Annotated in this window: 155 protein-coding genes and 7 pseudogenes (1 of these 162 cut by a window edge); 74 read left to right on the top strand and 88 right to left on the bottom strand. The window is 71.5% G+C overall.

The window, feature by feature from the left end; all coding sequences use genetic code 11:
* The 16 genes from ABZ818_RS04195 to ABZ818_RS04120 form a co-directional block, all read right to left on the bottom strand.
* Nucleotides 1-203: flavodoxin-dependent (E)-4-hydroxy-3-methylbut-2-enyl-diphosphate synthase (locus ABZ818_RS04195; protein ID WP_361410462.1), on the bottom strand; the 203-nt coding region annotated here is incomplete at its 3' end.
* 4 nt (nt 204-207) lie between these two features.
* Nucleotides 208-1230 (bottom strand): adenosyl-hopene transferase HpnH, encoded by a 1023-nt coding sequence (gene hpnH, locus ABZ818_RS04190; RefSeq protein ID WP_141356268.1) that lies wholly within the window; start codon nt 1228-1230, stop codon nt 208-210.
* Between the two features lie 5 nt (nt 1231-1235).
* Nucleotides 1236-1877, bottom strand: coding sequence for a 1-hydroxy-2-methyl-2-butenyl 4-diphosphate reductase (locus tag ABZ818_RS04185; protein WP_361410459.1), 642 nt, complete (start codon nt 1875-1877; stop codon nt 1236-1238).
* Nucleotides 1877-3916, bottom strand: a complete 2040-nt coding sequence (gene shc / locus ABZ818_RS04180; RefSeq protein ID WP_361410456.1) for a squalene--hopene cyclase — start codon at nt 3914-3916, stop codon at nt 1877-1879. Before shc ends, ABZ818_RS04185 begins: the two co-directional genes overlap by 1 nt.
* Nucleotides 3917-4034: 118 nt before the next feature.
* Nucleotides 4035-5099, bottom strand: coding sequence for a polyprenyl synthetase family protein (locus ABZ818_RS04175; RefSeq protein ID WP_361410527.1), 1065 nt, complete (start codon nt 5097-5099; stop codon nt 4035-4037).
* A 71-nt stretch (nt 5100-5170) separates the two neighbouring features.
* A complete protein-coding gene (gene hpnE / locus ABZ818_RS04170; protein ID WP_361410453.1) occupies nt 5171-6601 on the bottom strand; it encodes a hydroxysqualene dehydroxylase HpnE in 1431 nt (476 codons plus the stop codon).
* The gene (locus ABZ818_RS04165; RefSeq protein WP_361410524.1) at nt 6598-6732 is read right to left on the bottom strand and encodes a DUF6380 family protein; all 135 of its coding nucleotides are present in this window, start codon (nt 6730-6732) and stop codon (nt 6598-6600) included. The genes hpnE and ABZ818_RS04165 overlap by 4 nt, the downstream gene beginning before the upstream one ends.
* Before the next feature lie 5 nt (nt 6733-6737).
* The gene (gene hpnD, locus ABZ818_RS04160) at nt 6738-7688 is read right to left on the bottom strand and encodes a presqualene diphosphate synthase HpnD (protein ID WP_361410450.1); all 951 of its coding nucleotides are present in this window, start codon (nt 7686-7688) and stop codon (nt 6738-6740) included.
* Nucleotides 7685-8581, bottom strand: a complete 897-nt coding sequence (gene hpnC / locus ABZ818_RS04155; RefSeq protein WP_361410447.1) for a squalene synthase HpnC — start codon at nt 8579-8581, stop codon at nt 7685-7687. The genes hpnD and hpnC overlap by 4 nt, the downstream gene beginning before the upstream one ends.
* 361 nt (nt 8582-8942) lie before the next feature.
* Nucleotides 8943-9722, bottom strand: coding sequence for an ABC transporter ATP-binding protein (locus tag ABZ818_RS04150; protein WP_361410521.1), 780 nt, complete (start codon nt 9720-9722; stop codon nt 8943-8945).
* A gap of 13 nt (nt 9723-9735) precedes the next feature.
* Complete coding sequence (locus ABZ818_RS04145) at nt 9736-10665, bottom strand: ABC transporter permease (RefSeq protein ID WP_361410445.1); 930 nt, start codon at nt 10663-10665, stop codon at nt 9736-9738.
* A 101-nt stretch (nt 10666-10766) separates the two neighbouring features.
* The gene (locus tag ABZ818_RS04140) at nt 10767-11612 is read right to left on the bottom strand and encodes a glycosyltransferase (protein ID WP_361410518.1); all 846 of its coding nucleotides are present in this window, start codon (nt 11610-11612) and stop codon (nt 10767-10769) included.
* Between the two features lie 53 nt (nt 11613-11665).
* The gene (locus ABZ818_RS04135) at nt 11666-12445 is read right to left on the bottom strand and encodes a CDP-alcohol phosphatidyltransferase family protein (RefSeq protein WP_361410443.1); all 780 of its coding nucleotides are present in this window, start codon (nt 12443-12445) and stop codon (nt 11666-11668) included.
* Nucleotides 12423-13487, bottom strand: a complete 1065-nt coding sequence (locus ABZ818_RS04130; RefSeq protein ID WP_361410440.1) for an iron-containing alcohol dehydrogenase family protein — start codon at nt 13485-13487, stop codon at nt 12423-12425. The genes ABZ818_RS04135 and ABZ818_RS04130 overlap by 23 nt, the downstream gene beginning before the upstream one ends.
* Nucleotides 13475-14227, bottom strand: a complete 753-nt coding sequence (locus ABZ818_RS04125; protein ID WP_361410437.1) for a phosphocholine cytidylyltransferase family protein — start codon at nt 14225-14227, stop codon at nt 13475-13477. Before ABZ818_RS04125 ends, ABZ818_RS04130 begins: the two co-directional genes overlap by 13 nt.
* Nucleotides 14224-16032, bottom strand: coding sequence for a DUF5941 domain-containing protein (locus ABZ818_RS04120; RefSeq protein ID WP_361410434.1), 1809 nt, complete (start codon nt 16030-16032; stop codon nt 14224-14226). The genes ABZ818_RS04125 and ABZ818_RS04120 overlap by 4 nt, the downstream gene beginning before the upstream one ends.
* Nucleotides 16033-16501: 469 nt before the next feature.
* On the opposite strand from ABZ818_RS04120, the gene ABZ818_RS04115 reads away from it, so the two are divergent.
* Both ABZ818_RS04115 and idi read left to right on the top strand, forming a co-directional pair.
* A complete protein-coding gene (locus ABZ818_RS04115) occupies nt 16502-17440 on the top strand; it encodes a cation diffusion facilitator family transporter (protein ID WP_361410431.1) in 939 nt (312 codons plus the stop codon).
* A gap of 272 nt (nt 17441-17712) precedes the next feature.
* Nucleotides 17713-18303 (top strand): isopentenyl-diphosphate Delta-isomerase, encoded by a 591-nt coding sequence (idi, locus tag ABZ818_RS04110; RefSeq protein ID WP_361410428.1) that lies wholly within the window; start codon nt 17713-17715, stop codon nt 18301-18303.
* An 8-nt stretch (nt 18304-18311) separates the two neighbouring features.
* Here idi and ABZ818_RS04105 read toward each other — a convergent pair whose 3' ends face one another.
* Complete coding sequence (locus tag ABZ818_RS04105; RefSeq protein WP_361410516.1) at nt 18312-18833, bottom strand: ATP-binding protein; 522 nt, start codon at nt 18831-18833, stop codon at nt 18312-18314.
* Nucleotides 18834-19064: 231 nt separating this feature from the next.
* Nucleotides 19065-19643 carry a DUF308 domain-containing protein gene (locus ABZ818_RS04100; RefSeq protein ID WP_361410425.1) on the bottom strand — a complete coding sequence of 193 codons (579 nt, stop codon included), beginning with the start codon at nt 19641-19643 and terminating at the stop codon, nt 19065-19067.
* A 123-nt stretch (nt 19644-19766) separates the two neighbouring features.
* On the opposite strand from ABZ818_RS04100, the gene ABZ818_RS04095 reads away from it, so the two are divergent.
* The gene (locus ABZ818_RS04095) at nt 19767-20513 is read left to right on the top strand and encodes an enoyl-CoA hydratase/isomerase family protein (protein ID WP_361410422.1); all 747 of its coding nucleotides are present in this window, start codon (nt 19767-19769) and stop codon (nt 20511-20513) included.
* A gap of 8 nt (nt 20514-20521) precedes the next feature.
* Here ABZ818_RS04095 and ABZ818_RS04090 read toward each other — a convergent pair whose 3' ends face one another.
* Nucleotides 20522-21157: a DJ-1/PfpI family protein gene (locus ABZ818_RS04090; protein ID WP_361410419.1), complete on the bottom strand. Its 636-nt coding sequence runs from the start codon at nt 21155-21157 to the stop codon at nt 20522-20524.
* Between the two features lie 20 nt (nt 21158-21177).
* Nucleotides 21178-22140, bottom strand: a complete 963-nt coding sequence (locus ABZ818_RS04085) for a GlxA family transcriptional regulator (RefSeq protein WP_361410416.1) — start codon at nt 22138-22140, stop codon at nt 21178-21180.
* A gap of 194 nt (nt 22141-22334) precedes the next feature.
* Between ABZ818_RS04085 and ABZ818_RS04080 the strand changes: the two genes are divergently transcribed.
* A complete protein-coding gene (locus tag ABZ818_RS04080) occupies nt 22335-24710 on the top strand; it encodes a Tex family protein (RefSeq protein WP_361410413.1) in 2376 nt (791 codons plus the stop codon).
* A gap of 833 nt (nt 24711-25543) precedes the next feature.
* Here the strand turns inward: ABZ818_RS04080 and ABZ818_RS04075 are convergent.
* The gene (locus ABZ818_RS04075) at nt 25544-27184 is read right to left on the bottom strand and encodes an ABC-F family ATP-binding cassette domain-containing protein (RefSeq protein ID WP_361410410.1); all 1641 of its coding nucleotides are present in this window, start codon (nt 27182-27184) and stop codon (nt 25544-25546) included.
* A 36-nt stretch (nt 27185-27220) separates the two neighbouring features.
* Nucleotides 27221-28252 carry an oxidoreductase gene (locus tag ABZ818_RS04070; protein WP_361410408.1) on the bottom strand — a complete coding sequence of 344 codons (1032 nt, stop codon included), beginning with the start codon at nt 28250-28252 and terminating at the stop codon, nt 27221-27223.
* A 90-nt stretch (nt 28253-28342) separates the two neighbouring features.
* Between ABZ818_RS04070 and ABZ818_RS04065 the strand changes: the two genes are divergently transcribed.
* Entirely contained in the window at nt 28343-29278 is a 936-nt protein-coding gene (locus tag ABZ818_RS04065) for an FAD-dependent oxidoreductase (protein ID WP_361410513.1), read from the top strand.
* Nucleotides 29279-29428: 150 nt separating this feature from the next.
* Nucleotides 29429-30922 (top strand): M1 family metallopeptidase, encoded by a 1494-nt coding sequence (locus tag ABZ818_RS04060; protein WP_361410405.1) that lies wholly within the window; start codon nt 29429-29431, stop codon nt 30920-30922.
* Nucleotides 30923-30964: 42 nt separating this feature from the next.
* Here the strand turns inward: ABZ818_RS04060 and ABZ818_RS04055 are convergent, their stop codons facing one another.
* Both ABZ818_RS04055 and ABZ818_RS04050 read right to left on the bottom strand, forming a co-directional pair.
* Complete coding sequence (locus ABZ818_RS04055; RefSeq protein WP_361410402.1) at nt 30965-31447, bottom strand: macro domain-containing protein; 483 nt, start codon at nt 31445-31447, stop codon at nt 30965-30967.
* A gap of 42 nt (nt 31448-31489) precedes the next feature.
* Nucleotides 31490-32956 carry an amino acid permease gene (locus ABZ818_RS04050; protein WP_361410399.1) on the bottom strand — a complete coding sequence of 489 codons (1467 nt, stop codon included), beginning with the start codon at nt 32954-32956 and terminating at the stop codon, nt 31490-31492.
* A 242-nt stretch (nt 32957-33198) separates the two neighbouring features.
* Between ABZ818_RS04050 and ABZ818_RS04045 the strand changes: the two genes are divergently transcribed.
* Nucleotides 33199-33951 carry a MerR family transcriptional regulator gene (locus ABZ818_RS04045; RefSeq protein ID WP_361410396.1) on the top strand — a complete coding sequence of 251 codons (753 nt, stop codon included), beginning with the start codon at nt 33199-33201 and terminating at the stop codon, nt 33949-33951.
* 8 nt (nt 33952-33959) lie between these two features.
* Here ABZ818_RS04045 and ABZ818_RS04040 read toward each other — a convergent pair whose 3' ends face one another.
* The 3 genes from ABZ818_RS04040 to ABZ818_RS04030 all read right to left on the bottom strand — a co-directional run bounded on the left by ABZ818_RS04040 (nt 33960) and on the right by ABZ818_RS04030 (nt 38700).
* Nucleotides 33960-36137 carry a 3-hydroxyacyl-CoA dehydrogenase NAD-binding domain-containing protein gene (locus ABZ818_RS04040; protein WP_361410393.1) on the bottom strand — a complete coding sequence of 726 codons (2178 nt, stop codon included), beginning with the start codon at nt 36135-36137 and terminating at the stop codon, nt 33960-33962.
* 50 nt (nt 36138-36187) lie between these two features.
* Entirely contained in the window at nt 36188-37402 is a 1215-nt protein-coding gene (locus tag ABZ818_RS04035) for an acetyl-CoA C-acetyltransferase (protein WP_361410390.1), read from the bottom strand.
* Nucleotides 37403-37491: 89 nt separating this feature from the next.
* Entirely contained in the window at nt 37492-38700 is a 1209-nt protein-coding gene (locus tag ABZ818_RS04030) for a CaiB/BaiF CoA-transferase family protein (protein WP_361410387.1), read from the bottom strand.
* 231 nt (nt 38701-38931) lie between these two features.
* Here ABZ818_RS04030 and ABZ818_RS04025 point away from each other — a divergent pair, with 231 nt between their 5' ends.
* The gene (locus tag ABZ818_RS04025) at nt 38932-40110 is read left to right on the top strand and encodes a saccharopine dehydrogenase NADP-binding domain-containing protein (RefSeq protein WP_361410384.1); all 1179 of its coding nucleotides are present in this window, start codon (nt 38932-38934) and stop codon (nt 40108-40110) included.
* Nucleotides 40111-40137: 27 nt separating this feature from the next.
* Here ABZ818_RS04025 and ABZ818_RS04020 read toward each other — a convergent pair whose 3' ends face one another.
* The 3 genes from ABZ818_RS04020 to ABZ818_RS04010 all read right to left on the bottom strand — a co-directional run bounded on the left by ABZ818_RS04020 (nt 40138) and on the right by ABZ818_RS04010 (nt 41601).
* Nucleotides 40138-40284: a hypothetical protein gene (locus ABZ818_RS04020; protein WP_361410381.1), complete on the bottom strand. Its 147-nt coding sequence runs from the start codon at nt 40282-40284 to the stop codon at nt 40138-40140.
* Between the two features lie 196 nt (nt 40285-40480).
* On the bottom strand, nt 40481-41182 hold the full coding sequence (locus tag ABZ818_RS04015) for an endonuclease V (RefSeq protein WP_361410378.1): 702 nt from the start codon (nt 41180-41182) through the stop codon (nt 40481-40483).
* A 92-nt stretch (nt 41183-41274) separates the two neighbouring features.
* The gene (locus ABZ818_RS04010) at nt 41275-41601 is read right to left on the bottom strand and encodes a plasmid stabilization protein (RefSeq protein ID WP_361410375.1); all 327 of its coding nucleotides are present in this window, start codon (nt 41599-41601) and stop codon (nt 41275-41277) included.
* 240 nt (nt 41602-41841) lie between these two features.
* On the opposite strand from ABZ818_RS04010, the gene ABZ818_RS04005 reads away from it, so the two are divergent.
* Nucleotides 41842-42258, top strand: a complete 417-nt coding sequence (locus ABZ818_RS04005; RefSeq protein ID WP_361410372.1) for an SsgA family sporulation/cell division regulator — start codon at nt 41842-41844, stop codon at nt 42256-42258.
* Between the two features lie 73 nt (nt 42259-42331).
* Here ABZ818_RS04005 and ABZ818_RS04000 read toward each other — a convergent pair whose 3' ends face one another.
* Nucleotides 42332-43006: a GPP34 family phosphoprotein gene (locus ABZ818_RS04000; RefSeq protein ID WP_361410369.1), complete on the bottom strand. Its 675-nt coding sequence runs from the start codon at nt 43004-43006 to the stop codon at nt 42332-42334.
* Between the two features lie 312 nt (nt 43007-43318).
* Between ABZ818_RS04000 and ABZ818_RS03995 the strand changes: the two genes are divergently transcribed.
* The 3 genes from ABZ818_RS03995 (at nt 43319) to ABZ818_RS03985 (ending at nt 47040) form a co-directional block, all read left to right on the top strand.
* On the top strand, nt 43319-44944 hold the full coding sequence (locus tag ABZ818_RS03995; RefSeq protein ID WP_361410366.1) for an ABC-F family ATP-binding cassette domain-containing protein: 1626 nt from the start codon (nt 43319-43321) through the stop codon (nt 44942-44944).
* A 106-nt stretch (nt 44945-45050) separates the two neighbouring features.
* Nucleotides 45051-45827: a dimethylargininase gene (gene ddaH, locus ABZ818_RS03990; protein WP_361410363.1), complete on the top strand. Its 777-nt coding sequence runs from the start codon at nt 45051-45053 to the stop codon at nt 45825-45827.
* Nucleotides 45828-46065: 238 nt separating this feature from the next.
* Entirely contained in the window at nt 46066-47040 is a 975-nt protein-coding gene (locus ABZ818_RS03985; RefSeq protein WP_361410360.1) for an acyl-ACP desaturase, read from the top strand.
* On the opposite strand, the gene ABZ818_RS03980 is transcribed toward ABZ818_RS03985, so the two are convergent.
* On the bottom strand, nt 47041-47307 hold the full coding sequence (locus ABZ818_RS03980; RefSeq protein ID WP_361410358.1) for a WhiB family transcriptional regulator: 267 nt from the start codon (nt 47305-47307) through the stop codon (nt 47041-47043). It lies immediately after the preceding gene.
* A gap of 412 nt (nt 47308-47719) precedes the next feature.
* Entirely contained in the window at nt 47720-47860 is a 141-nt protein-coding gene (locus ABZ818_RS03975; RefSeq protein ID WP_361410355.1) for a hypothetical protein, read from the bottom strand.
* Between the two features lie 625 nt (nt 47861-48485).
* Between ABZ818_RS03975 and ABZ818_RS03970 the strand changes: the two genes are divergently transcribed.
* Nucleotides 48486-49277, top strand: coding sequence for a VOC family protein (locus ABZ818_RS03970; RefSeq protein ID WP_361410352.1), 792 nt, complete (start codon nt 48486-48488; stop codon nt 49275-49277).
* A 24-nt stretch (nt 49278-49301) separates the two neighbouring features.
* On the opposite strand, the gene ABZ818_RS03965 is transcribed toward ABZ818_RS03970, so the two are convergent.
* Nucleotides 49302-50378 carry a LacI family DNA-binding transcriptional regulator gene (locus ABZ818_RS03965; RefSeq protein ID WP_361410350.1) on the bottom strand — a complete coding sequence of 359 codons (1077 nt, stop codon included), beginning with the start codon at nt 50376-50378 and terminating at the stop codon, nt 49302-49304.
* 120 nt (nt 50379-50498) lie between these two features.
* The gene (gene ligD, locus ABZ818_RS03960) at nt 50499-51524 is read right to left on the bottom strand and encodes a non-homologous end-joining DNA ligase (protein WP_361410347.1); all 1026 of its coding nucleotides are present in this window, start codon (nt 51522-51524) and stop codon (nt 50499-50501) included.
* Nucleotides 51525-51599: 75 nt separating this feature from the next.
* On the opposite strand from ligD, the gene ABZ818_RS03955 reads away from it, so the two are divergent.
* Nucleotides 51600-52670: an ATP-dependent DNA ligase gene (locus ABZ818_RS03955; protein ID WP_361410344.1), complete on the top strand. Its 1071-nt coding sequence runs from the start codon at nt 51600-51602 to the stop codon at nt 52668-52670.
* Between the two features lie 76 nt (nt 52671-52746).
* Here ABZ818_RS03955 and ABZ818_RS03950 read toward each other — a convergent pair whose 3' ends face one another.
* Nucleotides 52747-53937 carry a zinc-dependent alcohol dehydrogenase gene (locus tag ABZ818_RS03950; RefSeq protein ID WP_361410341.1) on the bottom strand — a complete coding sequence of 397 codons (1191 nt, stop codon included), beginning with the start codon at nt 53935-53937 and terminating at the stop codon, nt 52747-52749.
* A gap of 261 nt (nt 53938-54198) precedes the next feature.
* Between ABZ818_RS03950 and ABZ818_RS03945 the strand changes: the two genes are divergently transcribed.
* Entirely contained in the window at nt 54199-55146 is a 948-nt protein-coding gene (locus ABZ818_RS03945; RefSeq protein ID WP_361410510.1) for a DUF3048 domain-containing protein, read from the top strand.
* Between the two features lie 33 nt (nt 55147-55179).
* Here the strand turns inward: ABZ818_RS03945 and ABZ818_RS03940 are convergent, their stop codons facing one another.
* Nucleotides 55180-55644 (bottom strand): MarR family transcriptional regulator, encoded by a 465-nt coding sequence (locus ABZ818_RS03940; RefSeq protein WP_361410339.1) that lies wholly within the window; start codon nt 55642-55644, stop codon nt 55180-55182.
* A 238-nt stretch (nt 55645-55882) separates the two neighbouring features.
* On the opposite strand from ABZ818_RS03940, the gene ABZ818_RS03935 reads away from it, so the two are divergent.
* The 7 genes from ABZ818_RS03935 to pcaD are packed head-to-tail and all read left to right on the top strand — an operon-like array spanning nt 55883 to nt 62374.
* Nucleotides 55883-56665 (top strand): CoA transferase subunit A, encoded by a 783-nt coding sequence (locus ABZ818_RS03935; protein ID WP_361410508.1) that lies wholly within the window; start codon nt 55883-55885, stop codon nt 56663-56665.
* Nucleotides 56665-57309, top strand: coding sequence for a CoA transferase subunit B (locus ABZ818_RS03930; RefSeq protein WP_361410336.1), 645 nt, complete (start codon nt 56665-56667; stop codon nt 57307-57309). Before ABZ818_RS03935 ends, ABZ818_RS03930 begins: the two co-directional genes overlap by 1 nt.
* Nucleotides 57306-58508 (top strand): thiolase family protein, encoded by a 1203-nt coding sequence (locus tag ABZ818_RS03925; RefSeq protein WP_361410333.1) that lies wholly within the window; start codon nt 57306-57308, stop codon nt 58506-58508. Before ABZ818_RS03930 ends, ABZ818_RS03925 begins: the two co-directional genes overlap by 4 nt.
* Before the next feature lie 19 nt (nt 58509-58527).
* Nucleotides 58528-59301: a protocatechuate 3,4-dioxygenase subunit beta gene (gene pcaH, locus ABZ818_RS03920; RefSeq protein WP_361410330.1), complete on the top strand. Its 774-nt coding sequence runs from the start codon at nt 58528-58530 to the stop codon at nt 59299-59301.
* A 6-nt stretch (nt 59302-59307) separates the two neighbouring features.
* Entirely contained in the window at nt 59308-59913 is a 606-nt protein-coding gene (gene pcaG, locus ABZ818_RS03915) for a protocatechuate 3,4-dioxygenase subunit alpha (RefSeq protein ID WP_361410327.1), read from the top strand.
* The gene (gene pcaB, locus ABZ818_RS03910; RefSeq protein ID WP_361410324.1) at nt 59910-61262 is read left to right on the top strand and encodes a 3-carboxy-cis,cis-muconate cycloisomerase; all 1353 of its coding nucleotides are present in this window, start codon (nt 59910-59912) and stop codon (nt 61260-61262) included. The genes pcaG and pcaB overlap by 4 nt, the downstream gene beginning before the upstream one ends.
* A complete protein-coding gene (pcaD, locus tag ABZ818_RS03905) occupies nt 61259-62374 on the top strand; it encodes a 3-oxoadipate enol-lactonase (protein ID WP_361410321.1) in 1116 nt (371 codons plus the stop codon). The genes pcaB and pcaD overlap by 4 nt, the downstream gene beginning before the upstream one ends.
* Before the next feature lie 203 nt (nt 62375-62577).
* Here pcaD and ABZ818_RS03900 read toward each other — a convergent pair whose 3' ends face one another.
* A complete protein-coding gene (locus ABZ818_RS03900) occupies nt 62578-65268 on the bottom strand; it encodes an AAA family ATPase (RefSeq protein WP_361410318.1) in 2691 nt (896 codons plus the stop codon).
* A gap of 184 nt (nt 65269-65452) precedes the next feature.
* On the opposite strand from ABZ818_RS03900, the gene ABZ818_RS03895 reads away from it, so the two are divergent.
* Nucleotides 65453-66493 carry a DUF2510 domain-containing protein gene (locus ABZ818_RS03895; protein WP_361410315.1) on the top strand — a complete coding sequence of 347 codons (1041 nt, stop codon included), beginning with the start codon at nt 65453-65455 and terminating at the stop codon, nt 66491-66493.
* A 120-nt stretch (nt 66494-66613) separates the two neighbouring features.
* On the opposite strand, the gene ABZ818_RS03890 is transcribed toward ABZ818_RS03895, so the two are convergent.
* Nucleotides 66614-67255: a TetR/AcrR family transcriptional regulator gene (locus ABZ818_RS03890; protein ID WP_361410313.1), complete on the bottom strand. Its 642-nt coding sequence runs from the start codon at nt 67253-67255 to the stop codon at nt 66614-66616.
* Nucleotides 67256-67572: 317 nt separating this feature from the next.
* Between ABZ818_RS03890 and ABZ818_RS03885 the strand changes: the two genes are divergently transcribed.
* Entirely contained in the window at nt 67573-68553 is a 981-nt protein-coding gene (locus ABZ818_RS03885; RefSeq protein ID WP_361410310.1) for a hypothetical protein, read from the top strand.
* A 7-nt stretch (nt 68554-68560) separates the two neighbouring features.
* Here the strand turns inward: ABZ818_RS03885 and ABZ818_RS03880 are convergent, their stop codons facing one another.
* On the bottom strand, nt 68561-69382 hold the full coding sequence (locus ABZ818_RS03880; RefSeq protein ID WP_361410307.1) for a phospholipid scramblase-related protein: 822 nt from the start codon (nt 69380-69382) through the stop codon (nt 68561-68563).
* Nucleotides 69383-69584: 202 nt separating this feature from the next.
* Here ABZ818_RS03880 and ABZ818_RS03875 point away from each other — a divergent pair, with 202 nt between their 5' ends.
* Complete coding sequence (locus tag ABZ818_RS03875) at nt 69585-70616, top strand: LAETG motif-containing sortase-dependent surface protein (protein ID WP_361410304.1); 1032 nt, start codon at nt 69585-69587, stop codon at nt 70614-70616.
* Nucleotides 70617-70739: 123 nt separating this feature from the next.
* On the opposite strand, the gene ABZ818_RS03870 is transcribed toward ABZ818_RS03875, so the two are convergent.
* Nucleotides 70740-72290: an LCP family protein gene (locus tag ABZ818_RS03870; protein WP_361410301.1), complete on the bottom strand. Its 1551-nt coding sequence runs from the start codon at nt 72288-72290 to the stop codon at nt 70740-70742.
* 147 nt (nt 72291-72437) lie between these two features.
* Nucleotides 72438-72671: a hypothetical protein gene (locus ABZ818_RS03865; RefSeq protein WP_361410298.1), complete on the bottom strand. Its 234-nt coding sequence runs from the start codon at nt 72669-72671 to the stop codon at nt 72438-72440.
* A gap of 147 nt (nt 72672-72818) precedes the next feature.
* Between ABZ818_RS03865 and ABZ818_RS03860 the strand changes: the two genes are divergently transcribed.
* Nucleotides 72819-73205, top strand: coding sequence for a hypothetical protein (locus tag ABZ818_RS03860; RefSeq protein WP_361410295.1), 387 nt, complete (start codon nt 72819-72821; stop codon nt 73203-73205).
* 146 nt (nt 73206-73351) lie between these two features.
* Complete coding sequence (gene ftsW, locus ABZ818_RS03855; protein WP_361410292.1) at nt 73352-74722, top strand: putative lipid II flippase FtsW; 1371 nt, start codon at nt 73352-73354, stop codon at nt 74720-74722.
* A 10-nt stretch (nt 74723-74732) separates the two neighbouring features.
* On the opposite strand, the gene rodA is transcribed toward ftsW, so the two are convergent.
* Entirely contained in the window at nt 74733-75917 is a 1185-nt protein-coding gene (gene rodA / locus ABZ818_RS03850) for a rod shape-determining protein RodA (RefSeq protein WP_361410505.1), read from the bottom strand.
* 315 nt (nt 75918-76232) lie between these two features.
* On the opposite strand from rodA, the gene ABZ818_RS03845 reads away from it, so the two are divergent.
* Nucleotides 76233-78014 carry a phosphatidylglycerol lysyltransferase domain-containing protein gene (locus ABZ818_RS03845; RefSeq protein ID WP_361410502.1) on the top strand — a complete coding sequence of 594 codons (1782 nt, stop codon included), beginning with the start codon at nt 76233-76235 and terminating at the stop codon, nt 78012-78014.
* A 4-nt stretch (nt 78015-78018) separates the two neighbouring features.
* Nucleotides 78019-78429: a metalloregulator ArsR/SmtB family transcription factor gene (locus ABZ818_RS03840; RefSeq protein WP_361410290.1), complete on the top strand. Its 411-nt coding sequence runs from the start codon at nt 78019-78021 to the stop codon at nt 78427-78429.
* A 19-nt stretch (nt 78430-78448) separates the two neighbouring features.
* On the opposite strand, the gene ABZ818_RS03835 is transcribed toward ABZ818_RS03840, so the two are convergent.
* The 4 genes and pseudogenes from ABZ818_RS03835 to ABZ818_RS03820 all read right to left on the bottom strand — a co-directional run.
* Nucleotides 78449-79831, bottom strand: a complete 1383-nt coding sequence (locus ABZ818_RS03835) for a nitrate/sulfonate/bicarbonate ABC transporter ATP-binding protein (protein WP_361410287.1) — start codon at nt 79829-79831, stop codon at nt 78449-78451.
* Between the two features lie 86 nt (nt 79832-79917).
* A complete protein-coding gene (locus ABZ818_RS03830; protein WP_361410284.1) occupies nt 79918-81678 on the bottom strand; it encodes an ABC transporter permease subunit in 1761 nt (586 codons plus the stop codon).
* 400 nt (nt 81679-82078) lie between these two features.
* On the bottom strand, nt 82079-82813 hold the full coding sequence (locus ABZ818_RS03825) for an ABC transporter permease (protein ID WP_361410281.1): 735 nt from the start codon (nt 82811-82813) through the stop codon (nt 82079-82081).
* A 2-nt stretch (nt 82814-82815) separates the two neighbouring features.
* Nucleotides 82816-83391 (bottom strand): annotated as a pseudogene (locus tag ABZ818_RS03820) (AAA family ATPase); the annotation flags it as partial.
* A 15-nt stretch (nt 83392-83406) separates the two neighbouring features.
* Here ABZ818_RS03820 and ABZ818_RS03815 point away from each other — a divergent pair.
* Nucleotides 83407-83601: pseudogene (locus tag ABZ818_RS03815) on the top strand (LuxR C-terminal-related transcriptional regulator); the annotation flags it as partial.
* Between the two features lie 87 nt (nt 83602-83688).
* Here ABZ818_RS03815 and ABZ818_RS03810 read toward each other — a convergent pair.
* The 10 genes from ABZ818_RS03810 to ABZ818_RS03765 all read right to left on the bottom strand — a co-directional run bounded on the left by ABZ818_RS03810 (nt 83689) and on the right by ABZ818_RS03765 (nt 95972).
* Entirely contained in the window at nt 83689-85872 is a 2184-nt protein-coding gene (locus tag ABZ818_RS03810) for a discoidin domain-containing protein (protein ID WP_361410278.1), read from the bottom strand.
* 69 nt (nt 85873-85941) lie between these two features.
* Nucleotides 85942-87549: an alpha-amylase family glycosyl hydrolase gene (locus tag ABZ818_RS03805; RefSeq protein WP_361410275.1), complete on the bottom strand. Its 1608-nt coding sequence runs from the start codon at nt 87547-87549 to the stop codon at nt 85942-85944.
* A 29-nt stretch (nt 87550-87578) separates the two neighbouring features.
* Nucleotides 87579-88454, bottom strand: coding sequence for a carbohydrate ABC transporter permease (locus ABZ818_RS03800; protein ID WP_361410272.1), 876 nt, complete (start codon nt 88452-88454; stop codon nt 87579-87581).
* Entirely contained in the window at nt 88451-89404 is a 954-nt protein-coding gene (locus ABZ818_RS03795; protein WP_361410270.1) for a sugar ABC transporter permease, read from the bottom strand. Before ABZ818_RS03795 ends, ABZ818_RS03800 begins: the two co-directional genes overlap by 4 nt.
* Nucleotides 89405-89409: 5 nt before the next feature.
* Nucleotides 89410-90762, bottom strand: a complete 1353-nt coding sequence (locus ABZ818_RS03790) for a sugar ABC transporter substrate-binding protein (protein ID WP_361410267.1) — start codon at nt 90760-90762, stop codon at nt 89410-89412.
* A gap of 119 nt (nt 90763-90881) precedes the next feature.
* A complete protein-coding gene (locus ABZ818_RS03785) occupies nt 90882-91859 on the bottom strand; it encodes a LacI family DNA-binding transcriptional regulator (protein WP_361410499.1) in 978 nt (325 codons plus the stop codon).
* Between the two features lie 84 nt (nt 91860-91943).
* Complete coding sequence (locus ABZ818_RS03780; RefSeq protein ID WP_361410264.1) at nt 91944-92759, bottom strand: ABC transporter permease; 816 nt, start codon at nt 92757-92759, stop codon at nt 91944-91946.
* A gap of 37 nt (nt 92760-92796) precedes the next feature.
* Nucleotides 92797-93699, bottom strand: a complete 903-nt coding sequence (locus tag ABZ818_RS03775) for an ABC transporter permease (RefSeq protein WP_361410261.1) — start codon at nt 93697-93699, stop codon at nt 92797-92799.
* Between the two features lie 3 nt (nt 93700-93702).
* Nucleotides 93703-94914: an ABC transporter substrate-binding protein gene (locus ABZ818_RS03770; protein WP_361410258.1), complete on the bottom strand. Its 1212-nt coding sequence runs from the start codon at nt 94912-94914 to the stop codon at nt 93703-93705.
* A gap of 20 nt (nt 94915-94934) precedes the next feature.
* Nucleotides 94935-95972 (bottom strand): ABC transporter ATP-binding protein, encoded by a 1038-nt coding sequence (locus ABZ818_RS03765; protein WP_361410255.1) that lies wholly within the window; start codon nt 95970-95972, stop codon nt 94935-94937.
* A 158-nt stretch (nt 95973-96130) separates the two neighbouring features.
* Between ABZ818_RS03765 and ABZ818_RS03760 the strand changes: the two genes are divergently transcribed.
* Both ABZ818_RS03760 and ABZ818_RS03755 read left to right on the top strand, forming a co-directional pair.
* On the top strand, nt 96131-96865 hold the full coding sequence (locus ABZ818_RS03760; protein ID WP_361410496.1) for a GntR family transcriptional regulator: 735 nt from the start codon (nt 96131-96133) through the stop codon (nt 96863-96865).
* A gap of 42 nt (nt 96866-96907) precedes the next feature.
* Nucleotides 96908-97684, top strand: a complete 777-nt coding sequence (locus tag ABZ818_RS03755; RefSeq protein WP_361410252.1) for a hypothetical protein — start codon at nt 96908-96910, stop codon at nt 97682-97684.
* 148 nt (nt 97685-97832) lie between these two features.
* On the opposite strand, the gene ABZ818_RS03750 is transcribed toward ABZ818_RS03755, so the two are convergent.
* Entirely contained in the window at nt 97833-98504 is a 672-nt protein-coding gene (locus ABZ818_RS03750; RefSeq protein WP_361410249.1) for a hypothetical protein, read from the bottom strand.
* 226 nt (nt 98505-98730) lie between these two features.
* Between ABZ818_RS03750 and ABZ818_RS03745 the strand changes: the two genes are divergently transcribed.
* The 3 genes and pseudogenes from ABZ818_RS03745 to ABZ818_RS03735 all read left to right on the top strand — a co-directional run bounded on the left by ABZ818_RS03745 (nt 98731) and on the right by ABZ818_RS03735 (nt 100397).
* Nucleotides 98731-99384: a helix-turn-helix transcriptional regulator gene (locus ABZ818_RS03745; RefSeq protein ID WP_361410246.1), complete on the top strand. Its 654-nt coding sequence runs from the start codon at nt 98731-98733 to the stop codon at nt 99382-99384.
* Nucleotides 99385-99419: 35 nt separating this feature from the next.
* A pseudogene (locus ABZ818_RS03740) lies at nt 99420-99928 on the top strand (toxin-antitoxin system, toxin component); the annotation flags it as partial.
* Between the two features lie 241 nt (nt 99929-100169).
* Nucleotides 100170-100397 (top strand): hypothetical protein, encoded by a 228-nt coding sequence (locus tag ABZ818_RS03735; RefSeq protein WP_361410243.1) that lies wholly within the window; start codon nt 100170-100172, stop codon nt 100395-100397.
* 4 nt (nt 100398-100401) lie between these two features.
* Here the strand turns inward: ABZ818_RS03735 and ABZ818_RS03730 are convergent, their stop codons facing one another.
* Nucleotides 100402-101082 carry a 4'-phosphopantetheinyl transferase superfamily protein gene (locus tag ABZ818_RS03730; RefSeq protein WP_361410240.1) on the bottom strand — a complete coding sequence of 227 codons (681 nt, stop codon included), beginning with the start codon at nt 101080-101082 and terminating at the stop codon, nt 100402-100404.
* Nucleotides 101079-101939 (bottom strand): metallophosphoesterase, encoded by an 861-nt coding sequence (locus ABZ818_RS03725; protein ID WP_361410238.1) that lies wholly within the window; start codon nt 101937-101939, stop codon nt 101079-101081. The genes ABZ818_RS03730 and ABZ818_RS03725 overlap by 4 nt, the downstream gene beginning before the upstream one ends.
* A gap of 270 nt (nt 101940-102209) precedes the next feature.
* Between ABZ818_RS03725 and ABZ818_RS03720 the strand changes: the two genes are divergently transcribed.
* Entirely contained in the window at nt 102210-103301 is a 1092-nt protein-coding gene (locus ABZ818_RS03720) for an ATP-grasp domain-containing protein (RefSeq protein ID WP_361410235.1), read from the top strand.
* 158 nt (nt 103302-103459) lie between these two features.
* Nucleotides 103460-105148, top strand: coding sequence for a carbohydrate binding domain-containing protein (locus tag ABZ818_RS03715; RefSeq protein ID WP_361410232.1), 1689 nt, complete (start codon nt 103460-103462; stop codon nt 105146-105148).
* Between the two features lie 275 nt (nt 105149-105423).
* On the opposite strand, the gene ABZ818_RS03710 is transcribed toward ABZ818_RS03715, so the two are convergent.
* The gene (locus ABZ818_RS03710) at nt 105424-106761 is read right to left on the bottom strand and encodes a 6-phospho-beta-glucosidase (protein ID WP_361410230.1); all 1338 of its coding nucleotides are present in this window, start codon (nt 106759-106761) and stop codon (nt 105424-105426) included.
* Between the two features lie 262 nt (nt 106762-107023).
* Between ABZ818_RS03710 and ABZ818_RS03705 the strand changes: the two genes are divergently transcribed.
* From ABZ818_RS03705 to gnd, 5 genes are all read left to right on the top strand, one after another.
* Complete coding sequence (locus tag ABZ818_RS03705) at nt 107024-108436, top strand: glycoside hydrolase family 16 protein (RefSeq protein ID WP_361410227.1); 1413 nt, start codon at nt 107024-107026, stop codon at nt 108434-108436.
* Nucleotides 108437-108665: 229 nt separating this feature from the next.
* The gene (locus ABZ818_RS03700) at nt 108666-108815 is read left to right on the top strand and encodes a hypothetical protein (protein WP_361410224.1); all 150 of its coding nucleotides are present in this window, start codon (nt 108666-108668) and stop codon (nt 108813-108815) included.
* A 113-nt stretch (nt 108816-108928) separates the two neighbouring features.
* Nucleotides 108929-110755: a glucose-6-phosphate dehydrogenase gene (zwf, locus tag ABZ818_RS03695; RefSeq protein ID WP_361410221.1), complete on the top strand. Its 1827-nt coding sequence runs from the start codon at nt 108929-108931 to the stop codon at nt 110753-110755.
* Complete coding sequence (gene opcA / locus ABZ818_RS03690; protein ID WP_361410218.1) at nt 110752-111678, top strand: glucose-6-phosphate dehydrogenase assembly protein OpcA; 927 nt, start codon at nt 110752-110754, stop codon at nt 111676-111678. The genes zwf and opcA overlap by 4 nt, the downstream gene beginning before the upstream one ends.
* A gap of 37 nt (nt 111679-111715) precedes the next feature.
* On the top strand, nt 111716-112615 hold the full coding sequence (gene gnd, locus ABZ818_RS03685; protein WP_361410493.1) for a phosphogluconate dehydrogenase (NAD(+)-dependent, decarboxylating): 900 nt from the start codon (nt 111716-111718) through the stop codon (nt 112613-112615).
* A 95-nt stretch (nt 112616-112710) separates the two neighbouring features.
* On the opposite strand, the gene ABZ818_RS03680 is transcribed toward gnd, so the two are convergent.
* Entirely contained in the window at nt 112711-113301 is a 591-nt protein-coding gene (locus ABZ818_RS03680; RefSeq protein WP_361410215.1) for a TetR/AcrR family transcriptional regulator, read from the bottom strand.
* Between the two features lie 111 nt (nt 113302-113412).
* Here ABZ818_RS03680 and ABZ818_RS03675 point away from each other — a divergent pair, with 111 nt between their 5' ends.
* Nucleotides 113413-114342, top strand: coding sequence for an NAD(P)-dependent oxidoreductase (locus ABZ818_RS03675; RefSeq protein WP_361410212.1), 930 nt, complete (start codon nt 113413-113415; stop codon nt 114340-114342).
* Here the strand turns inward: ABZ818_RS03675 and ABZ818_RS03670 are convergent.
* Together ABZ818_RS03670 and ribA are read right to left on the bottom strand one after the other, a co-directional pair.
* The gene (locus ABZ818_RS03670) at nt 114309-114770 is read right to left on the bottom strand and encodes a PPOX class F420-dependent oxidoreductase (RefSeq protein ID WP_361410209.1); all 462 of its coding nucleotides are present in this window, start codon (nt 114768-114770) and stop codon (nt 114309-114311) included. The two genes, ABZ818_RS03675 and ABZ818_RS03670, sit on opposite strands and share 34 nt — an antisense overlap.
* 194 nt (nt 114771-114964) lie before the next feature.
* Nucleotides 114965-115624: a GTP cyclohydrolase II gene (ribA, locus tag ABZ818_RS03665; protein WP_361410206.1), complete on the bottom strand. Its 660-nt coding sequence runs from the start codon at nt 115622-115624 to the stop codon at nt 114965-114967.
* Between the two features lie 38 nt (nt 115625-115662).
* On the opposite strand from ribA, the pseudogene ABZ818_RS03660 reads away from it, so the two are divergent.
* A pseudogene (locus tag ABZ818_RS03660) lies at nt 115663-116412 on the top strand (creatininase family protein); the annotation flags it as partial.
* Here ABZ818_RS03660 and ABZ818_RS03655 read toward each other — a convergent pair.
* The 5 genes from ABZ818_RS03655 to ABZ818_RS03635 form a co-directional block, all read right to left on the bottom strand.
* A complete protein-coding gene (locus ABZ818_RS03655) occupies nt 116295-117665 on the bottom strand; it encodes a lysylphosphatidylglycerol synthase transmembrane domain-containing protein (RefSeq protein ID WP_361410203.1) in 1371 nt (456 codons plus the stop codon). The pseudogene ABZ818_RS03660 and the gene ABZ818_RS03655 sit on opposite strands and share 118 nt — an antisense overlap.
* Nucleotides 117662-118627, bottom strand: a complete 966-nt coding sequence (locus tag ABZ818_RS03650; protein ID WP_361410490.1) for a methyltransferase domain-containing protein — start codon at nt 118625-118627, stop codon at nt 117662-117664. Before ABZ818_RS03650 ends, ABZ818_RS03655 begins: the two co-directional genes overlap by 4 nt.
* A gap of 161 nt (nt 118628-118788) precedes the next feature.
* A complete protein-coding gene (locus ABZ818_RS03645; protein WP_361410200.1) occupies nt 118789-119973 on the bottom strand; it encodes a glycosyltransferase family 4 protein in 1185 nt (394 codons plus the stop codon).
* The gene (locus ABZ818_RS03640; protein WP_361410197.1) at nt 119970-120368 is read right to left on the bottom strand and encodes a 6-carboxytetrahydropterin synthase; all 399 of its coding nucleotides are present in this window, start codon (nt 120366-120368) and stop codon (nt 119970-119972) included. Before ABZ818_RS03640 ends, ABZ818_RS03645 begins: the two co-directional genes overlap by 4 nt.
* 152 nt (nt 120369-120520) lie before the next feature.
* Nucleotides 120521-121501, bottom strand: coding sequence for a zinc-binding alcohol dehydrogenase (locus tag ABZ818_RS03635; protein WP_361410194.1), 981 nt, complete (start codon nt 121499-121501; stop codon nt 120521-120523).
* 110 nt (nt 121502-121611) lie between these two features.
* On the opposite strand from ABZ818_RS03635, the gene ABZ818_RS03630 reads away from it, so the two are divergent.
* Nucleotides 121612-122406: a CDP-alcohol phosphatidyltransferase family protein gene (locus tag ABZ818_RS03630; protein ID WP_361410191.1), complete on the top strand. Its 795-nt coding sequence runs from the start codon at nt 121612-121614 to the stop codon at nt 122404-122406.
* Nucleotides 122407-122560: 154 nt separating this feature from the next.
* On the opposite strand, the gene ABZ818_RS03625 is transcribed toward ABZ818_RS03630, so the two are convergent.
* From ABZ818_RS03625 to ABZ818_RS03610, 4 genes are read right to left on the bottom strand one after another with little or no spacing between them, the layout of a single operon-like run.
* On the bottom strand, nt 122561-123925 hold the full coding sequence (locus ABZ818_RS03625) for a GH1 family beta-glucosidase (RefSeq protein WP_361410188.1): 1365 nt from the start codon (nt 123923-123925) through the stop codon (nt 122561-122563).
* 32 nt (nt 123926-123957) lie between these two features.
* A complete protein-coding gene (locus ABZ818_RS03620; RefSeq protein WP_361410185.1) occupies nt 123958-124845 on the bottom strand; it encodes a carbohydrate ABC transporter permease in 888 nt (295 codons plus the stop codon).
* Nucleotides 124838-125833, bottom strand: coding sequence for a sugar ABC transporter permease (locus ABZ818_RS03615; protein ID WP_361410182.1), 996 nt, complete (start codon nt 125831-125833; stop codon nt 124838-124840). The genes ABZ818_RS03620 and ABZ818_RS03615 overlap by 8 nt, the downstream gene beginning before the upstream one ends.
* 14 nt (nt 125834-125847) lie before the next feature.
* Nucleotides 125848-127164 (bottom strand): sugar ABC transporter substrate-binding protein, encoded by a 1317-nt coding sequence (locus ABZ818_RS03610; protein ID WP_361410179.1) that lies wholly within the window; start codon nt 127162-127164, stop codon nt 125848-125850.
* A gap of 1025 nt (nt 127165-128189) precedes the next feature.
* Here ABZ818_RS03610 and ctaD point away from each other — a divergent pair.
* From ctaD to ABZ818_RS03590, 4 genes and pseudogenes are all read left to right on the top strand, one after another.
* Nucleotides 128190-129905: a cytochrome c oxidase subunit I gene (gene ctaD, locus ABZ818_RS03605; protein ID WP_361410176.1), complete on the top strand. Its 1716-nt coding sequence runs from the start codon at nt 128190-128192 to the stop codon at nt 129903-129905.
* 3 nt (nt 129906-129908) lie between these two features.
* Nucleotides 129909-130469, top strand: a complete 561-nt coding sequence (locus ABZ818_RS03600) for a hypothetical protein (protein ID WP_361410173.1) — start codon at nt 129909-129911, stop codon at nt 130467-130469.
* Nucleotides 130470-130880: 411 nt separating this feature from the next.
* Nucleotides 130881-132062, top strand: a pseudogene (locus ABZ818_RS03595) (family 10 glycosylhydrolase); the annotation flags it as partial.
* A 428-nt stretch (nt 132063-132490) separates the two neighbouring features.
* A pseudogene (locus ABZ818_RS03590) lies at nt 132491-132758 on the top strand (helicase); the annotation flags it as partial.
* Between the two features lie 124 nt (nt 132759-132882).
* Here ABZ818_RS03590 and ABZ818_RS03585 read toward each other — a convergent pair.
* The 4 genes from ABZ818_RS03585 to ABZ818_RS03570 all read right to left on the bottom strand — a co-directional run bounded on the left by ABZ818_RS03585 (nt 132883) and on the right by ABZ818_RS03570 (nt 135360).
* Complete coding sequence (locus ABZ818_RS03585) at nt 132883-133272, bottom strand: hypothetical protein (protein WP_361410169.1); 390 nt, start codon at nt 133270-133272, stop codon at nt 132883-132885.
* Between the two features lie 454 nt (nt 133273-133726).
* Nucleotides 133727-134314 (bottom strand): hypothetical protein, encoded by a 588-nt coding sequence (locus tag ABZ818_RS03580; RefSeq protein ID WP_361410166.1) that lies wholly within the window; start codon nt 134312-134314, stop codon nt 133727-133729.
* A gap of 3 nt (nt 134315-134317) precedes the next feature.
* Nucleotides 134318-134503 carry a DUF397 domain-containing protein gene (locus ABZ818_RS03575; RefSeq protein WP_361410163.1) on the bottom strand — a complete coding sequence of 62 codons (186 nt, stop codon included), beginning with the start codon at nt 134501-134503 and terminating at the stop codon, nt 134318-134320.
* Complete coding sequence (locus ABZ818_RS03570; RefSeq protein ID WP_361410160.1) at nt 134500-135360, bottom strand: helix-turn-helix transcriptional regulator; 861 nt, start codon at nt 135358-135360, stop codon at nt 134500-134502. The genes ABZ818_RS03575 and ABZ818_RS03570 overlap by 4 nt, the downstream gene beginning before the upstream one ends.
* Nucleotides 135361-135745: 385 nt before the next feature.
* On the opposite strand from ABZ818_RS03570, the gene ABZ818_RS03565 reads away from it, so the two are divergent.
* Nucleotides 135746-136867, top strand: coding sequence for a hypothetical protein (locus ABZ818_RS03565; RefSeq protein WP_361410158.1), 1122 nt, complete (start codon nt 135746-135748; stop codon nt 136865-136867).
* 143 nt (nt 136868-137010) lie between these two features.
* Nucleotides 137011-137448 carry an ATP-binding protein gene (locus tag ABZ818_RS03560; protein WP_361410155.1) on the top strand — a complete coding sequence of 146 codons (438 nt, stop codon included), beginning with the start codon at nt 137011-137013 and terminating at the stop codon, nt 137446-137448.
* 135 nt (nt 137449-137583) lie between these two features.
* Here ABZ818_RS03560 and ABZ818_RS03555 read toward each other — a convergent pair whose 3' ends face one another.
* Both ABZ818_RS03555 and ABZ818_RS03550 read right to left on the bottom strand, forming a co-directional pair.
* Entirely contained in the window at nt 137584-139470 is a 1887-nt protein-coding gene (locus tag ABZ818_RS03555) for a DUF2075 domain-containing protein (protein ID WP_361410152.1), read from the bottom strand.
* Nucleotides 139471-139901: 431 nt separating this feature from the next.
* Complete coding sequence (locus ABZ818_RS03550) at nt 139902-141854, bottom strand: hypothetical protein (RefSeq protein ID WP_361410149.1); 1953 nt, start codon at nt 141852-141854, stop codon at nt 139902-139904.
* Nucleotides 141855-141959: 105 nt separating this feature from the next.
* Here ABZ818_RS03550 and ABZ818_RS03545 point away from each other — a divergent pair, with 105 nt between their 5' ends.
* The 9 genes from ABZ818_RS03545 (at nt 141960) to ABZ818_RS03505 (ending at nt 152887) form a co-directional block, all read left to right on the top strand.
* Nucleotides 141960-142517, top strand: coding sequence for a hypothetical protein (locus tag ABZ818_RS03545; protein WP_361410146.1), 558 nt, complete (start codon nt 141960-141962; stop codon nt 142515-142517).
* 127 nt (nt 142518-142644) lie between these two features.
* Nucleotides 142645-143805, top strand: a complete 1161-nt coding sequence (locus tag ABZ818_RS03540) for a polyprenyl synthetase family protein (RefSeq protein ID WP_361410143.1) — start codon at nt 142645-142647, stop codon at nt 143803-143805.
* Nucleotides 143802-144431, top strand: coding sequence for a biliverdin-producing heme oxygenase (locus tag ABZ818_RS03535; protein WP_361410140.1), 630 nt, complete (start codon nt 143802-143804; stop codon nt 144429-144431). Before ABZ818_RS03540 ends, ABZ818_RS03535 begins: the two co-directional genes overlap by 4 nt.
* Nucleotides 144432-144629: 198 nt before the next feature.
* Nucleotides 144630-145166, top strand: coding sequence for a hypothetical protein (locus ABZ818_RS03530; protein ID WP_361410138.1), 537 nt, complete (start codon nt 144630-144632; stop codon nt 145164-145166).
* 262 nt (nt 145167-145428) lie between these two features.
* Complete coding sequence (locus tag ABZ818_RS03525) at nt 145429-145947, top strand: hypothetical protein (protein ID WP_361410135.1); 519 nt, start codon at nt 145429-145431, stop codon at nt 145945-145947.
* Nucleotides 145947-147338: a hypothetical protein gene (locus ABZ818_RS03520; RefSeq protein WP_361410132.1), complete on the top strand. Its 1392-nt coding sequence runs from the start codon at nt 145947-145949 to the stop codon at nt 147336-147338. Before ABZ818_RS03525 ends, ABZ818_RS03520 begins: the two co-directional genes overlap by 1 nt.
* Nucleotides 147335-148762, top strand: coding sequence for a VWA domain-containing protein (locus ABZ818_RS03515; RefSeq protein WP_361410129.1), 1428 nt, complete (start codon nt 147335-147337; stop codon nt 148760-148762). The genes ABZ818_RS03520 and ABZ818_RS03515 overlap by 4 nt, the downstream gene beginning before the upstream one ends.
* A 55-nt stretch (nt 148763-148817) precedes the next feature.
* On the top strand, nt 148818-149939 hold the full coding sequence (locus ABZ818_RS03510) for an AAA family ATPase (RefSeq protein ID WP_361410126.1): 1122 nt from the start codon (nt 148818-148820) through the stop codon (nt 149937-149939).
* Entirely contained in the window at nt 149936-152887 is a 2952-nt protein-coding gene (locus ABZ818_RS03505) for a hypothetical protein (protein WP_361410124.1), read from the top strand. The genes ABZ818_RS03510 and ABZ818_RS03505 overlap by 4 nt, the downstream gene beginning before the upstream one ends.
* Before the next feature lie 274 nt (nt 152888-153161).
* Here ABZ818_RS03505 and ABZ818_RS03500 read toward each other — a convergent pair whose 3' ends face one another.
* Entirely contained in the window at nt 153162-154529 is a 1368-nt protein-coding gene (locus tag ABZ818_RS03500; protein WP_361410121.1) for a hypothetical protein, read from the bottom strand.
* Between the two features lie 366 nt (nt 154530-154895).
* On the opposite strand from ABZ818_RS03500, the gene ABZ818_RS03495 reads away from it, so the two are divergent.
* Nucleotides 154896-155105 (top strand): hypothetical protein, encoded by a 210-nt coding sequence (locus ABZ818_RS03495; RefSeq protein WP_361410118.1) that lies wholly within the window; start codon nt 154896-154898, stop codon nt 155103-155105.
* Nucleotides 155106-155110: 5 nt separating this feature from the next.
* The gene (locus ABZ818_RS03490) at nt 155111-156025 is read left to right on the top strand and encodes a YceI family protein (protein WP_361410115.1); all 915 of its coding nucleotides are present in this window, start codon (nt 155111-155113) and stop codon (nt 156023-156025) included.
* 208 nt (nt 156026-156233) lie between these two features.
* Here the strand turns inward: ABZ818_RS03490 and ABZ818_RS03485 are convergent, their stop codons facing one another.
* The 3 genes from ABZ818_RS03485 to ABZ818_RS03475 all read right to left on the bottom strand — a co-directional run bounded on the left by ABZ818_RS03485 (nt 156234) and on the right by ABZ818_RS03475 (nt 159804).
* Entirely contained in the window at nt 156234-157100 is an 867-nt protein-coding gene (locus tag ABZ818_RS03485) for a hypothetical protein (RefSeq protein WP_361410112.1), read from the bottom strand.
* Between the two features lie 106 nt (nt 157101-157206).
* The gene (locus ABZ818_RS03480) at nt 157207-158235 is read right to left on the bottom strand and encodes an alpha/beta hydrolase family protein (protein WP_361410109.1); all 1029 of its coding nucleotides are present in this window, start codon (nt 158233-158235) and stop codon (nt 157207-157209) included.
* A gap of 216 nt (nt 158236-158451) precedes the next feature.
* A complete protein-coding gene (locus ABZ818_RS03475; RefSeq protein ID WP_361410106.1) occupies nt 158452-159804 on the bottom strand; it encodes a globin domain-containing protein in 1353 nt (450 codons plus the stop codon).
* Between the two features lie 439 nt (nt 159805-160243).
* Between ABZ818_RS03475 and ABZ818_RS03470 the strand changes: the two genes are divergently transcribed.
* Genes ABZ818_RS03470 through ABZ818_RS03445 form a run of 6 tightly spaced genes read left to right on the top strand, consistent with a single transcriptional unit; the run spans nt 160244 to nt 166588 of the window.
* A complete protein-coding gene (locus ABZ818_RS03470) occupies nt 160244-161197 on the top strand; it encodes an STM4015 family protein (protein WP_361410103.1) in 954 nt (317 codons plus the stop codon).
* 7 nt (nt 161198-161204) lie between these two features.
* Nucleotides 161205-162170: an STM4015 family protein gene (locus ABZ818_RS03465; RefSeq protein ID WP_361410100.1), complete on the top strand. Its 966-nt coding sequence runs from the start codon at nt 161205-161207 to the stop codon at nt 162168-162170.
* On the top strand, nt 162151-163518 hold the full coding sequence (locus ABZ818_RS03460; protein ID WP_361410097.1) for an STM4014 family protein: 1368 nt from the start codon (nt 162151-162153) through the stop codon (nt 163516-163518). Before ABZ818_RS03465 ends, ABZ818_RS03460 begins: the two co-directional genes overlap by 20 nt.
* A gap of 1 nt (nt 163519) precedes the next feature.
* Nucleotides 163520-164326, top strand: coding sequence for an STM4013/SEN3800 family hydrolase (locus ABZ818_RS03455; RefSeq protein ID WP_361410487.1), 807 nt, complete (start codon nt 163520-163522; stop codon nt 164324-164326).
* Nucleotides 164323-165699, top strand: a complete 1377-nt coding sequence (locus ABZ818_RS03450) for an STM4012 family radical SAM protein (RefSeq protein ID WP_361410094.1) — start codon at nt 164323-164325, stop codon at nt 165697-165699. Before ABZ818_RS03455 ends, ABZ818_RS03450 begins: the two co-directional genes overlap by 4 nt.
* Before the next feature lie 10 nt (nt 165700-165709).
* Nucleotides 165710-166588 (top strand): STM4011 family radical SAM protein, encoded by an 879-nt coding sequence (locus ABZ818_RS03445; protein WP_361410091.1) that lies wholly within the window; start codon nt 165710-165712, stop codon nt 166586-166588.
* A gap of 53 nt (nt 166589-166641) precedes the next feature.
* On the opposite strand, the gene ABZ818_RS03440 is transcribed toward ABZ818_RS03445, so the two are convergent.
* Both ABZ818_RS03440 and ABZ818_RS03435 read right to left on the bottom strand, forming a co-directional pair.
* The gene (locus ABZ818_RS03440; protein WP_361410088.1) at nt 166642-167370 is read right to left on the bottom strand and encodes a hypothetical protein; all 729 of its coding nucleotides are present in this window, start codon (nt 167368-167370) and stop codon (nt 166642-166644) included.
* Nucleotides 167371-167408: 38 nt separating this feature from the next.
* Entirely contained in the window at nt 167409-167756 is a 348-nt protein-coding gene (locus tag ABZ818_RS03435; RefSeq protein ID WP_361410086.1) for a hypothetical protein, read from the bottom strand.
* Nucleotides 167757-167921: 165 nt separating this feature from the next.
* Between ABZ818_RS03435 and ABZ818_RS03430 the strand changes: the two genes are divergently transcribed.
* Nucleotides 167922-169961 carry a histidine kinase gene (locus tag ABZ818_RS03430; protein WP_361410083.1) on the top strand — a complete coding sequence of 680 codons (2040 nt, stop codon included), beginning with the start codon at nt 167922-167924 and terminating at the stop codon, nt 169959-169961.
* A complete protein-coding gene (locus ABZ818_RS03425) occupies nt 169958-170599 on the top strand; it encodes a response regulator transcription factor (RefSeq protein WP_361410080.1) in 642 nt (213 codons plus the stop codon). The genes ABZ818_RS03430 and ABZ818_RS03425 overlap by 4 nt, the downstream gene beginning before the upstream one ends.
* A 25-nt stretch (nt 170600-170624) precedes the next feature.
* Here the strand turns inward: ABZ818_RS03425 and ABZ818_RS03420 are convergent, their stop codons facing one another.
* A complete protein-coding gene (locus ABZ818_RS03420) occupies nt 170625-173339 on the bottom strand; it encodes an AAA family ATPase (RefSeq protein ID WP_361410077.1) in 2715 nt (904 codons plus the stop codon).
* Nucleotides 173340-173879: 540 nt separating this feature from the next.
* Here ABZ818_RS03420 and ABZ818_RS03415 point away from each other — a divergent pair.
* Nucleotides 173880-175772: a CocE/NonD family hydrolase gene (locus ABZ818_RS03415; protein WP_361410074.1), complete on the top strand. Its 1893-nt coding sequence runs from the start codon at nt 173880-173882 to the stop codon at nt 175770-175772.
* A 141-nt stretch (nt 175773-175913) separates the two neighbouring features.
* Here ABZ818_RS03415 and ABZ818_RS03410 read toward each other — a convergent pair whose 3' ends face one another.
* Nucleotides 175914-176144, bottom strand: coding sequence for a hypothetical protein (locus ABZ818_RS03410; protein WP_361410071.1), 231 nt, complete (start codon nt 176142-176144; stop codon nt 175914-175916).
* An 820-nt stretch (nt 176145-176964) separates the two neighbouring features.
* On the opposite strand from ABZ818_RS03410, the pseudogene ABZ818_RS03405 reads away from it, so the two are divergent.
* From ABZ818_RS03405 to ABZ818_RS03395, 3 genes and pseudogenes are all read left to right on the top strand, one after another.
* A pseudogene (locus ABZ818_RS03405) lies at nt 176965-177822 on the top strand (lysozyme); the annotation flags it as partial.
* 72 nt (nt 177823-177894) lie between these two features.
* A complete protein-coding gene (locus ABZ818_RS03400; protein ID WP_361410484.1) occupies nt 177895-178278 on the top strand; it encodes a peptidoglycan-binding protein in 384 nt (127 codons plus the stop codon).
* A gap of 65 nt (nt 178279-178343) precedes the next feature.
* The gene (locus ABZ818_RS03395) at nt 178344-179123 is read left to right on the top strand and encodes a D-Ala-D-Ala carboxypeptidase family metallohydrolase (RefSeq protein ID WP_361410068.1); all 780 of its coding nucleotides are present in this window, start codon (nt 178344-178346) and stop codon (nt 179121-179123) included.
* Nucleotides 179124-179159: 36 nt separating this feature from the next.
* Here the strand turns inward: ABZ818_RS03395 and ABZ818_RS03390 are convergent, their stop codons facing one another.
* Nucleotides 179160-179532, bottom strand: the final stretch of a protein-coding gene (locus ABZ818_RS03390) for a permease (RefSeq protein WP_361410065.1). It continues 794 nt past the right edge of the window; only the last 373 of its 1167 coding nucleotides appear in the window; its start codon lies off the right edge, out of view; the stop codon is at nt 179160-179162.

Below are 179532 nucleotides of genomic sequence, written 5' to 3'. Positions count from 1 at the left end.
ATCTGGCAGCCCGAAGCCGTCAGCTCCGCGATCTGCTGCAAGGTGGCCCCGATGTCCGACGTACGCGTCGTCGTCATCGACTGCACCGACACCGGGGCCCCGCCCCCGACCGCCACCGGCCCGACGTGGATCTGCCGCGACACGCGTCGCTCGGCGATCGGCCGGGCCGGTACCTCGGGGACGCCCAGAGGAATGGCGGCCATGGCGTCAGTCCCGGTTCCCTGAGACCGTCTCGCGCATGGCGCGCAGGGACTCCTTGAGCGATCCCATGGTGGCCAGCACGGCGGTGGGCTCGTAGCCGCAGTGCGCCATGCAGTTGGCGCACCGCGGGTCCTTGCCCCGGCCGTACTTGTCCCAGTCGGTGTCCTCGATGAGTTCCCGGTACGTCGGCACGTACCCGTCGCTCATCAGGTAGCAGGGGCGCTGCCAGCCGAACAGGGAGTAGTTCGGGATCGCCCACGCGGTGCACGGGAAGTCGACCTTGCCCTCGAGGAAGTCGAGGAACAGCGGCGAGTGGTTGAGCCGCCAGCGGCGGCGGTTGCCGCCCGCGAAGGCCTTCCTGAACAGCTCGCGGGTCTGCTCCACGCCCAGGAAGTGCTCCTGGTCGGGTGCCTTCTCGTAGGCGTAGGCGGGCGAGATCATCATCTCGTCGACCTTGAGGTCGTCGTTGAGGAAGTTGAGCACCTCGACGACGGTCTGCGGGGTGTCGGTGTTGAAGAAGGTGGAGTTGGTGGTCACCCGGAAGCCGCGCCGCTTGGCCTCCTTGATGGCCTCCACCGCCTCGTCGAACACGCCCTCCTTCGCCACCGACTCGTCGTGCCGCTCCCGCAGCCCGTCGATGTGCACCGCGAAGGCGAAGTAGGGGGACGGCTTGAACTTGTCCATCTTCTTGCGCATCAGCAGCGCGTTGGTGCACAGGAAGACGTACTTCCGCTTGGCCACCAGCTGCCGTACGATCTCGTCGATCTGCGGGTGCATCAGGGGCTCGCCGCCCGCGATGGACACCATCGGCGCACCCGACTCCAGTACCGCTCCCACCGCCTGGGCGACGGGCATGCGCTGCTTGAGCACTCCTGCCGGATGCTGGATCTTGCCGCAGCCCTCGCACTTGAGGTTGCAGGCGAAGAGCGGTTCAAGCTCGACGATCAGCGGGAACTTGTCCCGCTTGCGAAGCTTCTGTTCGGCCAAGTATGTGGCGACTTTGACGGACTGGCGCAGCGGCATGGCCATCTGGCTCACCTCCTGGGGAGCAGAACATTACGGTGCCATTCGAAAAAAGTCGGCAGGACGGAACGAAGAACGCGGAAGGCTGATATTCCACCGCGGACCGTACCGATACGGACGAGTTCATGTTCTGGAGCGTCCACGACCACCCGCACGGCCGCAACAGGGCGCACACCCGTGCGCACGGCGCTCAGGAGCGTGGCCGCCGACTCCATGTCGACCGCGATCGCCCCGGTGGCGCGCAGGTCGGACCGCTCGGGTCCGCGTACGACATGGTCGGAGCCGGTGAGCGGCCCGGTGTGCACGGTGCGCCCGGGCAGGGTGCGGGTGAGTTCCTTGACGAGCAGTTCGGTGCCGACGCAGGGGACGGTGCCGCGCGGATCCCGGGTCTCCTCGGCGACGACGAGGTCGCCGGGGTGCATGCCGGGGGCGAGTCCCGCGCAGAAGCCCGTGGCGAGCACCGTGGCCCGGTCCAGCGGCGGGCCGGCGAGGACCCGGGTGACGGAGCGTTCCGCCGCCTTGGGTCCCATGCCCGTCCGCAGGACGGTGACCGGCCCGCCGGCTCCGTCGCGGTCACCGGCGCGCAGGGCGAGACGCTCGATGCCGAGCGCGCAGGCGATCAGCAGCGGAGCCGGTCCGGGCCGTGTGCTCATCAGCTCCCCTTGACCTCGGCGCCGGGCCGCTCGGCGAGGGGATCGGCGGTGGGGCGGCGCCAGGCGAAGGGCTCGCCGTGCACGTACCGGCCGAGCGCGGTGAGCGGGAAGACCTGCCGGTACAGGTGGTAGTTGATGGAGAAGTCCCACGGGAAGCCGGTGCCGGTGAAGTACGGCTCGTCCCAGGAGCCGTCCTCCCGCTGGGTGGCCGCGAGCCACTCGACGCCGCGCTCGACGGACTTGGAGTCCTTCTCCCCCGCCGCGAGCAGGGCGAGCAGGGCCCAGGCGGTCTGCGAGGCCGTGGAGGCGCCCTTGCCGCTCCACTCCTTGACGTACCGGTAGGAGCGCAGGTCCTCGCCCCAGCCGCCGTCGTCGTTCTGCACGCTCTCCAGCCAGGTCACCGCGCGGCGGACGGCCGGGTGGGAGCCGGGCAGGCCGGCGGCCGTCAGGGCGGGTACGACGGACCCGGTGCCGTAGATGTAGTTGACGCCCCAGCGGCCGAACCACGAGCCGTCCGGCTCCTGTTCGGCCAGCAGCCACTCGATGCCCCGCCGGGTGCGGGGGTCGTGGGTCATGCCCTCGGCGGCGAGCATCTCCACGACGTGCGCGGTGACGTCCGCCGACGGCGGGTCGATCACCTCGCCGAAGTCGCAGAACGGCAGCCGGTTGGGGAAGGGGCTGGTGTTGTCGACGTCGAAGGCTCCCCAGGCGCCGTTCTTCGACTGCATCCCGAGGTTCCAGCGCACCCCGCGGCCGATGGCGTTGTCCATCCGCTCCGGGTCGTGGTGCCTTACCCGGCGCAGGGCGAGGACGACCTCGGCGGTGTCGTCGATGTCGGGGTAGTTGTCGTTGTGGAACTCGAACGCCCAGCCGCCTGGCGGCAGTCCGGGGCGTCGTACCGACCAGTCGCCGGGCCGGACGATCTGCTCGCCCAGCATCCAGTCGGCGGCCTTGACCAACTGGGGGTGGTCGGCGGGCAGTCCGGCGTCGGCGAGCGCGATGGTGGCCAGGCAGGTGTCCCACACCGGCGACTGGCAGGCCTCGATCATGCGGGCGCCGTCCTCGCGCCGCACGGCGTAACGGTCCAGCGACTCGAGGCCGGCCCGCATCACCGGGTGCTCGAGGTCGTAGCCGAGCAGGTACAGGGCGATGACCGAGTACACCGCCGGCGGTTGGATGCCGCCCCAGCAGCCGTCGTTCTCCTGCCGCTCGATGATCCAGCGGGCGGCCGAGTTCAGGGCGGCCTCGCGCACCCTGCGCACGGCGACGGAACGGTAGCCACGCACCACCATGTCGAGCCGCTGGAACAGGCCGTCCCAGGTCCTGGCCGGGGCGAGCGGTCGCGGCGGACGGGGACGGCCGGGGTCGGTGTGCAGCTCGTCGAGCGGGAACGGGGCCGGACGCACCGGGCGCTTGGCCGAGACGACGGTCAGGGGCACGATCGTCTGCCGCGCCCAGCAACCGAAGTTGTAGATGTTGAGCGGGAACCACTTGGGGAACCAGATGAGCTCGGGCGGCAGTTCGGGCAGGTCCTCCCACTTCCACCAGCCGAACAGTGCCAGCCAGATGCGGGTGAAGACGCGGGAAGCCGCGATGCCGCCCCGCGCGCGGATCCAGGCGGAGGCCCGGGCCATGTGGAGCTCGTCCGGCGCGTCGCCGGCCAGCCGGAGGGCGACGTAGGCCTCGATGGTGGTGGAGAGTTCGCCCGGGCCGCCGTAGAAGGTGGCCCAGGTGCCGTCCTCGCGTTGCTCGCCGCGGATGAACAGCGCGGCGGCCCGGGTGGTGTCCTCGTCCAGGATGCCCAGGAACTGGCGCAGCAGCAGGTCCTCGGCGTCCATGGTGACGTTCGTCTCGAGGTCGCCCTTCCACCAGCCCTCGGCGTCCTGCTGGGCGAGCAGGAAGTCGGTGGCCCGCCTGACGGCGGCCGCGGCGGCTTCTTGTACCCCGGCCGCCTCGGGGGTGCTGAGTACGGTTTCACTGGCCGCGGCAGCGCGGGACGGCAGTGTCGCCCCGGTGCTTCCGTCGGTCGTCGCTGTCATGGCTTCCCCTTCGTGCAGTCGTGCAAGTCGTGCTGCTGTGGGTCCGCCGTCGGCCGGTGCCGAAACCTCCTTGCTGCACCGGCCGGCGACTACGCGAGGCTGGTTCGACCGATAGTGATCATCTCTTTCGTACGACGACGAAGTCGGCGAGCGCCGTGAACGCGGCCCGTACCTGCTCGGGCATGCCGACGGCGTCGAGGGCTTCGATGGCGATGGTGTGCTGACGGCGCGCCTCCTCGGCCGTCCACTCCCGGCCGCCCGCCTCCTCGATGAGGGCGGCGCGGGCCGCGAACTCCTCCTCGGAGAAGTTCGCGAAGTCGCTGCTCTTGGCGTCGGCGGCGAGGATCTCGCCGAGCCGCTCGGAGGCCGGGCCGCCCGCCGCGAGCGCGGCCACGACCGGCAGGGACTTCTTGCGCTGGCGCAGATCGCTCCAGGTCTGCTTGCCGGTGGCCTCCGGATCGCCCCAGATGCCGAGGAGGTCGTCGACGGCCTGGAAGGCCAGACCGAGGTGGTACCCGTACTTCTCCAGCGTGTCGGCCGTGCGGTCGTCCGCGCCGCCGAGGACCGCGCCGACGGAGGAGGCGCAGGCGAGCAGGGCACCGGTCTTGTTGCCCTCCATCTCCAGGCACTCCGCGACGCTGACCCGGTCGCGGTGCTCGTAGGAGATGTCCTGCGCCTGACCGTCGATCAGGGCGCGGGTGGCGGTGGTCAGCCGGCGGGCGGCGCGGCCGGCCTCGACCGTGCCCAGCTCCAGCAGCACCTCGTTGGCCAGGGCGAACAGCGCGTCGCCGACCAGGATGGCCTGGGCGGGGCCGTGCACCTTCCAGACCGTGTCGCGGTGGCGGCGCTGTTCGTCGCCGTCCATCAGGTCGTCGTGCAGCAGGGAGAAGTTGTGGACGAGCTCCACGGCGACCGCGCCGGGCACACCGGCCTCGGGCGCGGCCCCGGTGACCTCGGCGGAGAGCACGGCCAGGGCGGGGCGCACAGCCTTGCCGCCGTCCCCGCGGGCCGGGTTGCCCAGGGCGTCGATCCAGCCGAAGTGGTAGGCGGCGACGGTGTCCATGGGGGGCGCCAGGCGGTCGACGGCCGCCCGCAGTACCGGCGTGGCCAGGGTCCGGCCGCGCTCCAAAAGCGCGGTCACGTCCACCGCGGTCCTCCGAGCGGCCGTCGAGGCCGGGGGCACAGTGGGCACAGTCTCTCCTCTTGTTGCGGTGCCGGAGGTGCGGGGGCCCGCCGCGGGCTGCTGATCGAACGTCATGCCGCCGCCTCCTCGATGGCGAAGAGACGGCTCGGGCGGGGCCGGCCCAGGGCGCTCAGCGCGGCCTCGGCCGCCTTCACACCGCTGCGGACCGCACTCTCCATGGTCGCGGGCCACCCTGTGGCGGTCCACGCTCCGGCCAGATACAGGCCGGGGGCCTTGGTGCGGGCGCCGGGCCGCAGCCGTCCGACGCCGGGGGCCGGGGCGAACGTCGCCGTGCGCTCCCGGGTCACGAAGAAGTCCTTCACCTCGGCACCGCGTGCACGGGGCAGCAGCCGCCTCAGTTCGGGCAGATAGCGCTCGCGCAGCACGGCGACCGGCGCGTCGATCTCGTCCTGCGCCACCGACTGGGACACCGCGAGGTACTGACCGTGCTTCAGGCCGGCCGCCTCGGTGCGGTCGAAGACCCACTGCACGGGTGTGCCGATGGCCGCGAAGAAGGGCGCGTTCAGCACCGTGCGGTCATAGACGACGTGGGCGTTGAGGATCGGCGCGGTGCCGATCCTGAGCAGCCGGTCCGGCGCGTCCAGGGCGCCGGCCGGCAGCAGTCCGTGCGCCTCGCGCTGCGGTACGGCGAGGACGACCGCGTCGGCGACCAGGCTCTCGCCGGGAAGCTGAACGTTCCAGCTCCCGTTTCCGTTGAGGGAGACGGAGGTGACGCGTGTCCGGACCTCGGTACGCACGCCCGCGGAGTCGAGCGCCCTGCGGGCCAGCCCGTCGTGCAGTTCGCCCAGCGGGACGCGGGCCCAGCCGATGTCGGCCGCGCCCGGGTCGGACAGCAGTCCGGTCTTGAACACCATCGCGGCGAGCCCCAGCGAGGAGTCGCGCGCGACCGCGTTGAGCGTGGCGACCCCGACCAGGTCCCACAAGGCCTCGACGGCACGCGCCGACTGGCCGTGCTCCGTCAGCCAGCTGCCGAAGTCCCGTGCGTCCAGGGCCGGATCGGTCAGGTCGAGTCCCTTGAGCGCGAGCGCGGCACGGCCCACCCGGACCCGCTCGGCGAGCGAGAGGTGCGGGTAGGTGGCGAGGCTGCGCCCCAGGTGCAGGGGTACGGGCAGCGCGTCGCGCCGCAGTGTGCCGAGCCGCCGGCCCTCGGGTCTCGTGGCGTCGACGACGGGCACCTCCAGCCGGTCCTGCAGCGGGGCGAGCGCGGCGCCGCCGATCCGGTCGAGGAACCAGCGGTAGGCGGTGCAGCAGCGCAGGTAGACGTGCTGTCCGTTGTCGATGGTGAGGTCGCCGCGCTGGAAGGAGAAGGCGAGCCCGCCCAGGCGGGGTCTGCCTTCCAGCAGCGTCACGCGCATTCCGGCGTCGGCGAGCGCGAGCGCGGCGGTGAGACCGGCCAGGCCGCCGCCGACCACCACGGCATGCCGTCCGGCCGGTCCCGAGGCGTCCGTGAGCGGTCCGTCCCGCCGTGTGCCGTCGGTCATCGTGCGCCCTCCCCTGTGCGTCCGCCGCGGTGAGCGGGTGCCTCGCGGGCGACCGTTGCCGTCAGGGACGCCGCCCGGCATCGGAGGGTTGCCCGTCGTTTCTCGCCGGTGGCTTCATCGTGCGGTGACATCACCATCAGGCACGCCTCCTGACGGTCTGCCGGGACACGTACCGGGCGTCGAGGCCGGACAGGCCGCGCACGGCGACGTACGCCTTCTCGTGTCCGGGCAGCGAGACCCGGCCGCGCAGCACGGCCTCCGGGTCGCGCTCGATGCGGTCGAGCAGCCGGCGGTAGATGCCGGCCATGGCGGCGACGCACGCGCCGCTGCGCCGGTCCAGCAGGGGCAGCAGCCGGTAGCCCTCGGCGAACAGGGCGCGGGCCCGTCGCACCTCGAAGTGCACCAGGCCCGCGAAGTCGGAGCCTTCCGGCGGCGTCGGCCCGTGGAACCCGGCCGAGCAGCCGAACTTGGCGAGGTCGTCGGCGGGCAGGTAGGTGCGGCCGCCCTCGGCGTCCTCGCGGACGTCTCTGAGGATGTTGGTCAGCTGCAACGCGAGCCCGAGCGTGTCGGCGTACTCGGGAGCGCGTTCGGCGCCGCGCGCCCCCGGCTCGGTGCCGAACACGCCGAGGGAGAGCCGTCCGATGGCCCCGGCCACGCAGCGGCAGTAGGCCTTCAGGTCCTCCCAGGTCTCGTACGTCTCGCCGCGGACGTCCATCAGGACGCCGTCGATGAGTTCGTCCAGGCCGCCGAGCGGGATCGGGAAGATCCGGGCGGCGTGGCTGAGGGCGACGGCCACGGGGTCGGTGTCGTCGTCCTCGACCGCGCCGTCGCGGACCCGGCCGAGCAGCGCCCGGGTGTCCTCCAGACGGGTGATCTTCACGTCGTGGGCCAGCGTTCCGTCGCCGATGTCGTCGACGCGCCGGGAGAGCGCGTACAGCGCCGACATCGCCCGCCGCTTGGCCGTCGGCAGCAGTCTGATGCCGTAGGCGAAGTTGCGGGCCTGCTGTCCGGTGACGGCCTCGCAGTAGCTGTAGGCGGCGAGTACCGGCGCGGACACGTGCTGTTCCGACTCCACGGCCCGGATCACCCCTCTCCTCGCAGAGTCAGGCCCACCTCGCGCAGCAACCGGGTCTTGCCGGGCTTGGGCGGGCCGGGAAGTACGTCGTATTCGGCGGCGGCGATCGCGTGGATCGCCGCCCTTCCCCCCGCCACGAACCCCGCGAGCAGCAGCTTCAACCTGCCGTGGACGCTACCCACCAGGGGGGCGCCTTCATTCAGCAGACCGCGGGCGCGTTCCGCTTCGTACGCGACGAGTGCGCGCACCGATGCGCCCGCGGTGGGCGCGGCGAGATCAGACTCCTGCACGTGGAAACGTTTCATGTCGGCGGCGGGCAGATAGATGCGGTCGCGTCCGAGGTCCTCCGTGACGTCCTGGAGGTGCTCGACGATCTGCAGGGCGGTGCAGACGGCGTCGGAACGGCGGATCCGCTCGGGGGTCGAGGTACCGGTGACGGCGAGGACGAGGCGGCCGACGGGGTTGGCGGACAGTTCGCAGTAGGCGAGGAGGTCGTCGTAGGTCTCGTACCGCGTGACGAGCTGGTCCTGGCGATTGGCGGCGATCAGGCCGAGGAACGGCTCGGGGGTCAGTGATCTGCGGCGCACGGTGGGCTGGAGCCGGCGCAGCAGGGGGTGGCGCGGGGTGCCGTCGAAGACCCGGCGCAGATCGGCCTCGAAGGCGTCGAGGAGGACCAGTCGGTCCTCGGCCTCGCCGGGCGACACGCCGAGCAGCCGGGCGTCCGCGCCGCCGGGGGCCAGGTCGCCGTCGCCGATGTCGTCGACGAGGCGGGCGAAGCCGTAGACGGCCATCAGGTCGACGCGCCAGGCTCTGGGCAGGAAGAACGGTGCCACGGGGAAGTTCTCACCCGCGGCCTTGTCGAGGGTGGCGCGCTCGGGGTCGCGCGCCGTCGGCGTTCGCGTCATCGTCCACTGTCCGGCACGGGGACGGCACCTGCTGCGTTGAGCTGGGGAGTTTCCGTAGCCATTGCCGTCACATCTCCCGTTCTACACTGCCGACCCAAGACACACTATTTCGGACACGCCGCCCGGCGGTCCGCGGGGCGGCGTCGGCGGAGGGTGTCGCGCATTATCTCCCCACTTGCCGCTTTCCGGGACCGGTACAGCTTACGTTGTACAACGCAGCGAGCCGCGCGGGGGGTGTCCCGCACATCACAACAACACACCGATTGGTGTCAAGATTCCTCAGGACGGCGCGAGTTGACACATCCTTTGCGGACGAGGGGCCCCACCGGACGCGTTCCGGCGGGGCCCTGGCGCCTGCGGGCTACTTGCCCGTGAACTTCTCGTACTCCTTGAGCACCGCTTCGGTGGGGCCGTCCATGCGCAGTTCGCCGCGCTCCAGCCACAGCACCCGGTCGCAGGTGTCGCGGATCGACTTGTTGTTGTGGCTGACCAGGAACACCGTGCCGGCCTCCTTGCGCAGCTCCCGGATGCGCGCTTCGGAGCGCGTCTGGAACTTGCGGTCGCCGGTGGCCAGCGCCTCGTCGATCATGAGGACGTCGTGGTCCTTGGCGGCGGCGATGGAGAAGCGCAGCCGGGCCGCCATGCCGGAGGAGTACGTGCGCATCGGCAGGGTGATGAAGTCGCCCTTCTCGTTGATGCCGGAGAAGTCGACGATCCCCTCGTAGCGCTCCTTGATCTGCTCGCGCGACATGCCCATGGCCAGTCCGCCCAGGATGACGTTGCGCTCGCCGGTGAGGTCGTTCATCAGCGCCGCGTTCACGCCGAGCAGCGAGGGCTGGCCGTCGGTGTAGACCCGGCCCCTCTCGGCGGGCAGCAGGCCGGCGATGGCGCGCAGCAGCGTGGACTTGCCGGAGCCGTTGGAGCCGATCAGGCCGATCGCCTCGCCGCGGTACGCGACGAAGGAGACGCCCTTGACCGCGTGCACCTTGCGCACGCCCCGCGCCGTGTCGTCGGAGCCCCGCTTGAGGATGCGGCTGAGCGCGGCGGTGGCGCTGCCCTTGCCGGACTTGGCGCCGTTGACGCGGTAGACGATGTGCAGCTCGTCCGCGATCACGGTGGGCACCCGCCCGGCGTCGCGCATGTGGTGGTCCTGGTCAGCCACGGCCGTACCTCTCCTCCGCCTTCCAGAAGTACACGAAGCCACCGACGAAGACGAGCACGGCCCAGCCGAGGGCGCCGGCCCAGACGTGCGGCGGCAGGTGCGAGGAGTCGTAGCCGTCGATCAGCGCGAAGCGGATCAGGTCCATGTAGATGGCGGCGGGGTTGACCTGCATCAGCCGGATGACCCAGTCCGGCTTCCCTGCGAGCATGCCGCTGAGGGAGAACATCACGCCCGACGCGTACATCCAGGTCCGCGTGACGAACGGCATGAGCTGGGCGAGGTCGGGGGTCTTGGAGCCCAGCCGGGCCATGATCAGCGCCAGCCCGGTGTTGAACAGGAACTGCAACGCCAGCGCCGGCACGATCAGCAGCCAGGACAGGCGCGGGTAGCTGCCGAAGGCGATGACCACGACGAACAGCACGATCATCGAGTACAGGAGCTGCTGGAGCTGCTGGAGCGCGAAGGAGATCGGCAGGGAGGCGCGCGGGAAGTGCAGCGCGCGCACCAGACCCAGGTTGCCGGAGATGGCGCGGACACCGGCCATGACGGAGGTCTGGGTGAAGGTGAACACGAACACCCCGGTCACCAGGAACGGGATGTACGTCTCCTGGTCGAGTCCCCGGGTGGCCTTGATGATGATGCCGAAGATGAAGTAATACACCGCGGCGTTCAGCAGCGGTGTCGCCACCTGCCAGAGCTGGCCGAGCTTGGCCTGGCTGTACTGGGCGGTCAGCTTCGCCTGGGAGAAGGCCAGGATGAAGTGGCGCCGCCCCCACAGCTGCCGGATGTACGCCCCGAGCGGGGGCCGGGCGCCGCTGACGGACAGCCCGTACTTGTCGGCAAGCTGGGCCGGGGTAAGACCCTCGTCGGGCGACGGAGCCGCGCCGAGGGCGACGCCGCCGTCATGCGTTGTCTCACTCACAAGTGGAAACTTTCGTCTTCGAGATGCGCTGCCAGTGCGGATGTACGGCCGTGGCTCGAGCACCGGCTGGGTAATGCCGCGTACTCGGGGGAACGATCTTGTCAGATGACCGGCGGCCGGCCCAGTCGGGTGAGTCGCCACACCGTACGCCACTTCATGGGCCGGCGCGGGCCGCAGGGTGTGGTCCAGCCCTCCCGGAAGCCGCCGAACCAGGCCCTCAGGGCCGGACGCGAGGGGCGGCGGGCGAGGGTGAGCAGCAGCCACACCCCAAGGTAGACCGGGACGAGGAGCACCGGGAGGTTGCGGCGGGCCAGCCAGACCCGGTTGCGGGCGACCATGCGGTGGTAGACCGCGTGCCGCGAAGGCGCGGTCGTCGGGTGGTACAGCACCATGTCGGACCGGTAGTCGATCATCCAGCCCGCGTCGAGGGCCCGCCATGCCAGGTCGGTTTCCTCGTGCGCGTAGAAGAATTCGTCCGGCAGGCCGCCGACTTCCGCGAAGACCTTGGTGCGGACGGCGTTCGCGCCGCCCAGGAAGGTGGTGACCCGGGAGGAGCGCATCGGGTCGGCGGCGCGCAGCCGCGGCACGTGGCGGCGCTGGGTGACGCCGATGTCCGGGTCGGCGATGCGGAAGCTGACGATGCCGAGCCGGTCGTCGGCGGCGAAGGCCTGGCGGCACAGCTCGGCGGTGTCGTTCCGGGCGAGCAGGCCGTCGTCGTCGAGGAAGAGCAGGATGTCGACGTCGCCGCCGGCCGGGCCGAAGGCCTCGATGCCGACGTTGCGGCCGCCGGGGATGCCGAGGTTCTCCGGCAGCTCGACGGTCCTGACGCCCTCGGGGACGTCCGGGACGGGCGAGCCGTTGCCGACGACCACCACCTCGACCCGGTCGCCGTCCTGCTTGGCGACCGAGTCGAGCAGGGCCCGCAGCTCCTCGGGCCGGTTGCCCATGGTGATGATGACGGCGCCGACCTTGAGCGGAGCGTTCGCAGAGGTCACGCCGCTCACCTCAGCCTGCTGGAGACGAGGATGGACACCAGGTGCAGGAGGGTCTGGAGCAGCGCGATGCCGGCGAGCACGGCCGTGCCGAGCCGGGTGAAGAACAGGTCGCCCCTGATCGTGTCGGCGATCGCGAGGACCAGGATCAGCAGGGACGCCTCGATCCCGAGGATCAGCCGGTGGAACTTGAGCGCCGCGGCGGCCCGGCGGGCCAGCGCCATGCCCGACGAGCGCGGTTCGGCCGCGCTCTCCTGGACCGGCGGCAGCCCGCCCTGGTGGCGGGCCACGCCGACGAGGTCGGTCTCGGCCTTGATCAGGATCGCGCCGAGAGCGGCCAGGGTTCCGAGGAAGGCCCACAGCCAGTCGATGCGCCCGGGACCCCACAGGTCGGCGGCGCGCAGCCCGAGCCCGACCAGGACGGCGGCGTCGGTGAGATAGGCCCCGACCCGGTCCAGGTAGACCCCGCCCAGCGAGAACTGCTGCTTCCAGCGGGCGATCTCGCCGTCGACGCAGTCCAGCAGCAGGTAGAGCTGGACCATCAGCACGCCGAGCACGGCGCCCGCGATCCCCGGCACCAGCAGGGCCGGGGCCGCGAGGACGCCGAAGACGGTCATCAGGTACGTGAGCTGGTTGGGCGTGACCCTGGTGCCCACCAGGTAGCGGTCCACCCGCAGGGACACCTCGCGCATGTAGAGGCGTCCCGCCCAGTGCTCTCCGCTGCGCCGGTCCTTCACCCCTGCCGGATGGACGACCGGTCTCAGTTCAGCTACCGATGGCCTTGACATAGTCGGCGTAGATGTCCTTGATCTGGTCGGTCTTGAGGTCGAGGTGTTCGAGGATCGTGTAGCGGCCGGGCCGGGTCTCCGGGGCGAACTCGACGACCCGGACGAACTCGTCCACCGTGAAGCCGATGTCCGTGGGCAGTACCGGCAGCCCGTGCCGGCGCAGCACCTCGGCCATCTGTCCGGCCGTCTCCACGTCGCCCCGCAGATACGTGGCGAACGCGCCGCCGAGGCCGCACTGCTCGCCGTGGAGCGCGTTGCGCTTGGGGAACCGGAGGTCGAACGCGTGGCTGATCTCGTGGCAGGCACCCGACGCCGGACGGCTGTCCCCGGCCACCGACATGGAGATGCCGCACAGGACCAGGGACTCGGAGAGCGTCGTCAGGAACGAGTCGTCGCCGATGCCGCCGGGGTGCCGCAGCACGGCCTCGGCCGCCTGCCGGGCCATCGCGGCGGCGAGGCCGTCGATCTTCTCCCCGGTCTCGCGGTGCGACAGTTCCCAGTCGGCCACGGCGGAGATCTTGCAGATCACGTCGCCGATGCCGGCACTCACGAAGCGCACCGGTGCCTCGCGAATCACATCGAGGTCGATGACGATACCGATCGGGTTGGGCACGCCGTACGAGCCCCGGCCCGCGTCGTTGTCCAGCGTGGCGACCGGCGAGCACAGCCCGTCGTTGGCCAGGTTGGTGGCCACCGCGACCAGCGGCAGGCCCACGCGGGCCGCCGCGTACTTGGCGCAGTCGATGACCTTGCCGCCGCCGAGGCCGACCACCGCGTCGTAGCGGCCGGCCTTCTTGATGGAGTCGGCGAGCCTGACCGCACCGTCGATGGTGCCATCGGCGTCCTCGAACCAGTCGGCGCTCGGGAAGGCCGGGGCGAACCGCTCGCGCAGCAGCCGGCCGGAGCCGTTGCTGATGGCGAAGGCCAGCCGCCCGGAGGGCGAGATCCGCTCGTCGGAGACGATCACGGCCAGGTCGTCGAGCGCGCCCGGGCGGATGTCGACGGCGACCGGCGACGGGATGAGCCGGGTCAGTACTGGCACGCGATCCCCCGGCCCTTGGCGAGGTCGTCGTGGTTGTCGATCTCGACCCACTTGACATCGCCGATCGGTGCCACGTCGATCGTGAAGCCGCGGTTGACGAGCTCCTGGTAGCCGTCCTCGTAGTACAGCTGCGGGTCCCGCTCAAAGGTGGTCTTCAGCGCGTCGGCCAGTTCGGGGGCGGCGTCGCCCTCGATGAGGGTGACACCGATGTACTCGCCCGTGGCCTCGGCCGGGTCCATGAGCTTGGTGATCCGCCGCACACCCCGGTCGGCGTCGGCGACGACCTTCATCTCCTCGTCGGCCAGCGACTTCACCGTGTCCAGGGCGAGGATGATCTTCTTGCCGTCGCCACGGGCGGCGAGCAGGGTCTTCTCGACGGAGACCGGGTGCACGGTGTCGCCGTTGGCGAGGATCACGCCGTCCTTGAGGGCGTCACGGCCGCACCACAGGGAGTAGGCGTTGTTCCACTCCTCGGCCTTGTCGTTGTCGATCAGGGTGAGCTTCAGGCCGTACTTCCGCTCCAGGGCCGCCTTGCGCTCGTACACGGCCTCCTTGCGGTAGCCGACGATGATCGCGGCCTCGGTCAGGCCGACCTCGGCGAAGTTGCCGAGGGTGAGGTCCAGGACCGTGGGGCCGTCCTCCGCGCCGTCGGGCCCCACCGGCACCAGCGCCTTGGGCAGGGTGTCGGTGTAGGGGCGCAGGCGCCGTCCGGCGCCGGCCGCCAGCACGAGGCCGATCATGCGAGTTCTCCTTCGTCGTGTACGGCGGGTGCGCCCCTCAGATGAGAGGCCACCCAGAAACGGATGCTCTCGGCGAGCACCAGCAGGGCAACAGCCACGGCGAGGACCGTGAGCGCGACCTGGAATTGCGAGGCGGTGAGCAGCGCGGCCAGCAGGGTGACGAACAGCGTGCGCCCCTCCTGTCCTCCGAGGGCGCGCACCAGCCAGACCGGCGGCGCTCCGGCGTTGCCGCGGATGCGGTACACCGTGTCGTAGTGATGGTAGGCGACGGCCGCCACCAGGCCGAAAGCCGCAGGAAGGGCTCCGTTCACCTCCGCTCTGGCCGCCAGCACCAGCACGGTGACGTATTCGGCGGCGCGGAACAGCGGGGGAACGAGCCAGTCGAGGGGGCCTTTGAGGGGCTGGGAGAGGGCCAGTCCTGAGAAGACGACGTAGAAGGTGGCGCCCACGAAAGGCAGCCAGTTGTCGCCGGAGTACAGGGCCCCGGCGAGGATCACCACGCCGGCCAGGGCACGCAGCAGCGGGAAGTCGAGGTACCAGCGCGCGTTGGGATCACGCAGCCTGGCGACGAGGTCGGCGATCGGCCCGTTGTCCGCGAGGTCCGCCAGCGCCTGCGCCGCCCGGTCGGTGCGCCGCGCCTTGCGCGTCACGGACCGCAGGACGCGGCCCGCCGTGGTGTACGTCGCCGCGAGGGCGCAGCCGGCGAGCAGCACGTAGAAGGTGATCCTGGGGGTCGTGACCGCCGTCAGGACCGCGATCATCGCCCAGCGCTCGCCGATGGGCAGAACGATCATCCGGCGCACCCAGACCGTCCAGCCGACGCTGTCCAGCTTGTCGGAGAGCGCGGCGGTGGGGCTGGTGTTTGCGGTGGCGTCGTGGTTGGCCTCGTTGAAGGAGAAGTCGACCACATGCCGGCAGGTCTGGAGGATCATGGCGCCCAGGGCCAGGGCCCAGACGTCGTCGCCGCCGCGGGCGGCGCCCAGCGCGAGGCCGGCGTAGTAGGCGTACTCCTTGGCCCGGTCGAAGGTGGCGTCCAGCCAGGCGCCGAGGGTGGAGTATTGAAGCGAGTAGCGGGCCAGCTGGCCGTCGGCGCAGTCCAGTACGAACGAGGCGATGAGCAGCACGCCGGCGGCGACGAAGCCGCCGCGGGTGCCGGTGGCGGCGCAGCTCGCGGCTATGAGCGCGGTGAGCAGGGAGGCCGTGGTGACCTGGTTGGGGGTCAGCCCTCGGCGGGCGCACCAGCGGGCGACGTAGCGCGAGTACGGGCTGATGCAGAAGGTGGTGAAGAAGCCGTCGCGGGCCTTGACGGCCGACTTCAGGCGGACGGCCTCGTCGTCGACGGCGGCCACGGCCTGGCGGGCCTCGTTGCGGGTCTGGGGGTCCTCGGGTACGGCGGCGACGAGGGTGCCGAGCACGGGGCGGTGCACCTCGGAGCCGTCGGCGTCCAGGGCTTCGGAGATCCGGTCGGCGAGGCCGGCGACGGCGACCGCGGTGCTGCCGCCGGCGGAGTTCTCGCGGGCCATCGCTCGGGTCAGCGCCTGGCGGCCGGCCGGCCGGGCGGTCATCGCGCCGGGGACGGCGGCGAGCGGGAAGCGGGGGTCGGTCAGGCCCAGTCGCAGCGCGTGCAGATGGCCGACGAACCGGGCGTCGACGATGGCGACCCGCTGGTCACCGGGCACCTGGGCGAGCAGCGTCTCGGCGTCGGTGCCGTCGGAGGCGACCCGCACGTCGAATCCGAGGGACCGCAGATCGCCCTCGATCGACGATCCGGGGACCGGCTGACCGGTCAGGATGGCGGTCGACAACGAACTCACTCCCTGGGGGGCCGACGCGCCCGCGCCGGTCATGTGCATATAGGGGCCCCGCCTGCCTGTGGCACCCGGGCGGCATGTCGGCAGAGGCTATCGGATGGCGGGAAGCCCACGTTCACCGCCCGTTCACCGGCCTGATCGACGTGGTCTGCCGCAGCCTTCGCTCCGATCATCATGGGTGATCCGGCCGCCGGGTCACAAACTCCGCACCAGATCGGGCATTCGTCACATCCTGCCCCGGCATGGGCTGGACGGCCATGACATGACTGATCACCAAAGGATCTCCTCGCTGTGCGGGGCCGACTGCCGCACCCGGGCGACCGAGTCGTCCGCGCACCCTGACCTGCGGTTCGTTTGCGCAGGTCAGGGCACATGACAACGGTGTTCAGTGCCGCGTTGCCCCATACCCCCCACCCGTAGTTCACTGTGATCCCGGAGGCAATACGGAAAGGGCGGTCATCCCATGGGGGCCGGTCACGACCACGGACACGCGCACGGCGCAGGAGCAGGCGGCACGGCCGGCGCCGCGCACCGCGGCACACTGCGCATCGCACTGTCGATCACGCTCACCGTGATGGTGGTGGAGATCGTCGGCGGCCTGCTCGCGGACTCGCTGGCGCTGGTCGCGGACGCCGCCCACATGGCCACCGACGCCCTCGGCCTCGGTATGGCGCTGCTGGCCATCCGCTTCGCCAACCGGCCGCCGAGCGGGAACCGCACCTTCGGCTACGCCCGCGCGGAGATCCTCGCCGCGCTCGCCAACTGCCTGCTGCTGCTCGGCGTCGGCAGCTATGTGCTCTACGAGGCGATCCAGCGGTTCCTCACCCCGGCGCCCACCAACGGCGGGCTGATGATCGTGTTCGGCGCGATCGGCCTGGTGGCGAACTCGATCTCCCTCATGCTGCTGATGCGCGGCCAGAAGGAGAGCCTGAACGTGCGCGGCGCCTTCCTGGAGGTGGCCGCGGACGCGCTCGGCTCGGTGGCCGTCATGGTCTCGGCGGCGGTGATCCTGCTCACTGGCTGGCAGGCCGCCGACCCCGTCGCCTCCCTCCTCATCGGCCTGCTCATCGTGCCGCGCACCTTCCGGCTGCTGCGCGAGACGCTCGACGTGCTGCTGGAGGCGGCCCCGAAGAACGTCGACATGAACGAGGTGCGGGAGCACATTCTGGAGCTGGACGGCGTGGAGGACGTGCACGACCTGCACGCCTGGACGATCACCTCGGGTCTGCCGGTGCTCTCCGCGCACGTGGTCGTCGGGTCCGACGCGCTCAGCGCCATCGGCCACGAGAAGCTGCTGCACGAGCTCCAGGGCTGCCTCGGGGACCACTTCGACGTGGAGCACTGCACCTTCCAGCTGGAGCCGAGCGGGCATGCGGAGCACGAGGCCCGGCTGTGCCACTGACGGGACACTCCCCGCCGTCCTGACCGAAGGGGCGCCCGGCGCGCACGGCGCCCGCGCCGGTACACGGAGGCGCGGTGTGCGCCCGTGCCCTCTCCGCGGGGGCGCCCGGACGGTTCCGGGCGTGCCCGTCCGGGCACGATCACCTACGGTGCCCGGCCCGTGACAGTCGAGGACCTCGGCACCGCGTGGGACATGCGGAGTGCCGGGAAGTGCCGGGAGTGCCGGTTTCGTACGGCAGACTTGGGACTCGAGGACCGAAGTGAAGGATGGGTATGCCGACCACACCTGCCACCGCGAAGCACAGCTCGTCGAACGGCGCCGCGGACGCGATCTTGCTGGAACTGGTCGACGAGGACGGCGTGACGATCGGCACCGCGGAGAAGCTGTCCGCCCACCAGCCACCGGGACGGCTGCACCGCGCCTTCTCCGTATTCCTGTTCGACAACCGCGGCCGGCTGCTGCTCCAGCAGCGGGCGCTGGGCAAGTACCACTCCCCCGGCGTGTGGTCCAACAGCTGCTGCGGCCACCCCTACCCCGGTGAGTCGCCCATGGCGGCGGCGGCCCGGCGCACGTACGAGGAGCTGGGGATCTCCCCGTCGCTGCTCGCCGAGGCGGGCACGGTCCGCTACCACCACCCGGACCCGGACTCGGGCCTGGTGGAGCAGGAGTACAACCACCTCTTCGTCGGCCTGGTGCAGTCCCCGCTGCGGCCGGACCCGGAGGAGGTCGGCGCCACGGCGTTCGTGACGCCCGCCGAGCTGGCGGAGCGGCACGCCCGGGACACCTTCTCCGTCTGGTTCCCGACCGTGCTGGACGCGGCCCGTCCCGCGATCAGGGAACTGACGGGTCCCGCCGGCTGGTAAGCCGGACCTCAGGGGTGCTGTTCCAGCTGGTGCGCCGGTTTGAGCGGCAGGGCGGCCCAGATCACCTTGCCGCCGCTCGCGGTGTGCTCGACGTCGCAGACCCCGCCGGCCTCCCGCGCGATCTCACGGACCAGGAGCAGCCCACGCCCGCCGGTCCGCCCGTGGTCGGTCTCCAGGGCGGTCGGGCGGTAGGGGTGGTTGTCCTCCACGGACACTCGCACCCACTCGGCGCCGACCGCGACCTCCACGGCGAGCATCGGCGACAGCAGCGCCGCGTGCCGTACGGCGTTCGTGACCAGCTCGGACACGATCAGCAGCAGGCCGTGGACCAGGTCGTCCGAGACCGGGACGCCCTGGCGCAGCAGCAGGTCCCGGACCGCGTGCCGGGCCTGCGGGACCGAGGCGTCGGCGGCGGGCGCGGTGAACCGCCAGACCCCCTCGTACGGCAGCGGATCCGGCGGTACGTCATGGAGAGGTGCCCCCGCGCCGCCCTCCGGGCGTGAGCCGTACCCGCGCCCGTGGTTGTCCATCGTCCGGTCGCCACCCTCGCGCTCGATTGTCACCACACGTCGAGTGTTGGTAACGCACCGCTCTCAGCCCAAGGACTGAACACAAGTCAGCGTGTTTCAAGCGCCTTGTGACCATTGGCGTACGAATCCGTCACGGCAGGGATCGTTCCTGTCTCGTCCGCGCCGACATCGCGAACTTTTCGGGTTGTACGGTCCATGTCTCCCGCGCCCGGCGCGGCCGGGACGGCTCAGTCAGGCCGTCCGGTCGGAGACCATGCCGACGATGCGGCGGCCGCCGAAGCCGGTCGCGATCAGGCCGAGGCCGTCGAAGAGGAGGGCGAGGGAGAGGAACGCGCCGATGACGTACTGGCTGCTGCTCGGCCAGGAGGCCAGCACCATGATGCCCAGCAGCAGGTAGAAGGCGCCCAGCAGCAGCGTCCAGCCGAACTGGGGGCCGCGCACCACGACGCTGCCGACCACCCGGAACAGGCCGCCGGTCAGGAACAGCAGGGCCGCGAACATGGTGAGCGCGGCGGCGGTCGCGTGCGGATGTCCGATGACCACCACGCCCGCCGCGATGTTCAGGGCGGCCACGATGACACCGAGCCAGAAGAAGTTCGAGCCGCGCGCCTGGACCGCGTGCAGCAGCCCCACGAGACCGCCGATCAGCAGCAGCCAGCCGAACAGGAGCATGGAGGTCAGCGTGACGGCGGCCGTGTAGACGAGCCCGACGAGTCCGGCGACCACCAGGAGCACCCCCAGTCCGGCGAGCCAGCCGAAACCGCGGCGCATCCTCGCCGTCTCGCTGCGGGGCTTGGTGAACCTGGCCATCGACGCCTCCTCAAAGCCGCACGATCCCCCAGTTTCCACCTTTTGTTCCGTTTGTTGCCGTGTCGTAACTCTCCCCCGCCCCTTCTTGATCAAACACTCGGCCCGACGGATAGCATCCGGCGCATGGAGCCGCAGTTGCTGCACGACGTCACCGACGCGGTGGCCACCGTCGTGGTCCACCACCCGGCCAAGCGCAACGCGATGACCGCCGCGATGTGGCGGGCGCTGCCACCGCTCCTGGACGGCCTCGCGGCCGATCCGGACGTCCGGGCGCTGGTGCTGACCGGGTCGGGCGCGACGTTCTGCGCCGGTGCCGACATCTCCACGCTGCGCGGCTCGCCGCGGGAGGCGCAGCGCCTGGCGGGGCAGGCAGAGGAGGCGCTCGCCGCGTTCCCCAAGCCGACGCTGGCCGCGGTGCGCGGGTACTGCGTGGGCGGCGGCGCACAACTCGCGGCGGCCTGCGACCTGCGGTTCGCCGAGGCGGGCGCGCTGTTCGGGGTGACGCCGGCCAAGCTGGGCATCGTCTACCCCGCCTCCTCCACCCGCCGCCTGGTCTCCCTGGTGGGCCCGGCGACCGCCAAGTACCTGCTCTTCTCGGGTGAGTTGATCGACGCGGAGCGCGCGCTGCGCACCGGCCTGGTCGACGAGGTGCTGCCGGAGGGCGAACTCGCCAAGCGGATCACGGAGTTCAGCAGGATCCTCACCGCGCGCTCGCGGCTGACGCAGGCCGCGGCGAAGGAGTTCGCGGACGGCCGCACGGACCGCGACGCCCACTGGGCCGAGCAGGCACACGAGAGCGACGACACCGCGGAGGGTGTCGCCGCGTTCCTGGAACGCCGGGCCCCCCGGTTCACCTGGAGCGTGCGGTAGTCGGCCGCCTACGTCAGCGCGAAGCGGCTGTTGGTGCGGAACTCCTCGACGAGGTGCGCGGGCGCCTTCTCCGGGGATCCGGCGTCGTAAGGCGGCTGAGGGTCGTACTCGGTCAGCAGTTGGACGGCCTGGGCGTGTTCGTCGCCGGCGATCCGGCCGAGCAGCGTCAGGCCCATGTCGATGCCCGAGGAGACGCCGGCGGCCGTGACGTACTTGACGTCGAGGACGACCCGCTCCCCCGTGGGCTCGGCGCCGAAGCGCCTCAGCTGGTCGAGGGCCAGACAGTGCGAGGTGGCGCGGCGGCCGTCCAGGAGTCCGGCGGCCGCGAGCAGCAGCGAGCCGGTGCACACGGAGGTGGTCCAGGAGCTGGTGGCGTCGGCGGTGCGCAGCCAGTCCAGCAGGGTCTCGTTCTCCATCTGCGACGCCTGGCCGGGGCCGCCCGGGACGACGACGATGCCGGGGTCCGTGACCTCGTCCAGGGTCCGGTCGGCGGTGAGCGCGAGGTGCCCGGTCTCGGTGCGGACGGGTCCGGTCCGTTCGGCGACGAAGACGGTCCGCGCGCCGGGGAGCCTGCCGAGTGTCTCGTACGGGCCCACGGCGTCCAGGGCGGTGAAGCGGTCGAACAGGACGATGGCGATCTGCACGGATTTCCCTCCGGTGGGTGTCAGGTGGTGGCGGGAGCGGGGCGGAACCGCCGCCGGTACTCGGCCGGGGCGGCGCCCAGCGCCTTGACGAACGCGCGCCGCATGGCCTCCGGTGTGCCGTAGCCGCTGGCGCGGGAGATCTCCTCGACGCCGTCGGCGGTGTCCTCCAGCAGCCGGCGGGCGTGTTCGAGGCGGACCCGGTCGACGTAGCGGCCGGGGGTCGTACCGGTCTCCGCCCGGAACGCGCGGGCGAAGTGGCGCGGCGAGAGGCGGGCACGGGCGGCGAGCGCCTCGACGGACAGGTCGTCCGCCGGATGCTCGGTGATCCACTGCTGTACGTCCCGCAGGGGCTCGCGCCGTGCCGTCTGCGCGGCGAGCTGGGCGCTGAACTGGGCCTGGTTGCCGGGCCGGCGCAGGAAGACCACCAGGTGGCGGGCGACGCTCAGCGCGACGTCGCGGCCGAGGTCCTCCTCGACGAGCGCGAGGGTCAGGTCGATGCCGCAGGTCACGCCGGCCGACGTCGCCACGTCCCCGTCGCGCACGTAGACCGGGTCGGCGTGGACCTCGACGGCGGGGTGGTCGCGGGCGAGCTTGGCGCAGTACGCCCAGTGGGTCGTGGCCCGGCGGCCGTCCAGCAGGCCCGCCTCGGCCAGCAGGATCGCGCCGGTGCACACCGAGACCAGGCGCGCGGCCCCCGGCCCGTGCGCGCGGACCCAGTCGACCAGACGCGGGTCCGGCCGGCGGGTCCCCTCCCCGCCGGGCACGAGCAGCGTGTGCGGCGCGGGCGCCTCGGCGAGCGGCGAGTCCGGTACCAGGGTCAGGCCGCTGGAACTGCGTACGGGACCGCCGTCCAGGGAGGCCGTGTGGATGCGGTACGCCCCCGGTACGTGCCGGACGGCACCGGTGAAGACCTCCACGGGGCCGGTGACGTCGAGACTCTGGACGCCGTCGAAGAGGACGACGAGAACGGTTCGCTGCGCCATGCGACCGATTCTTCGCGGCCCGGAGGATGGCCGCAATGACGGGTTTCCCACCTTTCCCGCCACACCCGCCCCGTCTCCGCCGGTGCGAGCGGCGGCAGGGGTGCGCCTCGCCGGGTGGCGCCCTGCGGCCCGGTTGTCTGCGGGGCCTGCCACAATTGCGGCGCACACCGGAGTGGAGAAGGCGGTACGGGATCGTGACGACACCCCTCACAGCGTCCATCGAGGGCAGGATCGCCGAGGAGCTCGGCGTACGGGAGCGGCAGGTCAAGGCCGCCGTGGAGCTGCTGGACGGCGGTTCGACGGTGCCCTTCATCGCCCGCTACCGCAAGGAAGCGACCGAGATGCTCGACGACGCGCAACTGCGCACGCTCGAGGAGCGGCTGCGCTATCTGCGGGAACTGGAGGAGCGGCGGACGGCGATCCTGGAGTCGGTGCGCGAGCAGGGCAAGCTCACCGAGGAACTGGAGGCGCAGATCCGCGGCGCCGAGACCAAGGCGCGGCTGGAGGACGTGTACCTGCCGTACAAGCCGAAGCGGCGGACCAAGGCGCAGATCGCCCGGGAGGCGGGCCTGGAGCCGCTGGCCGAGGGTCTGCTCGGCGACCCGGGCGTGGATCCGCTCGCGGCGGCCGCCGCCTTCGTCGACGCGGACAAGGGCGTCGCCGATCCGCAGGCGGCCCTGGACGGCGCGCGGGCGATCCTCACCGAGCGGTTCTCGGAGGACGCCGACCTGATCGGCGAGCTGCGCGAGCGCATGTGGGGGCGCGGGCGGCTGGCCGCCAAGGTGCGGGAGGGCAAGGAGGAGGCGGGCGCCAAGTTCGCCGACTACTTCGACTTCGCCGAGCCGTTCACCGAACTGCCCTCGCACCGGATCCTGGCGATGCTGCGGGGCGAGAAGGAGGAGGTCCTGGACCTCGTCCTGGAGCCGGAGGAGCCGGTGGACGGCCCGTCCTCGTACGAGGGGATGGTGGCCCACCGGTTCGGGATCGGCGACCGCGGCCGGCCCGCCGACAAGTGGCTCCAGGACACGGTCCGCTGGGCCTGGCGCACCCGGATCCTCGTCCACCTGGGCATCGACCTGCGCCTTCGGCTGCGCACGGCCGCGGAGGACGAGGCGGTGAACGTGTTCGCGGCCAACCTGCGCGACCTGCTGCTCGCCGCGCCGGCCGGCACCCGCTCGACCCTCGGCCTGGACCCCGGGTTCCGTACGGGTGTGAAGGTCGCCGTGGTCGACGCGACCGGCAAGGTCGTCGCCACCGACGTCGTCCACCCGCATGTGCCGGCCAACCGGTGGGACGAGGCCGTCGCCAAGCTGGCCCGGCTGGCCAAGGAGCACGCGGTCGAGCTGATCGCGATCGGCAACGGCACGGCGTCCCGGGAGACCGACAAGCTGGCCGCCGACGTCATCACCAGGCACCCGGAGCTGAAGCTCACCAAGGTGATGGTGTCGGAGGCGGGCGCCTCGGTGTACTCGGCGTCGCCGTACGCCTCGCGGGAACTGCCCGACATGGACGTCTCCCTGCGCGGCGCGGTCTCCATCGCCCGCCGGCTCCAGGACCCGCTGGCCGAACTGGTCAAGATCGACCCCAAGTCGATCGGTGTCGGCCAGTACCAGCACGACCTGTCCGAGGTGAAGCTGTCCCGCTCCCTGGACGCGGTGGTCGAGGACTGTGTGAACGGCGTCGGCGTGGACGTGAACACCGCGTCCGTGCCGCTGCTCGCGCGCGTCTCCGGCGTCACCTCGGGACTCGCGGAGAACATCGTGGCGCACCGGGACGCCAACGGGCCGTTCACGTCGCGGGCGCAGCTGAAGAACGTCTCGCGGCTCGGTCCGAAGGCCTACGAGCAGTGCGCGGGCTTCCTGCGGATCCGCGGCGGCGACGACCCGCTGGACTCCTCCAGCGTGCACCCCGAGTCCTACCCCGTGGTCCGCCGGATGGTGAAGACCGCGGGCCAGGAGGTCGCCTCGCTCGTCGGCAACACCGGGGTGCTGCGCTCGCTCAGGGCGGCCGACTTCGTGGACGACACGTTCGGTCTGCCGACGGTGACGGACATCCTGCGGGAGCTGGAGAAGCCGGGGCGCGACCCGCGGCCCGCGTTCAAGACGGCCACCTTCAAGGAGGGCGTCGAGAAGATCTCCGACCTGGCGTCCGGGATGGTCCTGGAGGGCGTGGTGACGAACGTGGCGGCCTTCGGCGCGTTCGTCGACGTCGGCGTCCACCAGGACGGTCTGGTGCACGTCTCGGCGATGTCGAAGCAGTTCGTGAAGGATCCGCGGGACGTCGTCAAGCCCGGTGACATCGTCAAGGTGAAGGTGCTGGAGGTCGACATCCCGCGCAAGCGGATCTCGCTGACGCTGCGTCTGGACGACGAGGCGGCGGCGCAGGACCGTCAGGGGCAGGGCGACGGCGGCGAGCGCCGCCGGCGCGGCGGGCGCCCGCCGCAGCAGCGCCAGGGCCGCGGTGGCGGTGGTGGCGGCGGCTCCCGCCAGGCACCCCCGCCCGCCAACAGCGCGATGGCCGACGCCCTGCGCCGCGCGGGCCTCGTCGACCCGAAGAACACCCGCCGCTGACCCACCCGGCCCGGACTCGCCTCACCACCGGTGGGCGGGTCCGGGCCGGACCTCCTGAACCGGCCGGGGACGGCGGGCCGGTGGCGGCGGGCAGTCGAGCCGCCGGTGGTGGCGCGCCACTGACGAGCTGGTAGCCGCGGGCAGTCGCCGGCCGGCGGCGGCAGTTGACCCGGCTGAACCCGGGTGAGCCGCAGATCGCCCCGTGGCAGCGGACCATCAACGGGGCGACAACAGCGCCCCGTTGGCCCGGCAGTGTCGGCAGGCCATTGACCCACCCGCAACAACGGACATCGCCCGACTGCTACCGGCCACCCCTTCACCGGCCGGGACGGCGGCAGTTGACCGGGCTGTACCAGCTGGGGCCGTTGACCGCCCCGTAGCGGCAGGACCGTCGACGGGGCGACAAGGGCCACCCGTTGGCCCGGCACGTGACAGCGGAGCGTTATCGCGGCGGGTGCTGGCCTGGGGGGAGTTCCGAGTGGGGGCGTGGGGTCGCGCCTGGGGGCGGCGGGCCTGGCTGGAAGGCGGCGTTGGGCCGCCCTGTTCGCATCACGTCCTCGAGTTGCCTGTGTATGGCCGTGGCCGCGTCCCGTACGCGTGCGGGCACGTCGCCTCGCTCGGCTACGAGTTGGTGATAAATGGGGGCGTCTTGGAACATGGGTGACCATGCCTTCCGATCTGCGGTTTCGTTCCGCCGGGCAACGGTGACCGAGTGTAAGACCCCGCATCGGAGCGTTCACCCCGGGTCCGGCCAAGGCAGGAAATGGCCTGGTGCTGCGAACCGGAAAGGTTCACCGGCTCGCTACGCCCGGCAAACCTTGCCGGTCACAGCACTAGCGTTCCGTCACTTTGCCCGCGGCGACCTCCAGCCGGCGGGTGACGCGTACGGCGTCGAGCATGCGACGGTCGTGGGTGACCAGCAGGAGGGTGCCCTGGTAGGAGTCCAGGGCCGATTCCAGTTGCTCGATGGCCGGCAGGTCCAGGTGGTTGGTGGGCTCGTCCAGGACCAGGAGGTTGACGCCCCGGCCCTGGAGGAGGGCGAGCGCGGCCCGGGTGCGCTCACCCGGGGAGAGCGTCGCGGCGGGACGCGTCACATGGTCCGCCTTCAGGCCGAATTTGGCGAGCAGCGTGCGCGCCTCCACCGGCTCGGTGTCCGGCACCGCCGCGCAGAAGGCGTCCAGCAGGGACTCGGGGCCGTGGAAGAGGCGGCGGGCCTGGTCGACCTCGCCGACCAGCACACCTGAGCCCAGGGCCGCGTGCCCGGCGTCCACCGGGATCCGCCCCAGCAGCGCGCCCAGCAGCGTCGACTTGCCCGCGCCGTTGGCGCCCGTGACCGCCACCCGGTCCGCCCAGTCGATCTGGAGGGACACCGGGCCGAGTACGAAGCCGCCGCGGCGCACCTCCGCGTCCCGGAGCGTGGCGACGACCGCGCCCGACCGCGGGGCCGACGCGATCTCCATGCGCAGCTCCCACTCCTTGCGGGGCTCCTCGACGACCTCGAGGCGCTCGATCATGCGCTGGGTCTGGCGCGCCTTCGCGGCCTGCTTCTCACTGGCCTCGCTGCGGAACTTGCGGCCGATCTTGTCGTTGTCATTGCCCGCCTTGCGCCGGGCGTTCTTCACGCCCTTGTCCATCCAGGCGCGCTGCGTCTGGGCACGGTCCTGGAGGGCGGCCCGCTTGTCGGCGTACTCCTCGTAGTCCTCGCGGGCGTGCCGGCGGGCCACCTCCCGCTCCTCCAGATAGGCCGCGTATCCGCCGCCGTAGAGGTTGATCCGGCCCTGGGCGAGGTCGAGTTCGAGGACCTTGGTGACGGTACGCACAAGGAACTCGCGGTCGTGGCTGACGACGACCGTCCCGGCGCGCAGCCCGGTCACGAACCGCTCCAGGCGCTCCAGGCCGGCCAGGTCGAGGTCGTTGGTCGGCTCGTCGAGCAGGAAGACGTCGTAGCGGGACAGCAGCAGCGAGGCGAGTCCGGCGCGGGCCGCCTGGCCGCCCGAGAGGGACGTCATGGGCTGGTCGAGGCCGACGGCCAGGCCGAGCGAATCGGCGACCTCCTCGGCGCGTTCGTCGAGGTCGGCGCCGCCGAGGCCGAGCCACCGCTCCAGGCTGGTCGCGTACGCGTCGTCCGCGCCCGGCGCTCCCTCGACGAGGGCCTGCGTGGCCTCGTCCATCGCCCGCTGGGCCCCGGCCACCCCGGTGCGCCGGGCGAGGAACTCCCGTACGGTCTCCCCTGGCCTCCGCTCCGGCTCCTGGGGAAGGTGCCCGACGCTCGCCGTCGGCGGGGACAGGGTGATCTCGCCCTGCTCCGGGGTGCTCAGCCCGGCGAGCATCCTGAGCAGCGTGGACTTGCCCGCGCCGTTGGCGCCGACCAGCCCGATCACGTCCCCGGGCGCGACGACGAGGTCCAGTCCGGCGAACAGCGCGCGGTCGCCGTGCCCGGCGGCGAGGTTCTTGGCAACGAGGGTGGCAGTCATCAGAGGACCGATCCTAATGGCCGTGCCCCGGCGCGCTCAGTGCGCCACCGCCGCCACCATCACGCCCCCTGCCGTCCGCGCCACCACGAAGGACCTGCCCTTCACCGCCCCGGCGTCCAGCGCGAGCCGGTGCCGGCCCGGCTCCAGGACGCCGTCGAAGACCTCCTGGGTGTGGCTGCGGTGGAACCGGTCGAGGCGGTGGACGGTGAGCCGGATCCGGCAGGCGGAGGTGACCTCGACGTCCGCCACGCCGTCTGCGGCCGCCAACCGGGTCAGCCGGCGCCGCTCCACGGGACCGCGGTCCAGGGCCTGTTCGATCTGGGCGACCAGGAGCGGCACGATCGGGGCCGGCCCGTCGACGTAGGCCACGTCGGCGCCCGCGCGCTCGAAGGCGCCCCGGACGGCGGCGCGTTCGGCCGGGCCGACCGCCGGACCGAAGGCGACGGCACCGTACTGGCGCAGTTCGTCGGCGTGGACGTGGAGCGCGTCGCGGGTGATGTCGGCGCCGATGCCGATGGCGCGCAGGGCGGCGGCGAGTCTGGCGAGGGCGGCGACCCGGGCCCCGACGAGCAGCACCCGGCGGCGGGGCGTGGGGCCGCCGCCGTCCAGCAGCGCGCCCAGTGCCGCGCGGTACTCGGCGCCGGCGAAACGGAACGGGCCGATGCCGTGGTAGCCGTCCCGTTCCAGGTCGGCATGTTCGTCCGTCTGCCAGGCGAAGTCCCGCCAGACGTAGTCCGCCTCGTCAGCGCCGGACCTCTCGATGACGGCGGTGACCGCGCCGCAGGCCAGGTCCTCGCACTCGGGGCAGCCGTAGACGAGGTACCGGCCGCCCGGCAGCGGCGCCTCGCTCTCCAGCAGCAGGCCGCGCACCTGGGCGGCGAGGATCGCGGGCGGGATGTCGGAGGCGAGCGGGGAGACCGCGTCCAGGTCGGCGAGCCGGAAGAGCAGGGGCCGTCCGTCCACGACGAAGTCCACGAAGTCCCGGTGGAGCTGGTGACCGCCGTCGGCGAGGATCTCCCCGGGACGCGTCGCCGGGGCCAGGCCGAAGGTCGTGTACTCGGCAGGCATGCCATGAGTATTCCCGGCCCGGGGGCGAGGTGAGCACGGTGTGCGCCTTCCGCTACCGTGCGCCGCGTGGACAGTGGGCCGGGTATCGAGGTGACGGTGGTCGGCGGCGGCGTCGTCGGGCTGACGACGGCCGTCGTGCTGGCCGAGCGCGGCCGGCGGGTGCGGGTGTGGACGCGTGAGCCGGCCGAGCGGACGACGTCGGCGGTCGCCGGCGCGCTGTGGTGGCCGTACCGGATCGAGCCGGAGTCGCTCGTCGGGGAGTGGTCGCTCGAATCCCTGGCGGTGTACGAGGAGTTGGCCGGGCGTCCCGACGAGACGGGCGTACGCCTGGTCGAGGGCGTGCACGGCGGGACGCGGCTCGACTCGCTGGGGCCGTGGGCGTCGCGGGTGCCCGGTCTGCGCCCGGCGCACGCCGGGGAGTGGGCGGCGGGCACGGCGCTGTGGGCGCGGCTTCCGCTGATCGACATGTCGGCTCATCTGCCGTGGCTGCGGGAGCGGTTGACCGCGGCGGGCGGCATCGTGGAGGAACGGGAAGTGACCGATCTGGCGGCGGTCGACGCCCCCGTCGTCGTGAACTGCGCCGGCCTCGGCGCCCGTGAACTCGTCCCCGATCCCGCGATGCGTCCCGTGCGCGGTCAGCTCGTCGTCGTGGAGAACCCGGGGATCACGACGTGGCTGACGTCCGTCGACCCCGCCTCGCAGTCCCCCACCTACGTCTTCCCGCAGCCGGGCCGGCTCCTGCTCGGCGGCACGGCCGAGGAGGACGACTGGTCGCTGACGCCCGATCCGGCGGTGGCCGAGCGGATCGTCGAGCGGTGCGCGGCCCTCCGGCCGGAGATCGCCGGGGCGCGGGTGCTGGAGCACAGGGTCGGGCTGCGGCCGTCCCGGCACGCGGTACGGCTGGAGCGCGAGGAACTGCCGGGCGGGCGGGTGCTGGTGCACAACTACGGGCACGGCGGGGCCGGGGTCACCGTGGCCTGGGGCTGTGCGCGCCGGGCGGCCGCGCTGGCGTACCCGGCCGTCTGAGCGGGCTGGGGCCGGAAAGACCCCTGAGCATGTTTCACTCATGACGGCCGGATGGCGATCGTGTGACAGCGGTGGGCATGGACATGCCTGTGACCATCGGGACTCAATAGGCTCCGAACGAACCTCGTGTCCCTACGACTTGGAGCTGACGTGCACCGCAGAATGATCGCGCCGGGCGCACTGGCGGCGGCCACCCTGCTGCTGGCGATCCCGGCATCGGCGGCGAGCCACTCCCCCGGCGCACCGGGCATCGGCGACCCCTACTACCCGTACTACGGCAACGGCGGATACGACGTCTCCCACTACGCCCTCAGGCTGAAGTACCAGCCGGCCACGGACGAACTGGAGGGCACGGCGACGATCGAGGCGCGGACCACGCAGGACCTGTCCAGCTTCGACCTGGACTTTCTGCTGGACGTCAGCGAGGTGCGGGTCAACGGCGCGACGGCCGCCTTCACCACCTCCGGCCAGCACGAACTGGTGGTCACCCCGAAGAAGCCGCTGGCCAGGAACACGCCGATCACGGTGGTGGTCCGCTACAGCGGGGTGCCGTCCAGGAAGAGCGCGTACGGCTTCACCACCTGGCACCGCACCCCGGACGGCGGGATCGCGGCGGACGAGCCGGAGGCGGCCTGGTGGTGGTTCCCGAGCAACGACCACCCGAGCGACAAGGCCACCTACGACGTGTCGGTGGCCGTGCCGGACGGCACGCAGGCGATCTCCAACGGCACCCTCCAGTCGACGAGCTCGCAGCTCGGCTGGACCCGGTACAACTGGCGCCAGAACAAGCCGCAGGCCACGTATCTGGCCACGCTCGCGATCGGGAAGTTCGACATCACGACGGGCACCTCGGAGGACGGCGTCCCCGTCCTCAACGCCTACAGCAGGGACCTCGGCGACAACGCCGGGGCGGCGCGGGCGAGCGTCGAGCGCACCGGGGAGATCGTCGACTGGCTGAGCGGCTATTTCGGGCCGTATCCGTTCAGCTCGGCCGGCGGCTACGTGCCGAACACGACGACCGGGTACGCGCTGGAGACGCAGACCCTGGTGTACTACAGCCCGAGGCAGTTCGCGAAGGGCTCCAACACGTCCGTCGTCGTGCACGAGCTGGCCCACCAGTGGTACGGCGACAGCGTGTCGCTCAAGGGCTGGAAGGACATCTGGATCAACGAGGGCTTCGCGCGCTACGCCCAGTGGCTGTGGTCCGAGCACGAGGGCGAGGGCACCGCGCAGGAACTGGCGGACTGGGTGTACGCCTCGCACCCCGCCGACGACCCCTTCTGGACGGTCGCGCCGGGCGACCCGGGTCCGGACGACCAGTTCGACATCGCGGTCTACGACCGGGGCGCGCTCGCCGTCCAGGCGCTGCGCAACGAGATCGGCGACAAGGCGTTCTTCGCCCTCCTGAAGGGCTGGCCGAAGAAGCACGCCTACGGCAACGCCTCCGTGGCCGACTTCCAGAAGTACGCCGAGAAGGTCTCCGGCAAGCCGCTCACGGCCCTCTTCGACACCTGGCTGTTCCAGCCGTCCAAGCCGGCCGCACCCGCGGCGCGCGCGGCGTCCCTGGCGAAGACGCCGGCCGCTCCCGAGCAGCCGAGGTCGTGGAAGAAGATCGAGGCGACGAACGACGTGCATACGAGGTGAACCACGGCCGGGCGGCAGGGACAGACCCCGGGCCGCCCGGCCTCACCCCTCGTGGTCGTACACCGTCACCGCGATCCACCGGCGCACCAGCCGTTCGTCGATCAGCGGCTCGATCCGGTCCCAGGTGCCGCCGGCCAGGCCGCAGCCTATTCGGGGCATGTGAACGGACGCGCCGAGCTCGACCGCACGGACGGCGAGCCGGTCCAGTGCGGTGTCGATCGCCTCGTACCGCACGGGCGCGACGGCCTCGCCTCTCCGCCGGACGCCGCGTTGGCCGATCATGTTGGCCACCCACACATCCGGCTCCACCCGGACGAGCTGGACGGCACCAAGGCCGAAGTCGTTGTCCGCACGGTCCCGGTGCCAGGCCCGGTAGGCGGCCTCCGGCTCCGGCCGGCGCCGGGAGAGGGCCTGGACGAAGCCCCTCCCCCAGCCGCCGATGTCGTTGCAGACGTGGGCGATCACTTTGACGCCCTCGGCCGAGGGCGCGGTGGCGTCACCCCGGATGTATGTGATCTCCGGCATGACGCCACCGTAGGGGGTGCCACTGACAGCGGGGTGGGGCCGTTACTCCGTGATTTCGGAGAGCTCCCGGTCGGCCGTCCGGGAGACGCGGCGGCGGACGCCGAACCAGCCGGCCACCAGGAGCAGGGCGATCAGCGGGATCAGCAGGAGGGTCTTGCGGCCCACCTCGGGGTCGTTCCACATCATGGCAAGACAGCCGACGAAGAAGGCGATCGTGGCGATCTCGGTGACCGGGCTGCCGGGAAGGCGGAAGTGCGGGCGGGTGAGCAGGCCGGCCTTGGCGCGGCGGACGAAGACCAGGTGGCAGATCATGATGGTCACCCAGGTGCTGACGATGCCGAGGGAGGCGACGTTCAGCACGATCTCGAAGGCCTGGCTGGGCATGAGGTAGTTCAGGCCGACGCCGAGTACACAGACCGCGCAGGTCAGGAGGATGCCGCCGTAGGGGACCCGGGTGCGGCTCATCACCCCGGTGAACTTCGGAGCGGAGCCCGCCGCGGCCATGGAACGCAGGATGCGGCCGGTGGTGTACAGGCCGGAGTTCAGCGACGACATGGCGGCCGTGAGGACGACGAGGTTCATGACGTCGCCGGCCGCCGGGACGCCGATCCTCGACAGGACGGTGACGAAGGGGCTCTCCCCGGCCGAGTAGACCGAACCGGGCAGCAGCAGGGCGAGCAGGATGACCGAGCCGACGTAGAACAGGCCCACCCGCCACATGATCGAGTTCACCGCGCGCGGGATGATCTTCTCCGGCTCGGCGGTCTCACCGGCGGCGACACCGATCATCTCCAGGGCGGAGTAGGCGAAGATCACGCCCTGCATGACGAGGACGACCGGCATCACGCCGTGCGGGAAGAACCCGCCGTGGTCGGTGATGGAGCTCAGGCCCGGGGTCCGGCCGCCGACGTCGTGCTGCGTGGCCAGCAGGAAGACGCCGATCAGCATGAAGCCGACCAGGGTGGCGACCTTGACGATCGCGAACCAGAACTCCATCTCGCCGAAGATCTTCACCGAGATCAGGTTCACGGCGAGGACCACGGCGAGGGCGATCAGCGCGAGCACCCACTGCGGGACGGACGTGAACATGCTCCAGTAGTGCGTGTAGAGCGCGATCGCCGTGATGTCGGCGATACCGGTCGTCGACCAGTTCAGGAAGTACATCCAGCCGGCGACGTAGGCGCCCTTCTCGCCGAGGAACTCGCGCGCGTACGACACGAACGAGCCGGACGAGGGCCGGTACAGGACCAGCTCACCGAGGGCCCGGACGACGAAGAACGCGAAGACGCCGCAGACGAGGTAGGCCAGCGCCAGCGCGGGTCCCGCGTTGTGCAGGCGGCCGCCCGCGCCGAGGAAGAGGCCGGTGCCGATCGCCCCGCCGATGGCGATCATGTTGACGTGGCGGTGCTTGAGGTCCTTGCTGTATCCGGCGTCGCCCGCGTCGGCGGGCGTCCCGGTCGCCTGGGGGTGGGAGGCGACCTGTGCCGTGGGCACGGCATCCTTGCTCAAGGGTGGTTCCACTTTCTGGTGCCCCGGGCAGCGTGCGCCCGGGTGTCCGTACGTGTCGCGGCCCGCACCACCCATGTCGCGGCACAGACCAGAACGGCAGCTTCCCTGGCGGTCGATTCCCCTGCGATGGCGTACGTCACAGAGCGGGACTTCTCACACGCGTCATTCACTCATCGGCCACCAGCCGTACATCAGCAGGTCAGGGCCTTTCACAGCGTCGGTGGGACAGCGATACTGCTGCGATGACGACCGACACCGACGAGCCGACCCTCACGATCGACGAGCTGGCCGCACGGGCCGGCGTCACGGTGCGCACGGTCCGCTTCTACAGCGGCCGGGGCCTGCTGCCGCCGCCGGTGATCGGCCCGCGCCGGGTGGGCCGCTACGGCCAGGAGCACCTGGCGCGCCTGGCGCTGATCGAGGAGATGCAGCTGCGGGGCATGACGCTCGCCGCGATCGAACGCCATCTGCGGCAGCTGCCGCCGGACCTCACCCCGCACGACCTCGCCATCCACCGCGCGGTGGTCGCGTCCTGGGCGCCGGACACCGTGGAGTCGCTGTCCCGGCGCGAGCTGGAGCGCCGGGCCGGCCGGCCGCTCGCCGAGGAGGACGTCCGGCGGCTGGCCGCGATGAACGTCGTCGAGGGCGACGGCGAGTCCTTCCGCGTCGACTCCGGTCTGCTGCGACTCGGCGTGGAGCTCCTCGACGTACCCCTGTCCCAGGAGACGATCCTCGCCGCCCGCACGGTGCTGACCGAGCACGCGCGTACGGCCGCCCACGAGCTGTCGAAGCTGCTGCGCGACGCCGTCGCCGAACGCGACACCCGCGACGTGAAGTCCCTCTCCGCCCATATGCACCCCCTGGTGGTGCAGGCCCTGCTCACCACCTTCCAGCGCTCACTGAAGGAGGAGCTGCGGGAGTGGTTGGACACGGCCGGGCGGGAGGGCCCCCGGGGAGCGGATCCCCGGGGGCCTCAGGAGCCGCAGTCCGGCTGAGCGGCCCGTCAGCGCGCGTCGGTGAAGGTCTCCCCCCTCTCCGCCTTCGCCACCAGCAGCGCCGGCGGGGTGAACCGCTCGCCGTAGCGCTCGGCGAGTTTCCGCGCGCGTCCCACGAAGCCGGGCAGACCGCCCTCGTAGCCATTGATGTACTGCAGCACCCCGCCGGTCCAGCCCGGGAAGCCGATGCCGAGGACCGAGCCGATGTTGGCGTCGGCGACGGAGGTCAGGACGCCCTCCTCCAGGAGCCTGACCGTGTCGAGCGCCTCGGCGAAGAGCATGCGCTCCTGCATGTCCCGGAACGGGATCTCGTACCCCGGTGTCGTGAAGTGCTCACGCAGACCCGGCCACAGTCCGGCGCGAGTGCCGTCCTCGCCGTAGTCGTAGAAGCCGGCGCCGCCGCTGCGGCCGGTGCGGCCGAACTCGTCGACCATGCGGTCGACGATCGTGTCCGCGGGATGCGGGGTCCAGGTGCCGCCCGCCTCCTCCACCGCTCGCCGCGACTCGGCCCGGATCTTCCGGGGCAGGGTGAGGGTCAGCTCGTCCATCAGGGACAGCACCTTGGCGGGGTAGCCCGCCTGGGCCGCCGCCTGCTCGATGGACGCAGGCTCGACGCCCTCGCCGACCATCGCCACGCCCTCGTTGATGAACTGGCCGATGACCCGGGAGGTGAAGAAGCCTCGCGAGTCGTTGACGACGATCGGGGTCTTGTTGATCTGCCGGACCAGGTCGAAGGCGCGGGCCAGCGCCTCGTCGCCAGTGCGCTCGCCCTTGATGATCTCGACCAGGGGCATCTTGTCCACGGGTGAGAAGAAGTGCAGCCCGATGAAGTCGGCCTGGCGCTCCACGCCTTCGGCGAGCAGGGTGATCGGCAGGGTGGAGGTGTTGGAGCACAGCAGCGCGTCCGGCGCGACGACCTGCTCGATCTCCTGGAACACCTTGTGCTTGAGCGCCGGGTCCTCGAAGACGGCCTCGATCACCGCGTCGCAGCCCGCGAGGTCGGCGGCCTCCGCGGTGGGCGTGATGCGGGCGAGCACCGCGTCCGCCTTCTCCTGGCTGGTACGGCCCTTGGCCACGGCCTTGGCGCACAGCTTCTCCGAGTAGCTCTTGCCCTTGGCGGCGGCCTCCGGGGACACGTCCTTCAGGACGACCTCGATGCCCGCGCGGGCGCACGCGTAGGCGATGCCCGCGCCCATCATCCCGGCGCCGAGGACGGCCACCTTGCGGACCTGGCGGGGTTCGACGCCCTGGGGCCGGCTGGCGCCGGAGTTGACGGCCTGGAGGTCGAAGAAGAACGCCTGGATCATGTTCTTCGAGGTCTGCCCCGCGGCCAGCTCCACGAAGTAGCGGGCCTCGATGACCTGGGCGGTCTCGAAGTCGACCTGGGCGCCCTCGACGGCGGCGGCCAGGATGTTGCGCGGGGCCGGGTAGGGGGCGCCGTTCGTCTGCTTGCGCAGGCCGGCCGGGAACGCGGGCAGGTTGGCGGCGAACTTCGGGTTCGCCGGGGTGCCGCCCGGGATGCGGTAGCCGGGCTTGTCCCAGGGCTGCCCGGACTCGGGGTTGGCGTCGATGAAGGCGCGAGCCCTGGCCAGCAACTCGTCCTGGGAGGTGGCCACTTCGTCGACGAGCCCGTTCTCCTGGGCGCGCCGCGCGTTGTACTGGGTGCCCTGGAGCAGCACCTTGAGCAGGGCGTCGGTGATGCCCAGCAGCCGTACGGTGCGGACGACCCCGCCGCCGCCGGGAAGCAGGCCGAGGGTCACCTCGGGGCAGCCGATCTTCGTACCGGGGGTGTCGAGCGCGATCCGGTGGTGGCAGGCCAGGGCGAGTTCGTAACCGCCGCCCAGGGCCGCGCCGTTGATCGCGGCGACGACCGGCTTGCCCAGGGTCTCGATACGGCGCAGGTTCCGCTTGAGCGCGAGGCCGCCGTCGAAGAGCTCCTGGGCGGTGTCCGGGGTGACCCGGATCAGGTCGCGCAGGTCACCGCCCGCGAAGAAGGTCTTCTTCGCGGAGGTGAGGATGATGCCGCGGACGGATTCCCGCTCCGTCTCCAGTCGGTCGGCGACGGCGGCGAGGGAGTCGCGGAACGCCTGGTTCATGGTGTTCGCGGACTGATCGGGGTCGTCGAGGACGAGGGTGACGACGCCGGTGTCGTCCTGCTCCCAGCGGATGGTGGTGCTCTCGGTCATGTCGGGGTCTCCGTTGAAGTCTGGGTTCTGAGGGCGCCGCTGGGGGCGGGTCAGACGCGCTCGACGATCGTGGCGACGCCCATGCCGCCGCCGACGCAGAGGGTCGCGAGGCCGTAGCGCTTGTCCTGGCGCTCCAGTTCGTCGACGAGGGTGCCGAGGATCATCGCGCCGGTGGCGCCGAGCGGGTGGCCCAGCGCGATGGCGCCGCCGTTGACGTTGATCTTGTCCAGGGACAGGCCCATGTCCTTCACGAAGCGCAGCACGACCGCCGCGAACGCCTCGTTGATCTCGACGAGGTCGATGTCGTCGATGGTCAGGCCGGCCCTGGCGAGCGCCTTGCGGGTGGCGGGAGCGGGCCCGGTGAGCATGATGGTGGGCTCGGAGCCGGAGACGGCGGCGGAGACGATCCGCGCGCGGGGGGTGAGTCCGTACCGCTCGCCGACCTCGCGGGAGCCGACGGCGACGAGCGAGGCGCCGTCCACGATGCCGGAGGAGTTGCCCGCGTGGTGGACGTGGTCGATCTTCTCCACCCAGTGGTACTGCTGCAGGGCGACGGCGTCGAAGCCGCCCAGCTCGCCGATGTCCGCGAAGGACGGCTTGAGCGCCGCCAGCGAGTCGGCGGTGGTGCCGGGGCGCGGATGCTCGTCGTGGTCGAGGACGACGAGCCCGTTGCGGTCCCTGACCGGGACGACGGAGCGGTCGAAGCGGCCCTCCTTCCAGGCGGTGGCCGCGCGCTCCTGGGACAGGGCCGCGTACTCGTCGACGTCCCGCCGGGAGAAGCCCTCGATGGTGGCGATCAGGTCGGCGCCGATGCCCTGCGGTACGAAGTTGACGGCGAGGTTGGTCATCGGGTCGTTGAACCAGGCGCCGCCGTCGGAGGCCATCGGCACCCGGGACATCGACTCGACGCCGCCCGCGAGGACCAGGTCCTCCCAGCCCGAGCGCACCTTGGCGGCGGCCAGGTTGACGGCCTCCAGGCCGGAGGCGCAGAAGCGGTTCTCCTGCACACCGGCCACCGTGTCCGGCAGTCCCGCGGCGATGGCGGCGATCCGGGCGATGTCGGAGCCCTGGTCGCCGATCGGGCCGACGACGCCGAGCACGATGTCGTCGACGGCGGCCGGGTCGAGCCCGGGGAAGCGGTCGCGGATCTCGTGGATGAGGCCGACGACCAGGTCGATGGGCTTCGTGCCGTGCAGGGCGCCGTTGGCCTTGCCGCGCCCGCGCGGGGTGCGGATCGCGTCGTACACGTACGCTTCGGTGCTCACTGACAAGCCTTTCGACGAGGGTGGTGTCCTGGGGGCGGTGGGGAGGAGCCTGGGCGGGTCGGGGGAACGTGTCGTGGTCGTGGGTCCGTTCAGGAGCCGTCCTCCCCGTCATCTGCTTTCCCGTCCGTCCCGACCATCCCGCGCTTCCCGTCCATCCCGTCCGTCCCGTCCTCCAGGAGTGCGGGCAGGTCCCAGTCGCGGGCCACGGCCGCCGTGCCGTCGCCGGGCCGGGCGGGGCCGGTGCGGACGGCGGTGGGGGTGGCGGAGAAGCGGGGCGCGGGGGCGGGCTGGGTGAGGCCGGCGTGCTCCGTGAAGGTGCCGCGGGCGGCGAGGAGGGGGTGGTGCGGGGCCTCGCGCAGCGACAGCACGGGGGCCACGCAGGCGTCGGAGCCCTCGAAGACCGCGGTCCACTCCTGCTGGGTGCGGGACTTGAAGCGGGTGGCGACCGCCTCGCGCAGTTCCCCCCAGCGGGTGTGGTCGGTACGGGCCCCGGCGTGCTCCGCCAGGCCGAGCAGTCCGGTGAACTCGTCGTAGAACCGCTGCTCCAGGGCGCCGACCGCCATGTACCGGCCGTCCGCGGTCTCGTAGGTGCCGTAGTACGGGCAGCCGCCGTCCAGGAGGTTGGCCCCGCGGCGGTCCTGCCAGGCGCCGGCGGCGAGCATGCCGTGGATCATCGCGGAGAGGTGGGCGGTGCCGTCGACGATCGCGGCGTCCACGACCTGGCCGGTGCCGGTCGCGCGCGCGTGGTGCAGGGCGGCGAGGACGCCGACCACGAGGTAGAGGGAGCCGCCGGCGTAGTCGCCGAGGAGGTTGGCGGGGACGGCCGGGGGCGTGTCCGGTTCGCCGATCATGCCGAGGGTGCCGGTCACGGCGATGTAGGCGATGTCGTGTCCCGCGCGCGGGGCGAGCGGCCCGTCCTGACCCCATCCGGTCATCCGGCCGTAGACCAGCCGCGGGTTGCGGGCGTGGCAGGCCGCGGGGCCGACGCCGAGGCGCTCGGCGACGCCGGGTCGGTAGCCCTCGATGAGGATGTCGGCGCGGGCGGCGAGGTCGAGGACGCGGGCGGGGCCGCCCGGGGACTTCAGGTCGACGACCACGGAGCGCTTGTTGCGGTTGGTGATGTCGTGGGCGGGGTCGATGCCCAGTCCGGCGCCGCCGGGGCGGTCCACCCTGACGACGTCGGCGCCCAGGTCGGCCAGCAGCATCGCGGCGAACGGGCCGGGGCCGATGCCGGCCAGTTCGACCACGCGCACACCGGTCAGCGGGCCGTGCCGCCCCGCCGCCTCTGCCGTTGCCATCAGGTCCCCTCACTGTGACACAACCGATGTAACACCGATGATGCTAAGAACGTGTTCCAGCGGATACAAGCCCTTGGCGAGCAAGCGCTTAGCCGAGGCGTACCCGGTGGCCTCGTGGCCGTATCCCGCGCCGCCGCGCCTTCACCGCTGGGCCCTCGCCGCCGGACCGCGCACTCCTCACGCTAGCCTCGGCCAGGGACAGCGGCGCGGGCTGTGAGAGCAAGGAGTGTCATGAGCAGGCTGAGGAACTCCGACCGTCCGTACGACATCGTCCTCTTCGGAGCCACCGGCTTCGTGGGGGCGCTCACCGCCGAGTACCTCGCCGCGCACGCCCCCGAAGGGCTGCGCTGGGCCATCGCCGGACGCAGCGAGGAGCGGCTCCGGGAACTGCGCGAGCGGCTGCCCCCGGGTGCGTCCGTCGGAGTGCTGCGCGCGGACGCGGCCGACCCGGACTCCCTGCGCGACCTCGCCCGGCAGGCGCGCGTGCTGGCCACCACCGTGGGCCCGTACGCGGCCGTGGGCGAGGAACTCGTCGCCGCCTGCGCCGACAGCGGCACGGACTACCTGGACCTGTGCGGCGAGCCCGAGTTCGTGGACCTGGTGTACGTCCGGCACGACGCCCGCGCGCGAGAGACCGGGGCACGCCTGGTGCACGCCTGCGGCTTCGACTCCATACCGCCCGACCTGGGCGTGTACTTCACCGTCCGGCAGCTGCCGGAGGGCGTACCGCTGACCGTGGACGGATTCGTCCGGGCGGACGCCGCCTTCTCGGGTGGGACCCTCGCGTCGGCACTCAGCCAGTTCGCCCGCCCTCTGCAGGTCCGGGCCGCCGCGCGGGACCGGGCGCGGCACGAGCCGCGGCTGCTGGGGCGGCGGGCGGTCACGCCGACGGGCGCCCCGCGGTTCGCCGGGGAGGTCGGCGCCTGGGCGGTGCCGCTGCCGACCATCGACCCGCAGATCGTGCGGCGCTCCGCGCGCGTGCTGGAACGTTACGGCCCGGACTTCCGCTACCGCCACTACGCGGCCGTGCGGCACCTGCCGGTCGCTTTGGGCGGCGCCGCCGCCCTCAGCGCGGTCCTGGCCGCCGCCCAACTGCCGCCCGTCCGGCGCTGGTTGTCCGGACGGCTGCAGCCCGGCGAGGGGCCCAGCGCGGAGAAGCGGGCCAGGAGTTGGTTCTCGGTGCGGTTCGTGGGCGAGGGCGGCGGACGGCGGGTGTTCACCGAGGTGGCGGGCGGCGATCCGGGGTACGGCGAGACGGCGAAGATGTTCGCCGAGTCGGCGCTCGCACTGGCGCTCGACGACCTCCCGCCGACGGCGGGCCAGGTCACCACGGCAGTGGCCATGGGCGACGCCCTCATCGACCGCCTGCGCCGGGCGGGCATCACCTTCCGGATCGCGACGAGCCGCTAGACCCGACTGGCTTACGACGGCACCGGGCTACAGCGACCAGTCGGCCACGGTCCAGATCATCCCGGCTATCCAGCCGAGCCCCGCCAGTGCGGCGAGGATCAGGGCGGTGTTCACGGCACGCTCGACGGGGCGGGCCGGGTCGGCGAGGGGCTTGTGGGAACGGTGCGTCGTCATGCGCCACAGCCTGCCCAGGGGCCCCCGGTGGCCACATCCGTACGGATACTCAGATGGCGTACTCAAAACCGGGCCTCGGACCCGGACCCCGGGGCCGGCCCTCGGAGCTGGCCCTCGGAGCTGGCCCTCGGAGCTGGGCCTCGGAGCTGGGCCTCGGAGCTGGGCCCCAAAGCCGGACACACGCCCCCGTGCCCCGCTAGGCCCTGTCCTCCGTGGCCTCGCGCAGGGCGCGGCGGCACAGGGCGTCGGCGCGGCGGGTCGTCTCCGGGAGGCGGTAGTTCGGGGTGAGGGCGAGGGTGTGCGCGCAGGCGTTGTCCAGGCTCACCCGGTGGCCGACGGAGACGAAGACCGGCTTGACGCCGTCCCGGGTGCGCAGGGCCCGGCCGACCTCGTCGGCGCCGGCGAGCAGCGGGGAGGCGCTGCCCCGCGGGGTGTCCGGATCCTCGTGGGTGAAGGTGAACGGGTTCTTGGCGACACCCATCGTCGGCAGTCCGGTCAGCACACCGAGGTGGCTCGCCAGTCCGAAGCGCCGGGGGTGGGCCAGTCCGTAGCCGTCGCAGACGACCAGGCCGGGCGGGCAAGGCAGGGCGTCCAGCGCGGCGAGCACGGTGGGGATCTCACGGAAGGCCAGCAGCCCGGGCACGTACGGGAAGGAGATCCGCCCGACGGCGGTGGTCTCGGCGACGACGCGCAGGGTGGCCGCGTCCAGGACGACGGCCGCCGCCGCGACGAGGTCCCGCTCGTCGTCGTAGGCCACGTCGACCCCCGTGACGTGGCCCGTACCGGGCGGCGGGCCGGGCTCGTCCCGCACCACCCGTTCGCGCGACTCGTCCTGGACGGCGCGGGCCTGCTCCTCGGTGGCGGGCCAGCCCGCGGGAACGCGTACGGTCGTCGTCATGATGGGCCGAGCGTACGGCCACCGGGTACGGCACGGCGGGGCGGGCCCGCGTTCCTGACCGGAGGCGGGCCCGCCCGACTGGGCATCGGTGGTCAGCCTCTGCCCAGGGCCTGCCGCAGCTGCTGCTTGTTCATGTCCGAGCGGCCGTGAATGTTGCGCCTTTTGGCCTCCTCGTAGAGCTGGTCGTAGGTGGGCCCCTCGGAGCCCCGGCCCGAACGCTGCCCGCCCCGCCTGCCGGAGGACATGTCCTGGGTGGAGGTGCGGCCGGCGGTCTTCGACTCGCCGCTGCGGGCACGCTCCTTGTTCACCGTGCGCGCGGCGATCTCCCTGGCGCGTTCGGTGCTCTCCCCCCGGTCCTGCGCGCTCTGCTTGATGTGCTCGTACTGGCGCTCGCGCTTGGAACTGGAACCGCGTGGCATGCCGTTCACTTCCTCTCTGTGCAAGGAACGGATACCGGCAATTCTGGATCGGTTCGCCATTTCGGGCGATATCCAGTCCTCCAGTCGAGCGACGCGAGAGCCGTGTCACGTCCGTGAATGAACGCGGTGACGGAGGTCACTGGCTCCTCGTGTGCACGGATCGGCGGCTTCCGTCGTCTCTTCCAGTGCCCGGCCTCATCCGACCGGAGGTTCGTCCGGCCGTCACAAGGGAGCATGGCCATGTCCACCGACATCGAGCAGTTCGTGGAGGCGCGCCTGGTCTCCGCCATGCCACGGATGCCCAGCATTCCCGCCACGCTGCACTACGACCGGCGCGACCCGTTCGCCGTCCGGATGACCTTCCCGGCCCCGGCCACCCTCGAAGGCGTGGATGTCTGCTGGCTCTTCGCCCGTGACCTGCTGGCGGCCGGTCTGCGGGAGCCCGAGGGCGACGGCGACGTACGGGTGCGGCCGTACGGCTTCGACCGCACCGTCCTGGAGTTCCACGCCCCCGAGGGCACGGCCGTGGTGCACGTCCGCAGCGGTGAGATACGGCGCTTCCTGGAGGCCACGAGCGAGCTGGTGCCGCTCGGTCTGGAGCACCTCCAGTTCGACCTGGACCAGGATCTGGCGGAGCTGATGCGGGACGCCTGCTGACCGCCCCCACCCGATGCGGGGCCCGTGGGCGGGGCGCCCGGGGCTGACGGCCCCGGGGCCCGGACGGTCCCGGTCAGCCGCTCGCCGCGGCGGCGGAGGCCGCCGTGGTCGCCATGACCACCGCCGCGCTCACCTCGCGCACCACCCGGCGCAGCGCGGGGGCCGCGGCTCCGCTGCGCTCGGTCAGTTCCTCGATGCGCTGCCGGTGGCGCTTGCGGTCCTTGGCGGGCACCAGGGTGCGCAGTTCGGCGGCGGCCGCGAGGGCGACGACGGCCGCGTCACGTTCGGAGACCTCCGCGGCCGGCACCGGGCCCTCCAGCGCCCGGCGTGCCTCCTCCCGCAGCGCGTCCACGACGGCGACGCGCTCCAGGGCGTAGTCCACGGACGAAAAGACACCGAGGACCCGGCGCCGCTCGGCGCGCAGAAACCCTTCGGCGGCCAGCTGCTCCCGCACGGCGTCGAGGGTGGTCCGGGCGTGCAGCGTCACCCAGGTCTTCCAGCGGCGGGGCCGGGACTCCCGGACGAGTTCGAGCAGTCCGTCGAGCACCGGGTCCCCGGTGTCGGTGTCCAAGTTGGCGGGTGCGGCGATGCCGTCGTCGTCGACGAGCAGTCCGCGCTGGGCCAGCTCGGTCAGGGCACCGGCCCGGACCAGGTGGTGCAGTTGGGCGGTGCCGGTGATCTTCAGCCGCTTGGTGTCCCAGGCCAGCAGGTAGAGCCGGGCGGGCAGCGAGAGCGAACCGTCGGGCACGGGGCCTCCTTCCGGGGGGGGCTCGGGCCCACCCATTATTTCGTTGACAGGTGTCCCGGTCCCTCCTACCGTTTGCAACGGTCCTGTTGCCGTCGATTGGAGAAGGACGTTGCTCGTCTGAGGTCCTGAGGCACCGCGTCGCACCGGTCAGGTGTGTGCGTGGCGCGCGACCTCGGCGTCCGAGCCGTCCCGAAGGAAATCCGGCCCAGGGCTTTTCTCATGCCCCGTGACCCCCGTTCCACACGGTGACCTCGCCCCGCGGTGTCTCACACGCGTCTGCCCCTGACCGCACCCAGCCATCGCGAGGCGCGCATGTCCTCATCCATCACCTGTACCTCCCTCTCCTTCGCCTGGCCCGACGGCAGCCCCGGCTTCACCGGCCTCGACGTCGCCTTCGGACCCGGCAGGACCGGCCTGGTCGGCGTCAACGGCTCGGGAAAGTCCACCCTGTTGAAGCTGATCGCCGGCGAGCTCGAACCGGCCGGCGGTGCCGTCCGCGTCACCGGCGAGGTGGGACACCTTCCGCAGAACGTCACGCTCGACACCGCGCTGCGGGTCGACGAGGCGCTCGGCATCGCCGCGCAGCGGGCCGCGCTGCACGCCATCGAGGCCGGTGACGTCGCCGAGGAGCACTTCGAGACGGTCGGCGACGACTGGGACGTGGAGGAGCGCGCCCTGGCCACCCTCGGCGAGCTCGGGCTCGGCCGCGTCGACCTGGACCGCACCATCGGCGAGGTCTCGGGCGGCGAGTCGGTGCTGCTGCGGCTGGCCGCGCTGCTGCTGCGCCGGCCGGACGTGCTGCTGCTCGACGAGCCGACCAACAACCTCGACCTGCACGCGCGCCGCCGGCTGTACGCGGCCGTCGAGTCCTGGCCGGGCGTGCTGGTCGTGGTCAGCCACGACCGCGAACTCCTGGAGCTCGTCGACCAGATCGCCGACCTCAACTCCGGCCAGGTCACCTGGTACGGCGGGAACTTCTCGGCGTACGAGGAGGCCCTCGCCCTGGAGCAGGAGGCGGCCGAGCGCATGATGCGCGTCGCCGAGGCGGACCTGCGCAAGCAGCAGCGCGAACTGGCCGACGCCCAGGTCAAGCTGGCCCGGCGCAAGCGGTACGGCCAGAAGATGTGGGACCAGAAGCGCGAGCCGAAGATCGTCATGGGCGCCCGCAAGCGCGCGGCGCAGGAGTCCGCGGGCAAGCACCGCATCATGCACGAGGAGCGGCTCGCCGAGGCCAGGGAACGGCTCGACGAGGCGGCGGAGGCGGTGCGGGACGACGACGAGATCCGCGTCGACCTGCCGTACACGGCCGTACCGCCGGGCCGTACCGTGCTCACCCTGCGGGATCTGGAACTGGCGTACGGCGCGCGCGTCGACAGAGGTCTCGACGTGCGCGGTCCTGAGCGGGTCGCGCTGATCGGGCGCAACGGGGCGGGCAAGACGACGCTGCTGCGCACCGTCGCCGGGGAGCTGCCGCCGGTTTCGGGCGAGGTGACCACCCATGTGCCGGCGCGGTTCCTGCCGCAGCGGCTGGACATCCTCGACGGCGAGCTGAGCGTGGCCGAGAACGTGGCCCGTCTCGCGCCGGGTGCCACCAACAACCGGATCCGGGCGCAGCTGGCCCGCTTCCTGTTCCGGGGCGCCCGCGCCGACCAGCTCGCGGCGACGCTGTCCGGCGGCGAACGCTTCCGGGCCGCGCTGGCCGCGCTGCTGCTGGCGGAGCCCGCGCCGCAGTTGCTCATGCTCGACGAGCCGACGAACAACCTGGACATGGCGAGCGTGCGCCGGCTGACGACGGCCCTGGAGTCCTACGAGGGCGCCCTGATCGTGGCCAGCCACGACCTGCCGTTCCTGGAGTCCCTCGGCATCACCCGCTGGCTACTGCTGGAGGAAGGGGAACTGCGGGAAACCTCCTGGGAATCCGTCGCGGATCCCGCTTAGCACCCGGCGGGCTTTTGTCCGGGCGGACGCTTGTCGCATGATGGCGGCCCGGTGCGGTCACGGCCGCGCCGGGAACCTCCCCCCGCGCAGACACGAAAGGCCCCTCGTGCCCACCAAGAAGGCCCTCGTCCGCCACCCCGGTCCACGTCTCGCCGAAGGGCTGGTGACCCATGTCGAGCGGGAGGAGGTCGACGTCGAACTGGCGGTGCGGCAATGGGCGGCGTACGTCGAGGCACTGCGCGACCATGGCTGGGAGACGGTCGAGGTCGAACCGGCCGACGACTGCCCCGACGCGGTGTTCGTGGAGGACACCGTCGTCGTGTACCGGAACGTCGCCCTGATCACCCGTCCGGGCGCCCGGTCCCGGCGTGGCGAGACCGCCGGGGTGGAGCAGGCCGTGGCCCGTCTGGGCTGCTCGGTGAACTGGGTCTGGGAGCCGGGAACCCTGGACGGCGGGGACGTGCTGAAGGTCGGCGACACGGTCTACGTCGGTCGCGGCGGGCGCACCAACGCGGCCGGCGTGCAGCAGTTGCGGGCGGTGTTCGAGCCGCTCGGGGCGCGGGTCGTGACCGTACCGGTGAGCAAGGTGCTGCATCTGAAGTCGGCGGTGACGGCGCTGCCCGACGGGACGGTCATCGGGCACATCCCGAAGGTGGACACGCCGTCGCTGTACCCGCGTTTCCTGCCGGTGCCGGAGGAGTCCGGCGCCCATGTGGTACTGCTCGGCGGCGACAGGCTGCTGATGGCGGCGAGCGCGCCGAAGACGGCGGAACTGCTGGGCGACCTCGGCTTCGAGCCGGTCGTGGTGGACATCGGCGAGTTCGAGAAGCTAGAAGGCTGTGTGACGTGCCTCTCGGTACGGTTGCGGGAGTTGTACGCCTGACGAGGCGGGCGGCGCCTGTTCCAGCCCCGGGACCTGCGGTCCTGGAGCGCTTCTGGGCGTCCGTCAACTCCTTTTCGGCACCCTTCTGATCAGCCACCTTTACGGCGAACTTAACCTACGGATTCGTAACCTACGGTTTCGTAGCCTACGATCCCGTAGGTTCCCGTGCACCGCTCGCCGGGCCGTTCCGTTCCGCCCTGCCCGCCCCCGCTTCCCCGCGCGTCCCCTTGGAGTTTCCGTGACCCTCACCTCTCCTCACCTCGGCAGCCCGTCCGCATGGACCGACGCGCGGCTGCTGTACGCGCTGGAGGAAGTGGTCGAGAAGGAGCTGAACCGGCATCTGACGGTCGCCAAGGACTGGATGCCGCACGAGTACGTGCCCTGGAGCGACGGCCGCAACTTCCCCGGTCTCTTCGAGGACGGCGAGGCCTGGGACAAGGAGCAGTCCAAGGTCACGGAGGTCGGCCGGATCGCCCTGGTGGTCAACCTGCTGACCGAGGACAACCTCCCCAGCTACCACCACGAGATCGCCACCCTGTTCGGCCGGGACGGCGCCTGGGGCACTTGGGTGCACCGCTGGACGGCCGAGGAGGGCCGGCACGGCATCGTGATGCGCGACTACCTGCTCGCCTCGCGCGCGGTCGACCCGGACAAGCTGGAGCAGTTCCGGATGGCGCACATGAGCGAGGGCTTCGAGTCGGACAACCGGCACTCGATGCTGCACTCGGTCGCGTACGTCGCCTTCCAGGAGCTCGCCACCCGTATCTCGCACCGCAACACCGGGCACCAGTCCGGCGATCCGGTCTGCGACCGCATGCTGGCGCGCATCTCGACGGACGAGAACCTGCACATGGTCTTCTACCGCAACCTGCTCAAGGCGGCCTTCGAGATCGCGCCCGACCTGACCATGCAGGCAGTGCGGGACGTGGTGGTCGACTTCCGCATGCCCGGCCACGGCATCCCCGGCTTCGAGCGGGCGGCGGCGCAGATGGCCATCGGCGGCGTCTACAACCTGCGCATCCACCACGACGACGTGCTCCAGCCGGTGCTGCGCTTCCTGAAGGTGCTGGAGATCGACGGCCTCGGCCCCGAGGGCCTGCAGGCGCAGGAGGAGCTGGGCCTGTTCATGGGCGGGCTGAACGACGAGGCGACGAAGTTCGACGAGCGGCTCGCCGCGCGGCGGGCGCGGATGGCGGCGCGGGCCGGCGCCTGATCAGCCGTTCGCGCACGGGGCGGACCGCTGGGTCCGCCCGAGGGCCTGCCGTTCCTTCTCGGACAGGCCACCCCAGACGCCGAAGCGTTCGTCGTTCGCGAGGGCGTACTCCAGGCAGGCCGAGCGCATCTCGCACATCCCGCAGATGCGCTTCGCCTCACGCACCGAGCTGCCCGGCTCGGGAAAGAAGAAGTCGGCCCCGGTCTGCGCGCACAGGGCCCGGTCCTGCCAGGCGATGCCGGCCGGGGTGGTCGTCTCGAAGTGCATGAACGGGATCGTGCCGGTCGACGCGAAACATTCGATCAACACCGGCTCAACGCGTCCCCCGCAGTCACCCCACCGCCCCGATGATGACCGCACCCCCACCCGAACCGCACGGCGGCGCGCGGAAACCCCGAAAATATGCCCGGGCTCCACTCGTGCCGGGAACGACGACCACCGGGCCAACCGCCGCTGCCGGGCGACCGCCGTCAGCGGGGCCGACCAGCGCAGCCAGGTGACCATCGCCAGCGGGGCGACCGCCAAGGGCGGGTGACCGCTGTCAGCGGCCCGACCGAAGCGGACGGGTGACCGCCTCGGCGGAGGCCGACCGCCGCTGCCAGGCGACCAACGCCAGCGAGTCCACCGCGGCGGGGTGACCGCCGTCAGCAGAGGGACCGCAGCAGCCAGGTGAACACCGTCAGCGGGGTGACCGCACCGGGCGGGTGACCGCCTCGGCACGTGGCGACCACCGCTTCCGGGCGACCACCGCCAGCAGGTCCACCCGCCACCGGGCCGACCACCGCGGGCAGTCGAGCAGCATGACCAGGACAACGGCCACGCGCAGGATTGACAGCCACGCCCCTGGGCGACCGCCGTGCCCGCGACCACCGCTCTCGACCGAGGCAACAGCCCGAGTCGAGCGGCAACCTCGCCCGCAGGCCCGCCGTCGTCGCCGCGCGACAACCTCGCCCCAAGCAGCCCACCGTTGCCGTACGGCGACGCCCAGGGTCGACCATCGCGACCCTCGACCAGTCCCGTCACCGTGCCGTGTGGCGGTCCCGAGGGGCGACCGTCGTGACCGGGGTGCCGCAGGGAACCGGGGCGGCGGCCGCGACCGGGTAACCCCGCGACCACCGCAGTCGACCGGGGCAGCAGCTCCGAGCCCGCGCAGCGACGCCGTTCCAGGGCCGGCGGTCGTTGCCTCGCGGCAGCCACAAGGCCCAGGGTGGGCACTCGCCGTGCAGCGGCCCGAGCCCGAGCGGCGACCTCGCCCCCAAGGTCCGCCGTCGTTGCCGCGCGACGCGCCGTGTCGCCGCCGCGAGCACGAGTGGCGACCACGTCCCGGGCCGGACCTCGCCGCCATGCCGCAGCACGGTAGGGCGTCGTGTTGCGGCGGCGGTTGTCGGTGGGCGGTGACAGACTCGGCAGTGCAGACAACCGGGCACCTTCGAAGGAGGGCAAGGATGCTCACCACCCGTTTCGTCAACGGCGCTCCTAACTGGATCGACGTCGGTACCCCCGACATCGACGGCGCCGGCTCCTTCTACGGCGCTCTCTTCGGCTGGCGGTTCCAGTCGGCCGGGCCGCAGGCCGGTGGCTACGGCTTCTTCCAGCTCGGCGGCCGGACGGTGGCCGGCGGGATGCAGACCACGCCGGAGCAGGGGCCGCCCTCCTGGACCGTGTACTTCCAGAGCGCCGACGCGGCGGCGACCGCCAAGACAGCCGAGGAGGCGCACGGGACCGTGCTGGTCCAGCCCATGGACGTGATGGGCGAGGGGCACATGGCGGTCCTCGCCGACAAGGCGGGCGTGCCGTTCGGCATCTGGCAGCCGGGGCGGATCAAGGGCGTGGACATGGCCGGCGAGGCGGGCTCGCTGTGCTGGGTCGAGCTGTACACGGCGGACATCGCCGCGGCGGCAGCGTTCTACAACAAGGTGCTGGGCCTGGAGACCTCCGCGGTGCCCTTCCCCGGCGGCACCTACACGTGCGTGAACCCCGCCGAGGGTGGCGAGGAAGCCATGTTCGGCGGCATCGTGGCCCTCGCCGACGACCCGACCGAGGCGAAGACGGGCGCGTACTGGCTGCCGTACTTCGAGGTCCCGGACACGGACGCGACGGTGGCCAGGGCCGAGGAACTGGGCGGCACGGTCCGGGTGCCCGCGACCGACGTCACGGGCGTCGGTCGTATCGCCAGGCTCGCCGACCCCTACGGCGCCCGCTTCGCGGTGATCAGGAGCACCCCGCCGCAGACGTGAGGTCACCCTGGCGGCCCGGCGGGCTCACGCGGACGCGCGCCGTACGAGGGTGGTCGGCAGGATGACGCTGCGCGGCGCGCCGCCCACCCCGGCCTCGGCGCCCTGCCCGTCGAGGTCGCGCAGCAGGAGGCGGGCCATCAGCCGGCCCATCTCCTCGATGTCCTGACGCACGGTCGTCAGCGGCGGCTCGGTCTGCTCGGCCACGGGCAGCATGTCGTCGAAGCCGACCACGGCGACGTCGTCGGGGACCCGCAGCCCGCGCTCGCGCAGCACGCGCAGGGCACCGGAGGCGGTGAGGTCGTTCGCGGCGAACACCGCGTCCAGGTCGGGGCAGCGGTCGAGGAGTTCGCGCATGGCGCGCTCGCCGCCGGCCGGGGTGAAGTCGCTCTCCACGATCAGCCGAGGGTCGGCGTCGACCATCACGTCCCGGAAGCCGTCGAGCCGGTCCACCGCCGAGGTCTGGTCGAGGGCGCCGGTGATGTGCCCGATCCTGGTCCGGCCGAGGCCGACCAGATGCCGTACGGCCTCCCGCGCCCCGCCCCGGTTGTCGCTGTCGACGTAGACGACCGCGGGGTTCCCGGCCGTCCGCGCGGGGTCCGCGGCGCCGGGGGCGGTGTCGTCGCTCCAGCCGGGCCGCCCGCCGAACACGGTCGGCACCCCGGCGCGCCGGATCAGCCCCGGCAGCGGGTCGTCGAGGTGGAGCGAGAACACGAGCGCGCCGTCGACGTGACCGCCGGCAAGGTAGCGCCCGACCCTGGCGTGGTCGTCACGCCCCTCCGTCAGCAGCAGCACGAGCTGCGAGTCGTGGGCCGTCAGCTCCTTGCTGATGCCCCGCAGTTGCAGTGCGAAGAAGGGGTCGGCGAAGACCCTGGTCTCCGGTTCGGCGACGACGACGGCGACGGCGTCGTGCCGCTTGGTCACCAGGCTGCGGGCGGCCTGGTTCGGCACGTACCCGAGTTCCTCCACGGCCCGCCGCACCCGTTCGGCCAGCGGCTCCCTCACCCCGTCGCCGCCGTTCACCACCCGCGACACGGTGGCCCGCGACACCCCCGCACGCGCGGCCACGGCCTCCAACGTGGGACGCGACGCTGTCTCGGTCACTTCTGCGCTCCTCACCGGCGTTTGCTGATCAGGATAGCCGCGCCCGGGCCCCGCCGTGAGAGCGCTCTCGCCCCGGAGCGCGCCTCCCACCAGGGGTGCCCGCTCCCTCAGCCCGCTCCCTCAGCCCGCGGCCGGGCCCTCCTTCTTCGCCCGGCTCGGCTGGACCCGCTTCGGCTCGCCCGGCATCTTCGGGTACTCGGGCGGGTAGGGCAGATCACCGAGGCCGTGGTCGCGTTCGTCCTGGGCGGCCAGTTCCAGCAGCGCCTCCAGGGAGAAGGCGTGGTTGTCCATGTCGGCGTGCACGTCGCCGACTTCGGCGAACCGGGAGGGCATGGTGGCCACGTCGAAGTCCTGGGGCCGGGCGGTGCCGACCTCCTCCCAGCGCAGGGGCGCCGAGACGGGGGCGTTTGGGCGGGGGCGCACGGAGTAGGCGGAGGCGATGGTGCGGTCGCGGGCCGTCTGGTTGTAGTCCAGGAAGATGCGGGCGCCGCGCTCCTCCTTCCACCACTTGATCGTCACGTGCTCGGGCATCCGGCGTTCCATCTCCCGGCCCACGGCGATCGCGGCGCGCCGTACCTGGGTAAAGGTCCAGCGCGGCTGGATCGGCACGAACACGTGCAGGCCGCGGCCGCCGGAGGTCTTGGGCCAGCCGCGCAGGCCCCCGAACTCCTCCAGCACGGACCGCAGTTCGTGGGCGGCGCGCACGGCGTCGGCGAAGTCGGTGCCGGGCTGGGGGTCGAGGTCGATGCGCAGTTCGTCCGGGTGGTCGACGTCGTCGCGGCGTACCGGCCAGGGGTGGAAGGTGAGCGTGCCGTACTGGGCCGCCCACACCACGGCGGCCTCCTCGGTGGGGCACATCTCGTCGGCGCTGCGGCCGCTGGGGAAGGTGATGTGGGCGGTGGGAATCCACGCGGGCATGCCCTTGGGCGCCCGCTTCTGGAAGAACCACTCGCCGGTGATGCCGTCCGGGTAGCGCTCCAGGGTGGTGGGGCGGTCGCGCAGGGCGCGCAGGATGCCGGGGGCGACGGCCTGGTAGTACCGGGCGATGTCCAGCTTGGTGAACCCGCGCTCGGGAAAGAAGACCTTGTCCGGGCTGGACAGCCGTACGGTCCGCCCGCCCACCTCCAGTTCCACCGCATCGCCCATGCGAGCCACGGTAGGGGCAGCTCGCTGTCCTCGCACACCGGGCGAGCACGCGCGCGGGCGCGCAGAATGCTAGCCATGGACCTGCCGGTGATGCCCCCTGTGAAGCCGATGCTCGCCAAGTCGGTGGCGAGGATCCCGCCGGACATGCAGTACGAGGCGAAGTGGGACGGGTTCCGGGCGATCGTGTTCCGCGACGGCGCCGAGGTCGAGCTCGGCAGCCGTACGGGAAGGCCGCTGACCAGGTACTTTCCCGAGCTGGTCGAGGCGCTCAAGGAGCGGCTGCCCGAGCGGTGCGTGCTGGACGGGGAGATCGTGATCGCGCGGGAGGGCCGGCTGGACTTCGACGCGCTGACCGAGCGGATCCACCCGGCCGACTCCCGGGTGCGGATGCTGGCCGAGCGGACCCCGTCGTCCTTCGTGGCCTTCGACCTGCTCGCCCTGGACGGCGAGTCCCTGCTGGACGTGCCGCTGTCCGACCGGCGCGCGCTGCTGGTCCGGGCGCTGGCGGGGGTCACCGCTCCGGTGCACGTGGCGCCCGCCACGACCGACATCGAGGTGGCCCGGCGCTGGTTCGAGCAGTACGAGGGCGCGGGCCTGGACGGTGTCGTGGCCAAGCCGCTGGGGCTGCGCTATCTCCAGGACGAGCGGGCCATGTTCAAGGTCAAGCACGAGCGCACGGCGGACGTGGTGGTCGCCGGGTACCGCCACCACAAGAGCGGCCCCGTCGTCGGCTCGCTGCTGCTCGGCCTGTACGACGACCGGGGCACCCTGCAACACGTCGGCGTGTCCGCCGCGTTCCCGATGAAGCGGCGCGCCGAGCTGATCGAGGAGCTGGAGCCGCTGCGGATGGACGACGTCACCGGGCACCCGTGGGCGGCCTGGTCGGACGAGGCGGCCCACGAAGCGGCCCGGCTGCCCGGCGCGCCCAGCCGCTGGTCGGGGAAGAAGGACCTGTCCTGGGTGCCGCTGCGGCCGGAGCGGGTGGCCGAGGTGGCCTACGACCACATGGAGAACGGGGCGCGGTTCCGGCACACGGCCCGCTTCCGCCGCTGGCGTCCGGACCGCGCGCCGGAGAGCTGCACCTACGCCCAGTTGGAGGAGCCGGTCCGCTACGACCTGGCTGAGGTCTTCGGCTCCCACCCCTGAGCCCGCCGGCCCCAGCCCGTGCACGGCGGGCCCATGCGCGGCGGGACGCGGCGGCCCGGACGCGGGCCGCCCGCGCTCACGGCCGCATGACGACCTTGACGGCCCCTTCCTGCTTGCGCTGGAACATCTCGTACGCGTGCGGGGCGTCCGACAGCGGCAGCCGGTGCGTGGCGAAGTCGTCGACGCCGAGCGGGTCCTCGTCCGTCAGATAGGGCATGATCTCGTCGGTCCAGCGGCGGACGTTGGCCTGGCCCATGCGCATCTGGATCTGCTTGTCGAAGAGCGTGATCATCGGCATCGGGTCGGCCGTGCCGCCGTAGATGCCGCTCAGGGAGAGCGTGCCGCCGCGGCGCACCAGTTCAATGGCGGCGTGCAGGGCGGCGAGCCGGTCCACGCTGAAGCGTTCCGCGAGCGGTGCGCTCAGCGCGTGCGGCAGCACCGCGGCGGCCTGCTGGACGAGACGGGCGGCCGCGCTGCCGTGCGCCTCGGTGCCGACCGCGTCGATCACGGCATCGGGCCCACGTCCCTGTGTCTCGTCGCGGATCGCCGCGACCAGCTCCTTCTCGTGGTCGAAGCCGCGCAGGTCGTAGGTCTCCACGCCCCGCCGGCGCGCCCGGACCAGCCGTTCCGGGACCAGGTCCACGCCGAACACCCGCTCGGCGCCGCGCGCCTTGGCGATCCGGCACGCCATGTCGCCGATGGGGCCGAGACCGAGTACGGCCACACTCCCGCCGCGCGGCACGTCGGCGTACGCGACCGCCTGCCAGGCGGTCGGCAGCACGTCCGAGAGATAGAGGAACCGGTCGTCGGGCGGGCCCTCGGGGAGCTTGATCGGGCCGAACTGGGCTTGCGGGATGCGCAGGTACTCGGCCTGGGCGCCCGGCACGGCGCCGTACAGGCGGGTGTAGCCGAACAGGGCGGCACCCATGCCCTCGCTGGTGACCTGAGTGGTCTCGCACTGGGTCGTCAGGCCCGCGGAGCACATGAAGCAGTGGCCGCAGGAGATCTGGAACGGTACGACCACCCGGTCGCCGGGCTTGAGGTTCGGCACCTCGGCGCCGACCTCCTCCACGATGCCCATGGGTTCGTGGCCGAGGATGTCGCCCGGTGTCATGAACGGCGTGAGCACCTCGTAGAGGTGCAGATCGGAGCCGCACAGGCCGGTCGAGGTGATCCGGATGACGGCGTCCGTCGGCTCCTGGATCTTCGGGTCGGGGACCTCGTCCACCCGAACGTCGCGCTTGCCCTGCCACGTCACTGCCTTCATCGCGGCGCGCTCCCTCCGTGGTTCTGCCTCTCCTGTGCCGCGCCCGAGTACCCGCGGCCCGACCCGCCGAACCGCCGGCCGGCTCATTGGGCCGATCGGCCCACTGGGCGCGCTCGATCAGAACCGAACGGGTATGGCCACCGATGAGCGGATAAACACACAGTCAAAAGACAGAAGTACGGAGACGGGGGCTGAAGGGTGGACTTTGGACGAAGCGTGAGCGTGCGCTACTCCGCCTCGGCGGTGGCGCTGCTGGCCGCCATGGCGACGGCCACCGTGGCGACGGGCTGCACGGCGCGGCACGGCACCGTCGAGGACGGGCGGAACGGAAAGGGGGAGACCCCGAGGCCGGTGCGGGAACTTCCGCAGACCCCGGCCCCGAGTCCTGAGCAGTCCGGACCCGTCCTCGCCGTCAAGATCGACAACGTGGGAGCGGCCCGCCCCCAGACCGGTCTGAACGCCGCCGACATCGTGTACGCGGAGCAGGTCGAGGGCGGGCTGAGCCGACTGATGGCGGTCTACGCCACCCGGCTGCCCCCGGTCGTCGGGCCGGTGCGCAGCGCGCGCGAGTCCGACCTCGAACTGCTGCGCCAGTTCGACCGTCCCACGCTCGCCTTCTCCGGCGCCCAGAAGAAACTGCTGCCGCTGATCGACGCCGCCCCGCTGTCCCCCAGAACGCCCGACAACAAGCCCGACGCTTACTTCCGGGGCACCGCCAAGCCGGCCCCGCACAACCTCTACCTGCGCCCCGACAAACTCCTGGACTCGGCCCCGGGAGCGGACGCGCTGACCACCGGCTTCCGCTACGGACCGGCACCAGCGGGCGGCCGCGCCGAGACCTCGCGCACGGTCCGCTACCCGGCGGCCCGCTTCACCTTCACCTGGTCCACGAAACAGCACGGCTGGAAGGTGGCGATGGACGGCAGCCAGACCGTCACGACCGACGGGCAGCAGGTGGTGCCCACGACGGTCGTGGTGCAGCACGTGAGGGTACGCAAGTCGGATCTGCACGACGTGCTCGGCAACTACACCCCGTACACCGAGACCGTCGGCTCGGGGAAGGCGGAGGTACTGCGCGACGGGCGGGTGTACGACGCCACCTGGAAGCGCCCGAGCGCGGCGGACGGCACGCGGTTCACTGCCGCCGACGGCACGAACGTGAACTTCGCCCGGGGTCAGGTCTGGGTGGTCTTCACCCCGGACCGGTGACGTGCGGGCGGTGACCGGCGACGACGGCGGACGTCAGGGCTGTGCGGCGAGGGGTGCCGCCGGATGGCGCAGCCCCTCGGCCGCGTCCGCGACCCGCCGGATGAGGTCGAAGAAGAGGGCCTGCTCGTCGGCGCTGAGCGGCCCCAGGAAGACCTGGTTCATCCGGGCCGTGCGCACGGTGAGCTTCCGGTGGGTGCGCTCCCCCTCCCCGGTCAGCCGCAGCAGGAAGCGGCGTCCGTCCTGCGGGTCACGCACCTTGTCGAGCAGCCCGCGACGGCCGAGGCGGCTGATCACCTCCGCGATGGTGGACCGGTCGAGGCCCACCCGCTCCCCCACCGTGCGCTGGTCGAGCCCCGGCTCGGCGACGAGCACGTTCAGGACCGCGAACTGCGGCGAGGTGATCTCCTCGGAGACCATCGTGTTCCACAGCAGGTAGTGCGCCTGCTGCAACCGCCGGGCCAGATGCCCGGGGTGGGTCGAGAGGTCCACCGCGCCCATGTGCGCTCCTCGCGTTGGTCCGTCGTGTCGTTCGTGACGTTCTGTAGGTGCACTGAACGATACCGCCGGCGAGCCACCCGTCCACCACGGGTTTCCCGACACCTCGACCGTCCTGCTCATCCTGGTCAAGACGGTATTGACTGCGCACGCCCCGAGTGGCAGCGTGAGGGAACCCACGAAATAGTCAGTGCCCTGACTATCTGCGGTTGCTGGACGCTCGGCAGAGATGAGGCTTGCGATGGACAAGGTGGTCGCCACGGCCGTGGAGGCGGTGGCCGACGTATCGGACGGCGCGTCGCTCGCGGTCGGCGGTTTCGGGCTGAGCGGTGTGCCGAACGTGCTCATCCAGGCGCTGTACGAGCGCGGGGTGGGCGGGTTGTCGGTGGTGTCCAACAACTGCGGCGCGATGGAGTCGGGTCTGGCGGTGCTGCTGGCGGCGGGCCGGATCGGGCGGGTGACGGGCTCCTACATCGGGGCGAACAAGGAGTTCGCGCGACAGTATCTGGCCGGTGAGCTGGAGGTGGAGATGATCCCGCAGGGCACGCTGGCCGAGCGGCTGCGGGCCGGCGGCGCCGGGATCCCCGCCTTCTACACCCCGGCCGGGGTCGGCACGCAGGTCGCCGAGGGCGGACTGCCCTGGCGTTACGACGGACAGGGCGGTGTGGCTCTGGCGTCGCCGCCGAAGGAGGTCCGCGAGTTCGACGGCACCGAGTACGTGCTGGAGCGGGGGATCCGGACCGACTTCGCGCTGGTGCGTGCGGCGAAGGGCGACCGGCACGGGAACCTGGTCTTCAACAAGTCCTCCCGGAACTTCAACCCGCTGGCCGCCATGGCCGGCAAGGTCACCATCGCCGAGGTGGAAGAACTGGTTGAGCCGGGTGAGATCGATCCGGACGCGGTGCACCTGCCGGGCGTCTTCGTCCAGCGGGTAGTCGCCCTCACGCCGGAGCAGGCGGCGGACAAGAAGATCGAACAGCGCACGATGTCGGCGCCTTCGGCACGAGGAACGGTGAGCAGCTGATGGCCTGGACGCGTGAGGAGATGGCCGCCCGTGCCGCGCGGGAGCTGCGGGACGGCCAGTACGTCAACCTGGGCATCGGTCTGCCCACCCTGATCCCGAACTACCTGCCGGCGGGTGTGGAGGTGATCCTGGAGTCGGAGAACGGCATCCTGGGCACCGGCCCCTACCCCACCGAGGACGCCGTCGACCCCGATCTGATCAACGCGGGCAAGGAGACCGTCACGGTCCTGCCCGGCGCCTCCTTCTTCGACTCGGCGCTGTCGTTCTCGATGATCCGCGGCCAGCACATCGACGTCGCCGTGCTGGGCGCCATGCAGGTCTCCGCCGGCGGTGACCTGGCCAACTGGGCCATCCCGGGCAAGATGATCACCGGGATCGGCGGGGCGATGGACCTCGTCCACGGCGCCCGCACCGTCATCGTGGTGATGACCCACACCGCCAAGGACGGCTCCCCGAAGATCCTCGAACAGTGCGCGCTGCCCCTGACCGGCAAGGCGTGCGTGAACCGGATCATCACCGACCTCGGCGTCCTGGACGTCACCGACGACGGACTCGTCCTGGTCGAGACCGCACCCGGCGTCGGCGTCGGCGAGGTCACCGCCAGGACCGACGCCAAGCTGACCGTCGCAAAGGACCTGCTGTGAAGACCGTCTACCTCGTCGACGCGGTCCGCACCCCGATCGGCCGCTACAACGGCGCACTGGCGAGCGTCCGCCCGGACGACCTGGCCGCCCACGCGATCCGTGAACTCCTGGCTCGCACACCCGGCTTGGACCCGGTCCGGATCGAGGACGTCTACTTCGGCAACGCCAACGGTGCCGGTGAGGAGAACCGCAACGTGGGCCGGATGGCCGCGCTGCTGGCGGGCCTGCCGACCTCGGTGCCCGGGGTGACCGTCAACCGGCTGTGCGCCTCCGGTCTGGAGGCGGTGATCCAGGCCGCCCGCGCCATCGCGCTGGGCGACGCCTCCATCGCCGTGGCCGGCGGTGTGGAGTCCATGACCCGCGCCCCCTACGTGCTGCCCAAGTCCGACCGAGCCTTCCCCGCCGGGCACACGGAGATGTACTCGACCACCCTGGGCTGGCGCATGGTCAACCCGAGGATGGAACCGCAGTGGACCGTCCCACTCGGCGAGTCGGCCGAACTCATCGCCGAGAAGCACAAGATCAGCCGCGAGCAGCAGGACGAGTTCGCGCTCGCCTCCCACCAGAAGGCCGCCGCCGCGCAGGAACAGGACCTGTTCGACGCCGAGTTGGCGCCGGTCACCATCCCGCGGCGCAAGGGCGATCCACTGGTCTTCGCCGCCGACGAGTCCGTACGCCCGGACACGTCCCTGGCAGCCATGGCGAAGCTCAGGCCGTCGTTCCGCACCGAGAACGGCACGGTGACCGCGGGCAACGCCTCCCCGCTGAACGACGGCGCCGCCGCCCTGCTCCTCACCGACGAGGAGGGCCTGAAGGCCACCGGTCGCGAGCCGCTGGCCCGGATTTCCGCCAGCGGTGTGAGCGCCACCGACCCGCACTACTTCGGACTCGCCCCCGTCGAAGCCGTCAACCGGGCCCTGGCCAAGGCCGGGAAGACCTTCGCCGACCTCGACACCCTCGAACTCAACGAGGCCTTCGCCGCCCAGGTCCTCGGATGCGTCGCGGAGTGGCCCGAGTCCGACCCGGCCGTCCTCAACCCCCAGGGCGGCGCCATCGCCCTCGGCCATCCGCTCGGCGCCTCCGGCGCCCGGCTCGCTGGCACCGTCGCCCACCAACTCGCCCGCAAGGGCGGAGGAGTCGGCGTCGCCACCCTCTGCATCGGCGTCGGCCAGGGCCTCGCCCTCGTCCTCGAACGCTAAGGAAGCGCTAGGAATCCCCATGGCTCTCACTCAGCACGACATCGACCAGGAGATCGCGGCCGAGCACGCCGCCTACGAGAAGCGCGTCGCCGGCGGCTCCCCGGTCGAGCACCATCCGCGCCGCGACTACGCGCCGTACCGCTCCTCGGTGCTGCGCCACCCCAAGCAGCCGCTGGTCGCCATCGACGCCGCCAAGGACCCGGAGCTGGTCGAACTGTCCTCGCCCGCGTTCGGCGAGCGGGACATCACCGGAATCGACAACGACCTCACCCGGCAGCACACGGGGGAGCCGATCGGCGAGCGGATCACCGTCTCCGGGCGGCTGCTCGACCGCGACGGGCGACCCGTGCGCGGCCAGCTCGTCGAGATCTGGCAGGCCAACTCCGCGGGCCGCTACGCCCACCAGCGCGAGCAGCACGACGCCCCGCTGGACCCCAACTTCACCGGCGTCGGCCGCACGCTGACCGACACGGAGGGCTTCTACCGGTTCACCACGATCCAGCCGGGCCCGTACCCGTGGCGCAACCACGTCAACGCCTGGCGTCCGGCGCACATCCACTTCTCGGTCTTCGGCACGGCGTTCACGCAGCGGCTCGTGACGCAGATGTACTTCCCGAACGACCCGCTGTTCGCGTACGACCCGATCCTCCAGTCCGTGACGGACGACGCGGCCCGGCAGCGGCTGGTCGCCGCCTACGACCACAGCCTGTCGGTGCCGGAGTTCTCGCTCGGCTACCACTGGGACATCGTGCTGGACGGCCCGCACGCCACCTGGATCGAAGAAGGACGCTGACCTGCCATGACGAAGATCGACACGAGCAGCCCCGAGAACGTGCCGCCCACTCCGTCGCACACGGTGGGCCCCTTCTACGGCTACGCGCTCCCCTTCCGCGGCGGCGAGGAGATCGCGCCCCTGGGGCACCCGGACACGGTCACCGTGCACGGGTACGTGTACGACGGCGAGGGGCGGCCCCTGCCGGACGCCCTGGTGGAGGTGTGGGGGCCCGACCCGGACGGCAACCTGCCGGCCGTGGACGGCTCGATGCGGCGCGACCCGGCCTCCGGCGACCACCTCGGCCGCAACGGGGTCGAGTTCACCGGCTTCGGCCGCATCCAGACCGACGTCGACGGCCACTGGTACGTGCGGACGCTGCGGCCCGGCGCGCGCGGACGGAACGCCCCCTATCTCAGCGTGTGCGTGTTCGCCCGCGGACTGCTCGTGCATCTGTTCACCCGGATCTACCTGCCCGGCGACGAGGCCGCGCTGGCCGCCGACCCGCTGCTCGCCCAGGTGGACGAGGAGCGGCGCGGCACGCTGATCGCCGCGCGGGAGGACAGTGGGGCATACCGTTTCGACATCCGCCTTCAGGGCGAGGGCGAGACGGTCTTCCTGGAGTTCCGGTGACACCACCTGCCGCTGTTCCCGCCGCCGTCGGTCTCGACGTCGGTCTGCTCGGTCCGGGCTGGGCCGGCTCCCCCGCCGCGTCCGCGACGAGCGACTCCGCCTATCTGCGGGCCCTGCTCGACGCGGAGGCGGCGCTCACCCGGGCCCAGGCCGCGCTCGGCCTCGTCCCGGCCCGTGCGGCCGAGGCGGTGACCCGGGCGGCCGATCCGGACCGTTTCGACGTGCGCGCGCTCGCGGAGCGCGCCCGCGGCGGCGGAAACCCGGTCATCCCGCTGGTCGCCGACCTCACCGAGGCCGTGGGCGAGGAGTACGGCCCCTGCGTCCACCGGGGCGCGACCAGCCAGGACATCATGGACACGGCGACGATGCTGGTCGCCGTGCGGACCCTGGACCTGGTCCTCGCCGACCTGGCCCGCGCCGAACAGGCGCTGGCCCGGACGGCCGCCGCCCACCGCGACACGGCGATGCCGGGCCGGACGCTGACCCAGCACGCCGTGCCGACGACGTTCGGCCTGAAGGCGGCCGGGTGGCGGTCCCTGGTGCTGGACACCCGGGACCGCCTGACCCGGGTGCGGGACTCCCTGCCCGTCCAACTCGGCGGCGCGGCGGGGACCTTGGCGGCCTTCGCCGCGTACGGCGCCGAGGACCCGACCGCGCTCGTCACCGCGTACGCCCGTGAACTGGACCTGCGCGAGCCACTGTTGCCGTGGCACACGTTGCGCACCCCGGTCGCCGACCTCGCCGGATGCCTCGCCTTCGCCGCCGGGGCCCTGGGCAAGATCGCCGTGGACGTGCTGGTCCTGACCCGCACGGAGACCGCCGAACTCGCCGAGGGCAGCGGCGGCGGTTCCTCCGCCATGCCGCACAAGGCGAACCCCGTGCGGTCCACGCTGATCGCGGCCGCCGCCAGGCGAGCGCCGCAACTCGCGGCCACCCTCTACGGTTCGCTGGCGGCGCAGGACGAACGGCCGCCCGGCGCCTGGCACGCCGAGTGGGAGCCGCTGCGGGAGCTGCTGCGGCTCGTCGGCGGCGCGGCCCGCGACGCCGCGGAGCTGACCGAGGGGCTGCGGGTGGACGCGGACGCGATGCGCGCCCATCTCGGGCTGACCCACGGACTGATCGTCTCCGAGCGGCTGTCGGCCGAACTGGCCCCGCTGCTCGGCCGTGCCCGGGCGAAGGAGCTGCTCACCGAACTCGCCCGGCGTACCTACACCGAGAACCGAAGCCTCAGGGAACTCCTGTCGGAGCAGCCCGGGTTGAAGGACGCCGACCTGGCCGAGCTCACCGATCCGGCCCGTTACACCGGCGCCGCCGGAACCCTCACCGACCGTGCCTTGGAGCGACGTTGACCCTGCACCACCTTCTCGAAGGCCCCGCCTCCGCTCCCCCGCTGCTGCTCGGGCCGTCCCTCGGTACGTCGTACGCGCTGTGGGACAAGGTCGCGCCCGAGCTGGCGATCTCCCACCGGGTGATCCGCTGGGACCTGCCCGGGCACGGGGGTTCGCCGGCCGGGCTGATCGAGCCCGGCACGACCGTCGGCGACCTCGCCGGCCTGGTGCTGGCGCTCGCCGACTCGCTCGGCATCGAACGCTTCGCGTACGCCGGGGTGTCGCTGGGCGGTGCGGTGGGTCTGCACCTCGCCGTGCACCACCCCGAACGCCTCGACTCGCTCGCCGTCATCTGCTCGTCGGCCCACTTCAACGGCGCCAAGGCGTGGCAGGAGCGGGCCGCGCGGGTCCGGCGGGACGGGCTGGACTGGCTGGTCGAGAGCGCCGACGCCCGGTGGTTCGCCGGTGACTTCACCGTGCCGGAACTGGTCCGGGACCACCGGGAGGCCGACCCGGAGGCGTACGCCGCCTGCTGCGACGCGCTGGCAGCCTTCGATCTGACCGACCTGCTGCCTCGGATCGGCGCGCGCACGCTGCTCGTCGCGGGCCGCGAGGATCCGGCCACCCCGCCCGCGCATCTGCGGCAGATCGCCGACGCGGTGCCCGGCTCGGCGCTGGTGGAGATCCCCGGCGCCTCGCACCTGGCGCCGGCGCAGTGCCCCGAGGCGGTCCTCGCGGCGCTGCGCACCCACCTCGAGGGTGCTCCCCGGCGGGGCATGGAGGTGCGCCGCGAGGTGCTCGGCGACGCGCACGTCGACCGGGCGCAGGCCCGGCAGACCCCGTTCACGGCCCGCTTCCAGGACTTCATCTCCCGCTACGCCTGGGGCGAGATCTGGACCGACCCGACGCTGAGCCGCCGCGAGCGGAGCCTGATCACCCTGACGGCGCTGATCGCACACGGCCACTACGACGAACTGGCCATGCACGTACGGGCGGCCCGCCGCAACGGGCTCACCCCCGAGGAGATCGGCGCGGCGCTGCTCCAGAGCGCCGTGTACTGCGGGGTCCCGGCGGCGAACTCGGCGTTCGCGGTGGCCCAGCGGGTGCTGGCGGAGGAATCCGGGGAGGAGTGACGAAGAGCGACTAGTGGTAATGGTGAGTAATCAACGGACCGTGGCGCCGTCGGTCGCCGACGCGAGCGCGGACGCCGGCGGCCGCCAAGCCGGCTCCTGGCTCCCTGGTGTGAACCAGGGCCCGTCCGGCGGATCGAGTCGCAGGACAGCGGCAGCGACAGCGGCAGTCACCGTCGGCCCAAGCCTGGTCCGCCGGCCGGGCCCTACTTCGGGGCCCGGCCCACCCCGTGTTCCGCCTCCAGCAGGCGCGCCGCCTCCTCCGCCAGGCCGTCCGCGCCGCACGAGCGCGCCAGTGCGAGACCCCGGCCCAGCTCGGCGGCCGAGCGCGAGACGATGCCGAACTCGACGCGGGCGACGGCGTGTTCGTACTGGCAGGGAGAGGCCTCCAGGTAGGTGACGGCCTGCGCGGCCAGCCGGACCGCGCACTGGCCGGTCTCCAGGGCCGCGGCGCAGCGCAGGGCCTCTCCTATGGCGGTGTCGGTGCCGAACCGCTCGGCCTGGCGGCGGAGGTCGGCGACGAGCCGGCCCGCCCGCTCGGGGTCCTCGGTGGCGAGCGCGCGGGCCAGGTCGGCCGCCCAGGGCACCGTCACCGGGTTCTGGTGGCCGCGGGCGGCCGCCGCCTTCTCGGCCGCCTCCAGTGCGTTGACGGCGTCCTCGGTGCGGCCGAGGGCCAGCAGCAGTCGGCCGCGCACGCTGTGCGGATCGGGCAGCACGATGGTGGACGGGTAGGGCGGGGCGAAAGCGTGCTGCTCGGCGACCTCCCAGGCCTGCTCGACATGGCCGCGGGCGAGCAGGGTGTCGACGAGGTTGCAGGTCGCGGTCCAGTACAGGGGCAGTCCGCGGCCGATCCGCTCGGCCAGGCGCAGCGCTGCGCGCAGGGCCTCCTCCGCCTCCCGCAGCCGGCCACGCCTGCGGTGCCCGAGCCCGACGTAGGCGTGGGCGAGGGCGAGGTGGCCGCCGCTCCAGCCGGCGGTCTCGTAGGCGCGCAGAGCCTCGGTGTAGAGAGTTTCGGCCCGGTCGAGGCGGTCGCAGTAGGCGTAGGCGCTGGCGAGCATCAGCAGCAGTTCCATGCCCCACTCGGTGTCGGTCCAGCCGAGTCCGGGGGCGAGGCGGCCGTTGACGAGTGCCCGGTCGCACATCTCGACGACCTCCTCGGCGCTCTCGCCGCGGGTCATGGCGTCGAAGCCGCGCAGGATCAGCAGGGCACGCTCCGAGTTGTCCCGTCCAGTACAGCCGGCGGCGAGTCCGGCGAGCTGCTCGGAACGGTCCGGGGAGCTGGTACCGCCGGTGTACAGGCCCTCCCACATGTACTGGACGGCCTGCAACCGCATCCGGGTGGGCCCCGGTTCGTGGCGGGCGGCCTCCGCCTCAACCGTGCGGACCGCCTCCTCCAGCTGGTCGTTGTGCAGCAGGGCCTGGGACAGCCGCCACACGGCGTCCACGCGGGTGGCGCCGTCCAGGCCGGGCATGGCGAGCGCGCGTTGGAGGTGCTCGATGGTGGTGGCGGGCGCGGTCAGCAGCGTGGCGCAGCCCAGCTCGTAGAGCACGCGCGCGTGCGTTCCGGGGGTCGGCGGCTCCAGCAGGGCCCGCTCCAGGCAGTGGCGGGCCGCGTCGGACGCGCCGACGGCGAGGTGTTCGCGGGCCGCCTCGCGGAGCTGCTCGACGAGTTCCTGGTCGTCGTCCGGGTGGACCTGGAGCAGGTGCCGGGAGGCCGCGGCGGCGCCGAACCCGGAGTCGGCGACCACCTGGGCGGCGATGCCGTGCATGGCGGTGCGCAGGGCGTCCGGGACGGAGTTGTAGACGGCGGTGGCGATCAGCGGGTGCACGAACTCCAGGTCCCCGCCACCGCCCCGGGTGCTCGCCGGGTCCGGCTCGATGAGGATGCGGGCGCGGCGCAGCAGTTCGGCGCAGCGCTCGGCGTCGTCGCGGTTCATGGTGGCCAGCCGGGCGACGAGCTCCACGGAGATGCCGGTGCCCAGGACGGCGGCGGCCCAGGCGAACCGGGTGGCGTCGATGCCGAGTTCCTCCAGGCGGGCGACGAGGCCGCCGCCGCGGGCCGAGCGGTTCAGGGGTCGCAGTTCGGCGGCCTGGGCCTCGACCGGTTCGAGTTCGCTGTCGCGCACCTTGGCGAGCAGTTCGACGGTCTCGTACGGGTTGCCGCCGGTGACCGCCCAGACCTCGCGGCAGAACGGGGCGTCGGCGTGCGGGCCGAGGGTGGTGCGGGTGAGTCCGGCGGTCGCCTCGGGGGTCAGGGCGCTCAGGGTGTGCACGCCCGCGGCGGCGACGGCCGCGTCCAGGCACCGGGCACCCTCCCCGCCGAACTCTCCGGGCCGGCGGGTCACCACGAGCAGTACGGGCAGTTCCTCCAGGCGCTCGGCGAACGCGGCGAGCCAGCGCAGCGTCTCCACGTCGGCCCAGTGGGCGTCGTCGATCAGCAGCACCAGCGGCCACTCGCGCTCGGCCAGCCGGCGCACGGCGGCGACGAGTCCGTCGCACACGCCCTGCGGGTCGGCCTGCCCGTCCCGGGGTTCCACGATGCCGAGGGCGGGGCCGGCGATGTGGTACCAGTCGCCGAGGTATTCGCGGGCCTCCTCGGGCATCAGCGACAGGAGCACGGGCTGGAGCAGTTGCCGCACCACGTTGAAGGGCACGGAGCGCAGGGTCTCCCCGCCACGCGCCGACCACACCGCGCAGCCGCGTTCTCCGGCGATACGGCGGGTCTCGGTCAGCAGGGCGGTCTTGCCGAGTCCGGCCTCCCCCTCCAGGACCAGCAGCCCTCCCGAGGACGCGCGGTCGGCGCACAGGACGTCGATCGCGCGTACGACGGCGGTGAGTTCCTCGTCCCGCTCCCACAGCGAGCCCGAGGCGGCCGTGCCCGGCCGTACCTCCGTCATCCCGCTACCTCCCCAAGTCGCCAGACGGCATGCAGACTTCGAGCGTAGTCCCCGAGCGGCCGATGCGGCGGCCCGTCCCGTCACCTGTTGCCTTGACGGGTGACCTGCGGTAGAGGTGGCTGCGCCGGGAGCGGGAGTGGGGTCCTCTCATCGGGCTTTCACCGACGCCTCATACGGTAGGCACATGACGCAGGTGACTCCTCCCGGGTGGTACCCCGACCCCGGGCAGACAAGTGACGGCCCCGCCACCGAGCGCTGGTGGGACGGCAAGGCATGGACGGACCAGACCCGTCCCGTCGGATCGGCCGCCGTGTGGGGTCCCCCGGCACAGCAGGCGGCCCCCGGGCCGTACCCGGCCCAGCAGGGGTATCCGGGGTATCCGGGATACCCGGGCTATCCGGCGCACCCCGGATACCCGGGCCGGCCGCCCGCCCCCGCGCGCCGCGGCCTGCGTATCGGCATCGCCGTCGCGGTGGCGGCCGCGGTGCTGGCGAGCATCGGCGTCGGCGTGTACGCGCTGGCCAACGACGTCGGCGGCAAGGACGGCCGTGCCGGGTCCCGGCAGGGGCAGGACGACCGGGGCGGCACCGGCGAGGACCGCGGCCCCTTCGGCGGCCCGGGCGGGGGCTCGGGCGACTCCGGCGGGTCGGGTGGGTCCGGCGGGTCCGACGGCGGGCCGTCCGAAGCGCCGAAGATCAGGAGCGGCTCGGTGACCGACGCGGTCAGCGGCATCAGCCTGCCCGTGCCCGACGGCTGGTACGGCCAGGAGTTGGGGGTGGGCGCCCAGGTCACGTCGAACGACTCCTACAAGTGCCCCGGCGACACCTCCAAGAACTGCACCAAGGGCGGCGCCTACTCGGCGCCCGCGCTCGCGCTGCGCGTCCGCGGGAGCACGCCCGAGCAGGTCGCCAAGGCCGACATAGCGAAGAACGCCGAGGACTCCTACGGGGGCGAGGCCTACGGCGGCATAACCTCCCACCAGGTGCTGGCCTCCAAGGCGGTGACCGTGGCCGGGCAGAAGGGCTACCTGGTCCGCTGGAAGGCCGTCACCAGCAAGGGCGCCGACGGGTACGTGGAGTCCCTGGCCTTCCCCTCGCCCGCCGACTCCCGGCAGCTCGTCGTCGTCCGCTTCGGCCTCGACGTCGGGGAGCCTCAGTCCGTGATCGACGACATCACCCGGGGCATCGAGGCGTCCTCGGGCGGCGGCATCGGCCAGAGCGTCTGAGCCGTACCCGGCCCCGAGGCGACCGGGCGGGGCACCTCTCCGCTCCAGAGGTACCCCGCCCGGCCGGGGATGCGCGCCGCCCCCGTCCCCACGGTGCGGCGCGGACAGGTCACCGCCCGGTCATCCCGGGGACGGTGGCCTGGGTCGTGAACCGAGGCCCAGTGCCGGCAGCACCGCGGCCTCCAGAAACCGGACCACGTAGTCCGGGTCGGCGTACTCCCCCTCCAGCACGGGCCGGATGCGCAGGACGCCGAACAGCTGCGCGGGCACGAACTCCAGCGCCGGGTTGTCCGCGCTGACCTCGCCGCGCTCCACCCCGCGCCGCAGGATCTCCCGCAGCGCGGCGATCTCCGGCTCGACCAGCGTCTCACGCAGCGCCCGCTTCAGCTCGGAGTCCAGCGTGATCGCGTGCCCGAGCGCCTGGAGGAGGCGGGTGTCCCGGCCCGACCACTGGCCCGCGGCCAGCGCGACCCGCCGCAGGTCCTCGGCGAGCGAGCCGGTGTCGATGCCGGCGAAACGGCAGCGGCCGCTGGATCGCAGGGCGGCGGCCACGAACTGCGGCTTGGTCCGCCACTGCCGGTAGAGCGTGGACTTGCTGCACCGGGTGCTGGCGGCGACTCCCTCCATGGTGACGGCGTCATAGCCGTGCTCGCGGATCTGTTCGAGTACGGCGTCGAAGAACTCCTGCTCACGCTCCGGCGTGAGCTTGGAGCGGCGCGGGGCGACAACCGTCTCCGGCTCGTCCGCGGCCTGCGATGTCATCGCTGCGCTCCTCACTCGTATCCCGGGAGTTCGGGCCCGGGCTCCGGGCCCGCTCTCCAGTGTGACGAAGGTCCATCGATACGGCAGTGTACCGGTACGCGTGCGTATCGGTACACTGCCGTATCGGTACGCTCTCGTGTCGATGTGCCGTACATCGACATGGGTGCGAACAGCACCACCCCACGCACCACCACGAGAGGGCCTGGCATGACATCCCGAAGCGAGGCCGCCGAAGCGGAGCCCGACGGACCGGCGCGGCGCCCGCTCGCCCACGAGTCCCGGCCGGCCGAGGGGAACACCCCGGCAGGGGCGGGCCGGTGAACGCCGCTCTGACGGCCGTCGTCCTGTCGCTGTTCTCGGCCGTCGCCTACGCGACCGCCGCGGTCGCCCAGGAACGGCTCGCCGCGCGCACCCGCGGAACGGGTGTGCGCGGACTGCTCCACGCCGGCGCCTGGTGGTGGGCCGTCGCACTGAACGGATCGGCGGCCCTGCTGCATGTGGTGGCCCTGAAGTACGGTCCGCTGACCGTGGTCCAGCCGCTCGGCGCGCTCACCCTGGTGGCCGCCGTGCCGCTGGGGGCGCGGATGGCCGGGCGGCGGGTCGCGGCGGCCGAGTGGCGGGGCACCGCGTGCACGCTGCTCGGACTGGCCGCCCTGCTCGTCGCTGCTTCCGGGCCGGCCCCGGTACACGTGCTGAGCCCCGTCGAGGCACTGTCGGTGGCGGGCGCCACGGCCGTTCTGATCGGCGCGCTGTCACGGCCCGGGGCGCGGCCGGGCCTGCGGCACGCGACCGCGTCGGGGGTCGCCTCGGGCGTGGCCTCCGCGCTCACCCAGACGGTGACGGTGGCCGCCACGGACCACTCCGGCCCCCTGCTCAGCGCCCGCGTCATCATGGTGGCGCTGCTCGTCGCGGCCTTCGCGACCGGTGGCCTGCTGCTGTCGCAGACCGCCTACCGGGACGGGCTCGGCGCCCCGCTCGCCGTACTGACGCTGACCAACCCGGCGGCGGCCGCGCTGATCGGACTCACCCTGCTGGGCCAGGGACTGAGGGGCGGCGCGACGGGCGTGCTGCTGGCGTCGGCGGGCGCGGCCCTCGCCTCCTGGGGGGTCGTGGCGCTCTCGCGGGCGACCCCGCGACCCACGGACGCCGACCCGGTACCCGGCCCGGAGCGCATCGGACAGGGCGGCGTCCCGGACCATCCCGTGGCCGCCGTGCTCGCCCTGGAGACGGAGCCGCCCGCCCAGGAGCCGGCGCTGCCGTCCCAGCCGTTGGGGCCGGGACACCTCACCCCGCTGTGACCGGCGGTCAGTTCCAGCCGCGCGAGTCCTGCTTGAGCGCCGTGTCGACGGTCAGCGCCGTGGCGACCACCAGGCTCAGCAGCGGCTCGGGCAGCCGGTAGTGGATCTGCAGTACGTAGTTGTCGGCGGTCGTGAACATCGTCTTGGCCAGGCCCTCCCAGGTCTTGGTAATCCGGGCGACCTCGTTGTCGGCGTGGTCGACGATGGCGAAGTTCCAGGCGCGCCAGTTCTCCGCCTTGATCGCGCCGACCTGCTGCCCGTTCGCGTTCATCGCGAAGTTGATCTTGCCGAAGACGTTCTGCTGGACGATCTCGCCGATCTCGGAGCCGTCCGGACGGGACACCACCACCCTCGACTTGAAGACCTTCGCCGGCCGGGTGAGCACCAACTGGGGTGTGCCGTAGGCGTCGCGGATCTCGAGCCTGTGCGTCATGAACTGGTCGAGGCTGGAGACGAAACGCATCGCCTTCTTCAGCGCGCTCTGCCCGATCTCGGTGACCGTGCCGATCCGGTTGCCGTGCTGGTCGAAGACCTCGTACTCGTTGGTCAGCTCGATCAGTTTGGCCTTCTGGTTCACCACGAGCACCGGCTCGCTGAACAGCGAGCCGTCGCCCTGGGCACCCGGAGCGACCCCGGCCTGGTGCTGGACCTGCTGCTGCACACGCAGGTCAGGGGCGGCCTGCTGCGGCGGCACCTGCTGCGCGACGTGGGCCTGCTGGTCGACGTGGGTGTGCTCCGTCCACTGGGCACCGTCCCAGTAACGCAGCGTCTGGGCCGCTCCGTGCGGATCCGGGTACCAACCTGCCGGTGTGCTCGAATACGTACTCACCGGCGCACACTACCGCCGGGCAGGCGGAACCCATGCGCGCGAGTGACGCACGCCACACATTGACCTGCGGATTTCTGGGCAACCTTTTGCGGCCCTCGGCGATCTCCCTTGCGAAACATTGGTCACTTAGTCTTTCGAGGTTCGCATGAAGATTCGCCGCTCTCTGGCGCTCGCAGCAGCCACGGCAGCCATCACACCCGCTGTGCTTCTTGCGGGCCCCGCCGCCTTCGCCACGGAATCTCCGATTCCGACGGTCACTGAGCCGACCGAGGGCGCCTCCACCGCCGCTGGCGAGGAGCCCGGCGCCACCACCGAGGAGCCCGCCGGCACCGACAACCAGACCACCGAGACCGAGGGCCAGCCGAACGGCACCGACGGCCAGGCCACGGACGACATCAAGAAGTCGGACGGCACGGACGCGAAGTCCGACACCACCAAGGACGGGTCCGACTCGAAGGACGAGGGCACCACCGACAAGAAGCCGGTCACCCCCACCCCCAGCTCCTCGCCGTCCGAGACGCCGGGCCCCCAGGCGTGCAAGGAGGGCAAGGAGCAGAAGCAGGACAAGAACCTGCGCACCAGCCTGACCGGCCTGCCCTCGAAGGTCGTCGCGGGCAGCGGGTTCCACAACTTCAAGCTGAACGTCACGAACTCCGGCGACAACTCCTACAAGCGCGTCGACATGGGCGTGTTCGCGGCCCTGGTCGGGGAGAAGGAGTTCACCGACGAGAGCAGCCACCTCACCCTGCAGTTCAAGGACCCGGTCACCGGCACGTGGGAGAACATCTCCCTGGACGAGAAGGATGACGCCATCGGCTACGTCGGCTACACCGACGTCAAGCCGAAGGAGTCCTTCTCCATCGACCTGCGGCTGAACGTGGACAAGAAGGCCCCGGCCGGCATGGGCGTCGCCATCTCCATCGGCATGTACGCCGACGACAAGGGCAACTGCGTCTACGCCTCCGACGACGACTTCTACCTGTTCGACGTCCTCGCGGCCGGCACCAGCGCGGGCAAGCCCACCGACGCCAAGCCGCAGGGCGGCAGGAAGCCGCTGCCCGCCAAGCCCGCCGGCGACAAGCAGATCGTCCCGCAGGGCCACCTCGCCGAGACCGGCTCCAACTCGGCGCTGCCGATGATCGCGGTGGCGGGCGGCGCCGCGGTCGCCGTCGGCGCGGGCGCCGTGTTCGTCGTGCGCCGCCGCAAGGCCGGCAGCGGCGCTGCCACGGCCTGATTCGCGTCCCTGACGCGCTGAAACACGAGGGCCGCACCCGCAAGAGCGGGTGCGGCCCTTCGCCGTCGGCGGTCGGCTGCCGACCGAGCCGGGCGGACAGAGCGCCGCGCCGGCGCGTCCGCCCTACCCGTAGGACAAGTTGGAGCACAGGTCGTCGTCGGCCGAGCGGGCGTCCGCCGCCACCGACGTGGGCACGGAGGTCGGTGCGGCCGAGGCGCCGTCCGCGGTGGCCGTGAAGTCCTCACCCAGCACCACGTTGATGCCCGGGCCGGTCAGGGCCTGGAGTTCGGCCCCGGGGAAGAGCTGGGCGACCTTCTCGGCCTCGGCCTGCCGGCCGGGACCGTACTGGATGAGGGTGGTGGCGTGGTTCTGACTGCCCGCGTTCCCGGTGCCGGTGACGGTGAAGCCGCGGCCGGTGAGGACGGAGGCGCCGCGGATGGCGAGGCCGGTGTTGGTGGTGCCGTTGTAGACGCCCACCTCGATACCCTTCCCCAAGCCGTCCTGACCGGCGTCCGGGGATGCGGAGGCACCCGCCTTGCCCTTCTTGTTCTTCTTGCCGCCGGCGTCCTTGCCGTCGATGGTGCGGTCGGCCCTGAGCGCGGCCCACAGTTCGGAGGCGTCCGGCTCCACGATGGCGACCCGCGCACCCTCATAGCGCCACGGGATGGTGACGAACTTGGTGTTGTGCAGGTCGACGTCCTTCAGCGACATCGCGAACGACAGCAGCTTGTCGGCAGAGCCCAGACCGGGGTCGACGGTGAGCGACTTGGTGGCGGCATCGGCGAGGGGGAACAGCTTGGTCGGGGTGAACCCGTCGGCCTTGACCTTCTTGATGAGGCTGGCGACGAACGCCTGCTGGCGCTTGATCCGGCCTATGTCGGAGCCGTCGCCGATGCCGTGCCGGATCCGGACCCAGTCCAGCGCCTGCTTCCCTGAGACCTTCTGCTCGCCCTTGCTGAACAGCAGCGAGCCGCGGGTGGCCCGGTTGGGGTTGAGGTCCTTCTGGTAAATGTCGTGCGGCACGCACACCGGCACCCCGCCCACCACGTTGGTGAGCGCGGCGAATCCCTGGAAGTCGACGACGACGGTGTGGTCCACGCGCAGCCCGGTGAGGTGCTCGACGGTGTTCTGGCTGCAGGCGGGGTTGCCCTCGGCGGTGTTGCCCACGGAGTACGCGGCGTTGAACATCGTGTTCGGCTGCGGCTCGGTCCAGCCGCCGTCGGGGAGCTTGCAGGGCGGGATGGTGACCAGGGTGTCCCGGGGGATGGACACGGCGAGGGCGTGCCGGTGGTCGGCGTAGACGTGCAGCAGGAACGCGGTGTCGGAGCGGCCGATGTCGTCCTTGCTGCCGCCACCGAGGGCGTCGTTGCCGCCCACGCGCGCGTCGGAGCCGATGACCAGGACGTTCTCACCCTTGGACGAGCCGGCCTCGGGCCGGTCGCTGGACAGGCCGTCGGCGCCGAAGGTGTTGATGTTGCCGTTGAGCTTCAGATAGAGCCAGCCCAGACCCGCCGTGCCGAGCACCACCAGGGACAGCGCCATGACGAGGGTCGTCCGTGCGCGCGTACGTCCGCCGCGGCCGCCGGAGGCGCGGCGGCGGGAACCGCCCCGGCGCTGGGGCGGGACGCCCCGGCTCCGGCGGCGCGAAGGAGCGGTCTTGTGGCTGGTCGTCATGCGCGCACCCTCATCCGTCGTACTCGTACAGAGGGGACGACTGGCCCCACCCAAAGGTTGTACGGTTGCGCAATGTAGCAACAGTTGACGAGAGGACTCCGCAACGGGGTGCGCGACCGGCCCGCTCCCCCGATCCGGCGGGACCGGTCAGGGGCTGGCCACGTCGAAGCCGTACCGCAGGGGCTCGCCCTTCACGCGCACGTCGCGGCGGTAGACGTACACCGCCTCCACGTGCACGCCGCCCCGCGGCGCCTCCGCCTGACAAGGGAACGACACCTGAAGCACCCACGGCCGCCCGGCGACCTTGACCCGCATCCCGTCCGCCGGCCCGCCCACGAGCACCGCGGCCTCCTGCCCCATCACGCCACCACCAGATTCCATGGGGACAGTTTAAGGGTTGCGCAATTGTTGACCCGAGGAGATTTCCCGCCCGCCGGGACTTCGGGACGGGGAGCCGTCGGGCCCATAATCCGCCATCACCCTTGCCCCGCTGGCTAATTGGGGACCTGACCGGGGAAGATGGACGGCGTGAGCCATCCTGCCGACATCGTCATGGTCTTCGACCGGGACGAGGAACTTGCCGTCTTCTCCTCTCTCCGGGCCGCGGAGGACGGACTGGAGGCCATGGACGTGACGGACGGGGAGTACACGGCCTTCACCGTCGAGGGGTGCCTCGTCGACCTGCGCGCCCCGGACGGCGAGGAAGGCCTGGTCCTGGCCGCGCGCACCGAGGAGGACGGCCGGGAGGATCTGGAGCGCCACCTGGCCCGCTTCTGGGCCCGCCGCCCCGGCCGCACCCCCCTGGGCCCCGAGGACACCGCCCGCCTCCTGCTGGATGGCGGGCCACAGGCCTCGGGCCACGGACCACGCCGGCCCTGGAACCCGTTCCGGCGCGGTCGCGCGCCGCGTTCCTGACGGGACGGCGGACGACCTCGATGACAGCACGTTCCGCACGGCCGGGGCCGCGGGCGCATTCACGCGCGCCACGAAACGGCGATTCGGCACCGGCGCCGGAGCGCCGCGCCCAGGGGGACCGCCCCCGCCGCTCTACGGTTGCGCACATGCGCAATTCACAGAGTGTCCGCGCGGAGAAGCGCGTGCCGGGCACCCAGGGCGCCCCGGCGGCACGTGGACGCCGACAGGCCCCGCCGCGGGCCCCGGAACCGGCGGGCCGCCCGCGCGGCGGGCGTGCGAGACGGGTGCCCGACCTCACCGCGCTCCCGCGCCGCGCCCTCGCGCGGCTGCGGCGGGCCTGGGACCGGCCGCTCACCGGCTACTACCTGGTGGCGGGCAGTGCGGCACTGATCGCCGGCCTGGGGCTGGTGATGGTGTTCTCCTCCTCGCAGATCGAGGCGCTGCGTTCCGGTCTGCCGCCGACCTACTATCTGCGCCGGCAGATCATGGCCGCGGTGATCGGCGCGGCCCTGGCGGTGCCGGCCGCCCGCATGTCGGTGAAGACGCACCGGTGGCTGGCCTATCCGCTGCTGGCCGGGTCCGTGCTGCTGCTGGCGCTGGTGCAGGTGCCGGGGCTGGGGCGGACCGTCAACGGCAACACCAACTGGCTGGACCTGGGCGGGCCGTTCGTGCTCCAGCCCAGCGAGTTCGCCAAGGTCGCGTTCATCGTGTGGGGCGCGGACCTGCTGGCCCGCAAGCAGCAGCACAAGCTGCTGGGCCAGTGGAAGCACCTGCTCGTGCCGCTCGTGCCCGGTGCCCTGCTGCTGCTGGGACTGATGATGCTCGGCGGGGACATGGGGACCGCGGTCATCCTGTGCGCCGTGCTGTTCGGTCTGCTGTGGCTGGCCGGTGCGCCGCTGCGGCTCTTCGGGGCCGCCCTGACGGGCACGGCGCTCCTGGCCACCGTACTGATCATGACCGCCCCGCACCGGGTGTCCCGGTTCGCCTGCCTCGGCGCGAGCGACCCGGGCCCGAACGACCAGTGCTGGCAGGTGGTGCACGGCCTGTACGCGCTGTCGACGGGCGGCCTGTTCGGCAACGGAATCGGCGCCAGCGTGGAGAAGTGGGGCCAACTGCCCGAGCCGCACACCGACTTCATCTTCGCCGTCACCGGGGAGGAACTGGGTCTGTTCGGCACCCTGTCCGTACTGGCCCTGTTCGCCGCGCTGTTCGCGGGCGGCCTGCGCATCGCCACCCGCCGCAACGACCCGTTCGTCCGCCTGGCGACCGGCGGCATCGTCACCTGGCTCGCGGCGCAGACCTTCATCAACCTCGGCGGCGTCCTGGGGCTGGTGCCCGTCGCGGGCGTGCCCCTGCCGCTGTTCTCCTACGGAGGCAGCTCGCTGATCGCCACCCTGTACGCGGTGGGGATCCTGCTCGCCGCGGCCCGCAGCGAACCCGCCGTGCGTACGGCGCTGGAAGGACGTTGGCGCCGGATTCGCTCGACTCTGCCGTGCCGCCCCGGGCGCCGCCGCTGAGGCTCTGGGGTCAGGCGGACAGCGGGCGTTGCAGACGGATGCCCTGGAGGACGCCCACGGCGACCCAGCCGGCGAACATCGACGAGCCGCCGTAGCTGACGAACGGCAGCGGCAGTCCGGTGACCGGCATGATGCCGAGGTTCATGCCGATGTTCTCGAACGCCTGGAAGGCCAGCCAGGCCACGATGCCGGTCGCGACCACAGTTCCGTACAGGTCGGGGCAGGCGCGGGCGATGCGCAGCGCGCGCCACAGCACCACGCCGAGCAGGGCGATCAGCGCCCCGGCACCCAGGAAGCCCAACTCCTCCCCCGCCACGCTGAAGACGAAGTCGGTCTGCTGCTCGGGCACGAACTGCCCGGTGGTCTGCGCTCCGTGGAACAGCCCCTGGCCCAGCAGGCCGCCGGCCCCGATGGCGATCCTGGCCTGGCTGGTGTTGTAGCCGACCCCCGACGGGTCGAGGGCGGGATCGGCGAACGCGGCGAACCGGTTGATCTGGTACTGGTCCAGCAGATGCAGCTGCCACACCGCCACGGCACCCAGGACTCCGGCCGCGAGCAGCCCGGTGACCCAGCGCGCCGAGGCACCGGAGGCGAGCAGCACCCCGAGCACGATCACGCCGATGCCCATGAACTGCCCGAGGTCCGGCGTGAGCAGGACCAGCAGGGCGGGCACGCCGGCCACCGCCAGGGACTCCAGGACGCTGCGGCTGTCCGGGCTCGGCCGGTCGCCCGTGTCCACCTTGGTGGCCAGCAGCACGGCCATGGCCAGCACGATGGCTACCTTGACGAACTCCGCCGGCTGGATGGACATCCCGCCGATCATGATCCAGCGGCGTGACCCGTTGATCGTGGCGCCCAGCGGAGTCAGTACCGCGAGGACCAGCAGGAGTGTGACGCCGTACAGGACGGGGACGAGGTCCCGGAGCCTGCGCGGGCCCAGCCACATGGTGCCGACGGCCAGGGCGATCCCGATGGCGGTGTTGATCAGATGGCGCGTCAGGAAGGCGTACGGGTCGCCCTCGGTCAGCTGGGTGCGGCCGCGGGTCGCGGAGTACACCAGGAGCGCGCCGAGCACCGACAGCGCCAGCGCGGCGCCCAGCAGCGGCCAGTCCAGCCGCCGCAGGACCGAGCCGAAGGCCGTGCGCGGCCGCGGTCCCGCGCCCCGGACCGTCCCCCGGGTGGCCCCCGGCCCCATGAGCCCGCTCCCGACCTCCATCGCGGCTCCCCTTCGCTCTGGTTCGCTCTGGTTCGATCCGGCGCACTCCGACGTACTCCGGTTCGCTCCGGCCGCGCCCCGGCAGGCTGTCCCGGATCCCGCACGGCACGGAACGCCATCATCGCCCAGTTGCGCAATCCGATAAGTGAAGCACGCCGAAGGGTTGCGTGTTCACCGCCCCCGCCCGTGGTCACGCCTGCTCAGCAGGCTCTACGCTGGCACCTCGTGAAGGACCCCGTGACCACCGACGAAGGCCCCTCGCGGAATCGTCTTCGCGCCGTCTCGTACCGCCGTGTGCCCGCCGTGGCCGGTTACCTGTGCCTGCTCGTGGGCGTACTCGACGTCGCGGGGGCGATCTTCCCGCGTATGCGGCACGGGCGGGTGCACACCCTGGCCGTGGCCCTGCCCGGGGCCGTGTCCACCCTGGCCACCGCCGCCTCGCTGATCGTGGGCGTGCTGATGGTGATGCTGGCGCACGCCCTGCGGCGCCGCAAACGGCGGGCCTGGCGGGCGGTGATGATCCTGCTGCCCACGGGCGCGGCACTGCAACTGCTGCGCTGGCACCAGCATGTGCCCGGCGCCGTCACGGTGCTGCTGTTCGTACTGCTGCTCGTCGCCCGCCGGGAGTTCTACGCCCTGTCCGACCCGCGCACCCGGTGGCGGGCGGTGTGGAACTTCCTCCTGCTGAGCGCCTTCAGCTTCGGCGCGGGACTGCTGATCGTCGGCTCCCACCCCAGGAAGGCCGTCGCGGCCTCGCTGTCAGACCGTATCCAGCACGTCGCCTACGGTCTGATCGGCATCGAGGGGCCGGTGCACTACTCCAGCGAGCGCACCAGCGACCTCGTGTACTTCTCGCTCGCCGGGCTCGGCCTGCTGACCGCGGCCACCACCCTCTACCTCGCGCTGCGCCCCTCCACACCCGTACCCGTCCTCGGCGACGACGAGGAGCGGCGGCTGCGCGCCCTGCTGGAACGGCACGGCGAGCGGGACTCACTGGGCTACTTCGCGCTGCGCCGCGACAAGAACGTGCTCTTCTCCCCCACCGGAAAGGCGGCGATCGCCTACCGGGTGGTGTCCGGCGTGATGCTCGCGGGCGGCGACCCGATCGGCGACGTGGAGGCCTGGCCGGGCGCCATCAAGGAGTTCATGGACACCGCCGCCCGGCACGCCTGGGTCCCCGCGGTGATGGGGTGCGGCGAGACCGGCGGCGAGGTGTGGACCCGCGAAGCCGGCCTGAACGCGCTGGAGATCGGCGACGAGGCCGTCGTCGACACCGGCACCTTCACCCTGTCCGGGCGGCCGATGCGCAATGTCCGGCAGATGGTCAACCGCATCGAGCGGGGCGGCTACACCTGCCGCATCCGCCGCGTGCGCGACCTGTCCGCGCAGGAGACCGAGCAGATCCGGGCGGCGGCGGCCGCCTGGCGCGGCACCGAGGTGGAGCGCGGCTTCTCCATGGCCCTCGGCCGCTTCGGCGAAGTGGGCGACGGCGACTGCGTGGTCGTCACCGCCCACAAGGAACCGGACGCCGGTGCCCCCGCGCCCGGCGGGGACATCCGCGCGGTCCTGCACTTCGTGCCCTGGGGCCGGGACGGGATCTCCCTGGAACTGATGCGCCGCGACCGCACCGCCGACCCCGGTCTGAACGAACTCCTCATCGTCAAGGCCCTCCAGGAGGCGCCCGGCCTCGGTGTCAACCGTGTCTCGCTGAACTTCGCGATGTTCCGCGCTGCCCTCGCCCGCGGTGAACGCCTGGGCGCCGGACCGGCCCTGCGCGCCTGGCGCGGACTGCTGCTGTTCCTCTCCCGCTGGTTCCAGATCGAGTCGCTGTACAAGTTCAACGCCAAGTTCCAGCCCCGGTGGGAGCCGAGATTCCTGGTCTACCCCACGGCCCGCGACCTGCTCCGCATCAGCCTGGCCGCGCTCCAGGCCGAGGCGTTCCTCAATCTGTCCTGGCCCGCCCCGTGGCGGCGGAAGCCCCGGCGGCCGGAGCCTGCGCCCGTGTCCTCGGAGGCGAAGCCCGCCGAGGCGGAGTCCGCCGCGTTCGAGCCGCCCGGAGGACCGCCGGTACCCTAGTTGCATGGATGCGCAAGGACAGGTGTGGGACGCCGAGGCGGCGGACCGGGCGGTGGCGGTGCTCAAGGCGGTGGCGGACCCCTCCCGCTACCGGCTGCTATGGGCGCTCAGCAACGGTGAGCAGCCGGTGAGCGAGCTGGCCCGGATGCTGGGCGCCCACGTGGCCGCGACGTCCCAGCACCTGGCCAGACTCCGGGCGGCCGGTCTGGTGACCACGCGCCGGGAGGGTACGCGCATCTTCTACCGGGCCGCGGGAGTGCGCCCACTGCTGGAGGCCGCGCACCTCGCGGGCGCCGAGGGCGACGGTCCGGGAGCCGGCGGCCCGGGCAGCGAGGAGAGCGCGCTCGCACCCCGGCGGGCCGCCGCCACCAGCCCGGCGCTCTCACACCGCCCGGCCCTGGGCGGCACGCCGTGAGGCGGCAGCCCCGCGGTGCTCAGGCGGGGCACGGGGTGTCCGTGGGTCCGGCCGCGTCGCCGGTGTCGTCGCGGCGGTACTCCTCGGGGCCGGCGTCGTAGGCGTACAACTCGGCGTAGCGGCCCCAGTCGGTCGCCGTCTCCAACTGCTGGTCGACCTGCTCGCTGGTGTAGTGATGGGCCAGCAGATCACGGAAGAAACCGGCCCGCGCGGTGCCGTCGGCCTTGCCGCGCACACTGCTGGTGATCACCTTGACCAGCGGCAGCTGGACCGCGGCCCGGGCGAAGATGGTCTTCGACTCCTGCACGTCGGCCCCGGCGAACGCGGTGCCGGTGGCCGTGAGCAGCAGGTCGTTGCCGCTGAACCCGGCGAAACCGAGCAGGTCCAGGGCGTCGACCTGGGGCATGATGTCGTCGACCTCGAGGCCGAGGTCGTCGGCGAGATCGGCGAGGTCGCAGCGCCCGCCGCGGTGCAGCACCAGTTCCGCCAGGCCCGACAGCCCGTCCACGCTCGCCTGCGGCAGCGGGGTGTTGGCCACCGTCCGCCTCTCCAGGTCGGCCGGCTCCTGGCGGCCGGGGGTACGGCCCTCCTTCTGCCGGCCGGTCATGGTGCGGTAGACACGGTCGATCATGTCCTCGAAGGCGGCGGAGTTGCGGTCGCGGGGCCGGTCGAGACCGACCTCGAACACCTCCCGGATGGTGCCGTAGGGGCGGGAGCCGAGCACCACGATCCGGTCGGCCATCAGGACCGCCTCCTCGATGTTGTGGGTGACCAGCACGATGGCCCGGGTGGGGAACTGGCCGGACTCCCACAGCTCCATCAGCTCGCCGCGCAGGTTCTCCGCGGTGAGCACGTCCAGGGCGGAGAACGGCTCGTCCATCATCAGCACGTCCGGCTCGACCACCAGCGCGCGGGCGAAGCCGACGCGCTGGCGCATGCCGCCCGACAGCTCCTTGGGGTAGGCGGACTCGAAGCCGTCCAGGCCGATCAGGTCGATGGCCAGGCGAGCGGCCTCCGCGCGCTCCACGGGGTGCACACCCTTGGCCTCCAGGCCGAGTTCGACGTTCTGCTGCACGGTCAGCCAGGGCAGCAGCGCGAAGGTCTGGAACACCATCGCCGTACCGGGGTTGGCGCCGGTCAGCGCGGCGCCCTTGTAGCTGACGGTGCCGGAGCTGGCCGGGACGAGTCCGGCCATGCAGCGCAGCAGCGTCGACTTGCCCGAGCCGGATTTGCCCAGCAGCGCGACCACCTCACCGGCGCGGATCTCCAGGTCGATGCCGGAGAGCACGGGCAGTTCGCCGTCGGCGCCCGCGTACGACTTGGTCAGGCCGACGGTCTCCAGCAGCAGTTCGCCGTCGGCCGGGCGGGTGTTCTCGGTGGCCGGAAGGGTGTTCATCGCCATGGCAGGTCCAAGCTGTGGGGTTGAGGGGTACGGGCGGGGCCGGGCGTCGGAGTACGGGTGGGACCCGGGGTGCGGGCGGAAGCCGGTCACAGGGAGTACCGGGTCTCGGCCAGCCGGTACAGCGGGCGCCAGAGGAAGCGGTTGAGGCAGACCACGTAGACGCTCATCACGACCACGCCGGCGATCAGTTGGGGATGGTCGCCCCGCTCCGTGGCGCGGGCGATGTAGGCGCCCAGGCCGGTGGCGGTGAGCGTGGTGCCGCCGAAGGTGACGACCTCGGCGACGATGGAGGCGTTCCAGGCGCCGCCGGAGGCGGTGATGCCGCCGGTGACGTAGGAGGGGAAGATGCCGGGGATAATCAGCCGCCGCCAGCGCTGCCGGCCTTTCACCCCGAGGTCGTCCATGGCCTCGCGCAGGTCGGTGGGGATCGCCATGGCGCCGGCGATGGTGTTGAAGAGGATGTACCACTGGGCGCCCAGCGCCATCAGGAAGATGCCGCCGATGTCTATGCTCAGGCCGGTTCTGATGAAGAACCACACCGCCAGCGGGAAGAGGAAGTTGGCCGGGAAAGAGGCCAGCACCTGCACCACCGGCTGGGCGATCCTGGTCAGCCGGGGCGAGAAACCGATCTTCACGCCGATCGGTACCCACACCATCGTGGCCACGACGACCAGCACGGCGACGCGGGCCAGGGTGGCGAGCCCGAGCAGCAGCGGTTCGCCGAACACGCCCAGGCCCGTACGGTCGTACAGATAGCGGCCGAGGTCGGCCAGTCCCCACACGATCAGTCCGCCCGCGACCAGGGCGAAGGCGATGTCCCCGGCACGCCGCCTGCCGCGCGGCACCACCAGCGGCCGGTCGTCGGTGCCGAAGACGCGCCCGGCCCGGCTCAGCGCCCGGCCGGCCGGACGCAGCAGGCGGCCGACGAGCCGCGGCCAGTCGGAGCGGCGCAGGAAGTCCAGGACGACCGACCTCTGCACCTCGCTGGCCTCGGACTGCTCGATCTTGAACTTCTCCGCCCAGGCGGTCAGCGGCCGCCAGAACAGGAAGTTCACCCCGATCACCATGACGGCCATGGTGAGGATGGCGCAGCCGACCTTGGCCAGGTCGCCGTCGGCGATCGCGGCCCCGGCGTAGGAGCCGACCCCGGGCAGGGCGTAGTCGGTGTGACCGAGAGTGACCGCCTCGGAGGCGACGAGGAAGAACCAGCCGCCGCCGAAGCTCATCATGCCGTTCCAGACCAGGCCGATCATTCCGGCGGGCAGCTCCACCTTCCAGAACCGCATCCACCGGGTGAAGCCGAACGACCGTGACAGCTCGTCCAGTTCGCGTGGCAGCGAGGTGAGGGAGTGGTAGAAGCCGAACGTCATGTTCCATGCCTGGGAGGTGAAGATGGCGAAGATCGCGGCACACTCCAGGCCGAGCATCGAGCCCGGGAACAGGGCGACGAATCCGGTCACCGCCACCGTCAGGAACGCCAGCACCGGTACGGACTGAAGGATGTCCAGCGCCGGGACCAGGATCCGTTCCAGACGGCGGCTCTTGGCGGCGGCGTAGGCGTAGACGAAGGTGAACGCCGTGGACAGGGCCAGGGCGACGAACATGCGCAGCAGCGAGCGGGCGGCGTCGTAGGGCAGTTGGCCGACGCCGGTGTCCACCTTCGCCGACTGGCTGGTGGAGAACGAGACCGTGATCCCTTTCCCCACCCGCAGGGTGAGGTACAGCAGCACCACCACCGCGGCGGCGACGACCAGGTCCACCCAGGTCATCCGGGTGAGGCCGCCGGCGAACCGGGCGGGGAGCGAGGTCCGCGACCGCGAGGCGGGGGCACTCGTACGGAACGACATCACAGACACCTCCAAACCGCGCTCCGCCCGGACTGCGGCACATGGGTGCCCTGGTGCGAGCGCACCGCGACACGGTGGTGCACGCCCAGGGCCGGCATGACAGGGTACGGCGAGAAAGCGGCGAAAAGAGAAGAAGAGGAGAAGAGACAAAGAAGGAGGAGGAAAGAGAACTGGAAGAAGAAAGCGGACGACCTGGGCGGCGGTCAGAGACTGCCGGGGAGGCCGCTCGGACTGGGTGGGTCGATGTCCACGAGTGCCTCCGTTCAGCCATGCGGTTCCGTCGGGGAGCACGGGCCTCGCGCACGGCGCGACAGGTGGGTGCCGACAGGTAGTGTGCCGTTTATTGCGTCGATACGCAAATAGAGCGGCCCCGGCGGTCGAGAGCCCCGGGGCCCGGGTGTCAGGCGTCGCGGCGGCGCACCGCCCACCAGCCGGCCAGCAGCGCGGCCGCCGCCCACAGCGCCGTCACCGCGAGCCCCGTCCAGGGGCCGAGGCCGCCCGCCGCCTCTTGGTGCAGGATCTGCTGTCCGGCCCGGTCGAGCAGATAGCGGGGGGCGCCCTCGGCGATGTCCCCGATCACGAAGGACACGATCAGGATGAACGGGATGAGCAGGCTGAGCACCGCGACGGCGCTGCGCAGCAGCAAGGTGAGTCCCGCGGCGAACAGGGCCATCAGGGCGAGGTAGATCCTGGCGCCGACACAGGCTCGCAGTGCTCCCGGCGAGCCGAGGCCGATGGCGTACTCCCCCAGGAACGCCTGGCCCACGAAGAAGGTGGTGAATGCGGTCACGAGCCCCACGGCGAGGGCGGCGGCGCCCACGACCGCCGCCTTGGCCGCGCAGAGCAGGCCGCGGCGCGGCACGGCCGACAGGGAGATCCGCAGGGCGCCGCCCGCGTACTCGGACGAGACGGCGGTGGCCCCGAAGGCGATGGCGGTGATCTGTGCGAAGTTGATCGCGTAGAAGGCTCCGAAGAGAAGATCCTCGCCGCCGTCCGCCTCCGCCCGGCCGACGGTGGAGTAGACGAGCAGGGTGATGGCCAGGGTGGCGGCGAAGACCGCGACGAGCGAGCCGAAGCTCGCCCGGACCGACCGGATCCTGATCCACTCGAAGTGGAGAACGGCGGTGACGGACATGGTCACACCTCCTGCGGGGTGGTCGGGGACGCGGCGGCCGCGGCGGCGAACTCGGCCTCGCCGGTCGTGAGGGCGAGATAGGCCTGCTCCAGGGAGGCCCGTTCGTCGGTGAGTTCGAGGATCGGGATGCCTTCGCGGGCGGCGACGGCTCCGACCCACTCGGCTCTGGCGCCGTCGACGACCAGCGGGCCGCCGTCGCCGTCCGCCACCGTGTATCCCTCGGCCAGCAGCACGGCCCGCAGACGGGCGGGGGCGCCGGCGCGCACCCGAACGCGCGGGTGGCTGTGCTGTTCGATGAAGTCCTCCATGGCGGTGTCGGCGAGGAGCCGGCCCCGGCCGAGCACGACGAGGTGGTCGGCGAAGGCCGCGGTCTCGTTCATCAGGTGGCTGGAGACCAGGACCGTGCGGCCTTCCCGGGCCAGCCGGCGCAGCAACTCGCCGATCCAGACGATCCCTTCCGGGTCGAGGCCGTTGGCGGGTTCGTCCAGCATGAGGACGGGCGGGTCGCCGAGGAGCGCGGCGGCGACGCCGAGGCGCTGAGGCATGCCGAGGGAGAAGGTGCGGATGCGGCGGCGTGCCACCGTGGCGCCGCGCTGACCGAGCGGGAGGGGCAGGTACTGCGCCTCATGGCGCGCGGCCTGTCGAACGCGGAGATCGCCGGGCGCCTGGTGGTGGGCACCGAGACCGTCAAGTCCCACGTGAGTTCCCTGCTGGCCAAACTCGGCGCCCACGACCGCACACAGGCGGTCATCGCGGCGTACGAATCCGGTTTCGTCGCCCCGGGCTGAGCCTCGGGGCGAGCGGGTGGTCCCGCGCCTCGCCGCGTTCGCGGAGCCTCGTCCTGCTCCTGGCGGCGAAGCGCGGGACACCGGCGGTCACGGGGTCAGGTAGGCCTCCACTTCGCTGAACTGGCCTGCGGGCCAGCCGGTGTTGGCACTGACGGTCAGTCGGAGCCGGCGGAGGTTGGTGTTGCCCGGCAGGGACACGGTGGCCGTGTTGCCGGTGGCCGGGTCGAAGCGGTAGCCCTGGGAGCCGACGACGGTCGAGTAGGACGAGCCGTCGGTGCTGCCCTGCACGGTGATGGTCTGGGTACGTGCGCCCCAGGCCGACGACGGCGGCAGCTTCAGCACGAGTCGGCGTACGGCCTGGTTCGAGCCCAGGTCGACCGTCAGGGACTGCGGGAAGGCGTTGTTGGTGGACTCCCAGTAGGTGTTGGCGTTCCCGTCCACAGCGTTGCCCGGGGTATAGACGTCCTGGGAGCCGGTGGCGGTGGCCGGGCGGCCCTTGGCGAGGTTGCGGCCCGGGTCGGGGTCGGGGTTGCCCTGGCCGGGCTGCGGCCAGGTCGAGCAGTCCGACCAGGTGGAGGTCCAGCCGGAGTTGCCGCCGCCGTCGGTCAGCGCGAAGCTGCCCGAGTTGGCCGGGTAGGGGCAGTTGTAGATGCCCGCCGCGCCCACGCCGGTGGCGGTGACGCTCCGGAAGGTCGCCGCGCCCTGCGCCTCGGCCTGGACGACGACCGTGCCGGTGTTCTTCACGGTCGCGCCGTCGACGGTGACGCCCTTGACCGGGTGGCCGTAACCTCCGCCCGACACGAACTCGAAGGCGCTGTACGGGCTGTCGGTGATCGTGGTGTTGGTGATGCGGACGGTGGCGTTGATGGCGCTGTCGTAGGAGTCGACGCGCAACGCGCCCATCGGATGGTTCCAGTTGGGGTTCATCGCGCCGGCGCGCACCAGCGTGTTGCCGTCCACGGTGATGGTGCCGGCCAGCGGCGAGAAGGGGTCGAGGAACTTCTGGTTGGAGATCGCGATGCCGCTGCCGAGGGCGTTGGTGTCGGAGATCAGGTTGTCCTTCACCGTGATGTCCGTTCCGCCGTAGATCGCGATGCCGTTGGCGAGGTTCGGCTGCGAGATGGTGTTGTTCTCGAAGCTGCTGTTGGTGTCCGGCCCGTACAGCGACCACATGGCGAGGGAGTCGTCGCCCTGGTTGCGCAGGAAGTTGTTGCGGACCTTCACTCCCTTGGCGGTGCCGTTGAGGTTGAGGCCGTCGGCAGTGGTGTCGAGGATGCGGCTGTTCTCGACGACGAGGTTGTCGTTGTTGCCGGTCAGCCACAGGCCGACCTTCAGGTGCTGGAGCCACATGCCGGACACGGCGGAGTTCGGTCCGAGTGAGCCGTTGACGAAGTTGTCGGGGCTGGAGTCGACGCGCTCGGTGACCTCGCCGATGACCGCGAAGTCCTCGATGCGCACGTTCCCCGAGGAGTTGGACTGGTCGATGAAACGGGAGGTGTGCACGACCGAGTACCAGCTGCCCGCGCCCTGGAGGGTGACGTTCTGGACGCCGCCGAGGGAGGAGGTGAGCCGGTAGTCGCCCGGTGGGATCCACATCACGCCGCCCTGTGCGGCGGAGATGGCGTCCCGGAAGGCCTGGGTGGAGTCGCCCTGACCGCTGGGGTCGGCGCCCTTGGAGGTGACGGAGACCGATCCGGCGGGCTGGGAGGCGGCCCCGGCGACCTGCTCGAAGTCGGCGACGTCCACGGTGACCTGGACGTTGGCGGCCTCGACGGCCACCTTGTCGCCGGCCTGGACGTTCTGCCCCAGCAGCAGCCGGGCGTTGTCGTAGAAGTGGTGCGTCCTGGCGCCGGCGATCCAGCCGGTGTCGACGTAGGAGTACTTCGAGGTGACCGCGAGCGTCTTGGTCAGCTTCGTGCCGTTGACGTACACGTTGAGCGTGCCGGACTGGCCGTCGGGGACGCTGTAGGAGACGTTCACGGCGTTGGCGGCCCGCGGCACGGTGAACTCCACGCGCTGCCCGGTGGCCAGCCGGACGGCCTGGCGTCCGGATGCCTCGGAGGCCAGGGTGCCCCGGGTGTGGTCCGGCCCGATCCTGGTCCCGCTTGTGGTGGCGGACTCGGCCTCGACCGAGGTGAAGGGGAGGGTGGCGCCGGCCGCGGCGTGGGCGGCGGGTGCGCCGAGGGTGACGAGCATGCCGGCGGCGAGGGCGACGCTCGCCCCGATGGCCGGCAGGCGCCGGGCTGATCCGGCCCTGGTGTTCGCGTGCATGTGCTGATCCCTTCGTGGTGGGGGGTACGGGGATAGCGCTCTGCGTTGCGACGGGCCGGCTGCGCGGGCTCAGGCGCGCAGCCAGGCCGCCGTGTCCTGCGGGAGACGGCCGTTCTCGTCCAACGGGCCGCTGCTCAGCAGGAGTTCTGTGTGTCCGGGGAGTTCGGCGGGCGTGGCGGCGAGGTTGACGACGCAGGTCGTGCCTGCCGCGCGGGTGAAGGCGAGGACTCCTTCGGGGGCGGGCAGCCAGGTCAGGGGTGCGTCGCCGAAGGCCGGGCGGTGGCGGATCGCCTCGCGGTAGAGGGTGAGCATGGAGGAGGGGTCGCGCTGCTGCCGGTCGACGGCGTACGCGGGCCAGTCGGCGGGCTGCGGCAGCCACGGTTCCTCGTGGGAGCCGAAGCCGGCGTACGGCGCGTCGGCCGCCCATGGCAGCGGGACCCGGCAGCCGTCGCGGCCGGGGTCGGTGCCTCCGGAGCGGAAGTGCATCGGGTCCTCGACGCGGTCGAGGGGGATGTCGGCCTCGGGCAGGCCGAGTTCCTCGCCCTGGTACACGTAGACGGCGCCGGGCAGGGCGAGGGACAGCAGGGCGGCCGCGCGGGCCCTGTGGGTGCCGAGGGCCAGGTCGGTGGGGGTGCCGAAGGCCTTGGTGGCGAAGTCGAAGCCGGTGTCGGCGCGGCCGTAGCGGGTGGCCGTGCGGGTGACGTCGTGGTTGCACAGCACCCAGGTGGCGGGTGCCCCCACGGGGGCGTGCTCGGCGAGCGTGGTGTCGATCGAGTCCCGCAGTCGTCCCGCGTCCCAGGGACAGGACAGGAAGGAGAAGTTGAAGGCGGTGTGGAGTTCGTCGGGGCGCAGGTAGCGGGCGAAACGCTCCGGGTCGGGCAGCCACACCTCGCCGACGAAGACGCCGTCGTGGGCGTCGGCCACGGCTCGCCAGGAGCGGTAGATGTCGTGGAGTTCGTCGCGGTCGACGAACGGGTGGGGGTCCTGGCCCTCGACGAAGTCCGGCAGCGCGGGGTCCTTGGCGAGCAGGGCGGCCGAGTCGATGCGGACGCCCGCGACGCCCCGCTCGAACCAGAAGCGCAGGATGTCCTCGTGCTCCTGGCGGACCGCCGGATGGGCCCAGTTGAGGTCGGGCTGCTCGGGTGTGAACAGGTGCAGGTACCAGTCACCGTCGGGCAGCCGGGTCCACACCGGTTCGGTGGAGCCGGCGAACTGGGACGGCCAGTCGTTGGGTGGTAGTTCGCCGTGCTCACCGCGCCCCACGCGGAAGTGGAACAGTTCGCGCTCCGGGCTGCCCGGCGGCGCGGTGAGCGCGGCGCGGAACCACGGGTGCTGGTCGGAGACGTGGTTCGGTACGACGTCGACGATGGTGCGGATGCCCAGTTCCCGGGCCTCCGAGATCAGCTTCTCCGCCTCGGCGAGGGTTCCGAAGGCCGGGTCGATGGCCCGGTAGTCGGCGACGTCGTAGCCGCCGTCCCTCATCGGCGACAGGTACCACGGGTTGAACCACAGGGCGTCGACGCCGAGTTCGGCGAGGTACGGGAGCTTCGCGCGGACTCCGGCGAGGTCGCCGGTGCCGTCCCCGTCGCCGTCCGCGAAACTGCGCACATAGATCTGGTAGATGACGGCGGAGCGCCACCAGTCGGTCTGCTTCCGGGCATGGGTGGGCTGTCCCACAGTGCGTGCCTTTCTGTCGAGGGGCCGTGTCAGCCCTTGGTGCTGCCGGCGCTGATCCCGGCGATGATGTGCCGCTGAAAGACGAGGAACAGGGCGACCATCGGAATGCTGGCGATCACCATCGCGGCCACCAGCACGGTCAGTTGGATGTTCTGCGACAGCTGGACGAGGGCCACGCTGATCGGCTGCTTGTCGGTGTCGGAGAAGACCATCAGCGGCCAGAGGAAGTCCTGCCACACGGCGACCAGCGCGAAGATCGAGACTACGCCGAGCACCGGCCGGGACATGGGCAGCACCACCGACCACAGGATGCGCAGCCGTCCGGCGCCGTCGATCTCGGCGGCCTCCAGCACGTCCCGCGGGAGCTGGTCGAAGAACCGTTTGAGGAGGTAGAGGTTGAAGGCGTTGGCGACGGCCGGCAGCCAGATCGCGAAGGGGTCGTTGAGCAGGCTCGTGTGGATCAGCGGCAGGTCGGCGACCGTCAGGTACTTCGGTACGACCAGGGCCTGGGCCGGGACCATCAGGGTGGCCAGGATGCCGCCGAGGACCACGTTGCCGAAGGCGGGTCTCAGCTTGGACAGGGCGTAGGCGGCGGCCGTGCAGAACACCAGCTGGAACGCCCAGGCACCGGCGGCCTGCACCACCGTGTTCCACAGGTGCTGCGGGAGCTGCATCAGGTCCCAGGCGTCGGTGAAGCCGTCGAGGTGCCAGCGCTTCGGCAGCAGGGTGGGCGGGGTCTGCGCGACCTCGTCCGGCGACTTCATCGCGCCGGTCGCCATCCAGTAGACCGGGAAGAGGAAGGCGAGCGCGAAGAGCAGGACGACACCGGTGAACACGGTCCAGTAGACGGCCTTCCCTCGCGGGTGGGCCAGGACGGCGGGAGAGACGAGGGTCCGGGTGCTCATGCGTCCCCCTCGGAGCGGGTGAGCCGCAGGTAGACGGCGGAGAACGCGCCGAGCAGGACCAGGAGCATCACGCTGAGCGCGCAGGCCCCGCCGAAGTCGTTGTAGAGGAAGGCGTACTTGTAGATCAGGTAGAGGACGGTGACCGTCGCGTTCTCCGGGCCGCCGCCCGTGATGACGAACGGCTCCGTGAACACCTGCATGGTGGCGATGACCTGTAAGAGCATCAGCATCAGGATGACGAACCTGGTCTGCGGGATCGTCACGTGCCGGACGCGCTGGAGGAGGTTCGCGCCGTCCAGTTCGGCGGCCTCGTACAGCTCGCCGGGGATGGACTGGAGCGCGGCCAGGTAGATCAGGACGGTGCCGCCCATGTTGGCCCAGGTCGCCACGATCACCAGGGAGACCAGGGCGGTGTCGGCGCCGTTGGTCCAGTTCGAGGTGGGCAGGTTCAGGAAGCGCAGCGCCTCGTTGGCGAGTCCGGCGCCGGGGTCGTAGAACCACTTCCACAGCAGGGCGCTCACCACCGGCGGGATCATCACCGGCAGATAGACCACGACCCGGAAGAAGGCCTTGGCGTGGCGGAGTTCGTTGAGGACGAGGGCGAGGGCGAACGGGACGGCGAAGCCGATGAGCAGGGCCAGTAGCGTGAAGGTGAGCGTGTTGCGCCAGGCCGCCGCGAACTCCGGGTCGTGCAGGACACGGGTGAAGTTCGCGGTGCCGACCCACTCGGGCTCGGAGCCCGGTGTGTACTTCTGGAAGGCGATCACGACCGCGCGGATCGCCGGGTACCAGGAGAACAGCGCGAAGCAGACCAGGCCGCCGAGGAGGAATCCGTAGGCGTGGAGCTGGTCGCGCAGTCGCCGCCGTCCCCGGCCCCCTGCCGGGGGCGGTGCCGGGAGGGGGCGTACGGCGACCGCCGGGGCGGATCGCCGCGCTGCCGTCTTGGTCATCGCCGTCAGCTCCGGGCCAGGATGCTGTCGATCTTGCCGGAGGCGTCCTTGAGGAGCTGGTCGATGTTCGCGTCCTTCTTGGTGAGGACGGCGGAGACCACGCCGTCGAGGACGGAGTAGATCTGCTGGGCGTTCGGCGGCTCGATCTTCAGCTGGATGTTCTTGTTGCCGTCGAGGAAGGCCTGGTAGTTCTCCACCGGGACGTTGGCGTTGGACTTCTTGACCTCCTGGTCCTTGGCGTCGGCGGCGCCGGTGAACAGGCGAGGCTCGGGCAGACCGACCGGGCCGTCGTTCTTCTTGGCGCGGGCGTAGTCACCGAGGAAGCCCGCGCCCGGGGTGAGGAACATGTGGTCGAGCCACTTGAGGCCGGCGCGGATCTGGTCGGGTGTGGCCTTCTTGTTGAACATGTAGCCGTCGCCGCCGATGAGCGTGCCCTTGCCGCCGGGCATCGGGGCGAGGGCCAGGTCCTTGTAGTTGCCGCCCTTCTCCTTGACCAGGATCGGGATGTTGTCGGGCGCGGAGAGGTACATGCCGAGCCTGCCCGAACCCATCATCTGCTGCACGTCGTTGATGACGAGGAGCTGCTTGCTGCCCATCGAGTCGTCGGTCCAGCGCATGTCGTGCAGGTTCTGCAGGACGGCGTGGCCCTCGGGGGTGTCGACGGTGGCCTTCTTGCCGTCGGCGTCGACGACGTCGCCGCCCTGCGAGTACAGCTCGGCGGTGAAGTGCCAGCCGCCCTGGTTCTGGGCGCTGTAGTCGGCGTAGCCGACGGTGCCGCCGCCGAGCGCGGCGATCTTCTTTGCGGCGGCGCGGACCTCCTCCCAGGTGGCCGGCGGCTTGTCGGGGTCGAGGCCCGCGTTCTCGAAGAGCTTGCGGTTGTAGATCAGGCCCATCGAGTAGCCGGTGCGCGGGATGCCGTAGATCTTCCCGTCGACGGTGTAGATGTCGCACAGCTGCTGCTGGATGGTGTCGTAGCTCTTCAGCTCCTTGACGTACGGGGTGAGGTCGGCGGCCTGGTTGATGTCCACGACGTGCTTGGCGTCGGTGAAGTAGGTGTAGAAGACGTCCTCCATCTGGCCGCCGGCCAGCTTGGCGTCGAACGTCTTCGGGTCCTGGCAGGGGAAGGCGTCGTGCGCGACGACGTCGATGTCCGGGTTCCGCTTCTCGAAGGAGGCGATGTCCTCCTCGAAGAACTTCCGGTCGACCTTGGCGCTCTTGGGCGGCTCGCAGTTGACGGTGATGCGGGTCTTGCCGCCGGACGACTCGTCGTCCGAAGACCCGCAGGCCGTGGCGACGAGGGCAAGGGAGGAACAGACGCCGATCGCCACAAAGGTGCGACGGAAGCCGGTGCTTGACATCGGTGGACCCCTCTGGACAGGAGCTGTGGGCGCCGCACACTCAAGCACCGGCGACAGATGTCCGCAAGATGTCGCGCAGAATCTGTAATTATTTGACAACAGAGAGGATCTACTGGATCTCAGGCACGCGGTGCTTGCGCGGTCGAGCCGCGGACCACCAGTTCCGGCTCGAACAGCAGCTCGTCGGCCGGTACGGAGGTGCCGCCGATCTGCGCGTTGAGCAGCTCGACCGCGGCCTTGCCCATCGACTCGATGGGCTGGCGCACCGTGGTGAGCGGCGGTTCCGTGCAGTTCATCAGCGCGGAGTCGTCGTAGCCCACGACGGAGATCTGGGCCGGCACGTCGAGTCCCTTGCGACGGGCGGCCCGTACGACGCCGAGCGCGAGCGGGTCGCTGGCGCAGATGAAGCCGGTGACCCCGCGGTCGATCAGCTTGGCCCCGGCCGCGTGGCCGCCCTCGATGGAGAAGATCGCCCGGGCCACGTACTCCTCGGGCAGCTCGCCCGCGAGGGCGCGGGCCGCGGCCAGCTTCCGCGCCGACGGCACATGGTCGCCCGGCCCGAGCACCAGGCCGATCCGCTCGTGCCCGAGAGAGGCGAGATGGCGCCAGGCCTGCTCCACGGCGACCGCGTCGTCGCAGGACACCGCGGGGAACCCGAGGTCCTCGATGGCCGCGTTGACCAGCACCACGGGGATGTTGCGGTCGGCGAGCCGCCGGTAGTGGTCGTGCGGCGCGTCCGCCTGCGCGTACAGCCCGCCGGCGAACACGACGCCGGAGACCTGCTGTTGCAGCAGCAGTTCCACGTAGTCCGCCTCGGAGACCCCGCCCTTGGTCTGGGTGCACAGCACCGGGGTGAGCCCGAGTTGCGCCAGCGCGCCGCCGATGGCCTCGGCGAAGGCCGGGAAGATCGGGTTCTGCAGCTCGGGCAGGACCAGGCCCACCAGCCGGGCCCGCTCGCCGCGCAGCTGCGTGGGCCGCTCGTACCCGAGCACGTCCAGCGCGGAGAGCACCGCCTGCCGGGTGGCGTCGGACACTCCGGGTTTCCCGTTGAGCACCCGGCTGACCGTGGCCTCACTGACCCCGACCTTCTTCGCCACTTCCGCAAGTCGTCGCGTCACGCACGCAAGCCTAGCGCAAGAAACGCAAACTGCTTGCGTAAAGACAGACGGTCCGCTGCCCTGCTAGATCCTGCTCTCCGTCGCCGTGTCCGAGGACAGGCGCTGGGCGACGTAGATCGGGAGGACGGACAGGAGCACCAGTACGGCCGCCACGACGTTCACCACGGGGGCCTGCTGGGGTCTGGTCATGTTGTTGAAGATCCAGATGGGCAGGGTCTCGACGCCGGGTCCGGCGGTGAAGGTGGTGACCACGACCTCGTCGAAGGACAGGGCGAAGGCGAGCAGGCCGCCGGCGAACAGGGCCGAGCGCACCAGGGGGAAGGTGACGTCGGCGAAGGCGCGGAAGGTGTTCGCACCGAGGTCCATCGCCGCCTCCTCGTAGGAGCCGGAGGTGCGGCGGAGCCGGGCCACGACGTTGTTGAAGACGACGACGATGCAGAAGGTGGCGTGCCCGACGACCACGGTGAACAGGCCGAGGCCGACGCCCAGCGGCCGGAGCACCGTGGAGAAGGCGGAGTTCAGGGCGATGCCGGTGACGATGCCGGGCAGCGCGATCGGCAGGACGACCACGAAGGAGAGGGTGCCACGGCCGAAGAAGCGGTGCCGGGCCACCGCGAAGGCGATGAGCGTGCCGAGGACCAGGGCGATCGCGGTGGCGCCCAGGCCGGCCTTCACCGAGACCCAGACGGCGTCGCGCGCTCCCGAGTTGCCCCAGGCCACCGACCACCAGTGCAGGGTCAGGCCGGGCGGCGGCCAACTGGCGCTGCGGTCCGGGTTGAGGGAGTTGACGAGGACCAGCAGGAGCGGGACGTAGATCACCGCGAAGCCGAATGCTGCGGCGGCGCGCAGCGCGATACGCGCGCCACGGGAGAGCTGCATGACGTGGTACACCCCCTGGGAAGGCTGCCGAGGACGGTCAGAGGCTGCTGAGGGCGCCGGTGCGCCGCATCGCCAGCAGATAGAACACGATGACGACGACGGGGACCGTGCCGAGCGCGGCGGCCATGGGCAGGTTGAGTTCGATGTTGGAGTAGACGAGGTTGCCGATCAGCTGGGTCTTGCCGCCGACGATCTGCACGGTGATGTAGTCGCCCAGGCTGAGCGAGAAGGTGAAGACCGACCCGGCGGCGACCGCCGGCAGCACCATCGGCAGCACCACCGACCGGAAGGTGCGCCAGGGGCGCGCCCCGAGGTCGGCGGAGGCGTCGAGCAGGTTGGCCGGCAGTTGCTCCAGCGCGGTGTGGATCGGCAGGATCATGTACGGCAGCCAGAGGTAGGTCAGGGTGAGGAGAGCGGCCGGCAGGCCGAAACCGGGGCCGCTCAGCCCGAACGGCCTCAGCATCCAGTCCGCGAGCCCGCCCTGGGACAGGATCAGCCGCCAGGCGTACACCTTGACCAGGTAACTCGCCCACAGCGGCGTGAGGATGGCGACCACCAGCAGCGGGCGCCACCGGGGCCGGGCGACGCGCGCGGTGCAGAAGGCGAGCGGGAAGGCGATCACCGCGCACAGGGCGGTGACCGCCAGGGCCACGCCGACGCTGCGCAGGATCACCTGGTGAAAGACGGAAGTCGTCAGCAGGGCCCGGAAGTTGTCCACCGACCAGACCTTGACGACCTCGGAGGTGAAGGAGTTCGTCGACCAGAAGGCGGAGAGGAACAGCACGGTCAGCGAGCCGAGGTACAGCACGGCCAGCCACAGCAGCGGGGCGGTCAGCAGCAGGGAGAGGCGCAGCCGGGGGCGGCGGTGCAGCATCCCGGCCAGCCGCCGGACAGTGGCCCTGGAGCTTTGCCGTCCGGCGGCCTGGGCGGTGGCGGTCATGGTTCAGCCCTTGATCTCGGTCCAGGCCTGCACCCACTTGGCGTACGGGACGCACTTGACGGCCGTACGACCGTCCAGGCACTGCGGGATCGGCGTGTTCCAGAAGGCGACGCGCTTCCAGTAGGCGGTGTCGGCCGCGTGGTAGGTGGCGCAGAAGTCCTTGTCGCTGGTCTGCTCGCAAGCCTTGGCGTTGGCGGGGGCCTCGCCGAAGTACTCGGCCACCTGGGCGTTGGCCTTCGGTGAGACGATCCAGTCCAGCCACTTGTAGGCGCAGTTGGGGTGCTTGGCCTTGGCGGAGATCATCCAGGTGTCGGACCAGCCGGTCGCGCCCTCCTTCGGCACGAACGCCTTGACCTTGGCGCCCTCGGAGGCGGCGAGGTTCACGATCACCTGCCAGGTGGTGCCGACCAGGGAGTCCCCGCTCTTGAAGGCGGAGACCTCCTTGAGGTAATCGCCCCAGTACTCGCCGACGTCGGCGTTCTGCTTCTTCAGCAGGGCGACGGCCGCGTCGAACTGCTTCTGGTCGAGCGCGTACGGGTCCTTGATCTTCAACTCGGGCCTGGTGGCCTTGAGATACAGGGCGGCGTCGGCGATGTAGATGGGCGAGTCGTAGGCCGTGACGTGGCCCTTGTACCTGGCCGCGTCGTCGAAGACGGCCGACCAGGAGGTGGGCGCGGGCCGCACCTTCTCGGTGTTGTACATCAGCAGGTTGGCGCCGCGGCCGTGCGGGATGCCGTAGGCCTTGCCCTTGACGGAGTTCCAGGCCTGCATCTTCAGGTCGTCGAAGACGTCCTCGTAGTTCGGCACGAGATCGGTGTTGACCGGGGCGGCGTCGCCGGAGGCGATCAGGCGCAGGGAGGCGTCGCCGGAGGCGGACACGGTGTCGTACTCCCCCGTCTTCATCAGCTTGACCATCTCGTCGGAGCTGGCCGCGACCTTGGAGTGGACCTGGCAGCCGGTCCGCTTCTCGAAGTCACCGACCCAGTCGACCTTCGGGTCGTTGGAGCCGTCCTCGACGTAGCCGGCCCAGGCGATCACGTTGACGCGGCCCTCGGTCCTGCCGAGTTCGGACTGCGCCTTGAGGTCGGGAGGGTTGAGGCCGGTCGCGGAGTTGCCGCTCCCCGAGTCGGAGGAGCCGCATGCGGTGGCGGCGAGCAGCAGGGTGAGGGCGGCGGCCGTCTGGAGGGTTCGGGTCAGGCGCACGACGTACTCCATGGGTGAGGGGGGTGCGGTGCTCAGCGGGCGTCGGGGACCTGGACGGCGTGGCGGCGCTGCCATGCCAGCCGTACCCGGGTGCCGCGGTAGGCGGCGACGTCCTCGGCGGAGGTCTCCAGGTTCTGCTGGAGTGCGGTGAGGCGGCCGCCGGTGTCCAGGTCGACCAGGAAGCGGGTGGAGTCGCCCAGGTAGACGACCTCGGCGACGGTGCCCGTGGCGGTCGCCTGCTCGGGCTCGTCGGCGACGGCCGACTCCTTCAGGACGCGGATCTTCTCCGGCCGGATGCTGTGCGTTCCGGGGGTGCCGAGGATCCGCCGGGCCGACTCGCCGTCGAGGAGGTTGGAACTGCCGACGAAGGACGCGACGAAGGGGGTCGCCGGGCGTTCGTAGATCTCGGCGGGGGTGCCGACCTGTTCGACGCGGCCCTGGTGGAAGACGGCGATGCGGTCGCTCATCGTCAGGGCCTCCTCCTGGTCGTGGGTGACGAACACGAAGGTGATGCCGACCTCCCGCTGGAGCGCCTTGAGTTCGACCTGCATCTGCTCGCGCAGCTTGAGGTCGAGGGCGCCGAGGGGTTCGTCAAGCAGCAGGACGCGGGGACGGCCGACCAGGGCGCGGGCGAGGGCGACGCGCTGGCGCTGGCCGCCGGAGAGTTCGGCCGGGCGGCGTCCGCCGTAGCCTTCGAGGCGCACCTCGGCGAGGGCCTTGCGGGCGCGGACGAGCCGTTCGGCCTTGGGCACCTTGCGGATCTTCAGGGCGTAGGCGACGTTCTGCTCGACGGTCATGTGCGGGAAGAGGGCGTAGTCCTGGAAGACGGTGTGGACGTCCCGTTCGAACGGGGCGAGGCCGGTGACCTCCTGCCCGGCGAGTTCCACGCGGCCCGCGTCCGGGGCCTCGAAGCCGGCGATCAGACGCAGGACCGTGGTCTTTCCCGAGCCGGAGGGGCCGAGCATCGAGAAGAACTCCCCGTCCCGGATCTCCAGGTCGACCCCGTCCACGGCGGTCGTCTCCCCGAACGTCCTGCGCAGGCCCTGCAGCCGGGCGGCAACTCCCTTCATGTGGAACCTTCCTGACGCTCGTGAACGTTGAGCGGAAACCTATGAACTCATAGTTCAAAGCTCAAGACCGTCTCTGGGTAAAACTTGGGTCAACTGGCAAGGTGGTGGCCGTGAAACAGCGACACGTCGAGAACGGGGCCGGGAGCCCACGCGGGACGGTGGACGCGGGTGAAGCCGGCCCCCGCAGAGTCGTCTTCGCGCCGGTGGAGAGCCGGGCGCGGGTGGACGCGGTGGTGCGCAGGATCGGCGACGCCATCGAACTCGGGCTGCTCGCCGAGGGGGAGCAGCTGCCCGGCGAGAGCGAACTGGCCGGGCAGCTCGGCGTGTCCACGGTGACCCTGCGGGAGGCGCTGATGGCGCTGCGGCAGCAGGGTCTGGTCACCACCCGGCGGGGGCGCGGCGGCGGCAGCTTCGTCTCCCTGCCCGAACTTCCGGGCGAGGAACGGCTGAAGACCCGGCTGCGCGGCTGGAGCACGGAGGAGCTGCGCGACCTCAGCGACCACTGGGCCGCCCTGTCGGGCGCGGCGGCCGGACTGGCGGCCGAGCGCACCGAGCCCGGCGATCTGGGCCCGCTCCTGCGTACCGTCGAGGAGTTGGCGGCGGCCGAGGACGCGGCGGCCCGCAGCCGGGTCTACGGCCGGTTCCATGTGGAACTGGCGGCGGCCGCACAGTCCGCGCGGCTCACCCGGGAGCAGATCGCGCTCCAGACGGAGGTCGGTGCGCTGCTGTGCCTGGTGCTCGGCGACGACGAATATCGTGAAGAAGTCGCAGATCGTCATCGCGCTGTCGTCTCCGCCGTGCAGGATGGGGCCCGTGATCCGGCCCGTACGCTGGCGGAGCGGTGCGTCCAGGAGTCCGCGGCGCGACTCATCGCCGTGCGGCTGGGCCTCTGACGACGCGGCGTCCGGCCCTGTCCGCTGGAGGACGCCATGAGCATGAGCCGCGTAGGTGCCGGGGCGGCGACCGCGACCCGCGAGGCGTGCGCCGAGGAACGTGTCGCCGCGCGCGTGGGCCGCACGCTGGAGGCGGTCTTCGACGCGGTCGCCGAGATCCGCGCCGAGACGGCGGGTCTGCTGGCGCGGGTGGTCGCCGGGGGCCGCGCACCGGCGAGCGCCGACCTCGCCGCGCTGCGGCCGGGGCTGCATCTGCGGCTGGGCCGCGAGGAGCTGGTGTCGGGGGCCGGTTTCGTCGCCGCGCCGGGGCTGCTTGCCGACGTGCCGGCCTGGCTGGAGTGGTGGCAGTGCACCGCGCGGGGGGACGTGCGGCCGCTGCTGCTCGACCTGGATCCGCGGCAGTCGGCGTACTCGGACTACACCCACTGGGACTGGTTCGTCCTGCCCCGCGACACCGGGCGACGGGCCGTCGCCGGGCCCTACGTCGACTACTTGTGCTCCGACGAGTACAGCCTGACCCTGTCCGCGCCGGTCCAGGTGGCGGGCCGTTTCGCGGGCGTGGCCGCGGCCGATGTGTATCTACGGCACTTCGAGGCGGCCGTACTGCCCCTGCTGCGCGAACTGCCCGGCCCCGCCCACCTGGTGAACGCCCGCGGCCGCGTGGCGGCCTCCGCCGACCCGGCCCACCTGGCCGGCTCCCTGACCAAGGGCCCCGACTTCTCGGCGGTACTGGAACGGGGCCGCCTCAGAACCCACGACGGAAACCACCTGGTGCCGTGCCGGGGCGTACCCCTGATCCTGGTGATCAGGCCCTCGTGACCGGAAGGGGCCCGCGGCGACAGGCGGCCGCAGCCGCCACCAACGGGAGCCACCACCGGCCCCCTGGGGCAGGGCTCGCCGTCTCCGGTCGCCCCCGTGGCCGGAGCGGCCCGGCGCCGTCGGCGACCTGAACGCCGACGGTGCCGGGTCAGCCCTCCGGGGCCGAGACCACGCTCAGGTGGCCGGCCGGACGGCGGGCCCGCCCCGTCCTGCGCCGCACGGGCGCGGGACGGCGGGCCTCGCGGAGGACCAGGGTGAGGCGGGTGTAGCCGAGGCCCTGGAGGGTCGCCGGGGTCTCCTCGATGATGCGGCACTCGGTGGCGCCCCAGCGCGGGTCCGGGTGCAGCAGGGGACGCACCGAGCCGTCGGACACGACCGCCGTCTCGCCGACCGCGCGGAGCCAGTGCGGCAGCCCCTGCCGGTAGGCGGCCTCCATGATGGGGTCCTCGGCGATGTCCTGGAGGATGGCCTGAAGTCCGTGGTCGTGGCCACTGCGCTCCACCGTGGCGGCGAAGTGCGCCAGCATCGGCAGGCACCAGCGGGACTCGTGCTCGCCGAGGACCGTGCCCGCGTCCGGGTGGAACAGCACGAACCGGAGGAAGTTGTCGCCCGGCATGGCCGTCGGGTGCGGGCCGACGCCACGGAAGAGTGACGTGAAAGCGCTGTTGGTCAGGACCACGTCCCAGGTGTGGTCGACGACGAGGGACGGGAAGGGGACGGCCTCCAGGAACGTGGTGTAGTCCCGGAGGTACGCCTGCGCCTCGGAACGAACGGGGACGGCCCGCGGCGCCGGCCGCTGCCCTCCTGCCTGATGTGCCATCGGGAGGTCACCCCTCTTGCCTCTGCGGCCTTCACGCGGCGCCTTGATCCTGCTTCCCCTCCATGAGGCGTGTCAACTATCGTGGCATTCCATGCCGGTTGACGGCTGGAATTGGCCACAGTTGTGGCGAGACCTGGATGCGAGTTCGAACGACCGGTTAATCTCCGGGAAGTTCACGGCACCCCGCCTTTGTGAGAAGCCTGTGAGAGACGTAGGAGATCTGTCGGTGACGGATGGCATCGAGGATCCGGGCGCCACGGCCTCGGCCGTGCTGCCGGCCGTCGTCGCACGCGTCACCGCGCTGGCCGACCGGCTCGACGTGCCCCAGGCGGAGGTCTTCGACGTCGGCCGCCTGTCCGCGGCCTGCGGCGTGCCGGAGCCCGTGGTCATAACCCTGCTGAGCGGCCGGTCCGCGGGCGAGCCGGACGTGCAGGCCCGCTTCCTGCAACGGCTCGACCTGCTGCGCCGCACCCGGCTCAAGCCCAACGGGCGCCGCTACACCCAGCAGGAGATCGCCGACGGCGCGGGCATGTCGCGGCAGCAGGCGGGCGCCCTCATCAACGGCGACCGGCGCCCCACCATGGAGCACTGCGACGCCATCCAGCGCTTCTTCCGGGTGCACGCCGGATTCCTCACCGCCGAGGACCCCGAGGCGCTCGCGGGGGCCCTTCAGCACACCGAGCAGGAACTCCTCCAGCGGCTCGCCGACCGCGAGCGGGAGGCGGAGACGGCCGCCGACGACCCGCTGGAGCGGCTGCTCCAGGACCACGGCGTGCGCGGGATCGCCTGGCGGGCCGCGCAGCTGCCCACCGACCAGCACCGCGACAAGGTCGCCGAGTGGCTGGACATGCTTCTGGAGAGCGTCAAGCGGCCCGAGTAGTGATGCCGGGGACACGCGTGCGCCTCGGCAGGGACATGCGCCGACTGTGCGCCGATCCGGTCGGCGCGGTGACACTGCCGGCCCCGGCCCGGCCCGCCGACCCGTACGCCGCGCTGTGCGAGGCGATGAGCAGGCGCCGCGGGCCGCCCGTCCGCTTCCGTACGGCCGCCTTCCCTCCCGGAACCGCCGACGGGCTGTGGCCCGACATGACGGACCGGGATCTGGTCCTCGCCGAGGAACGTACCGCCCCCGACCACCAGTTGGTGATCCTCGGCCACGAGCTGCTGCACATGCGGGCCGGGTATGGCGGCCATTACGCGGATGGTGCCGGGATCGCCACGTGCCTGCTCGACGACGGCACCGATCTCCAAGCGGCCGAGCGCCATGCCGCCGCGCGCAGCCGGTTCGACCTCGCCGCGGAGGAGGCGGCGAAGAGCTTCGGTCTGCTGCCGGCCGGCAAGTTCCGTACGTGGCTGCCGGGTTCGTCCCAGCGTGGCCGGTGCGACACGACCATCCGGCCGGGCGGATCGAGGCGTCCCTCGGCTGCCTGGGGCGGCGGGTGGAGGGGGACGTCCCGGGCAGGAACCGGCCGTACGGGCAAGATGTCCGGGTCGCCCGGGGCTTGATTCGCCTGAGCTGAGTGGGCGAACCGGCGCGGAGCGCGAAGGCATTGTCAGTGGTGGGCGGCAAGCTGGAGGCCGCGCCACCGCCGTGCGGAGGCGCGGTGCGCCGTCCGCGCGACCGGACGCGCGACCGTGTGACGCCGAAACCGGGGAGAGCGATCCATGCCCACCGCCGTACTGACCGACCACGAACGCACCGCCGTCCAGGCCTATCTCAGGCTCCTGCACACGGTTCGCGCCGCCTTCGACGGCCCTCCGGGCGGCGCCCGCCCACCGGTGGTCCCGCCCTCCGTGCTCGCCGAGGCGGAACAGGCGCTGGCCCGGGCGGGCCTGACGGGCAACGAGGAGGCGTTCTTCCGGCTCCTGCACAGCTGGTGCCCGGGGCCGTGACCCCTCAGACGCGCGGGACCGTCACCGCGGTGACCACCAGGCCCTGACTCACGGTCCAGCGCCCCTCGAAGTGGCCGAGGCGCCGTCCGTCGACCAAGGGGCCCGGGACGAGGAGCCGGGCGCGGAATTCGCCGCGCGGCGCCGGGCCCGCGGCGGTGCTCACCTCGACGTCCGCCTCCTCGAACTCCAGCCACTTGCCGGTGAGAGGGAACCAGGCCTTGTAGACGGACTCCTTCGCGCTGAACAGCAGCCGGTCCCAGTGCACGCCGGGGTGCAGCGCGGCCAACCGCGCCAGACGCCGTTCCTCGGCGGGCAGGGCGATGGTGGACAGCACGCCCTCGGGGAGCGGAGCGTGCGGTTCGGCGTCGATGCCGAGGGAGGCCAGGTCGGTGGCGCGGACCAGGGCGGCGGCGCGGTAGCCCTCGCAGTGGGTCATGCTGCCCGCCAGCCCCTCCGGCCAACGCGGGGCGCCCCGCTCGCCGGGCAGCACGGGCCGCGGCGGCACGCCGAGCTTCTCCATGGCGACGCGGGCGCAGGCACGCACGCCGGCGAACTCGCGCCGGCGCTTGCCGACCGCCCGCGCCACCACCGCCTGCTCCTCGGGGTGCAGCGGGGCCAGGTCGGTCTCGTCGTCGCCGTACGCCTCCACGGCCACCACCGAGTCCGGCAGCAACTCCTCGATCACCGGGTTCCGACCTCCAGGGGAAGAACGGGGCGCAGCCTGCCCGGGGGGTCCTTGCGCTTGCGCCACTCTCGGGGGTACCCGACCGACACCTCCTCGAAGCGGACGCCCTCGTGGTGGGTGGTCCGCGGGATGTGGAGGTGGCCGTAGACCACGGCGGCCGCGCGGAATCTGCGGTGCCAGTCGGCGGTGCGCCGGGTGCCGCACCACATGGCGAACTCCGGGTACCACAGGACGTCCGTCGGGTGCCGGTGGAGCGGGTAGTGGTTGACGAGGACGGTCGGCAGGTCGCCGGGCAGTGCGTCGAGTCTGCGTTCGGTCTCGGCGACCCGGGCCGCGCACCAGGCCTCGCGGCTCGGATACGGGTCCGGGTGCAGCAGGAACTCGTCCGAGCAGACCACGCCCGTGCCGTGCGCGTAGGCCAGTCCCTCGTCCTTGGTCGCGCAGCCGGCCGGCAGGAAGGAGTAGTCGTAGAGCAGGAACAGCGGTGCCACGGCCACCGGGCCGCCCGGCCCGTCCCAGACCGGGTAGGGGTCCTCGGGCGTCGTCACGCCCAGTTCGCGGCACAACTCGACCAGGTGCTCGTAGCGGGGGACGCCACGCAGGGTGACGGTGTCGCGCGGATGGGTCCACAGCTCGTGGTTGCCGGGGACCCAGACCACCTTGCGGAACCGGCCCGCCAGTGTCTTCAGGGCCCAGCGGATGTCGGCGACGGTCTCCGCGACGTCGCCGGCCACGAGCAGCCAGTCGTCGTCCCGTTCCGGGGCCATCCGCTCGACCAGGGCGCGGTTCTCGCTGTAGCCGATGTGCAGGTCGCTGATGGCGAGCAGCCGCCCGGCCCCACCGGCCTTTCCCGTCACCTCTCGCCCCCTGTCGCCCACATCATGGGCACCACAAGAGCACATCCGGCCGCACGGAGACAAGCGCGGCCCGCGGCCGTCGTGGACGTTGCACCGCGAGGGGTCGGGTGGTGCGTCCGTGTGGCACGACCCGGTCTGCGGAAGTCGTATGATCACCCCAACACCGCCGCCTCAACTCCCTTTCGTGCAGGGCGGCTTGGTGTCCCTCCTTCCCTTCTGGCCGGGCTCGGCCCGCTTCGCCCTGCCCGCGACCCCCGAAAGGCGGCCCGCATGGTCTCCCGCGTACGCGTCTGGCTCAACCGCACGTACGCGGAGAACGTCTTCTTCATGGATCAGCTGCGGAGAAATCCCGGCGACCGGACCGTCGAGATCCATGCCACGCACGGCGACGCCGACTCGCCCGTGCTGGCCGCCGCCGACACCGCGGAGCTCGAACCGGAGGGCCTGTCCCCCGCCGCCTACGTCGAGTACGCGCTGGACCAGTGCGCGCGGCGCGGCATCGACGTGTTCGTGCCGCGACTGAACCAGGCCGCGATCGTGGCGCACCGCGCCGACTTCGCGGCCGCGGGCACCGCGCTGCTCGCGCCGACGCCGGAGGCGGTGGCCGTCTTCGCGGACAAGGCGACGGCGTACGAGGCGGCCCGGTCGATCGGCGTACCGGTGCCGCCGTGGTGGCGGGTCCGTACGGCCTGCGAACTCGTGGCCGCCGTAACGGCGCTGGAGGAGTCCGGGCATCTGGCGTGCTTCAAGCCCGCGGCCGGTGCGGGCGGCGTCGGCTTCCGCGTCATCACGCGCGCGCCCTTCTCACTGAGGCAGCTGAGCGGCTTTCCCGGCCCGCACGTCCCGCTGGACCTGGTCCTGCGGGCCCTGGAGCAGGCGGACGGTCCGGTGGACTGGCTGGTGATGCCCCGGCTGGAGCAGCCGGAGGTGTCGGTCGACTGCCTGACCGGGCCGGACAACCGGATCCGGCTGGCCGTGGGGCGCACCAAGAACGGCCGCCGCCGCGGCTTCACGCTGCACGAGCAGTGGCTGGAGCCCGCCCGGAGGATCGCGGAGGGCTTCGGGCTGCACTATCTGTCCAACATCCAGTTCCGGATGTACGACGACCGTCCAGTGCTGCTGGACGTGAACCCGCGCCCGGCGGGCGGACTGCACCAGCTCGCGCAGTGCGGCGTCAACGCCCCTTGGGCCGCTGTGCAGTTGGTGCTCGGTGAGGATCCGGGGGTGGTGGCGCCGCCGTTCCTCGGGCAGGACTACACGGTGGTGTCGGGGCCGCGTCCGCTGCGGCCGGAGGCGATGGTCCGGCCGCGGAGCGAGATGCCCGCACAGGCGGCCGTGGCCCGCACGGGGGCCCCGGCGTAGCGGCCCCTCCGGGATCGGTAGGGACCAATCACGGCGTCATGTCTTGACACCGCGGATTGGTCCATACCAACTTGGTTGCGCACCTCCTGCACGGCCCGCCCTGCACCTCTCTGCACCTCTGTGCCTCCCGAACACCCCCATATCTTCAGGGAGATAGCGTGCGCGACACACTGAGACGTCCCGGACGTCGGCTCCTCGCCCTGCTCGGCTCCGCGGCCCTGGCGCTCGCCGGAGCCATCGCCCTGCCGGGCACGGCCCACGCGGCCAACATCCTGAACAACCCCGGCTTCGAGTCGGGCGGCCTCTCCCCCTGGACCTGCACCGGCAACCTCGGTTCGGTGGTCTCCTCCCCCGTGCACGGCGGCTCCAAGGCCCTCGCCGGCGCGGTGACGTCGAGCGACAACGCCCAGTGCAGCCAGACCGTCCCGGTCCAGCCGAACACGACGTACAAGCTGAGCGGCTGGGTGCGCGGCTCCTACGTCTATCTCGGCGTCGGCGGCGGCGCCTCGACCTGGACCTCGTCCCCGTCGGCGTACAGCCAGTTGTCGGTCTCCTTCACCACCGGCGCCGGCCAGACCAGCGCCACCGTCTACGTCCACGGCTGGTACGCGCAGGGCACCTACTACGCCGACGACATCAGCCTGGACGGCCCCGGCGGTGGTGGCGGCGGCGACACCCAGGCGCCGACCGCGCCGACGGGCCTGACCTCCACCGGCAAGACGTCCTCCAGCGTGTCGCTGAAGTGGAACGCCGCCACGGACAACGTCGGCGTCACGGCGTACGACGTCTACAGCGGCGCCGGCCAGGTGCTGAGCGTCTCCGGTACGTCCGCCACGGTGAGCGGCCTGTCGCCGAGCACCTCCTACACCTTCACGGTCAAGGCGCGCGACGCCGCCGGGAACGTCTCCGGCGCCTCCAACTCCGTCACGGTCACCACCGACGCGGGCAGCGGCGGCGGTGGCGGCGGCTTCAAGCAGGCGGCTCCGTACCTGTACGAGGGCTGGGGCAGCCCGCCGAGCGCGACCTCGGTGATGAGCGCGACCGGCATCAAGTGGTTCACGATGGCGTTCGTGCTCGACTCGGGCGGCTGCACCCCGTCCTGGGACAGCCGGCGGCCGCTGACCGGCGGCGTCGACCAGACCGCCATCAACCAGATCCGCTCGGCGGGCGGTGACGTCGTCCCCTCGTTCGGCGGCTGGAGCGGCAGCAAGCTCGGGGCGAACTGCTCCTCCGCGAGCGCGCTCGCCGGGGCGATCCAGAAGGTGATCAACGCCTACGGCCTGAAGGCGGTCGACATGGACGTCGAGAATTCGGACGAGTTCGAGAACGAGGCCGTGCAGGCCAGGATCCTCACCGCGCTCAAGACGGTCAAGGCCAACAACCCCGGTCTCAAGACGATCGTCACCTTCGGCACCTCGACGACCGGCCCGACCTACTACGGCAACCGGCTCATCGAGCAGGCCAAGTCGCTGAACGCGGACATCGACGTCTTCACCATCATGCCGTTCGACTTCGGCGGCGGCGCGAACATGTACGGCAACACCGTGAACGCGGCCGAGGGCCTGAAGGCCAAGCTGAAGTCGACCTTCGGCTGGGACGACGCCACCGCCTACTCCCACATCGGCATCTCCGGCATGAACGGCCTGTCCGACCAGCAGGAGAACACGACCCCGGCGATCTGGACGCAGGTACGGGACTGGGCCAACGGCCACCACATCGCACGGCTCGCCTTCTGGTCGGTCAACCGCGACCGGCCCTGCCCGGGCGGCGGCGTGGCGGAGAACTGCTCCGGCATCAGCCAGAACAACTGGCAGTTCACCTCGATTACGGCGGGCTTCACCGGCTGAGTCCACAACCAGCCGCGCACCGCACACCGTTGACGTCCCCCCGGGTCCCCGGACCTGGGGGGACGCCCTCTTCGAGCTTCTTCCGGGACCGCTCCCGGGACTTCGTCCGCAACTTCTTCCGGATTTTTTCCGCCGGGGGTGTATCAGGGCCCGGACCAGCGACTCTCAAGGGTGGGGGAACGGGGAAGACGGGGGACGTGGTCGGGGGACCACGGGGGACGGGGGATCGGGGCGGTCGGTCGCCGTACGGGGGAGCGACCGGCCGCCCCGGCGGGCTACCTGAGATATGCCAGGCCGGGATGGACGGCGAGGTAGCCGTCGACGAGCCGGCGGGCGACGTTCACGGAGTCGACCAGCGGGTGCAGCGCGAAGGCCTTCACGGCCGTCGCGCGGGAGCCGGACCCCGCCGCGGCGAGCACCTCCCGCTCGACCGCCTTGACCGCGCAGACCAGCCCGGTCGCGTGCCCGGGCAGCGGGTCGACCGAGACCGGATGGGCGCCGTTGGCGTCGACCAGGCAGGGCACCTCGACGACGGCCTCGTCGTCCAGCGCCGAAAGGGTGTCCCGGTTGCGGACGTTGAGGATCAGCGTGGTGCGCTCGTCGCGGGCGATGGCCCGCATCAGGGCGAGGGCGACCTTCTCGTAGCCGCCGGAGAGGTCGTCGGCCTCCCGCTCCCCTGCCCCCGCCGCCTCACGGTTCTCCGCCATGTAGGTGGCCTCGCGCTCGGCGCGGGTGCGGTTCCAGGCCGGGAGGGCGGCGGCCTGCGGATCCCGCAACTCCTCGTAGAACCGGGCCTGCTGGTCGCGCAGGAAGGCGCCGCGGGTCTTCCCGGGCCCCTGGTGGGCCTGTACGGCCTCGCGGTTGAAGTAGTAGTAGTGCAGGTACTCGTTGGGGATCGCGCCCAGCGACCGGAGCCATTCGGCGCCGAAGAGCCTGCCCTCCTCGAAGGAGCCGAGCAGTTCGGGGTCGGCGAGCAGGCGCGGGAGTTCGTCGCGGCCGTTCACTCGCAGTCCGCGCACCCAGCCGAGGTGGTTGAGGCCGGCGTAGTCGATCCACGCCCGCCCGGGGTCCGCGCCCAGCACCCGGGCGATGCGCCGGCCGAGGCCGACCGGCGAGTCGCAGATGCCGATCACCCGGTCGCCGAGGTGGCGGGACATGGCCTCGGTGACCAGTCCGGCCGGGTTGGTGAAGTTGATGACCCAGGCGTCGGGTGCCAGCCGGGCCACCCGCCGGGCGATCCCGACGGCGACGGGCACCGTGCGCAGTCCGTAGGCGATGCCGCCCGCGCCCACCGTCTCCTGGCCGAGCACGCCCTCGACGAGCGCCACCCGCTCATCGTCCGCGCGCCCCTCCAGGCCGCCGACGCGGATGGCGGAGAACACGAAGTCGGCGCCGCGCAGGGCCTCGTCCAGGTCGGTGGTGGCCCGCACCACCGGCGCGTCCGGTGCGCCGGCGGCCTGTTCGGTCAGCACCCTGGTGACCGCGGACAGCCGTCCGGCGTCCAGGTCGTGCAGGACGACCTCGGTGACCCGGCCCTCGGCACGGTCGGCGAGCAGTGCCCCGTACACCAGCGGCACGCGGAATCCGCCGCCGCCCAGAATCGTCAGCCTCACGCCTGCACCCTACGTCCACGTCCGCCTCCGCGCCGGGGGCCGGTGACGCGGGCCAGGGGCACGTCGGGCGTCCCTTCTGTTGTGGTGAAGCCTTGAAGTCCCGTTCTGTGCACGGACTTTCTCTGTTTCAACTCTTGACGGTGGCGGAGCCCGGGGGCACATTGGCCGCGCACCCACGATTGAGAGCGCTCTCACGACCTCCCCGTACGTGTTCGAGCAAGGCATCCGAGCACCCCCACTCCGTACCCGAGAGGCACCCCCCATGAGTGAACCCCCCGTCGCACCCGCCGGTACGCGCCGCGGACGTTCCGTGCGGCACGCGCTCGTCGCCGCCCTCGGCACACTCGGCCTGGCGGCGGCCGCCGCCACCGCCGGGACCCTGCCCGCGAACGCCTCCGCCCCCACACCCCCGCCGGGCTGGACACAGGTCTTCCTCGACGACTTCAACGGCCCGGCCGGTACCGGCGTCAACACCTCCAACTGGCAGTACGACACCGGCACTTCCTACCCCGGCGGCGCCGCCAACTGGGGTACCGGCGAGGTCGAGACGATGACCTCCAGCACCAGCAACGTCTCCCTGGACGGCAGCGGCAACCTGCTCATCACCCCACGCCGGGACGCCTCCGGCAACTGGACCTCGGGCCGTATCGAGACCAAGCGCACCGACTTCCAGCCCCCGTCCGGCGGCAAACTGCGCGTGCAGGCCCGTATCCAGATGCCCAACGTCACCGGCGCCGCGGCCAAGGGGTACTGGCCCGCCTTCTGGACGTTGGGCGCGCCCTTCCGCGGCAACTACTGGAACTGGCCCGGGGTCGGCGAGCTGGACATCATGGAGAACGTCCAGGGCCTCAACACCAACTGGGCGACCATGCACTGCGGCACCAACCCGGACGGGCCGTGCAAGGAGACGACAGGCATCGGCGGTTCGACGTCGTGCACCGGCACCACCTGCCAGGCCGGCTTCCACACCTACGCGATGGAGTGGGACAGGTCGGCCGGCCCCGAGGAGATCCGCTTCTACCTCGACGACGTCAACTTCCACACCGTCCGGGCCAACCAGGTGGACGCGACGACCTGGGCCAACGCCACCAACCACGGGTACTTCGTCATCCTGAACGTCGCGATGGGCGGCGGCTTCCCCGGCGCCTTCGGCGGCGGCCCTGACGGCGGCACCGAGCCCGGCCACCCGATGACCGTGGACTACGTGCAGGTGCTCCAGTCCTCCGGCGGTGGGAGCGGTACCACGCCTCCCCCGTCCGGCAACCGGGACGCCTACAGCCCCATCCAGGCCGAGTCCTACGACAGCCAGAGCGGCGTCGTCACCGAGTCGACCACCGACACCGGCGGCGGCCAGAACATCGGCTCCGTCGCGAACGGTGACTGGGCCCTCTACAAGGGCGTGAACTTCGGCTCCACCGCGGCCCGGCAGTTCTACGCGCGGGTGGCCAGCGGCGCCGCGAGCGGGGTCAGCGGACTGGTCGAGGTGCGCCTGGACAGCCGCGGCAACGCCCCCATCGGCAGCTTCGCGCTGGCCAACACGGGAGGCTGGCAGTCCTGGAGGACGGTCCCGGCGAACATCAGCCCGGTGACCGGTACCCACGACGTGTACCTCACCTTCAGCAGCGGCCAGCCGGCGGACTTCGTGAACGTCAACTGGTTCGACTTCGGTCACTGACCGGCACGCGTCTCCGGGCACCGGGGCTCCACGCACGCGCGTGGGGCCCCGGTGCCGTGTCGTGACCCGTGTCGTGTCGTGACCCGTGTCGTGGCCGCTGCCGTGCCTTGCTGTCGGCGACGTGCGTCGCGTTTCGCCTGTCGCGTTTCGCCTGTCGCGTTTCGCCTGTCGCCTGTCGCCTGTCGCCTGTCGCGTGCATGACCCGAACGCGGCATGGAAGTCGCTCACCGTGATCGAAGCAGCCATGACCGCGGCAGTCGTGACCGCGGCAACCCCGGGGTACCTGTCCGGCGCGGGCGCCTCCACCCTGGCGGGTCCGCCGATCGAGGTGAAGGATCCGCCATACGAGGACACCCTGTATTACGAGGACACCCTGTAGACGGACGAGCCGGTCGCACCCGGCACGGTGATCACCACACCGGAGGCCACGCCGCAAGGCGACCTGCCGGGCGCGGTGGCCAGGTCCCTCGACAGCAAGGGAGTTGACGCGGAATGAGCAAGAAGCCCACCGAGGTGGCGACGCAGGCCTCCCGGGCGACCGATACCGGGCCCCCGGCCGCCGCGGCCGCCCGCGGCCGGGCGCCGACCGCGGCCACGAAGCCCACGGCCCCGGACCCCGGTCCCGGTCCCGACCTCACGGGCGGCCAGGCCCCGGCGACCACGCACACCCAGACGCCGGAGTCGCGATCCGCACCGCCCGACCGCAAGGCCCCCACCGGGGCCACAGCCTCCCGCAGCAAGGAAGACCAGGCACCGCACGCGGGTGCCGATGTCCGGGTGCCGGTGGCGCCGACCGCCGATTGGGTGAATCCGCTGCGTGATCCCCGGGACCGGCGGCTGCCGCGCATCGCGGGGCCGTCCGGACTCGTGATCTTCGGCGTCACCGGGGACCTGTCACGCAAGAAGCTGATGCCCGCCGTGTACGACCTGGCCAACCGCGGGCTGCTGCCGCCGGGCTTCTCCCTGGTCGGCTTCGCCCGGCGGGACTGGGAGGACCAGGACTTCGCGCAGGTGGTGCACGACGCGGTGCGGGAGCACGCGCGTACGCCGTTCCGCGAGGAGGTCTGGCAGCAGCTCTCCGAGGGCATGCGGTTCGTCCCCGGCGACTTCGACGACGACACGGCGTTCAAGCACCTGCGCGCGGCGGTGGAGAACCTGGACTCCTCGCGCGGCACGGGCGGCAACTTCGCCTTCTACCTCTCCGTACCGCCGAGGTTCTTCCCCAAGGTCGTGCAGCAGCTGAAGAAGCACGGCCTGGCGGAGGGCCCGGAGGGCTCCTGGCGGCGAGCGGTCATCGAAAAGCCGTTCGGTCACGACCTGGCCAGCGCCCGGGAGCTGAACCGGATCGTGCACGAGGTGTTCGACCCGGAGCAGGTCTTCCGCATCGACCACTACCTGGGCAAGGAGACCGTCCAGAACATCCTGGCGCTGCGTTTCGCCAACCAGATGTACGAGCCGGTCTGGAACCGCTCCTACGTCGATCATGTGCAGATCACCATGGCCGAGGACATCGGCATCGGCGGCCGGGCCGGCTACTACGACGGCATCGGCGCCGCCCGCGACGTACTCCAGAACCACCTGCTGCAACTGATGGCGCTCACCGCGATGGAGGAACCCATCGCCTTCGACGCCGAGGCGCTGCTCACCGAGAAACTGAAGGTGCTGAAGTCGGTGCGGCTGCCCGAGGACCTGGGCGTACACACTGTGCGCGCCCAGTACGCGACGGGCTGGCAGGGCGGCAGGCAGGTCGCCGGCTACCTCCAGGAGGAGGGCATCAACGCGCGGTCGAAGACCGACACGTACGCGGCGCTGCGCCTGGAGATCGACAACCGCCGCTGGGCCGGTGTCCCGTTCTACCTGCGTACCGGCAAGCGCCTGGGCCGCCGGGTCACCGAGATCGCGGTGGTCTTCCAGCGGGCCCCGCACTCCCCCTTCGACACCACCGCCACCGAGGAACTGGGCGAGAACGCGATCGTGATCCGCGTCCAGCCGGACGAGGGCATGACGGTCCGCTTCGGCTCGAAGGTGCCCGGCACCTCCATGGAGATCCGGGACGTGACGATGGACTTCGCCTACGGCGAGTCCTTCACGGAGTCCAGCCCGGAGGCCTACGAACGCCTCATCCTGGACGTGCTGCTCGGCGACGCCAACCTGTTCCCCCGCACCCAGGAAGTGGAAGAGTCCTGGAGGATCCTCGACCCGGTGGAGGCGTACTGGGACGACCACGGCAGGCCGGCGCAGTACCCGTCGGGCACGTGGGGTCCGCCCGAAGCCGACGAGATGCTCGCACGAGACGGACGGAGCTGGCGCAGGCCATGAAGATCGACCTCACCGACACCACAGCGGGAGACATCAACAAGGCGCTGGTGCGGGGCCGCCGCGCCATCGGCACACCCGCCGTGGGCATGGTCCTGACGATGGTCATCGTCACGGACGAGGAGAACGCCTACGACTCGCTGAGGGCCGCCGAGGAGGCCTCTCACGAGCACCCCTCGCGCACCCTGCTCGTCATCAAGCGGCACTCCCGTACGCTGCGGGACCGCACGCACTCCCGGCTGGACGCGGAGGTGCGGGTCGGCTCCGAGGCCGGCACGGGCGAGACGGTCGTGCTGCGCACCTACGGCGAGGTGTCCGACCACGCCGACTCGGTGGTGCTGCCGCTGCTGCTGCCGGACGCGCCGGTCGTCGTCTGGTGGCCGGTGGACGCGCCCGAGAACCCCTCGAAGGATCCGCTGGGCAGGCTGGCGCAGCGCAGGATCACCGACCTGTACGCCTTCGAGCGCCCGCTGGAGATCCTCCAGACGCGTGCGCGCAACTACGCCCCCGGCGACACGGACCTCGCCTGGACCCGGCTCACCCTCTGGCGCTCGATGCTGGCCGCGGCCCTGGACCAGGCCCGGATGCGGGTGACCTCGGCGGCCGTGGAGGCCGAGGCGGACAACCCGAGCGCGGAGCTGCTGGCCCGCTGGCTGGAGGCCCGGCTGGACGTGCGCACGGACCGCGTGGTCTCCGGCGGCCCGGTCGTCACGGCCGTACGGCTGGGCACCGACAACGGCGAGGTCGTCATCGACCGCCCCGAGGGTCCGCTGGCCACGCTGACCCTGCCGGGCCAGCCGCCGCGCACCCTCGCGCTGAAGGTCCGCCCCCTCTCCGAACTCATCGCCGAGGAGCTGCGCCGCCTCGACGCCGACGAGATGTACGCCGTCGCCCTGCGCGGCGAGGGCGCCAAGGAGACCGTCTGAATGTCCGACATCCAGGAAGTGAACTGACATGGCATCGATGCAGATGGGTCTCGTCGGCCTCGGCAAGATGGGCGGCAACATGCGGGAACGCCTCCGCAACGCCGGCCTCACCGTGGTGGGCTACGACCGCGATCCGGACCTCTCCGACGTGGACAACCTGGTCGATCTCGTGGACCGGCTCGAGGCACCGCGCACGGTCTGGGTGATGGTGCCTGCCGGTGCCGCCACCCAGGGTGTCATCGACCAGTTGGCGACCCTGCTCAAACCCGGCGACATCGTCGTCGACGGCGGCAACTCCCGATGGACGGACGACGAGAAGCACGCCAAACAGCTGCGCGCGCGGGACATCGGCTTCGTCGACGCGGGCGTCTCCGGGGGCGTGTGGGGCCTGAAGAACGGCTACGCGCTGATGGTCGGCGGCGACGAGGAGCACGTCCGGTGGCTGGAGCCGATCTTCGACGCGCTCAAGCCACAGGGCCCGTACGGCTTCGTCCACGCGGGCAAGGTGGGCGCGGGGCACTTCGCGAAGATGGTCCACAACGGCATCGAGTACGCGATGATGCAGGCCTACGCCGAAGGCTGGGAGCTGCTGGAGAAGGTCGACTCGGTCACCGACGTGCGCGAGGTGTTCCGCTCCTGGACACAGGGCACCGTCATCCGCTCCTGGCTGCTGGACCTCGCCGTCGACGCCCTGGACGACGACGAGCACCTGGAGAAGCTGCGCGGCTACGCGGAGGACTCCGGCGAGGGCCGCTGGACGGTGGAGGCGGCCATCGACAACGCCGTGCCGATGCCGGCCATCACCTCCGCCCTGTTCGCGCGGTTCGCCTCCCGGCAGGAGGACTCCCCGCAGATGAAGATGGTCGCGGCGCTGCGCAACCAGTTCGGCGGCCACGCGGTGGAGGCGGCGCCGGAGGAACAGACGAAGAAGGACTGACGCTCGGGGCGCCCCGCGCCGCCAGGCGTACGAGTGCGATGGGGGGCGTGCCGCCGTGCGTGCCGGTCGGGGCGCGTTCGGGCGTCGGGAGGTGGTCAGTGGGGTGTGGCTGCGTCCAGGAGGGGGCTCAGTTCGCGGGCCACGGTTTCCAGGGGACGTACGCCTCCTTCGGCGCGGGCCATGATGATCGCCCCTTCCAGGGAGCTGATCATCAGCGTGGCCAGCGGCTCGGCCCGCTCGGCCGGTACGCCCATACCCGTCAGTGCCTCCGCGACCGGCGCCCGCCAGGCCGTGAACGCGGCGGCCGCCGCCTCCCGGGTGGACGCGTGGGCCGAGGCGCAGTCCACCGTCGCCGCGGCGACCGGGCAGCCCGAGAGGGATCCGGCCGTCTCGTACTCGTCGGTCCACTGCCGGACCATGGCGGCGAACAGCCCGCCCGGCGTCGGCTCGGCCAGGCCCGCCACGAAGCGGGCGACGCGCCGGCCCGCGTACCGGCCGGCCCAGGCCACCGCCTCGTTGACCAGCTGCTCCTTGCCGCCCGGGAAGTAGTGCTGGAGGGATCCGCGGGGCGCGTCCGCGTGGGCGGCCACCTCCCGCATCCCGGTCGCGCCCACGCCGTCGCGCCGGATGAGCTGGGCCGCGCTGAAGACCATCCGCTCGCGAGGTCCCCGCTCGGTACCCGTCATCGTCGGCCTCCCGGCTCCGTACACGTCTCCCGCCCCACCCTATGACCGCCGTCATGAGCGCGGCTACCATGACCGCTGTCATAACACAGCCCCGACCTCAGGGCGGTCCTCGTGAACGTCGGCTTCATCGGTCTCGGAGTCATGGGGCAGCCCATGGCGCTCCGGCTGGCCCGCTCCGGCACTCCCCTCACCGTGTGGAACCGCACGGCCTCCCGTACCGCTCCCCTGCGCGCGGCCGGCGCCGAGGTGTCGGCGGACCCCGGCGGGGTGTTCGCCCGGTCGGAGGTGGTGCTGCTGATGCTGGCGGACGACGCCGCCACCGACGCGACCCTCGGCCGGGGCGGGCCGGACTTCGCCGCGCGTGTCGCGGGGCGGGTGGTCGTCCACATGGGCACCACCTCGCCCGCCTACTCACGCGCGCTGGAGGCCGACGTACGGGCGTCGGGCGGGAGCTACGTCGAGGCGCCCGTCTCCGGCTCCCGCGTCCCGGCGGAGAACGGCCACCTGGTGGCGATGCTGGCCGGTGACGAGCGAGCGGTGCGGACCGTACGCCCGCTGCTCGCTCCCCTGTGCCGGGAGACGTTCGTGTGCGGCCCCGCGCCGGGCGCGCTGCTGACGAAGCTGTCGGTGAACCTCTTCCTGATCACGCTGGTGACCGGGCTCACCGAGGCGTTCCACTTCGCCGAACGGCAGGGGCTCGACCCGCGGCTGTTCCTCGACGTCCTGGACGCGGGCCCGATGGCCAGCCCGGTCTCCCGGATGAAGGCGCCCAAGCTGCTGTCCGGGGACTTCGACGTCCAGGCGGCCGCCCTCGACGTGCTGAAGAACAACCGGCTGATCGCCGAGGCGGCACGCGCGTCCGGCACCGCCTCCCCGCTCCTCGACGTGTGCCACGCCCTGTTCGAGGAGACGGTGTCGCTCGGCCACGGCGGCCAGGACATGGTGGCGGTCCTGCGGGCGATCGAGAGCCGGACCCGCACGGGCGTCGCCCCTGAACAGGGCGTGCCTCACCCGCCGGCGGCGCGCTTGGGGATGCCGTAGGCCCGTTCCACCCGCAGGCGGAGCACCAGGCGGCGCTCGCGGACCATGGCGGCGCGGTAGTCGTCCCAGTCGGGGTGCTCGCCGAGGACGTCCCGGTAGAGGCGGACCAGTTCCTCGACGGTCTCGTCGTACGGGTCCGTGGCGACCGGTGACAGGTCCGCGGTGCCCTCGGCGACCGTGTAGGCCCACCGGTCCGGGCTGCTGACGTGGTACGACGCTCGCGGGTCCCGGCGCAGATTGCGGGTCTTGGCGCGGTCGTCGGTGATCGAGACGCGGACGACCCGCTCGTCCGGGTCGTAGGCGTGAGCGACGTTCGACAACTGGGGCCGGCCGTCCCGCTTGAGGGTGACCAGCACCCCGCCGCGGCTTTCGGAGAGCAGCGCGAGCAGGGCTTCCTGCACGGCGTCGTACGGCGTGTCCTGAGTCATATCCCGGTCAACCAGGGGGGCCGAGCCGCGCATTCCCCAGTGGTCGCTCCCCCGCCCGCGGGGCTCCTGCCGTAGAGGGCGGGAGCGGGGGATCCCGGCGGTCGCCCGCCGGGTTTCCCGCTTCGTCGCCGGCTGCCCGGCCGGGAGTGGCCCGGCCCGGGTCCGGCCGCCGGTGCGGCCCTGGTCCGCCCGGCTCAGGACAGGTGCGCCACCGCGTCCAGATGGGGCAGGTGGTGGTCGAGCCGCTCCCGCTTGGTCCGCAGGTAGGTGATGTTGTTCTCGCACGGCGGGATCAGCAGCGGGACCTGCTCGGCTACTTGGATGCCGTGCCGCACCAACGCCTCACGCTTGCGCGGGTTGTTGGACATCAGACGCACCGAGCGCACGCCCAGGTCGTGCAGCATCCTGGCGGCGACACCGTAGTCGCGGGCGTCGACCGGCAGGCCTAGCGCCAGGTTGGCCTCGACCGTGTCCAGGCCCTCCGCCTGAAGGGCCATCGCCCGCAGCTTGGCGAGCAGCCCGATGCCCCGGCCCTCGTGACCTCGCAAGTAGACGACGATGCCGCTGCCTTCGGCGACGACGGCGCTCAGCGCGGCGGCGAGTTGGTCGCCGCACTCGCAGTGCTGGGAGCCGAAGGCGTCCCCGGTCAGGCACTCCGAGTGCAGCCGGACCAGGACCCGGTCGATGCCGATGCCGCCGTGCACCAGTGCGACTTGTTCGTCACCGCGGTCGTGGTCCAGGTAGCCGACCGCCTGGAATGTGCCGTACGCGGTGGGCAGCGCGGCATTCACGACGCGCTCCACGCCCGTGCGCCGGGTCGACTTCTTGCCGAGTACGCCGAGGTCTTCTGTCATGATCTGATTCCTAAGCAGAGACGAAAGGCCGGAAAACAATGAGGGGTTCGGGAACGCGGCCGACGGCACATGGTCTGTTGCCGGCGGACACCACGCAAGACGTACGGACGCGGGGGGCGGACCTCTCACGGCAGGTGGCGGTCCTGCCGGTGGGCAGTTTCGAACAGCACGGCCCGTTCCTCCCGTTGGCGACCGACACGCTGGTCGCCTGTGCCATCGCCCGCCGGATGGCCGACGCGTACCCGGTGCACCTCCTTCCACCGGTGACGATCTCCTGCTCGCACGAGCACGCCGCCTGGCCGGGAACCGTCAGCATCTCTTCCGTGACCCTTCATGCGGTGGTGCGGGACATCGCGGACTCACTGCGCCGCTCCGGCGTCGAGGCCCTGGTGGTCGTCAACGGTCACGGCGGCAACTACGTGCTGGGCAACGTCGTTCAGGAGGCCTCCGCGCGCGGTGAGCGCCTCGCGCTGTTCCCCGCCGCGGAGGACTGGCAGACGGCCCTCGAGGCGGCCGGGGTGCGCACCTCGCCGCTCACCGACATGCACGCGGGGGAAATCGAGACCTCCATTCTTCTGCACGCCCATCCGGAAATGGTCCGGGCCGGTTACGAGTCAGCCGATTTCGTCGCGGACGACCGGCGGCATCTGCTCACCGCCGGAATGTCCGCCTATACCGAATCGGGCGTCATCGGCCGCCCTTCCCTGGGTTCCGCGGAAAAGGGCGAGGAACTGCTGAACAGCCTGGCGGATTCCTTCGGTCCGTATTTCTCGCTGCTCACGTCCGAGGGCTTGGAGTTGCCGGGGAGCGGGCGCGGATAGTCCCCGTCGAAGGCGCGGCCGGGTTCCGGGGCCGGTTCGGTGGGACGGGACCCGGCGCGCATCCCGGTGTACCAGCGGGCGACGAGGACGAGCGCGCCCGGCAGGCCGGCCACGAAGCTCAGCACCCCGTACACCACGGCCACGGCCACTCCGGTGCTCGCGCCGAGTCCGGCGGCGCCGAACGCCCAGGCCGCGACGCCCTCGCGGGGCCCGAACCCGCCCACGTTCAGCGGCAGTCCCATCGCGACCAGCGCGAGGACGGCCAGGGGCAGCAGGACGAGCACCGGGGCGGCAGGGCCGGCGACGTGCGCGGCGACCACGAACATCCCGATGTGCCCGGCCAGGACGACGGCCGAGGACAGCGCGACGCCCGGCCCGTTGCGGCGGGACAGCAGCCCCTCCCGGGCCTCGGCGAGGGCGCGGCACAGGGCCCGCCCCCGGCGCGAGGGCGCGCGGTTCATGCGCAGGGCGAGGACGATGGCGAACGCGCCGGCGGCGGCGAAGGCGAGCAGGGCCGCGAGGTGCCGCGTTTGGTCGCGCACGGGGGACGGCAGGGTGAGCAGGACCGCCGCGCCGGTGACGGCGAGCGCGATCTGCCCGGCGACCCGTTCGAGAACCACGGCCCGCACGCCGCGCCCCAGATCGCCGGCGCTCTGCCCGTGCCGCACCGCCCGGTGCACGTCGCCCAGGACGCCGCCGGGCAGCGCAGCGTTCAGGAACAGCGCACGGTAGTAGTCGGCCACCGCCTGGCCGAGCGGCAGCCGGATGCGCAGGCCGCGGGCCACCAACTGCCAGCGCCAGGCGCTGAACACGGTGGTGACCAGCCCGATGCCCAGCGCCAGGAGGAGGGTCGGCGTGTCGATCCGCCGCAGCCCGTCCAGGAAGACGCCGGTGCCCAGCCGCCACAACAGGACGGCGAGGATGGCGACACCGATGACGGTGCCGAAGTGGGTTCGCACAGCACGGGTGTTGAGGCGGGAGAGCGCCGCGAGAAGGGTACGACCGCGGAGGGCACCGCCTGATGTGCCGCGGGGACGGGGCACGTTGGGCGCGCCGGACACGTTGGGCGCGTCGGTCCCGTCAGGTGCACCGGCCCCGCCGGGTACGCCGGTCCCGTCAGGTGCGCCCAGCGCGTCGGGGGCGCCGGGGGCGCCGGACGCGTCGTGCTCCCCCGCCTCCCGGTCGCGTACGCGAGGTGCGTCCACCGTCTGCGCGCTCATGCGGCACGATCCGTCGGCCGGGACAGCGCCAGCAGGTCGTTGTGGTGCACGACGACCCGCAACTCCCCCGCCGCGCAGGCCTCCAGGCGGTCGGCGAGGTAGCGGTCGGCGCGCGGCTTCAGCTCGGGACGCTGTTCGACGGCCGCGCCGACCCAGCCGCGCAGCCACTGGGCGGTCAGTTCGCGCTGGTCGGGGCCGAGCCGCCAGGCACTCGGGTGCAGCCGTACGGTGGCGCCGTGCGCGGCGAAGGCCTCGCGGGCCGCGTCGACCGCGTCGGGACCGAGCAGCCCGGTGCGCCGCTGGTGGGCGTTGAACGCCTCGGTGATCTCGGCGTCCAGCCGGTCGGCCGGGGTCAGTTCGACCCGGCCGGCCACCGAGAGGGTCAGCAGCGCCGGGCAGCCCGCTCCGGCGCAGGCCGCGGCGAGGGTGTCGATCTCCTCGCGGGTCAGGACGTCCAGCAGCGCGGAGGCCGTGACCAGGGACGCGCCGGACACGGCGTCCGGGGTGAGCCGGGCCACGTCGCCGCGCCGCGTCTCGACGGTGATCCGGCTGCCGTCGGCGGCCGCGCGCGGGGAGGCCACGGCCGCGAAGTGCAGCAGGTAGGGGTCGCGGTCGTGCAGGACCCAGTGCTGGGCGCCGTCCAGCCGGGAGGCGAGCCAGCGGCCCATCGAGCCGGTGCCGCATCCCAGGTCGTGCACGACGAGCCCGCCGTGCCGGCTCGGCAGGTTGACCAGCCGGATCCGCAGCGGATCGAGCAGTTCCGTCGCCCGCGCGGCGGCGTCCGCCGCCTCCCGGAGCTGCAGCCACTCGGGCGCGTACCGAGGCGGCTCCTCCTGCGCGTCCTCCCGAAGCCTTACGGTGGCCCGCTCCCCGGGCCGCTGCGCGGGCCCGGCCCCCGGAATCACTGCCGGGGTCTCGGTGTACTGAGCCGCCTGCGGGGAGAACGCGCCGGTTTCCGCCATGGCCGAGGGGTCCTTTCCTGCGAGCCGCGCCGTCTCGGCGGCCGACCGCCCCACCGCGCCCGAAGCGGGGCCGTTGGCGGGGCCGGACCGCTCCCGCGGCCCCGGCCGGGACGGGATGGCGTCGGTGGGCCGGGCGGCCTCCGTGGACGTATCCGGCGTGGTCATGCCGCCCTCCTGGGTTCCTTCGGCAGCCGGCCGAGCACGCCGGCCAGGCTGCGGGCGGTGTTGGCCCAGCCGTCGAGGGCGGCGCGCCGGCCGCGGGCGGCGGACTTCAGCCGGCGCCGGACGTCGGCCTCGCCGAACCAGCCGCGCAACTCGGCGGCGAGGGCCGCGGGGTCCTCCGGCGGTACGAGGATGCCGGGCACCCCGCCGTCGGGGGCGCGGCCGACCGCCTCGCCCACCCCGCCGACGTCGGTCGCGAGCACCGGCACGCCCCGGGCGAGGGCCTCGGTGACCGCCATGCCGTACGTCTCCGCATAGGAGGCGAGGACCATCAGGTCGGCGGCGGCGTAGCTGGCGTCGAGCTCGGCTCCGGCCCGCGGTCCGACCAGGTGGAAACGGTCCTGCAGGCCGTGCTCCGCGATCAGGCCGCGCAACCGGTCGACGTAGGCGGGGTCCTGGGTGAGCGCACCGACGCAGGTGCAGCTCCATGGTAGGTCGGTGACCCCGGCCAGCGCCTCCACCAGCCGGTGCTGCCCCTTGCGCGGGGTGACCGAGGCGACGCACAGCAGCCGGGAGACCCCGTCGGTGCCGGGCGCGAGGGGCGCGATGTCGGCGCCGGGGGTGGCGGCGTGGACCCGGTCGGGGGCGAGGCCGTGGTGGGAGACGAGGCGGCGCACCGCCCAGTCGCTGGTGGCGACGACGGCGGACACCGCGCGCAGCACCTGGCGTTCCCCGGCGTCCAGTTCCGCCGCCACGGCCGGATCGAGTCCCGTCTCGTCGCCGAGCGGCAGGTGGACGAGGACGGCCAGGCGCAGCCGCTCGGCCTCGGGCACGACGGTCTCGGGCACGCCGCAGGCGACCAGCCCGTCGAGGAGGACGACCACGCCGTCCGGCAACTCCCGCAGGACGCGGGTGAGTTCGTCACGGGCCCGGGCGTCGGGCCGGGGCCAGGAACCGTCCACGGGATGCGCCCTGACCTGCCAGCCGAAGCCGGGCAGGTCCAGGCTCACGCGGCGGTCGTAGGCGTTGCCGCCGCTCGGGGTGGCCGGGTCGTCGACACCGCCCGGCAGGACGAAGTGCACGGTGCGCAGGGACATGGGGATGATCCCGACGTTCTCCGAGCCGGCGCGCTGCGCGGGCAGGTAGGCCAGGGGCGAGGGGCGGTGGACGGTCGTGTCGGTCACAGCGCACGCTCGTAACTCGCCCAGGCGACGTGCGACTCGTGGAGTGTGACGGTGAGGCCGGCCAGGCCCTTGGCCCCCTCGCCCAGGGCGCCCTTGTGGATCCGTTCGGCGAGCCGGTCGGCGATGACCTTGGCCAGGAACTCCGTGGAGGTGTTGACGCCGGCGAAGTCGGGCTCGTGGTCGAGGTTGCGGTAGTTCAGCTCTCCCACCACGGCGCCCAGTTCCTGCGTGGCCAGTCCGATGTCGACGACGATGTTGTCGTCGTCCAGCTGCTCGCGCCGGAAAGTGGCGTCCACGAGGAACGTGGCGCCGTGCAGACGCTGCGCGGGCCCGAAGACCTCGCCGCGGAAGCTGTGGGCGATCATGATGTGATCGCGGACGGTGATGCTGAACAACGGACGACCCTCCAGGTGCGGCGCGTCTGGTCCCCCGGCCGGTGCCTGCCGGGGGATGCCGTGTAGTACGGCTCTTCGCTTCCCGTTGTTCAGCGCCCTCTCACTCTTTTCTCAAGGTCAGGCGCTCTTGTCGTCCCGGATCGGACGATCCGTCATGATCGGTCGCCGTACCTGACCCGGTGGCACAGCGCCGGGATCTCCCCGGAGGCGAGCCCCGGCATCACCTCCGGCAGTTCCTCGAACGCGCTCTCCCCGGTGACGAGGGCGTCCAGGGCCGGGTCGGCGAGCAGGTCGAGCGCGAGGGCCAGCCGGTCGGCGTAGGTGCGGCTGGAGCGGGCCGGAGAGACGGTGCCGACCTGGCTGCCGCGGATGACCAGCCGGCGGGAGTGGAAGGCCTCGCCGAGCGGGAGGGCGACGCGCCGGTCGCCGTACCAGCTCAGTTCGAGGACGGTGCCCTCGGGGGTGAGCAGTTCCAGCGCGCGGGCAAGGCCCTGCTCGGTGGCGCTGGCGTGCACGACGAGGTCGCAGTCGCCGAGCGCGTCCTCGGGCAGCGCGAAGCCCACGCCGAGCGCCTCGGCGATCTCGGCGCGGGCCGGGTCCGCGTCCACCAGCTGGACGCGCACGCCGGGGAACCGGGCCAGCAGGGCGGCCACCGAGCAGCCGACCATGCCGCCCCCGACCACGGCGATACGGTCGCCGACCAGGGGCGCGGCGTCCCACAGTGCGTTCACGGCGGTCTCGACGGTGCCCGCGAGCACCGCCCGCCCGGCCGGCACGTTCTCCGGCACAGGGGTCACCGCGCTCGCCGGGACGACGTAGCGGCTCTGGTGCGGATGGAGGCAGAAGACCGTACGCCCGGTCAGCTCCCGCGGACCCTCCTCCACCACCCCCACACTGAGGTAGCCGTACTTCACCGGGCCCGGGAAGTCGCCCTCCTGGAACGGCGCCCGCATGGCCTCGTACTGGCTCTCGGGCACCTGGCCGCGGAACACGAGCGACTCGGTTCCGCGGCTGACCCCTGAGTACAGCGCGCGGACGACCACCTCGCCCGGACCGGGTTCCGGAAGGTCCGTCCGGCGTATCTCGCCGTGCCCCGGCGAGGTCAGCCAGAAGGCGCGCGCGGAGCGGTTCATCGAGAATCCTCCTGAACGATCGGGAAGTTGTTCACGTACCGAGAAGTGCACAGGCCGCGCACAACGTACGCGGCGTTGATCGACTCTGTCACTCGGCCGGAGGATGTTCGGTGGCCCTGAACAACACGTACGACGCACGGCTTGTCCAGCAGGAGACCGCGGTGGGAGCGGGCGCGCAGATCCTGTTGCTGGCCCTGCTCGGCCCGGCGATCGGCATGGGTCCCGCGGGCTGGGTGACCGGCCTGGTCTTCGCGGTCGCCACCTGGGCGGTGCTCTCCCGGGCGCTGCACCGGTCGCGGCTGCGTTCCTTCGGCCCGGCCAACCGGGTGACCCTGGGCCGGGCCGTTCTCGTCGGTGGGGTGACAGCGCTGGTCGCGGACTCCTTCGAGAGCGCGCCGCCGGTGTCGCTGCTGGTCGCGCTGACGACGGTGGCCCTGATCCTGGACGGCGTCGACGGCAAGGTGGCCCGCCGCACGGGTACCTCCACGGCGCTCGGCGCCCGCTTCGACATGGAGGTGGACGCGTTCCTGATCCTGGTGCTCAGCGTGTACGTCTCGACGATGCTCGGCCCGTGGGTGCTGCTGATCGGCGGTATGCGGTACGTCTTCGTCGCCGCCGCCCGCGTACTGCCCTGGCTGAACGCGCCCCTGCCGCCGAGCACCGCCCGCAAGACGGTCGCCGCGCTCCAGGGCGTCTGCCTGCTGCTCGCCGGCGCGGACCTGCTGCCCCTGCCGGCCACCGCCGGTGTGGTGCTGCTGGCGCTGGGACTGCTGGTGTGGTCGTTCGGACGGGACGTGCTGTGGCTGTGGCGGACGTCGCGGGTGCGGGGCGCCGCCGCCAGGACCGGCGGGGTGCTGCGGGCCGCCCCGGTCGAGGAGGTACTGGAGCCGGCGCGGGCCGCGTGACGCCCGCACCACGCCGACGGGCCCGGATCACGGGGGATGTGATCCGGGCCCGTACCGCGTGTGAAGGGCGCGGCGCGTGCGGACTGTGGAGCGCCGGTGCCGGGCCGCCGCGCCCCTGCCGAGGGACCGCGCCCGTCCGCCCGCGGGGCCGGGCTCAGGCGGCCCCGCGCCTCAGCTCCCCGTGCGCGCGCACGATGTCCGCGTACCGGTGGCCGCTGCCCTTGATGGTGCGGGCCTGGGTGGCGTAGTCGACGTGGACGAGGCCGAAGCGCTTGGCGTAGCCGTACGCCCACTCGAAGTTGTCCAGCAGCGACCAGGCGAAGTAGCCGGCCAGCGGGGCGCCCTTGCGGGCGGCGGAGGCGCAGGCGGCCAGGTGCCCCACGAGATAGTCCTGGCGCTCGGGGTCGTCGACCGTGCCGTCGGGGGCCACGGTGTCGGGGAAGGCGGAGCCGTTCTCGGTGACGTAGAGCTTCCGGGCGCCGTACTCGTGGGTGAGGCGCAGCAGCAGCGTCTCGATGCCGGACGCGTCGATCTCCCAGTCCATGCCGGTGCGGGGCACGTCCGGGCGGCGTACGGAGCGGGCGTGGGGCACCGGGCCTGCGGGGTCGTCGGCCACCGTCGCCGGGAAGTAGTAGTTGAGGCCGAGCCAGTCCAGCGGGGCGGCGATGATGTCGAGGTCGCAGGGGCGTTCGGGGAGGTCGACGCCGTAGACCTCGCGCATGTCGGCGGGGAAGCCGCGGCCGTGGACGGGGTCCAGCCACCAGCGGTTGACGTGGCCGTCGTGGCGGCGGGCGGCGGCCTCGTCCTCGGGACTGTCGCTTGCCGGGAAGACGGTGGAGAGGTTGTTGACGATGCCGACCTCGGCGCCGGACGTCGCGGCGCGGATCGCCTGGGCGGCCAGGCCATGGCCCAGGAGCAGGTGGTAGGAGGCGCGGACCGCGGCGGTCAGGTCGGTCAGGCCGGGGGCCATCTTGCCCTCGAGGTGGCCGATCCAGGCGGAGCAGGACGGTTCGTTGAGGGTGGTCCAGTGGGACACCCGGTCGCCGAGGCGTTCGGCGACGAACGAGGTGTAGGTGGCGAAGTGCTCGGCGGTTTCGCGCTCGGGCCAGCCGCCGCGGTCCTGGAGGGCCTGGGGCAGGTCCCAGTGGTAGAGGGTGACGGAGGGGGTGATGCCCGCCGCCAGCAGTCCGTCGATCAACTCGTCGTAGAAGTCGAGACCCTTGGGGTTCACGAGGCCGTCGCCGTCCGGCATCACGCGCGGCCAGGCGATCGACAACCGGTAGGCGTTCAGGCCCAGTCGGCTCATCAGCGCGACGTCCTCGCGCCAGCGGTGGTAGTGGTCGCAGGCGGTGTCGCCGTGGTCGTCGTTGTCGATCTTGCCGGGGGTGTGGGAGAAGGTGTCCCAGATGGACGGCGAGCGGCCGTCCTCGGCGACGGCCCCCTCGATCTGGTACGCCGATGTGGCCGTGCCCCACCGGAAGTCGTGCGGGAGTGCGGCGAGGTCGATGGCGTCGGACACGGAAGTCCTTTCGAGACTTGGGGGGTTGGCGGTCACTTCACCGCTCCCGCGGTGAGCCCCGCGACGAGGTAGCGCTGAAGCAGCAGGAAGCCGGCGACCACGGGCACGCTGACGACGAGCGAGGCGGCCATGATCTGGTTCCAGTACACGTCGTACTGCGTGGAGTAGCCCTGGAGACCGACCGCGAGTGTGCGGGTGGTGTCGTTGGTCATGACGGACGCGAAGAGCACCTCGCCCCAGGCGGTCATGAAGGCGTACACGGCGACGGCGACGATGCCGGGGATCGCGGCCGGCACGACGACCCGGAACAGCGCGCCGAGCGGCCCGCAGCCGTCCACCAGAGCCGCCTCGTCCAGATCGCGCGGGACCGAGTCGAAGTACCCGATCAGCATCCAGATCGAGAACGGCAGCGAGAAGGTGAGGTACGTCAGGATGAGGCCGCCGCGCGAGCCGAACAGGGCGATGCCGGTGGCGTTGCCGATGTTGACGTAGAGCAGGAACAGCGGGAGGAGGAAGAGGATGCCCGGGAACATCTGCGTCGACAGGACGGTGACCGTGAAGACGCGCTTGCCGTGGAAGCTGTAGCGGCTGACGGCGTACGCGGAGAACACCGCGATCACCACCGAGCAGACCGTCGCCGCGCCCGCCACTATCAGCGAGTTGACGAAGTACCGGGCGAGCGGGACCGTCGACCAGATGTCGATGTAGGGGCGGAAGGTCAGACCGCTCGGCAGCCAGCGGAACTTGCCGGTGACGTCCGCGAGCGGCTTCAGCGAACTGGAGACCATCACGTAGACGGGCACCAGGACGAACCCGGTCAGCAGGGTGAGGAAGATCCGCCGGGTCCACAGGAAGGAGCGCGGCGGCGCCGTCGGAGACCGGTGGGCACCGGCCGTCGCGGGCCTGAGGGTGTCAGACATCGGCGGACCTCCGTCCGCGTGAGGTGAGCGCGAGGTAGCCGCCGGTGACGACCAGCAGGAAGAGCAGCAGCAGGACGGACATGGCGGACCCGGTGCCGAAGTTCCAGGTGACGAACGAGGCCTGGTAGATGTGGACCGAGATGAGGTCCGCGGCCTCGGGGGCGGCCTTGCCGAACAGCACGTACGGCGTGTTGAAGTCGTTGAACGTCCACAGGAACAGCACCAGGACCAGCACCTGGTTGACGGGGCGCAGGGACGGCAGGGTGATGCGGCGGATCTGCTGCCAGGTGCCGGCGCCGTCCAGCGCGGCGGCCTCGTACAGCTCGCGCGGGATGTTCTGGAGTCCGGCCATGACGATGAGGAAGGCGAACGGCCAGCCCTTCCACACCGATACCGTCAGCAGCGCGATGAAGCTGTTGTCTCCGATGAGCCAGAACGACGGCTTGTCGGTGAGGTGCAGCTGGTCGTGCAGCACGTGGTTCACCAGGCCGTTGTCGTGCTGGAACATGAACACCCAGGTGATGACGGCCGCGTAGACCGGCAGCGCGTACGGCACCAGGAACAGGGCGCGCAGCAGGCCGCGTCCGCGGAAGGTGTCCTGCATGCAGATCGCGGCCGCGGTGCCGATGAGCCAGCACAGTCCGACCGACAGCAGGGTGAAGGCGACGGTGACCAGGAAGGAGTGCAGCAGCGCCTCGCCTACGGGGGCGTTGAAGTCCACCGACATACGGTAGTTGTCGAGGCCGGACCAGGGGGCCGTGCCCCAGTCGCGGATGTAGAACTGGGTCAGCTCCTTGAAGCTCATCACGATGCCGATCACCATCGGCACCAGGTGGACCAGGAGTTCGAGCAGCAGGGCGGGCAGGAGCAGCAGGTACGGCAGCGAGACACGTCCGAGCCACCCGGGGCGGCGAGGTCCGCGCGCCGCCCCGGGTGACTTCACGGGTGCCGTCGTCCCGCCGGTGTGCGCGGGAGCGGTGGTCGTCATGTGGGTGTCCGCGCTCACTTCGCCGGCATCTGCTGCTGGGCCTTGAGCAGCTTGGCCTTCACCGACTCCGTGGTGATCGTGCGTCCGGCGGCGGCGTCGGCGAACAGTTCCTTGACGGCCGTGCCGACGGTCGTCTCGAACTGGGACTCGTCGGCGACCTGTGGCAGCGCGGCGGCGCTCGTGGCGAGGGTTTCCTTCAGGACGGCGTTGTCCGGGGTGTTGAAGGCGGCGTCCGCCTGGGCGGTCTTGACCGGCGGGATGGAGGTGTAGGCCGTGTTGAGGATCTTCTGCTCCTCGTCACTGGTCATGAACTTCACGAACTCCGTGGCGCCGTCGAGGTTGTGGGTGTTCTTGAAGACGGCCAGGTTGATTCCGGCGACCATCGAGTTGACCTGGTTGCCGGTGCCGGGGGTCCCGGACTGCACGGGGACCGGGGCGATGCCGTAGGCGTCCGCGCTCATGCCCTGGGACTTGAGGTTGGAGGAGGCGGACTGCCACAGCAGCATCGCTGTCCTGCCCTTGGCGAAGTCGCTGACCGACTGGTTCTGCGCGTACTCGGCGTTGCCCTGCGGGATGGCCTTGTCCTTGGCCATCAGGTCGACGTACTGCTTGACCGCGGCGACCGTGCCGTCGCTCGTGAAGTCGGGCTTGCCGTCGGCAGAGAAGAAGTCGGCGCCGTGCTGCTTGGCGAAGACGAACACGTGGTGGATGTTCTCCGAGACGTTGGCGCCCTCGGCGCCGAGGACCTGCTTGCCCTTGGCCTGGATCTTCTTGCCGTCGGCGACGAGTTCGTCCCAGGTGGCCGGGGGCTTGGAGATGCCCGCATCGGCGAAGATCTGCTTGTTGTAGTAGAGCGCGTACGCCATCGAGTACAGCGGTACGGCGGCCGGGTCCTGGCCCTGGGCGCCGGTCGAGCCGAGCGCGGAGTCGACGAAGCGGTCCTTGCCGCCGATCTTGTCGAAGTTCTTGGCGTCCCAGGGCAGCAGCCCCCCGGTGGCCTGGAGGGAGGCGCTCCAGGTGTTGCCGATGTTGAGGACGTCGGGGCCCTGGCCCGAGGTGGTCGCGGCGAGGATCCGGTTCAGCAGGTCCGACCAGGGCACGACCTCCAGCTTCACCTTGATGCCCGTCTGCTTCTGGAACTTGTCGAGTTCGGGCTGGAGGACCTTCTTGTCGATCTCGATGCTGGCGCCCTGGTTGGAGGCCCAGTACGTGAGCGTCTTCGGCGAGTCGTTGGACCCGCCGCCCGTCGACGAACCGCCTCCGCAGGCCGAGACGGCAAGGGCGAGAGACATGGTGACGGCGCCTACGGCCGCGGCTCGGATGCTGCGCATGGCTCCTGGTGTCCCTTTCCGGGAGTCGAGAACCGCGAGGAGTCCTCCGGACGCCGACACCGCTCTCGCTCCCGTGTCCCGTGCTCGTTCTCGTGCGATCGGGTCCGGTTCGCTCGGTTCGACTTCCGAAGGCGCCTCAGGGCTTAATTTAGGACGTGAGTTAAACCTCCGGGAGAGGACTCGTCAAGGGATCCGGCAAGGGCGAATCGGCGGCCGGTGACGGCGGAGGCGGCTCCGCCGACCCGATGTGGCCGGCACGCGCCGCCTGACCTGCGGCAGGAGGGCGGGGAAGACGCAGTACAACGGTTGGGTCTCGGCGCCCGGCGCGGACGCGCCCGGCGAGGAGGGACGCATCTCCATTGGCGGCAGCAGAACTTGACGCGATGTCACTTCCTGTCTGGCCGAACCCCGTCGCACCTCTTGACGCTTCCTTCACTCGCATGAAGCATTCACCGTCAAGAGAGCGCTCTCGAACCCCCCACCGTTCATTTCCTGAACAGGAGAGATCGCTCCATCCCTCTGTCCCGCCGCACTCCCATGGCCTGGCGGTGCGGGGACGGGCCGGACCCTTCCCAGAGTGCGGTGACGGGCCGGCCCCTTCCCAGTGTGCGGGGACGGGTCGGCCCCTACCGATGCAGGGGGAGGGGTCGGCGTTGGGGCCCCGAGACGCCCGCCGGGACCAAGCAGGGCTTTTGGGCCCTACCCGCATCCCCGTGCGGGGACTGTTCGGCCCTATCGGCACCCCGTACCCCTCCGGCGATCATGAGGCGGCGGCCGGGAGGGCCGGGTCCGTTCCTCAACCGGAGCACCTCCGGGCTCGTCGTTGTGTCGATGAACCAAGCAGATGCGGAGGGCACCGTCCGGTGGACGAGGTGCGCATACAACAGGCGGCGGCAGCGCGGCCGGAAGCCCCGGAAGAGGGGGACGAGGCCACGCCGGCTCCCGGTACCGCGGTGGCGGACAAGGACGCGGCCCGTGGCCCAGTGACAGGAGGGCAGGCGGCCCAGGTCCCAGGACACGGCGCCGTGCGACCCTCGTGGGTCGAGTGGCTGACCACCACCGACCACAAGAAGATCGGGACGCTGTATCTCGTCACCGCCTTCGCGTTCTTCGTCCTCGGTGGCGTGATGGCGCTGGCGATGCGGGCCGAACTCGCCCGGCCCGGACTGCAGATCATGTCGAACGAGCAGTTCAACCAGGCGTTCACGATGCATGGCTCGATCATGCTGCTGATGTTCGCGATGCCGCTCTTCACCGGCTTCGCGAACTGGATCATGCCGCTGCAGATCGGGGCGCCCGACGTCGCCTTCCCGCGGCTGAACATGCTCGCCTACTGGCTGTTCCTGCTCGGCTCCCTCATCGCCGCGGGCGGTTTCCTCACCCCGCAGGGCGCGGCCGACTTCGGCTGGTTCCTGTACGCGCCGCTGTCGGACGCGGTCCACTCGCCGGGCATCGGATCCGACATGTGGATCATGGGTGTGGCGCTGTCCGGCTTCGGCAGCATCCTCGGCTCGGTCAACTTCATCACCACGATCATCTGCATGCGCGCGCCCGGCATGACGATGTTCCGTATGCCGATCTTCACCTGGAACGTCCTGCTGACCGCGCTCCTCGTGCTGCTCGTCTTCCCCGTGCTCGCGGCGGCGCTGTTCGCCCTGGAGATGGACCGCAAGTTCGGCAGCCACATCTTCGACTCGGCCAACGGCGGGGCACTGCTGTGGCAGCACCTGTTCTGGTTCTTCGGCCATCCCGAGGTGTACATCCTGGCGCTGCCGTTCTTCGGCATCGTGAGTGAGGTCATCCCGGTCTTCGCCCGCAAGCCGATGTTCGGCTACATGGGCCTGATCGGCGCCACCATCTCCATCGCGGGCCTGTCGCTGACCGTTTGGGCGCACCACATGTACGTCACCGGTGGCGTGCTCCTGCCGTTCTTCTCCTTCATGACGTTCCTGATCGCGGTCCCGACCGGGGTGAAGTTCTTCAACTGGCTCGGCACCATGTGGAAGGGGTCCCTGAGCTTCGAGACGCCGATGCTGTGGACGGTGGGCTTCCTGATCACGTTCCTCTTCGGCGGTCTGACCGGAGTGATCCTGGCCTCCCCGCCGCTGGACTTCCACCTGTCCGACTCGTACTTCGTGGTGGCGCACTTCCACTACACGATCTTCGGCACGGTGGTGTACGCGATGTTCGCCGGATTCCACTTCTGGTGGCCGAAGTTCACGGGCAAGATGCTCGACGAACGGCTCGGCAAGATCACGTTCTGGACGCTCACGGTGGGCTTCCACCTCACGTTCCTGATCCAGCACTGGCTGGGCGTGGAGGGCATGCCGCGCCGGTACGCCGACTACCTCGCGGCCGACGGCTTCACCACCCTCAACACCCTGTCCACGGTCGGGTCGTTCCTGCTCGGCCTGTCGATCCTGCCGTTCTTCTACAACGTCTGGAAGACGGCAAAGTACGGCAAGCCGGTCGGCGTCGACGACCCGTGGGGCTACGGCCGCTCCCTGGAGTGGGCGACCTCCTGCCCGCCGCCGCGGCACAACTTCACCTCCCTACCCCGCATTCGGACCGAGTCCCCGGCGTTCGACCTGCACCATCCGGAGATCTCCGGGATCACGGGTGTCACCGGGGTCGGCGGGGCCGCCGGCGTCACCGGGGCGGTCGGTGTCGCCGGGGCGGTCGGTGTCGCCGGGGCTGCAGGGGCCGCAGGTCGGGCCGAGGTGGAAGAGGCGGCGAGGTAGGCCGTGCCACACGCCGTCGCCGCCATGGGAGCCGCGGCGCTCACCACCGCGGGCTCCGTCTGGTACGTGCCGGCCCTCGCCGACCTGCGGGCCGGCGCGGACCGGCCCGAGTCCCGGCGCATCGCCGCCGCGGCCTGCGTGACCGGCTGGGCCGGCACGGGCGCCCTCGCCGTGCTGCTGCTCGTCGCCGAGGCATGGTGGACGCCGGTCGCCGCGGCCGTGGCCGGCGCCACCGTCGCCGGCGCCCTGCGCCTGCACGCCGCCGCCCGGCGCAGGCACGAGGCCCGCGAGATGGCCCACCACTGGACCCACCTGGGCCACGTCCCACCCCCGACCGGCCCGTCCCACTCCCGCAACGTCGTCGCCACCGTCCTTGCCTGCGGCCTGGCCGCGGCGGTGGCCGTGGCAGCCCTGCACGCCTTCTCCGGCCCGGCTGACGACCCCGGTTGGCTGACGGCCGCGGCCCCCGTCGCCGTCATGGGCGTGTTCCTCACCGCGGCAGCGGGGTACGCCCACGCGACGCGCCCCGCCACGGCCGGCGTCCGGGAACGGCGACGGCGCTAGCGAGGCCAACGGGCATTGATCAGAGCCCGTCAGGTCGGTTCTTCATGAGGGCCGGTGTACCGGAGGGAGGCCCTGGCGCTGCACCGCATCTGTTCGCGGTGCAGCGGTTCGCCAAGCCGAGGAGGGACCGGCTCCCGGCAGCCGAGGAGGTGCCCACCGACGGCCGAACCGGGTGGCGAGACAGGATGCGGACCCAACTCCGCGTCGATGTAAGTTTCTTACATTGAACGCTAGCGATTTGGTAACTATTTTCACGCCGCTCGTTGACCAGGCACGGCGCGCTGGGAACGGTGATCCGATCAAGCCGCCGCTCCCGTCTCTCTTCAAGGAGTCCGCGTGACCGACACCGCGAACCACGGCTCGGCCGCACGTCGCCCCACGCGCCGCGTCCTGCTGCGGGCCGCAGGACTGATGGCCGGCCTGGCCGCCACGGGGTTGCCCGTCCCCGCTGCCGCAGCGGCCGCCGCCGACGGCCCCCCGACCGCGTCCCGCGACCGCGAGCTGCGTGGCGAGTGGATCGCCACCGTCGCCAACATCGACTGGCCCTCACGGACCGGACTGAGCCCCGCCGTACAGCAGGAGGAGTTCATCACGCTGCTCGACCACGCCAGATCGATCGGGCTCAACGCGATATTCGCGCAGGTCCGCCCGGCGGCCGACGCCTTCTGGCCGTCACGCTACGAGCCGTGGTCGCAGTACCTGACCGGCACTCAGGGCCAGGATCCCGGCTACGACCCGCTGGACTTCATGGTCAAGGCCGCGCACGACCGCGGGCTGGCCCTGCACGCGTGGTTCAATCCGTACCGCGTCTCGCAGCAGTCCGACGTCACCAAGCTCGTGCCCGGTCACCCGGCGCGGCTGCACCCGGAATGGATCGTCTCCTACGGCGGCCGGTTGTACTACAACCCTGGCATCCCGGCCGCCCGCGCCTTCGTCGAGAACGCCATCATGGACGCGGTGGAGCGATACGAGATCGACGGCGTCCACTTCGACGACTACTTCTACCCCTACCCGGTGGGCGGCCAGGACTTCCCCGACGACGAAGCCTTCGCCACGTACGGCGCGGGCTTCACCGACCGGGCCGCCTGGCGCCGGCACAACGTGGACCTGCTGGTGCAGGAGATGCGCGACCGGGTACGCAACGTCCGTCCCGAGGCGGCGTTCGGCATCAGCCCCTTCGGCATCTGGCGCAACGCCTCGAGCGACCCACGGGGCTCGGCCACCAACGGCACCCAGTCCTACGACGCGATCAACGCCGACACCCTGGGCTGGGTGCGCAAGGGCTGGGTGGACTACATCGCCCCGCAGCTGTACTGGAACATCGGTCTGGCGGTGGCCGACTACGCCGTCCTCGCTCCGTGGTGGGCGCAGGCGGTCCGCGGCACCGACGTGCAGCTGTGGGTCGGAGAGGCCGTGTACAAGGTCGGCGACCCCGCCCAGCCGGCCGCCTGGCAGGACCCGGCCGAGCTCTCCCGGCATCTGACGATGGACAGGGGACTGCCGGAGATCAGCGGCGAGATCCTGTTCAGCGCCGCCGATGTGACCGCCGACCCGATCGGCGCGATCACCCGGCTGACCGCCGACCACTGGCAGCGGCCCGCGCTGCCCCCGGTCCTGCCGAGACTCGCCCGCGGGCCCGCACCACTGCCCCCGCTCGCGTCGGCGGCCCGGACGGCCGACGGCGGGCTCCGGATCGAGGTGCGCTCCCGCGGCAACCACGTCCCCGCGCTGTACGCCCTGCGGCAACACACCGCCGACGACGCCGGCCTCGTGGCCGTACTCGCGGGCGCCCGCCACACCGAGTGGACCGTTCCGGCGGCCCCGGAGGGAGCGACGTACACGGTCACGTCGGTGGACCGCGCCAACCGTGAGAGCTCCTCGATCACGGTTCGGATGCCTGGCCGCTGACATGGCATCACCTCCCACAGTCCGGATCCGGCGGCGCAGGGCCGGATCCGGACTGCGGGAGGCGCTCGGACGCCCTGCGCGCCACGGCACCGTTGCCCGGCCCGGAGGACTCCCAGGTCCTGTTCATGGGCGGGACCCGGGCCAGTTGCACCCCTTCGCCACCGTGGACACCAACCGCTGGCAAGGCCTGACCTTTGCCTGTGTCCTGGCGCCTTCCAGAGATGGCAGCGCCCCCTGGTGGAAAAGGCGTTCTACCCCTTCACCTCGGGCACGAACGCCGCCGACCGCGTCCTCACGTACAGCAGCACCGCGCGCCGTACGACCCCGCAGGACGCCGTCCTGGCCCGCGCGGCGGAGTCGGGCTGGGGCCTGCTGGAACTGGCCGAGGCCCTCGCGGTACGGCGGGCCGCCTCCTGTCTCACGGCGCCCTGGTCAACGGCGAGCCTTCGTCGGCTGTCAACGCGGCCCTCCGAGTCCCGAGATCCTGGAGGATGCCCCGGACGGCTCACAGCAAGGGGTCCGCCGTGCGCTTCGGCTTCTGGTCGCGGACCCATTGCTTGAACTCCCGCACCAGTCCGATGGCCGCTTCGCGGTCCTGGGTTGAGAGGCGCAGGGCGTAGACGGGTCCCATGCTGCGGCGGATGCGCTTCGCCCGCACGAGATCTCCTGCGTCGCGTGCGGCACGGAACTCGGCAGCCATCCCGTCGAACACCCAACGAGCCTCGGTGTCACGCGCCTTGGACTGCTCGGGATCCTCTCGGTTCTCCTGTTCCCGCGGGGACGGAGCGTCCTTGTGGCTACTGAAGACGGTGCGCCAGTGCTGCAGTCGGTCCTTGGCGAGCCTCGGCAGGAAGGGATACCCGATCCGCGACGCCAGACAGTCCGCCTCTTGCATGATCCGGTAGAGATCCAGGAACGGCAGCTCGGCGCCCCTGGCCGTCGAGATACCGGAGGATGGCGTTGAGACCTACTCGCGGTTCCTCACCTGGACGGGCGGGTGGCAGACCTGATGGCTTGGTCACCGGCTTCTGTGCCACACGGTGTGCACGGTGAAGACGCTGCTGGTGCTCTCTCCAAATGTCGGCCGTTCTCGCCGCCTCGGTCCAGTGGGGCCAGCTGAGCGCCACGAGCACTTGGCGGAAGAAGGAGGGCGGTGCGCTGTTCCGCTGTGCCTGGATGGAGAAGGTGACCAGACTGGATCTTAATGGTTGCCTGCTACATAGGAAGAGTCTGTGAAGGACGGGACTGTAGGGCATTCGACCCACGCGAGAGGAATGTCGGCTTCAGTAGCACGCCGACACAAACGGCGGAGCTCGCCGGGTTAGTGGCATATCCGCACAAAGCACCCGTCAGGTGGCGTCGTAGGCAAGCTCGGCCAAAGCGAGTGCCTGCTTCAGGGTCTTTTCGTCTCGAATATGAATATTCACCCTGTATCGGTAATTTCCCTTGGTGAGCGGATAGGCATCCGGGGCCACCTTCGCGATCTCGTCGCTGTGCTGCAGACGGAAGTTGATCAGGCCCGTCGCCGCGAAGGCGTAGGCGAAGCCGCCGTACTGGCTGCCCTTGCGGCGGAGCCGGAGGTAGCCGGTGTAGTCGAGCGGCTCGCCCTCCTGCAACGTCTGGCGCTTGATGCCGTGGACTCCGACGCTCTCCCAGGTGCCGGCTTCCGCCATGAAGTCGATGAACTGCTGAGCAGCGGGATTGAAGGCGAGCTGCGCCTTCACGGCGTCCTGCCCCTCCTCCGCGACCCCCGGTACGTCACCGTCGATTAGCCATCCGAAGTCGACGTCGTCATCACTGTCGGGGTCGACGACCACCTGAGGCGTCCGGCGCGCGGTGTCGACCGCACGGGGCCGCTGCTGGACAAGCTCGCGGACCACCTCGGACGCGTCGAGTTCCTGCGGCGTGCCCTCGAAGCAGACATAGGTGAGCTTCACGGGTCAGACCTCGGCCGCGAACGTCACGAACTGGATCCAGCCGTCCCGGCTCACGGCGAAGTGCGGACGCGCCACATCCTTGGAGTCCCGTACGTGGATGGCCTGCTTGGTGACGGCGACCTCCACGCAGTCGTCGCCCTGTGCGCTGCTGTAGCTGGACTTGAACCAGTCGAGTTCTGACGTGTTCATAGCGCTCCTCTGATCCGCATCAGCAGGCTCATGGAGTCCGTCGGAGAAAGTGCCTGCGAGCGCAGTCTCGCATAGCGCATGTGGATCCGGCTCACCTCTTTCGAGTCGGTGATCAAGCGGCCGTTCTCCTGGCCCTCGGAGTATGCTCGCCAGCGGCCGTCCGGCGCCTCCAACAGCCGAACGGGCCCAGAAAGACATGCGTGTTGCTGACTACTCGCTGGCATGACCTGGAGCGTGACGTTGCGCAGCAGGCTGAACTCGAGAATGAGATCGAGCTGCTCAGCAGTCACTTGCGTACCTCCCAAGCGACGCATGAACACGGCCTCCTCAATGACGAAGTCGAACGTCGTGTTGGGCCGCTCCTGGAGCAGCCTTTGACGTTCCATGCGCGCCCCCACGGTGGTTTCAAGAACCTCATCCGACAGGGGTGGAATCTCGTTCTCGCAGAGGGCGCGCACGTACCCCTCCGACTGCAACAGTCCTGGAACCAGTCGGCATTCATACGTACAGAGACTCACCCCCGTACGCTCCAGCCTCGCCCACTGCCGAAACCAAGCCGCCAACCCCGCCTCCCCCCGCGTCAGAAACCGCGCCGAGTTCCGCAGTGCCCCCGTGTTCCCCAGGGCCTCCTCAGCACGCTCCACGAACGACAGGTCCGGCATCCGGCGCCCCAGCTCCACCGACTCCACGGTGTGCTTGGAAAACCGGACGATCTCCCCGAACTGCACCCTGCTCAGCCCGGCGTGCTCGCGCAGGGCCTGAACGACGGCCCCGAACGTCCGCAGACTGTCCGCCGGGTCCGGTTCCCGCTCGCACTCCCCGCCCGGCACCGCCGGTCCGGCGTGATCGGTCGGCATGAGGCCACCTCCAGATGCGCACACGCGCCAAGTCCCCGCGATCAAGGGCATCCAGGGTGGCCGGTCCGAATTCGTACTGTCCACCGAACGCATCCGTACGCTGACTCAGCGTACGGAGCGGCGTGCATGCCCTCACGGCGTGTTGTTCACGGGTGCCGAACCGACTCGGGGTCGCCTGGTGTGTGACGGAGTTGACCGCAATGAAGGCGATCACGACGGAGGTCCACACAACGGCACCAGCCGCATGATGACGCGCTAAGGTTTGCAGCTCATGGGACATCCGTCGACAGATGTGCCGGTTATTGAGTCACCGTGTTGAGACGCCAGCGGGGTTGGCCGAACCAGGCAACCCGGCTACACGCTGAACCGCCCGGGGGGGGCCATCATGACCGAAGCTCCGATTGACGCTGCCGACGCCGACGGCGACGAGGACGTCGACCGAAAGGTTGTCGAGCAAGAACAGGCCGAGCTAAGGGAGTTCATCAAAGGCCTGAGCGCGGACGATATCAAGTCCGGCAACTGGTTCACCAAGCTCAGCGCTCAGGCCATGAGCTCCTACACCGCCAAGGTCGACTGGCAGTATTTCCAGGAGCGGTACGCGGGCGTACCCGCGGATGGCATCGTCAATCAGCGGATCAAGATGGCGGCTCGGTACGCCGCGCTCGAAGGCGGGCTCTCCGCCGGGGCCTACTCGGCAGCCGTGGTCGCCACCCTCGGGAGCCTTGGCGGTGCCTCGCCGGCGACTGTCCCGGCCGCTGTCGCGACCCTGATGGTCGATGTCGCGTTCATCACCCGGCTCCAGCTCCGCCTGGCCTACGACATCTCAGTCCTCTACCGGGTCCCGCTCGACCCGTCCGACCCCGAGGACATGTGGAAGCTCATTCGAGTGGCCTTCACGATCAAGAGCGGGGAAGTGGTCCGGGAAGGCGTGGTCAAGGCGGTCCCGGTCATGGTCCGGCCGGTGATCAAGCGCTTCTACTCCAAAGCGGTACTGAGCGCCGCGAAGGGGCTCCCCTTCGTCGGGAAGTTCCTCCTGCAGCGCAACGTCATCAAGATCGGTATCCCCGTGGTCGGCGTTCCCCTCGCGGTGGTGCTGAACCGCTATACAACGCTGCTCGCGGGGCGGCACGCGCAGGCCGTCTTCCGGAACGAGGCGCGGGTGATCGAACTCGCCGAGAATCTGAGCAAGCGGAGTCAGCACCCGCAGTTGATGCTGTGGGTCGCATGGCTCGTCATCAGGGCGAACCGCAAGATGGCCGACAATGAGGCGCTGTTGATGCGCCACCTGGTGAGGGTGGTTCGGGAGCAGCATCAGGTGGTCGACGAACAGCTCGCTCACCTCGTCGATATCGACCCCGCCGAAGTGTGGCGGCGCATAGATGCCGAGCCAGGGGATCTGAGCGACATCATCGACGCGGCCGAGCAGGTGGCCACCGTGAACGGTGACGTCAACGCGCGTGAGAAAGCCGTCATCTCCGAGCTTCGAGACCGCTGCAACCGAGTCTGACGCCGTCCCCGCGCCGCCGAAGATCGCGGTGGCTCAGCACTTCTACCGGCCACCGCACTCTTCACCGAGCACCTCCGTACGGTGACTCTCCGTACGCGACGAGCTGCTGGCGCCCGGCGCCTCACGCCCGTCACCGTGTCCCCATGAACGCAGCAACGCCCCAGCTCCCCACCGCCGTACAGACCTTCACACAGCAGTTTTCGTCCACGCGTCGGGGTGCCCGCCTCGCCCGGCTCCTCACCTACGAGCAGTTGCGCACCTGGCAGACGTCACCCGATGCCACCACCGACCGTGCCGAACAGATCGTCGCGGAACTCGCCAGCAACGCGGTACTGCACGGCCGCGTCCAGGGACGGGACTTCCGTCTCGACCTTACTCACGACCCGGTCGCAGGCCTCCTCCGCGTCGCGGTCGCGGACGCGTCCGGGGACCGGATCCCCTCGCCCGGGACGGACTTCGTCACGCCGCCGCACAGCGAGTCAGGCCGCGGCCTGCTCATCGTGACCGCCCTCGCCGACCGCTGGGGCACGGAACTGTATCCGCCCTCCGGCAAGACGGTCTGGGCCGAGTGCGTGGTGTGAAGAGGCGGCCGAGCTTCGTGTCACTGGCTCAGGCTTGAATGGGCCACTGACTGTCCACGACGTCGCTGCTGTCCTGCCGGGGCCTCTCGGCGCTGCGCGCTGTGCGCCTCTCTATCGCCGTGGCCGAGGCCGATGTCAGGCCGTGGTGAGTTCCCGTTCCACCCCTCCCGCCAGCTCCCGCAGCTTGTCCCTCGTCTCCGGGTCCGTCGAGTAGACGATCGTTCCGATCATGCCGCGTGTCAGCAGCACCTTGTAGGTGTTGCGGATCAGCCGGTCGACGTCGTCGTCCGCGGTCGACTTCTTGAAGACCGGGTCCTTCGACGCCGTACGGTCCGTGACCCAGCGGTCGCCGCGCCAGACCAGGTCGGGGCCGATTATCACGCCGGACCAGTCGTACTCGAAGCCCTGGGCGGTGTAGACGCAGCCGACCTGGCCGAAGCCGGCCGGGTCGGTGGCCCACAGGGCGGACGGCGGCGCGCCGGAGACGGACCGTTCGCCCCGGAGGTTCCAGGGGCGGGCCCAGGCACCGATGACGACATCGGCAGGAAGTGGGTCGCCGGGCCTGGGTTCAGGGGACCAAGGCCAGCAGTAGCCGGCGGACATGCGGGCGCCGTAGCCCTGGGTCCGGCGGACCTCCAGGAATGCCTCCAGCTCCTGGGGACTGTCGGCGACCAGCAGTTGCATGCGGTCGTCGGGTTCCCAGACCACTGGGCCGCCGCGTTCCAGGCCGAGGAGGCGTTTCACCCAGCGCAGGTACGCGTCGCTGCCGCCGCAGCGGAACTGGCTCTCCAGCGGTACGACGTGGCACTCAAAGCCCTTGGCCGCCGCGGCGGCCTTGATGTCCTCCACGGTGCCCATCTCGCCGGGGCGCACTACCTGGTGCTCGTCGAGGAGGAAGACGGGGACGCGGGCGACGTCGATGAGTTCGTCGATCTGCCGCTTGCCGGTGCGGTGGGCCGCCTGGGTGTAGCGGTTGGCGGAGGTTTCGCGGATGCGGTGGGCCTCGTCGCAGATCAGGACGTCGAGGGAGTTCTTCTCGGTCGTCATGAAGCTGTTGAAGTACTTGAACAGGTCCTGCACTTCGCGCTTGCGGGTGCCAGCGACCTTGCGCATCGTCTTGGTGAACGACTGGGAGCCGGTGGCGTGCAGGGCGGGGACCCCCTGCCGGTACAGCTCGCCGAGCAGAGAGAGTGCGATGACGCTCTTGCCGGTGCCGGGGCCGCCGGTGACGACCACTATCTCCTTGTGGTCGGACCGCTTGGCCTTGCGTACGGCGTTGAGCACCATGCGGTACGCGACCTGCTGCTCATCCAGGAGGACGAACTGCTCACGCTCGCGCACCTCCTGGGCCGCGACCGACATCAGCTGCTTCGACGGGACCGTCCTGCCCGCCTGGAGTTCGTCGGCCGCGCGGGCCCCGGGCACCTTGTCGCTGAGCTTGGTACGGAGGTGGTCGATGAACTCGCCACGGCGCTCGCCGGTGAACATCTGGCCGCGGTCGTCGAGTTCGATGGCGCGCAAACCGCCCACGCCGAACTCCGTGGCGTTGTGCAGGTACGCCACGCCACTGACCCGGCCCGGGTGTTCGGCCACCGCGCCGTTGAAGTTGACGAGGTACTCGCAGTAGCGGCGCACCTGCTCGATGGGGTTGAGGACCGGGTGCGCGTAGGCGTCGATCCGGCACAGCGCCGGGTCGTCCTCGTCCGGTTCGGCCTGGCTCCACTGCTTCAGTTCGATGACCACGTACGACGGCTCACCCGTCACGGGGTGCACTCCCGCGAGGACGGCGTCGGCGCGCTTGCTGTTCAGCGGGAGCGCGTACTCCAGCATGACCTCGACCTCTCCGAGGCCCGCATCGTTGAGCGCTGCGGCCAGCGCGGGGATGCTCCGCTCCCAGGAGCGGACCTCGGCGGTGCTGGGCCGGTAGCCGTGCATATGGACGAACTGCTCGGTGAGGTGGAGATACAGCGAACTGTCGAGCGTTCTCGCAGCGATGGTCTTCGCGGACTCGCGGAACAGCAAGGATTTCCCCCAGGCAGCACGAAATGACTCGTGCGGGTGGGGGCATGTCCTTCGAGACTCCACCGAAGTGGAGCGGAAGCCCGTCGGGCCGCAGTGACGATGGAACCGAGAGTACCTGGCGGTACTGACAGTCGTGTTGACGACCACCGGTACGGGGCACCAACCTGTCCGGTGCTACCCCGCCCGCCCTCGGCCGTCCGCTGTCACTGCCGCGCCCGTACCGCCGCGATGACCGCCCCGCCACTCCGGCGCGTCCGGCTCCTCGTGGACTCCAGGAGGTGCTAGCCGGCGTGGCGGGCCAGGCGTCGCGGCTCTGGCCGGGGGGACGTTCCGCTCCTCGGCAGCCGCACCGCAGTCGTTCGGTCGGGAAGTCCTGTCCGACCGGACAACCTGTTGACTGCGGTGCGGCCGGGGCCGGAGACCCGGTGCCGTCAGGTCACCGGCTTGTACCCGAGGATGAACGTGGCCGGCAGGCCGCTGCCCGGGTTGCCCGAAGTGCTCGGCTTGGCCAGGGAGTACACCGGGGCGTTCACCGCCTTCAGTGCCTCCAGCGCCTTGGCCTCCCCTGCTGCCGCTCCGTAGTAGAGGTGGAACTCTGCCACAAGGCCCGCATTCGGATCGCCGGGTACGGGTTCCACCGGGACGGAGACGTCGAGGACCGTGCCCTGGTCGTACGGGCCGGCGTCGGTGAAGGACCCCTCATGGTGGAGCTTGGGCCGCCCTGAACCCGGGTCGGGCCCGGCCAGACCGTAGTCGCTGGCGAACCCCACGTTGGGGTGGTCCGCCTTGAGGGTGACGTACTCCTTGGTCGCGGTCGGTTCCACGTCCCAGTCGACGACCCGCCGGTAGGTGATGTGCGGCTGGTCGCCAGGCGGAGCCAGTGAGGTGACCGTGACGGACACGTCATACAGCTCGGGACGTGCCGAGGGCTTGTACTCGTGCGTGACGTACACCGGGTAGTCGGTGCCCGCCAGCCGCACCGTCGACTTGGCTGTGGTCGGCGTGGTGGTGAACTCCGTCACCTCGGCGTTCGCCGACAGTCCGTGGACTCCGTGCGACCAGCCGCTCCACTGGCCGACACCTTCCGGCGGGGTGACCTGGATGCCCCATCCCTCGCAGTGGCAGGCGACGGCGGAGACGGCCTCGTAGTTGGTGGGTTTGTGCCGCAGGCCCACCTGGGTGGTTCCGGTGCCGGCGCTGGGCCTGCCGCCCGGCGTGATCAGATTCCCGCCGGGTTGTACGCCGATCTCCACGTCACTGGTGCCGACCGAACCGCCGAACAGCGAGGTGTACTTGGTCTCCCAGCGGCCCTCCTCCTCGCCGTCGCCCGGGCGGCCGTGGCTGATCATCAACGTGACCACGTTGCAGGCGCCGCCGATCCTGGTGTCGAGGGTCTTGTCCTCTTCCCGTGCGCTCTTGTCGTCCGCGAAGCAACGCCGTGGAATCCTGTCCCAGTTGACCACGGTGAAGGTCAGGCGCTTGTCGTCGTCCTGCATGGTGCGTACGGCCATGTTCCACAGCTTGGCCGGATCGGCCTGGCCGACGAGGTCGACGTAGTGCACTCCGCCGCCCTTGACCGTCCACTTGCCCGAGGCCTTGCCGTCGGCCGACAGTGCGATGGTCTCGTGCTTGGGGCGGGCCACCGGGAAGGTCGCGTCCGAGCCGGAGCCCCTCAGGGCACTGCACCATTGGGATACGTCCCCGTCCTGGTAGCGCCAGTACGAGCCGTAGTCCGCGGCGGTGCCGCCGCCGCACAGGTGGTAGTTGGCGACGCCGAACACGCGGAACTCCTCGTGGACGTCGCGGTGGTAGTCGTCGGTGATCATGTCTCGGATCTCGGTCGCGCCGTCGGGGAACCAGGCGCCGCCGATCCGCTCCCACGAGTGCCTGATCGCGTCCCGGCCGAACCGCTCGTCGAGGAACTCGGCGAAGATGAAGGCGCCGTACTGGCGGCCCGTGCCGAAGCCGTCCTGCTTGGTGAGTTCCTCCTCGGGCCGCTCGAAGAACTTAGGCAGATTGCGCGCGTAGTCGTAACGGCTGGCCGCCGGGACCGCGGGGTCGGGCGCGAGCGCCTGGTGCGCACCCCATTCCGCGGTGGCCTCCATCCAGGCGTTGAGGCTGCGCATGTTGAAGACGAGCCGCCAGCCGACGTACTTGTACTGCATCGAGTGGAACAGTTCGTGCCGGGGCAGATAGAACTCCTCCGCCTCTTGGCCCGTACTGAACTTCGTCCCGATGTGGATGATGTTCGCGTCGGCGAGCTCGTAGTCATGCTCGATGCACGCGAACCGGCCGCCGCGCCGGGGCAGTGCCAGTTGCGAGCGGCTGGGGCCTCGGTCACCGCGACGCTGCGAGGCGGTTAGGGTGCTGGTTCCGTCCCGCACCCCGTCTGCCCGGGAGACAAGGTCTTGAGTAATACCCCAGTCCCGCCCTCTGCCCGCGCAACGCAGAAGCCGCCGAAGAAGCACCGGCGGTTCGCGCTCTGGGGCGTGCTGGGACTGCTTGGTGCAACGACGGCGCTCTGCTCGGTGATATTCGCCTTCGCCCGCCTGGACAACCGTCACATCTGCACCCTGGAAGCCACACCGGCAGGAATCAGTGTCGATATCGTCCCGGCGATCGCGAATACAGTGTCCGAGGCGACACTCACGGCCTGCTGGGACGGCGCGTGCCAGGAGCAGCCCTTCGGGCAGAGGATGAACCAGCAGAGCGGGCTGTCGGCGGGAGACCCCGTCATGTCGACCGAATCCGCCGCAGCGACGGAAAGCCCTGCAGCGAGCCCCACTCAGGCATCGGATCCGGACGAACGTCATGTTTTCGTCGTCCTGAGCAGCCTGCCGGCAAAGCCGGTGGACGTCACCGTCGTACTCAGGAACCAGAACGGTGCCCCTGTGCTCCGTGAACGGATCCGCGTCACTCCCCAAGTGGTCCGTCCCAACGGCCGAAACTGCACTCCCGGCGGCCCCCAGGCGCACCTGCAGGTCACCGGAGAAGGACGGCTGACACTCCACGCGCAGGGCGCCAACACCCCGACGCCGAGCCGATGATCTGTGCCCGGTCCGGCCAGGCACTGTCCATCGCCAACACACAAGATCTCCGGTTGTAGTACTTGTGGCGCCCGGCCTTTACGATCATCCTTCTCCGCGTCGAGCGTTGTGCGTCGCGGAGGTGGGAGTGACTGCCACGGTGAGGCTGACCCGAGTGGAAGCGGTGGTGCGGAGTGACGCGGCACTGCTGGAGGACGACCTGGCCGAGTTCCTCGGCTCGTTGACCGTCGCACCGGCGCTCGGAGGCCCGGGGGCGGCATCGGTGTACGACGGGGCGTTACGGCATGCGTTGTACGAGCCGGTCGCGGATGCGGTCGGATCCAAGGTGGGGCAGGAGGCGTTGCCGCCCGCTGCCGGGGCGCCCGGCGGCACCAGGGCACCACTGCGCCCTTCGATGGTGTACTGGGCGTACCGCAACTACCGTGGCTTTCCCGACGAGGTCGGGGACGAGGCTTCCTCGGCCGACCTGGCGGTGATCCGCCGCGCGGCGGTGGCGGTGCGGATCCTGTTGAAAGCCGCGGTCGCACTCGACGACATCCAGGACGGCAGCGACGTCCGCTACGGTGAGGCCTCGCTCCACGTCACCCACGGCGTACCGCTCGCCCTCAACACCGGTTCCTGGCTGATCACGGCCGCACTGCGGCACGCAGCCGATCCGACGGTCGTGAACAGCCTGGTGCAGGCGGTCGGCAACGGCTTCACCGGCCAGGCCGTCGACATGGCCACGCGGTCTGCGCGCACCCGCGCGGAGTTGGTGGACGCGCCCCACGATGTGCGGGTGGACTTCTGGGCGTCGATGGCCGCGCTCAAGACCGGGACGTTGTTCTGGATGCCGCTCGACGCGGCGGTCGCGGCCCTGCGCGTCGTCGAAGGCGAGCGGCGCACACTGGACGACGCCATGCGCAAGCTCGGGCTGGCGAGCCAGCTGTTCAACGACCTGACCGACGTCGTGCCCGAACTCGGCGGGGCCAACACCCACGAGGACTTCGACGGACTGAGCAACCGTGTCTTCCTCGAACTTCTCGACTCCGCGCCGCCCGCACAGCGCGCCTCGGGTGAACTGGACGGAGACCGGATGAAGTCGTTCGTCCTCGGCCATCCCAAGCTGGAGCGCACGCTCCTCACACTCGCCGCAGAAGCGGTCGAACTGAAGCGCGCGGCAAAGGAGGCCGTGCACCGCGTGTGCCGCTCCGACCGCAGCACGGCGTACTTCGACCTGACGATCGAACGCAAGGGACACCTCATCGACCGCCTCCACCAGACGGTTCGGCAGCGGAGCGGCGCGTGACGGCCACGGTGGTCGAGCGCCTGCGCGCAAGCACCCGGGCATGGCACGATGCCTTGGAAACCAGCGGGTTCGCCACCGCGATGGTCGTCGGGACGCTCCCGCTCGACCGGTACGTCGGGCAACTCGCCGCCTACCGTGTGGTCCTGGAGACGCTCGAAGACGAACTGTCTCGCGCCGCAAGCCCGTCCGTCGACCGGGTGTGGTCGGCGGACCTCGCCAAACTCCCCCTCATCGAGCGCGACTTGCGGTATTTCGCCGCGTCCGACGTCGAACCGAAGCCCTGGGCAGCCGGAGAGACTGCGGCGTTCGCGCAGGAGATCCGACACACCGCGGCATCGACCCCCCAGGCTCTGCTCGGATTCCTGTACGTCCTGGAAGGCTCCACGCTCGGCGGCCTGGTACTGCGCCAGTACGTCACCACGGCCTACCGGCTCCACAACGCGGACGGCGTGGCCTACTACGGCAGCGGCGACCGTGACCGCTGGGCGCGCTTCACAACCCGCATGAACCAGGCACTCTCCGAGCCGGAGGCGCAAGACCGCGTCATCACCGCCGCCCACCGGGCCTACCACCACATCGCCGCGATGACCGACGCCCTGTCCGTAGGCCTCGCCCCGGGCCCGTGAACCGACGCCGATATGTGCACACCGCGGGTCTGATGCGCAAGGCCGGCGTCGACATGTCCGGGGTGCGGTTCGTGCGGTGGTGCCGTGTCGCGGAGGAACTCGCGGCCAGGCCCCGGCACGAGCCGACGCAACGGTGGACAGGGTTCCGGTCGAGCTGTTAAGCAGTGACCTCCACAAGTTGATCAACGGTAGATACTCATGCGTTCAGCCGCGCGGCGCGCGACACCGGTGCTGCTGGCAGCCGTCCTGCTGACTTCGTGCTCGTCCGGGCACGGGGACGCCACGGCGCCGGCCCCGGGCAAGGCCTCGTCCCCGGCCACGCCGGCCGCTGCCGGGCGCAGCGCCCCCGCAAGTCCTGCCTCGCCGGAGACGAGCCCTTCCGGGACGGCGGGCTACCCCACCACGGAAGCCGCGCCGGGAGCAGCGGTGCCGGAGGTCCGGGACGCCTTCGCCGTCCTCCAGGCCACGTACAACGACGGCTGCACCAACCCGGGGAACTGTGAGTACTTCCTCAACCGGGTGCTGACCAATCTCAACGACCTCTACAACTCGATGAAGGCCAGCCCGAAGGGCACCGGTCACTTCGCCGGTCCCCTCTCGCGGATCCGCGCGATGCAGGACGCCCTCGGAGGCGACTTGTCCTTCCCGAACCTCAAACGGCACCAGAAACTTCTGCTGGACACCCGGGAAGAGGTCAACACCTGGATGCAGGACCACCCCGACGACTACCGATAAATGCCCGTGGGACCGGCTCCCAAGCAGGGGACAGTCGGGGCGTCAGCCTGTCGATGGGGTGAACCCACCGACAGCGTCACCACGGCACACCCCAACCGCGGGGGCGGCGTTTGACGGCGTGGACGTCCGGACGCCTCTCCGACAGGCGGCCGTACAGGCCCGCTCCCCCGCCCCCACGACCGTCTTCCGGGGCGTTGTCAGTGGTCGCCGATAGCTTCGATCATGTTCCGCCGAGGTGGCGTGAGCGCCCCCTTTCGCATGCATGGGAGATGGTGCGTTGTCGGTCTGGGAGAAGTCGAGCACGGCACGGGTGGTGCCGTCGGCGCGGCCGCGGAAGCTCGCGAAGGTGCCGTTCGTCGAGTTGGCCAACGGGCGGTTGCAGGGTGTGGTGTCCAGCGGGTCGGACATCGGGCGCGTGTACGTGTCCTCGGTCGAGGCGGGGACGTACGCGTTCGCTTGCAGCACCAACAACAACCGTCCCTGCGGCGGGGCCCGCGGCATGTTCTGCAACCACATACGCGCGCTCATCGGCGAGGCCGTGCTGCAGTACGGCGCCGAGCGCATGGCCCGGCACCTGAAGGTCGAGGTGGACGCGGCGGAGCCGGACGCACACACCGTCACCGCCGTCATGACGGCCACGCGCCCCGCCGCGGCCGGGAGTTCGGCCGCGGCCCGGGTGTTCAGCCGGTTCCTGCGGCACCTGGCCTACCTCGAACTCGCGCCGGGTACCGCACCGCTGCCCGAGATGCAGTGGTTCCCGACGACGAGGGCGGTGGCCTGATGCATGCCGATCTGCTCTCCGACGCCGTCGACGGCCTCGACGAGGCGCTCACGGCCGTGGACGGGTTCGACGAGGCCCTCGTCGCCGGTCTGCTGCGTCCGCAGCCCGGCCAGGCCACTGGACTGACCGGGCTCGCCGACGCCGTCGCCGGGACGCCGCTGGCCGCGCGGGTGGCCGAGGCCGCCGACAAGACGGCCGCCGGAGCCTCCGGCGAGGACCACTTCGTCGCGCTCGCCGCGGCCCGCACCGCCCTGCTCGGTTCCGTGCACGACGCGCTGACCGATCGTGTCGAGGAGGCCATCGGCCGGCCGCGGGTCGAGGAAGCCAACACCGAAGCGGGCGGCAACGAACAGGCGGCGAATCTGTACGCCGCGGCGCGCAGTTGGTTGTGTGATCTGGCGCGGGCCGGCTGGCAGGGCATCGACCACGAACTCGTCGACGGGGCCGCGCCGGTCGTCTCCGCGATGCTGCCCGACCCGGCGCTGCGCCGCCTGGCCACGCTGCTCGACGGTTTCGCCGCCGAACTCGCCGCCTCCTGCCCGGGGGCGACCCTGGAGCGCGTGCCCGTGCGCCGCTGGGCCGACCTGTGGTCGCGCGCCCTGCTGCTGACGCTGCCGGGCGCGGCGCGCGCGTCCGCCGTGGCCGAGGCGACCGGCCGGCTGCTGCCGCTCGGTGTCGACGTGCAGGAGCACGCCACCGCCGTACAGGCGCAGGTGCACGCGGTGTTCGAGCCCGCGGACGGTGGCACGCCCCGCCTGGTGCGCGCCTCGGTGTCCGCGCCCAAGCCGGACACGGTCGTCGGCGCCGGTCTGTGGCAGCTGCTGCGGCCGCGCATGTCCCTGCTGGAGGCCGTGAGCGAGGGCCGCGCCATGGACCTCGACGCGATGCCCGTCACCGCCGAGGGCGACCTGATATGGGACGACGCCCGTGCGCGTATGGGCGAGGCCGCCGAAGTCTTCGCCACCGCCCGGGTGGCCCTGCCCACCGCCGCCGCCTTCGCCGTGTCGCCGCTCGACCGGCACCCGGCCCGGATCGCGGTGCCCGTCCTGCTGGAGGGGTACGGCGTGGAGGAAGACGACGACAGGGTCTTCTTCCAGGTCGCCGGGTACCGCCTGGCCGTCGACACCGATCGTGTCCCGGCCGCCGGTCCGCTCTCGCCCGAGGCCGTCGCCGCGTCCGGCGCGTGTGTCGGGCTGCTGCGCTGGGACGCCGGGGAGTTCCTCCTCCAGCCGCTCGCCGTCGAACGGACCGTACGGAAGAAGACCGTCGCCGTGCACGCGGGGGCCTGGGCCGGAGGTACGACCGACAAGGCCGGCGTCCGGGCCGAGAAGGCCGCCACCGACGCCGTCGGCGTGCTGCGCGAACGTGCCGGAAGGCTGCTGCGGAAATGACCGAGGACATCACCGGACAGGCTGCCGACCCCGAGCCCGATCCGTACGACAACCGGCGGCAGGTCCTCTACTGGCGCCTGCTGGCCTGTCTCTTCGACCCGGAGGAGCAGGCCGGCCTGGAATCGGCGAGTCTCGCCGTGGTCGAGGACATCGGCCTGCCGTCCGCGCTGCTCGATCCCGGTGCGTCGGTCGACTCCGTCGTGCAGCGGCATCCGGAGCTGGCCGCCGAGTTCGACGGGCTGATGGCACCGGCGCCGGACGAGGACGGCGCGCGCGACCGGGCCGCCGAGGTGCGGCGGGCGGCCCTCGCGTCGAAGGTACTGCTGAACGTGTTCGCCTCCCACCCCGGCACCGTCACCGCGGAGCAGCTGGCCCGCTGGCAGTCCGACGCCGGCTGGCTGGAGCGGGCCCTGGGCTGCCGGCCCGGCGAACTGCGCGGCGGACGTGGCGGCACCCACCCGGGAGTTGGCGGGGGTGTCAGCCCGACCGGCACCGGAATCGGCGGCCCCGCGCCCGACCTCAGCCGGCTGATCCCCGCGATCGGCCCGGAACTCGGCTCCATCGAGGGCGATCTCGTCAAGCGCATGCACCTGCGCGAGGTGCTGGCCGACCCGCAGCTGGCCTCGCGGCTGACGCCGAGCATGTCCCTGATCGAGCAGTTGCTGCGCGACAAGAACAACCTCTCCGGCGTCGCCCTGGCCAACGCCAAGGCGCTGATCCGCCGTTACGTCGACGAGGTCACCGAGGTGCTGCGCACCCAGGTGGAGAAGGCCACGGTCGGCGAACTCGACCGGTCCGTCCCGCCCAAGCGCGTGTTCCGCAACCTCGACCTCGACCGCACCATCTGGAAGAACCTCACCAACTGGAGCCCCGAGGAGGAGCGGCTCTACGTCGACCGCCTCTACTACCGGCACACCAGCCGCAAGACGACGCCCCAGCGGCTCGTCGTGGTCGTGGACCAGTCGGGTTCCATGGTCGACTCGATGGTCAACTGCACCATCCTGGCCTCCATTTTCGCCGGACTGCCGAAGGTGGACGTCCACCTGATCGCCTACGACACCCAGGCTCTGGACCTCACTCCCTGGGCGCACGACCCGTTCGAGACGCTGCTGCGCACCCAGCTGGGCGGTGGCACCGACGGCACCGTCGCCATGCGGCTCGCGCAGCCGAAGATCGCCGAGCCGCGCAACACCGTCGTGGTGTGGATCTCCGACTTCTACGAGTGGCGCCACCAGGAGCTGTTCGACAGCATGGCCGCCATTCACCGCTCGGGGGCGAAGTTCATCCCGGTCGGCTCGGTGACCAGCTCCGGGCGCGGCAGCGTCAACCCGTGGTTCCGGGAGCGTTTCAAGGACCTCGGCACGCCGGTGATCTCCGGACACATCAAGAAGCTCGTGCACGAACTCAAGACGTTTCTGACCTGATCACCGACCGTACGTCCGCGTCGTTGTGATCACCCCGTGGAAAGGCCCTTCCCTCATGTCCGACCTGCTGCGCGCCCCCGCCGAGATCAAGTACGCCGAGGAGCTCGACTGGCTGGAGTCGATCGACGACAGTCCCAAGCCGTTCTCATGGCGCCTGTCCCCGAAGATGGTCCGCCTGTTCATCCTGGGCTCCGAGCGCTCCGACGGCCTGGACCGGGAGATCTCGCAGAAGTGGTTCGGCGACCGCAGCTTCGTCGAGCGTTCCATCGTCACCCTCGCCTCGGACCGCGGTCTCCTGCTCATCGGCGACCCCGGCACAGGGAAGAGCTGGCTGGCGGAGCTGCTGTCCGCCGCGATCAGCCGCAACTCCACGCTGGTGGTGCAGGGCACGGCGGGCACCACCGAGGACCACATCAAGTACTCGTGGAACGTGTCCATGGTCATCGCCAAGGGCCAGTCGCGGGAGTCGATGATCCCCTCCCCGATCATGACCGCGATGGAGGCCGGTGCCATCGGCCGCTTCGAGGAGCTGACCCGGTCCACGAGCGATGTCCAGGACGCGTTGATCTCGATCCTCTCCGAGAAGTACATCTCCGTTCCCGAACTGGAGAGCGGCGGCAGTGACAACATCGTCTTCGCCAAGCCCGGTTTCTCGATCATCGCCACGGCCAACAGCCGCGACCGGGGCGTCAACGACCTGTCCTCCGCGCTCAAGCGCCGCTTCAACTTCGTCCGCATCCCGGTCGTGACGAACAAGAAGAGCGAGGCGGAGATCGTCCGCTTCCGCACCGAGGAACTGCTGCGTCGGCACTCGATCGACCTCGACGTGCCGCCGACCCTGCTCGACGTGCTCCTGCAGAGCTTCGCCGACCTGCGCGCGTCTGCCGCCTCGGCCGGCAGCGACGACGAGAAGCTGGAGTCGGCGCTGTCGACGGCCGAGCAGATAGGCGTGCTGGAGGACGCCGTCCTGCACAGCAACTTCTTCGGCGAGCGTGCCCTGACCGCGCGCACTCTCGCCTCCTCGCTCGTCGGCTCCCTCACCCGCCGCGAGCCCGAGGACCTGGCCATCCTCAACAAGTACCTGCACGGTGTCGTCGAGCCGCGCAGCAAGGAGGAGGGCGGCTCCTGGCCCGAGTTCCTGGAGGGCGGCCGCGACGCGATCGCCACGCTGTCATGAGCGGGTCCCAGGAGAGCGGCACGTTCGCCGGGCTGCGCGGGCAACTGCAGGAGGCCGCCGCCACGTTCGCGGGCGGCCCCGACGCCCTGGAGGGCATCCTCCTCGGCATGGTCGACGACGTCGACCGGGCGGTGCGCGAGCCGCTGGAGATCTTCCCCGTCTGCCATCACTCGCCCGCCTCGGCGACCGCCATGGCCCGGCGGCTGCGCGAGAAGCAGCCCAAGGTGGTCTACCTGGAGCTGTGCGAGGACATGGCACCGCTGCTGACCGAGCTGCGCAACTGCCGGCTGCCGGTGGCGGTGCAGGCGTTCGCCGGTGACGTGGACGGCTTCCCCCGGGACTGGGCTCCGCTGTCGGTCGTCGCGCCGATCACCGAGGCGTCCGCCGAGTACCAGGCCATCGCGTACGCCCTGGACACCCCGGGTGTGGAGCTGGTCCTCGTGGACCGGTCGGCGGACCACGTCTTCCAGTGGGACACCGGCGGCGAGCAGACGCGGGAGGCCGCACCGGAGGACACCGAGCCGCCGGCCGAGGCCGCGCTGCACGGCGAGGCCGTCGGCGTCGAACTCGGCGACCTCCGGCCGCGCTTCGCGGAACTGGAGGAGCACCTGCTGCGCCACGGCAGGGTGCGGCACTGGTCGGAGTGGTGGCACCAGTACGTCGAGGTGCCGCTCGGCGACAGCGCCGCCGACCACGACACCTACCGCCAGGTGATGCTCCTCGTCGGCAGCCTGTTCCGGCGCCTCGCTCCGGGCGACGGCGCCCGGGTCCGCGTGGACGAGGACCGCGAACGGTACATGTGGACCCGGATGCGCGAGCACCTGGCGGCAACCGGAACCGATCCGGCGGACTGCCTGTACGTGTGCGGGGCGTTCCACGCGGTCAGCCGTGTCGAGCAGTTCGGCGTGCACGGCAGCACCGACACGTTCACGATCTCCCCGCGCACCGCCACCACCTGGCAGTACGGGCTGATCCCGTCCAGCCACGCGGCGATCGAGGCGCAGTTCGGTCTTGCCGCCGGCTCGGTGTCGATCGCCTCGACGGAGTGGGCGAAGAGCCTGAAGCGCACCCCTGTGCAGCCGTACCGGCTGGCGGGCCAGGCGGGCACGAAGAAGTCCCCGGCGAAGAAGTCCCCGGCGAAGAAGGCCTCGGCGGCGAAGGCCCGGGAAAGCCAAGCCACCGTCCCGGCGCCGGAGTCCGCCGCCGCGGACCGGTTGTCCGGCTTCCTGCGCAGGCCGCCCGTGCTCGACGGCCTGGACGAGGCCGAACTGCTCGGCTGGTCGGTGGACATCGTGCGCGCGGCCCGGCGCAACGGCTATCTCGCCTCCACCGCCGACGCCATCGCGGTGTTCGAGACGTCGGTCCTGCTCGCCGGGATGCGGGACCGGGCCAAGCCCACGCCGTACGACTTCCAGGACGCGGCGGTCACCTGCATCGAGAAGGACGTCGTGCCGGGGCGGCGGGACGTGCGGCGCCTCGTCGAGATCATGATGGGCGGCGACCGGATCGGCCAGGTCGGCTACGAGGCGCTGCCGCCGCTCGCCCGCGATGTGCACGACCGGCTGGCGCCGCTCGGACCGAAGCTCCAGCAGCGCGGCGTGCAACGGGCCCTGCTGGACATGGCCTCCCGGCCGGAACTGCAGGCCTGCTCCGACGTCCTGTGGATGCTGCGGCGCCTGATGCCGCACGGCACGGCACGGCCGATCATGGGCGAGCGGCGGCTCGGTGAGCGTTCGATCCAGGAGTCCTGGGACCTGGCGCTCGGTACCCATCAGCGGGCCCTCATCGAACTCGGTTACGAGGGCGTCAGCATCGAGCAGGTCCTGGAGCAGCGACTGCGGCGCGACGCGTACGGCCCGCAGGCCACGACCGCGACCGTACTGACCGCGGTCGAGGACGCGACCCTGTACCTGCGCAGCCGCCGCCTCGCCGACGAACTCGGCACGCACGCGCTGAAGGTGCTCGCCACCGAGCGCAGCGTCGACGGAGCGCCGGAAGTGCTGCGCCGGGTGCGCGGGCTGCTGGCGTACTACCGCACCAGCGAACCGGTGCTGCCGCAGTGGATCGAGTCGTTCGTCAAGACCGGCTACGCCCACTACTGCACGCTGCTGCCGGTGGCGTTCCGGGACGAGGACGCGACGGTCGGGCAGGTCGCGGCGATGCTCGGCTTCCTGTTCAGCATGGAGAACCTCGCGCTGTCACTGGGCTGCGACCGGGCCCAGTTGGAGCTGGCGGTCGCCCAGTCGCATCCCGAGGAGCCGTCGAAGACGGCCCTGTTGTGGGCGGCGCAGGTGCAACTCGGCACGCTGTCCCGGGCCGAGCTGCGGGGCCGGTGCGACGCGCTGCTGGACAATCCGCTGGTGGTGCCCGCCTATCCCCGTTACCTCAGCGGCTTCGTCCACGCGTTGGAGCCGGTGCCGGGGTTGGCGGACGTGGTCGTGGAAGCGGTGTCGAACGCGTTCGGGCGGCTGCCCGACGAGGTACTGCTGCCGTGGCTTCCGCTGCTCATCACCACCATGCGGTCCGGCGCCGCGGAGCTGGCCCCGCTGCTGATCCGCGAGGCCGGGCGGATCTTCCCGGGGCGGCTGGCGGCCTTGGACGCCTGGATACCACCGTGGCGGATGCCCCCGGTCCCGCCCGCCACCCGCCGGACGCGGTCCGAAGGGCACGACCGCCAGGGCGCCGCACTGCTCCCGGCGCATCCGGCGACCTGCGACGCGGTGGCGGACCTGCTGGGCTGCACGCAGGGGTGGACGCCGGCCGAAGTCCACCCCCCGTCGGGCGTCGGGTTGCTGGCCGCGCATCCGGCGACGTGCGACGCGGTGACGGACCTGCTGGGCTGCGACGGCGCGTGGGCGACGTCCGGCTCTGCGCCTTCGGGCGCCGCGCTGACGAGCCGGCATCCAGCCACGGCGAAGGCCTTGGAGTCCCTGCTCACGAGCACATGAGAGCGAGCGCTTACGGCGCCGGCCGAGTCCTGGGCCCACCAGGATCCGGCCGGCCCGGCGTGCCGGTCAGCGGGCGTCCGCGTTGCGACGTTGCCAGCCCGAGTTCCGGCTGCTCCCTGACGACCTCTGACGCCTTCCGGACCATCCTCCGCCCCGCCCACGCGGCGGAACATCCTCCCGAGGCCGGCGCGCAGTGAGCGACGGCGGCCGGTCTCCATCGCCCGAGCGGCAGGTCCAGCCGTCCTGGCCGGTCGGCGGCAGGGCGGCCGGGCCGTCACTCCGCCGAGCGGGCCCCGCCCGGTGCTTCGCCCAAGCCGCTGAAGTCATCGATCGGGCAGTCCGCCGGGGTACGTTCGCCCATCGTCGCGGTCGTGGCGGCCCGTTCGGCGAGGCCCTCCGGATAGCCACCACGCTCGGCCAGGAAGCGGACCCAGTCCGGGAAGAGGGCATGTGACGACGCGGTGACGGGGTGGTCAGGCCTCCAGTCGTGGATCAAGGCGTACTGGGACTGCACCCGGTGCGGGGACGGCTGCAGTTCAGTACCCGGCAGAGCGCCCTCCAGCCATTCCTCGGCGAGGGCCGCCGCCCCCTCCGCGTCGGGGCGCCGGCCGCCGTTCCGCTCGGCGTACCACTCGGCGAAGGCCTCCTCGGCCCACCGCGTCTCGACGTCCGCGTACAGCGACCGGCGGAGCGGCAGCGCCTGACCGCGCTTGCGCAGTGCGCGGTCCAGTTCGTGCAGGCGGCGGTTGGCGCGATACCACTCGTCCAGCCGCTCGCGGTTCTCCGTGCCCCGCAGCATCTCCTCGCCGAGATCCAACTGGACGAGGCATTGCAGATCCGCCTGATCGGGTACGTGCGGCGCGCAGTGTCCGGCCGTCTCGCCGACGGCCGACCGCCAGGCCGCAGCCGCCTGCGCGAAGTCTTCGTGGGAGCCGCCACCGGCCAGGCACGGGCCCTCGCAGGCATCGACGTCCCACAGATAGACATGGCGGTCGGCCCCACCGGGATAGGCGAACTCCGCCAGCACCCCCATCCGCGGCAGATAAGGATCCCGCAGCAGCCGAAGCTCGCCTGTGGCGGTCGGCTTGGGCAACAACCGCAACCACTCGGGCGGTCGCGTCGTCCTGCGGACCTGCTTCTGCACCCGGTTCATGGCACGGAGCGTCACCGCGCACAGGTCGGGCGTCCCGATCGACGCCATACCGTGCAGCAGCCGCCAGGGCGCCTCCCACGCGCCGCCGGTCCCCTCCAGGCCGGCCCGGACCTGTTCGGACGCTGCCTGCGCAAGCTGCTCGAACCAGGCACCGAACCACAGACCGCCGCCATCGCCGTGCACCCGCTCAAAGAGTTGGCCCCCCAGCAACGCAGCCGTCGCGTCCTCCAACTCACGTGGCCCGAAGGCTCCGAGCAGCACACCTGCCTCGTCAAGCACGCGAGCGCTCGACTCGGCGTACCAGTCGGCCTCCTGCTGGTCATGACCGAGGCCCTGAGCGACTGCGGCCAGAGCCGACCGTTGCTCAGGCAGGAGAGCGCCGCCGAACAGAGTCTGCTCCGCGCCGCGGGACACAGCGGCCGGGCCCGCGCTACCCCTCTTCGAGGTCTTGGCCTTCTTCGACTTGCGTGGACGTGATACGGGTGACATGTGCCGCACCCTACGGTGCCGCCCAAAACGCCACCTACCTTGGGCCAGGGCCTCACAGGGACCGGGCTGTGCTCGGACGACGTGGTCGATCATCGCGGGGACGGCGTCGTCGCCCGAGACCTCGCTCCAGCGGCCGACGGGCTTGTCGCTGGTGGGCGGCCTGCGGCGTAGTGGCCTGGACGACCGCCTGGCTCCACCCGGTCGGCGGAGCCAGGACGCTTCCCGCTCCGCGCCGCGCGGAACCGGCGCCGGATGCGTCGGGTCGGTGGCGATTCCGCGTGCTGCGCGTGAACATCGTCGCGCGGCGGGTGCTCTTCGCCACAGCGACGCGCAAAGCAGTGAGGTCGAGGTGTCACCATTTGCCCCGTGGATGTGCAGATTTGCGATGGCCTCGCCATTCAATTCACCGTCACATCAGCTCTGATCAAGGGAAACACTACCTCCTCACAAGCTGCTTTAAGATCGTTAATGATCTGGTTCCCCCATGCCCGCATCCTGACCCCGGATGCTCTTGGCAATCGCGATCACAACCGGCTGCGCGGCACGCGCGACAGCCACACGTGTGCAGAAAGGTGAACACCATGGCCCTCGGACTGCTCCGCCGTCGGCGTTCTCACAGCGCCTCCGGTGCCGCGCCGGGCCTTTCCATTCCCCTGCCGCCCGGCGCGGGCGCGTTCGGCTGCGAGGTCGTCGACCCCATGGGGCAGCCCATGGGCGGAGCCGAGGTCACAGTGACCGCGCTGGACAGCCACCGCGTCGTGACCCACGGCACCACCGACCCGTACGGCTTCTTCATGGCGGCGCTGCCACCGGGCTCCTACAGTGTGCGGACCGCGGCCGAAGGCCTGTCGCCCGCCCGCGAGACCGTCGAGATTGCCGCCGGCGTGGCCCCTGCCCCGGCGCGCATCACGCTGGAGCCCGCCCGTCAGCTGGAACTCCCGCCGCCCGGTACCTGGTTGTTCGACCCGCCGCACACCGCGATCCGGTTCATCGCCAAGCACGTGGGCATGGCCCATGTCCACGGCCGCTTCACCCGCTTCGACGGCGGCATCCGCGTCACGCAGAACATGACCGATTCCCAGGTCTCGGTGCGCATCGACGCCTCGAGCATCACCACGGGCAACAAGACCCGTGACAACCACCTGCGTTCCGCCGACTTCCTCGACGTCGCGCGTTACCCGTACATCGACTTCGTCAGCACCCGGTTCGTCTACCGCGGCGGCTCCAAGTGGACGCTGCACGGCTCGCTCACCATGCACGGCACCAGCCGTTCCGTCGGCCTGGACACGACATACCTCGGGACGGTGAACGGCGGTTACGAGCAGGAACTTCGCTGCGCGGCGCTGGCGAAGGCGGAGCTGCACCGCGAGGACTTCACCCTGAACTACCGCTCGATGCTGGCCCGCGGCATCGCGGTCGTCGGACCGACCGTCCAACTGGAGCTGGACGTACAGGCGATGTACCGCACCCCCGACACGCCCACGCCGCCGGAGTAGACGCGCCTCCGTACGCTCACGCAGCGTACGGGCCTACCTCCTGGCGTGCGCCCCCGCGCGCCCCTAACGGTGGCGCTCATGAACGTGACCACGCCCCACACATCCACCGTCGCCAGGACATTCGCACAGCAACTGTCCTCCACCCGTCGCGGCGCACGGCTCGCCCGGTTGCTCGCCGCGGGGCCTTCGTACGACGACCGCTTTCGCCTCACGGCCTGCTCAGGAGGGTTTCTCTCAGTTGGTCCGTGTTCATCGCCACCAGGTGTGGCACGCGGTCGTTCCACTGGGCGGCCAGGTTGTCCAGGGCCTGTACGACGGATCGGCGTATCCGGCGGGCGGCAACGGCGAGTACGACCGTGACGACCGGTCGCAGGAGTCGGCGGCCGCGTAGGGAGACGGTGACGTGTATTTCCCACCTGCCGTCGTCCCGGGACGGGGACGGCCGGGGCACCGCTCGCACGTCCGCCCGGAACCAGGGGTGGTCGAGCCGAGCCGCGGCGGGGGCTGAGGGCGGAGTGCGGTCGGTGTCTGCGGCGGGCCACCAGTCGTCCAGCCGTACCCGGGCGCGGCCCGTAATACCGAACAGCGTGCGCGCTGACGCATCGCCCCACGCCCGGCCGCTGATCTCGACCAGGCTCGGGCGGTCGGGGCTCTTCAGTGCCGCGTCCAGTTCGACGTTCATTTCGTCTGAGACCAGGGCGAGTTCGAGGCGGACAGCGTGGCGGTGATCCCACTCTCTGACGGTGATCTGTACGGTTTCGCTCGCGTCGGCTTCCTCGCTGGTCCCGGACCCGTCCGCGTCCGCATCCGCTTTCGCGTTCCCGGCGTCGCCCCCGTCGTCGTCCTCGTTCTCTACCTCGACCTCGACGTCGATCTCCGTGAGGTAGACCGAGCCGGGTCGCAGGTGCCGCCCTTGGGTCAGTCGGATGTCCGGGATCACCTGTCCGTCGGGCAGTACGAGCCCCTGCCCATCCGCCTGGCTCTCCTCCGCCAGGGTGCGGATCACGGCCAGTGCGTCCACGAGCCACGGGTAAGGGACCGGCTCGACGACCACCTTGTGTCTGACGGAAACCATGCCGACAGTCTGGCCAGTCGGGCGCCGGTCTTCCATGGCGCGGCACGGCAGAACCACGTCGGGCTGCTTGCCAGGCACCGGCAAGCAGCCCGAGCGGGCAACGGTGTCAGCCGTCGACGTGCAGGGCGCCCAGCAGCATCGGCAGGGAGGCGTGCAGTTCGCGCTGCCAGTATGCCCAGCCGTGGGTTCCCGGTCCGTAGAAGTTGGTGGTCACGTGCTGAGCGCCGACACGTTCGAGTTCGGCGGCCAGGGCGTGGTTCTGGCGGTTGAAGTCGGCCTCGAGCGCGCTCGTGCTGCCCGGGGAGTCCAGAGGTCCGGTGGTGCCGTCACCGCACGACAGGTACACGGGGACCGACTTGAGCCGCTGGGCCAGGTAGAACGGGTCGTGCGCCTCCCAGACGCCGCGCTGGGCGACCGGGTCGCCCCAGACCCGCAGCGGGTCGCCGCCCTGGCCGGCGAAGAAGCCCATGATGCGGTTCACCGACTCCTCGTTCAGCAGCGGGTGCGCCGAGCCGGAGTACGCCGCGGTCGCCTTGAACATTCCGGGGTGCCGGGCGGCGTACAGCAGGGCGCCCTGGCCTCCCATCGACAGGCCGGCCACGACGCGGTTGGCGCCGGCGGCCCAATCGCGCTCCAGGAGATGCCGCAGTTCCACGGTGTGGAAGGTCTCCCAGGCGGGGTCGCCGCCCTGGCCGTCGTTCCACCAGTCGCTGTACCAGCCGTTCCAGCCGGCCTCCGGCATCACCACGAGCACTTTGCGCAGGCTGTCGATCCGAGCGACGTCCGTGAGGGTGGTCCACGAGGTGTAGTCCCCGCAGCAACCGTGCAGCAGCCAGAGGGTCGGCCAGTGCTGTCGCCGGTCGCTCGGGTCCCAGCCGTCGGGGGTGAGGAGCCGGACCTTGACCGTCCGGCCGCCCAAGGCCGCCGAGCGCACGGACAGGTCGACCTGCCGGTCCGCGACCTGAGTGGTCGCGACGACCTCGGCGCCTCGCGGCTTCGGGGAAGCGGGAACGGTGGCGTCGGCCGCCCCTGTGGCCGTGGGTGAGTCGGCGTGCGCCAAGGCGATCGGCGCGGTCGGCATGAGTGTGAGAAGCAGTGCGGAGACGACGAGCAGGACTCGGGTTCGAAGGGTCATCGCGGCTCCCTGTGGTTGGTCGCGGCTCGAGCGTTCTTCGACCGGGCGGGGTCAACTCCTCTGGGGCGCACATGTCGCGGCAGCCTGATGTTGCCAGCCGTGCGGGTTACACGAAAGCCCTGCCGTTCCTTGCGGATGGCAGGGCTTTCACGTACGAGGGCCTCGACCAGCTTCCGGTCTTCTCCGGAGGGAGGCGGCGGCCGTCGCGGCGGTCGGTCACGCCGGGATCGACTGCCCCTGGAACATCCGGGTTCCGGCCGAGCCGAAGTCCCCGACGGATCCGGGCAGGTCACGCGGACCGGCCGGCAGCGGGTCGTGGCGGACATGGTCGGCGGGCAGCCCGGCGCGGGTGAGCGCGGCCGTCACCGTCCGAACCATCGCCGGCGGCCCGGCGAGCAGGGCGCGGCCGGCCGCGGCGGGGCGGCTCCGGGTCACCGCGCGGGCCAGGCGGTCGTACACGCCCTCCCCTGGGGTCCCGCCCGTCACCGGAACCACGGTCAGCCACGGGCGGCTCCGTTCGACCTCGGACAGGTACTCGGTGTCGTACAGGTCGGACAGCGCGTCCGCGCCCAGGAAGAGCCGTACCCGGCCCACCCGGTGTTCGGACGCCGGGCTCAGGCGGCCGTCCAGTTCCTGCAGCAGCGCCTTCATCGCGGCCCAGCCGGTGTCCCAGGCCACCAGCCGGAGTTCACCCGTCGGCTCCTCGCCGAGTGCCAGATTTCCCTTGGGGGGACCGAGGCGTATCCGGTCGCCGACCGCGGTGTGGCGCACCAGGGCCTCACTCACGCCGCCGGGGCCGGTGCACCGGACATGGAACTCCAACTCCCCGTCCCGGCCGGGCTCGCCCGCCAGGTAGTAGGGGCGCCAGGTGTGCGGCAGCCGCCCGGACTCCAGCGCGGTGTACTGCCCGGCCCGGTACCGGAAGGTCTCGTGCGGCCGCACTCGGAGCACCGCGAAGTCCGGGCCGCACAGCCGATGCGCCGTCACCGTGGCCTGCCAGCACGGCGGCTCGTGCAGCGCCGCTTCCGCACCCCGCACCATGGCCGTGACCCCTAAGCGCACCATCCGGACCCACGCCTGCTCGAGTTCCGCGGTCCAGTGCTCGCCGGCACGGATGCGCAGCGCCTCGCACAGCGCGGTTTCGAACGCCGCGTACTGCGCCGGACGCACGCCGAGCTTGCGGTGGTCGCGGCCCAGCTGGGTGAACGTCGCGGTGATCTGGTCGGGCCTGTCCAGGTGTTCGAGCAGGAACCAGAACGCCCTTGCCAGGTGGGCCTGCTGGAACGCCATCTCGGCGGGGAAGAGCGACCGCAGGGAGGGGTGCCGGGTGAACAGCGCCTGGTAGAGGTGGGCGATCAGTTCCTCGAACGGGGCCACCAGGTCCAGATCGCGCATGATGGTCCGCTGGTCGGCGACCCCGTCGTACGGCTGCCCGGCCGGGCCGCGGAGACCGCCGCCGCTGCCGCCGTCCGCGCCCGGGAAGCCTCCGGAGGAGAGCATCTGCCGGCGCAGTCGCATCGCGTCGTGCCGGGCGAGGAGTGCGTGGTACGTCCCGTCTTCCGCGCTCATGATCAGCGTCCCCTCCGCGTCTCGCGCCCGACGGCGGTCAGCCGCGCGGCGTCCGGTCCAGCCGCGCCCGGGGCGGCGGCCGAGGCCGGAGCGCACCGGGCCCCCGGGCGGTCCGGTGCGCTGCCCGGGAGCTGGCGGATGAGTCGAGGCATGGGTGGGCTCCTGAAGAGACGTGTGAGGAACGGTGGGGGGACACGACGGGGACAAGGGACGATCCGTCCACTGAAACCGCAGGTCAGTATGGCATTAGGGGCAAATACCCCAACGTCCCTGGGTGCCCGGGTCGTTAGGCCCTGGACAGGACCAACCCCGTGCTCTCCGGACTCAGGTCACACCCCGAACCACGGCCCCCACCCAGCCCGTCACGCCGATGTCAGAGCCGCTTGGTACAACTCTTCGCGAACAGCGCAATGCGTGAGAGCCCCAGGAGGCCAGCGACATGTCCCACGTCGAGCATCTGAAGGAACTGCACGGCCTCCCGGCCTTCGACTTCGCCCGGTTGGCGGGGAAGCGGGAGCTTCCGGAGGCGGGCGCCGCGGCCTGGTGGCTGGCCGTCGAGCCCTACGGGGACTCCCCGCAGGACTTCGGCGACCTGTGGGACCGCTTCCTCGGCTCCGTCGATCCCACCGGGGTGCGCGCGATCATCGTGGGTCAGTGGGGTGAGCCGTACGACAACGACTCCAGCGGCATCGTGCGGCGCCTTGTGGATGCCCGTGACCGGCTGACCTCGCTCCGGGCCGTGTTCATCGGGGACCTGGAGATGGAGGAGGCGGAGATTTCCTGGATCGAGCAGTCCGATGTCACTCCGGTCCTCGAGGCATATCCGCTGCTGAAGGAGTTCGGGATCCGCGGCGGCACCGGGCTGCGCTTCCCGGCGGTCCGGCACGAGCACCTGCGCACGCTCCGCTTCGAGGCCGGCGGCCTGCCCGGCGAGGTCGTGCGCGGTGTCGCCGCCAGCGAGCTTCCCGCGCTGGAGCACCTCGACCTGTGGCTCGGCGTGGAGGAGTACGGCGGTGACACGGGGGTCGCCGACCTCGCCCCGATCCTGGCCCTTGGACGCTTCCCGGCGCTGCGTCATCTCGGCCTGCGCAACAGCGAGATCCAGGACGAGGTCGCCACCGCCGTCGCCGGAGCCCCCGTCGTCGCCCAGTTGACGTCGCTCGACCTGTCGCTCGGCGTGCTCACCGACGAGGGCGCGACGGCGCTGCTCGGCGGTCAGCCGCTCACCCACCTGACCCGGCTCGACCTCCACCACAACTTCCTGAGCGAGCCGGTGGTCGAGCGGATCCGCACGGCGCTGGAGCCGTCCGGCGTCGAGACCGACCTGTCGGAGCGCGGCGAGGTGTGGGAGGACGACGGCGTCGTCCACCGTTTCACCGCGGTCGCGGAATGAGGCGGTCTTGACCATCGTCGATCACTTCGAGACCTTCCACGGGCTGCCGGTCTTCACCCTGCCGGAGCCCGGCGACAAAGCGCTGCCGACCGCGAGCGACGTGGCCTGGCGCCTGGACTGCTACGCGGCCGGGGAGATTCCGTTCGCGGAGCTGTGGCGGAGCTTCACGGACCGGGTGCCGAGCACACAGGTGCGGGCCCTCGTCATCGGGCCCTGGTGGGACGACGAGTACACCGAGTTGCGTCCGGCGCTGGAGCTGATCGTGGCCGAAGCGGAGCGCTTCCCCGCGCTGCGCGCCCTGTTCCTCGCCGATGTCACCGGCGAGGAGTGCGAGATCTCCTGGCTCCAGCTCACGGATATCACCCCCGTCCTGAGGCGCTTTCCGCTGCTTGAGGAGTTGGGCGTCCGCGGCGGCGACTCGCAGGGCCTCGGCGAGGAACCCCTGTCGCTGCGCCCGGTGCGCCACGACGCGTTGCGTGTGCTGCGCTTCGAGTCGGGCGGCCTGCCCGGCCAGGTGGTGCGCTCGGTCGGTGCCTGCGAACTGCCCGCGCTGGAGCGTCTGGAACTGTGGCTCGGCGTGTCCCACTACGGCGGCGACGCGACGGTGGCCGACCTCGCGCCGCTCCTCGTCCAGGGGCGCTTCCCGGCGCTGCGCCATCTCGGTGTGCAGAACAGCGAGGTGCAGGACGAGATCGCGGCGGCCCTCGCCCCGGCGCCGGTCGTGGCGCAACTGGAGTCGCTGAGCCTGTCCATGGGCACGCTCACCGACACCGGTGCCGAAGCCCTGCTCCTCGGCCAGCCGCTGGGCCATCTCAAACGGCTGGACCTGCACCACCACTTCCTGAGCGAGTCCATGGCCGACCGGATCCGTACCGCCTTCGACTCCACCGGGACCGAGGTCGACCTGTCGGATCACCGGACTCCGAACAGTTGGAGGGACCAGGAGTGGCGGTATGTCGCGGTCTCCGAGTAGCGCGGCGCCCGCCTCCGGCCTTCGGTTCGCCGTCGTCGGCAATCCCGAGAACCGGCGGACGACGATGTTCGCCGACGCCGTTCACGCGGCCGGTCACCCGGCCCCCCGCGTGCTCGCCTGGCGGGACGTGCTGCGCGGACGGTGCGCCTTCACGTCGGGCGAGTTGGTACGGATCGACTCCCCCGGCGAGAACGCCGAGGTCGACCGGTTGCTGCGGGACACCGACGACCCCACCCGGGTCGAGGGAACGGCTCTGTGGCACCGCCGTTTCACCGCCGCGGTCCGGGAGGTGACCGTCGCGGCTCGGCGTGCGGGCGCGGCGACGACCGCCGAGCCGGAGGACGTCGCGGTCATGTTCGACAAGCGGCTCTGCCACGCCCGGCTCGCCGCCGCGGGCGTCCCGGTTCCCCCGGCCCTGGCGGGTCCGGTCGGCGGCTGGTCCGGGCGGGACGGGCTCCGGGAACAGCTGAGGGCGGCCGGTATCTCACGGGCGTTCGTGAAGCCGGCGCACGGGTCGTCGGCCTCCGGTGTCGTCGCGCTGACGGTGGGGGGACCGGGCCGGGTCAGGGCGACGACGTCCGTGGAGACCACTGCCGATGGCTGCCTCCACAACTCCCTCCGGGTGCGGCACTTCACCTCGGAGGCCGAGGTCGCCGCCCTCGTCGACGCCTTGGTCCCGGACGGGATCCACGTCGAGCGGTGGCTGCCGAAGGCCTCGCAGGGCGGCCGGGCCGCAGACCTGCGGGTGGTCGTGGTGGCAGGGCGCGCCACACATGCCGTGGTGCGGACCAGCCGGCACCCCATGACGAATCTGCACCTCGGTGGCGCCCGCGGCGACCTGGACGCGGCACGCGCGGCGATCCGGGCCGCGGGTGGCGGCTTCACCGATGTGCTGGAGATGGCCGAGCGGGCGGCAGCGTGCTTCCCGGGCACCCTGTGCGTCGGCGTGGACATCCTGCCGGTGACGGGCTGGCGCCGCTTCGCGGTCGGCGAGGTGAACGCCTTCGGCGACCTGCTGCCCCGCCTCACCGGCCTGCCGGGCAGCGGTGCCGAGGGCCTGGACACGTACGCCGCACAGGTCGCCGCGGCCCCGACGTTCGTGCAGTCCGCCGCACCAGCCGTCCAACAGAACACCGCACGCACCCCGACAGCGGCCGCCGCACAAGCCGCTGTGCAGGACGCCACACGGACCCCGGCACCAGCCCCCGCACCGGCCGCCGCCACTGCCCCCGCAGCCGCCGCACCAGCCACCGTGCAGAACGCCGCACGAGCCGCCGCCTCGGTCCCCGCCCGGGCCGCCGTCCGGCGAGCAGAACGCAAGGAGCACCACCATGACACCACCGCTTGACATGAACGACGTCGTGGGAAGCCACGACATCCTGTTCGTCACGCTCGACACACTCCGCTACGACGTGGCGCGGGAGTTGGCGGCGGCCGGACGCATCCCGAACCTGGCCCGGCATCTGCCCGGCGGCACCTGGGAGCGCCGGCACGCCCCCGGCAGTTTCACCTACGCCTCCCACCAGGCGATGTTCGCGGGCTTCCTGCCGACACCGGCCGCGCCGGGCCCGCATCCTCGGCTCTTCGCAGCCCGTTTCGCGGGCAGTGAGACCACCGCGGACGGCACCTTCGTCTATGACACCCCCGACCTGGTCTCGGGTCTGGCCGCCGTGGGCTACCGCACCGTGTGCATCGGCGGCGTCGGCTTCTTCAACAAGCAGGGACCACTGGGCACCGTACTGCCGGAGATGTTCCAGGAGAGCCACTGGGAGCCCGAGTTCGGAGTGGCCTCCCCCACGTCCTTCGAGGCCCAGGTGGCCCGTGCGGAGAAGGTCGTCGCCGAACTCCCGCAGGGCCAGCGCCTGTTCCTGTTCCTGAACGTGTCGGCCCTGCACCAGCCCAACTGGTTCCACCTCCCCGGGGCCACCCGCGAGGCGGGCGACACAAGGGCCACCCACGCCGCGGCGCTGGAGTACGTGGACCGGCACATGGGACGGCTCCTGGCCGCCGTCGCCGGCCGCCGTCCGTGCTTCGCCGTCGTGTGCTCCGACCACGGCACGGCGTACGGCGAGGACGGCTACAGCGGCCACCGCATCGGCCATGACGTCGTCTGGACCGTGCCCTACGCCCACTTCTTCGTCGACGGGGCCCGATGACCATGGCCATCACCAGCACCGAGGCGGCGGCCGCGGCCGGCACCGTCCGCCCGTACCAGCAGTACGTCTACGCGTATCCGCACAAGACCGCGTACCGTCCGCTCGCCCGGGAGCGGGCGTCCCTGGGCGCGCTGTGGGCGGATGAGCCGAAGGACGCCCTCTCGCTCTACTTCCACATCCCGTTCTGCGAAGTCCGCTGCGGCTTCTGCAATCTCTTCACCCGGATCGGGGCGCCGGAGGGTCTGACCACCGCCTACCTGGACGCGATGGAACGTCAGGCAGGCGTGGTGCGCGAGGCGCTGGGCGAGGGAGCGCGCTACGCCAACGCGGCCTTCGGCGGCGGCACTCCGACGTTCCTGGAGGCGGCCGAGCTGGAGCGGCTGTGCGATCTGGCCGAGCGCGGCCTGGGTGCCGACCTCGCCGCGATCCCGCTGTCGGTGGAGGCCTCCCCCGCCACGGCGACCGCCGACCGGCTGTCCGTGCTGGCCGACCGCGGCACCACGCGGCTGAGCCTGGGCGTGCAGAGCTTCGTCGACTCCGAGGCGCGCACGGCCGTACGCCCCCAGCGCCGGGCGGACGTCGAAGCGGCCCTCGCCCGGATCCGCGACACCGGCATACCCGTCCTCAACATCGACCTGATCTACGGCATCGACGGCCAGACCGAGCAGTCCTGGACCCGTTCCCTGGACGCCGCCCTCGCCTGGCAGCCGGAGGAGCTGTACCTCTACCCGCTCTACGTGCGCCCGCTCACCGGTCTCGGCCGGCACCGCGGGACGGCGCCCGGCGGCGACGCCGATTGGGACGAGCAGCGGCTGCGGCTGTACCGGCACGGGCGCGACCACCTGCTCGCGCGGGGCTACGAGCAGGTGTCGATGCGCATGTTCCGCCGTGCGGACGCCCCCGCCACCGGCGGAGAGGACTACGCGTGCCAGACCGACGGCATGGTCGGCCTCGGCTGCGGCTCCCGCTCCTACACCTCCACGCTGCACTACTCCTTCGACTACGCCGTGGACATGCACCGCATCCGAGGGATCATCGACGACTACACGGCACGCCCGGCCGACGACTTCCGGCACGCGGACTTCGGCTGGGAGATGGACGCGGACGAGTCCCGGCGCCGCCATCTGCTCCAGTCGCTGCTCCAGGCCGAGGGCCTGCCCGTAGCGGACTACCGGACCCGTTTCGGCACCGCACCGGGCGACGACTTCGCCGCCGAGCTGGACCGGTTCCGCGAGCGGGGCTGGCTGGACGACGGCACGGGCGCGGAGTCGCTGCGGCTGTCCCCCGAGGGCCTGGCCCACTCCGACGCGCTGGGGCCCGAGTTGTTCTCCGCCGCGGTGCGCGAGCGCATGGCCGCGTACGAACCGAAGTGACGGAGCGCGCATGGACCTGACGATCCTCTACCGCGGCCCGCTGGCGTCGTGCGACTACGACTGCCCGTACTGCCCGTTCGCCAAGCGACGGGACAGCCGCGCCCAACTCACCGCGGACCGCGCGGCGCTGGAGCGTTTCGCCGCCTGGGCGGCCGCGCAGCACGAGGACCGGCTCTCGCTGCTGTTCACGCCGTGGGGCGAGGGCCTGGTGCGGTCCTGGTACCGGCGTACGCTCGCGGAGCTGAGCCGGCTGCCGCACATCCGCCGGGTGGCGATCCAGACCAACCTCAGCTGCCGTACGGACTGGCTGGACACGGCCGACCTGGACACCGTCGCCCTGTGGTGCACCTTCCACCCCGGGCAGACGCCGTACGACCGCTTCCTGGCCAAGTGCCACGATCTGGCCGCGCGCGGTGTCCGCCACAGCGTCGGCGTCGTCGGGCTTCCCGAGCACCTGGAGCAGGCGCGCCGGCTGCGGGACGATCTGCCCGACCACGTGTACCTGTGGGTCAACGCCGCGGAGGGCCACACCTACACCGACGCCGAGGCCGACCGGTGGACGGCCCTGGACCCGCTGTTCCCGTACAGCCGCCACCCGCACCGCAGCGCGGGCCTGCCCTGCCGTACGGGAGAGTCGGTCATATCGGTGGACGGCGAGGGCACGGTGCGCCGCTGCCACTTCGTCCGGTCGGAGCTGGGCAACCTGTACGACGGCTCCTACCGGCGGGCCCTGCGTCCCCGACCGTGCCCGCTGGCCGTGTGCGACTGCCACATCGGCTACGTCCACCTGGAGACGCTGCCGCTGTACGACGTGTTCGCGGGCGGCGTCCTGGAACGGATCCCGGACGTGCCGCCCGCGGTTCAGCTCTTGATTCCGACGTCCCGGTAGCCGGCCGTCCCGCAGGCCTTCTCAGGCGGGGCCGACAGTCCCCCAGGGCCCTCTCAGGCGGGGCGGCCGGGTGCCCGGTCGAAGTCGTCGTCACTCATGCGCAGAAGCGCCCAGCCGGCCCCGGCGAAGCCGGCCGCGGCGACCAGCAGGCCGGCGCCGGACGCGATGTGCCCCGGCATGAAGGGGTGGGTGAAGCCGCCCAGCGCCAGGGCGATGCCCGCCCAGGCCGGCGCGGCGCCGCTGCGCCACAGGGCGAGGCCGAGCAGCAGCAGCCCGAGGACGATGCCGATGATGAACAGCAGGCCGCCCGTCAGGGCCAACGGGTCTTCCTCCAGGGCCTTCTGAAGCGCGGCCACGGTCGTCACGTCGAGGCCGTTCTTCGCCGTCGTGTACGCGAGCAGGTCGCCGCCCTGGTTCAGGGGGAAGCCGGCCAGTTGGCCGAGGAGTGCCAGGAGCGCGCCGGCGGTGGTGAGCCGGGGCGCGCCCCGGCGGGACACCCAGATCACGGCGAACGTCGCCGGAATCAGCAGGACCAGGAACGGCACACCGAGGTACTGGGTGAGACGGGCCTGGTCGAGGTGGCCGGTGTAGGCGGTCACGGTGTCCTCGAACGACGAGCCCCCGTCGACGGGATTGAGTATGTAGCTGAGTCCCATGCCGGTCATCGGCAGCGGGGCGACGACGGCGAGCAGGACGCGCCAGAACCCTCGTACGTCTTTCAGCGGCTTGGGCTGCTGCGGCGAGGCCGCCTGGGTCGGCTGAGTGCCGGTGTCGGACTGCATGGTGGAACCTCCGTTCCGGTGGGGAGGGGTGAGGGTGATCAGCTCGCCTGCGGCGTCTTCGCCGGCCGGCCGACGGCGTACGCGAGGGCCAGGCCGGTGCAGGCGGCGCTGAGGACGAGGCCGATGACGGCGCCGTCCCAGCTGCGGACGAGGGCGACGACCGCGCCGACCAGGTTGAGCGCGCCGATGGTGAGCACGGCGGGCCCGGCCCAGGCGGCGGAGCGGAGCAGGGCGATCGCGGCGACGACGCCGATGACGCCGAGCAGGCTGATCAGCCAGGCGGCCGCGGCGGGGATGCCGTTGCCCCCGTCGTCGAGGGCGATCGGAAGGTTGAGCAGCGACATGGCGAGGGTCGCGATGGCGGCGGTGCGGCGGATGGTCCTCATGGCGGCCTCCTGGATACGGCGATTGCCGGACCAGCGTCGGGCGCGCCGGGATCCCCGGCCCAGGGCTCGCCTTCCCGGGTCGGCGCCGTCGCGTCCGCCGCCGGACGCTCCGTTTCCCGGGCGGACCGGGAAGGTTTCCCGGAAACCCGGGAAACGCGGCCGTTGATGGCGCCGGACGCGGATCGGGATACTCGCCGTATCGACACTCCGCGCGGACACCGGACCCGGGACGGCGGCCGATGGGCCGCCGCGACGCTGGCGGCTGTCCTCGTCGGGGTGGGCTTCCTGCTGTGGTGGCTGACGGCGGGGCATCCGATGCCGGACTCCGGCGGGTCCCCGGCCTGGGTGGAGCCGCTGGTCACGATGATCGCGTACGGGGTGACGGGGGCCCTGCTCATCGACCGCCGTCCGGACCTGCCGTTCGGGTGGCTGCTCGCCGGGGCGGCCGTGCTGGTCGTCGTGCAGGTGCTGGCCCTGCCGCCGGCGTACGCGGCCGTCCTGGACGGCGACCGCGGCGTCCCGGCGCGCTGGGGGCTGACCGCCGGGACCTTCGCCTTCGCGCCGGTCGCCGCGCAGGGTCTGATCAACATCCGGTTCCCGTCCGGGCGACCGGCCGGCCGGTGGAGCGCGGTCCTCGAGAAGGTGATCATCGCCTGCACCGTGCTGGTCATGGTGGGCGGGCTGCTCGGCGGCACGACCCTGCGGGACGTCGGCGACGGCGTGACCGGCCTCTCCCACCCGCTCACCGGCGGGAGCGCGATCGGCCGGATCGCCGACGCGGCGACCCTCCTGGCGCCCGTGGTGGTGCTGCTCGGCCTGATGGCGGGCATCGGTGTCGTGGTGCGGTTCGCCCGGGCCGAGGGCGTCGCCCGCCAGCAGTTGAAGTGGCGTGCGGTCGGCGTGATCGTGTCGCTGGCGCTGTTCCCACTCGCCGTCACCGAGCAACTGCCGTCGCTGACGAACAGCGTGGACGCGGTCGTGTTCGTCCTGACCCTGGCCCTTCCGGTACTGCGCTACCGGCTCTGGTCCATCGACACGATCCTGCGCCGCTCCCTGGTCTACGGCGCGATCACCGCCGCCCTGGTCGTCGGCTTCGCCGTGCTGACGGGGCTGGCCACCCGCGTGGTCTCCCGGCAGGTCGCGGCCCCGGTCGCCGCGGCGGCCGTGGCGCTGTCCTTCGTGCCGCTGCGCGACCGCACGCAACACCTGGTGGACCGCCTCTTCTACGGCGGCCGTCAGGATCCGTACCGCACGCTGCGGGACCTCGGACAGCGGCTCAACGCCGTCCCGGGCGGCGACGCGCTCGGCTCGTTCGGCCACGCGGTGGCGTCCGCGCTGCGGCTGCCGTACGTGGCCGTCGAGCGCGCCGACGGAACCCCGGTCGCGTCCTACGGCACACCGGTCGAGCCGCTGGAACGCCGGCCGCTGCTGTACGAGGGCCAGATCGAGGGCTACCTGGTCGCGTCGGCCCGGCGCGGCGAGGAGGGCTTCGACGACCGCGACCGCGGCCTGCTGTCCGACATCGCCGGCCAACTCGGTCTGGCGCTGCACACCCGGACCCTCACCGCCGAGCTGCTGCGGTCGCAGCAGCGCCTGGTCGCCGCGCGGGAGGAGGAGCGGCGGCGGCTGCGCCGTGAACTGCACGACGGCCTCGGTCCGGTGCTCACCGCCATCGGCCTCACCCTGGACGCCGCCCGGGCTCGGTTGGATTCCGATCCTCCCGCGGCCGACACCCACATCGCCGAGGCCCGCGAGGCCGCCGCCCAGGCGCTGGCGGACCTGCGCAAGGTGGTGCACGGGCTGCGCCCGCCCAGCCTGGACGACCTCGGGCTCGCCGGAGCGCTGCGCTCGCAGGCCGACCGGCTCACGGCGGGCTCGCCGCTGCGGGTCACCGTCGAGGCGGGCGAGCTGCCCGACCTGCCGGCCGCGGTCGAGGTCGCCGCCTACCGCACCGCCGTCGAGGCGGTCACGAACGCGGTGCGCCACAGCGACGGGCGGCAGTGCCGCGTACGCCTGGACGCCTCCGCGCGGGAGCTGGTGCTGCGGGTGGGCGACGACGGTACGTCCGCCGGTCCGTGGCTGCCCGGCGTCGGCGTGACCGCGATGCGCGAACGCGCCGCCGAACTGGGCGGACGCTGCCAAGCCGGCCCCGGCCCCGACGGCGGCGCCGTCACCGCCCGGTTCCCACTCCCGGAGACACCATGATCCGCGTCCTCCTCGCCGACGACCACCCCCTGGTACGCCAAGGAATGCAAGCGGTCCTCGACACCGTCGACGACATCGAGGTCGCCGGTGAGGCCGGGGACGGCCTCGAAGCCGTCCGCCGGGCCGTCGAGTTGCTGCCCGACGTCATCGTGATGGACCTGCAACTGCCCGGGCTGCACGGCATCGAGGCCACCCGGCAGATCCGGACCCGGGTGCCGGACGCGGCCGTGCTGGTCCTGACGATGTTCGAGGACGACGCCACGGTCTTCGCCGCCGTCCAGGCCGGCGCGCTCGGCTATCTCGTCAAGGGGGCCGACGGAGCGGACATCGTCGCCGCCATCCACGCCGCCGCGGCCGGGCAGCCGGTCTTCGGCGCGGCACTGGCGGGCCGGCTGCGGACCTGGTTCGTATCGCCGCCGCCGCAGGACGGCCCGTTCCCCGAACTCACCGCTCGCGAGCGGGACATCCTCGACCACCTCGCGGCCGGGCTGTCCAACGCGGAGATCGGCCGCCGCCTGCACCTGTCCGGCAAGACCGTGGCGAACAACGTCTCGGCGATCCTGGCCAAGCTGCACCTCACCCAGCGCAGCCAGGCCATCGTCCGGGCGCGCGACGCCGGTCTGGGCCGCCCGCGCTGAGAACCCCCCTCTTTTCCGCGCCGGTTCAGCTGTGCTCCGCGGCGCTCGCTCCGCGCCGCGCCAACGGGCGTGTCCCATTGAGCCGCAGTCTCACCGCGGCCAGCTCGGCACGGCCCCGCTCGGCGAGGCGGTCGGCACCGCACTCCTCCGCCAGCTCGACGCCCTCGGACAGAAGCCCGGTCGCCCGGTCCGTGCCGCCGCCGCGCCCCAGTTCCGCGCCGAGGTCGACAAGGGCCTCGGCGTACGCGTGCCGGCTGGGGGATCGGCGCAGTATCTCCACCGCGCGCTCCCGCAGGGGCAGCGCCTGCCCGTCCTCGGCCACCGCCGCGCTGAAGCTCAGCGCCTCGCCGATGGCGGTGGGCGTGCCGTAGCGCTCGGCCCGCCGCAGCATCTTCGCCGTGAGGGCGCGGGCACGCGCGGGGTCCTCCTCGGCGACGGCGAGGGCGAGGTGTCCCGCCCAGGGGCACCAGGTCGGATTGACGATGCCCTTGGCCTCCAACCGCGCTCCGGCAGCGGTGAGTTGGGCCTCGGCCTCCTTGCGCAGGCCACGGGCGAGAAGCAGCCGCCCGTAGACCGTCTGGGAGTCCGGGAAGACCACCGCGGTCAGGTACGGGGGCGCGAAGTCGTACGTCCTGGCGACCCGCAGCGCCTCCTCCACGCGGCCCCGGGACAACAGGACGTCCACCAGCAGCCCCACGGCGTACCACCGGGCGGGCACCCGGTCGCCCACCCGCTCGGCCAGGCGCACGCCCTCGCGTGCGCACTCCTCCGCCTTGACGAGCATCCCGCGCCGGAACCAGACCAGGCCGAGGAGCGTGAAGCCGAAGGAGAGGTGGGCACCGCTCCAGCCGACCTGCTCGCACTCGGCGATGGCCGAACTGAACAGCTCCTCCGCACGGTCGCATTCGTCGGCGTACATATAGCTGAGCGCGGCCACGCTGGGCAGTTCGAAGCCCCAGTCCGGGTCGGTGTAGCTCAGCCCCATCGCGCGTGCGGCGACGTCCAGCGTGTCCGTGGCCGGTTCCCCGCGCAGCATCGCGTCCCAGGTGCGGACGCAGAGCAGGGCGCGCTCCTCGATGGCCTCTCCGGGCAGGTCCTCGACGAGCCGTGCGAGCCGGCGGGAACGGTCGGACGCCTGCTCCTCGTGCGCGTCGAAGACCAGCCACAGGTAGTGCGCTACCTGCATGCGCAGTCGTGCCCGTGGGGAGTGGGACCGGGCCACCTCGGCGCCCGCGACGGTGGCCGCCTTGGCGAGCTCGTCGTTGTGGGCGAACACCTGGGCCAGCCGGAAGGTGGCGTTCTCCCTCAGCTCGGGGTCGAGGAAGGGCTGTTCCAGAGCCGCGGTGAGGTGATTGACCGTGGTCGCGGGAGCGGTGAGCAGGGCGGAGCAGCCGAGTTCGTAGAGCACGCCCGCACGGTCCTCGGGGGCGGGAGGTTCGCGCAGTGCGCGTTCCAGGCAGCGCCGGGCCGCGTCGGGCGCGCCCAGCCGGAGGTTCTCGCGGGCGGCGGCGCGCAGTTGCCGGACGGTGTTGGGGTCACCCTCGGGGTGGGTCTCGAGCAGGTGCCGGGCGGCGGCGGTGGTGCCCAGGCCCGCGTCGGCGACCGCCCAGGCAGCCTGACCGTGCAGCCCGGTGCGTGTGGTCGGCGGGATGGCCTGGTACACGGCGGTGGCGATGAGCGGGTGGATGAACTCGAGGGTGCGGGTGCCGGTGAGGATACGGGCGACACGCAGCCGGTCCGCGGCGGACTGCGCCTCGGCCGGGGGCAGTCCGGCCACCGAGGCGGCCAGTTCCGCGGAGATCTCGGTACCGAGCACCGCGGCGGCCCAGGCGAGCCGGACGGCGGCGTGGCCGAGCCTCTCCAGGCGTTTGATCAGGCCGGTGCCCCGCGCGCTCGCGGCGAGTTCCCCCAGCAGGGAGGCCGACTCCGCGTCCGGGGCGAGACCCCGGTCCTGGACCTTGGCGATCAACTCGACGGCCTCGTAGGGGTTGCCGCCGGTGACCACCCAGCACTCGCGGCAGAAGAAGTCGTCGGCCTCCGCTCCGAGCGAGCCCCGCACCAGTCCGGCCACTGCCTCCGGGCTGAGGGCGTGCAGCGGGATCGGGCGTGCGCTGCGGCCGTCGATCAGTTCGCGGAACGTCTGCGCCTCGGCCGGCACCTCGTCCGGGCGGTAGCCGACGACCACCAGCACGGGGAGTTCCCGCGCTCTCACCGCGAAGGCGGAGAGCCAGGCGAGAGACTCCAGGTCGCCCCAGTGGGCGTCGTCGAGGACGATCACGACCGGTGCCCGGCGCACGGCCACCTGGGTGACGACCCAGTCCAGACCGTCCCGGACGCCCTGCGGGTCGGGGCCGGCGGTACCGGTCTGCTGAGCGAACAGGCCGACGGCCGGTCCGGCGATCTCGTACCACCCGCCGAATATCTCGCGGCGCTCGGCCTCGGTGCAGGAGGCGAGGACGGGCTGGAGCAACTGACGTACGACGTGGAAGGGGACGGTGTGCTCCTGCTCGCTGCCCCGGGCGGACAGCACGGTACAGCCACGCGCGGCGGCCATGCGCCGGATCTCGGTCAGCACGGTCGTCTTGCCCAGTCCGGCGGCGGCGCTGAAGAACAGCAGCCCGCCCCGCCTGCCTTCGCCGTTCCCCCCGCCCGCACAGATCCCCTCCACCGCTTTCCGAGCGGCGGTCACCTCGTTCTCGCGCTCGTACAGGGGCCTCCCCAGCCGATCGCGTCCATCCACGATGGTGGTCCTCTCGGTGCGCTGCCGTTCCGACACTCCGTTACCCCTGATCTGCCGGTATGCCGGGAAGCCTAGCGAAACGCACACGAGGACTGCACAGTTGCGTGCGAATTGGTTGCGGACGGCCGCGAGAGGGTACTCACGCCGAAACCCGATGCCCCGTCAGGAGCCGAAATGGCCGAAAACAGCTCGGGGTGCTGCGTCAGGCCGGCCGGGTGCGCCGGATGTGACCGGCCGGAAAACGCTCGCCGCCGGTGCGGACGGCACGCCGGACGGCGTCCATCAAGGGCGATTCACCGCCGGCCGACGTCTCCGCGCGCCGAGCCGGTCCAGGACCACGTCGGCAACACACCAAACACACAACCCCGTTGACTCGTTTCAATGATGATCATAGAGTCCGACGCCGACGGCCTCGGCCCGCGCCCGCGATCCGGCTTTCCGCATGGGTGCGACCCCCCTCACCGCTCTGACGGTGGGTCAGGGGCCGTGCTCGACCGCACCACCTGCACCGCCCCGTACCTGACACTCCGGGAGGAGCAAGTGAACAGACGTCGCACGGCCATCACGGCCGCCTCGGCACTCGTCACCACCTTCGCGCTGACCGCCGCGCTCGCCGGCCCCGCCACCGCGGTGCCCGGCGCCGCGGACCAGACCGCCGCGGACCAGACCCGGACGGGGGCGGTCGCCACCGCGACCGACTCCGTCACCCATGAGGAGAACGACCGCGTCCCGAAGGGCTCGCTCTGGACGCAGCACTACTTCCCGTCCTCGGACGGCTCCGACACCGAGCTGCACGCCGACGTCCTGCTGCCCGAAGGACTGGCCCCGGGCAAGAAGGTGCCCGTCATCCTGTCGGTCGGCCCCTACTTCGGGCACTCCGGGCAGACCGGTCCCGAGGGCTGGAAGCACACCGGCCCCTCGTCCCGCTTCCAGGACTTCGTCGAGGGCACCGACCTGTTCGCCCAGGGGTACGCCTTCGTCATGGTGGACCTGCGCGGCTTCGGCGGCTCCACCGGCTGCCTCGACTGGGCCGGTCCCGGCGAGCAGGCCGACGTCAAGGCAGCGATCGACTGGGCGGCGAAGCAGCCGTGGAGCACGGGCGCGGTCGGCATGTACGGCAAGTCGTACGACGCCGTCACGGGCCTGATCGGCAACAACCTGGGCCAGAAGGCCCTCAAGGCCGTCGTCGCCCAGGAACCCGTATGGGACATGTACCAGTACATCTACTCCAACGGGGTGCCCCGCCCGAACGTCACCGGCACCGCCAACGCCTACAACTCCATCGCCACGATTCCCCAGATGGCGGACGACGACGCGCGTTACCTGGCCAACGCCCAGTGGGAGAAGACCCACCCGGAGTGCCTCACCCAGAACTCGGCCGGGTACAAGATCGCGGACCAGTGGGACAAGCACTGGACCGACCGTGACCTGGCGAAGATGGCCAAGGGCACCAAGACCCCGCTGTTCGTCACCCAGGGCTTCATCGAGAACAACACCAAGCCCGAGGAGATGCAGGAGTACCTCGACAACCACGTGGGCCCGCAGCGCGGTTGGCTCGGCCAGTGGGAGCACGTGCGCGGCGGCGACCGCACCAGCGACGGGCGCCTGTCCATGGGCCGCGAGGGCTGGTACGACGAGACTCTCTCCTACTACGACGAGTACCTCAAGGGCATCAAGCCGAAGGTCAAGTACCCGGCCTACGTCGTCGAGGACTCCACGGGTGCCTGGCGCGCCCAGAACACGTGGCCGGTCGTGAAGCGGTCCGTCACCCTCCCGCTCGGCAACGGCTCGTACCTGGACGACGGTGGCGCCTCGGGCCGCGCGGCCCTGGCCGCGGCCGGCGAGCCGACGGCGCAGACGCTCGGGAAGCCGTCCGGCCAGTGGGACATGGAGAACGCGCCCGCTACCGACCAGGCCGCCCCGAAGGGCCTGGCCAGGGGGCTGGCGAAGCTCCAGAAGGACGGCAAGGTCACATCGAGCTTCTTCGTGTGGTCGAAGCCGGTCGGACAGTCCGTGCGCCTCACCGGCACCCCGCAGGTCTCGCTGACCGCCAAGGGTGAGGGCAACGTCATGCTCAAGCTGTACGACGTCGCCCCGAACGGCAAGGCCGTCATGTTCGACGAGCAGGTCTCCCTGCTGCGTTCGGGCCGGATGACCGTCGATCTGAAGGCGACCGACTGGACCCTGGCCGCGGGTCACGTCCTGGCCGTGGAGATCGGCTCCATCCAGACCGGCTCCTGGCGTGCCACGCCGTCCGGCCAGACGGTCGAGGTCAAGGGCGCGCAGCTCAGGCTGGCCCTGGACGACCCGGCCCGCGACACCGCCACCGCCGGCGCCCGTTCCCCGTTCCTGGACACCTACCTGCGCCAGTACACGGTGAACCTGCCCGCCGGTCCCGCCTCGTTCACGGTGACCCCTGGCGGCCACCTCTGAGCCGAGCGGCAACACACGACGAGGGTCCCAACCGCCAAGGCTGGGGCCCTCGTCGGCGTATCGACGGGCGGTCTTCGCGAGACCGCCCGCGACCGGCGTTGTCAGGTGGCCCGGGTTCCCGGCGAGCCGGGCGGGGACGCCTCAGCCCAGGCCGTGCGCCCGCTTGTACTCCAGCGCGTAGGCGAGCTTCCCGGGCTTGGCGTCGGAGTACGGCCTGCTCAGCTTGTTGAACTCGCCCTTGTTGACCGCGCTGCCGTCGTTCCACCGCTCCAGCGCGCCGAGTTCGGCGGCGGTGAAGCCGCTGTCGACGACGGCGCCCTTGGGCAGCGCACGATGCTGTCCGCCGTCTCCGCCCCGACGGGGAGTTCGCACGTGAACGACGACGGGTCGTCAAGTCGTGCGCCGGGCAACACGGTTGCCGCGGCGGATCGGCCGTCGGCCTCGCACCAGTCGTCGAACTTCTTGTTGATCGCGTCCTTGCCGAGGGTGTAGCGGCCGAGCTTGTAGTACACCTCGTCGTAGCCGAGCGACGGCTGGGTCGGGTGCACGTCGCCGATGCGGACGTCGAGCAGGTCACCGGGCTGGGCGCAGGGGTACCGCGAGAACTCCGTGCTGCGGTTGTCGTGGCCGCAGAACGACGGCCGGGTGCCCGGAGCACCGGGTGCGGCGGCGGCGACCGGCGCCAGCGCGGCGACGCCGGACCCGATGACGGCGAGGGCCACTCCGAGGGCCGAGGCCCGGCGGGGCGGAGATCCGAAGCGCATCACACCTGCTCCTTGCGATATGGGGAATGTCGACGGTCAGCGTGTGGCCGATCACCCAATGCACTGGATCGCCCCGGGTGACATCCGGCGGAGCCGTAGGTGAACAATTCACCGCCAACCGGCTTCCGTACGGCGCTTCCTGCCGGATCTCCGCACGCGCCGCTCAAGAACCGCCACCCGCAATTCAACTTTTCACACCTTCGAAGGTGTTGCGAGCATGTCAACACATCCCTTACGTTTACGCGCGTCAACCCGACCTGTGCGCCGTGGAGTTGACCACGTGCCCGGCACCTGCTGATCCCCCACCGCGACCGGTTCTCACCCACCGCTCACAGCTCCGACGCTCCACTCCCGACCGTCGATGGCCGTCACCACGGCCAACCCGGCCCAAGCGCATCGCAGTGTCCCTCCACATCTCTGGGAGCACCATGCCTTCAGCCACCCCCTCGCGGTTCAGACCCGGCAACACCGGTACCGGCCCGCGCCGGACGTTCGCCCGTGCGGCCGGGCTGCTGGCCGCCGCCCTGACCCTGCTGGTCCTGCCCGGCACCGCCCCGGCGACGGCCGCCGGCGCCCCCGGGACCTCCACCGGGACCCCGGTGCGCATGACGCACCCGGACCAGGACCACGCCGGATCCGGACTCCAGCGCCTGGGCGCGGCATCACTGTCGGCCGCCGCCCCGCTCGCCGTCAGCACGGGTCCGGCCGGTCTCGACGTCAGCGGCTACCAGGGCAACGTCGACTGGACGTCCGTCAAGAACAAGGGCGCCGCCTTCGCCTACGTCAAGGCCACCGAAGGCACCACCTACACCAGCCCCTACTACTCCCAGCAGTACAACGGCGCGTACAACGCCGGACTGATCCGCGGCGCCTACCACTTCGCGCTGCCCGGCAACTCGAGCGGTGCCGCGCAGGCCGACTGGTTTGTCAGCCACGGCGGCGGCTGGACCGCCGACGGCAAAACGCTGCCGCCCGCCCTGGACATCGAGTACAACCCCTACGGGGCCACCTGCTACGGGCTGAGCCAGAGCGCGATGGTCTCCTGGATCCGGGACTTCAGCAACCAGGTGCGCACCAAGGTCGGGCGCTACCCGACGATCTACACCACCACCGACTGGTGGACCACCTGCACCGGCAACAACAGCAGCTTCGGGGCCACCAACCCGCTGTGGATCGCCCGTTACGCCTCCAGCCCCGGCACGCTGCCCGCCGGCTGGTCGGCCCAGACGATCTGGCAGTACGCCGACTCCGGAACCTTCCCCGGCGACCAGGACACCTTCAACGGCACCCTCACCGACCTCCAGGCCTTCGCCAAGGGAGGCGGCTACAACCCTCCGCCGACCGCCAGTTGGCCCACCGTGAAGCAGGGGGCCTCCGGTGAGCGGGTCAAGTCCGTCCAGTACCTGCTCAACGCGCACGGTTCCACGTTGACGGTGGACGGCGCGTTCGGGCCGGGGACCGACTCGGCGGTGCGTTCGTTCCAGTCCGCGCACGGCCTCGGCGTGGACGGCATCGTCGGACCCGCCACCTGGCAGGCCCTCATCGTCACCGTACGGCAGGGTTCGTCGGGACCCGCGGTCCAGGCGGTGCAGAGTCAGCTCAAGGCGCGCGGTTCCGCGTTGACGGTCGACGGCGCGTTCGGGCCCGCGACCGACTCCGCGGTGCGTTCGTTCCAGTCCGCGCACGGCCTCGCCGTGGACGGCATCGTCGGTGCCAACACCTGGCAGGCCCTGGTCGCTTGACCTTCGGGGCGTCGTCACCCGTAGTCACCCGCAGTCACAAACAGTCACCAAAGGAGGAGACTTCCATGAACCTGGCACGACACCCCCAGCGAAGCATCGACCGCCGCACCCTGTTCCGGAGCGCGGCGGGCGTGACGGCCGCGCTCGGCGTGGCGGCGGTCACCGGCGTCGCCACGGCGGGCACGGCCTCGGCCTACGGCTGGAGCCGTACCCTCCAGCAGGGCGCCTCCGGCTCCGACGTGGTGGAGCTCCAGATCCGCGTCGGCGGCTGGGCCGCCAACAGCGCCTCCCAGACGTACGTCGCCTGGGACGGCGCCTTCGGTCCGGGCACGGCCGCCGCCGTCCAGCGCTTCCAGTCCGCCTACGGCCTGGGCGCGGACGGCATCGTCGGCCCGCAGACCCAGAGCGTGCTCAACAGCCTGGAGGCCGGCGACGGCTCGACCGCCCACTTCAACTTCAGCGAGTTCTACTCCAAGGACGGCTCCGGCTTCAACAACGGCAAGGTCGGCTCCGCGACAGTCAAGGAGAACGTCCGTCGGCTGATGTACAAGCTGGAGGCGGTGCGCAAGAAGGCCGGCAACAGCGCGATCACGATCAACTCCGGCTTCCGGAGCATCGCGCACAACGCCGCCTCGGGCGGCGCGTCCAACAGCATGCACCTCTACGGCGTCGCCGCCGACATCGTCGTCTCCGGCCACAGCACCCTGCAGACCTACCGGATCGCCGAGACCTGCGGCTTCTCCGGCCTCGAGGCGTACACGCACTCGTGGCAGCACGTCGACAGCCGTGTCCAGTACGCCTCGTACGGCTCCGGCTCGTGGTGGTGGGAGAGCGGCGTGGTGTGACCCACCCGCCCAGGCACAACCGGCCCGTCCGCGCCGTCATGGCACGGACGGGCCCGTCCGGTCGTGGCCGGTGTTCGGTGAGCCGCCCATCATGCGCAGCATGGACAGCCCGCCGGTCCGCCAGAACCGCACCAGAAGCAGCGCGGCGAGGAGGAGGAAGGCGATGTTGAGCCAGGTGGTGTAGTTCCATCTGATGCCTTCCATGGGGAGCCTCGCGTCGGCCTGGTCGGGGATCAGGCCCAGGCCACCGAAGACGAATTCCACGACGTAACCGGCGACGACCATCGCCAGGTAGAACGTGCCCAGCAGGAAGACGGCCATCCGGGCGCCGTAGTACTTCCGGTAGATGTTGAGGATGGGCAGGATCAGCAGGTCGGCGAAGATGAACGCCACCACGCCGCCGAAGCTG

It is taken from the genome of Streptomyces sp. NPDC047453, assembly GCF_040643155.1.
Classification (GTDB): domain Bacteria; phylum Actinomycetota; class Actinomycetes; order Streptomycetales; family Streptomycetaceae; genus Streptomyces.
The sequence above is the reverse complement of the archived record's forward strand: the minus strand, read 5'-3'. Positions and strand labels throughout refer to the sequence as shown.

What these genes read in the sequence shown, in the direction of transcription:
- hpnH (WP_141356268.1), bottom strand. Translation starts at nt 1,230, where the DNA reads ATGGCCATGCCGCTGCGCCAGTCCGTCAAAGTCGCCACATACTTGGCC.
- ABZ818_RS04185 (WP_361410459.1), bottom strand. Translation starts at nt 1,877, where the DNA reads ATGAGCACACGGCCCGGACCGGCTCCGCTGCTGATCGCCTGCGCGCTC.
- shc (WP_361410456.1), bottom strand. Translation starts at nt 3,916, where the DNA reads ATGACAGCGACGACCGACGGAAGCACCGGGGCGACACTGCCGTCCCGC.
- hpnE (WP_361410453.1), bottom strand. Translation starts at nt 6,601, where the DNA reads ATGACCGACGGCACACGGCGGGACGGACCGCTCACGGACGCCTCGGGA.
- ABZ818_RS04165 (WP_361410524.1), bottom strand. Translation starts at nt 6,732, where the DNA reads ATGTCACCGCACGATGAAGCCACCGGCGAGAAACGACGGGCAACCCTC.
- hpnC (WP_361410447.1), bottom strand. Translation starts at nt 8,581, where the DNA reads ATGACGCGAACGCCGACGGCGCGCGACCCCGAGCGCGCCACCCTCGAC.
- ABZ818_RS04150 (WP_361410521.1), bottom strand. Translation starts at nt 9,722, where the DNA reads ATGCGCGACGCCGGGCGGGTGCCCACCGTGATCGCGGACGAGCTGCAC.
- ABZ818_RS04140 (WP_361410518.1), bottom strand. Translation starts at nt 11,612, where the DNA reads ATGGGCAACCGGCCCGAGGAGCTGCGGGCCCTGCTCGACTCGGTCGCC.
- ABZ818_RS04135 (WP_361410443.1), bottom strand. Translation starts at nt 12,445, where the DNA reads ATGTCAAGGCCATCGGTAGCTGAACTGAGACCGGTCGTCCATCCGGCA.
- ABZ818_RS04125 (WP_361410437.1), bottom strand. Translation starts at nt 14,227, where the DNA reads ATGATCGGCCTCGTGCTGGCGGCCGGCGCCGGACGGCGCCTGCGCCCC.
- ABZ818_RS04115 (WP_361410431.1), top strand. Translation starts at nt 16,502, where the DNA reads ATGGGGGCCGGTCACGACCACGGACACGCGCACGGCGCAGGAGCAGGC.
- idi (WP_361410428.1), top strand. Translation starts at nt 17,713, where the DNA reads ATGCCGACCACACCTGCCACCGCGAAGCACAGCTCGTCGAACGGCGCC.
- ABZ818_RS04105 (WP_361410516.1), bottom strand. Translation starts at nt 18,833, where the DNA reads ATGGACAACCACGGGCGCGGGTACGGCTCACGCCCGGAGGGCGGCGCG.
- ABZ818_RS04100 (WP_361410425.1), bottom strand. Translation starts at nt 19,643, where the DNA reads ATGGCCAGGTTCACCAAGCCCCGCAGCGAGACGGCGAGGATGCGCCGC.
- ABZ818_RS04095 (WP_361410422.1), top strand. Translation starts at nt 19,767, where the DNA reads ATGGAGCCGCAGTTGCTGCACGACGTCACCGACGCGGTGGCCACCGTC.
- ABZ818_RS04085 (WP_361410416.1), bottom strand. Translation starts at nt 22,140, where the DNA reads ATGGCGCAGCGAACCGTTCTCGTCGTCCTCTTCGACGGCGTCCAGAGT.
- ABZ818_RS04075 (WP_361410410.1), bottom strand. Translation starts at nt 27,184, where the DNA reads ATGACTGCCACCCTCGTTGCCAAGAACCTCGCCGCCGGGCACGGCGAC.
- ABZ818_RS04070 (WP_361410408.1), bottom strand. Translation starts at nt 28,252, where the DNA reads ATGCCTGCCGAGTACACGACCTTCGGCCTGGCCCCGGCGACGCGTCCC.
- ABZ818_RS04055 (WP_361410402.1), bottom strand. Translation starts at nt 31,447, where the DNA reads ATGCCGGAGATCACATACATCCGGGGTGACGCCACCGCGCCCTCGGCC.
- ABZ818_RS04045 (WP_361410396.1), top strand. Translation starts at nt 33,199, where the DNA reads ATGACGACCGACACCGACGAGCCGACCCTCACGATCGACGAGCTGGCC.
- ABZ818_RS04040 (WP_361410393.1), bottom strand. Translation starts at nt 36,137, where the DNA reads ATGACCGAGAGCACCACCATCCGCTGGGAGCAGGACGACACCGGCGTC.
- ABZ818_RS04030 (WP_361410387.1), bottom strand. Translation starts at nt 38,700, where the DNA reads ATGGCAACGGCAGAGGCGGCGGGGCGGCACGGCCCGCTGACCGGTGTG.
- ABZ818_RS04025 (WP_361410384.1), top strand. Translation starts at nt 38,932, where the DNA reads ATGAGCAGGCTGAGGAACTCCGACCGTCCGTACGACATCGTCCTCTTC.
- ABZ818_RS04020 (WP_361410381.1), bottom strand. Translation starts at nt 40,284, where the DNA reads ATGACGACGCACCGTTCCCACAAGCCCCTCGCCGACCCGGCCCGCCCC.
- ABZ818_RS04015 (WP_361410378.1), bottom strand. Translation starts at nt 41,182, where the DNA reads ATGACGACGACCGTACGCGTTCCCGCGGGCTGGCCCGCCACCGAGGAG.
- ABZ818_RS04010 (WP_361410375.1), bottom strand. Translation starts at nt 41,601, where the DNA reads ATGCCACGCGGTTCCAGTTCCAAGCGCGAGCGCCAGTACGAGCACATC.
- ABZ818_RS04005 (WP_361410372.1), top strand. Translation starts at nt 41,842, where the DNA reads ATGTCCACCGACATCGAGCAGTTCGTGGAGGCGCGCCTGGTCTCCGCC.
- ABZ818_RS03995 (WP_361410366.1), top strand. Translation starts at nt 43,319, where the DNA reads ATGTCCTCATCCATCACCTGTACCTCCCTCTCCTTCGCCTGGCCCGAC.
- ABZ818_RS03980 (WP_361410358.1), bottom strand. Translation starts at nt 47,307, where the DNA reads ATGCACTTCGAGACGACCACCCCGGCCGGCATCGCCTGGCAGGACCGG.
- ABZ818_RS03970 (WP_361410352.1), top strand. Translation starts at nt 48,486, where the DNA reads ATGCTCACCACCCGTTTCGTCAACGGCGCTCCTAACTGGATCGACGTC.
- ligD (WP_361410347.1), bottom strand. Translation starts at nt 51,524, where the DNA reads ATGGGCGATGCGGTGGAACTGGAGGTGGGCGGGCGGACCGTACGGCTG.
- ABZ818_RS03955 (WP_361410344.1), top strand. Translation starts at nt 51,600, where the DNA reads ATGGACCTGCCGGTGATGCCCCCTGTGAAGCCGATGCTCGCCAAGTCG.
- ABZ818_RS03950 (WP_361410341.1), bottom strand. Translation starts at nt 53,937, where the DNA reads ATGAAGGCAGTGACGTGGCAGGGCAAGCGCGACGTTCGGGTGGACGAG.
- ABZ818_RS03945 (WP_361410510.1), top strand. Translation starts at nt 54,199, where the DNA reads ATGGCGACGGCCACCGTGGCGACGGGCTGCACGGCGCGGCACGGCACC.
- ABZ818_RS03940 (WP_361410339.1), bottom strand. Translation starts at nt 55,644, where the DNA reads ATGGGCGCGGTGGACCTCTCGACCCACCCCGGGCATCTGGCCCGGCGG.
- ABZ818_RS03935 (WP_361410508.1), top strand. Translation starts at nt 55,883, where the DNA reads ATGGACAAGGTGGTCGCCACGGCCGTGGAGGCGGTGGCCGACGTATCG.
- ABZ818_RS03930 (WP_361410336.1), top strand. Translation starts at nt 56,665, where the DNA reads ATGGCCTGGACGCGTGAGGAGATGGCCGCCCGTGCCGCGCGGGAGCTG.
- pcaH (WP_361410330.1), top strand. Translation starts at nt 58,528, where the DNA reads ATGGCTCTCACTCAGCACGACATCGACCAGGAGATCGCGGCCGAGCAC.
- pcaG (WP_361410327.1), top strand. Translation starts at nt 59,308, where the DNA reads ATGACGAAGATCGACACGAGCAGCCCCGAGAACGTGCCGCCCACTCCG.
- ABZ818_RS03900 (WP_361410318.1), bottom strand. Translation starts at nt 65,268, where the DNA reads ATGACGGAGGTACGGCCGGGCACGGCCGCCTCGGGCTCGCTGTGGGAG.
- ABZ818_RS03895 (WP_361410315.1), top strand. Translation starts at nt 65,453, where the DNA reads ATGACGCAGGTGACTCCTCCCGGGTGGTACCCCGACCCCGGGCAGACA.
- ABZ818_RS03890 (WP_361410313.1), bottom strand. Translation starts at nt 67,255, where the DNA reads ATGACATCGCAGGCCGCGGACGAGCCGGAGACGGTTGTCGCCCCGCGC.
- ABZ818_RS03870 (WP_361410301.1), bottom strand. Translation starts at nt 72,290, where the DNA reads ATGACGACCAGCCACAAGACCGCTCCTTCGCGCCGCCGGAGCCGGGGC.
- ABZ818_RS03865 (WP_361410298.1), bottom strand. Translation starts at nt 72,671, where the DNA reads ATGGAATCTGGTGGTGGCGTGATGGGGCAGGAGGCCGCGGTGCTCGTG.
- ftsW (WP_361410292.1), top strand. Translation starts at nt 73,352, where the DNA reads ATGCGCAATTCACAGAGTGTCCGCGCGGAGAAGCGCGTGCCGGGCACC.
- rodA (WP_361410505.1), bottom strand. Translation starts at nt 75,917, where the DNA reads ATGGGGCCGGGGGCCACCCGGGGGACGGTCCGGGGCGCGGGACCGCGG.
- ABZ818_RS03840 (WP_361410290.1), top strand. Translation starts at nt 78,019, where the DNA reads ATGGATGCGCAAGGACAGGTGTGGGACGCCGAGGCGGCGGACCGGGCG.
- ABZ818_RS03835 (WP_361410287.1), bottom strand. Translation starts at nt 79,831, where the DNA reads ATGGCGATGAACACCCTTCCGGCCACCGAGAACACCCGCCCGGCCGAC.
- ABZ818_RS03830 (WP_361410284.1), bottom strand. Translation starts at nt 81,678, where the DNA reads ATGTCGTTCCGTACGAGTGCCCCCGCCTCGCGGTCGCGGACCTCGCTC.
- ABZ818_RS03825 (WP_361410281.1), bottom strand. Translation starts at nt 82,813, where the DNA reads ATGTCCGTCACCGCCGTTCTCCACTTCGAGTGGATCAGGATCCGGTCG.
- ABZ818_RS03810 (WP_361410278.1), bottom strand. Translation starts at nt 85,872, where the DNA reads ATGCACGCGAACACCAGGGCCGGATCAGCCCGGCGCCTGCCGGCCATC.
- ABZ818_RS03800 (WP_361410272.1), bottom strand. Translation starts at nt 88,454, where the DNA reads ATGAGCACCCGGACCCTCGTCTCTCCCGCCGTCCTGGCCCACCCGCGA.
- ABZ818_RS03795 (WP_361410270.1), bottom strand. Translation starts at nt 89,404, where the DNA reads ATGACCAAGACGGCAGCGCGGCGATCCGCCCCGGCGGTCGCCGTACGC.
- ABZ818_RS03790 (WP_361410267.1), bottom strand. Translation starts at nt 90,762, where the DNA reads ATGTCAAGCACCGGCTTCCGTCGCACCTTTGTGGCGATCGGCGTCTGT.
- ABZ818_RS03780 (WP_361410264.1), bottom strand. Translation starts at nt 92,759, where the DNA reads ATGCAGCTCTCCCGTGGCGCGCGTATCGCGCTGCGCGCCGCCGCAGCA.
- ABZ818_RS03775 (WP_361410261.1), bottom strand. Translation starts at nt 93,699, where the DNA reads ATGACCGCCACCGCCCAGGCCGCCGGACGGCAAAGCTCCAGGGCCACT.
- ABZ818_RS03770 (WP_361410258.1), bottom strand. Translation starts at nt 94,914, where the DNA reads ATGGAGTACGTCGTGCGCCTGACCCGAACCCTCCAGACGGCCGCCGCC.
- ABZ818_RS03765 (WP_361410255.1), bottom strand. Translation starts at nt 95,972, where the DNA reads ATGAAGGGAGTTGCCGCCCGGCTGCAGGGCCTGCGCAGGACGTTCGGG.
- ABZ818_RS03755 (WP_361410252.1), top strand. Translation starts at nt 96,908, where the DNA reads ATGAGCCGCGTAGGTGCCGGGGCGGCGACCGCGACCCGCGAGGCGTGC.
- ABZ818_RS03750 (WP_361410249.1), bottom strand. Translation starts at nt 98,504, where the DNA reads ATGGCACATCAGGCAGGAGGGCAGCGGCCGGCGCCGCGGGCCGTCCCC.
- ABZ818_RS03735 (WP_361410243.1), top strand. Translation starts at nt 100,170, where the DNA reads ATGCCCACCGCCGTACTGACCGACCACGAACGCACCGCCGTCCAGGCC.
- ABZ818_RS03720 (WP_361410235.1), top strand. Translation starts at nt 102,210, where the DNA reads ATGGTCTCCCGCGTACGCGTCTGGCTCAACCGCACGTACGCGGAGAAC.
- ABZ818_RS03705 (WP_361410227.1), top strand. Translation starts at nt 107,024, where the DNA reads ATGAGTGAACCCCCCGTCGCACCCGCCGGTACGCGCCGCGGACGTTCC.
- zwf (WP_361410221.1), top strand. Translation starts at nt 108,929, where the DNA reads ATGAGCAAGAAGCCCACCGAGGTGGCGACGCAGGCCTCCCGGGCGACC.
- opcA (WP_361410218.1), top strand. Translation starts at nt 110,752, where the DNA reads ATGAAGATCGACCTCACCGACACCACAGCGGGAGACATCAACAAGGCG.
- gnd (WP_361410493.1), top strand. Translation starts at nt 111,716, where the DNA reads ATGCAGATGGGTCTCGTCGGCCTCGGCAAGATGGGCGGCAACATGCGG.
- ABZ818_RS03680 (WP_361410215.1), bottom strand. Translation starts at nt 113,301, where the DNA reads ATGACGGGTACCGAGCGGGGACCTCGCGAGCGGATGGTCTTCAGCGCG.
- ABZ818_RS03670 (WP_361410209.1), bottom strand. Translation starts at nt 114,770, where the DNA reads ATGACTCAGGACACGCCGTACGACGCCGTGCAGGAAGCCCTGCTCGCG.
- ribA (WP_361410206.1), bottom strand. Translation starts at nt 115,624, where the DNA reads ATGACAGAAGACCTCGGCGTACTCGGCAAGAAGTCGACCCGGCGCACG.
- ABZ818_RS03655 (WP_361410203.1), bottom strand. Translation starts at nt 117,665, where the DNA reads ATGAGCGCGCAGACGGTGGACGCACCTCGCGTACGCGACCGGGAGGCG.
- ABZ818_RS03650 (WP_361410490.1), bottom strand. Translation starts at nt 118,627, where the DNA reads ATGGCGGAAACCGGCGCGTTCTCCCCGCAGGCGGCTCAGTACACCGAG.
- ABZ818_RS03635 (WP_361410194.1), bottom strand. Translation starts at nt 121,501, where the DNA reads ATGAACCGCTCCGCGCGCGCCTTCTGGCTGACCTCGCCGGGGCACGGC.
- ABZ818_RS03620 (WP_361410185.1), bottom strand. Translation starts at nt 124,845, where the DNA reads ATGTCTGACACCCTCAGGCCCGCGACGGCCGGTGCCCACCGGTCTCCG.
- ABZ818_RS03615 (WP_361410182.1), bottom strand. Translation starts at nt 125,833, where the DNA reads ATGACGACCACCGCTCCCGCGCACACCGGCGGGACGACGGCACCCGTG.
- ABZ818_RS03610 (WP_361410179.1), bottom strand. Translation starts at nt 127,164, where the DNA reads ATGCGCAGCATCCGAGCCGCGGCCGTAGGCGCCGTCACCATGTCTCTC.
- ABZ818_RS03585 (WP_361410169.1), bottom strand. Translation starts at nt 133,272, where the DNA reads ATGCAAGAGGCGGACTGTCTGGCGTCGCGGATCGGGTATCCCTTCCTG.
- ABZ818_RS03575 (WP_361410163.1), bottom strand. Translation starts at nt 134,503, where the DNA reads ATGAACACGTCAGAACTCGACTGGTTCAAGTCCAGCTACAGCAGCGCA.
- ABZ818_RS03570 (WP_361410160.1), bottom strand. Translation starts at nt 135,360, where the DNA reads ATGCCGACCGATCACGCCGGACCGGCGGTGCCGGGCGGGGAGTGCGAG.
- ABZ818_RS03565 (WP_361410158.1), top strand. Translation starts at nt 135,746, where the DNA reads ATGACCGAAGCTCCGATTGACGCTGCCGACGCCGACGGCGACGAGGAC.
- ABZ818_RS03560 (WP_361410155.1), top strand. Translation starts at nt 137,011, where the DNA reads ATGAACGCAGCAACGCCCCAGCTCCCCACCGCCGTACAGACCTTCACA.
- ABZ818_RS03530 (WP_361410138.1), top strand. Translation starts at nt 144,630, where the DNA reads ATGCGTTCAGCCGCGCGGCGCGCGACACCGGTGCTGCTGGCAGCCGTC.
- ABZ818_RS03525 (WP_361410135.1), top strand. Translation starts at nt 145,429, where the DNA reads ATGGGAGATGGTGCGTTGTCGGTCTGGGAGAAGTCGAGCACGGCACGG.
- ABZ818_RS03520 (WP_361410132.1), top strand. Translation starts at nt 145,947, where the DNA reads ATGCATGCCGATCTGCTCTCCGACGCCGTCGACGGCCTCGACGAGGCG.
- ABZ818_RS03515 (WP_361410129.1), top strand. Translation starts at nt 147,335, where the DNA reads ATGACCGAGGACATCACCGGACAGGCTGCCGACCCCGAGCCCGATCCG.
- ABZ818_RS03510 (WP_361410126.1), top strand. Translation starts at nt 148,818, where the DNA reads ATGTCCGACCTGCTGCGCGCCCCCGCCGAGATCAAGTACGCCGAGGAG.
- ABZ818_RS03505 (WP_361410124.1), top strand. Translation starts at nt 149,936, where the DNA reads ATGAGCGGGTCCCAGGAGAGCGGCACGTTCGCCGGGCTGCGCGGGCAA.
- ABZ818_RS03500 (WP_361410121.1), bottom strand. Translation starts at nt 154,529, where the DNA reads ATGTCACCCGTATCACGTCCACGCAAGTCGAAGAAGGCCAAGACCTCG.
- ABZ818_RS03490 (WP_361410115.1), top strand. Translation starts at nt 155,111, where the DNA reads ATGGCCCTCGGACTGCTCCGCCGTCGGCGTTCTCACAGCGCCTCCGGT.
- ABZ818_RS03485 (WP_361410112.1), bottom strand. Translation starts at nt 157,100, where the DNA reads ATGGTTTCCGTCAGACACAAGGTGGTCGTCGAGCCGGTCCCTTACCCG.
- ABZ818_RS03480 (WP_361410109.1), bottom strand. Translation starts at nt 158,235, where the DNA reads ATGACCCTTCGAACCCGAGTCCTGCTCGTCGTCTCCGCACTGCTTCTC.
- ABZ818_RS03475 (WP_361410106.1), bottom strand. Translation starts at nt 159,804, where the DNA reads ATGAGCGCGGAAGACGGGACGTACCACGCACTCCTCGCCCGGCACGAC.
- ABZ818_RS03470 (WP_361410103.1), top strand. Translation starts at nt 160,244, where the DNA reads ATGTCCCACGTCGAGCATCTGAAGGAACTGCACGGCCTCCCGGCCTTC.
- ABZ818_RS03460 (WP_361410097.1), top strand. Translation starts at nt 162,151, where the DNA reads ATGTCGCGGTCTCCGAGTAGCGCGGCGCCCGCCTCCGGCCTTCGGTTC.
- ABZ818_RS03455 (WP_361410487.1), top strand. Translation starts at nt 163,520, where the DNA reads ATGAACGACGTCGTGGGAAGCCACGACATCCTGTTCGTCACGCTCGAC.
- ABZ818_RS03450 (WP_361410094.1), top strand. Translation starts at nt 164,323, where the DNA reads ATGACCATGGCCATCACCAGCACCGAGGCGGCGGCCGCGGCCGGCACC.
- ABZ818_RS03445 (WP_361410091.1), top strand. Translation starts at nt 165,710, where the DNA reads ATGGACCTGACGATCCTCTACCGCGGCCCGCTGGCGTCGTGCGACTAC.
- ABZ818_RS03440 (WP_361410088.1), bottom strand. Translation starts at nt 167,370, where the DNA reads ATGCAGTCCGACACCGGCACTCAGCCGACCCAGGCGGCCTCGCCGCAG.
- ABZ818_RS03435 (WP_361410086.1), bottom strand. Translation starts at nt 167,756, where the DNA reads ATGAGGACCATCCGCCGCACCGCCGCCATCGCGACCCTCGCCATGTCG.
- ABZ818_RS03430 (WP_361410083.1), top strand. Translation starts at nt 167,922, where the DNA reads ATGGCGCCGGACGCGGATCGGGATACTCGCCGTATCGACACTCCGCGC.
- ABZ818_RS03425 (WP_361410080.1), top strand. Translation starts at nt 169,958, where the DNA reads ATGATCCGCGTCCTCCTCGCCGACGACCACCCCCTGGTACGCCAAGGA.
- ABZ818_RS03395 (WP_361410068.1), top strand. Translation starts at nt 178,344, where the DNA reads ATGAACCTGGCACGACACCCCCAGCGAAGCATCGACCGCCGCACCCTG.